This window comes from Halobellus rarus (assembly GCF_024494595.1).
Lineage (GTDB): Archaea > Halobacteriota > Halobacteria > Halobacteriales > Haloferacaceae > Haloquadratum > Haloquadratum rarum.
This window is the reverse complement of sequence record NZ_JANHDI010000004.1, coordinates 55,907-280,099: the sequence shown is the minus strand read 5'-3', so window position 1 is coordinate 280,099 and position 224,193 is coordinate 55,907. Positions and strand designations below refer to the sequence as shown.

The window sequence follows — 224,193 nt, the reverse complement described above, 5'->3', positions numbered from 1 at the left end:
AATCGGATGGGCGATCTCACTCGGGAGATCGAATCCCGGGTGGGGCCGCTGGAGTTCGTCGACGTCGGCGGCGGCTTCGGCGTGCCGTACCGCGAGGACGAGCCGCCGCTGGACCTGCAGGCGGTCGCTGAAGCGACCCGCGAGGCGCTCGGTGCGGTCGACGAGCGAGGCTCAGCGGACCGTCGGACCGCGTCCGACGACATCGGCGCGACGCTCGCGATCGAACCCGGACGGTACGTCGTCGCCGACGCCGGCGTCCTTCTGACTACCGTCAACACCGTCAAGGAGGCGAGAGACGCCACCGTCGTCGGCGTCGACGCCGGAATGACGACGTTACTCCGGCCGGCGATGTACGACGCCTACCACGCGATCGCGAACCTCTCAGCCGCTGCGGACACCGAGGAAATCGACGCGACCGTAGCGGGACCTATATGTGAGTCGGCGGACGTACTGTGTGAGCACAGACCGCTCTCGCGACCCGAACGGGGGGACGTCCTCGCCGTCGGGAACGCGGGCGCGTACGGATACGAGATGTCGAGCACCTACAACTCCCGGCCGCGACCGGCGGAGGTCGCCCTAGCCGGCACGACCGTTCGGCTCGCCCGGCGGCGCGAGTCCCTGACAGACCTGACCAGCCTGGAACAATGAGCGTACAGCACGGCAGAGTAACAGTCGAGAAGTACCACGGCACCGGCAACGACTTCATCGTCGTCGACGCCGTCGAATCGATCCCCGACCGACCCGCGTTCGCGACGACCTACTGCGACCGCGAGACCGGCGTCGACCACGAGGAATCCCCGCGAACTGGAGCCGACGGCGTCCTCTTTCTGGCGCTGGAGTCGATGTACTCCCCGCCGCGCGTCGTGATGACGCTCGTCCAGCCGGACGGCTCCGTGGCCGCGATGTGCGGCAACGGCGCTCGCGTCGCCGCCGCGTGGGCGGCCGAACGGACCGGAGCGGACGAACTGATGATCGACACGCCCGCGGGCACGCGAAGAGCCGTCGTCGACGGCGACGACGTCACTATCGAGATGGGGATACCGTCCTTCGCGCCGCGGGACGTCCCGTTGGCCCGGGAAACCGAACTGATCGAGGAGGACGTCGAGGGGCTCACCGTCACCGCGGTGAACACGGGCGTTCCGCACGCCGTCGCGGTCGTCGACGACGTCGACGACGTGGATCTCGAATCCGTCGCGCCCGCGGTTCGGCACGCGGACGTCTTCCCCGAGGGCGCGAACGTCACGCTCGCCTCCCGGGTCGACGCGGATGGTGAATCCGACGTCAGGGCGGCCGACGAATCCGACGCCGGGCCCCACTTCCGCCAGCGGACCTACGAGCGCGGCGTCGAGGGGGAGACGCGCTCCTGCGGCACCGGCGCGGTCGCCGTCGCGGCCGTCGCCAAGCGACTCGGCCTCATCGACGGCGACGAGACCGTCACCGTCAGCCCGCCGGGCGGCGACCTCCGGATCACCGTCCCGGACGGCGACTCGGCGACGCTCGCGGGGCCCGCGGAGCGGGAGTTCTCCGACGAACTCGACACCGTGGTCCGATCGACGTAGATGGCGGACGACGATTCGGTCCCCGGAGTCGCCGACGACCCGGTCTCGAATATCGACGGCTCGGCCCCGACCACTGCCGACGGCTCCGTCTCGAACGCCGCCGCCGAATCCACGGCGTTCGACCCGGTCGCGTTCCTCGAATCCGCGGTTCCGATCGACTCGGCCGAGGATGTCGCGGAGATGCGCGAGCTATTGGTGAAGACGATCGAATCGCAGGGGATCGACGCCCGCGTCGACGACGCGGGCAACACCATCGCGTCGAGGGGGGCTGGAGGCCGTCCGGGGGACGCCGCCGACTCCGACGCGGCCGGTGACACCGGGACGCACCTCGTCTTCAACACCCACATCGACACGGTCTCGCCGCACGTGCCGTTCGAGCGCGAGCGGGTCGACGGCCGGCTCGTTCGGATCCACGGCCGCGGCTCCTGCGACGCGAAGGGACCGCTGGCGGCGATCCTCGCGGCGTTCTTCGCGGTCGAGCCCCGCGAGGACACCCGCGTGACGCTCGCGGTGACGCCCGACGAGGAGGTCCTCTCGACCGGTGCGGCCGCCCTCGATCTCGACGCGGACTGCTACGTCGTGGGCGAGCCGACCGGATTAGACGTCTGCACCGCCGCGAAGGGTCGGTTCCAGGGGACGCTGACGCTCGCAGGATCGGCCGCACACGCCGCCGAACCGGACTCCGGGATCAACGCCATCGCGGGCCTCGAAGACGCGCTCGCGGCGGTCCGGACGTTCGACGCCGAGCGCGAGCCGCACCCCCAACTCGGCCGAGCGACGCTGACGCCGACGGTCGTCTCCGGCGGCGACTCGACCAACCAGGTACCCGCGCGCTGCGAACTCGTACTCGACCGACGGAGCGTCCCCCCGGAGACGGCGGCGGGGTTCCGATCGGAACTGGAGACGGCGATCAGGGAGGCCGTCCCCGACGACGTCGGCGTCGCGTTCGAACTCACCGACCGGCCGACGCCGTTTCTGGAGGCCTTCGCGACCGACGAGTCCCACGAGCTCGTGCGGACGCTCGCGGCCGCGTCCGAGCGGGCCGGCGGGTCCGGAACCGTCCGCCCGTTCACCGCCGCGACGGAGGCGTCGTACTTCGCGCCCGCGCCGGTCGTCGTCTTCGGGCCGGGCGTCCTCGCCGACGACGAGGGGGCCGTCGCCCACGCCGAGCGCGAGTACGTCGACGTCGCGGACGTGCGCCGCGCGGCGGCGGCACTGACGGACGCGACGCGGCGTCTCGTCGGGGTCGACGACTGAACCCAATCACCGGGACTGTCGCCCGACCGTAAGAACCCGGAACCGCCGGAACCGCCGCCCGACCGTAACTGCCATACGCACCCGCGCTGTCCTCTCGGCTATGTACGAGGCGGTCCACGCTCACCCCGACGGACGGAGCACGGCCTCGCGATTCGCGAGGACCGCCGAGCGGTACGGCTACGACGGTGTGGTCGTCCGAGCGGACGACGCCGACCCCCACTACGACCGTCTCCGCGAGGCCTGTGCGGTCGACGTCGTCGACGCGGCCGAGATCGTCGCGCCGGATCCGCAGCGCGCCAGCGGCGCGGTCGGCAACGCGCGGACGAAACACACCGTCGTGATCGTCAGCGGTGGGACGAACGCGCTGAACCGCTTCGCCGTGGAGCAGGCGCGCGTCGACGTCCTCGCGCGGCCGTTCGAGGGTGCGGTCGCCGCGACGAGCGCCGACGAGAACGACAACCGCGGCGACGGCGAGGTCAACCACGTGCTCGCGAAGGCCGCCAGCGAGAACGACGTCCGAATCGAGGTGAACCTCGGCCCCGCGCTCCGAACGCGCGGGGGACACCGGGTCCGTCACCTCTCGAAACTCCGGCAGCTCAAGCGACTCCTCGACCACTACGACGCGCCGTACGTCGTGTCCGTGAACCCCACCTCACACCTCCAACTTCGAGCGCCCAGGGAACTGGCCGCTGTCGGCGACGAGATCGGCCTCGGCGACGAGTGGATTCGAGAGGGGCTCGACGAGTGGGGCCGGCTCGTCGCCCAAAACCGCGAGCGGCGCTCCGAGTCGTTCATTGCCCCGGGCGTCGAACGCGGTCGGTATGAAGAAGACGATTGACGAACACGCCGAGCGGTTCTCCGCGGTGGCGTCCTCCTACGACGACGAGCAGGATTCGACGGAGTACCTCGCGTGTGCGGATCTGGTCGTCGAGCACGCCGCCCCCGGACCCGACGACGTCGTTCTCGACCTCGGAACCGGAACCGGTGTGATCGCCCTCGCGCTCGCTCCGCACGCCGAGCGCGTGATCGGGCGGGACATCAGCGAGGGGATGCTCGAGGAGGCCCGGACGAAGGCCGAGGAGGCGGGAATCGAGAACGTCGAGTTCGGGGTGGGACGGTTCCGCGAGCCCGACTTCGACGGACCCGTCGATATTGTCACTTCCAACTTCGCGATGCATCACCTCTCGGATACGGAGAAGCGCGAAGCGATCCGCGTCGTCGCCGACCTGAACCCGCGGCGGTTCGTCCTCGGCGACGTGATGTTCTTCGGGACGCCCGACGCCGAGGAGCCGTTCTACAGTCCGGAGGTGGACGATCCGGCGACGGTCGGCACGCTCGTCGACGCGCTGACGGACGAGGGGTTCGTGCTCACCGCCGTCGAGCGCGTCCACGATCAGGTGGGCGTCCTCGTCGCCGAGCGCTTCGGGGCGTCGAGCGAGCGGGTGGGCGTCACGCCGAAACGGAGGGGAGAGCAGTCGAACGCGACCCGCGAGGAGTGAGCGCACGTGAAGCACCTCCCCAAACACCTCCAGCCACGGTGGCGGTATCTGGCAGTCGGGATCGAGGCCTGGCCCGACGCCGACTTCGACCGCGGCGCGTTCCAGCGCGACCTGTGGTACGCGGCGCAGAACCTCTACGGCGACACCGGGAGCGCCGAGGCCGATCTGACGGTGCTGGCGTTTCACTTCGCCGACGGCGACGGCGAGACGATCGTTCGTGCGCACCGCGGTACGGAGGATCGGGCGCGGGCCGCCGTCGCCGCTCTCGACCGGGTCGACGGCGATCCGGTCGGCCTCCGGATCCGCGGGATTTCGGGCACCGTTCGCGCCTGTGAGGAAAGGTATTTGAACGGTCGGACCGGACGTGGAGAACAGAGAGACGTCGTGTTCGAGAACGAATCCCGTCCCGCCGTCGTCCGCGACGCGCGGGTCGACGTCGAGGGGGCAGACGGGTTCGCGGGCGCGACGCGGCTCGATTTCGAGTGATACTATGCAGGGACAAGCCCAACAGCAGGCATACGACCGTGGAATCACGATCTTCTCGCCGGACGGTCGCCTCTACCAGGTGGAGTACGCCCGGGAGGCCGTCAAGCGAGGGACCGCGAGCGTCGGGGTCCGAACAGCCGAGGGAGTCGTCCTCGCGGCCGACAAGCGTTCGCGCTCCCCGCTTATGGAGCCGACGAGCGTCGAGAAGATCCACAAGGCAGACGACCACGCCGGTATCGCCTCGGCGGGCCACGTCGCCGACGCGCGACAGCTCATCGACTTCGCGCGGCGGCAGGCGCAGGTCAACCGGCTCCGCTACGGCGAGGCGGTCGGCATCGAGACGCTGACGAAGAACGTCACCGACCACATCCAGCAGTACACGCAGGTCGGCGGCGCGCGGCCGTTCGGCGTCGCGCTGCTCATCGGCGGCATCGAGAACGGCGAACCGCGCCTCTACGAGACCGACCCCTCGGGGACGCCCTACGAGTGGAAGGCCGTCTCGATCGGCGCGGATCGCAGCGACCTCCAAGAACACCTCGAAGAGAACTACGAGGACGATCTGACGCTCGACGAGGGCGTCGAGCTGGCCCTCCGGGCCATCGCCTCGGCGAACGACGACGAACTCTCCGCCGACGGCGTCGACGTCGCGACGATCACCACCGAATCCGAGGCGTTCGTCGAACTCACGAACGACGAGATCGCGACCTACATCGCCGACAACGACCTCGAACCGTCCGAGGAGGACGAAGACGACGGCGACGAGCCCGAAGGCGACGAATAACGCAGGGCGGCTTCGTCCCGAACTCGGCTTCCGGCACAGTTTGGCTCTCGGTTTTTGTTTCGAGGGCGGTCGACCGCCCCGTTCGCGGCCGTCGCGTCGGCTACGAAGGTAGAGCCGTCGCGTCGGCTACGGCTGTCGGACTCGGTGTTCGACCACGCGATCAACCGCTCGAAGCCGAGGCGATCGTCCGGAGGCCGTCGTCGAACCGGTTCCGGATGCCGCGTCAGTCCCCGGAGGCGAGAGTGTCTACTACTCCTCGTATGCGAGGTTCATCAGCCACTGGGAGAACGCGTCGCTGTTGTGGTTGACCTCCTCCTCGCCGATGAACGGCGACAGCATATCGCCCGCCATCAAAAGCGAGAAGTCCAGATCGCGCGGCGCGGGTTCGAGGTGGTAGGTGTTGTGGCCGTCGTAGACCGTCTCCTCGCGTTCGATGAGGCCGAGGTCCGCGAGTTTCTCGGCGATTCGACTCCCCTTTCGCGAGGAGATGTCGAGTTCCTTCCAGAAGTCGCTCTGGTGGATGCCACCCGTCTCTCGGATGAGTTCCAGTGCTTCGAGTTCGTCCCCCGAGAGGTCTGCTTCGGCAGCGCCTGCGCTCATACTCCTCACGAGGCCCGCGACTCGTTTAAATTTGGCCTTCGACCGGCCGGAACGCGGTCTCACACGGTGGGCCGTCGGCGAACCGGAAGTCGGCGTCGCCGCTTCTGAACAGCGTCAGTAGCGACGACGATCGCGTGCCGAACCCCCGGTCGGGCTCGTGGACGCAGACGCCGTACTCGTGGTCTCCGAGGACGGCGGCGGCGCGGTCGCGCCACTCCGACGCCGATTCGTCCGGGCGCGGCGACAGCGCCTCGCGAACCCGCTCGGCGTCGCGCGCCTGTTCAGCCCCCCGCTCGGGATACGGCGAATCGAGGGACTCGCCGTCGAGACCGACGTTGACGACGACGTGGACGCCCGGGTCGAGCTCGCGAACGCGGAGGTCGCCGTCCCACTCGAAGAGGTACGCGGTCGGCGAGATCGGAGCCGACGCGGCGGCCGAGGCCGGCGACGACGTCGACTTCCTCCGCTCGCGGCCCGTCCGCTCGGCGACGACGAGATTGAATCCGTCGTACGTGTCCGCGGCGACGGCGTCTTCGACCAGTTCGCGTGCTTCGTCGGCGCTCTGGGCTCCGAGCGCGTCGCGGACCAACAGCCCTCGTGAGCGCTCGCCGCCGTCGGGGACGTCGACCCAGCGGTTCGTGATCCCCGCGAAGACGCCGGCCTCGTTGTAGCCGATCCACGTGCCCCCGGCCGCGGCGTCGCGCGGCGCGACGAACGACGGGTCGCCCGCTCGGACTGCGGGCGGTTCCGACTCCCGATCCAGCAGTTCGTCGCGGTTGGCCGCGACGACGACCGGCGCGTCCTCGAACACGCACCAGGCGAGTGTCAGTGTGCACACGGGTCTCTCTTGAACCGGCGGCGAAATATACTCTCGGCTGGCGGCGAGCGGGGTGCGGCTGGGAGAACTCGCCGGGCGGGAATCGGGGGACCGTTCAAGAGGGTGCCGAACGAAAGGCGAGTCGAGATGTACGAGCACGTACTCGTTCCCACCGACGGCAGCGACGGCACGATGCAGGCGCTCGAACACGCCCTCGATATCGCGTCGACGCGGGACGCGACGATTCACGCGCTCTCGGTCGTCGACAGGCGACTCTACCTGGCCGCGGGCGAGGACCAGAAGGAGGAACTCAAAGAGACGATGCAGGCGGACGCGCAGACGGCGGTCGAGCGCGTCGCCGACGCGGCGGCAGAGGCCGGCGTCGAGTGCACGACGACAGTTCGCGATGGGATCCCCTATCGGGCCATCCTCGATTACGCCGACGAAAGCGGGATGGATCTGATCGTGATGGGAACGCACGGTCGTTCCGGCCGCGACAAACTCGCGAATCTCGGCAGCGTCACCGAGCGCGTCGTCGAAAACACCGACACGCCGATTATGGTCGTCCGGATGACTGGCGAGTAACGGGGCCCGGCTGTTCGCATTCTCCCCTCGACGTGGGTTTATATCCGATTACGGGACCAGGCCCGGCGTGATCTGAGAATCGCCCCGCGTCGGGCTGCGGTCGTTCGGCGCGTCGACGCGGGATACGGGCGACGGCGCTGTGAGGATGTCGTCGCCGGCGGTGTGCCGACTGTTCGCCCTTTCGCCGGTCAATAGCGTCGCGGCCGCAACGACCTAGGTGCCGACTCCTCCCCTCGCTCAGTCGTGTGACCGTTCGGCGTCGCGCTCCGCTCTGCCGTGAGCTTTAGACACTCCTTCGCTCCGTTCAGTCGTGTCTAAAGTCGCGTGAGACTCGCACTGCTCGTCACGAGCTTCAGACAGATTTCACTCCGCTCAATCGTGTCTGAAGCACCGCCGCCCAGTGAACACCATCGGGATCCCGCGCTCGTCGCAGGCGGCGATGACGTCCTCGTCGTTCACCGAGCCACCGGGTTGGATGACCGCCTCGACGCCGGCGTCGGCGGCCTCCTCGACGGCGTCGGGGAACGGGAAGAAGGCATCAGACGCCATCACGGCCCCCGCCGCGCTCTTGCCCTCGGCGTCTGATTCGGCCTTCATCGCGGCCAGCTTGACCGCGTCGACCCTGGAGACCTGACCCATCCCGACGCCGACGGTCTCGGTACCGTCTGCGAACACGATGCCGTTCGACTTGACGTGTTTCAGCACCTTCCAGGCGAACAGCATCGTCTCCAGCTGTTCGTCGGTCGGTCCGGTGTCGGTGACGACCTCGACGTCGTCGCGGGTCGGAGCCCAGAGGTCGCGCTCTTGGACGAGTCGTCCCCCGACGAGCGGCTTCTCAGTCAGTCGATCCGTCCGTTCGTCGAGGCTGCCGACGTCGAGGACGCGCAAGTCGTCTTTCTCACGGAGGACGTCGAGCGCGGCGTCGGTGTAGCCCGGCGCGACGACGACCTCCTTGAACGAGTCGACAATCCCCTCGGCCGTGGCGGCGTCGCACTCGCGGTTCAGCGCGACGATGCCGCCGAAGGCGCTCATCGGGTCGGTCGCGAGCGCGTCGGCGTAGGCGGTCGCGAGCGTGTCGGCCGTCGCACAGCCGGCCGGGTTGGTGTGCTTGATCACCGCCGCGGCCGGTTCGTCGAACTCCTTGATGAGGTTCAGCGCGGCGTCCGCGTCGTTGTAGTTGTTGTACGACAGCCCTTTCGCACCCTCGTTCAGCTGCGGCGCGTCGACGACGCTCGCCTCCTCGGCCGCCGCGTCGGCGTAGACGGCTGCGTCCTGATGCGGGTTCTCGCCGTAGCGAAGCGTCGCGTATCGGTCGTCGGAGATGACGCGTCGCTCCGGGAAGTCGCCGCCGTCGTCGCCGTCGACCGCGACCGTCAGTTCCGTGCCGTCGTCGGCCTCGCGCTCGTCGACGTGGAGTCGGTCTTGAGCGAACCACCGGACGGCACGCGGATACGCGGTGAACTCGGCGTCGTGAAGGACGCGGCGCTTCAGCGAATCGCCGTCGTCGTCGGCGTAGACCGGGACCGACTCCTGGGTGACGATCGGACCTGCGTCGACTTCTTCGGTGACGAGGTGGACGGTACAGCCGGTGACGCTGACGCCGGCGTCGAGCACCTGCTCGTGGGCGTCGTCGCCGGGGAACGCGGGGAGCAAGGAGGGATGGACGTTCAGCGTCGTCGGCGTCGCGTCCAGAAACGTCTCCGTGAGGATCCGCATATAACCGTCCAGACAGACGAGGTCGAAGTCGTAACTCGACAGCGCGTCGAGGATCCGCCGCTCGTGTGACTCGCGGGATTCGCCCTCCTCTCGCGCGACGACCTCGGTCGGGATCCCGCGCTCCGTCGCAGCGTCGAGAATCGGAGCCCCCTCGTGGTTCGAGAGGACGACCGCGAGTTCCGCGCCGCCGGGGCGTCTGTCGTCGATGTGTCGGAGATTCCGTCCGCGATTGCTCGCCAGGCCGGCAACCTTGGTCATACTCGTGGGCCCTCGCGCAGGCAGTAAGTCAGTTGCGGTCTCCCCGACGGAGATATGCACTATTGCGGATATCTTCGCGAAAATGTGCCCTCGGATACCCCCGAAATATGCACGGGAGTGTGTTCGCCGGCTCCGACCATCGACACGCTTTTTTAGCGCACAGCGGAGAGTCCGCGTATGGACGACCTCTCCCGTTCCGATCCGCTCGCGGCGGTCTCGCCGCTCGACGGCCGGTACGCCGGTCGCACTGAACCCCTCGTGCCGTACGCCAGCGAGGCGGCGCTGATGCGGGCGCGACTCCGCGTCGAGGTGGAGTATCTGCTCGCGCTTTCGGACCTCGACGCCGTGTCCCTGTCGCTCTCGGAGACCGAACGCGACGACCTCCGCGCGGTCGTCGAGGACTTCGACGGCGACGACGCCCGGCTCATCAAGCGACTGGAGACGCAGGGAGCCGAAGGCTTCAGCGCGACCAACCACGACGTGAAGGCCGTCGAGTACTTCCTGCGGACCGAGACCGACGAGCGCGTCCACCCGTGGATCCACTTCGGTCTCACCTCCGAGGACGTGAACAACCTCGCGCACCGACTCCTCGTGAAGCCCGCAGTCGAGGACGTGCTGGTGCCGGCACTCGCCGCCGTTCGCGACGAACTCGTCGATCTCGCCCACGACTACCGGTCCACCCCGATGCTCGCTCGGACGCACGGGCAGCCCGCGACGCCGACGACGTTCGGCAAGGAGATGGCCGTCTACGCCGCACGGCTCGGGACCGCGATGGGCCGCGTCGTCGACGCCGCCGAGGACCTCTCGGGGAAACTCGCCGGCGCCTCCGGGACGTACGCGGCACACGCCGCGGCGTATCCCGAGGTGGACTGGCGCGCGTTCTCCCGCTCGTTCGTCTCCGATCTCGGCCTCGAACACACCGCGCTCTCGACCCAAGTGAACCCCTGTGACGACCTCGCGGCGCTGTTCGACGCGCTCCGCGGCGTCAACAACGTCCTCCTCGACCTCGACCGCGACGTCTGGCTCTACGTCTCGGATCGCTACCTCGGCCAGGAGGCCGAAGCGGGCGAGACCGGCTCCTCGACGATGCCGCACAAGGTGAACCCGATCGACTTCGAGAACAGCGAGGGAAACCTCTCGAAGGCCAACTCGGATCTGACGTTCCTCGCGGACTACGTCACCACCTCGCGACTCCAGCGGGACCTCTCGGACTCGACGGTGAAGCGCAACATCGGTGCGGCGTTCGCCCACTGCCTGATCGGGTACGGCAAGACGGAGACCGGACTGGGCAAGGTCGTCCCCAACGAGGTCGTGATGCGGGAGGAACTCGAAGCCCGCCCCGAACTCATCGGCGAGGCCGTCCAGACGATTCTCCGGCGCGAGGGCGACACCGAGGCCTACGAGCGGGTCAAGGCGCTCACGCGCGGTCGCGACGTGACGCTCGACGATTTCTACGACCTCTTCGACGACCTCGACGTCGACGAGTCAGTGAGAGAAGAGCTCCGCTCGCTCTCGCCCGAGACGTACGTCGGCGTCGGCGACGAACTTGTCGACGAACTCGGCGAGTAGACCCGATCAATATTAACTCGGAATAAAATAAATGTTTTATCCCGTGGCCGGCTACGGGAGCGTATGCAAGCCATCGCAGTCGAGCGCGGGGAGAACCGGCCGGTCGTCGTGGAAACCGAGCGGCCCGAACCCGCCACCGGCGAGGCGCTCGTCCGGACGCTCCGCGTGGGCGTCGACGGGACCGACCACGAGGTGGTCGGCGGCAGCCACGGCGGCCCACCCGAGGGCGACGACCACCTCGTCCTCGGTCACGAGGCCGTCGGCGTCGTCGAAGACCCCGGCGGCACGCGGTTTTCTCCCGGCGACATCGTCGTCCCGACGGTTCGAAGGCCGCCGAACGGCGAAAACGAGTACTTCGCGCGTGGCGAACCCGATATGGCCCCCGAGGGCGAGTACCACGAGCGCGGGATCGTCGGCAAGCACGGATTCATGGCCGAGTATTTCACGAGTCCCGAGGAGCATCTGGTGTCGATCCCCGAGTCGATCGCCGAGATCGGATTTCTCGTCGAACCGCTCTCCGTCGCCGAGAAGGCGATGGAACTCGCGACCGCCTCCCGTTCGTCGTTCACGTGGGAGCCAGAATCCGCGCTCGTCCTGGGGAACGGGAGCCTCGGCCTGCTGACGCTCGCGATGCTCCGGGAGCGTTCGGAGTTCGACCGCCTCTACTGTCTCGGCCGCCGCGACCGCCCGGATCCGACGATCGAGATCATCGAGGACCTCGGCGCGACGTACGTCGATTCCCGAGAGACGCCCGTCTCCGAGGTCGCCGCCGAACACGAGCCGATGGACTTCGTCTTCGAGGCGACGGGGTATGCGAAGCACGCCTTCGAGACGATCGAGGCGCTCGCGCCGAACGGCGTCGGAGCGCTCCTCGGGGTTCCGGAGCCGTGGGAGTTCGACATCGACGGCGGCGCGCTTCACAAGGAGTTCGTGTTACACAACAAGGCGCTCGTCGGCAGCGTCAACTCGAACGTGCGGCACTTCGAGGCGGCCGCGGAGACGCTCGCGGATCTCCCCGGGTGGTTCTTCGACTCGCTGGTCACCGGCGTGTACGACCTCGAGGAGTTCGCGGCGGCGTTCGACGACGACGACACCACTATAAAAACCGCCGTCCAATTCAGCGCGTATGAAGAACGTCGATGATCTCATCGCGAGCGCCTCGGAACTCGCCGAGCGCGGGCTATCGAAGGGCGAGATTGCGGACGAACTGAACGTCTCCAGAGAGACGGCGAGTTGGCTCGTCGAGCGCAGCGGATCGAACAGCTACGAGAGCGACCCCGAGCCGACCGGTCGCAAGGGCGACGACAGTAGCGGTCCGCACGACATCCACGTCGACTGGAGCGCCGTCGGACGCGATTCCAGCCGGCTCACGCACATCGGTCGGGCGATGGCCGATCTCCTGGTGAAGGAGGGCGAGGAGGTCGATCTGACGATCGGTATCGAGAAGGCGGGCGCGCCGCTCGCGACGACCGTCTCGATGGAGTTGGATACGGATCTCGGCTCGTATGCGCCCGCGAAGCACCAGTGGGAAGAGGGCGACATCGACGAACTCGGTGGGTCGTTCTCGCGGAACTTCGCGCAGATCAGGGATCGAGAGTGCTACGTCGTCGACGACACCATCACCTCGGGGACGACGATGCGGGAGACGATCGGATCGATCCGCGAGGAGGGCGGCGACCCCGTCGCCTGCGTCGTCATCGTCGACAAACAGGGTGTCGACGAGATCGAGGGCGTGCCGGTGTACTCGCTCATCGACGTCGTCCGCGTCGGAAGCGACTGATTCGGGCGGCGAGAGGAGGTCGAGTGGGCGTCGTCCGTGACGCCCTGACGCGGACCGATCGGGCGATCGGCGTCGGCGCGATCCGACGCAATCCCTTTCACCGACGGACGCCTACGGAGCAGTATGACGTTCCAGCCCGGTACGGATCTGAGCGAGGAGGAAGTGCAGGCGCGCGTCGACGAGGCCATCGAGTCGAACGACGTCGTCCTGTTTATGAAGGGGAACCGGCTGATGCCGCAGTGCGGCTACTCCCAGCGCGCGGTGAACCTCATCTCCCAGTACGTCGAGGAGTTCGAGACGGTCGACGTCCTGCCCGCGCTCGATGGGTACCGGAGCGCGCTCGAATCCCACAGCGGGTGGGAGACGATCCCGCAGACGTTCGTCGACGGCGAGTTCGTCGGCGGCAGCGACATCCTGGCGGAACTCGACGAACGAGACGAACTGGACGAAACGCTCCAGGCGTAAGCGGACCGAACGACGACCGCCCGGAACGACGATCCACGGACGCGACTGGTGGGCCTCGTCGCGGCCGACCGTTCGACTGCTCGGTTCGCGTGCGGGTCGGCTCCGAGAGTCGAAGAGTAGACCCTATAAGGCCCCGGTGCCTACCACTACGCAGGTACCGACGTCGCGTCGCGTCCGTCTCGTACGGGTACCACTCAAAAAGTAACTATGTCAGGCCGCGTATACCGACTTCACTCGACACTGGAATTGCCCCTCGAAGAGGTCGAAGAGTACCTGAACGGTGACCCGGACCTGCCGCCCGAGGTCACGGACGTCGAGGTGACCCGTCGGAACAACACGCTCATCCTGAAGGCCGTCGCGGCCGAGGACAATCTGAGCAAGTACACTCCGACGGCGCAATTGAAAGCCAGTATCACGGAGAACCGCGTCTACGAAGAGGAACCGCCCCGAGCGGGCGCGCCCCGCTGGGAGGAAGAAGAGGAGGAAATCCCCTCCGAACTCGTCGAGTTCGCCTGCTTCAAGGGCGACCGCGAGACCGTCTTACAGAACACCGCGCTGCAGTACCCGATGTTCCTGGTCCTGCGCGAGATCGCGCTGCTCGCGGAGAAGGGGACACTCACCGCGATCACCGAACTCGACGGCGAACTCACCGCCCACCGAATCGTCGAGGGCGAGGAGCGCCCGGCGAGCATCGAGGTCGTCGAGAACCCCTCGAAGAACGACAACGGTTCGGGCGGCGTGAACTGGCGCGACAACAAGTTCATCTCCGATTGAACCCACCGGAACGGTTGGGGTGACCCGGCCCCGCGGGGTTCGTTCTCTGACGCACTAGGGAAGGGTACTTTCTCCACCGATTATGGCCGAAACGGTCACGGACGACTTCGGACGCGACGATCGGGACGTGTCTACACAAGTCTTTATTTTCCCGTGAGCTAACGGATAGTTCAACCAGTGATCGTCGCGAGCATTCTCTCCATCCTCGGGTTCTTTTTGACCGCAGCTGTGACACAAACCAAAGGACTGCGACTCGGCGGTGCCATCCTCGTTCCGACGCTCGTGGTGTACGCGCTCAAGGATTTCACCACCCTCCCGGTGTTCGTTCTGAGCACTGGCGTCGCCTACTTCATCCTGTGGCAGGCGAAAGAACGGACCCTCGTCTACGGCCGCGACGAGTTCCTCGTCGCGCTCGCGGGCGGGGCGCTCGTGCCGATGCTCGGCTACTTCGCGCTCGCGACGTTCCGGCCCGCCTTCCTCGAGGTGAATCCGCTCGTCTTCGTCGGGAGCATCCTCCCCGGACTGGCCGCTTATAACGTCGCCCAGACGAAACCGGAGTACCAGCGGCAGGACCTGCTTTACACGGCCGGTCTCATCGTCGGACTCGTGCTGTTGGGCGGCGTGCTGATCGCCCCCTCGACGGCCCGCCTGCTCGGTGATTTGACTCCGCTCGTTCTGTTCGCGGAGACCTCCGACATCGCCGCCCTCAGAGGGGCCGTAGTCGACGGATACCTGGCACCGAACATCGACGTCCGCTCGACGATCGTGCTGTTCTTCGTCGTCGGGATGGCGCTCTCCGAACTCGTCCGCCGGGAGTTCGGGATCCGAATCGGGATCATCTCGATGGCGTTACTCGCGCTGTTTTCGCTGGTCAGCCGCTGGCTGTTGGCTCTGTTCGTCCTGTCGTTCGCCGTCTCCGTCGTCGCCGTCTGGCTGATCCACCTCAGAACCCTGCTGTACGGACGCGTGTTGTTGAGTCTCGGCTGTGGTGTGGGTTCCGTCGCGGCGCTGCTCCTCGCGCTGGAACTGCCGATTATCCGCGGCTTCTCCGCGCTCTTCGTCGGCGTCATCGCGGGCGTGATGGCGTATGCGGTCCACACGACGCCGCCGCTTGAGCGCCGCCAGCAGCCGTTCCTCGCGCTCGGGACGTTTCTCGGGATGCTGCTATTTATTCGGACGGTCGTCGATCCCTTCAGGCGGGGGTTGCTCCAGGAATTCACGGTGATCCACGTCGTCGTCGGGGGGATCGTCGTTCTGCTTTGCCTCGCGATCGCCTATCGACTCCGAATCCCGAAACCGGACGACGAAGACGTCCTCTCGGCGTCGGTCCTCTCCGGAGGTGAGGGCTGATGGACCTGTTCGACCGATCCCTCTCGTACGGCGGCCAACTGCTTCGCGGCTCGACGGTTCGCGACCGCCTGGAGTCGTTCTTCGGACGGGGATCGGAACACCGCGAACTGCTCGAAGATGCCGACGTTCGGATCAGCGTCTCGGGGATTCGCGGGAAATCTTCGACGGCGAAGCAACTCGGAGCCATCCTCGCCGACCGCGGCTACGACACGTACACGAAGATCACGGGGGACCACCCGACCTCCTACCACAACGGGCGCAAGATCCCGATTCAGCGGCGGGGTCCCCGCGTGACGCTGTACGAGAATCTCAACCTCGTCCGCGAGTTCCTCCCGCAACTGGCGATCACGAGTCACGACGACGCCGTCGTGATGGAGAATCAAGCGATCACCGAGTACACGATGCGGATGGTGAACGAACAGTTCCTCAGACCGGATCTACTGTTGTTCTGCAACGTCCGGCAGGACCACAACGACACGCTCGGAAAGCGCCGCCAGACGATCGCTCGCTCGTTCGCCCGATCGGTCCCCGAGGGGTGTCACGTCATCAGCGGCGAACAACACGGCGTCATTCACGACTACCTCGAATCGGAGATCACCGCACGGGGCGGGACGATCGAACAGGTCGACGTGCCCGAGCGACACCGCGACCTCATCGGGTCGGAGACGGTCTACGCGCTGAACCACGTGCTCGGATACCTCGACGAACCGCCGCTTCCGGAGTCCGAACTCGAATCGATGCTCGACGCGATTCAACCCGAGTGGACCGAGCTGCCCGGCGGCCGCGTGTTCAACGCGGCGAAGGTCAACGAGATCGAGAGCACGGAGCTCTTTCGCCGACAGCTGGTCGGATCGGGTGAGAACGCGGAACTGGTCTGTCCGTTCGTCTTCCTCCGTCGGGACCGCCGCGGCAGAACCGCCTCGTTCGTCCAGTACGTGAACATCCTCGCCGATCGGGGGCTCATCGATCGGGTCCACGTCGGCGGCGCGTACACCGGCGTGTTCGCCCGCCGAGTGGACGCCCCGGCTACGGAACACGACACGGACGAGACGGCAGCGAGCGACGTTCTCGACCGGCTGCTCGCCACCGAGCAGCCGGTGATGCTTATGGCCAACACCGTCCACCCGTTTATGCGTGAGCTGGCCGACGAGATCGCGTATCGGGAACGCGGCGGCCCGGCACCGCTACCGGACTACTAGCCCCGAAATGCGTCGATGGGAGACCACGCGCTACCGACTGTTCGACGTGGGTTACCGTCGATCCTGCTTGTACGGTGCCGGTGCGACGGTCGCCCGGATCTCGGTCTGCTCGTGGCGCTCGACGCTCTTGTTTTCGCTGCCGTCGGCCTCGCCCCAGGTGAGGGTGACCTCCGTGCCGGGTTCGGCGTACTCGGTGTCGACGAGCGCGAGCGACAGCATCTTCCGGTGGTTGTAGAGGTAGCTCATCCACTTGGAGACGCCGACGAGCTCGCCGTCTTTCTTCACCTCGTCGTAGTGACACGCCGAGGAGCGCGGGACCGGCATATCCATAAACTTGCTCGTCTCGCCCTCGCGGAACAGCGAGGCGTAGACGTCGACGACGTCCTCGTCGTTCCAGACGAGCGTCACCTTCTTCCGCTCGGGATCGTCGATTTCGGCTTCCAGGGCCTCCCGCCCGACGAAGTCGTGATCGAAGTCGACGATGTGATCGTAGCCGACCTCGATCGGCGTGACGTAGTAGTCCTCGATGTCGTCGGAGTCGTAGCTCCCGCCGATCGAGATGAGGCCGCGCCGCAGGGAGAGCCACTCTCTGAAGTCCTTCATCTCCTCGCCGGTGTAGATCGCCGGGACCGGGAGGGGGAGCCAGCCCAGGACGGTGTTCGCGCTCTGGTAGCTCTTCGAGCCGAGCCGACGGACGTCGTACGCCTCGCCCGCGTCGAGGATCGCTTCTCTGACGGCGTCGGCGTCGTCCCAGTCGCCCCAGAACTCGAAGCCGGCCTCGCCGGCCATTCCGTGTCGCAGGAGGTACGCGTCGCTGCCATCTATCGAGACCTCCTCGAACCGGAAGAAGCCCAGGTCCGGGATCGAGCCGTCGATGGCTTCCTCCATCACGGCGACCGCGTCGGGGCCCTGTACCTGATACCGGAAGTTGTTGGGGTCGTCTCCCGTTCCGACGGGGCGGGGCTGATACTCGGTCTCGACGTCGTAGTCTCCCGTTTCCGCCTGGTAAATCAGCCAGTTGTGGGCCGCGGCGGCACCCACGCTCAGGAACGAGTCCTCGGCCTCCCGGAAGAGGATGGCGTCGCCGACGAGGTAGCCGTCGGGGTTGGCGACGACGAGCTGTTTCGCCTGCCCGACGTCGAACTGCTCGAAGTTGTTGACGGCGTACTTGGCGTAGAGATCGATCGCCTCGACGCCGTCGATTCGCAGATCGGTCATGTGATACGACTGATCCGCGAACGCGACGCTTTCGGCCCACGCTCGCTGTTCTTCGATCCAGTGGGTGAACTCGTCCGGGAGGTCGGTGAACCTCGCGAGTCCGAGGTCGCGGAGGAGGTCGACGGGGCTCGCCGCCGAGTCGAGTGCGTCCTGAAGGGTTCGGTCTGACATATGTGTACCTGTGATACTCGGGGGAAGTGAACATAACCTTTTATATAAATGGACCCGCTCGCCGAGGGGTGGAATCCGGACTGAGGCGTTTCGTTCGTCGAACGCGTCCACGCGATTCGGGCCTCGCTACTCGAGTTCCCGTTCTGTCGCTCGGCGACGACTCATCTGCTGACCGACAGTACGTTTATTTCGCTTCCGAGGGATGAGTCGGGTATGCACCGGACGAACCGAGGTCGATCCATCGATGAGTGACGTCCAGACGGACGTCCGCGCGTACACGCTCCGCCTCGAGTTGGTCGACGAGCCGGGCGAACTCCTCCGGTCGCTCCGCCCGATCGCGGACAACGGCGGGAACCTCCTGTCGATCTTCCACGAGCGGGGCAACGTCACGCCCCGCGGACACATCCCCGTCGAAGTCGACGTCGAGGCCACGCCGGCCCGCTTCGAGAATATCATCGACGGCCTCCGCGACGCCGGGATCAACGTCATTCAGGCCGGCACCGAGCGCTACAGCGAGGGCCTGACGGTCATCCTCTCGGGTCACGTCATCGATACCGACCTCTCGGATACGCTCTCGCGGATTCAGGAGTCTGCGAACGCGACCGTGACGGACCTGTCGGTCGCGGCACCGGAGGGGACGTCGAACGTCTCGAGTGCCCGTATCGACATCGCGGCCGAACGCGGCGCTACCGAGGTAGTGCTCGAGAAGATCAGAGACGTCGCCGCGGAGAAAGACCTGCGAGTCGTCGAACCGCTCACGGGCGCGGCGGGGGCGTAACGGGCCTCGCTCTCGCTTCGCTACTCAGTTCGGCAGCGTCAGTTCGGAGGGGACGGAGACGTCGCCCTCGATAGCTTCGATGCGTTCCAGTTGCGTGCCGTCGATCCTGGTCGATTCGACGAGCGCCCTGAGCTTGCCGAGGGGAATCTGGCCGGGTGCGTACTCGCTGTCGTCGTCGAGGAGGGGTGCGTATCCGAGCTTGGAACCGTATATGTGACCGACTACGCGGGTGTGACTCCCGGTTTCGCCCATCGCGATACCGGCGGCATCGATGCCGGCCTGGGTGGCTTCGTGTAGCGCCGTCAGAAGCGTCAGCGTGTCCGAGAGGTCCTCGGGGTAGACCGCGACTTTCGCCACGTCGCCGTAGCCCGCACACTGGTCGATGATCGCCGTGAGAACCTCCTTGTCCGGTGTCGAGTCGAAGTCGTGATGCGAGATGATGAGGCCGACGTCGTTGTCGCGGAACTCCTCGAGAATCCACTCCTTCGCCCGTGCCGTCTCCAGTTCGATGTCGACGTACGTGACAGCGTCGAATCGAGACGCCGCGAAGAGCGTGTCCAGACGTCCGGTGTCGCGGGCCTTTCCGCCGAACCACTGATTGCGGTTCGTCGCGACGATCGGTAGTTCGCCGTCGTACGCTTCGAGCTGTGCGATCGGGTCCTCCGCCTGGTCCATCCGGAACTCGATGACGTCCGCCTTCTCTCGGGCTTCCTCCTCCCGTGTGAGATCGTTTGTTGTAGCCGCGAGAGTGAAGCCGTCAATTTTCATTGACACTCGATAGCATCCTTTGCCATATAAATTTGCCCATCGGGAGTACGATCGCCGCGAGAGACTCGACACCTATTTATCTAGTATCCTATATAACAATAATACTACTATAAGCGTATTTACTAATAAATACGATAGTAGAAGTAACTATAAAACTCTAAAATACCCGGTGTATATGAGAACTATACTATCATAGTTTATTTTATGAAATATATAATATAATAAATCTATTTCGGCATAAATTTCCTAGAGCGGTCCGCACGCCCACCGTCGATCGGCGGTGCGCGTTCGGTCCCGGTTGCGGAGCCAATGGGCGAGCGTCGCCAGGGGGTTGCCGGTAACGTGACAGCCGGGACTCACCAGGACGAGGTCGGTGCTGTCGACGGGGACGTCGACTGACATCGCCAGATCGGATTCGCCGTGCTCGCCGTCCGAATTCGCCACCCGATTTTCATTTTGCCGAAACCTCGTGGCGGTTGTGACTGAGTGCGCCTCCATTCGTACGGAGCCGCGCGATCGATCGAACGAACGCTCGCCCGCCGCTGTGACTGTGGGTGAATCCCGGCGCTACGAGAAGTCTGACTGCTTCACGGGCACGGAGGCGTGGTCGGTCTCGGGGCTGAAGTCGGGACGGACGTGCGACGGATCCTCTGGAACCCATCGGCCCTCGTCGATCGGGGGTCTCTCGAACGGGGGCGAGTGCTGTCGCTCGAATCTGGACCCTTCGGCTGATCGTTCCCGCTCGGGTTCTGAGCCGATGTAACCGATGAATATTTTTACTAATGTTGAAACCTCACCCTCGGATCGGCTGTTAAGTAACAGACGTACGTATGTTACTGATTATAATTTAGGCCTTCACGCGGCCATAAATTTTCGACATCATTGAAACAGATTGTCGGCCATCGGAGTCCGTTCGGATAACCGACACCGCTGGTACTACGCGAGGATTCCGAGAAATCCAGTGCCGGTCTCCAACAAAATTATATAGGATAAGATCGCAGTCGGAAACACGTATGAGCGTCAGCAACGTTGTCGAGGGTATCGACCAGATCCAGTTCGAGCACGTGCGCGTGTTCGTTCTCAAAGATATGCCTGAAGAGGGAGAAATTACGCTCGTCGACACCGCGTTCGACGAGAACGGCGAGGAACTCGTCGAGACACTCCGAGCGGAGTACGGCCGCGTCGACCGGGTCATCCTGACCCACGGCGACCACGGCCACCACGGCGGCCTCGCCCACGTGGTCGAGGCGTTCGATCCCGAACTCGCGATGCCTGCCGACGAATCGAAGCTGTACGAGCACCTCGAGGAGGCCGGCCTCGACATCGAGCCCGACGTCGCGTACGAGGACGGTGACGTACTCGACGGAAACATCCGGGTTATCCAGGTCCCGGGCCACACCGAAGCGACCTCGGCGCTCCTCTTGGAAGACCGGGACATCCTCATCTCCGGCGACACCCTGGACGGCTCCGACCGCGGCGGGCTTCCGGCCGGTTATTTGCTCCCGCCGCCGGCGCTCTTCAACGCCAACCACGAGGACGCTGAACTCAACCTGTATAACCTGCTCGGCCACGACTTCGACACGCTGCTCGTCTTCCACGGCTCGCACGTCTTCGAGGATCCGAAGGGGAAACTCGACGACTTCCTCGTCGAGCGCGAGTGGAACGAGTGGGACCCGCGGAACGACTGACTTCTCGGTATCTTTCTTGGACGCTTGCGACGTCGGGAGGCGCCGTCGGTCGTCGGTTTCCAGTGGCGTCCGGCGGCGGTGGTGAAACCCCGGGACCTACTCGCGGAGGACGGAGACGTCGAAGACCGGTTTGCACGTCTCGCCGGCCAAGAACGACTCGAACGCCGCCTCGGCGTCGAGGAGACTGAACCGGTCGTCGAGGAACGTCTCGTGATCGAGGTCGCCGGAGGCCATCAGCCTGAACGCGCGATCGAAGTCGCGGAACATCGCGCTGTAGGAACACTGGATGTCGACCTCCGCGCGGACGATGGGGGTCGTGGGGATCGACGTCTCGCCGGCCTGTCCGACGAGGACGATCTGTCCGCCCTTGCGGACTTCCTCGGTGGCCATCGGAAGCCCGGAGGGATGACCGGTCGTGTCGAACACCACGTCGTAGCCGATCCCGTCGGTGAACTCCTCGCGATACGTCTCCAGATCCGTCTCCTCGATGTTGATCGCCGGGAACCCGAGTTCCTCCGCGAGCGGAAGCCGATAGGCGGTGTCGGGGCCGACGCCGGCGACGGTCACGTTCGCGCCCTGCGCGTCGGCGACCTGGGCGGTCAGCAGTCCGATGGGCCCCGGTCCGGCGACGAGCACCCGGTCGCCGGCACCGACGCGTGAGTTCTCGATGACGGCGCGGGTGCAGACGGCCGTCGGTTCCGCCAGGGCGGCGTGACGCGGATCGACCCCGGCGGGCACTGACTGGATCGAATCGGCGGGCACGGCGACGTACCCGGCGTACGCGCCGTCGTGATCGATGCCGGTGAGTTCGATGTTCCGGCAGATGTTCTCCATACCGCTCTGACACTGATAGCACTCGCCGCACCCGCGGATCGGTCGCTCGACGACGCGCTCTCCGACGGCGAACGACGTGACGTCCTCGCCGCGCTCGACGACTCGCCCCGTGTACTCGTGTCCGATCACCGTCGGCGGGTCCATCCGCTCGAACGCCGATTTGTACTCGTAGATTCCCGCGTCGCTGCCGCAGAGTCCGGCGTAGTCGACTTCGACGAGCACCTCGTCGGCGGCGGGTGTCGGTCGATCGAGATCCAGAAGTTCCATCCCACCGGACGCTCGGGTGGTTTTAGCCAGGCCGCGCATACGTGACAGTGAGGATTATCGTATTATAACCTTTCGGAGCGCTCCTGTCGGCCGGGCTGGAGTGTCACCGACGGTCTCCGAGGTGGGGTGTCACCGACGGTCTCATATGCCCGCCGCCGGGGGCTCACGAACACTTTACTCGCTGGTCGCCGAATCGGCGGGTGCAATGGTCGTAAACGACAAAGTGGCGGTCGTCACCGGCGGTGCCTCCGGCATCGGCGAGGCGACGGCCAAACAGTACTGCGAGCACGGGGCCAGCGTCGTCGTGGGAGACGTAGACGAGGAGGGCGGCGAGGAGGCGGTCGCGTCGATCGTCGCCGACGGCGGCGAGGCGACGTTCGTGCCGACGGACGTCGCCGAGGAGGCGGACGTGAAGCGACTCATCGAGACCGCGGTGGACACGTACGGCGGTCTGGACGTCGTGTTCAACAACGCGGGCACCGAGGGGGCCCTGGCCGAGTTCGCCGAGTACGACTCGGCCGACTTCGATCGGGTCGTCGCGGTCAACCTCCGAGGGGCGTTCTACGGAATGAAGTACGGCATCCAGGCGATGCTGGCCGACGGCGGCGGCTCGATCGTCAACACGTCCTCGGTCGCGAGCGTGACTGGAATTATGGGACGAGCGGGTTACAGCGCCTCGAAAGCGGGTATCAACGGGATGACGAGGGCGGCGGCGATGGAGTACGCGACCGATGAAATCAGAGTGAACGCGATCCTGCCGGGCATCGTGAACACGTCGATGCAGGACCGCGTCGCCGTCCAGCGGCCGGATTCGACCGATCGCTACGAGATCTCGGAGGCGATGCCCGGACGGGCCACTCCCGAGGAACTCGCGAACGCGGTCCTCTTTCTGGGATCCGATCTGTCCTCGCGCATCACGGGCGTCACGCTCCCGGTCGAGGGAGGGTTCTTGATACAACCGTGACTAGCGCCGAAACGTTCGAGGCTCGCTGGCACTTCACTCCCCAGCGATCGGCGGTGATCGTCACACGGATCGTCGTTTCCGCTGATCGCGGGCGCTAAGCGCTCTCGGAATTGATACCACAAGGCTTTATAATCGTTGGTGATCGTTTGGTCGGTATGGGAAGCGACTGGTTCGACAAGGTCACCGTCGCAATCGGCGTGATTATGTTGAACGTTATGTTGGTGGTGGGAATCATCCAGGTACTGAACCGATACGTCGACGTCTCGATCGAACTCTACTGGACCTACGAGGTTGCGAGGACGACCCTCGCGCTGATGACGATCATCGCCATCCCGTATCTCTTCAGAAACGACGCGGACATCTCGTTTCTCCCCGTCCTTCGACGGGTCACGTCGCGGACCAATCAGTTCCTGCTCGTCAGGAACGTCCTGATGGGCGCGCTGTCGGTGATCTTCGTCTGGTCCGCATACCTCGCGTACGGCACGGCCGGGGACACCGGACTCCCGACGATCAGTTGGTTCAAGGTGGGCTGGGGCTACCTCCTCTTCGGCGCGGCCGCTGCGGTCCTCTTCGTCGTCGTGATCGGAGACACGAAACGCCGGGTCGACGAGATCCGAGGTGGGTCTGATGTCTGAAATACTCCTCGTCGCGTTCCTCGGGATCCTGTTCTTGCTGTACGGGATCGGCGTACCGGCCGCTTACTCGCTGGCGATGACGGTACTTCTCATTATGTTCCTCCCGATCGGCCCCGAGTTGAACTTCATCGTGGTCACCCAGCGGTTCTGGTCGGGGATGAACTCCTGGGTGCTGTTGGCGGTTCCGTTCTTCCTCATGGCGGGTCGGATTATGAACATCACCGGGATCACCGACGATATGTTCAACTTCGCTACCGAACTCGTCGGCCCCGTCCGGGGCGGACTGGCGCAGGTGAACGTCGTCGTGAGTCTGATCTTCTCGGGGATGAGCGGCTCTGCGGTCGCCGACGCCGCGGGTATCGGTAGTGTCGAGTACGAGGCGATGACGACGAACGGCTACGAGGGCGAAGACGCGGTCGGGATCACGGGGGCCTCTTCGATCATCGGACCGATCATCCCACCCAGCATTCCGATCGTCGTCTACGCGGTCCTCGCTCAGGAGTCCATCGGGACCCTGTTTATCGCCGGCGTCGTTCCCGGACTACTCATGGCGCTCGCGATGGGAGGGACAGTGTTCTATCTGGCTCGAAAGCACGACTGGCCGAGTTCGGGGGCGTACGATCTCTCCGCTCTGTTCGAGTCGTTCCTCAAAGCGCTCCCGGGGCTGATCGCGCCGCTCATCATCATCGGGGGGATCCTCTTCGGCGTGTTCACCGCCACCGAGGCCGCGCTCGTCGCGGTGGTGTACGCGATTCTGCTGGGGTTCTTCTACTACCGCTCGATCACGCTGAAGGACCTCTACGAGGTGAGCAAGGAGACGTTCGAGGACACCGCCAGCATCGTGGTCATCTTCGGGTTCGCGAACCTCTACGCGTACTGGTTGACGCTCGCCGGCATCCCCAGTCTGATCGGCGACATCGTCACCGGAATTGGCGCGAGCACGTTGGTCACGATGCTGCTGTTGGCCCTCGTGCTGTTGGTTCTGGGGACGTTTATGGAGGGGATGGCGGTGCTCCTCATCATGGTCCCGATGCTGGTCCCGCTGTATCCGGAACTGGGCATCGACCCGGTCCACTTCGGTATCGTGATGGTCGTCACGCTGATGTACGGTCTCATCACGCCGCCGTTCGGGCTCATCCTGTTCGTCCTCGAACGGGTGACCAACGAGTCCCTCGACAAGGTGATGCGCTCGATGCTGCCGTACTACCTCCCGCTGCTCGTGGTACTCGTTCTCATCATCCTGTTCCCCGAGCTCTCGCTGGCTCTCCCCGAGGCATTCGGCCTGCTCTGACCGGCGACGCGGTCGATCTGTCCGTCGCCGTGTTTTTCACCCGTTTCGATCGAACCCCCGTATCTCGTTCGCTCGCTAATCAGACGACGAGTCCGGACTTGAGAATCGTGATAACGACGGTGAGAATCGGAATCGACACGAGAGTCGTCACGAAGACGTTCGCGGAGACGAACTCCGGGAGGGTCACGCCCCCCACCGTGGTGTCGCTCGCGAACTCGACGACGAAGATGACCGGAGCCACGGCCACCGGCATCGCGGTGAGGAGGACGAACACCTGCGCAACTGCCGGATTCTGAAACCCAAGTGCCGTCGCGACGACCACTCCGACGAGCGGGGAGACGCCGAACCGGAACAGCGTCGGCATCGCCGTCATCGAGAGCGCCCCGCGGTACTCCGTCTCCGAGAGCTGCACGCCGAGGATCAGGAGCATAATCGGAATCGACGCCTCGCCGACGAGTCCGAGCGTCTCCATCAGCGGCGACCCGGCGTCCGGGACGACGCCGGCGGTGCGTGCGAGGACCGCCAGCACGACCGCGTAGACCAGTGGATACCGGAACACGCGCTTCGCGACGACGGATCCAGCCTCGTCGCCGGAGTTCAGCGCGATGAACAGCCCGAGGGTGAACACCAGCGCACCGTGGACGGCGGCGAAGAGGACCGCCGTCTGCCGGCCGATGTCCCCGTACGCGAAGTCGGCCAGCGGGATCCCGAGCGCGCCGGTGTTCCCGAAGACGGAAACGAGTAGGAAGGTGTTCAGCACCGCGTCCTCCTTGCCGACGGCCTTCCCGTAGAGCCAACTCACCGCGAGCAGACCGCCGACGAACACGCCGACGCCGGCGGAGATTCGCAACAGCGCGTCGGCGCCCAGGTCGGTGAGCGCGATGCTGTGAATCACGAGCGCGGGAGTCAACACGAACAGCGAGAGCGTGTTGAGCGGCCCCGGATCGATCTCTTTCGTTCGATTTAGCAGGAACCCGACGGTGAGTATCAGAAAGATCGGGAGGATGGAGGACACGATGATCCCCAATGCAGATGCCATACACGCGCCTTCCGGAACCGCGAATAAAAATGCTGCCGTTGCGACGATAGTGGGGTCGTCCCCGTGTCCCGCCTCCAGCGTTCCACAGCGCTCTCGCGACGAGGCCACGATAAAATTATAAGACGAGTGAGACAGAAGGGTCGGTATGGTTATCGTAGCAGCGGTAGATCGATCAGACCAGGCCCGGGCTGTCCTCGACGAGGCCGACACGCTGGCAGGGCGGTTCGAAGAACCGATCCACGCGCTCCACGTGATGAGCCGATCGGAGGCGATTCAGACCGAGGAGGAGAGCGTCAGTCGAACCGACGAGGCCGTCCCCGTCGACGATCTCCGAGACCGGGCAGCAGCCGTCGCGGCAGAGCTGATGGAGGCGCATCCCCCGGACGCCGAGACGGTCGCCGTCGGGCGTATCGGCGATCCGGCGGCCGAGATCGTCTCCTACGCCGAGGAACAGGACGCTCGATACATCGTCGTCAGTCCACAGCAGCGGAGCCAGACCGGTAAGATCCTCTTCGGGAGCGTCGCGCAGTCCGTCCTCTTGGAGGCTGACTGCCCGGTGGTCTCGCTGCGTGCTCGGGACTTCGAATAGGTCGGTCGGGCACGAACGGAGCCGCTTCGCCGGCCGTTCGTCGTCCAGTGCGGTATCGCGCTGCCCGTCCGTCGCACGGCTTCCGAACGGACCGGCTCGATCGACCGATCGATCGTTACGGCCGAAGTGCGGACGGGGGAGAGACGGAACGGAAAGAGGCGGAGACGGAGGCAGAACGGAACGAAGTGGAGACGGGCTTACGCCAGATCCTGGACGTCGCCGATGTCGACCGCCCAGGTGCTCTCCGATAGCGACTCCAGCGCCGGCTGTGCGGCTTCGACGAAGGCGTCGCGGTCGACCTCGTCGGCGGTAACGACGGTCGTCCCCTCGTCGCGCGCCTGGTCGTAGAGCTCCTCCTCGCGGGACTTGATGTCGCTCGTCATTCCCTCGACCGCGTCGGCGGCGGTCGAGGTGATGAGTTCGCGGTCGTCGTCGCTCAGACCCTGATAGAACTCGTCGTTGTACAGGAAGTGCTTCGTGTCCAGCAGGTGGTTCGTGACGCTGAAGTGCGTCTGAACCTCGTAGAGGCTCACCGCCAGGAACTGCGAGATCGGTCCCTCCGAGGCGTCGACGACGCCGGTCTGCAGCGCCGAGTAGAGTTCGTCGTAGGCGACGGGGGTGACCTCGGCACCGATCTCGTCCCACACCGCGGTCCACGTCTCGTACTGCGGGAGGCGGAGCTTCATCTCCTGGACGTCCTCGGGACTCGTGACCGCCGAGTTGCTGGTGTAACAGCGGTTGCCCACGTAGAACGCGTCACCGAGCCTGATCCCGTTATCCAGCAGGATGCCGTTCAGCCCGTCCTCGGGCTTGAGGAACTCCTCGGTCACGGCGTGATAGTGCTCCATATCCTCGATGACGAACGGGTCGCCCGCGAAGGAGTACTCGGAGGCGAAGCGTTGAGAGAGCGCCGTCGGGCTCTCGTGGAGGATGTCGACAGTCCCCGCCTCGAGCGCGTCGAGGTTGTCCTCCGTTCCGCCGAGCGTCGCCGCCTGCAGGTCCACGGAGATGCGACCGTCGGTCTCCTCCTCGATCACGTCGATGAAGTGCTCTTGGGCCGCCTCTACGGAGATATTCTCCGGCGGCTGGGTGGTCGCGAAGGTGATCTCGACCTCCTCTGCACCGTTCCCCGCGGTCGTGGTGGCCCCGCCGCCGTTCCCGTCTCCGCTGTCACCGCCGTCGCCGTCGCCGCCGTCCCCGCTGCCGTCGCCGTCTCCGCCGCCGTTTCCGGAACAGCCGGCCAGCCCCACCCCGACCCCGAGGGCGATGCCGCCGGTTTTCAGTACACTCCGCCGTGTGGTTGGCTGCGAATCACGAGCCATACTGTTACGCGATTCGCTAATCAATAATAAAGATTGTGTTAGATATCCGCTGCACTCGGGATGACTCCTTTTCGCACGGTATCGTTTTGCCGCCGTGGCTGCGCGCCACAGGGAGCGGGACGCGTCGCTCCCCACGGAGCGTGTACGACCCGATCACGATAGGGTTAATATAGCGCCCTCGCGCACCAACGCCTATGACCGAGACAGACGATCGATCCGGTTCGCCCCCCGCCGACGTCGCGCGCGATGCCGTCCGCGCCGGAATCGAGGCGGCGCACCCCGAGGCCGTGTTGCGGGAGGCGCTCACCATCGACGGCGATCGGCTCCGGATCGACGGTCGGCGCTACGAGCTCGCCGACTACGACGACGTCATCGTCCTCGGCGGCGGCAACGCCGCGGGAACTGTCGCGAGCCACCTCGCGGATCGTCTGGAGACGCATCTCACCGGCGGTCTCGTCGTCACCGACGACCCCGCTCCCGCGGGACCGATCGAGACCGTGACCGGTACCCACCCCGTTCCGAGCGAGGCGAACGTCGAGGGGGCGCGTCGACTGATCGAGCGCGCCGCCGCGGCCGACGAGGACACGCTCGTCTTGGCCCCGGTGACCGGCGGCGGGAGCGCGCTTCTGGCGGCACCGGTCGACGGCGTGTCGCTCGCGGACCTCCGGGAACTCACCGAGGCGCTGCTCCGCTCGGGCGCACCGATCGACCGGATCAACGCCGTCCGAAAGCACGTTTCGGCGATAAAGGGCGGCCAACTGGCCCGCGCCGCCGCGCCGGCGACGACGGTCGGACTCGTCTTCAGCGACGTCGCCTCCGACGACCCGTCAGTCGTCGCTAGCGGGCCGCTCTCGCCCGACCCGACCACCTACGAGGACGCGCTGGACGTCCTCACCGAGTACGACGTCGACGCGCCCGCGTCCGTCTTCGCGCACCTTCGAGCGGGTGCGAACGGCGACGTACCGGAGACGCCCGTCGGCGACGACTCCGCGTTCGACTCCGTGTCGGTCCACGTCGTCGCCAACAACTTCACCGCGCTCTCGGCCGCGCGCGAGGTCTGTCGGGAGGCGGGCTTCGAGACGCTCGTGCTCTCCTCGTCCGTCAGGGGCGAGGCGCGCGAGGCGGCGAAGACGCACGCCGCCGTCGCCGAGGAGATCCGACGGAGCGGTAACCCCCTCGAACCGCCCGCGGCCGTCCTCTCGGGCGGCGAGACGACCGTCACGATTCGAGGCGACGGCACCGGCGGACCGAATCAGGAGTTCGCGCTCAGCGCGGCGCTCGAACTGGGGGAACCGGCCGTCCTGTGCGCCGTCGACACCGACGGTATCGACGGCCCCACCGACGCCGCCGGGGCGGTGGTCGACGAACGGACGGTCGAGGATCCGCGCCGCGCCCGGTCGCTCCTGGCCGACAACGACGTCTACGGCTACCTCGACGAGCGCGGGGCGCTCGTGCGCACCGGCCAGACGGGCACCAACGTCAACGACCTCCGAGTGTTGCTCGTCGCGGAGTGACCGCTCGCGCGGTCGCCCGACTCGTCACTCCAAGCCGGCGTCTCCCAGCGCCGAGTGTGGCACCGGTTCGCCCTCGATGCCGGCTATGGTGCACGCGGCGGCCATCTCGGCCATCCGGTTCCGGGTCCCGATGCTCGCGCTCCCGATGTGCGGCGTCACGACGAGCCGTTCGGGCGCGTGTCGGAGGATCGGGTGGTCGCCGGGGAGCGGTTCGGGGTCGGTGACGTCCAGTCCCGCGCGGGCGATCCACTCCCGTTCGAGCGCGGTGTCGAGCGCGTCTGTGTCGACGACCCCACCGCGACTCGTGTTGATGAGGACTGCGTTCTCGGACATCTGCTGGAGTTCTTCCTCGCCGATGAGGTCCTCGGTCGCTTCGACGAGGGGTACGTGCAGAGAGACGAAATCGCTCTCGGCGAGCAGTTCCTCGCGTTCGACGTAGGTCGCGTCGACGCCGACCTCGGCGAGTTCGGCCTCCCGGTCGGGCTTGCGCGATCGACCGCTGTAGCGCACGTCCATATCGAATCCCGCGGCACGCCGGGCGGTGGCCGTGCCGATGTTGCCGAGGCCGACGATTCCGAGCGCCGCGTCGTGGATGTCCGGCCCCGTCAGGAGCGTCGGTCCCCAAGTCTCCCACTCGTCGGCCTCGACGTACGCGTGGCCCTCGACAGTCCGACGCGCACAGGCCGTCAGAAGCGCCCAGGCGAGGTCCGCGGTCGTCTCGGTGAGTACGCCCGGCGTGTGGCCGACGGCGATGCCGCGCTCGGCGGCCGCTTCCAGGTCGATGTGGTCGTAGCCGACCGAGAAGGTGCTGACGACCGAGAGGTCCGGCGAGCCATCCAGCACCTCGGCGTCGATCGTATCGGAGAGCAGGCAGACGAGCCCTTCCGCGTCTAACTCTTCGAGCCGGGAGGCGATGTGCGCTTTCGCCGGCGGGAGTTTCCCCTCCCAGACGACGACCTCGTACCGGTCTCGAAGCCGTTCCAGTCCCACCTCGGGTATTCTCCGGGTCACGTAGACGGTCGGCGTGTCGGTCATTAGCTGTCCGTGCGCGTCGCGTCGACATATCGTTTGGCCTCGCGCGTCGATCAGTAGCTTAATGAGTCCGATCGGTCTCCTCGGACGTATGCACACGATCGAGCACGACGTGCAGCGGCCGGACCGCGACATCGTCGAGGCGTTCGAGGCGATTCCGAGCACGATCGTCTCCGACGTGACCGGCAACGTCGGCCTCACGATGGACGCCGGGCTCACGCCCGCCTACGAGGACATCGAGATGGCCGGGACCGCGATCACCGTCAAGGCCGCTCCCGGGGACAACCTCATCATCCACAAGGCGATCACGATGGCCGAACCCGGCGACGTCCTCGTGATCGACTGTGACGGCTACACCGACACCGGACACATCGGTGAATTGATGTGCGAATCCTGCAAGGCGAACGACCTCGCGGGGCTCGTCATCGACGGCGGATACCGGGACAGCCGCGAAATCGCCGAGATGGAATTCCCCGTCTACGGTCGCGGTGTGAACCCGCAGGGGCCGCTCAAACAGGATCCCGGCTCGGTGAACGCCACCATCTCCTGCGGCGGCGTGAGCGTCGACCCCGGCGACATCGTCGTCGGCGACGACGACGGCCTCGCGGTCATTCCCGGCGACGGTGCAGAACGGGTCCTCGACCTCGCTCACGCGAAACTCGACTCCGAGGACGACACGCGAGAAGAGGTCCGGGACGGCACCTACCTCTTCGAGCTCAACGGCTACGACGAACTCTTCGAGAACTTGGAGGTCGTCGGCCCCGAGGACTCGATTCAGTAGGGTGCGAGCGAGTCCTTTCGCTCCCGGTTCAACATCGTTGTAATTCCTCGCAGGGCTTAAGGAGATACGGCCGAAGCAGTACGTATGACCAAGCCGGACGAATCGGGCGCACGCGGCCTGCAGAGCGTCGAGCGGTCTTTTGGAATCATTGAATATCTACGGCGCGAGGACGGTGCGACGCTCTCGGAGGCGGCCGACGACCTCGGGATGGCGGTGAGCACGGCCCACATCCACCTGACGACCCTCGTCGACACGGGCTACGTGGTGAAGGACGACGACACCTACCGGTGCAGTTTCGAGTTCCTGCAGACCGGTGGACAGCGCCGTGACGGTCTGGCGCTCTACCAGGCGGCCAAACCCGAACTCGACGAACTGCAGGACGAGACCGGCGAACACACCAACGTCACCGTCCAGGAGCGCGGGTACTCGGTTCAGCTGTACAAATCGGAGAGTCCGCACTCCATCGACGACGACGCCTCGCTCGGCGATCACTTCTATCTCCACCTGACGGCGACCGGCAAGGCGATCCTCGCGGAGTTCTCCGACGAGCGCGTCGCGGCGGTCCTCGACCGGCGCGGGATGCCCGCGCTGACCGACGACACGATCACCGACAGGGAGGTCCTCTACGAGGAACTGGAGACGATCCGAGAGCGGGGCTATTCGATCAACAACGGTGAGCACTTTCCGGGCGTCTGCGCCATCGGGACGGCCATTTTCTCGGAGCCCGACGATGCGATCGGTGCGATATCCATCAGCGGCCCCCGCAGCCGGATCACCACAGAGCGCATCGAGGAGGAACTGGCACCCGCACTGCTCAACAAGAAGAACATCATCGAGCTGAAGATCCGTCAGTTCGAGTAGCGAGGCGGGGCGCTCGCGCCGGTCTGAATCGAACGCTACTCCGGCGGACTGTCCCACTCGCCGGCGTTGTCACGGGGTTCGTAACCGAGGACGGCCTGGGCGTGTTCGATGTCGAACCACCGCGCGTCGTTCCCGCTGACCGCGTAGAACGCGTCGTAGGTGACGTCGTCGTCCTCCAGACAGCACTCCAGCAGGTGCGCGAAGTCGCGCTGGGAGGTCCAGGTGGCTTTCAGGCGCTTGACCATCTCCTCGTACTGTTCGCTGCCGCGCTCCCACGACCCCGTCTGGGACTGGTCCCACACCTCGTCGTCGTCCACCGCGTGCTCTTCTCCGCGGTCCACGCCGCGCTCGGCGTCGCCGTAGGGGTGGTCGTATTCTTCGGTTCTGACGCTCGAAATCCGAAGCGAGTACACCTGGTTCGGCGCCCCCTCTCGGCGCGCGTGCGTCCGGCAGATGTGCTCGCCGAACATCTTCGAGGCCCCGTAGTAGCCGTCGGGTTTCGGGAGCGTCTCGTGAGTGAGTCGGAAGCGGTCGTGCTCGCTGGGGTAGTCTTCCTCGTAGAGTTCCGGGGCGTGATCCTCCTCGTAGAGGCCCATAACCCGCTGAGAGGACGCGTAAATCAGCTTCTCCACGCCGGCGTCCGCCATTGCTTTCAGAACGTTGTACGTCCCGACGACGTTCGGCTCGATGATGTCCCCGAAGTCCGCCCCCGCGTCGGACTGGGCGGCCAGGTGAATCACCGCGTCCTGCCCGTCGAACGCCGGTCGGATCGCCTCGTAATCCGCGATGTCCGCGACGTGCGTCTCGTAGTCGGGGTGGTCGCTTCGGTTCAGGTAGGTGAACTCGTACTCGTCTCTGCCCGCCAGGTGGTTGAGGATCGCTTCCCCCGCCTCGCCGAACGGACCCGTCACAAGAACGTGTTGGGCTGCCATCTATGCGTAGCAATCACGAACACTATCATTTATATTTTTCGTAGGTAGGTCGTCCCCGAGGGGGCCTTCTACAGTCGGGAGTACGGATTTTCAGTTTTCACTATCGTTGAAACACGACCCGTCTCGTTCGCTCAGATACTCACATTCGTACATCTGTTAGGTTTCCGTAATTCGGGTGCTTCAGGGGCCGAGACCGGCGCTCGTTCCCGTATCCAATATGATAGAAAACGACGGCCACCGGCAACCGGGAGCGAGGTTGAGTTCTTCGATCCACGCAGGTGCGTCCGAGCTGGGGGGCGGTGTTGGACCGGGACGGCCGGCGTGTCGCGAGACGACTCGGGCGATACTATTCACTTAACCGACACTGGATGGGTGTCCTCTCTTCTACGATTTCATATATGTAAAGATATAATATTCTTTTAATACCAATATTATTATTATTATTATTTCACCCGTTCGAATTGGTGGACCCTCGGGATCTGGACAGGCGAGAACAACGCCATATAATCGAGTTTACTGTGTGAGCTGAGTATCTGAGTGCGGAAAATGCCTTCCCGACGTGTACAATATCTTAGAAAACATAAGATATTTTAATATAAAATATAAGATATAGTTTATTCCATATGGGACAGATCGGCACTCCCATCAACCGATGGCAAAAAGCATTTAGCTCTCTGTAATTAGATGTAATTACACAATGGCAGACGAGTTTCCCGACTACCTCGACGTCGACTACACCGACGGCGAGGGCGAGACCCCCGAGGACTATCCGACGATCCAGGACAAGATCGAGAAGGCGATCGAGGTCACGAGGCGCGGCCTCGAACAGTACGAGAACCCCGCCGTGATGTGGACCGGCGGCAAGGACTCGACGCTCACGCTGTACTTCATCAATGAGGTCGCCGAGAAGTACGACCTCGAGACCCCGCCGGCGGTCTTCATCGACCACTTCCAGCACTTCGACGAGATCCACGACTTCGTCGACCACTGGGCCGAGCAGTGGGACCTCGAGGTCATCTACGCCCGCAACGAGGACGTCGGCGCGTACGTCGAGGAACACGGCCTCGAACCCGGCGACGACATCCCCGTCTCGGAGCTCTCCGAACACAACCAGCACCACGTCCGCGACCTGCTGGAGTACGAGGACGACACCTTCCCGTTCCTGCTCGACACCTACGTCGGCAACCACCTCCTGAAGACCGTCGCGCTCAACGACACGCTCGAAACGTACGACGTCGACGGCGTCATCTCGGGCGTGCGCTGGGACGAGCAGGAGGCTCGCGCCGACGAGACGTTCTTCTCGCCGCGACACGACCCCGACATCTACCCGCCGCACGACCGCATTCAGCCCATCCTCCAGTTCGACGAGGCCTCCGTCTGGGAGGCGTTCTGGAACTTCGTGGTGCCGGACACCGTCGAGGGCTACCCCGAGGACGGCCACGTCCCCCAGAGCGCCGACGACCTGCCGAACGGGCTGACGATGGCGGATATCCCGGTCTCGCCGAAGTACTTCGCCGGCTTCCGCTCGCTCGGCAGCGAGGTGTCGACGGACAAGACGACCGAGGAACCCGCCTGGCTGCAGGATATGGCGAACACCACCGAACGCGCGGGCCGCGCCCAGGACAAAGAGGACCTGATGGAGCGCCTGCGCGACCTCGGCTATATGTAAGGTCGGCTGACGAGAGGACTCGTAGACGTCGATCGCTTTTGTGACGACCGTAGAACCGGGTTCTGCGACGCTCCCTCGATGCCGACTTCCGCGACGTCGATCCGCCGGCTACTGCGCCGGCGGGTCGGCGTCAGACTCGACGTCGACGCGCTCGTGAATCGGGTCCTCGCGGCTCTTGAGGTGCCGCGGCGTCCGGTCGTTCGAGACCGCCAGCACCTCCGCGACGATGCTGTGTGCGATCTGGAACGGCGATCCGCCGCCGAGGTCGAGTCCGACGGGCGTGTACACCGACGATAGCTCCTCCTCTCCGAACTCCCGTCCGTCGTCCTCGAACGCCTCCAGCATCCGGTCGAAGCGTTCGCGCGGTCCCATTATTCCGACGTAGGGCACACCGGCGTCCAGCAGCGACTCGACCGTCAGTTGGTCGTCGACGAAGTTGTGCGTCATCACGACCGCGTACGTCCGGTCGTCGAGTTCGAGGTCGTCGCCCACGGCCGCCGGCGACGTGGTGACGAGTCGATCCGCCTCGGGGAAGCGCTCGGCGAGGTCGACCGCGCCCCGGAAGCCCACGACGGTCACGCGGAAGTCGTTCTTCGTCGCGAACTCCGTGACCGGCCGCACGTCGTGACCCGTGCCGAAGACGACCAGTTCCTTCGGGGCGGCGAGTCCGTCGATGAACACCGTCAGTTCGTCCGTTCCGTCTCGCAGCGAAACGGTCCCCGCCTTCCCCTGCGCTGCGAGTTCGCCGGCGGGACCCGCCAGCGAGTCGATCGGCCACCCGCTCGCGTCGGCTCCGTCCGGTAATTCCAGCGACCCTGTATCGGGGTAGTAGTAGGCGCGGTCGCCCCGAGTGAACGTTTCACCGCCGTCCAGGACGGTGACGACGGCCACGTCGCGCCCGCCGAAGAACGCCTCGACGGCGGGGCGGTACGTCTCCGTCAGGGGTTCGAGCAGGACCTCGATCACGCCGTTACAGCCGACGCCGAGACCCCAGACGTCGTCCTCGTCGTCGTCCATCAGGTCGTACGTGACCACTTCGGGTTCGCCGGTCTCGCGAACGCGTTCGCCGACGGCGAGCAGTTCGTCTTCGAGACAGCCGGCGGTGATGCTTCCGACGCCGGAGCCGCCCTCGTCGAGGAGCATCTTCGCCCCCGGTCGGCGGTAGGCGTTCCCCTCGACGTCGACGATCGTCGCCAGGACGTCGATTCCATCTCCGTCCAGTCGGTCGCGGATCTGCTGTACGACTTCCGTCTCGGGAACGCTCCAGTTGCTCTGTGTCATGAATTGATTACTCGTTAGAAACCCCGGCCCCGTCGCTCGCGTCGAGTCGAATCCTCGAAGGCGTCGCCCGGGCGACGTACACCTTCCGCAGCCCCGCGTCGTGCAGGTCGGTCCCGCAGGCACCCCGCCGCAGCGCCGCTCTGACCCCCGCGGCGTCGGTCACCGTCGCCCCGGCGACGACGTCCGCGCCCGCCTCGAACAGCGGGTCGGGGAGGAACGACGCCGTCGCGCCGATCACGACCACCGTCGCCGACGTCGGTGCCGCGTCGAGATACGCCTCGACGCCCCCGTAGACGAACGCCGAGCCCGTCACGAAGACCACCTCCGCGCCGGCCATCGCGGCGTCGGTCTCGTCCGGGGTGAACACCTCGACACGCACGCCATCGGGGTCGGGGACGCTCTCGATCTCCTCGCGTTCGATCACGTTCACCGTCACGTCGTCGAACTTCCGGAACGCGGGAGCGAACAGCCCGACGGTCACGATCCGCTCGACGTCGTCGGACAGAAGCGCCATCGGATCGCCCGCCCGCCAGTCGACGATCGGTGCCGACAGCGCGTTCATCGTCGCGATTCCGAGCGCCCGCGCGGTCCGGTCCTTCGACCCGTCCTCTGTGACGCTTGCCGACGTCCCGTCCGCGACGTCTTCGGACACGCCGGCCAGCAACGACTCGACCGTCCAGCCGGTCGTCTCCGGTGGGTCGCCGGGCGGGCGGTGTGCCAGGCCGGCCGCCGTCGACTCGCCGTCGGTCAGTTCCACGAGCACCGCCGCGTCGCCGACGGTGACCCGCTTGACGCTCGTCGCCTCGGTGACGCGCGGTCGGAGACGGTCTCGAACCGCGTCGAGGAGGTCGCTCACGACGGGTCACCGCCAGTCTCGTCGGCCGCGCGCCCGAATCGGCGCGAATCGTGCTCGTAGCCGACCGTGCCGCCAAGTCCGCGCTGTTCGATCTGCCGGGCCGCCTCCGCGAGGTCGGTGGGATCGGCGAACCCGAACAGGGCGTCGACGTACGGGACGGCCGTCGACATCCCGCGGGACCGCGGTTCGAACGCCGGTGAGACCGCCAGCGGATTGAGCCAGACGAGCGCACCGGCGCGGTCGGCCAGCCACGTGACGCCGTCGGCCAGCACGTCCGGGTCGCCGACGTCGAGGCCGTCGCTGACGACCACGACGACCGTCCGTCGGTCGACCGCGTAGGGGTGCTCCCGCCGGAGCGTCGCGAACGCCTCGCCGATCTGCGTCCCGCCGCCCCACTCGACCTCGGCCTCGCGAAGCGCCGCCGCGGGGTCGCCGTCGCCTCGCTCGAACTGCTCGGTGACGTCGACGAGGTCCGTATCGAACAAGAACACGCCGGCGTCGCGAGCGCTGTCGTGCAACCGGTCGGCGAACGCCAGGAGGACGCTCCGGTCGACGGTGTCGAGGACGGAGCCGCTCACGTCGACGAGCAGACAGCACCGCAGTTCGCTCGGCGTCGGTCGCGAGAGCGGCAGTTCCATCGGCGCGCCGCCGGTCGCCAGACTCGCCCGCAGCGCGCGTCTGGCCTCCACCTGGTCGCCGGCGGTCGACTGCTGCCGGCGACGGCCGGGCACCGTCGCCAGCGCGCCGACGAAGCGGTCGATGGCGGCTATCTCCGCCCGAGTCAACTGCGCGGTGTCGACGTCGACGCGTTCGCGCCCGCCGACGGCGCTGTATCGTCGCGCGTCGCTCTCGCCGGCCGACTCCGGCCGATCTCCCGTCGCGTGACGGCGCTCCGTCGGGATCCGGACGTCAACGCGACCGTCTCCGTCCCTGGTATCGTCGATGTCGGGTGGTTCCGCGTCCTCCAACAGGCCGGATTCCGCCCTCTCGGCGTCGGCGGATTCCTCCCGCTCGCCCGCGTCGTCCTCACCGGCCGTCGGCCCGTCGTGGTCGGTCGCGACGGCGCTCAGTCCGGATCTGAGTCGGTGCCAGAACGTCGGGAACGCGGACTCGAAGGCGTCGGAATCGATCGGATCCGAGAGCAGCGTCGCCCGCAACGCGTCTTCGACGCGGTCGCGGTCGTCGAGACCGACGACCGAGAGCGCTCGCGCGGCCGCCAGCGTGTCGCTGGGCGGCACGGTGACGTTCTCGCTCCGGAGTTCGGTGGCCAACCTGAGCAGTTCGATCAGGACGTGTCGCCGCGCCGCCCGGAAGTCGGGAACGCCGTCGGGACTCGCGCCATCATCGCGGTTAGCACCCGGGCCGTCGGTTTCCGTCGAATCCCCCCGGCGAATCCCGTCCCGACCGTTCCCAGTGTTCGCGTTCATCGTCGGTCAGGCTTCGACGCGTTCTGCGGCCCGTTCGGCGGCCGCTCGTAGCTGTTCGAGGAGCTCCGTGTCGATCCGGTCGAAGTCCTCTGCCTCCTTGAGCAGACACCCGAGCGTCCGCTCGATCTCGTCCGTCGAGAGCGGCCGCTCCTCGTCGTCGTGCCGCAGTCGCGCGACGGCCCGGGCCCAATCGAGCGTCTCGGCGACGCCCGGCTGCTTGAGGAACGCCTCCTCGCGGAGGCGGCCGACGACGGCGCACACCTCGGCGGCGACGGCGGCGTCGAGTTCCGGCACCTTCCGGCGGACGATCTCGTACTCGTCCTCGAAGTCGGGCGGTTCGACGTGCAGGTACAGACACCGCCGCTTCAGCGCGTCCGACAGCCCCCGCGTGCGGTTCGACGTGAGCACGACGATCGGCGGCTGGTCGGCGCGGACGGTGCCGAACTCCGGAATCGACACCTGAAAGTCCGAGAGCAGCTCTAGGAGAAAGGCCTCGAACTCCTCGTCGGCCCGGTCGATCTCGTCGACGAGCAGCACTGGCGGTGTGTCCCCGCCGGCCGTGAGCGCGCGCAGGAGCGGTCGTTCGAGCAGGTACTCCTCGTCGAAGACCGAGCGGCTCTGCGCCGTCTCGGTCGACGGGGACCCGTCGCTTTCGGGGTTCGCCGCCCCGGCGGCCGTCGAATCGCCCGCGACCGTCCCCTCGTCGGCCTGCACCGCGAGCAGCTGCTTCGTGTAGTTCCACTCGTAGAGCGCGTTTTCGGCGGTCAGCCCCTCGTAGCACTGCAGTCGGATGAGGTCGGTGTCGAACGCGCTCGCGAGGACCTTGCCGAGTTCGGTCTTCCCGCTCCCCGGCGGCCCCTCGACGAGCAGCGGTCGGCCGAGCGTCAGCGCGAGGTGGACGGTCGTGACCGTCCGGTCGTCCGCGACGTACGCCTCGGCCTCGAATAGCTCTTCGAGGTCCGCCGGCGACAGCGACGCGAACGCGTTCCGGCTCACGCTGCCTCCCCGCGTTCCAGGTACGATTCCGGCTCCGCGCGGAACGAGTCCGCACAGCCCTCACAGCAGAAGTAGTACGTCTCCCCGTCGTGGTCGACCGAGGGAGCCGTCTCGGGATCGGCCGTCATCCCGCAGACGGGGTCGGTGGCGAGGTCGGCGGTCGCAGTCTCGTCCTCGGCCGCGTCCCTCCCCGACGCCACATCCCTAGCTGTGTCGCCCTCCGATGCCCCATCCTCTGCCGCGTCGTTTTCCGACGCCTCTTCGACAGCTGCCCCGCGTTCGGTCTCCGCGTTCCCGTCGGCCGGCGACGACGTTTTCGCGTCGGCCGGCGACTGCTGCGGACTGCCTGCAGCCCCCGCCGCTCGCGCGTCGACGACTTCGGCGAGGATGCTCACCGCGATTTCGGCGGGCGTGTACGCCTCGATGTCGACGCCCGCGGGGTTCGTCACGGCCGCTCGGACCCGCTCGGGGTCCGTCTCGAGGAGCGTCGCGGCCCGCTCTATCACCTCGCCGCTCCGGGTTTCGCTGGCGACGAGGCCGACGTACGACGCGTCGGCCGCGACGCCGGCGGCGACGCCTCGGGCGTCGTACTTGCCCATCGACGCGACCACGACCAGCGGCGACCGGCCGACGGCGTCGACGACGGTCTCGGGATCGGTACTCGTGACGAGGCGATCGGCCGCGTGATCGTCGCCGGCGTCCGGATCGACGAGGACGACGTCGACGGCGAGTTCGTCCGCGAGTCGCGTGAGCGCCCGCGCGACCGGCGAATCGCCGACGATCAGCAGGTCCGGCGTCGGGTTCACCGGCTCGATGAACAGTTCGAGGACGCCCTCGCTGTGGCAGTGCATCGGGAACGCCTCCAGCCCCGGGCGGTCGATCTCCTCGGGATCGGGCGCGATGCCGACGAACCGCGGCTTTCCGTCCTCGATGGCGGCTTTCGCCTCGCTGATGGCGGTCGTCTGCGCGCACGCCGCGCCGCCGATCCAGCCGCGGAGTTCGCCGTCCGCCGTGACGACCGCGCGGTCGCCGACGTTCGCCGACACCGGCGGCTCGCGGCGGACGATCGTCACCCGGGCGTAGGGCTCGCCACGCTCCGTGAGCTCTGCCTCCAGCGCGGCGACGTCGCCGTCGCTGACGGCCGCTCGGTTCGGCGGATCGTCGCTCGCTTCGTGGGGTTCGTTCTCTGTCATCTATTGCTGTCTCCACGTCGGCAGCGCCAATGGGGCTGTCGCCGGGCGCCGACGCTCAGTCGTCGGCTGGTTCTTCACTCTGTCCGCCCTCGAACTCGAAGTGCACGTTCTGGCTCGGATCGTGCGCCAGTCCGGCCTCGTCGAGCGCCTCCCAGACGCGGTCGGGCGTCATCGGCATCTCGACGTGCGTCGTGCCGGCGTGGGCCATCGCGTCGACAACCGCGTTGACGATGGCCGGCGGCGACCCCACGGTCGGCGACTCGCCGACGCCCTTCGCACCGATCGGGTGGTGCGGCGACGGCGTCACCGTGTACCCCGTCTCGAAGTTGGGGATCTCGTTGGCCGTCGGCAGCAGGTAGTTCATGAAGTCCCCGCCCGTGCAGTTGCCGTTCTCGTCGTAGGTGACGTGCTCCATCATCGCCGTCCCGATGCCCTGGGCGAGACCGCCGTGGATCTGCCCCTCGATGACCATCGGGTTGATGCGGTTGCCGCAGTCGTCGACCGCGACGAACTTCTCGAAGTCGACCTCGCCGGTCTCCCTGTCGACCTCGACGATGACGATGTAGGAGCCGAACGGGTACGTCATCTCCGGCGGGTCGTAGTAGTTCACGGCCTCCAGACCGGGCTCCTCCGACGTGGGATGGTTCATGTACGCACCCGCGGCGATCTCGGTGATCGTGATCGAGCGGTCGGGCGCGCCCGCGACGTGGAACTCGCCGGACTCGCGGTCCCACTCGATGTCCTCCTCGGCGGCCTCCAACTCGTTCGCGGCGATGGATTTGGCCTTCTCGCGGACCTTCCGGGCGGCGACCGCGGTGGCCGCCCCCGCGACGGGCGTCGAACGAGAGCCGTAGGTGCCCAGCCCGTACGGGTCGGTGTCGGTGTCGCCGTGCTCGACGGAGATGTTTTCGACGTCCATTCCGAGCTCCTCGGCGACGATCTGTGCGAACGTGGTCTCGTGACCCTGCCCCTGCGTCTGGACGCCGACCCTGAGGACGGCGTTGCCGGTCGGGTTCACCCGGATGTCCGCGGAGTCGAACATCTCGATGCCCGCGATGTCGCAGGACTTGCCCGGCCCCGCGCCGACGACTTCCGTGAACGAGGAGATGCCGATGCCGATGAGCTTGTCGGCGTCCTCCTCGATGCGGCGCCGTTGCTCCTCGCGGTAGTGGTCGTAGTCGGCCATCTCCAGGGCCTTGTCCAGGGCCTTCTCGTAGTCCCCGGAGTCGTAGTTCCACCCCGTCGCGCTCTCGTAGGGGAACGCGTCGGCGGGGATGAAGTTCTTGCGCCGGATCTCCGCGGGGTCCATGTCGAGTTCCTGGGCGAGCACCTTCACCATTCGCTCGATGAGGTAGACGGCCTCCGTCACCCGGAACGAACAGCGATAGGCGACGCCCCCGGGGGCGGTGTTGGTGAACGCCGCCGTCAGCGACCCGTACGCCGCCTCGATGTCGTAGGAGCCGGTGAAGATGTTGAAGAAGCCCGCCGGGAACTTCGACGGCTGAGCGACCGCGTTGTACGCGCCGTGGTTCGCCAGCACGTCCGTCCGGACGCCCTTTATAATCCCGTCCTCGGTGGCGGCGAGTTCGCCGGTCATATCGTAGTCGCGGGCGAACCCGGTGGTCTGAATGTTCTCGGAGCGCTCCTCCATCCACTTCACGGGCTGTTCGAGCACGACCGAGGCCGCGGCCGCGACGACGTATCCGGGGTAGATCGGCACCTTGTTCCCGAAGCCGCCCCCGACGTCGGGGCTGACGATGCGCACCTTGTGCTCGGGGATGCCCGACACCTGCGAGAACAGCGTGCGGTGAGCGTGCGGTGCCTGCGAGGTGAGGTGGACCGTGATCTTGTCCTTGCCGGGGTCCCAGTCGGCGACGCACCCGCACGTCTCGATCGGCGCGGGGTGGAGCCGCTGGTACTCCATCTGCTCTTCGACGGTCACGTCGGCCTCCTCGAACACCTCGTCCGTCGCTTCCTTGTCGCCGACGTCCCAGTCGAAGATGTGGTTGTCCTCCTGGTCTTCGAGTTCGTCGCGGATCAGCGGCGCGTCCGCTTCGAGCGCCTCCTCCGCGGTGACGACGGGATCGAGCACCTCGTAGTCGACCTCGACCTTTTCGGCGCCGTCCTTCGCGACGTACCGGTCGGTCGCGATCACCGCGGCGACCTCCTGTGACTGGAACTTGACCTTGTCGTTGACGAGGACGTCCTGGGTGTCGTCCATCAGCGTCGGCATCGTCGCCAGTTCGTGCGCCGCCAGGTCCTCTGCGGTCAGCACGGCGACGACGCCGTCGAGATCGAGGGCACGCGATTTGTCGATGTCCTCGACGCGAGCGTGGGCGTGCGGGCTCCGGACGATCTCGCAGTGGAGCATCCCGGGCTTCTTGATGTCGTCGACGTAGTTGCCGCGACCGGTGATGAAGCGCTTGTCCTCCTTGCGCTTGACCTCCTCGCCCATCCCACCGCGGCCGTGGCCGCAGTGCTTCTCGGGGTCGGGACCGCCGTCGTCGTCGTGTTGATACTCCGTGTCCGCGACCGGAATGTCGTCGGTTTCGCTGCTCATACGTTGTCTCCGTTGTGTTCGGCGTCGGTCGTTGGACCGCCGCAGCAGTTCTCTGCGCCGCAGGAGAACTCGCCGTCGACGTCGTAGCCCTCGAACGGTTCGGAATCGTCCGCGTCGTCGGCCGCTGTCGGACCGTCCGCGTCACCGGACGTTTCCGGACCGTTCGCGGCGGCTTCCACCGACGATCCGGTTTCGACCGCCGCGGTGCCGCCATCGGTCGCCGGCTGTGCGGCGAGTTCCTCGGCCGCGTACTCGATCGACTTCACGATGTTCTGATAGCCGGTGCACCGACAGAGGTTGCCGCTGATCGCCTCGCGGATCTCCGCCTCGTCGGGATCGGGATTCTCGTCGAGGAGCGCCTTCCCCGCCATCAACATCCCGGGCGTGCAGTACCCACACTGCAGGCCGTGTTCCTCGTGGAACCCCTCCTGGAGCGGGTGGAGCTCGCCGTCGGACTCGGGGAGGTCCTCCATCCCCTCGACGGTCATGATCTCGCTGCCGTCGGCCTGCGTGGCGAACATCAGACAGGACTTGATCGGTTCGCCGTCCCGCAGGACCGTACAGGCCCCGCAGTTGCCGGTGTCGCAGCCGATGTGCGTGCCCGTCATATCCAGGTCCTCGCGGATCGCGTGGACGAGCAGGCGTCGCGGTTCGACCTCGAGCGTGCGTTCGGTTCCGTTGATCGTCAGCGTGATTTCGCGTTCGTCAGTCACGGTTTTGCCCTCCGTTTGATGACCCCCGCACGCTCGGCGGCGTCGCCGAGCGCCCGCTGGGTTAGCACTTCCACCATCCGCTCCTTGTACGACGCGTCGCCGTGTTCGTCCGATTCGGGGTTCGACTGTTCGGCCGCCAGTTCGCCGGCCGCCTCGAACAGGTCGGCGCTGGGCCGCTCGCCCTCGAGACGTTCCTCGGCGTCGGCGGCGCGCGCGTTCGTGATGTCCACCGCGGTCATCCCGATTCCCGCCGTCTCGATTCTCCCGTCTCCGTCGAGGATCAGTCGGGCCGCGACGCCGGCCATCGCGTAGTCGCCGGTCTTGCGCTTCAGTTTGTGGTAGGCGCTTCCCTCCCGTTCTTCCGGTGTCGGGACGCGCGCCTCCGTGATGAGTTCGTCCTCGCCGAGGGAGGTGTCGTACGGGAGGAGGAACAGCTCGTCGATCGGGACGGTCCGCTCCCCGTCGGGACCCGCGGCGACGATCTCGCCGTCGTGAGCGATGAGGATCGACCCCCAGTCGCCCTTCGGGTCGGCCTGTGCGATCGACCCGACGATCGTCCCGCGGTTCCGGATCTGCGGGTCCGCGACGAGCGGGGCCGCGTCCGCGAAGCTCCCGTACTTCTCGTCGACCAGGTCCGAGTCTTCGACGTCGGCGTGGCGCGCGAGCGCCCCCATCTTGAGGTAGCCGTCCTCCTCCCGGAGGTAGTCGAGTTCGTCGATGCCGTTGATGTCGACGACCGTGTCCGGGCGGGCGAGTCGGAACCGGAGCATCGGAACCAGGCTCTGTCCGCCGGCGAGGATCGTCGGCTCGTCGAGGCTCTCGATCAGGCTCACCGCCTGGCTGACTGACGTCGGCTCGTGGTGTTCGAACGGTGCCGCTTTCATAGCATGTTCCGTAGTCTGTCGGTGACGCCGGAGTTCGCGTCCTCGTCGACGTCGGTCATCTGCTGCTCGATGCTGCTGAAGAAGTTGTTCACGATCTTGTTGGCGACCGGCTTGATGACCCGCGAGCCGAGCTGGGCGATCCGCCCCGAGATGTCGGCCTCGGTCCACCACTCGATCCGCGAGCCCTCGCCGTCTTCGAGCCCGTGGATCTGCATCCCCGACTCCATGCTGAAACTGCTCCCGGAGGCGTCGCCGCCGCCGGTCGCGACCATCCTGAAGTTCTCGCTGTCGCGTTCGTCGATGGTGACGGTCGTCTCGAAGCGAGGTTTCACGCTCCCGACGCCGACCTGCATCAGCGCCGCGTACTTCTGCCCCTCGACGAAGGCCCGCTCGGCGATGATCTCCGGATCCGCGTCCGGCAGCATCTCGACGTCCTCCTCGGGCTCGTACTCGTCGAAGTTGAAGTCGTCGTCCATCGGGGTGATGTAGCGACACCCCTTCAGCGAGTCCCGGACCGCCATCGGGTCCGACAGAACGATCCACGCTTTCTCGGGCGGTACGCCGTCTAACTCGAACTCTCCGTCAAATTCCATATGTGTCCATCGTCGGTGTCTCCGGTCGGTCGGCAGCTGCGCGTCGCCATCTTTTATATATCCCCACTATGTGCACACTATTATCACGATCTATGGTAACAAGTAGGTACCCAATAAAAGTTTGTGTTGCATCGGGAGAGACACCTCGGAATGACTCGGGCGTTCAGCCGGGGCGCAACCGTACCCACGGACGCGAGCGTACCGACGAACGTGACCGCACCGACGGACGCGACTACACTGCCGGACGCTACACGGGAGAACGATGACGAACGACTCGGACCACAGCCACGACGATCTGATCGCGTGGGACGAGGGGGCCGAACGCGTTCGGGCCCTGCGAGAGCGGTGGCTTCCGACGCTGGACGCCGAGACGGTTCCGCTCGACCGCATCGCCGGGCGCACGCTCGCCGAACCGATCGATTCGCCCGTCGACGTCCCGGCGCAGAGCCACGCGACGATGGACGGCTTCGCCTTCGACGCGACGGCGGAGTACCCGCTCGAAGTCGTCGACGCCGACGTCTTCCCGGAGGACGAACCACCGGAACTGGGGGAGGGGCAGGCCGTCCGCATCGCGACGGGCGCGCCGGTCCCGCCCGCGGCGAACGCGGTGCTCAAGCGGGAGGAGGCGACCGTCGAGGACGGACGGTTGACCGGGTCGGACCTGGAACCGGGGACGTACGTCTACGAGCGCGGGAGCAACGTCGCCGAGGGAGAGCGGCTGTTCGAGGTCGGCGAGCGACTCTCGCCGAAGGACGCCATCTTACTGGGCGACCTCGGGATCGAGTCCGTGGGGGTCCGTACGCGCCTCTCCGTGGGACTGCTCGCGACCGGAACGGAGATCCACGAGGGGAGACACACCGATCTCGACTCACCGATGCTCGCGGGATTAGTCCGCTCGTGGGGCCACGACGCCGCCTACGAGGGGACCGTCCCCGACGACTACGACCGCGTCGAGTCCCGGATCGCAGACTTAGCCGACGAGCACGACGTGGTGGTGACCACCGGCGGGACGAGCGTCGGCGACAAGGACTACGTGGTGCGCGCGCTCGACTCCCTCGGCGAGGTGCTGTTCCACCGGGTGCGACTCCGCCCCGGCAAGCCGATCGCCGTCGCCGAACTGCCCGAGCACGACGCCGTCGCCCTCGCCATCCCGGGCAAGCCGGTGGGCGCGCACGCGGTGACCACGCTCGTCGCGCGGCCCCTCTTCACGGGCGAGACGTCGCTGCCGACGGTGCCCGCGCGGATGGCGCGAGACGTCGGTATCGCCACGCCCGGGTTCGCCTACGCGATTCCCGTCACGCTCGAAGACGGCGAGACCGACGGTGATGTCGACGGCGACGACGCCGTCGCGATGCCGCTCGGCCACGCCGACTCGGCGCTCTCGGTCTACGAGGCGGACTTCGACCCGAGCGTCCTCTCGTCGAGCACCAGGGCGACCCGCGCCGACGGCTTCGTCCTCACGGGCGAGGGCGTCGAGCGCGACCAGGCGGTCGACGTGGTCCCGTACTCCGCCGTCGAGCGATGACGGACGGGGAGGTCGATCTGCCGGTCGTCTCGCCGCCGTTCGATGAGGAGGGAGCCGATGAGGAGGGATCCAGTGAGGAGGACGACGATCGGACGCGGGACCGTTCCCGAGTCGCGGGCGTGCTCCTCGCCGCCGGAACCAGCGACCGCTTCGGCGACCGCAACAAACTGCTGGCGACGCACGACGGCGACCCGCTCGTCCGACACGCGGCGCGCACGCTCCTCGACGCCGGCCTCGACCCGGTCGTCGCGGTCGTGGGCCACGAGGCCGACCGCGTCGTCGACGCGCTGGCGGGACTCGACGTGGCGGTCGTCGCCAACGACGCCTACGACACGGGTCAGGCCTCGTCGCTCCGGGCCGGGATCGGTGCGCTCCGCGACTCCGATGCACAGGTCGATGCGGCGGTAATCGCGCTCGGTGATATGCCGTTCGTCGACCCCGAGACCGTCGAGACGCTCGTCGCCGCCTACGACGCGGGCGTCGGCGACGCGCTCGCGGCCGCTCACGACGGCGTCCGCGGAAATCCGGTGCTGTTCGACCGGCGCTTCTTCGACGCGCTCGCGGACGTCGCGGGCGACGTCGGGGGTCGCGAGATCCTGCTCACGAGCGGGGACAGCGCCTGCGTGTCGGTCTCGGACCCGGGTGTCCGTCGAGACGTCGACGAGCCCGGTGATCTGGCGGAATCGGAAGGTGAGCCCGACGAGACCGAGCGGCGGCCGAATGACGACAGCGAGCGGAACGAAAACAGGTGAACGACGATGATGGACGGAACGACAGCGGTGGACCGATCACAGCGAACGGTCCACAGCGGCCGATCGATTGTACTGAACGGAGCGACAACGGCCGAACGGTCGTCACTCCTCGTCGACGAACTTTTCGACGACGATCTTCCCGTCTTCGACGTGCCACTCGACGCGGTCGCCGGCGCCGACGTCGAGGAAGTTTCGAACCGGCTTGGGGACCGTAGTCAGGTTCTTCTCCGAGATTTTGGTGTTCGTCAGCGTGCCCATAGGCTACGTATTCCCGTGGTATTTACATAGCTTACGCTACGGTCAGTCGATCGGCACGTCATCGGGTCCGGTTCACACGGAGGACTTCCAGCGATGCGCGCCGCCGTCGGAGGCGTTGTCGAAGTCGAGGTCGAACCGGTCGGAGTTCAGGAGGACCTCGCCGGGCAGGTACCTGTCCTCGCCGACGGCGTTCAACACCCCGCGCTCGTCCATCGTCGCGAGGACGTCGCGGACGGTGCGTTCTCTCCCCGGAATCAGGTTCGCCTCCTCGATCACCGATTCGGTGTCGACCTGCCCTTCGAGTATCGCCAGTCGGATCGCCGCCACCCAGGTCGGCTCCCGCTTCAGTTCCCGACACATAGTCTCTGAGCACCGATACCACACGGACCGAATTAGAGTTTGCGGAGCGGCGACCGAAGACCACCCCCACCGCGTCGCCGCGGGCGCGACCGCGTCGGCTCAGTTCAGATCGAACAGTTCCGCGGCCTGTTCCATGTCCTTGTCGCCGCGGCCGCTCAGGTTCACGAGGATCGTGTCGTGCTCGTCTGCGAGTTCCTTCGCGAGGGCTATCGCGTGGCTGGATTCGAGCGCGGGGATGATTCCCTCCTCCTCGGCGAGTTCTCTGAACGCGGCCGTCGCGGCCCCGTCGTCGACGGCGCGGTAGTCACAGCGGCCGACCGCGCGGAACATCGCGTGCTCCGGACCGACGCCGGGGTAGTCGAGACCCGCCGAGACGGAGTGGACCTCCACGTCTTCGTCGATGACCCGGGTCCGCATCCCGTGGATGGTCCCGTCCTCGCCGTCGGCCAGCGGGGCGGCGTGACGCTTCGATCCCGCGCCCTCGCCGCCGCCCTCCGCGCCGTAGAACGCGACCTCTTCGTCGTCGCGGAAGGCGTGAAACAGCCCCATCGCGTTGCTGCCGCCGCCGACGCAGGCGACCGCCGCGTCGGGGAGACCGCCGGTGCGGTCCAAGAACTGCTCGCGGGCCTCCTCGCCGATCACGGCCTGGAAGTCCCGGACCATCCGCGGGAACGGATCGGGGCCGACGACGGAGCCGACGAGGTAATGGGTGTCGTCGATGTTCGCCGCGAAATCTTCGAGCGCGGCGTCGACGGCGTCCGACAGCCCCGATCCCCCGCGGGTGACCTCGTTGACCTCCGCGCCCATCAGCCGCATCCTGAAGACGTTCATCTTCTGGCGCTCGACGTCCTTCTTCCCCATGTAGATCTCCGTGTCGAGATCCAACAGCGCGCCGACCATCGCCGTCGCGGTGCCGTGCTGGCCCGCTCCGGTCTCAGCGATGAGCCGGGATTTCCCCGCCTGCTTCGCGAGCAGCGCCTGCCCGAGCGCGTTGTTGATCTTGTGCGCGCCGCCGTGGAGGAGGTCCTCGCGCTTGAGGTAGACGTCGGCCCCGTAGCGCTCGCTCAGCCCCTCGGCGTGGTAGAGCGGTGTCGGCCGTCCGGCGTAGTCTCCGAGCAGGTCGTCGAGTTCCCTTCGGAACTCGTCCGTCTCCTTGATCTCGTCGTAGGCGGTCGCCAGCTGTTCGAGCGGCTCGGCGAGGGGCTCGGGGACGTGTCGTCCGCCGTATCCCTCGAACTCTCCGTCTGACATACGTTCGCAGTACTTCACCGTCCGCCATAAACGGTACTCTCGCCCCGCGGTCTCACCGTCGATCGGGCCAAACGTTTACGCCGACTGCGACCGTCAGAGATCCGATAGAGGAGTCTCCGAGACAGATGGACGACCGCGTGATCGCTGTGCTCGTCGGTGTCGCCGTCCTCGCCGGGAGCCTCTGGGTCCTCGCCGAACTCGCGGGATTGGTCACCGTCGGCGACGTCGGACCGATCGCGCTCCTCGGGATGGTGATCCCCGCGACGCTCGCGATCGGGTTCGCGCTGCTCGTGTGGCTCCGGTGGTAGGCGAGCGATTGCCGCCCCCGACACCCATTTGTGGCCGCCGCGAGACCGTCGAACCGATGTCACCGCCCACGATCCGAACCACGCACGTCGGGAGTCTCCCGCGCTCGGACCGCCTCCGCTCGTTGCTGACCGCCTCCGCGGATCGCGACGACGCGGCGTTCGAGGAGGCCGTCGACGAGTCGGTCCGGGAGGTCGTGCGCCGTCAGGCCGAGGTCGGTATCGACGTCGCCAACGACGGCGAACAGAGCCGCATCGCCTACTCCGTCGACGTCACCAACCGCCTGTCGGGATTCGGCGAGGGGACCGTCGAACGCGCCTGGCCCTCCGACCTCGACGACTTCCCGGAGTACGCCGAGGAACTGCTCGGCGACACGGAGAACATCGGCGGTCCGGTCGCGACGGGGCCGATCGAGTACGTCGGCGAGGACGACCTCCGCCACGATCTCGCCCGGTTCGACGAGGCGGTCGACGCCGAGGGCGTCGCGTTCCCCGCCCGGTTCCACACCGCACCCTCGCCCGGGGCGGTCCTCCGGTTCACCGAGACCGACTACCACGACTCCGACGAGGAGTACCTGTTCGACCTCGCGGAAGCGCTCGCCACGGAGTACGAACTCATCGCCGAGACGGGCGCGGTCCTCCAGATCGACGCTCCCGACCTGCTGGCGGGGTTCACGCTGACGTACAAGGGCGACTCCGTCGACCAGTTCCGCGAGCGCGTCCGCACACACGTCGACGCGCTCAACCGGGCGATCGCCGGGATCCCCGACGAGCAGATCCGGCTGCACGGCTGCTGGGGCAACTACGAGGGCCCGCATCACCACGACGTCGCGCTCGACGAGGTGATCGGCGCGTTCTACGAGGCCGACGTCGGCGGCCTGGTCGTCGAGGGCGCGAACCCGCGGCACCAACACGAGTACCGGACGTTCGAGGAGCACCCGCTGCCGGACGATTGGCGGCTGATCCCGGGCGTGATCGACGTGAAGACCAACGTCGTCGAGCACCCCGAGGTCGTCGCCGAGCGCATCGAGCGTTTCGCCCGCGCTGTGGGCGATCCGGAACGTGTCGTCGCCGGTGCCGACTGCGGCTTCGAGACGGTGGTCGAGGGCGCGAACGCCGTCCACCCCGCCATCGCCTGGAAGAAACTGGAGGCGCTGCGCGAGGGTGCCGATCTGGCGGCCGAGCGGCTGGCCTGAGGGGCGTGGGGGTGAATTCGCCGATGGGCATCGACCTGTCTCTCGACGAGGAGATCCGTTCAGCCCTGTCCGACCGGTCGCGGGACTTCCTGGAGGAACTCGCCGCGGCGCTCGACGAGGACGCGGTCGTCGCCGTCCACCTGTTCGGTAGCGTCGTGTCGGGCGAGGCGACGGCGGTCAGCGACGTCGATCTGGTCGTGGTCCTGGCCTCGGACGTCTCGGAGTCGTACGTCGCGGACGTCGAACGTCGCTGCGAGGAGTTGGCCGCGGTACATCTCGATGCCGGGACCGACGATCCTACGGCGCTCGAACGGGTCGTCGAACGGGCGACCGGGATGTATCGCTCGGGGTTCGTGACCACCGAATCCGCCGTGGCCGCCGGCGACTTTCCCGCGATCTTCGATACGAGTTCGGTCGCCTCGATCGTTGCTCCCTGGCGGACGGTCCTGCTCGGCGTCTTCGAGACGGGAGTCACCATCTACGGCCGGGCCGTCGAACCCCGGTGGGACGAGATCGGCACGCCGTTCGCGTGTCGATACCGCGAACTGCTCCGGAGCCTCGTGACGACGGTCGCCCTCGCCGCGGCGCAGGTGGGGTACGCGCTCGTTTCGCCGCGAGCGATCGACTACTCGCTGGAGGCGGCGAAGTGGACGGCGTACAACTGCGCGTTCCACCTCGACGAGGGCCCTCCTGGTTCCCTCGACCGCGCGCTCGACCTCCTTCCGGCCCCCCCGTGGTATCGCCGTCGATTCCTCGCGCTTCGCGCCGAGCCGGAGCAGGATCTCGGGTTCGTCGTTCTCACCCCGTTCGTTGTCCTCTATGCGCACCTGGTGACGATCGGTCGGGTCAGCCGTTCCGCGCCGTCAGAGGACGGATGCGAGTGACTCGACGGAGTTGATGAGGTCGAGATAGTACACGGCCAGCGAGAAACTCACGCTCCCTCCCAGCCGGACGAGCGAATAGAGGTTGATCGGCCACATATCCATATCGCTCATCTGGTAGAACATCGCGTACATCGAGAGGAGGTTCAGGGCCTCCGAGAGGTTGTTCTCCTCGGCGCGGTACTTCCGCCAGTACTCGCGTTCGACGTCGGCGAACGTCTCCCGCATCAGACTGACCTTCTCGCTTCTGACCTGCAACAACTTCCGCCGTACCAGGACGGTGACCAGTATCGTCCCGACGACGACGACCGCGAGGACGGTCAGAAACAGCACGCTGACGACGACCTGGAACCGCCCGAACGCGGTGAACGTCACGCTGGAGAGGATGACGAAATCGAGCGTCAGGACGCCGATGGCGTACGTCGCCAGTTTCACGATCCCGTTCCCGATCTGCCGGTAGCCGCCGACGCCGTTCGGGTCCAGGAGGTTGATGTCGGCGATGTACGTGGAGTACGCTCTGACGACGACGTACGACCCGCCGAGGACCGGCCCGAAGAACACGCCGTGGGCCGCCCCGAACCCGAAATTCATCCCCAGATACGGATACGCCTCGAAGACGCCCATCCAGTACATAATCGCGCTCACGAACGTCCCGCCGATGACGGCCCCGACTCCCAGAACGACCGGATGATACGAGAGGTAGAGGACGTTCTGGAGATCGCTGTGGATGTCCCGCGGCGTGAGCGACTGGACGAGCGAAACGGGATTGCCGCGGCTCAGTCGGATCAGCGTGGCGAACTCGTCGCCGATATTCCAGAGGACGCGGTGTGAGAGCCGGAGAAACAGGATGGCCGTCCAAACGAGAACGATATCACCGAAGAGCGGGTAGTTGTAGGGGATCCCCGTCTCGGGAAACCCGAACAGCAGCAGGTCGAGCGCGGCCACCACCACCGGGAGCGCCAACGCGACGACGGTCGTCGATACCCGCCGTCCGCCCACGCGGAAAAACTGATCGGGCGGGTAGACGTACGGATACCCACCTGACATATTGCTCCGGTCATCGGAAGCCGTCTTAACCGTTGGGTTCTCCGTCGTCGCAGCGGTCCCTCGGCACGAAACCGAGCCCGCTCGTGCTGTCGCCGCCGACCCCGGAATCCCCGGTCGTGCTGACGCTGACGTCGCCGTCGACGTCGATCCCGCCGGTCGTGCTGACGGTGACGTCGCCGCCGCTGCTCTCGACGCTGATGCCGTCGCCCGAGACGCTGACCTCGGTGCTCGTACCACCGCTCGTGGAGACACTGATGTCCATCCCGGAGGTGTCGACCTCGATCGTGGATCCGAACGTGTCGACGCTGATTCCCGACTCGGTCCGTTCGACGTCGGCGTCGTCGACGTCGCCGCCAATGGTGACGTCACTCCCCGACGTCTCGATCCGCACCGTCGTGTCGTCGTCGGACACCGAGCCTCCGTCGTCTTCCTCGCTCCCGAAGACGTCGGACTCCTCGATGAGCGATCCGTCGTCGCCGTCGCCGAACACCGTCCCCTCGTCGATCCGTCCGTCGGCCTCGACGACCTCGTTCCCGTAGCGTTCACCGAACGCCTCGTCGAGCAGTTCGGTCGCGTCCGTCGCCGCGACCGGCTCCGCGACCGGGTCGCTCGACACGTCACTGACGCCCGGCGGCGACGTCTCCCCGGGGACGCCAGCACTGTTGACGGCCGAATTCAGTTGCTTCTCGATGGGTCGGAACGACCTGCTCCCGGGTTCGTCGCCCACGGCAGCGGCAACGATGCGCTTGAAATCGCGGAAACCGATCGCATCGGTACCACCGTCGATCACCTCCGATAGCGTCGTCGGGTCCGTGATCGATCCGTCCGAGTACCGGTTCATCGACGCGAGCACGTCGGCGAGCGTCGCGGTGCCGTACTCGCGGAGCTGCCGATCGAGCCAGCTCACCACCCGGCTCCCCTTCCGGTACGGGACGTGCGCCGAACTCCACGAGACCGGCGCTCCGAGCGCGTCGGTCTCGCACGTCGACGCGTTGAGCGCGGCGTGACACTCGTCAGCCGAGATCACGCCCCGTTCGTAGGTGAGTCGCGTCGCGTAGTACACCGCCGTCGCCTCGACGATCCACTTCATCGAGGCGTCGGTCCCGAACTCCTGTCGGGTGTGGACGTACTCGTGGACCCAGGTGGCGTTCGGCTTGTCGAGTCGCGAACTGTCCCGGGCCCAGAAGGCGTTTCCGCCGGCGTGGAGCCCACCGGGGCCCCAGTTGACCGGGCGTGTCGGTGCCGCGATCCCGACGACCTCGTCGTCGCGACCGCTGACACGGAGTTCCCGCGCGGCGTGCGCCAGTGCGTCGAGGATGTCGTCCGGCGACTCTCGGAGCGACGCCGCGCGGGGTTCGACGAGCCGGATCCGCTGGCCGGCGGCCCGGCGCGTGTGCTCGCGGTGCGGCCCGAGGTACACCAACCCCCCGTCGCTGCTCGCGATCCCCTCGTCGTCGACGACGAGGCGTCGCTCGAACGTCGGTTCCTCCCCGCGGTGTCGCCACTGGGTGAGCAGGTTCGGCGCTTCGAGGATCGCCCACTCGCCGACGTCGACCGTCGTGGTTCCGGCCGCGCCCGGCCGTGGCTTCTCGGCTGGGACCGTCAGCTTCAGGGTCGGTCTGTCTGCGGCCCCCGTCCAGACGAACCGCTGAGACCCGGACTGTCGGTCGAATCCCTGTGCCTCGTCGACTGTCGTCCACGGGGGGACCTGCACGGAGACGCGGCTGACGTTCGAGGGGATATCGACGGCGACCGACGCGTCGACGTATCCGCGTTCCTCCCGTGCGCGTGACAGCGCGATGTTCTGTCTGAGTGCCCCAGCCATCGTTGCTCGTGTCGACAGCACGATGTGAGGGAACAACCATCTACTCTACGGTACAGCGGCGTCTGTGCAACGGCGTGAACAGATCGGCCGCCACCCCCTCGACTCACCGCCGGACGGCGGCGACCCGCGTTTGGATTCCAAACGCTCTCTCTTTCGTGAGGGAGCGGACTCAAAACTAGAACCGTCGTTATCGGACGTGTTAGAACGTATAATTCGATTCCGCCGTCCCTCGATACGGGAGGTATTAGAAGTGGACTCGGCGGGATTTGAACCCGCGGCCTTCCCCGTGCCAGGGGGATGATCTACCGCTGATCTACGAGCCCTCGTTCGCACTCGTCCGTATTCCGCTTTCGTTCTTAAGGGCTTCGACTTGTGGGATGGCGACCGCGGGTCGGAATCCTTTTGCCGTCGACGCCGGTGGGATCAGTTGGGAACAGCACGGCCGCAAATCTGACTCGCCGCGCTCGCGCGGCTTGGGATTGCGGAAGTGCGATGCCGCCGACACCCGTCGGCGGCGTCACATCGCGTATTCTGCGGTCTGTGCCGTTCCAACCCGACAACAATGGCACGAATGCATACCCGCCGCCGTGGCTCGTCCGGTTCGGACAAGCCGGTGGCAGACGAACCCCCGGAGTGGAGTGATGTCGACCCCGACGACATCGAAGCGCGCGTCGTCGAACTCGCAGAGCAGGGCCACGAGCCCAGTCAGATCGGCCTGAAGCTCCGCGACGAAGGCGTCAAGGGCGTACCCGTCCCCGACGTCAAGGTCGCGACCGGCAAGAAGGTAACCGCGATCCTCGAAGAGAACGACGCGGCCCCGGAGATCCCCGAGGACCTCCGGAACCTGATGGAGCGCGCCGTGGGCCTCCGTCGGCACGTCAACGAGAACCAGCAGGACATGCAGAACAAGCGCGCCCTGCAGAACACCGAATCGAAGATCCGTCGGCTCGTCGACTACTACCGCGGTGACGAACTCGACGAGGACTTCACGTACACGCACGACGTCGCCGTCAAACTCCTCGAGGAGTAAGTCAGTCCCGCTCCGATGTCATCCCAGCCCGACGCCACCGCCGACGCGAACGCCCCCGCAGAGAGCGTCGCAGCGGCGCTCTCGTCGGCCGCGTTCGTCCGCATCGTCGCCCGCGCGGACGGCGACGCACTGGCGGCCGCCGGGTTGCTTGCGCGGGCGCTCCGCGGCGTCGACATCCCGTTCCAGGTCCGCGTCACCTCGCTCGGCACTGACGTGTCGGCGGCGAGTGACGACGGTCTGCTGGTGGCAGTCGGATCCGACCCGTCGGAGGCGGACGTCGCGATCGACGCGGACGGCCCGGCAGCGAGCCGTCGGGCGTACGACGTGGCGACGACGCTCGTCGGCGAGCCCGGACGCATCTCGGGGTCGAACCGGGACGTCGATCCGGTTCTGGCGTTGGCCGGAACTGTCGCCGCGGGCGAGCATCCCGACTCGGTCGCGACCTCGCTCGTCCAGGCCGCGACCGACGCAGGCGCGATCGAGCGCCGCGCGGGCGTGGCGATTCCCGTCGACGACGCCGTCGACGGACTGACCCACTCGACGCTGATACGCGCCCCCTTCTCGGGCGACGAGGACGCTGTCAGAGCCGAACTCTCGTCGATCACCGATACGGACGCGAGGCCGCAGGACGAGGAATCGAGGCGATCCCTCGCTTCGCTCGTCGCGCTCGCCGTGGTCGGTGACGACGAAACGACGGCGCACGGTGCGACCGCGGTCGAGCGGCTGCTTCGCCCGTACGCGACGCCCGACGGTCCGATGGCGACGCTCGGCGGCTTCGCCGACGCGCTGAACGCCGTCGCGGTCGAGCGCCCCGGCGTCGGGGTCGCGCTCGCGCTCGGGCACGGCGGTCGATCGGCCGCGCTCGACGCGTGGCGCACCCACGCGACGGCGGTTCACCGCGCGGTCGACACGGCACACACCGGCCGATACGACGGCGTGTTCGTCGTCCGCGGCGGCGTCAGTGGCGATGGAGGCGACCGTGACGACGGGGGCGACGACGCCGACAACGTCACGGGCGACGGCAGCGACGACGCCGAGGACGCGACCGCCACGCTCGGGCGACTTCGAACGGTCGCCCGACTGGTCCGCGACTTCAGGTCACCGGAACCGCTGGTCGCCGCGCTCGACGACGGCACCGCCGCGCTGGCGGCCCGTGAATCAGGTGCGAGAGAGGCCGCCGCGGCGCTCGCATCGGAGTTCGCGACAGCGACCGCGGCGTGGTCCGGCGGTCCGACCCAGGCGGTCGCGCGGTTCGATCCGGAGACGCCGGACGCCGACGTCATCGCCGCGATCAGGGAGGCGTCGCGATGACCCGGGACGATTCGAACGGAGCGGCGGAGACTGACTCGGAGGAGAGACGATGACGAACGACAGCACAGAGACGGAACCGAACGCGACGGACGCGGCTCGCGAGTGCGAGTCGCGGACGGCCCGCCTGCGGACGACGCACGCCGACGCCGAGACGGTGGCGGCGGCGATCCGTCCGGACAACACCGATTCGATGGAGACAGCCGTCGAGGGCGACACCCTCGTGACGGACATCTCCCGCGAGACGGCCGGCGGGTTGCAGTCCACGGTGGACGACACCGTGGTCAACCTGACGGTGGCAGACGCCATCGTCGATACGACACGGACACACATCTATGAGTGAACGATCAGTTTCGAAGCAGAAGAGCGGCAAGCGATGGTACACCCTCATCGCGCCGGAGCAGTTCGACCGGACCGAGATCGGCTCGACCTTCGCGGACGAACCCGAGAAGGTCGACGGTCGGACCGTCGAGGTCACCCTCGGCGACATCACCGGCGATCAGGGAGAGAACAACACGAAGCTCACTTTCAAAGTGAACGAGGTCACGAGCGACGCGGCCTACACCGAGTTCGTCAAACACGAACTCGCGCGCGACTACGTCCGCAGCCTCGTCCGCCGCGGGGCCTCGAAGGTCGACGTGGCGATCACGGTGCTGACGACGGACGACTATCGCGTCCAGCTTCAGCCCGTGGCGTTCACGACGAAGAAGGCCGACCGCAGCCAGGAGAAGGCGATCCGTCGAGTGATGATCGACCTCGTCGAGGAGGCCGCCGCCGAGCGGACCTTCGACGAACTCGTCGACAGCGTCATCGAGGGACGGCTCTCCTCGGCCATCTACGGCGAAGCGAAGACGATCTACCCGCTCCGCCGGGTCGAGGTGCAGAAGCTCACTCTCGAAGCGCGACCCGAAGAGGTCGCGGCCGAGGAAGAGGCCGCCGTCGACGTCGACGAGGAAGACGTCGCGGTCGACGACGCCTGATTCGGTCCGCGAACGATTCGTTTTTTTTCGCGGTATCGGTTCCCAGCCACTGCCTCCTCCGCGAGGTGCGCCGCTGTCCAGCGAGTGACCGCGTCACGCGGCTATCCTACTCCTCGACGACGATGGTCCCGACCATTCCCGCCTGCTCGTGCGGGATGCAGAAGTACTGGTACTCGCCGGGGGTCTCGAAGGTGTGCGACCACGTCTCTCCGCTGTCGATAGCGCCGCCGAACTCCGAGGTGAACGCGTCGCGGGCCTCCTGTGTCGTCTCGTAGCCGCCGCTGGCGAAGAACTCGGCGTCTTCGGGGATCCCCGAGTCGTAGGCGGTGACGGTGTGCCCGCGCGAACTCGTGTTCCGCCAGACGACCGTCTCGCCGACCGAAATTGTGAACTCCGGCGGATCGAACGCGACCGCGGTCATCCCGACGTCGTAGTCGTCCTCAGCGCTCGATCCCGAACAGCCGGCGAGGCCTCCCGTAGCCGCCGCGCCGAGTCCCCCGAGGACGCGCCGACGAGAGAGACGACCGCTATCCGACGCTCGCTGCCCTGTCATACCTGAGGCTCAGGATGCGAGCGCTAAATGCGGACCGATCCGGACGCGGCGATCGGCGTCACAACCCACGGCGCGGAGACCGACCTCCAGTCCGGATGTAAAGAGGTAAACCCGTCCTCCGTGACGGCGGAGGTATGAAGCCGCGGTTCGTCGGTCGCGTGGGCCTCGCCGACGCGGTGACCGTCTCCAACGCCGCGCTCGGATTCGTCGCGGCGGTCGCTGCGACTGTCGACGTCGAACTCGCCGCCCGAGTCCTCCTGCTCGCGGCGATCGCGGACGCCCTCGACGGCGTCGTGGCGCGGCGGCGCGGCGGGACGGAGGTCGGCCCCTACCTCGACTCGCTGGCGGACGTCGCCTCCTTCGGCGTCGCGCCCGCGCTGTTGGTCTCGATGGCGGTGTCGACGTCGTGGGGGCTGACCGGCGGGCGCGGACTCGTCGCCCTCGCGGGCGGGGCGCTCTTCGTCGCCGCCGCGGTCACGCGACTCGGCCTCTACACCGCCTACGACAGCGACGACGCCGAGACGGAGGGCGTCCAGACGACGCTCGCGGCGACGATCATCGGTGCGACCGTGCTCGCGGGTTTCACGAGTCCGCTCGTCCTCGTTCCGCTGGTGTACCTGCTGGCGGCGCTGATGCTCGCGCCGATCACCTATCCGGACCTGCACGCACAGGACGCGCTCGTGATGGGGATCGTCCAGGCGGCGGCGATCCTCCTCGCCGGGCGGATGGGCGAACGGCTCGTCGGTGCCATCGGCGAGGGGTTCGCCTTCGGGCTCCTGTTCCTCTCGCTCGCGTACCTCTTTCTCGGGCCGCGGTTCTACTGGCGGCGGGACTGAGCGCGACGCGACGACCTGCCGCCGGTGCGGAACCTCGATCCGCTCACATCCCCATATCGGAGGCGGCGTCGGGAATCGGCAGGTCGTGCGGCGAGACGCCGAGCAGTTCCGCGGCGTGATCCAGCGCCATCTCGAAGCCGTAGTACCGTTCGAGTTCGTCGCCGTCGGCGCTCGGGCGCACCTTCAGCATCGCGTACCCCTCGATGTTCTGCGCGATCGCCGCGGCGTTGCCGTCGCTCTGGAACGTGAGCAGTCGCTCGGTCTCGGTCTCCTCGTACCGCGCGGTGATCCCGTTTGCGCTCGCCTCGCGTTCTCCCATAGCCGGCGTTTGGCGTCGGGGAAGTCGAACCTACCGGTTCGAACCGAGGGGTGATCCGCGACCGGCAGCGTCTCGCGCCGGAGGCGATCGGGTCGAGCCGGGACGGCGAACCGAAAGTGACGTCACCGCCCCGACCGTCCTCCCGACGATGTCGCGGTGGCTCCAGAGCGGTCGACGACGAGATCTGTGCGCACTGCTCTACGAGGCGGGGGAACTCCGCGGACAGAAGCTCAAGACGGCGCTCGAACGACACTACGAGACCCGACTCGATCCGAAGTCGTTCTACGGTAGTCTCGACGCGCTCGTCGACCGCGGCCTCGTCGCCTGCGAAACCGAGGGGATCCACGACGTCTACCGTCTCACGGAGGCGGGTGTCCGGGGCGTGGAATCGCACCACGCGTGGCTCACCGAGCGACTGGACGGACGGGACGTCGACGGCTGAGGAACGCACCGCCGGCGACTGCGAGAGCGTCGCTGACGGTTGCATTTGGGGGCGTCGTCGACGAATTCGCCGGAGGAGAGCGTACCAGACCTCGCGATCACTTCGGGAAATCACTCGCGGGTCCGTCCGGGAGTACTGGGCGAACAGTCGGCACACGCGGCGGGCGATCGCGCCCGACTCCCGCGCTGACGTGCCGAACGGCCGCGGAGCAGCGCGAGATGGCTCCTACGTCACGGGGACGGTGGCCGCGCCATAGTATATAAACCCACGCCGGAACCGCAGCCGGCAGGTCCGAAGTCGGACAGTCCGTCCGCGTCTCTCTCCGGAGGAGTCACCGAGAAACCGATCTACCCCACGAAGCTTTTTATCCCGCCCTTCGTAGGGGCTGACACTCCGAATGTCTCAGCAGGATGAACGCCCCCGAGTCGACCAAGCCGATCTACAGTGGTGTCACGAATCGGTGCAGGGGGTTTCTCGTACCTTCGCGCTCACGGTGGACGTGCTCGACGAACCGATGTCGTCGTACATCTGTCTCGGGTATCTCGTCTGCCGGATCGCGGACACCGTCGAAGACGCCTCGCACATCCCACCGACCGACCAGGCCGAACTGCTCCGCACGTACGACGCCGTCCTCGACCCCGACGACGACACGGACGCCGAGCGGTTCGCGAACGAGGTCGAACCGCACCTCCCCGAGGCCGAGGAGATGACCGACGACTGGGCGGTCGTACGCGATTCGCCGCGAGTGCTGCAGACCTTCCAGAGCCTCCCCGAAGACGTCCAGAACGCCGTCGTCCCGCCGGCGCGGGAACTCGTCCAGGGGATGGCCGAGTTCGTCGAGCGTTACGACGACCAGGGCGGACTCCGAATTCAGACTCGCAGCGAGTTAGAGGAGTACTGTTACTACGCCGCCGGGACGGTCGGCAACCTCATCACGAACCTCGTGACGCGCCACGACGTCACCGCCGACCGCCGTCGCCGGCTGTACGACACCGCCGAGGAATTCGGACTGCTCCTGCAACTCGTCAATATCTCGAAGGACGTCTACGACGACTACACCGCCGAGGACAACGTGTATCTCCCGGCAGAGTGGCTCCGCGACGCCGGCGTCCCGCAGGAGGAGGTCCTCGACGACGAACACGAGGAGAACGCCGCCTCGGTCGTGCGCAGGACGGCCGAGTTCGCGGGGTCGTTCCTCGACGACGCACAGACGTACCTGGAGACGGTGCCGCTCCGCGACGGCAACACCCTCGAGGCGTGGGCCATCCCGTTCCTCCTCGCCGTCGGAACGCTCCGGGAACTGCTCTCGCGGCCCGAAGACGCGCTCTCCGCGAAGGGCGTGAAGATCTCCAGACAGGAGGTGCTCGCGGTCGTCACCGAAATGCGAAACGGTGGCAGTCGCGACTCCCTGGAGGAACTCCGACGGGATGTCGCCGCGGGTCCGTACCACGCGTCCCCGTCGAACGCCGACTGATCGCCGCCGGCGGTCGCGTGTTTTGGGAGGCTTTTTAGTCGTCGGATCGAAACGGTCGTCTATGGGTACCGAAGAAGCACACGACGACCACGGACACCACCTCCCCGCGGTGGAGGACTGGCCCCGTGGGTTCGGTGAGGCGAGTTGGTGGCCGTTCGTCACCGCGCTCGGTGCGGCCGGAGTCTACGTCGCGGCCGCGCTGTACATCCTCGGACGCGGCGACGGCGCGATCGTCAGCCCGATCGCCGGGCCCGCCGCGCTCGTCGTCACGATCGGCATCTTTCTGGTCGGACTGTACGGCTGGGTGTATCACGCCTTCGTGATCAAGTTCTGGGAGCGCGACGCCGACGCCAAGAGCGCGAACAAGCTACGCTGGGGAATGCTCGCGTTCCTCGGCTCGGAACTGGCGACGTTCGGCGCGCTGTTCGGCTACTACTTCTACATCCGCGCCGGCGACTGGGGATCGATATTCGTTGGCGTGCCGGACCTGACGACGTCGCTCGTCATCGGCAACACGCTCATCTTGATCCTCTCGTCGATCACGCTGCACTACGCGCACGTGGCGATCCGGGACAACGACCGCGCGAAGTTCATCGGGGGTCTCGCCGTCACGCTGCTTCTCGGCGTGGTCTTCATCGGCGGACAGATCTACGAGTACTACGAGTTCATCATCCACGAGGGCTTCACGCTGACGTCTGGCTTCTTCGCCTCGGCGTTCTTCGGCCTCACCGGCCTGCACGGACTCCACGTCAGCCTCGGTGCGGTGCTCCTCGGTATCGTCTTCGTCCGGGCGCTCCTCGGACAGTACTCCGCCGAACGGCACGTCTCCGTCAGCACGGCGTCGATGTACTGGCACTTCGTCGACGTCGTCTGGGTGTTCCTCGTCGTCGTCCTCTACGTCGGCGCGGAAGTCGGCGCCTGAGCGCCGACACTCTGCCAAACCGGACCAGTTTTTACGATCGTCGCCCGACTGTCAGGTATGACCGACGAGGAGACCGACGACGAGCCGACAGTCCCGATCGTCTGTGAGGACTGCGGGACGACCTCGCGAGTGCCGCTGTCGGAGCTCCGAGAATCGATCGACACGCACAACGAACACCGCCACGACGGCGAGGAGATCGCCCAGGTCGATCCCGTCCTCGCCGACGCGCTCGCGGACGCCGTCGCCGACGACCTCGGATTACTCGACGCCGAATAGCGTCCGCAGTCCGGTCACGCTTCCGGAGACGCCTTTCAGGCCGTTTTTACGCACTGCCCGCCCAGTGACCCTATGCTCACGTTCATCGGTCTCGGTCTCTACGACGAGCGGTCGATCACCGTCGAGGGCCGGGACGCGATCGCCGACGTCGACCGCGCGTTCGCGGAGTTCTACACGAGTCACCTGGTGGGTGCGACCGTCGATGACCTCTCGGAGGCGAACGGTCTCGACATCGAGGTCCGTGAACGCGCGGGCGTCGAACAGCACCCCGAGGAGATCCTCGACGCCGCGGAAGACGACCACGTCGCCTTCCTCACCGCCGGCGACACGATGATCTCGACGACCCACGTCGACCTCCGACTCCGCGCGATCGAACGCGGCATCGAGACGCGCGTCGTCCACGGCGTCACGGCGCAGACGGCCGCCAGCGGGCTCACCGGCCTCCAGAACTACCGCTTCGGGAAGGCCGTCACGCTCCCGTTCCCCTACGCGCACGGGGCCGACGGCGTCCCGGGGAGCGTCGTCGACTCCATCGAGGCCAACCGCGAACGCGGCCTTCACACCGTCGTCTACCTCGATATCAAGGCCGACCGAGGGGAGTATATGACCGCGGACGTCGCGAGCGAGATGCTCGCCGAGAACTGGCAGGACGTCCTCGGCGTCGTCGTCGCCCGCGCGGGGAGTCCAGAGCCCACCGTCGCGGCCGATCGCCTCTCCGAACTGGCCGAACGCGACTTCGGCGAACCCTTGCACCTGCTCGTGATTCCGGGCGACCTCCATCACCTCGAATCCGACGCGCTCGCGACGCTCGGGGACGCGCCCGCGGACGTGCTGGCCAAAAACGAACCGTGAACCGTCGACGCTGATTACTTCACTGACGCGGCCGTTTCGACCTCCGGCCGCGGCGACAGGTGCGTGTCACCGAATCCGGATTCGAACTTGAGGCCGTATCCGACGAGCCGGTCCGCACCGATGTGGCTCGCCCAGACGAGTGCGACGAGGACGGCGACGTCGACACCGAACTGCAGGCCCACAACGACGAGAGCGAGCGGCAGCGCGTAGGTGTGGAAGACGTTGTACGTGAGACTCCCGACTCGCCCCCCGAAGAGATAGCCGAGCATCGAGAGGTCCGGCGCCAGGGCGAGGACCGCGAAGAGCCAGAGCGGCCCATCGAGCGTGAAATAGCCGGCCAGAGACGCAGAGAGAACGGCCAGACCTTCGAGACGGAGAAACGTTCGTGGATGCATACGCGCTATCACGTTGTCTCGGGAGAAATGCTCGTCGGCGGCTCTCGACCGTTCTCGGTCAGGCGTTCGGCCGGTTCAGCCCGAGTTCGGATTCGAGGTCGTACTCGTCACCGGTCACCAGGAAGAGCACGTCCTCGATGATCGTCAGCAACTCGGGGAGTTCGCGGACGACGAGGTAGGTGATCCCGACGAGGACGACGACCGCGAGCAGCTGGCTGATGATCCGATCCGAGATGAAAAACGAGACCATATAGGGGTCCGAAGAGCCGAACATAAGCAGGATCTCGTCGACGAACCACTGCATGTATTGTTTCCCAAAGGCGATGGTGATGAACGTCGTCCGAAGCAGGTTCAGCGCGTAGATGATCGGGACGGCGATGGCCATCGCGCGGAGTTTTCGACGGAGCGGGGCCTTCACCGCGGCGATCAGCCCGGCGAAGATGGCGATGCTTCCCAGTCCCGTACACGCGAGGACGACTGCGACGGTCAGTCGGTGGTCGCCGTCCATGAAGAGGAAGGTGTTGTGATACCCCTGGTCGCCGACGATCATCTCCGGGTGGTAGCCGAACGCGTTCACCAGGAACGCCGTCTGGTCGGCGACGGTCTCCATCAGCACGCCGCGGGGCGCGGGCACCGCAAGCCCCAGGAGCGTGAACGCCGGGATCGTCTCGAACGGGAGGTAGATGATCCCCATCGCCGCGACGGCCCGAGAGAGCACGAACAGCGAGTCGCGGCCGCCCCACAGCAGGTAGCCGGTGTACAGCGAGGCCGGGACGGCGGCGACCGCGAGGATGCCCTCGACGTAGCTCTTGTGGACGAACGCGAAGTGCGGGACCAGTTGCAGCCAGAAGACCGCGAAACCGACCCACGCGGCGACCGTGGCGTAGCGCGCGAACCGCTCGTTCCGGTCGGCAGAGAGCGCTCCGACGGCGAACGTCAGGATGACGACCCACGCGAGCGCGTCGGAGAGAGGGCCGGGCATAGGTGTGGGCACGCGGTTGACGAATAAATCCCTTGTCGTTCCGTGCGTCCCCACCGACAGACCGCGTCAGCGCCCGCCGGTCGCGACGCGTCAGCAACACGCCGGCGGGACGTGTCGGCTACGGCACTTCGACGCCGAGAGCGGCAGTCAGCCGTCTCGTTATCAGGGTTCCAGGATCTCGATCTCGTGGCCGTCCTGGTCCCGCGTGAAGGCGTACCGGTCGTCGCAGGCGGCGGGGTCGCGGTAGTCGTCGGCCTCCCGCTCCATCAGGGTCTCCCAGTAGTCGTGGAGGTCCTCGGCGCGCACGCAGAGGTGCCCCCACGCGTCGCCCATCGTGTACGAGCGACCGTCGTAATTGTAGGTGAGTTCGACGGTCATCGCGGCCTCGGAGGCGCCCGCGGGCTTCATGAAGTAGTTCGCGAACGTGTCGGACTCCCAGCGGCGGGTGTACTCGTACTCGAACTTCCGGGTCCAGAAGCCGAGCGCCTCGTCGGCGTCCTCGACGCGGATCATCGTGTGATCGAGGCTCCACGTCGGCAGGTCGGGGTCGCGCTGGACGATCTCGACCTCGTGGCCGTCGGGGTCCGTCACGAACGCGTAGCGGCCGCCGCAGGACTCGGGGTCGCGGTAGTCCTCGACGCCCTCATCCATCAGCTGTTCGTAGTGATCTTCGAGTTCGCCCTCGGGGACGCGGACGGCGATGTGACCCCACGCGTCGCCCATCTCGTAGGTCCGTCCGTCGTGGTTGTACGTGAGTTCGAGCGTCGCGCCCTCCTCGTGCATCTCCTCGGGCCCGAGGTAGACGTTCGTGAACGTGTCGGCCTCCCAGCGACCCTTCTCCTCGTAGTTCAGGTGCGTCGTGTACCACTCCAGGGACGTTTCGAGGTCTTCGACGCGCATCATCACGTGATCGAGTACTCCGGACATACGCGAGGAGTCGGTCGCCGCGATCAAAAAGGGTGCTGAAGCGCGGTCGGGAGTGGGTTCGGGTTCCGAACCGGGATCGCTCGGGTCAGGAGTCCGGATCGATCGACGCGCGGACCGCCGGCCAGTAGCACCACCACGCGACAGCGAGCAGCGCGACCGATCCGACTGGCCACGCCGTGCGGGTCGGCTGGAGGGCGAACCCCCACGCCAGTTGCAGCTGGGCGACGGCCGCGACGACCAGCAGGCCACCGGTGACGCGCGGGTCCTCCCGTCCGAGCAGCCAGCCCGAGGCGGCGCTGGCGAATGCGAGCACGTACAGCACCACCGACAGCGGCCACGCGAGGATGTACTCCGGAAGTCCGCGCGTGTACACGAAGAGGAAATCGGGGAGCGTGGTCACCGACGGCGGGTTCGTGTTGAGCAGCCCCCACGCGAACAGGAACGTCGCGTCGCGCCCGGAGAACACCTGCACCGACCAAGGAACGAAGAGGAGCGCGAGCAAGAGTACGACGGTCCCGGCCGACGAGTGCGACCCGGGAGCCACGCGGGCGAATCGAGGCCGTTCGGGAGGCGTGCGCTCTGCGTCGACGGCCGACTCACTTCCGCGAGACGACACGGAGGATGTCCTCGTCCTGTAGTTCGTGGTCGCGGCCGACCTGCTGCTCGTCGTGTTTCGCGCTCGAGCCCGTGACGCGGGCGAACCGGAAGCGTTCGTCGAGGGTCCCCCCCAGTTTGCGGAGGGCGTCGTCGACCGTGTTCTCTCCTTCCATCAGGACCAGCGGTTCCTCGTAGTCGACGCCGCGGCCGGGCTTGTCCATGTACACCCGGATGAGCCCCAGCGCGTCCCAGAGTTCCTCTTTCAGCGCGTCGAGGCCCTTCTCGGCCTCGGCGCTGATGAAGACCGCGTCGTCGGGATCGACGCCCACCTCGCGGAGGTCCTCCTCGACGGTCGGGAGGTAGTCGCGATCGATGAGGTCCGCCTTGTTGACGGCGACGATCGACGGCAGGTAGACGCGGTTGTCCATGATGGCGTCGATGAGTTCGTCTATCGTGACGTCGCCGCGGACGGTCACGTCGGCGTTGACGTAGCCGTGTTCGCGGAGGACGCCCGCGATGGTGTCCTCATCGAGGTCGACGTCGTCGGCGGTCGTCACGTGAATGCCGCCTTTGCCCCGTTTGGAGATGGTGACGCTCGGCGGTGAGGTGTCCAGTCGGATCTTGTTGTTGTACAGTTCCTGACTGAGGCGCTCGTAGCGATCGATCTCGAAGACCGAGAGGAGGAAGACGACGAGGTCGGCGGTCCGGACGACAGAGAGGACCTCTTTCCCGCCGCCGCGTCCGCCCGCAGCGCCCTCGATGAGTCCCGGAACGTCGAGGATCTGGATGTTCGCGCCGTTGTGCTTCAGCATCCCCGGGTTGACGTCGAGCGTCGTGAACTCGTACTCGCCGACCTCGCTGTCGGCGTTGGTGAGCGCGTTGATCAGCGTCGACTTCCCGACGCTGGGGAAGCCGACGAGCGCGACGGTCACGTCTCCCGTCTTCTCGACCGCGTAGCCGTGACCGCCGCCGCTCCCGGACTGGTTTTCGAGTTTCTCTTTCTTCTCCGCGAGCTTCGCCTTCAGCCGGCCGATGTGCGCCTCGGTCGACTTGTTGTACGGCGTCTCAGCGATCTCCTCGCGGATCTCCTCGATCTCTTCCTCCAGTCCCATCGTGTTACCGTTCGGCTATCTGCGTCGAAAAAGGTGTTCTTTCCGAGCGGGCCCGCGGGTCGCGTGGGGACGTCGCTCCCGCGTCCGGGGCGACGCGCCGAACAGGTCGAAAAATCGAAGCCCTTTGTAGCTCTCGGGACGTACAGCCGGTAATGGACGCAGAACCGGGGCTGTCGGAGCAGTATCGAATGGCGAGTCCGTGGCCGCTGTTCATCGCGCTGGGCATCCCGATCGCGGAGCTCGGCATCCTCTTCAGCCTGTTCCCGATCGCGGTCGGCGGGCTCCTCCTCTTCGGCGGGAGCGTCGCCGGGATGGCCACCGAGTCGGGCTACGCGAAGACGCCGTGGCGCGGCCTGATCGGCGTCGCCGCGCCGCTCGCCGTGCTGGGGCTGGCGTTTATGTTCACCCGCATCGGCCTCCCGAACCGGGGCTTGGCGATCGTCGCCGCCGCCGTCATCCTCGTCGCCGCCGGCGTCGCTGGTATGCTGTTCAGCCCCGACCGCGAGCCAACGTACTGAGTTCACCGTCGGCTGCGATCCGTTCGGCGCCGCCCGCGAACCAACAACCTATTTGATTCTCCGCCGGAACGGGCAGGTATGGCGAACAAGATCTTCGATCGGGACACGCTGCTCGACCTCACGGTCAACGTCGTCCCCCTGTTCATCATCGCGTTCTTCGTCGTCGCGTTCGCGGTGCTCTCCCCGTTCGGAATCGACCCGCTCGCGTCGTCGATCCAGTTCGGACTGCTGGCCGTTCCGTTCGTACTGCTCGCGATTCTCACGTACTTCGCGGGCCGAGCGGTCGCCGGCAGCGAACAGTCGGGCGAGGTCTATCTTCCCGGACAGGCGGGCGTCAGAGGCGCCAAACCGCTCGAAGAGGACCACGGACCGGCGGCGATAGATCCCGAATCGACCGACGACGCTCCGGAAGTCGAGGGCGATGGCGAAGACGATGCCGACGGTGACGCCGAAGACGATGCCGACGGTGACGCCGAAGACGATGCCGACGGTGACGCCGAAGACGATGCCGATACCAAAGACGCCTGATCGGTGGCGGTGACGTATAGATCATAAAAGGCCTTTTGCCGAACGATCTTCCGCGTCGTTCGAAAGAGCCACACGCCAGTGAAACGAACGGTCGTGACTTCTATCGTCCGTTCGCGATCGCTGGACCCGGCCGCGTCGTCCCGAACCTTTCATTACCTTTCGTTCCTCAGAGTTGCCTATGGAGGTCAACGGACAGCTCGCACTGACGGTGCTTATGGGGCTCTTCCTCGTCGCCGTCGCCGCGTGGCTCGCGCGGGTCGAAAACTGGCGCTCGTACACCCCCGTCGCGGGTGGCGGTGCCTTCGGGCAGAAGGACAGCTACGGTTCCGAAGAGAAACCATCCGGCGTCATCCGGTGGCTGACGACGGTCGACCACAAGGACATCGGCATCCTCTACGGTGCCTACGGTCTCATCGCGTTCGCCGTCGGCGGCCTGATGGTCGTCGTGATGCGGATCGAACTCATCGATCCCGGGATGTCGCTCATCTCGAACACGTTCTACAACTCGCTTCTGACGAGTCACGGCATCACGATGCTGTTCCTCTTCGGGACGCCGATTATCGCGGCGTTCTCGAACTACCTCGTTCCGCTGCTCATCGGCGCGGACGATATGGCGTTCCCGCGGATCAACGCCATCGCGTTCTGGCTGCTCCCGCCCGCAGCGCTGCTCATCTGGGCGGGCTTCTTCCCGCTGCCGGACGTCATTCCGGCACAGACCGCCTGGACGATGTACACGCCGCTTTCGACCGGTGCCGGTGCGGGTAACCAGGCCAACGCCGGCGTCGACCTGATGCTCTTGGGCCTGCACCTCTCTGGCGTCTCCGCGACGATGGGGGCGATCAACTTCATCGCGACCATCTTCACCGAGCGCGGCGACGACGTCTCCTGGGCGAACCTCGACATCTTCTCGTGGACGATCCTCACCCAGTCGGGGCTCATCCTGTTCGCGTTCCCGCTTCTGGGCAGCGCGATCGTGATGCTGCTGTTCGACCGCAACTTCGGGACGGCGTTCTTCTCCGGCGAGGGCGGCGCGATCCTCTGGCAGCACCTGTTCTGGTTCTTCGGTCACCCCGAGGTCTACATTCTCGTGTTACCGCCGATGGGGATCGTCAGCTACGTCATCCCGCGGTTCTCCGGGCGTCGGCTCTTCGGATTCAAGTTCGTCGTCTACTCCACGCTCGCGATCGGCGTCCTCTCGTTCGGCGTCTGGGCGCACCACATGTTCGCGACCGGGATGGACCCGCGGCTCCGCGCCTCGTTCATGGCGGTCTCGCTCGCGATCGCGATACCGAGCGCGGTGAAGACGTTCAACTGGATCACGACGATGTGGAACGGCCGGGTCAGGCTCACCACGCCGATGCTGTTCTCGGTCGGCTTCGTCTCGAACTTCATCATCGGCGGCGTCACCGGCGTCTTCCTGGCGTCGATTCCGGTGGACCTCGTGCTCCACGACACCTACTACGTCGTCGGGCACTTCCACTACGTCGTGATGGGCGCGATCGCGTTCGCCGGCTTCTCGGGACTGTATTACTGGTTCCCGCTGTACACCGGCCGGATGTACCAGAAGACCCTCGGGAAGGCCCACTTCTGGCTGTCGATGATCGGGACGAACATCACGTTCTTCGCGATGATCCTGCTCGGATACGGCGGGATGCCGCGCCGGTACGCGACGTTCCTCCCGCAGTTCGCGACGCTGCACCAGCTCGCGACGGTCGGCGCGCTGCTCCTGCTCGTCGGGCAGATCATCTTCGTCTGGAACTTCGTCCAGTCGTGGCTGGAGGGCCCGGAGATCGAGGACGGCGACCCGTGGAACCTCCGGCAGTCCGGCCTCTACACCGCCGAGTGGGACTGGTTCGACCAGAAGCAGCAGACGGCGATCGCCGACGGCGGCGACCCCGACGACGAGACCGCACTGACGGACGGCGGTCACGTCGACGAACCGGCGGACGACCGCTCCGACGCGTAAGTCGGAGCCGAACACGTCTGTCTCGACCGCTCTGTCCGACGATTCGTTTTTGTTCGACGCCTCCTGCGCGCCGGTCAGCATCAGAAATCGTCGATAGCCGACGCTGCCGGTCCTTGCGATCGCTGACGGTAGTCGACGGGCTCAGATCGCGAGAAAGAGGCCGGTAGCGAACATCAGTATCGCGATCGCTCCGAGAACGACGCCCAGCAGGTCTGTATCGCTCATACGTCTCGTTCGTGGTGTGCGCTCAAAGGTGCGTCGGTCACCGGGTCGATCGGAGAGCGGGTGGCTTAACCGCGTCCGCACTACAAAGCCGACGTGAGCGAGACTACCGATCCGGCCGAAGGCGACGACCAGCCACCGGGGGGTTCGCGCCCGGGACTCGCGGGACCGCGTCTCGTCGTCGGCCTGTACGTCGTGCTCGTTCTCGTCACCGCGACGGCGGGATTCCTGATCGCGACGTTCGTCGAGGGCCTCCGACCGCCGCGCTTTCTCTTTCTGGTTCCCTTCCCGGCGACGCCGCTCGGCTTCGCCGCATACGGCGGCCTGACGCTCGCCCTCATCCTCGGAATACCGCTCGCGCTCGTCGTCCTCGTGTCGCGGCGGATCGACGACGAACCGGCGTGACTGGCGACGGGGGTACCGCTTCGGAGATCCCGACTCGGCGACCCTTTTTATCCCAGGCGGCTGTAGGTTCGACGACGATGGACGTAGACGAACACGCCGAGGAGCTCGCCTCCGCCCTCGGGGTTGACAAAGCGGAGGTTCGATCCGACCTGGAGAACCTGCTGTCGTACAGCGTGCCGATCGACGAGGCCAAACAGAGCATCCGCCGCAAGCACGGCGGCGACGGTGGTGGCGACGCGACGCCGACGACCAAGGACGTCGCTGACGTCACGCCGGAGGACGGGAACGTCACCGTGACTGTGCGGGTGCTCTCGGTGGGCCAGCGATCGATCCAGTACCAGGGCGAAGAACAGGTCATCCGCGAGGGAGAGTTCGCCGACGAGACCGGGACGATCTCCTACACCGCGTGGGAGGACTTCGGCTTCGAGCCCGGCGACTCGATCACCGTCGGCAACGCCGGCGTCCGCGAGTGGGACGGCCGGCCCGAACTGAACGTCGGCCAGTCCTCGACGGTCGCCGTCGAGACGACGCCCGTCGAGGTCCCCTACGAGGTCGGCGGCGACTCGGATCTCGTCGACCTCCGGTCGGGCGACCGCGGCCGGAACGTCGAGGTGCGCGTCCTCGAATCCGAGGAGCGCGTCATCGACGGCCGCGACGGCGAGACCGCGATCCGCTCGGGCGTCGTCGCCGACGAGACCGGGCGGCTCCCCTTTACCGACTGGAAGGCCCGCTCGGAGCTCCGAGAGGGCCACGACTTCCGGTTCGAGGACGTGTACGTCCGGGAGTTCCGCGGCGTCCCGCAGGTGAACCTCTCGGAGTTCACGACGGTCACGCCGCTGGCTCGGGACGTCGCGGTCGACGACGAGGCCCCGCGGATGGGCATCGCCGAGGCGGTCGGTTCCGGCGGCCTCTTCGACGTCGAACTCGTCGGCAACGTCCTCGAAGTCCGCGACGGATCGGGACTCATCGAGCGCTGTCCGGAGTGCGGGCGCGTCCTGCAGAACGGGCAGTGCCGGAGTCACGGGGACGTCGAGGGCGAGGACGATATGCGCGTGAAGGCGATCGTCGACGACGGCACCGGGACCGTGACGGCGGTCCTCGACCGCGAACTCACCGAGGAACTCTACGGCGGAACGATGGAGGAGGCGATGACGGCCGCGCGCGACGCGATGGACAAGGAGGTCGTCGCCGACGAGATCCGCGAGCGCATCGTCGGCCGGGAGTACCGCGTCCGCGGGAACCTCTCGGTCGACGACTACGGCGCGAGCGTCGAGGCGAGCGAGTTCGAGCGCGCGACGGACGATCCGGGGGCGCGTGCCACCGCCCTGCTCGCGGAGGTGCGCTCGTGAGCGACGCGCCCCAGGGGCGGGAGGTGGCTCGCCGCCTCTTCGCCGCCGAGTTCGACGACGCGACGCTGTCGTACTCGGAGGGCGACGACGAGCGCGCGCCGAACTACGTGGTGACCCCGACCGGCGCGCGCGTCAATCGGCTGTTCGCCGTCGGCGCGCTCACCGAGGTCGAGCAGGTCAACGAGGAGATCGTTCGCGGGCGGATCGCCGACCCGACCGGCGTCTTCGTCTCTTACGCCGGCCAGTACCAGCCGGACGCGATGGGATTCCTCGATCGGGCCTCCCCGCCGTGCTTCGTCTCGCTGACCGGCAAGGCCCGGACGTATCAGCCGGAGGACTCCGATCGGATCTTCACCTCGGTGCGTCCGGAGAGCATCAACGAGGTCGACGCCGACACGCGCGACCGCTGGGTCGTGGCCGCGGCGGAGGCGACGCTCGAACGCGTCGCGACGACCGCCGCGGCGCTGGAACTGGACGTCCGCGGCGACGATCTGACCGCGGCGCTGGAGTCCCGCGGCGTCGACTCCGCGCTCGCACAGGGCGTCGCGCTCGCGGTCGATCACTACGAACCGACCGAACACTACCTCGAAGGCGTCAGGTCGATGGCCGTGCAGGCGCTCGAGCTCGTCGCCGGCGAGCGCGACGCCGTCGAAGCGCCGACCGCGTCCCCGAACGACCCGGGATCGCGGGAACTCGGCCCGCTGCCGGCAGTCTCCGCGTCGTCTGCGGCGCCCGGTGACGCGGCCGCGGCGGTGTCTGTGAGCGACGGGACGTCGACTGGGGACGCGGCCGCCGCCCCCGACTCCCCGAGCAGCGGGGAGGCGATCGACGACGCGAGCGCGACGGACGAGAGCGCGGTTGATTCCACGGAAGGCCGCTCGGATGACGTTGCGACCGAAGCCCCGCCCGCGGACAGCGGGGGGGAGACACCGTCTCCGGACGTCGCCGGCGAGAGCGACGCTGACTCGTCGAGCGCCGTCGCCGGCGAGAGCGAGTCCGAAGCCGGGGATACGGCAAGCGACGTCGAAGATTCGGCGATCGATGCCGGATCGACGACGTCCTCCGGCGAATCGGCGTCCGTCGAGTCGGATTCGGCATCCGACGACGTCGACGGTGAGTCGCTCGCGGACGGCTCCAGGGATTCCGCCGATGCGGAAGCCGGCGGCCTCGGCGACTTCGGAGCCGAGACGGGGAACGACGCGACTGAGGCCGCAACCGGCATCGCCGACGACGAGATGTACGAACTCGACGAGGAGGAGCGCGCCGAGATCGAGGCCGAGTACGGCACGGAGTTCGAGACCGGTAACGAGGTCGACGACCCCGGCGAGGCCGACATCGACGTGCCCGACGTCGACGAACTGGAGTCAGAGCTCGACGATGAAGCCGTCGGTGCGACCGCGGACGGAGACGAGTCGGGCGTCGAATCCGACTCGACGGACGACGCCGGAACAGTCCCGGATGACCCCGAAACAGCCGTAGACGACCCCGGAACCGCTTCGGACGCTGTCGACGCCGGATCAGACGCCATCGACGCGGAGCCAGACACGAGCGCCGGCGAACCGGCCGCCGACGTCGACCTCGAAGACGCCGCCGTCTCCGTGATGGCCGACCTCGACGACGGCGACGGGGCCGACCGCGAGGCCGTCGTCGCGGCCGTCGTCGAGGAGTACGGCGCGGATCCCGACGACGTCGCCGAGGCCATCCAGGAGGCGCTGATGAGCGGGAAGTGCTACGAGCCCAACGAGGGGACGCTGAAGTCGATCTGAGCCGTGCTCTCCCCCGACCCTGAGGTCTCGGAGTCGGCTGCGGGGCCCGCGGATCGGTCCGATCCACTCGTGGAGCCGGTTCCCGGCGAACCCGCCGCAGTCGCCCGACTCGGGAGCGAGCGCGCCCTCGTCGTCGCCGACTATCACGCGGGCATCGAGGCCGGGCTGCGGTACGAGCGTGGCGTCGAACTGGAGAGCAACGCCGCAGTCCGGCGGGTCCGGCTGCTCGGCCTCCTCGACCGGATCGATCCCGATCGGCTGGTCGTGCTCGGCGACCTGGGTCACCGGATCGGCGGATCGGCGGACGAGGAGGGCGACGAACTCGACGAACTCCTCGGAGCGGTGCTCGACCGCGTGCCCCTGACGCTGGTCCGGGGCAACCACGACGCGGGCGTCCCGGCGCGGTTCGAGTCGATGGACGATGACTCGTTACTCGTCACCGACAGCGGCGGCGTCAGACTGGGCCGGGTCGGATTCGTCCACGGTCACACCTGGCCAGCGCGCGAGGTCGTCGAGAGCGACGTCGTCTGCGTCGGGCACGAACATCCCGCCGTTCGGCTCGAAGACAGCGTCGGCGGCGGGCGGAAAGAGCGCGCGTGGCTCCGCGGGCCGCTCCGTCCGGAACCGTTCGCCGAACACCTGGGTCTCGACGTCGACGACCTCGACTGGCGAGCGCCAGAGATCATCGTGTTTCCGGCGTTCAACGACCGCTCGGGAGGTACCTGGGTGAACGTGGACGGACAGGGCTTCCTGTCGCCGTTCCTGCCCGAAGCCCTCCGCGGAGACGAGACGGAGGCGTTCCTGTTGGACGGAACGCGACTGGGTCCGTACCGTTCGGTCTGACCCGCCAGCTACCGGCGCGTCGATGTCGTCCGTATCAGACCGCGCACCGGTCACGAATCAGAGCGCGTACAGGACCGCGATGGACGGCCGCGACCGACGTTTTGTTTTTCTATATCCGGCGGAAATAACGAGTATGCGAACTTCGACGAAAGTGATGCTGGCAGGTGGGCTGCTGTTCGTGCTCCCGCTTCCGGGAACCTTTATCGGCGGAGCGATCGTCATCGCTGCCGGCGTCGTGCTTAGGTTTCTCGGGGAGTGATCCCCACGGACCGTCTCTCTCCGATCGAACGCTGCGCTTAATCCGCTCGCGCCGGTAGTACCTTCGATGCCAGAGGGCGCGTCGAAGGGGATGGATGCGTTTACCGCGCTCGGGGAGTCGGTACGAGCGGCGCTGTCCGACCGCGGCTTCGAGACGCCGACGGAGCCGCAGCGCCGCGCCATCCCGCCGCTTTCGGCCGGGAAGAACGCGCTCGTGATCGCGCCCACCGGGACGGGCAAGACGGAGACGGCGATGCTCCCCGTCCTCGATGCGATCGTCCGCTCGGATCCGGAAGCGCGCGAGGGGCTCTCCGCGCTGTATATCACCCCGCTGCGGGCGCTGAATCGCGATATGCGACAGCGCCTGGAGTGGTGGGGTGAGACCCTGGATATCGAGATCGACGTCCGCCACGGCGACACGACCCAGTACCAGCGCGGCAAGCAGGCCGACGACCCGCCGGACGTGCTGGTGACGACGCCCGAGACGCTGCAGGCGATGCTGACGGGGAAGAAACTCAGGCGCGCGCTCTCGGACGTCCGCCACGTCGTCGTCGACGAGGTCCACGAACTGGCCTCCGCGAAGCGCGGCGCGCAGTTGACCGTCGGCTTAGAGCGACTGCGGGCGCTCTCGGGGCCGTTCCAGCGGATCGGCCTCTCGGCGACCGTCGGGTCGCCCGAAGAGGTGGGGAAGTTTCTCACCGGAAACAGGGGGTTCGAGATCGTCGAGGTCGACGTCGGCAGCGACGTCTCGTTCACCGTCACACGTCCCGAGATCACGCCCGAGGACGAACAGCTAGCCGGCAAGCTCGCCACCGACGACGAGATCGCGAGCCACGTCCGGGTGATTCGAGACGTCGTCCGTGAACACGAATCGACACTGGTGTTCGTGAACACCCGCCAGACAGCCGAAGCGCTCGGATCGCGGTTCAAGGCGCTCGACGAACCGATCGAGGTCCACCACGGGTCGCTCTCGAAGGACGTCCGGATCGACGTCGAGGACCGGTTCAAGTCCGGCGACCTCGACGCGCTCGTCTGCACCTCCTCGATGGAACTCGGCATCGACGTCGGCCGCGTCGATCACGTGGTCCAGTACGGAAGCCCCCGCGAGGTCTCGCGGCTCCTCCAGCGCGTCGGCCGGGCAGGCCACCGCCGCGACGAGGTCTCCCGGGGGACCCTGGTCACTTCTTCCCCGGACGACACCCTCGAAGCGCTCGCGATCGCCCGGCGCGCGGAGGCCGGCGAGGTCGAACCCGCGCGGATCCACCACGCCAGCCTCGACACCGTCGCCAACCAGATCGTCGGTATCGTGATGGACGAGGGTGAGGTGTCGGCACGGCGGGCCTACGACATCGTGACCGCGGCGTACCCCTTCGCTGATCTGGAGAAGGAGACGTTCCGCGAGGTGGTGCGGGAGCTCTCGAAGAACCGCCTGCTGTGGCTGGACGAAGAGGCCGACCGACTGGAGAAGTCCGGCGGCACCTGGCAGTACTTCTACGCCAATCTCTCGATGATCCCCGACGAGGAGACCTACGAGGTCCACGACATCTCCTCGCGGGGACAGATCGGCACGCTCGACGAGCGCTTCGTCGTCAACTTCGCCGAACCGGGCGCGGCGTTCGTCCAGCGCGGCGAGATGTGGCGGATCAACGACATAGACGACGAGGAGGCGCGGGTGAACGTCACGCCGATCGAGGACCCGAGCGGCGAGGTCCCCTCCTGGACCGGCTCCGAGATCCCCGTCCCGGCCGCCGTCGCCAACGAGGTCGGCGAGATCCGCGAGGTCGCCGCCGGGCAGTTCGAGAGCGACGCGTCGCGGGCGGCCGTCGCCCGCGACCTCCGATCCCGGTACCCGACCGATACGGAGACGGTCGAATCGGCGCTCGATCCGATCGAGCGGCAGGTCGAGGCGGGACATCCGATCCCGACGGCCGACAGACTCGTCGTCGAAGGACAGGCCCGGCAGGTCGTGCTGAACAGCCCGTACGGCCACCGCGTCAACGAGACGCTGGGTCGACTGCTCGCCGCGCTCGTCGGTCAGCGCACCGGCACGTCGGTGGGAATGGAGATCAGCCCCTACCGGATCGAACTGGAGGTCTCCTCGCGGGCGTCCGCCCGCGACGTCGTCGAGGTACTGGAGACGACCGATCCCGACCACGTCGAGGCGGTGCTCGAACTGGCGCTCAAAAACTCCGACGCGCTGAAGTTCACGCTCGCGCAGGTCGCCGCGAAGTTCGGCGCGCTCAAGCGCTATCAGGGGCGGGAGCGATTCGGCGCGGATCGGCTGCTCGCGGCCCTGGAGGACACGCCCGTCTACGACGAGGCCGTCCGGGAGGTGTTCCACGTCGACCTCGCCGTCGAGGAGACGGCGAATCTGCTCGACCGACTCCGCGACGAGGAGGACCCCCTCTCGCTCGAAACCGCCCGGGAACGGACGCCGATCGGGGTCGACGGCCGCTCCAGCGGCCGCGAACTGCTCGTCCCCGAGAACGCGGACGCGAGCGTGATCGAGGCGATCGAAGAGCGGATTCGGAACGACCGCGTGCGCCTGCTCTGTCTCCACTGTTCGGCGTGGGAACACACGACGAAAGTGCGTCGCGTGCGCGAGCAACCGGAGTGTCCGGAGTGCGGGGCGACCCGGGTCGCCTGCCTGAACCCCTGGGACGAGGAGACGCCCGCGGCGGTCCGGGCCGACCCCGACGAGCGCGACAGTGAGCAAGAGCGCCTCGTCGAGCGCGCCTACCGCTCGGCGAGCCTCGTACAGAGCCACGGCAAGCAGGCGGTGATCGCCCTCGCCGGCCGCGGGGTCGGCCCGCAGACGGCCGCTCGGATCATCGGGAAACTCCGCGAGGACGAGGCCGACTTCTACCGCGACATCCTCGAACAGGAGCGGCAGTACGCGCGGACGCAGTCGTTCTGGGACTAATCCGACTTATCCCCCCGACGGCCCGACCGCCTCCAGTGCCGCCTCGAAGTCGTCCCTCGAAATGACCACCTCGTCGGCGTGCTCGTTGGCGGTCTCGCCCTCGTAGGCCGTCGCGACGCGCTCGATCGCGCGCATCGCCGCCTCCCGGACCACGGCGGCGACGTCCGCGCCGGAGTACCCGTCGGTCGACGCGGCGAGTTCGTCGCGGTCGATGTCGTCCGCCAGCGGTTTGCCGTCGAGGTGGACGTCGAGGATCTCCCGGCGGGCCGCCTCGTCGGGCTCGGGGACCTCGATGTGCGATTCCAGCCGGCCGGGTCGCAAGAGCGCGGGGTCGAGCGCTCCCCGTCTGTTCGTCGCGGCGAGAACGACCAGGTTCGGGTGATCGGCCAACCGGTCGAGTTCGGTGAGGAGCTGGGAGACGACGCGCTCGCCCACGCCGGAGTCGCCGCCCGCCGCGTCCCGGTTCGTCGCGACGGCGTCGATCTCGTCGAAGAAGAGGATCGCCGGCGCGGCCTGCCGCGCGCGCTCGAACACCTCTCGCACCGCCTTCTCGGATTCGCCCACGTAGCGGTCCAGCAGTTCGGGTCCGGCGACCTGGACGAAGTTGACGCCGCTCTCGCCGGCGATGGCGCGGGCGAGAAGTGTCTTTCCGGTCCCGGGCGGGCCGTACAGGAGCACGCCCGTCGGCGGGTCCGCCTTCGCGGCGTCGAACAGCGGCCCGTACGTCAGCGGCCACGTCACGGCGCGTTCGAGCGTCCGCTTCGCCTCGTCGAGGCCGCCGACGTCGGCGAACGTCGTCGTCGGCGACTCCGCGACGTACTCCCGCATCGCCGAGGGTTCGACCGCGGCCATCGCCGCCTCGAAGTCCGCGCGGGTCACTTCCAGGTCCGTGATCGGGGCCGCGGCGTCGGCGCGCCGTCCGCGGCGGAGCGCGATCATCGCCGCCTCCGTCGACAGCGATTCGAGGTCCGCACCGACGAACCCGTGCGTTCTCGCGGCCAGTCGGTCCACGTCGACGTCGTCGGAAAGCGGCATCCGCCGGGTGTGGACGTCGAGGATCTCTCTTCTTCCCTGCTCGTTCGGGACGCCGATCTCGATCTCCCGGTCGAAGCGGCCGCCGCGGCGCAGCGCCGGATCGAGCGTGTCCACCCGGTTGGTCGCGCCGATGACGACGACGTCGCCGCGGGCGTCCAGGCCGTCCATCAGCGAGAGCAACTGCCCGACGACGCGGTTCTCCACGTCCCCGCCGTCGTCGCGCTTGCTCGCGATCGAGTCGATCTCGTCGAAGAAGACGATCGCCGGCGCGTTCTCGCGGGCGTCGGTGAACTTCTCTCTGAGTTTCTCCTCGGATTCGCCCTTGTACTTCGACATGATCTCCGGGCCGGAGACGTCCACGAACGTGGCGTCGACCTCGTTGGCGACGGCCTTCGCGATGAGGGTCTTGCCGGTCCCCGGCGGGCCGTGCAGCAACACCCCCTTCGGCGGGTCGATCCCGAGGTGGGCGAACACCTCCGGTTCCGAGAGCGGGAGTTCGATCATCTCTCGCACGAGATCGAGTTCCTCGTCGAGACCGCCGATGTCCTCGTAGGTGACCGACACGCCGCTGTCGGAAGTGGCCACTCCGCCCGTGCCGCTGCTTCCGCCTCCACTCCCGCGACGGCCTCGTCCGCCCCCGTCGGCGTCTCCGGATCCGCTGCCGCCGCCGGATCCCCGAACCCCCTCGGAGATGGAGGAGACGACGCGACTCAACCGTCCCTCGCGACTCAGTCGAAGTTCCGTGTCGTCGGTGACCCGGACCATCCCCTCCGGAACCGTCTCCGAGACCACGAACGGGTCGTCGCTCAGCGTCTCGAAGTGGATCTGCCCGCCGGGCTTGATCGGCCGGTCGCGGATGGCTCGCTTGATCAACTCGACCGCGCGGTCGTCGTCCGCGAAGGCGACGTCCTCGGGCATCGACAGCGTCACCGAGTCGGCGTCGTCGACGTCGACCTTCCGGACTCTGACAGTTGAGCCGATCTTCGCGCCGGCGTTCGTCCGCGTGTCGGCGTCGACGAGGACGACGTCGTTCGGGACGTCCCCGCCGGCCGGCCACACCTTCGCCACGGTCTCTCTCTCGCCGGCGACGACGACGGTGTCGCCGCTCAGGACCCCCAGGCGTCGTCGCGCCGGTTCGGGAAGCCGAGCGATGCCGCGCCCGGCGTCCCGCTTTTCGGCCCCGCGAACGGTCAGTTCGAGGGCGTCGTCCGCGCTCATACCCCCGCTTCGGCTCGCCCGGTCTTTTGTCTTGCCCGCGCGAGCGAGAACGTCGACGCAGCGGGGGAAGGGTTTTGAGTAGTGACAACGTGCCTCACGATATGGTATCGACCGTCGAACGGGACGGCCAGATCTGGTACGAGTGCGAGGAGTGCGGCCTGCTGCTCGACGACGAGGCCGACGCGAAGGCCCACGAGGAAAACTGCGATGCGGAGGACCCCTCGTACCTCCAGTAAGGAGCGCGATCCGTGAAAAACGGCCGAGCGCTACGCGAGGAGTAACCACCCGGCGACCGCGACAGCCCCCGCGACGACGGCGGCGACGACGACTGCAAGCAGGGGCTCGCCGACGACGGCGATCACGCCGACCCCGACGACCACTGCGACGGCTGCCAGCGCGAGGAACGTGAGCGCCTCCGGTGACTCCCGCCAGGCAGAGACGGCGCTGGGAAGCGCTTCGAGACGGGCGACGTCTCTCAGCCCGCCTCGTGCGGGGTGAGGACTCGAACGGCCCGCGGTTGCACTGACCGTCGATCCTGTCGAGGAGTCCGCGGAGCCCCCTTCGCCCGACGTCGCCGCGGACCTGTTCGTCGCCGCGGACCTGTTCGTCGCCGCGGGTGCCCCGTTCACCCCTGATCGATCCGGCGTCGCGGCTCCGTTCGGTTCCGTCCCGTCGCTCGACACTGCCTCCGTTCCCGACGGTTTCGTCGGTCCCCGCGCGGGACCTGCCGCGTCGCTCTCGCGTTCCCCCGAGTCGGCGTGGCTGTTCCGCGCTCGCCCGGCGTCTCCCCCCCGACTCGACTTCGGGACCACGGTGAGATCGACGTACGCCTCCTCCGCGCCGTACCCCGATACGATCTTGAGCCGACCTGTGCGTGGCTCGCGGTTCGGGCGGACGCCGACCGGGACCCGCTTTCTCGCGCCCGCTTCGACGAAGTGGTTCACGTCGTCGAGCCGTGCGACGCGCGAGAGGTCGTCGTCGAGGTGGAGGTGGACGTGGGCCGCGCCGCCATCGTTGCGGAGTTCGACGTGGAACGGCCCCTCTGCAGTGAACGACTCGGGGACGTCGATGGCGTGGACGGTCTCGCGGTTCAGTTCCACCCGGAGCGATTCTGACACGTCGATGACAACGAAGCCGACGAGTAAAAGCGTTCAGGTGGGCGGGAAACCCGTACTGACGGCGTCAGTCCGTCGCTTCCGGATCGACAGAGCGCAGCCGGTCGTACGTCTCGGCCCGTCGAGACCACACGGGCCTTATGTCAGAGCGCACGTCGGCGAAGAATTCGTACAGTTCCGTGTACTGCTCCGTCCGTTCGGCTCTCGGCTCGTATCGGCGGTCGATCGTGACCATCTCTTCGACGGCCGTCTCCAGTGACGGATACGCTTCGCGGGAGAGTGCCAGGAGGACGGCCGCACCCTTCGCACCCGGTTCCGAACTCGACGGGACGACCACGGGGGCGTCGAGGCAGTCGGCGAGTAGCTGACACCAGAGGTCCGAGCGGCTCCCGCCGCCGCTCGCCGTCACCGTCGTCGTGTCGGCGGGCAGGTGTTCGACGCAGTCTCGAACCGCCATCGAGAGCCCCTCGTAGACCGCCCGAACCATCTCTTCGGTTCCGTGCTCGGGGGTGAGCCCCAGGAACTGCCCCCGCGCGTTCGGATCGACGAACGGACCGCGTTCTCCGCTGGCGCTCAGATACGGATGGTACACGACCCCGCTGCTTCCCACCGGAGCCGGCGCGGCGACGTCCTCCAGGTCAGCGACGCTCGCGTCCCCCGCGAGCGTCTCGGCGGCCCACTCGAGACTCGGCGTGCCGGCGTTCGAGCCGATCGCGTACGTCCACAGCCCCTCCGTTCCCAGACTCATCTGGATTCCGGAGGTCTCCGGCTGCGGCCCGTCGACGAGCACCTGATGCGTCAGCGACGTCCCGAGAGTGACCGCGGTTCCGCCCGTCGCCGCGGCTCCGCTGCCGATAGCCGACGCGGGAACGTCGAAGGTACCGGACACGACCGGCAGTCCGCTCTCGAGACCGGTCGCGTCGGCGGCGCGTTCGGTGATCGTCCCGACGACTTCGGTCGGAGCCGCCAGCCGAGGGAGCAGCGCCTCGGCCTCCGGAAGCCCCACCAGTTCGAACACCTCTTTCGCGTAGCGCTCGGTCGACTTGTCCAGGTATGGCACGGTCGCCTCGCTGTGGTCGAGGGTCCGCTCTCCGGTGAGTTTGTACTTCAGCCAGTCCTTACACGAGAGGATCGTGTCGACCCGATCGTACGCCGTTGGTTCCTCGCGGGCCAACCAGGCGAGCAGCGGGAGGCTCATTCCCGGGTAGGGCGCCGATCCGCACTGTGCGACGATGTCGTCGAGACGGCCGCTTTCCGCCCATTCCTCGAGGACGCCTGCGGCGCGGCTATCCGACCAGAGTACGGCGTTTCGAACGGGGGTACCCCCCTCGGTGATCGCCCAGAGGCCGTCGCCCTGTCCGGTGACGCTCACGCCGAGCGGCTCGGCTCCGTCCGGGAGCGCGGCGCGAACCTCGCGGAGCGTCGACGCCGTCCGCTCCCACACCGTCGACATCTCCTGTTCGACCTGTCCCGGCGCTGGCCTGATCGTCCGCGTTTCGCGCGTCGCCTTCGCCAATTCGGTACCGTCAGTATCGAACGCGACCGTCTTGATCGTCGACGTTCCGGCGTCGACGGCCAGTAGGACCTCTCGTTCACTCATAATTACGGATCGTGCGTTTGTTCGTGTCGCCGCTGCGTCGTTCGCCTCTCCATACCCGACGTGGAGCCGGTATCTCCCAGGCCGCGTCCAATAGCCGTGACCGCGGAGTTAGATACTACAGCCCGTCGTCTCGCACGGTCGCACGGCCTCCGCTCCGGACACCTTGTTCAGTAACTCGACCGCCGGCATCTCGTCGCCCTCGACGACCTGGCCGGTCCAGACGGGGTTGACCGCCTGGTGGTCGCACTCCCGGAACGGCGTCGTCCCGAGCGCGGTTGTCACGTCGAGTCCAGCCAGCGTCTCTCTGACCGTCGTCGGATCGCTCGTGCCGGCCTCCTGAATTCCCCGTGCGGTCATCCGGATCATATCGTACCCGACACGGGCGAAACTCCCCGGGACGCCCTCGTACTCGTCGCGATAGCTCTCGACGAACTGCCGGTTGTCTCCGGTCTCGAGTTTGTGGTTGTACAGCGTCGACGAGTAGGCACCGACCGCCGCGGACCCAAGCGCCTGTCGGCTCACCTGTGCGAAGATGGCCGTTCCGATGACGTCCACCTCGTCCGTCAGGCCGGCGTTGTCCGCCTGCTTCATGAAGTTGATCAGGTCCGCGCCGGTGTCGGGGACCGCGAGCACCTCCGCCTCGGAGTTCGAGATGCCGCTGATCTGCGGCCCGTAGTTTGTCGTTCCCTTGTCCGGCATCGTCCGTCCGACGACGTCGATGTCGAACCCGCGGGCCTCGATCCGTCGCTCGATCTGGGAGACCGCCGAGTTGCCGTAGGCGTCGTCAGTCGTGTGAAGCCACAGGTTCGTGCCGAGTTCCTCCGCGACGAAGTCGACGAGTCCGGCCATCTGCTGGGCGGCGTTCGTCTCCGTTCGGAACGTGTTCGCGTTGCAGTTCTCGCCCGTCAGTTCGATGGTTGCGGCCCCGGATGTGTACACGACGTCGCGGTCGCTCACGTAGTCGGCGACCGCGAGCGCGACGGAACTCTCGAGCGCCCCCGCGACGTAGGTGGCCCCGTCGTTCTCGACGACCTGCTGGGCCCGCTGGAGGCCGGTCGAGGGGTCCGTCTGGGTGTCCTCGTACACCGGGTCGATCGTGAAGTCGAACTCGTCGCTCTCGTTGACGTATCGAACACCGAGTTCGGCACCCTGTCGCTGAGCCTCGCCGAGCGGTGCCGACGGGCCGCTCGTCGGAACCAGCACGCCGACGGTGACGCTCTCGGGCGTCGACGTCCCGGTATCGTCCCCGTCAGTCGTCGGCTCGGCGGTGGATCCGCCCTCGGACTCGGTCTCGGTGGTTCCCCCCTCGCCCGTTTGCTGGATGCAACCAGCAGTCCCGAGCGCCGCCGCGAGCGCGCCGCCGCCCAGGCATCGCAGTGCTCTTCGCCGCCCCACGCCGCCTCCGCCGGGCGACGTCTCGCTGCCCTCCGTGTCGTGTCCGTCCATACCACTCGCTATTGAGGTCTGATATAAAACAATACGGACTGCGGTCCGGGTCCTCGTTCCCGGATCGTCGGGGCAGTGCGGTGCCCCGGTGGAGTGCGGCCGAGTGGGACCGGGTCAAACGGCTTCTGCGGTCAGTGATCGACCGTGCCGTCCAGGGTGACACCCAGATACCTGTTGAGCGTCTCCTCGTCGGCCGCGAGCGCGCTGCTCGTGCTCTCGTGGACGATCCGCCCGTTCTCCACCACGTACACGTAATCACAGACGTCGAGGGCCATCTGGACGTTCTGCTCGACGAGCACGACGGTCATTCCCTGCCGCCGCAGGGTCTCGATCGTCTCGACGACGCGTTCGACCACGTACGGCGCGAGACCCTCCGTGGGCTCGTCGAGCAGGAGTGTCCGGGCGTTGCTGACGAGCGCCCGTCCGATCGCGAGCATCTGCTGTTCGCCGCCGCTGAGCGTGCTTCCGGCCGCCGTCTGGTCGTTCGCGAGGTTCTCGAAGGTGTCCAGCACCTCTTCGATGTCCCACCCGAACGACCCGTCTGCCCCCCCGAGTTCGGCGAGTTCGAGGTTCTCACGAACGCTGAGGCCCCCGAAGATCCGACGCTCCTCGGGGACGAGCGCGATCCCACGTTGGACGGTCTCTTCGGGGCCGAGATCGGTAATGTCCGAGCCCTCGTAGGTGATCGTCCCCGAACGCGGCGTAATGGTTCCCGTGATCGCCCTGAGCGTCGTCGTCTTGCCCACGCCGTTCCGGCCGACGAGTCCCACGACTTCGCCGTCGCCGACGTCGAAGTCGACGCCCTGCAACACGGTCGTCGCCCCGTATCCCGCCGTCACGTCCTCGACACGGAGCAGCGGATCGTCGAGCCGTCGGGGCTCCGGCCGCGGAGTCGCCTCGCGCGTCATTCAGCGTGCCCCCACGTTGCCATCCAATCTCTCCTCCACGTTGCCATCCCGAGTCTCCTCCGCGTTGTCATCCAGTGCGTCTTCCACGTTGCCATCCCGAGTCTCCTCCGCGTTGTCATCCAGAGTCACCACCACGAGTCGGCGTTCTGCGCGTCCACCCGGACGCAGATCTCGCGTCACTGCCGAGCCCCCTCATACGGTGTACCCTCCGAGGTACGCCTCCTGTACGCGGTCGTCGGACGCGACCTCTTCGGGCGTTCCCGTCGCGACCACCTGACCGCCGTTCAGCGTCGTGATCCGATCCGAGACCCGCATCACGAGATCCACGTTGTGCTCGACGAGGACGACCGTCTTCTCGGCCAGCACGTCTTCGATCAGGTCCATCGTCGCCGCCGTCTCGTCGCTGCCCATTCCGGCCGTGGGCTCGTCCAGTAACACCACTTCGGGGTCGGTCGCCAGAACGAGGCCGACTTCGAGTCGCCGCCGTTCCCCGTACGAGAGGTCGCTGGCCTGGATTTCGGCAACGTCACTCAGGCCGAGTTGGTCCACGACCGTGTCGGTTCGACGGTTGATCCCCTCGAGGTTCTCCGGATCAGAAAACAGCCGCTTCACCGCGGACATCTCGTCGAACCGGGCCGACTGCGCGGCCAGCCGGACGTTTTCGCGCACCGACAGCCCGTTGAACACCGTCGTCAACTGGAACGAGCGTGCGAGATTCGCGCCGACCCGTTCTGCGGGCGTGAAGTCCGTGATGTCGGTCCCCGCGAGGTGGATCGAACCCTCGGTGGGACGCATCGCCCCGCTGATCAGGTTGAAGAGCGTCGTCTTGCCGGCCCCGTTCGGTCCGATGATGCTGCGGAACTCGTTCCGGTCGATGGCCAGATCGACGCCGTCGACCGCGGTGAACTCCCCGAACCGTTTCGTGAGGCCTCTCGTTCGGAGCAGCGCCTCGTCGGTCGGGTTCCGCTCGCCCGCGCCGTCAGTCATCGGCCTCGACCTCCGAGGCGTCCTCGCTCGTCCCGACTCTCGCGCCGGTCTCCCGGGTGCGAACGTCCCGAAGCCGCTTCGGCAGCGAAACCAGTCCCGTCGGGAGGAAGAGCACGACGAGGACGAAAAGCGCCCCGAGCAACAGTCGCCACCAAGGGATCACCGACGAGAGCTGCCGCTCGATGAGCGTGAAGACGGTCGCGCCCAGCATCGGGCCGTAGAGCGTTCCGGAGCCGCCGAGAACGACCATAATGATCGCGTTGCCGCTGTTGATCCAGTTCATGAGGTCCGGCGAGACGAAGCCGTTGTAAAGCGCGAACAGCGCGCCCGAGAGTCCGGCGAGAGTGCTGCTGATGACGAACGCCTGTCGCTTGACCGACCGCACCTCGTAGCCGATGAACCGCGATCGCAACTCGCTCTCTCGGACCGACCGCAGCACGCTCCCGAACGGGGCGCTCATTATCCGCCGGAGGAAGAGATACGATCCGACGACCACCGCGAGCAGGAAGTAATAAAACAGGGAGTCGCCGGTGAAGGCGAGCGGTTCGACGCCGACGAGTACCTCGCTGAACCGGATCCCGGACGTGCCGAACCCGTACAGCGGTTCCGGTGCGCCGAACAGTCCGCTGCTTCCGCCCGTCGCGTCGATCTTGAACACCGCTCGATGGACGATCTCGGCGAACGCCAGGGTGATCATCACGAAGTACACCCCCGAGACGCGAATCGCGAGGTGACCGACGATCCAGGCCGTGAGCGCACTCACCGCCACCGCGATTCCCAGAGCGGCGAACGCCGACGGCGAGACGTGCAACAGCGTCAAGAGGGCCGCATACGCCCCCAGTCCGTAGAACAGCGCGTGACCGAGCGAGATCAGCCCGGTGTAGCCGAGGACGACGTCGAGGCTCATCGCGAACAGGGCCCAGATGAGCACCGTGATCAGCAGCGACACGACGAAGTCCGAGTAGAGGATCCCGTCGAACACGGGGACGAGCGTCAACACGCCGACGACACCGATCCCCACTCTCGACCGCCAGCGGTCGCTGAGGACGCCGCCTCCGAGACCGCCCACGAACTCGCTGGGTTCCGATCGGCCGGCGTCGACCCGTTCGCTCGTCCCGCCGAACAGCCCTTCGGGGCGAACGAGGAGCACGCCGATCATCAGGAGGAAGACCACGACCCCTTGGACCTGCGGCACGAACGTCGTGACCGCGCTCTGGACGATGCCGACCAGCAGGCCGCCGGCGACGGCCCCGCGGAAGCTCCCGAGGCCGCCGAGGACGACGATCACGAACGCCGGGATGATGACCGCGTTGCCCATCTCGAGGCTGACGTTCTGGTAGCCGCCGAGCACGACGCCGCCGAACGCCGCGAGCGCCGCGCCGAACCCGAACACGAGCGTGTAATACCGGTCGATGTCCACGCCGAGATTGCGCACCATCTCCCGGTCTTCCGACCCCGCCCGGACGACCAGGCCGAACCGCGTGTATCTGAGGAGCGCCCAGATGGAGACCGAGAGCACCGCGCCGGCCGCGATGATGAAGTAACTGTATCCCGAGTAGGAGAATCCGAAGAGCGTGACCGTCTGATCGAGGAGCGACGGCGGCGAGAAGAACTTCGGGCTCTTCCCCCAGACGAACCGCTTCAGGTCGAAGATGATGAGCAGGAGTCCGAACGTGAGGAGGATCTGCGCCAACTGGCCGCGGCCGTACACGCGGTTGATGAGTCCGCGCTCGGTGAGCGCGCCGAGGAGTCCGACCAGGACCGGCACCGCGATCAGCGCCAGCCAGAACCCGCCGGCACCGAATCCCGTCACGAGCGAGAACGCGAAGTAGGCCCCGAGTGCGAGGAGTTCCCCGTGTGCGAGGTTCAACACGCCCATCACCCCGAAGACGACCGAGAGACCGGCGGCGACGAGGACGTACACCATTCCGATCGTCAGGCCGTTGAGAACGACGTCGAGGAGTTGCACAGCCGAGACCATCGTCACTGAGTCACCTGTGTGCGAACCGTCGTGCTTCGATAAAACTGTCGGGTTGGCCGCGAGGCCGTCGTCCCGGACGACTCACTGCACCTGTCGGTCACCACCACCGCGTTCGCGGTCTTTCCGTTCTCACTCCTCGTCGCGCATGTCCGGCGGCAGCAGGTTCGGAATGCCGTCCTCGATGGGGTACACTTCGCCCGTGACGGTCCCGACGAGTCGTCCCTCGATGATCTCCTCGCCGTCGCGCTCGTCGACTTCGAGTTCGAGGTCGCTCTTGTCGAGGGGATCACAGAGGATGTCCATCAGAGACTCTTTCATCACGCTACGGAAGGCAAGCGGCGGTGAAAAGGCTACGGGTTCGCGACCTCCGGAGTCGCGTCCCCGAGACGGTCGGTGCTTACGCCTCGAAGGGGTTCGTCAGTTCGATCGTCTCAGCGCGGTCGGGACCGACCCCGACGGCGTAGACCGGTGCTCCGACCTCCTCGGAGACGTAGTCGAGGTACGTCCGCGCGTTCTCGGGGATGGCGTCGTAGCCCTCCTCGGCGACGGCAGTCCAGTCGACCTCCGGCCAGGTGTCGAACTCGCGGAGGTTCGGCTCACAGCGACCCCAGCGCTCGGTCGTCGCGGGCATCGTGAACCGTTCCTCGCCGTCGAGGTCGTAGGAGTGGCCCACCTTCACCTCTTCTAAGCCGGCGAGGACGTCGATGTGGTTCACGGCGATCCCGGTGAAGCCGTTGGCGCGAGCGGCGTGTCTGAGCATCGGGATGTCGAGCCAGCCGATCCGCCTGGGACGGCCGGTGACGGTCCCGAACTCCCCGCCCTTCTCGCGGATGTAGTCCGCGAGGTCCTCGTCGTCGCCGGTCAGTTCCGTCGGGAGCGGCCCGGTGCCGACCCGCGAGAGGTACGCCTTGACGATGCCGACGACCTCGCCGCGGCCGACGACGGTCGGACCGATCCCCGTCCCGGTCGACGCGCCGCCCGCGGTCGGGTTCGAGGAGGTGACGTACGGGTAGATGCCGTGGTCGATGTCGATCGAGGTTCCCTGTGCGCCCTCGAACAGGACGTCGTCGCCGTCGTCGAGGTGCGAGCCGAGGAACTCCCCGGCGTTGACGGTCATCGACTCCTCCCGGAGGCGCTCGCCGATCTCGCGGTACTCCTCGAAGACGGCGTCGACGTCGAAGGCCTCGTCGGGGTCGACGCCGAAGACGTCCTCCGCCAGCGCGCGCTTCTGGGGGACGACGTACTCGAGGCGGTCGCGGAGGACCTCCGGATCGAGGAGGTCTCCGACGCGGATGCCGCGACGGCCGGCCTTGTCCTCGTAGGTCGGCCCGATCCCGCGCCCCGTCGTGCCGGCGTCGAGGTCGGAGTCGGACTTCGCCTCCTCCTCGATGCCGTCGAGTCGGCGGTGGTACGGCATGATCACGTGTGCGCGTCGGGCCACGCGGACGTCCGGGTCGAGCCCCCGATCGCGGAGGTCGTCGATCTCCGAGAACAGCGTCTTCGGGTTGACGACGCAGCCGTTTCCGAGCACGCCGACCTTGTCGCGGACGGCCCCGCTCGGGACCAGCGAAAGCTTGTACTCGTCGCCGTCCTCGACGACGGTGTGGCCGGCGTTGTCGCCGCCCTGATACCGGGCGACGACGTCGGCGTCGCCTCCCCACAGGTCGACGAGCGCGCCCTTGCCCTCGTCGCCGAGCTGGGAGCCGACGATCGTGACGGTCATACACGGCGGTTCTCCGCCCCCGGTAAAACCCATTACGGTCCGCGAGCGCGCGCCGGTAACAGCCCGGCGGACCGGCGTGGCTCGATCGGACGGCTCCACCGCTCGGCCCCGGTGGACTCCCGCGAGAGACGCCGGCGATTCGCCGCGTGAGAATCGACCCGAACCGTTATTTACACCCCCGCTCGTACTCGGTAACAACTCCCGTGCGGGTTGGGGGTCCGACCCCCCGTCGACCGTTCTGCGGTCCGGAGGGCAACATTTAAATCCTGCCCAGACAAGTTAACAGATGACATGATAGATCGACTCGAAAAGGAAGTGGATATGCTCGAACGCCACTTGCAGGTCCTGAGAATGGTCATCGAGAGCGAACCCATCGGGATCGTGAAGATGTCGAACGAGACCGGCTACCCCCACCACAAGGTACGCTATTCGCTTCGCGTTCTCGAAGAGGAGAACCTCATCGAACCGTCGAGCCAGGGAGCGATCACGACCGAACGGACCGCCGAGTTCGTCGACGAACTCGACGGGAAACTCGACGAGATCGTCGACAAACTCGACGAGATGAAGATCGAAGAGACCGTCGAAGTCGAGAACTGACGGCCAGCCGCGAGCGTTTTTTCGTATATCGTCTCCGTCCCGCACCCGCTACAGGTCCGGGACGTTCAGGTGGAACTCGCCGTTTCGAGCCTCGGCGAGACAGAGGTGATAGCCCTGTTTTCGCGACAGTTTCACGTACGACAGTTTGCTCGACCGCGAGAGCAGTCCGCCGCCGGTCTCCTCCGCGACCGTCTCCAGCGCTCCCGGTTCGTAGAAGGATTCGGTGACGTAGAACCCCGCCGCGAGCGAGTCGTCCTCGGCCGCGATGGTGCCGGTGTTGGTCACCAGCGAGTCGACCATCGCCTCCGTCGTCGCGTTCCTGGAGGCGTTGATGTCCGCGACGAACAGCGGATCGCCCATCTTGTCGCGGAAGATGACGTCGAAGTCGCGCTGCTCGACGCCGTCGTCGCCCTCGACGCCGACCGTGCCGTACAGTTCGATGCGGTCGACGTCGGGTATCGCGTCGAACACGCCCGCGAGTCCGGACCGGTTCCCGGTCTGTCCGATCTCGTAGAGCAGGTCGGTCACGAGCCAGTGGGCGAACGAGTACTCGGTGCTGTCGTGCAGGAACTCCACGTACGGCCGTCCGTCGACGACCAGCCCGTCGGTCTCGAACGTGGTGTGATGTTCGAGCCGGAGGTTGCCGCTGACGTCCTCGCGGGTGGCCTCGCCGTCGTGTGCGTGTTCCAGCGTCGCCTCTCCCTTTCGGTCGTACCGAACGAACAGGTTCGTCCCCGAGAGCGCCTGATCGGGGGACATCGTCGTCTGCCGCGCGTTCTCACCGTCCGGCGAGACCGCTTCGAGTTCCGATTCGAGACGCTCGACTTCCGCTTCGAGCGTGTCGCGTTCGGCTTCGAGTTCCTCGATGCGCTCGCGGTGCGCCTCGCCCTCGGTTTCGAGCTCCTCGATCCGCTGGTCTCGCTCCGCGCGCTCCCGTTCGAGTTCGTCCCGTGCCGCCGCCAGTTCGTCCCGCTCGGCTTCGAGCGTTTCGACCCTGTCCCGTGCCCGCGAGAGTCGCTTCTTCAGCCGCTCGACGCCCTCGCCCGCCGCCGGCGGGGACTCCCGGGCGCTCGCCTTCGCCGGCGACCCCGACGGCGACCCCGACGGCGACGATCCCGATGCCGCGCGCTCGCGAGCCGCCTTGCGTGCGCTCCGGTCCCGCTGCATCCGCGCGACGCGCTCGCGTGCGGACTGACGATCCGAACCGTCGCCGCCCGTCCCGACGGTGGTCCCGTTCCCGCTGGACGCGCTCGGGTCGAGCGACGGGATCGTCTTCGCCTCGCGCCAGCGCTCCTCGTCGGAGAAGACGGCGCTCCCCTCGCTCGACTGGCCGGTCGCCGATTCGGCGGCCGCCGGTCCCTCCGGTGCGGCGGCTTCGGTGGGTTCGGCGTCCGTCATCGGTTCGGGTTCCGGCCCTTCGGTCTGCCGCTCGTCCGCCGTCGGAGACCGCTCTTCGCGATCGGGTTCTTGCCCCGTCGGCACCGAGGGTTCGTCGTCTTCGGGAGCCGTCGCGGCCGTCGCTCCGGCGGCCGGCTCCGCCTCGGTCCGTGTCGTTCCGGTCTGCGGATCCGTCTCGGACTGCGGCTCCGTTCCGGTCTCCGCCCCGGACTGCGGCTCCGTTCCGGCCTCCGCCCCGGACTGCGGCTCCGCTCCCGTCCCCGCTTCCGCGGCGTCGCCCGACTCGGGGCCTGTCTCTCCCTCGTCGGATGCCGTGACCCCGTCGTCGCCGTCGGCTTCGTCTGCCGCGTCTGCCTCGCTCTCGGAGTCGTCGCCTCGCTCGGCCGGCTCGTCGGCTGTATCCGCTGGGCCGTCCCCGTCCTCGGCGTCGCTGACGGCCGGTTCCTCGGGTTCGGCGTCGTCGGCCGACGGCGGTTCCGGAATCTCGACGAGTTCGACGTCGACGTCGATCACCTTGTAGATCCCCACCTCGTCGGCGGCCGTCTCGAACGCCTCCTCGCCCGTGATCAGGCGTTCGGAACTCCCGACGAAGGCGGCGCTCATCGATTTCCCGCCGTGGTAGACGACGTAGTAGTCCCCGGAGAGTACGTTCTCAGAAAGCTCGATATAGCCGGTAAAACCGCCGTTCGACAGCGTCCCGTCCGCCTCCGACAGCGGCGTCTCGTTCGTGTAGTAACTCGCCCGTGTCTCCCCGCCGCGTTCCTGCATCGAAAACAAGAGCGGAAGGCTCGGATCTGCCGCGCGGTAGGCGGTCAGTTCGGCGTGCTCGAAGTCCTCGATTCCCCCCTCGAAGACGCCGACGACGCGGCCGTTCAGAAAGAACGCCCACGTCATCCCGGCGGAGACGGCCCCGCTGAACTCCCCGTCGGCGAGTTCGTGGAGCCCCTCGTATCCGTCCGGCGCGGAGACCGTCTCCCAGTCGGTCACCACGTCGATAGTTCGACTGTTCATCCCTGTGTGTATCACTGAATCCGGATCAAATACTTTCCGGAGAGTCTGACGGTGGTCGGACGATCCCGAACCGAATTCGACCGGACGGCCGCACGGGAGATCACCGACGACGTCGGCCGAGTTCGACGATGGCTCGCGAGAGCACGTCGACGCCGTGGTCGATGCTCGCCTCGTCGACGTCGAAAGTGGCCGTGTGGTGGCCGCCGGGGTGGTCGGTGCCGACGCCGACGTACGCGGCCGCTCCGCCGCGTTCCTGTACGCGGCGCATCAGGTACGTCGCGTCCTCGCTCCCTCCGAGGCGGTCCGATTCGAGCACCGACGTGATCCCGTCGGTGTCGCGGGCGACGGCCGCGACGACGTCTCGGGGTTCGTCGTCGCTCCGCGCCGAGGGCGCGCGGCCGGCGGTAGTGATCCCGACGTCGCAGCCCTGCATCTCCGCGGCCGACCGGAGGACACGGCGGGCCTTCTCGTCCATATATTCCATCAACTCGGTGGTCTCGCCGCGGACCTCCCCCTCGATCGCGACGCGCTCGGCGACGATGTTCGTCGCGGTTCCGCCCTCGACGACGCCGACGTTGACGCGCGTCGCGCCGTCGGAGTGACGCGGGATCCCGTAGAGGTTCTCGATGGCCGTCGCGACGGCCTGCATCGCGTTGTCGCCCGACTCCGGTCGCGCACCCGCATGCGAGGGCGTCCCGACGAACTCCGCCTCGAACTGCGAGACCGCCAGGAAGCCGTCGATCCCGGCGACGATCTCGCCGGTCGGATGGTCGAGGCCGACGTGCACCGCGAGCAGATAGTCGACGTCGTCGAGGTGCCCCGATTCGGCCATCGGCTCGCCGCCCACGATCCGCTCCTCGCCGGGTTGGAAGAACACCTTCAGCGTTCCCGCGAAGTCGCTGTCGAGGACGGCGTCCAGAACGCCGATTCCGATGGTCGCGTGGGCGTCGTGCCCGCAGGCGTGCATGTACCCCTCGTTCTCGGATCGGAAGCCGGCGGCCGCGGGGCGGTGGTCGCCCGCGCTCGACTCCGTAATCGGGAGCCCGTCGATGTCGACGCGGAGAGCGACCGTCGGACCGTCGCCGCGCTCGGCGACCGCGACCGCGCCGGTGGAACCACCAGTGAGTCGCTCTAGGAGGTCTCCTCGCGCCCCGGCGTCGCGGGCGCGATCGAGCCACGCGCCGAGTTCGTCCTCGTCGGGGACGCCGACGCGGTCCTCCTCGGCGAGCGCCTCCGGCCCCACGTAGAGCGCGTCGAGGTCCCGCTTCTCCAGTTCCTCGACGACGCGTGCGGTGGTGTAGAACTCGCGCCAGGCGGGTTCGGGATGGCGATGTAGGTCGCGTCGCAGTTCGACGAGGTCGGAATCAGTCATATCACCTCCTGGGACGGCGGACGGTAAAATCGCGTCGGCAGCAGTTCCGGTGATGTGGGTGTGCCCGATACCCACGGCACGACCGTCCAATGGATCGGTTCGTTTATCCGGGACGCTACCGACAACTCGGCCGATGAGTACCAGCACCGACGAATCGACGGCACTCCGGTTCTATGGGGGGCGTGCCGCCAGTGCGATCCCCATCGCCTTCTTCATCCTCTGGGCGATCGTCCAGAGCGGACTGCTCGGCATCGGCGACACCAGCGGCCTCATCGTGGGGATCCTGGTCGGATTGATCGTCGGGATGTTCTTCGTCCGCGGCTCCTGGAAGACCTACGCCGACATCCTCTTCGACGGGATGACCCAACGGGTCGCCGCGACCGCGATCGTCGCCTGGCTGTGGGCGGGGATGTTCGCCGAGACTATCCAGGTCGGCGGGTTCGTCGACGGCCTCGTCTGGGCCGCCGAAGCCCTGCGAGTCGGTGCGGCGCTGTTCCCGGCGATCACGTTCATCCTCGCGGCGCTCCTGGCGACGGGGATCGGCACCGGTTACGGGACCGCGATCGCGTTCACCGCGCTCGTGTTCCCCGCGGGCGTCGCGATCGGCGCGAACCCGGTCCTCCTGTTCGGCGCGATCCTCTCGGGGGCGGTCTTCGGCGACAACCTCGCGCCCGTGAGCGACACGACGATCGTCTCCGCGGTGACGCAGGACGCCGACATCGGGGGCGTCGTCGCCTCGCGGTTCAAGTACGCGATCGTCGCGGCCGTCTTCGCGTTCGCGGCGTACCTGCTCGCCGGCCAGGCGATGCAGGGCACGCCGATCGCCGCCGCCTCGACCGGCGGCGAGGGGACCGCGCTCGGACTGGTCCACCTCGCCTCGATCGGCGTCGTGATCGTGACCGCGGTCCGCGGCCGCCACATCGTCGAGGCGATATCGTGGGGGATCGTCCTCTCGGTGGTGCTGAACCTCCTGCTCGGGCTCTCTGAGGCCTCGGCGATCGTCGCGTTCGAGGCCTCCCGCGAGTCCGCGCTCGTCCAGTCGATGGACGCGATCCCGATCGTCGGCGCGCTGATCGTCCCCGTCGATCCCGGCGGCGCGACGGTCTCGGGCAGCCTCTACACCGGCGCGGTGGGCTTCTTCCCGCTGATCGTTCTCGTGCTCCTCATCGTCGCGGCCGCCCAGTTGATGCAGCGCGGCGGCGGCTTCGACGCGATCCAGGAGTTCCTGCTCGAACGCGTCGCGACCACGGTCCGCCGCGCCGAGACGACGATGGTCCTCGGGACGGCCATCGTCAACGCGATGATCACGATCAACACCGCCGCCGAGATCGCCATCGCGCCCTACATCAAGACGATCGGGCGTCGGTTCAACATCAACGGCTACCGGCGGGCCAACATCCTCGACGCCAACACGGCGGCGCTCGGGTACATCTTCCCGTGGGGCGGCGGCCTGCTCGCCGGCTACTCGGCGATGCAGCGCCTCCCGGACCAATACGAGTGGTTCACGCAGGCGATGGTCGTCAACCCGGCCTCGGTGTTCCCGTTCGTCTTCCACGGCTGGTTCCTCGTGGCGGTCTTCCTGCTGGCGGCGTGGACCGGCTACGGCCGCGAGTACGTCTCCGACCGCGCGAGCGAGGAGGTGAGCCGCGTATGAGCCGTCTCGACAAGTTCCTGGCCGGCCTCCGGCTCCGGTCGTCGACCCCGTCGTTCGAGGTCGGCGACGAGGTCCCGGTGTTCGTCACCGGTCGGAGCGACGACGGCCTGCTCGTCCGCGTCGGCGACACGGTCCTGGAGCTGCCCGACGCTGACCCGTCGCTCCTGGACGCGAAGGTCAGGATCGAGATCGAGTCGTTCGACGAGTCGACGCACCGCGGCACCGCTCGGGTCGTCGAAGTGTTGCAAAACGAGGGCTGATCCCGTCCCCGGCGTCGTCCGGGGCCTTCGGTTCGCTCGTCGGCTCCGGCGCCGCGCTACTTCTGCAGGTGACCGGCGGGCTTCTGCTGTTCGACCTCGATCTCGACGTGGAGGCTCTCCGGGAAGTCCATGTGGCCGACCTCGCGGGCGATGTGGTCGTTGCCGTGGATCTCGAGCTGCCGCGAGTAGACGGTGTAGTCCCACGCAGAGAACGCGTCGCCGGGCTGCAGCGACTTGTACTGCGGGACGGTGATTCGCTCGGGCGGGTCCGCGTGCGGGCCCTTGCACTCCGCGCCCTTGCGTTCGAGCATCGACTTGAGGTCTGAGACCTCCGATTCCAGTTCGTAGCGGTTCCCCGACTGGAAGCGGAGTTTCGTGACGAAGGTCATGGCTGGGATCTCGCTGGGTTAGGAGAGAGGTCGGCACCGAGCGGTAAAAGTACATCCATCGGAGGGTCGCACTCGACTGTGAGGCCTGCGTCGTGCCGTCCGGCTCTTCGTCAGCAGGGCCAGTTGAGTGCCGCGGCTTCCTGGTGCGCCGATACAACGGTTCCCCGACGGTTTGAGCCGCGCTTCCGGCGACCGCGACCCCCCGCGGCCGCGTGCACTGGCAAGCGTCTACGACAGTCCTCGTGAGGCGCACGCGATCTGGGCGAACAGTCGGCACACGCGCTCGGTCGCGACGCCCCGTTTCGATCGCGACCGTCGTTCCCGCGTCGACGTGCCGAGCCACCGCGGCCCGACGCGGGACGAATCCTACGTCACAGCACCCCTGGCCGCTCGATCGTATATGAACTCGATCGTCGTCACGGGGGCGTGACGGGTCCGCGGCCGTGTGCCGTGGGGCGCGTGCGGTCGCCGCCCTCCAACGTCCGATAGCCTCTTAACGTCCTGTCTGGTTTGTGTAGCTAATGACAGTGGAAGCGGTAAGCGCTGGAGCGATCCTCTTCCGCGACACCCGCGGCGAACGGGAGTATTTACTCCTGAAGAGCCGACCGGGGGACTGGGAGTTCCCCAAAGGCGGGGTCGAGGGCGAAGAGGAGCTCCAGCAGACGGCGATTCGAGAAGTGAAAGAGGAGGCGGGAATCGAGGATTTCCGCCTCATCGACGGGTTCCGCGAGGAGTACGACTACGTCTTCGAGGCGAACGGCAGGACGATCCACAAGACCGTCCACCTGTTCATCGCGCGGTCGTTCGAGGCGAGCGCGGAGCTCTCGAACGAGCACCGGGACCTCCAGTGGCGGGACTACGAGCAGGCGCTCAACACGATCACGCAGGACGGCCCCCGCGAGATCTTCGAGCGGGCCCACGAGTATCTGGACCAGTTGGCCGCGGAGAACGGCGAGACCGAGGACGGGAAGTACCTCGCGTAGCCGACGGGGCCGACACGCGTGTACCCCGGAGACGCCGAGTTCGGGTTCGAGTTACTCGTCTGCCGGTGGGCCGAGACGTCGTGGCCGCCCGGTTCGACTCGCGAGAGCGCCGTCGTCGTGTCGCGGCAGCTCGGCACGAAGCGGCGCCGCTGGGACACCGTCGTCTTAGAGTGCGATCCCGACGGGCTCGCGGCCCGCCGGCAGTTCGGCGAGCGCGAGCTGGACTCTGATCTCCTGCACGTCGTCCGCCACGCGCCCGCCGAGTGGGAGTGGTATCGGAATGCGCTTCCTCACCCGGGTTACCCGTGGCGGTACGTCCGCGCCGCCGTCCACCGCGCGGCCGACCGCGGAGTCGTGGAGAAGCGACGACAGGGGAACCGGATCGAGATCAGACGGATCGCGCCGTATCCCGACTGGCTCCGGCGGATCGTCGCGATCGAGAACAAACCCGACCTCGACGCGTCGGCGGCGCGGGCGCTCGCCGGGCAGTTGGAACACGACGTCGAGGCCGCCCTGGCCGACGAGGTGTGGGTGGCGACCGAGGCGACCGGGAGCCGAATCGAACCGGCGCTCCTGGAGGATCTGCCCGTCGACGTGGGGATCGTGACGCTGTCGTTCGACGCTGACGCCGGTGCGGTCGTCCCGATCGAAAACGACTCGGTCGGGACGGTCGAGTGGTACCCGAGCGAGGTGACGCCTCCGGACGCCAGCGGTGACGAGGAGAGACGGCGTCGGCGGCTCGAACTCGCGGAGCGCGCCTACGGACGGGGGTGGCGCTCCTACCACGAGACGATGCGACCGGACTGCCGCCACTTCGAGCTCCGACGCTTCGGGCGCGCGCTCGTCCCCCACTGCGCCGCGAACGGCCGGTCACAGACGGCCGCCGAGTGCGCCGGGTCGTGTCCGGAATTCGAGCCCGAACCGCCCGCCTGGCGGAGCCGCGGGTGGCCGATCGAGGGCGGGCCCGGAAAAGGGATCAAGCGGCTCCTCCGGCGGCGGCGCGAGCGGGTTCGTGAGCGGGAGACCGTACGGGACTGACGGTCTGACACGACACTGTGCGGTCGTGTCCGCGAGGACTCGCGAACGCGACGAGATCAGTCCGTCACTTCGACGTCGATCTCCCCGCGCGGCGCGGCGAGGCGGAACGTCGGCACCGTCCGGTAGATCACCTCGACGGCGCCCTTCCGCCGGAGGCTCTGCAGGGCCTGACGGACGTCCTCGACCGGCGGGTCCTCGTCGAAGGCGTCGCGGACCTTGTTGAGGACGCTCACGACGCTCTCGGACCGCTCGTCGTGATCGGCCAGGACCTCGAACACCCGGGCTTCGAGTTCCGGCACGCGGATCACCGACGGGATCCCACCCGCGTCCCCGTCGCCGCCCTCGACGCCGGGGTCGACGTCGACGAGATCGGCCGCGTCGGCGGTCGCTCGGATGAGGCTGTTGTCGTCGCGGTAGTAGTAGTCTTTCAGCGTTCCTTCGAGGTACTGATGCACCTCGCTGCCGGAGTCCATCCCCCACTGTTCTTGGAGCTCTTTGTTCTTCGTCGGCTGCAGGCGAACGACGTCGGCGAGCCGTTCTTTCGCCTGTTCGGAGAGGGCGCCATCGTCAGTCACACCCGCCCCTTCGCACCGCGGTATTAAGACGTTTCAACATCCGTCTCGGACCTCGGAGTCCGTTGCCCTCCCACCGGATCCCGGTTACTTAAGTCGCTGAAGCGTCTTCCGTCGGGGTATAATGGAGTTCTGCGACGAATGCGGTTCGATGATGAAGACCGACGGCGACGTCTGGGTCTGCGGCAGTTGCGGCTACGAGAAGGCCCGCGACGCGGACAAGGAGGCCGAGATGACCTCGACGGCGGAGCGTGAAGACAGCGAGGTCGTCGACATGTCCGACGTCGACGACGCCGAGATCGGTCCGACGACGACGGTGATCTGTCCGGAGTGCGGGCACGACCGCGCGCGCTACGAGATGAAGCAGATCCGCTCGGCCGACGAGTCGGAGACCCGCTTTTTCACCTGCGTCGAGTGCGGGCACAAGTGGCGCGAGGACGACCACTGAGCCCGTCGCATACGCAGTCGGTGCCGGACCGGCCCGTGTCGGGACGAGCACTCACTCGTCCTGACGCGCTAGCGTCTCGTGGACGCCCACGACGAGTGCGGGGACGACGATCATAAACAGGTGCTCTTCCAGGGGGATTCCGGCGACCTGCACCCCCGTTCGGAGCCGGATCTCGAACACCCCGACAGTCAGCGTGTACCAGTCCCAGACGAACGCGAGCGGATAGAGCGCGAGCACGGTTCGCGCCGCCCGCCACACCGCACCCGCCCGCCGGAGCAGCGCGAGGGCGAGCCCGCCGAACACTACCTCGGTCGCGAGGTACGTGTAGGGGCCGAGAATTCCGATATCGGGGAGCGGCACGCCCGCCAGCGGCCGGAACCAGACGGCGACGACGAGCCCCGCGAGAAACACGTACGCGCCCCGGATGAGAAGCATCGTCGCCACCGGCGGGTCCGCCCCCGACGCGACGACTGCGACGAGGCCGAACGCGACCGCCGCGAGCGGCGCTGCGCGTGGAAACACGCCGTCGATAGTGAAGACGAGGACGAGCGTGAACCCGGCGTACAGCAGCGCGTAGGCCAGGCGGCGCGCACGGGGGACGCCGAGTGCTACCGCGACCGTCCGCTTCCCGATGGACCGATCGTACGCGTAGTCGGTCGCGTCGTCGATGATCTTCACGCCCGCGAGCGTGACGAGAAGGACGAGGCCGAACGCGAGCGATTCGACGGCGACGGCTCCGGTCTGGGCGTGCTGACCGCCGACGACGGCGAGCGCGATGCCGAGCGGATAGCCGAGGGTCGTGGTCACCGGGTTGGTGTCCGACTGCGGAGCGTGGAGGTATCCGAGGACCCACATCGGTCCCGTGAGTAGGGCCGTCACGGGTCCGGCAACGACCCCGAGCGAAGCCGTCACGGTCACGAAGCAGAGCGTCGCGCCCGCGAGCGCCCACCGGCAGCCCGCCTCCGTCAACGGGTGGTCGTCGTCCTCCCCGCGACGGTAGAAGTCGACGTAGCCGTCCTTCACGTGGGCCGTGTACACCGCGAAGAAGGTCGCGGCGGCGTGCAGTCCGAGGGGACCGGGAGCGAACCGTCCCGCGAGGACGGCGCCGAAGACGCTCGCGGCCAGCGGCGGGAGCATAAACACCGGATGTATCTGGGAGGTCAGCGCTGCGGCCGCGGCTCGGGACCCCGTGCCGTGACGCGCGATTGCCATAGTACCCCCCACGGCCGCAGATCGCAAAAGGGTTGGTCAACGCGTTGAACTGAGGCGTCGGGTTTTCCTCCGAGAGACAGTCGTGGGTCGGACGGCGATTCTCGGTATCCGATGCGTCCGACAGTATAAGTCGCGCGCCCCTCACGTCTCACTGTGGCTTCCGACGTCCCCCCGCCGACGCTCGACGTTCCCGACGGTTGGCGGCTCGTCTCGGAGGAGCGCACGACGCCGTTCGACGTCCGCGTCGTGACCGTCACCGCGAACACGCGGATCTACGAGGACGTCGACCTGCGCGAGCGACTCGCCGACGTGGCGGACACGGCGGTGACGTGGCGTTTCGTCTTCGCGAGTCGGCTCCGGATCCGTCCGGCGAACCCGCCGTCGCGTACCCTCTCCGCGTTGGTCACGGAGCGCGCCAACTCGCGGTTCGTCGATGTACTCGGAGAGCGGGGCTTCGAATCGATCGATCGCGCCGACGCGCGACGGTTCGACGTCGGAGCGGACCGAGATCCCTCAGACGACACGAGTGCGGGTACTGACGCTACTCTCCCGGTGACCGAGGCGACGCGCTACCGCGCCCGCGTCCGCCTCGACGGCCGGACGGTACCCGTCGAGGCGTACTTCGCGGCGTGGGCGGCGGGGGACGGCGAGTACCTCCTCGGCGGCGGGGCCTACCCGCTCTCGGTCCCCGGCCCCGAGTCGTTCGATCCCGAACGCGCTCGCGACGAACTGTTCTCGATGCTGCGGTCGATCCGGTAGGCCGCATTCGACGCGTCGTCGGGACTGCAGAAGCCTCGGGAGCGCGAGACGAGGAGGACGCGGCGATTTGCTCCCCCGTGAGCCGACGAGTCACTCGTTGCGCGCGAACGTCAGATAGCCCGTGTGGCCGACGCCCGCGGTCGAGGGGCGGGAACCGCGATCGCCGAAGTCCATCTCCCGCTGGATGGTCTCGTACGTTTCGACGTCGACGAGGCCGGCCTCCCGGGCCGCCTGGACCGCTTCGCGGCTGTTCTCGACGAACGGCGAGTAGACCGCGACGTGGCCGCCGTCGGCCAGGAGATCCGGCGCGCGAGCGACGACGGCCGGCGCGTCGCCGGTGTCCAGCGTGATCGCGTCGAACGGCCCGTCGTCGACGGCGGTATCGAGTTCCGCCGAGAGGTCTCCCGTCCTGACGTCGACGCGCTCGTCGACGCCCGCGAGCCGCATGTTCTCCCGGGCGACCTCGGCGAAGTCGGGGTCGATCTCGTAGGAGACCACGTCGGCGTGCATCCGACCGAGATAGGCCGCGAGGACGCCCGTCCCGGTCCCGGCGTCGAGGACGCGGTCGCCCGCGGCGATGCCGGTGTGACCGACGACGAGGCCGACGTCCCGCGGCATCATCGGCGCGCCGGTCCGCTCGAAGTGGTTGAACAGGTCCGGGCCTCTCAGTCGGCGGACGACGAAGGGTTCCCCCAGGTGCGTCTCCAAGACGTCGCCGGGTTCGACGTCCTCGGGGACGTCCAGGACGCCGAGATCCGTCTGCAGTTCGTCGCCCGGCGCGCGGAGGTACTCCCGGTCGTCGTGGACGAGGAGGTAACTCACTCCAGTCGGGCGATCGCGGCCGCCAGGTCGCCGTCGGTCGCTTCGAGCGCCTCGCGGGCGGTCTCGGAGCCGACGCCGGCGCGCTGGGCGACGAGTTCGACGTCGTCGTCGGGGATACCGGCGTCGCTTCCGCCGCTCTCGTCGCCGCTTTCGAGCTCGGCCGCCGAGCCGGTGGAGTCGCCCGCTGTCGACTCCCGGGACTCGGGTTCGCCGACGACCTGGTAGGTCTGCTGTCCCTGCGCGTCCATCCGAGTCACCTGCGCGTCGGAGAAGACGAGGTCCTCCTCGCTCGTCTTGATCACGACCTCCTCGACGTCGAGTTCGGTGACGTCGATCCCCATCTGTTCCATCATCTGCTGCATCTTCCGCGGGTTCATACCGCCTCCGCCAAACATAGTTGCTCGATGCGAGGGGGGCCGATAGCAAAAGCGTGGCGAACGCGCGTCGTGAGTGCGAGTGGCGCGTGTTCCTCGGCGGAGTTCGTCGTGGGCAGACCGCTCGTACCGGCGGCGGCCGTGGGCGGGCGACTTCCGCACGTCGACCCCGTGCTCGATATCCTCTCTTATTATCTCCCACCGGGCCGCCGCTGCAAGCCGGTCACCTCCTCGATCTCCATCTCGTAACCGACGACCGAGAGCTGTCTCCGGCCGACGCCCGTGAGGTCCGGGGACCACGCGTTCTCGTCGATCAGTTCGCCCACGTCCCCCCACTCTTTGGTCGTGAGCTCTCGGATCGGACCGAACGCGAGGACGCTCCGCCAGTCCTGTTGCGCTTCGATGTCGTACACCGCCAGACACGCCCGCTCGGTCGCCTCGCTGTAGGCGACCTTTCGACTGTCGGGTCTGAACTGCCAGTAGGAGAACACGGCGCGGCCCCGCTCGTACCCGAACGAGATCGGGACGGCGTACGCCTGGCCGTCGTCGGCCAGGGAGAGAACGCCGGTCCCCTGCTCCTGCAGGAAGGCGTCGATCTCCGCGTCGGTCATCTGACCGCCGCGGACGCGGTCGGGGTCGACTTCTTCGGCCATGGATCGCCGTTCGTCGGCTTCCGTAATGGACCTGTTCCCTTCGATCGGCTCCCAGCCGTTCGGGCCGAGCGCCCGAACCGTCGGACAGGTTCAATACCGGTCGGACGCACAGCTCCGAGTATGTTCGACCCCGACGACCTCGCGACGATCCGGGAGGCCAAACGCGAGTGGGAGGAGGAGACCCTCGCGCCGACGCTCGACCGGTTCGGGGAGCGGAAGGACCGATTCACCACCGATACCGGCGGCCAGGCGGTCGAACGGCTCTACACGCCCGAAGACGTCTCCGATCTCGACTACGGCGACGACCTCGGCTTTCCGGGCGAGGAGCCCTACACGCGCGGGGTGTACCCCACGATGCACCGCGGGCGACTGTGGACGATGCGGCAGTACGCGGGGATGGGGACCGCCCGGGAGACGAACGAGCGCTTCCGCTACCTGATCGAGCAGGGCTCGTCGGGGCTGTCGATGGCGTTCGACCTGCCGACCCAGAAGGGCTACGACTCCGACGCGCCGATGGCGGCCGGCGAGGTCGGGAAGGCGGGCGTCGCCATCGACAGCCTCCGCGATATGGAGGTCGTCTTCGACGGGATCCCCCTCGACGAGGTGTCGACGTCGATGACCATCAACGCGCCCGCGGCGGTGCTGCTCGCGATGTACGTCGCGATCGGCGACCAGCAGGGCGTCCCCCGCGAGCAGCTCCGCGGGACGATCCAGAACGACATCCTCAAGGAGTACATCGCGCGCAACCTCTACATCTACCCGCCGAAGCCGTCGATGCGGCTCATCACCGACGTCTTCGAGTTCTGCGCGAGCGAGGTCCCGAACTTCAACACCATCTCCATCTCGGGGTATCACATCCGCGAGGCCGGATCGACCGCCGCCCAGGAGATCGCGTTCACGCTCGGCGACGGCATCGAGTACGTGGAAGCCGCGCTCGACGCCGGCCTCGACGTCGACGAGTTCGCCCCGCAGCTCTCCTTCTTCTTCAACGCCCACAACAACGTCTTCGAGGAGGTCGCGAAGTTCCGGGCCGCGAGGCGGCTGTGGGCGCAAATCATGGCGGAACGCTTCGGTGCCGAAAGCGAGAAGTCGAAACAGCTGAAGTTCCACGCCCAGACGGGCGGGTCGACGCTCACCGCCCAGCAGGTCGAGAACAACGTCGTCAGGGTCGCCTACCAGGCGCTCGCGGCCGTCCTCGGCGGGGCCCAGAGCCTCCATACCAACGGGAAGGACGAGGCGCTGTCGCTGCCGACCGAGCAGTCGGTGCGGACGGCGCTGCGCACGCAGCAGATCCTCGCGCACGAATCGGGCGTCGCGGACACCATCGACCCGCTGGGCGGGAGTTACTACGTCGAATCGCTCACCGACGACATCGGGGCGGAGGCGAGGGCGATCCTCGACGAGATCGACGCCCGCGGCGGGATGCTGGACGCGGTGGAGTCGGGGTGGGTGAAGCGACAGATCCAGGACGTCGCGTTCGAGCGTCAGCGGGAGATCGAATCGGGCGAGCGCGTCGTCGTCGGCGTCAACGAGTACCAGGTCGACGAGGAGCCCCGCGTCGAGATCGAGGAGGTCGAGGAGAAAGACGAGGAGCGGCAGCAAGAGCGGCTTCAGGACGTGAAGGACGAGCGCGACGGCGAGGAAGTCGAGGCCGCACTGACAGCCGTCCGAGCAGCGGCGGCGGGGGAGGAGAACCTCGTCCCCCCGATGGTCGACGCGGTGAAGGCGTACGCGACCGTCGGGGAGATCTCCGACGTGTTGCGCGAGACCTTCGGAGAGTATCAACCGAGGCAGTAGCTCGGCAAGCACCGACCGGACAGTCGCTCGGCAAGCACCGACCGGACAGTCGCTCGGCAAGCACCGACCGGACAGTCGCTCGGCGGGTATCGCCCGAGGCTGTACCGGCGGCGTTCCGACGAGGACACCGACCGTGTCACCGAGATCGACCCGGGACCACGTTTATTTCCCGTACCCGCGACGGTCCGGCTATGACGATGACCTTCGATCACCTGGGGATCGCGACGACCGACGGGGCCGACCTCGCGGCGACGTTCGAGGCGCTCTTCGACGCGCCCGTGGTCCACGAGGAGACCCTCGACGGGATGGCGGTCCGGTTCCTCGACCTCGACGGGGGCTACTTCGAACTCCTCGAACCGGCCGAGGACGGCGCGATCGCCCGGTTTCTCGACCGACAGGGACCCGGGATCCACCACGTCGCCCTCCGGACCGACGACGTCGCGGCCGCGCTGGATCGGGCCCGGAGCGTCGGCGTCGACCTCGTCGACGAGGGACCCAGGCCGGGCGCGTGGGGCCACGAAGTCGCGTTCCTCCATCCGAAATCGACCGGCGGTGTCCTCGTCGAGTACGTCGAACACGCCGCTGAGGCGTGATCGGGTCCCGGGGTTCGCCGGGACTCGGTGCCGATGCGGTCGCCCACGCGCAGTCGACAGCAGTACAGTTTAGGCCGCTGCCGTCGCCAACGTAAGTGAGATGCGCGATTGGCTCTCTCACCGCGCTCAGATCGACCCCGACGGCGAGGCGCTCGTCGTCGCCGCCACGGGCGACGTCTACACGTTCGGGAACCTCGACACGCTCGTCGACGACCTCGCCGGTCGACTCGCCGCCGCGGGCGTCGAACCCGGAACGCACCTCGGTGCGGTGCTGGATACCCGACTCGAGTACGTCTGTCTCATCCACGCGGCGATGCGGCTCGGCGTCACGCTCGTCCCGATGGGCGAGTCGCTCACCGCTCGGGAACTGGCCGGGCAGATCGAAACCGCGGACGTGTCGACGGTCGTCTGCAGCGGCGAGACGGAGGCGACCGTCGTCGACGCCGTCGTCCGCGCGGCGGACGGCAGAGAGTCGGGGAATGTCGAGAGCGACGGGGGGGAAGAAGACGCCGAGAGCGACGGGGGGGAAGAAGACGCCGAGGGAGCAAGCGACGCTGAAGACCCCGGAAGCGACAGCGACGCAGAAGACGGCACGTCCGAGAGCGACGCGAGGGATACCGAGACCGAGGATGACGGTGCGACCGACGACGTCGGGGGGACTGACACTCGCGGATCCGAGATGGCGCGCGTGCTCACCGTCGACGAACCGCGAACGGAGGTCGCAGCGCCGCTCTCGGGCGTCGTCTCCGACCCCGTCTCCCCCGCGGAGTGGTCTCTCGACGACCGGCAACTCGTGCTCTTCACCTCCGGCACGACCGGCGATCCGAAGGCGGTGCAACTGACGACCGGGAACCTGCTTTCGAGCGCGGTCGCCTCGGTGTTCCGACTCGGCTTCGATCCGGACGACCGCTGGCTGGTGACGCTCTCGCTGCATCACATGGGCGGGATCGCTCCCGTTCTCCGAATGCCGCTGTACGGGATGACGGTGGTCTTCCGCGAGGGGTTCGACGCGGGGGCGGCCGCGGACGACCTGGAACGGTACGAGGCCACCGCCGTCTCGCTCGTTCCGACGATGCTCCGCCGGATGCTCGACCGCCGCGGAACGCTCTCGGAGTCGCTCCGCGTCGTCCTGCTCGGCGGCGCTCCCGCCTCGACGGATCTCATCGAACGGTGCCGGAACTACTCGGTTCCGGTGTACCCGACCTACGGGATGACCGAGACCGCTTCTCAGATCGCCACCGCGCGTCCCCGAGAGGCGTTCGCGAACCCCGAGACCGTCGGCCGACCGCTCTTTTTGACCCAGGTGACCGTCGTCGACGGCCAGGGGACGCCGCTGCCGTCGGGCGAATCGGGCGAACTCGTCGTCGACGGACCGACCGTGACGCCCGGGTACTACGACAACGCGGCGGCCAACGCCGAGTCGTTCGGCCCGTTCGGATTCCACACGGGCGACGTCGGCGTGCTCGACGACCGCGGAGCGCTCACGGTGTTGAACCGCGTGGACGACCGCATCGTCACCGGTGGAGAGAACGTCGATCCCGGCGAGGTCGTCGACGTACTTCGCTCGCACCCGGACGTGCGCGAGGCGGCCGTCGTGGGCGTTCCGGACGCGCAGTGGGGCGAACGGGTGTCGGCGATGGTCGTCCCCGAGGCCGACGCTATCGACCGCACCGGGCTGCTCGAGTTCGCGCGCGAACGGCTGGCCGGATTCAAACTCCCCAAGACGCTCGCGGTCTCGGAGTCGCTGCCGCGGACGGTCTCGGGGACCGTCGATCGGGAGGCGGTGCGAGACGCGCTCTCGGATGCGGGTGAACGGAGCGACGAACCCGGCGGCGAAGCGCAGCGTGCTCCAGCAGCGACTACCGAAGCGGACGGTGTCGAAGACGGCGACGCCGATTCGCGCGCGGTGGATTCCGACGACGGAACAGACGACTCGGCGGAGACGGGAGAGCCAGTCGACAGCGGTGACAGCGCTCAGAACGGGAGCGACGGAGCCGATGCGGAAGAAACTGATCGGAGTGCCGGCGAAATCGAAGGCGAAAGCGACGAGAGCGAGAGCGGTAGTGATGGGAGCGACGGCGATAGTGGCCGCGGTGACGACTACGACGAACAGAGCGACGCGGAGGACATCGACGAAGACATTTAGAAACAAGTTTGAAGTTTTTCAAAGTTCCGAGAGTTATTTGCTCGTGGCACGTGAGCGTCCCGTATGGATCTTCTCGACGAATCCGTGGTGCCGGAGCACGCTCGCGAGGTCAAACGCGAAGCCCGGGAGTTCGCCGACGCGCACATCCGACCGAACGCCGATGAGTACTTCGATTCGGCGGAGTACCCCTGGGAAGTCTTGGAGGCGGGGATGGACGCCGGATTGGTCGCACAGGACATCGACGAGGAGTACGGCGGGAAGGGATACGACCTCGAACAGATCCTCGCGATCAACGAGGAGTTCTACGCCGCGGACGCCGGCATCGCGCTGACGCTGATGCTGGCGTCGTTCGGGTGTGAGATCGTCGAAAAGTACGGTACGGAAGAACAGAAAGACGAGTACCTCCGCCCGGTGGCTGCGAACGAACAGATCTCCGGGCTCGCGGTCTCGGAACCGCAGACGGGGTCGGATATGGCCGGAATGACGACGACCGCCGAGCGGACCGACGACGGCTGGGTGCTCAACGGCGAGAAGTACTGGATCGGAAACGCGGTGGAGGCCGACTGGCTGACGGTGTACGCGAAGACGGGCGACGGCGACGACCGGTACTCGAACTACTCGATGTTCATCGTCGAGACCGACGCGCCGGGGTACGAGGCCGAACACATCCCCGAGAAGATCGGGATGCGCGCCTCCAAGCAGGGACACATCGTCTTCGACGACTGCGAGATCCCCGAGGAGAACCTCGTCGGGACCGAGGGCGGCGGGTTCTACGTGCTCGCGGACTTCTTCAACCACGGCCGCGTCGTCGTGGGCGGACACGGCATCGGCCTCGCGGCGCGTGCCATCGAAGAGACGTGGGCGTTCGTCCACGACCGGGAGGCGTTCGGCCGCGACATCGCGGACTTCCAGTCGACCCAGCACATCCTCGCGGATATGCGAATGGAGTTCGAGGCCGCGCGGGCGCTCAACTGGCGCGCCGCGCACAAAGTCGAGCACGGCGAGGACGCCGGGTTCTGGGCGGCCGCGACGAAGACGAAGTCCACCGAGACGGCGATGCACTGCGCGGAGCGGGGGATGCAACTTCACGGCGGCCGCTCCGTCCTCGAGGAGTACCCGATCTCCAGAGTCTACCGCGACGTCCGAATCCCGGTCATCTACGAGGGTGCGAACGAGATCCAGCGGAATCTCATTTACCGACAGGGAGGCGTGTGAGCGTCGATCTGCGGTTCTTCTTCTGAAATCTCTCTTGCGGTCGTCGACGTCGAACCCTAACCTTGTAGGGTCGGTAGTGATTGGGATTTCGTCCGTTCGTTCAGGTACTGAACCACGATGTCCAAGAGCCAATCGACGCTGACTGAACTGACCGAGTACTGCGAGGAGTGCGGATCCCGGACGCCACACGAGGTCTCGATCGAACTCAAGACCGAGAGCAAAAAGGAGACGAACCGCGCGTTCTCGCGCGAACCCTACCGCGTGACGAAGTGTCGCGCCTGCGGCGACGAACGCGCCCAGCGGATGAACGACGCCTGAGCGAGGCACGGCGGCCGGTAGAGACGACGAGAGCCCGCATCAGTCCCCGTCGCTCGGCCCGTCCCCCTCGCGTTCTCCCGCTCGCCGCTCGTCCGACGATTCCGAGAAGAACGCCTCGACGAGCTTCCGCTCGCCGGACCGGAGGTGCTCGTGGAACGTCGGCGCGGCGATTCCCAGCGACGACGCGACCTCCTCGGCCGTGCTCCCCCGCGGCCACTCGAAGTACCCGGAGGCGAGTGCCGTCTCCATCACGTCGCGCTGTCTGTCGGTCAACTTCTCGTCGAGTTGCCGACGGAACGACGCGGTAGACTGCACCGCGTCCTCGACCTCGCGTTTGGCCACCACCGACACGTCGGGATACGACGACTGGACGGCGTCGGTGAGCGCTCGCAGGTCCGATCCCGTCGGAACTCGGACGACGAGTCGGCCCTCGCCGCGAGCGGCGGTGAACGACTCGACGGTCGCCCCCAGTTCGACGAGCGTCACCACGACCGACGCCTCGGTCAGTCGGAGTTCGATCACCGCCTCGTCGTCTCCTTCAGTGACGATCCGGGCATCCACGAGTGCGTCCAGCGGGGCGATCGCCGTCAGCACCGCCGAGGGGTCGGCGTCTTCGACGGCGACGTAGCAGGAGACGACGCCGCCGTCGGCGAGTGCCGTCCCCTCCAGTCTGACGGCCGTCTCGAACTCCAGGGAGAGATCGACGATCACGTCGCGGGTGTCGCTGTGCCCGAACTCCAATTCGACCGCGGTGTCGCTGTAGAGCAACTGCTTCGACTCCGCGGCGTTGATTCCGTGGCCGATCGTCTCGCCGACGTCTCGCAGCATCGAGCGCTCCTCGTCGGTCACGGCACCGCGCACGTAGACGACCAACGCACCGTAGACCGTCTCGCGGTACCCGATCGGGACCGCCACGAGACTCCGTTCGGCGTCCGGCGGGTCGCTGTCCGCCAGTACCGCGCCGGCGTGTCTCGGCGAGACGGTCGCGGTCACGACCGTTCCGGTGTCGATCGCCTCCCGAACGACGTCGGCGGGTGCGGTCGGCGTATCCTCGACGGCCTCCGCCCTCACGCCGTTTCCGACGGCCGAGTGCGTCTCGTCGCTCTCGACGGGTGGCGACCCGAACTCCTCGCCCCCGAACGGGGCGGCGATCGAATCCGACGCCGATTGCCGCTCGACGGTGTCGGTCGCGCGGTTGTATCGGGCGATCCACGCGCCCTCGTAGGGTGAGGCGTCGAACGACGCACAGACGGTGTCCGCGATGTCCTCTCGGGTCGTCGCGTCGACCAGCGCACGGTCGATCTCTCTGATGAAGTCGTTTATCCTCCGGATCCGGCCCAACTGTCGTTCGCGCTCGCGGATCTCCGACTCGCGCTCGTCTCTGAGCGTTCGGACCCGCTCCGTCAGATCGTCGAGAACGTCGGGGTTCCCCAGTTCGTTGACGTCGCGTTCGTCGAGGACGGTCTCCGTCGACACCAGCGCGAAGTACTCTCTGATCCGATCGTCGAACTCCGAGCGGACGAGGAGCTCCTCGACGGTCTCTCGGAGATCGTCCTCGTCGACCGGCTTGACGAGGTACTCGTCGAAGGGCATCTCGACGATGTCGGTATCGGGCTCGACCGCGGTCATCATCGCGACGCGGCAGTCGTACCCCCGCGCGTCGATCTCGTCGAGGACGTCGTCGCCGGAGAGATCCGGCATTCGACGGTCCAAGAGAACGACGTCGACGGTCTCGTCCATCTGGTCGAGGGCGGACTCCCCGCCGTAGGCCACTCGAACCTCGTAGTCGTCGCGGAGCCAGTACCGGCAGGTGTCTGCGAGGTCTCTGTCGTCGTCGACGACGAGGACGACAGGGTCGTCGACCTGGTCCGCCGAGTCGGAGACCCCTTCGATGCCGTCAGAAACTCCCTCAGATACCATTACTGCGTGTGCTGACGGAGCGATTCCATCGTGAAATAGTTGCCCCTCACTCGGCGGCGTCCGCCCTAGCTCCGATCGCCCTAATTACGTAGGGTCCCGTGTTAGGCGTATGGGAACCCTCGGCATAGGTGGCTATGACCAACCGATTCGTCACCGAGGTGGAGCCCTATGCCTGAGTGCCAGAACTGCGGTTCGTTCGTCTCGCGCGACTACGTTCGCGTGTTCGCCCCTGACGGGTTCGAGAACGCGCGCGTGTGTCCCCACTGTGAGGACGCGATCCGCGAGGGTGCGGCCGTCCGCGACGCCCGGTCGCGACGTGTCTCCTCGCTGTAGGAATCCAGGGCAGGACCGCGGTTCAGGCCCCCAGCGAGCGCCCGGTATCGTCGTCGGACCGCCAACCTACAAGACGATTCCGCTGGAGGTGCGGGTATGCGACTGGAGGACTACTGGGGAGTCGGCCCGAAGACGAGTGAACGGCTCCGGGAGACCCTCGGCGTCGAGCAGGCGGTCGAGGCTATCGAGAGCGCGAACATCCGCGCGCTCGCCGATGCCGGAATCTCGCGGGGGCGTGCAGTTCGGATCCTCCGACGGGCCAACGGCGCGGCGGGCATCGAGACACTCGGGACGCGCGACGCTCGCGACGTCTACGACGATCTGCTGACGCTCGCGAGCGAGCACGCCCTCACGGAGCACGCCGCCGATCGGATTCGGGTGCTGACCCCGCTCGCAGACGTCGCCGAACGGGGGGCCCGTCTCGACCGCGTCCTGGCCGCTCGCGACGCGTGGATCGACCTCGCTGAGGACGACCGCGGGGCGGTCCGGTCGGCGTTCGACGCCTACGACGACGCCGGCGGTTCCGACCGCGTCGCGGTCGAGACGGCGCTGGCGCTCCGCGAGGCCGGCCTCCGTGGCGGGACGTTCGGCGCGCTGGACGACCTCGACGACGAGGCGCTTCGGACCGCCGTCGACGCGCTCGGAACCGTCGACGAGGACGGGACCGTCGCGCCCGGCACCGATCGGGAACTCGACCGGACCCGGGAGCGTCGGGACGCCGTCGCCGAACTGGAGTCGAGCGCGCTCGACGTCCTCGAATCCGTCCGAGAGCGGGGCGTCCGGAGCTTCGAGGAGTTCCGATCCGCCTTCGTCGAGTACGTCGCAAGCGAGACGGACGTCCGACGCGGCCGCGTGCAAGCCGCGGTGGCCGAGGATGCCCACGACGAGGCGGACTTCGCCTCGACCTCGTTGCGGAAGCTCCTGTCGGAACTCGACGCGGAGGTCGAAGAACGCGAGGAGGCCGTCGCCGCCGAGTTGCGCGGAGACGTCGAGGCCGCGCGCGAGGACGTCGACGTCGCCGTCGACGCGGTCTCCGAGATCGCGTTCGACCTCTCGCTGGGTCGCTTCGCCGCCGCACACGACCTGACGAGGCCACGGCTCGTCGACGACGGGCTCGCGGTCGCGGGCGCGCGGAACCTCACGCTCTCCGGGGACGTCCAGCCGGTGACGTACGGCGTCGGCACGCACGACGTCGGCGGGGATCCGGAGCCACCGTCGGGCGACCGGGTGGCCGTCCTCACCGGCGCGAACTCCGGCGGGAAGACGACGCTCTTGGAGACGCTCGCACAGGTGGTCCTCCTGGCGTCGATGGGACTGCCCGTCCCGGCCGAACGCGCCGACGTCGGCCGGTTCGACACGATCGTGTTCCACCGACGGCACGCCAGTTTCAACGCCGGCGTCCTCGAATCGACGCTGAAATCGATCGTGCCGCCGCTGTCGACCGGCGAGCGGACGCTGATGCTCGTCGACGAGTTCGAGGCGATCACCGAACCCGGTCGGGCCGCGGACCTGCTCAACGGCCTCGTCGATCTGACCGTCGACCGCGACGCGCTCGGCGTCTACGTGACGCACCTGGCGGAGGACCTCAGCCCGCTCCCGCCGGAGGCGCGGATCGACGGCATCTTCGCCGAGGGACTGACCGAGGATCTCGAACTCCGCGTCGACTACCAGCCGCGGTTCGGAACGGTCGGGAAGTCGACGCCGGAGTTCATCGTCTCCCGACTCGTCGCGAACGCCCGGGACCGCGCGGAGCGACGCGGCTTCGAGGCGCTGGCGTTCGCCGTCGGCGAGGAGGCGGTCCAGCGGACGCTCTCGGACGCCGAGTGGTCTGGTGAGTGACGGGGAAGTGGAAGTCGGTGGAAACTCTACGATAACCCGAGCGATCGTCGAAATCGGCTAACAGTCGGCACACGCACGGGGAAACGCACCCCGTTCCCGCTGACCCCGCGTCGACGTGCCGAGCGACCGCGACCCGACGCGGGGTGGCTCCTACGTCACAGCACCCCTGGCCGCTCGTTCGTATATGAACCCTCGTCGCCGAGGCGGTGTTTCGACGGTTGCCCGTGAGTCGTCGAGTGGAAACGGGCGAACGCTTTTGCGACCCACGGGAGTATGAGCGACCGATGGGTATTCTCCCGTGGGGTAGCGACGACGACGGGGAGAGAGGCGACAGTGACGGCAGCGATACGACTCCGAGCGCACGCCATCCCGACGCCACGCTGATCTGTGAGTTCCAGGACGGGACCCTGATCGTGTATTCGGATCGCGTCCGCATCGAGCGCGTCGCTCGCTCGCGGTTCGACGATAAGGCGATCCCCGCCGACGAGATCAGCGGTATCGACCTCGCGAAGGGCGTCACGATCGGCTACCTCCAGATCGAGCAGGTCGGCGTGCCGATCGATAGCGGCGGGCTGCTCAGCGATCCGGTGAACGAGAACACCCTGCACTTCGGGCGCGGCGGTCGCGACTGCGCGAGCGAGGCGCGGACGGAGATCCTGTCGATGGCGCGGGGGTGATATCTATTCCAACTGCGGGAGGCCGTCTCCGTTCACGCCCCTCTCGCGTCACATCTCCGCGCCGTGTTCGTCGATCGCGTCGGCCGCGATCGACCGGCCTCTGGCGTTCAGTTCCACCTCGTGGCGGATCCGAACCTCGTCCAGGACGTCGTGGTCGATCAGCCGGACGAACAGCTCTTCGACCTGATCGACGTCGATTCCGAGAAACTGCGGGATGTCGAACGGCGAGACGCCGGAGTACAGCGCCATCAGTACCTGTTTGTCCTGCCGGGAGAGATCCAGCGACGTCTCGGTCTGTTCTTCGCCGATGCGCAACAGCGAGCTCAGGACACTCACCGGCCGTTCCGGGCCGGAGATGTACGTCTGGACGCTCGTCGACTCGTCGGAGTGTTCGACCTCGACGACCTTGCGCTGTTCCTCTCTGACGGTCCGCCGCCCGATCGCGATGTCGCCGATGTCGTCGAGCGGGATCTCGACGAACGTGCCCGTGACCGTCGCGATGTTCACCGCCTGCGCCTCCGCGTCGGCGTCGCCTTCGACCTTGATTCGGCCACCGACCCACTCGGTGTTCTGGACGACGCCGCCCTCGACGGCGGGGTGACGGACGAGAAACTGCGTCGAGGAGAGGATCGCGTCGTAGAGATCCATCTTGAACTCCTCGAACTCCGCCGGCGCGATGAGGACGACGTCCTCGCCGCCGTCGAACTGGAGCGCGAGGTAGTCGGCGACGGTCGCGACGCGCTGGTTGACGTCGAACCGGCCGCCGATGTGATCGATTTCCGAGAGCAGGAACGTCCGCTTGCCGCCCGTGCCCGCCAGGACGATCCGACGGTTCGAGAGCAGGATACGGCCGTTCGTCCACGCGGCGTCGTTGCGCTCGCGGCCGTTGCGGAGCGCCTGCAGGAACCGCCCGCGCGAGTCCGCGATCTTCGTTTCGCCTGGTTTCACGGGCCCCTCACCTCCGAGATCGCGACGTCTCCTTCTTCGCGGTGTCGCGGTAGATTCTGAGTCGCTTCTCCACCGGCTCGAACCGGTCCCGACAGGAGGCGGGGACCGTTTCGGTCATCCCGATCGTCAGATATCCGCCGGGCTCGACGGCCGAACCGAGCGTCTCGAAGATTGCCTCTTTGGCTCCCTTGTTGATGTAGATGAACAGGTTCCGACAGATCACGAGGTCGAACGTCCGCGGCGGGTCTTCTTGGACGAGGTCGTGTCGCCGGAACGAGACGAGGTTCCGTACCTCGTCGGTGACGCTGTAGGTGTCGCCCTCCCGTTCGACGTACCGCTCGCTGTCCGCCAGCGGTTCGAGTTGCTCTTCGAGGTCGTTCGTCTCCGAGGCGTGGTACTCCCCGCGACGCGCGGCGCGGAGGATCTCTGGCTTGATGTCGGTCCCGAGGATCTCGACCCGGTCGTCGTCGATCCGGTCGTCGTCGAGCGCGAGCATCGCCGCCGAGTACGCCTCTCGACCGTCCGAACAGGCGGCGCTCCAGATCCGGGTCCGCCCCTGCTCGCTCAGTTCCGCGATGATCTCTCTGAGTCCCTCCCAGACCTCGGGGTTCCGGAAGAAGCTCGTGACGTTGACGCTGAGCGCGTTCAACAGCGCCTCCTGTTCCTCTTCGTCGTCTTCGAGCAGCGCCTGGTAGGCGTCGTACTCGTCGACGTCCCGCCGCCGCATCCGCGCGGAGATCCGCCGGTCGAGGTACGAGCGGTTGTACGAACTCGTCGCGAACGACAGGGACGATTCGACGAACTCCAGCAGTTCGTCGAACCCGTCCGTCCCGTCGGTGTCGGTTCCGAGGGCCATCAGTCGGCGGCCCCCTCGGCCTCGGCACCGTCGTCCTCCGGCGGCGCCCACTGCCGACGCGCCTGTTTGCCCTCGTCGGGGATCGGAAGCGAATTGACGTCTAAGATGGGGACGACGTTGCCGTCGCCGACGACGGCGGTCCCGGAGAGGCCCTCTGTTCCCCGGAGCGGTCCCTGTAGTGGGGTCACTACGACCTCCTCCTGTCGCGCGACGCCGTCGCAGCGGAGCGCGACCTGTCGGTCCGCGGGTCGGACCCGGACGATCATCCCGGAGTCGGCGCGTCGGGAGCCGAGTTCCAGCGCTTCGCGGAGTCGGATCAGCGGGAAGATCTTCTCCTCGTGGACGACCACCTCGGCGCCGTCGACCCGCTGGATCCGCGTCTGCTGGGAGATCTCGTCGATGTACTTGATCGGGACGCCGAACTCACGGTCGCCGATCTGGACGAACAGCACCTTGATGATCGCGACCGAGACGGGCAGCCGGATCGAGATCTCGGTCCCCGCTCCCAGGGTACTGTCGACGTTCACCGACCCGTCGAGGGACTCGACGGTCGTCTTGACGACGTCCATCCCGACCCCGCGCCCGCTGACGTCCGTAATCTCCTCGTTGGTGGAGAACCCGGGATGGAAGATGTACTCGTAGATCTCCTCGTCCGGCAGTTCCGCCAGTTCCTCGCGGGGACGGATGCCCTTCTCCGAGGCCTTCTCTCTGATCACGTCGGCGTCGATGCCGGCCCCGTCGTCCTCGACGGTGATGACGACCGTGTCGTGTTCGCGCTCGGCGCGCAACTCGACCGATCCGGTCTTGGACTTGCCGGCCGCTTCCCGCTCTTCCGGAGTCTCTATCCCGTGGTCGACGGCGTTCCGGAGCACGTGCATCAGCGGGTCGGAGATCTCGTCGAGGATCGTCCGGTCGAGTTCGATGTCCTGGCCCTCGACGGAGAAGCTGACCCGCTTTTCCTCCTCCCGGGCGAGGTCCCGCACCAGCCGCGGGAACTTGTCGAACACCTTCTTCAGCGGGATCAGCCGCATGTCCATCACGGTGTCCTGGAGGTTCGAGGAGATCTTGTCCAGCTCGTCGAGCGTGTCTCGCCCGGCGGTCTCGTCCTCGCCGACCGCCTGCCGGAGCTTGATCCGGCTCGTGACCAGCTGCTCGACGAGGCTGTGGAGTTCGTCCAGTTGGTCGACGTCGACTCGGACGGACTTCACCTCCTGGATCGACGGCGTCTCTTCGCCGTCTGCGTCGTCCGTCCCGCTGTCACCGCCGGATCCATCTCCGCCGTCGCCCGCTCCGGAATCCGATCGGTCGGTGCGGTCGTCACTGGCGTTGCCGGGTTCGCCGCGACCGTCGTCGCCACCCTCGTCGGATTCACCGCTGCCGCCGTCGACGTCCGGATCCGCCTCCGCGCCGTCCTCACCGGATCCGCGCTCGGTGGCGGCGGTCTCGGAACCGCCCCCGGCGGCGGCTTCGGATCCGCTTTCCCCGGCGTCGTCGCCGTCGCCCTCTGCACCGCTCTCGTCTATGTCTCCGGTCGACGAACCGCCGGAGGTGTACGCGTCGACGACCGCGTCGACCGCGGCGGCGGCGGAGTCGGTGTCGACGTCGCCCGTCACCGCTTCGGAGTCTGCGACGCCCGAATCCTCGCTCGGAGATGGGCTCCCAGCCGAGGCTGCCGCCTCGGTCTCGGGAGAGTCCGACGACGCCGCCTCACCGATATCGGCGGGCGATTCCGTCGATGACGACCCTCCCGACGCCGGTTCGCCCTCGCTCGTCGCGCTTCCGGTCGCGGGCTCGCCGCCGACGAGAGAGGATACGTCTGTCAGCGTCACCGATTCGACCTTCCAGAGGTCTTCGAGGAGCGGTTCGAGTTCCAGTTCGGGCACGTCCGCGACGAAGACGACGAAGTCCTCGTCGAACTCGCCCTCCTCGATTTCTTCCAGATCCGGCCGCGCCCCGACCACTGCGAGATCGTCCGGGAGCCCTCCCACGAAGAGTCCGGCGTCGACGCCCTTCATGTCGCCCGCGTCGAGTTCGATTCTCGCGTGGTAGAGGTGATCGGCCTCCGCGACCTCGGGGTCGTCGAGGTCGAGGACGTCGGCCGCGAGGTCGCACGCTTCGTCGGCGGCGGACTCCGACTCCGCTTCGGCCGCCGTCTCGCTCCCCGCGTCGGCCGCTCGGTCCCCGTCGTCGGAGTCGGCCCTCGAATCGCTGTCCGGCGCGGCGGCCGCGCGGATGTCGTCGACGAGGCCGCTCGGGTCTCGCTGTGATTCGCCGTCGGACTCGATCTCGTGGAGGATGTCGAGGATCTCGTCCATCCCGTCGAAGACGAGGTCCATCCGCTCGTGGGTGACTTCGATCTCGCCGTTTCGGACCGCGTCGAGCAGGTCTTCGACGGCGTGGGCGACCTTCGCGGCGTTGTCGAACCCCATCGCGCCGAAGTTCCCCTTCAGGGTGTGCGCCTGCCGGAAGATGTCGTCGATCGCCTCGGTGTCGTCGGGATTCGACTCCAGATCCAGAAGCGAGTTGTTCAACTGCGTGATGCTCTCTTCGGATTCGGTGATGAATTCCTGGTAGAGTTCGTCGTCCATCTCTTACTCCTCCGCGAAGTACTGCAGTGCGTTCTCGGCGATCTCTTCGGCGGGTGCGACGACGTCGACGCAGCCCGTTTCGATCGCTCGACGCGGCATCCCGAAGATCGCCGACGTCGCTTCGTCCTGGGCGATGGTGTGGCCGCCGCCGCGGTCGATGCGCTCCATCCCGTCGACGCCGTCGCGACCCATCCCGGTGAGGAGGATCCCGCACAGCGAACCGGAGACGGTCTCGACGGCCGACGCCATCGTCAGATCGATCGCCGGTCGGACGCCGTGGATCGGCTCGGTGTCGGTCAGTTCGAGCTTCAACCGACCGCTCCGGTCGCCCGTGGCGAGGAGGTGGGTGCCGCCGGGGGCGACCCGGGCCGCTCCGGCCTCGATCCGTTCGCCCGATTCGGCCTCGCGGACGGTGTACGCCGACCGGTCGTCGAGTCGGGTGGCGAACCGAGAGGTGAAGCCCTCGGGCATGTGCTGGACGACCAGGACCCGGAGGTTCGCCGCTCGGGGAAGCCCGGCGAGGACGCGTTCGACGACGTTCGGCCCGCCGGTCGACGCGCCCACGACGAGCGTGCCGACGTCCGGGTAGGTCCGCCCCGAGTCGGCCTCCGGCGTCGACGCCGCCCCCGCCTCGGGCATCGATCGATCGGCGGTCGCGGACGGTTCGGTCGACGACGGCCCCGTACCACCTGCGGTGTCCGTCGGCGAACCTCCGGCCTCCGTTCCTGCAGTCTTCCCCGACGCTCGCGCGCCGCCTGTGCCGCCGCACCGTTCCCGTGTCACCCCGCCGCGGGTCGATGCTGATTCGCCGCGGGCGTCGGCCTCGCGGTCTGTCTCCGTGGTGCTCGCCCGTCGCCCAGCTCCGGAGGACCCCGTCTCTCGGTCACCGATCGACGCACGGGCGTTGGCCGAGAGGTCGACGCGGGCGGCGGATTCGACCTTCTCGACGAGTTCCTTCTTGACGCGCGGCATCGACGACGTGACCTCCCCGCCCGGCTTGGTCACGAAGTCGACCGCGCCCCGATCAAGCGCCTCGAACGTCACGTCGGCGTCCTCCTCGGCGTGCGCCGAGAGCATCAGCACGGGGGTCGGGTGGTCGGCCATAATCGCGTCGACCGCTTCGAGTCCGTTCATCGTCGGCATCTCGATGTCCATCGTCACGACGTCGGGGTCGTGTTCGCGCACCGTCTCGAGCGCGGCGGACCCGTCTTTCGCCTCGCCGACGACTTCGATACCGCCCTCCTCGAGCAGGCTCCGAATGAGCGTCCGCATGAACCGCGAGTCGTCGACGATGACCGCCCGCGTCCGATCGTCGCCGCCCCCCGGCTCAGAGGCCGCACTCATCGCCCGCTGCTCCCGTCTTCGTCGCCGCCGTCCCGCCGACCGACGGCGTGTTCGTGCCCGCTCATCTCTATCGGATTTTCCGGACTGGGGGACTTAAGCGCTCGCCGGCGAGAATCAGCCGTGATAATAGCGTGCGTACATTTATTGTCGGTCTCCGCCCCAGCAGGACGTAGCAACCGGTGACCCCTCGGGGTCGCCGGCGACGCCACTATGTCACAAGAACAACCCGTGGCGGCGGGCGCGTCCGACCCCGCCGCGACAGACGACGGCGACGTCACCGCCCGCCAGATGCAGGTGCTCGAATTCGAGCTGGGGGGCGAAACGTACTGCGTGGACATCGATTACGTCTCCGAGATCGTCGACCGCGGATCGCTCACGTCCGTTCCGAACGCCCCCGAGTTCGTCGAGGGGGTTATGGACCTCCGCGGTCGGACCACCTCGATCGTCAACCCGAAGACGCTGCTGAACGTCGAGGAGACGGGTGAGGCCAGCCGTATCGTGATCTTCGACGCGAAGCAGTTCGAGGACGAGGCCGCGATCGGCTGGCTCGTCGACGAGGTCGACCAGGTCCTCCGCGTCTCGATGAACGACGTCGAGGACCCGCCGATGGAGCGAAGCGACTTCATCGAGGGAATCGTCCGTCGGGACGACGAACTCGTCGTCTGGATCTCGCCGACGAAAACGGAGAGCGCGGCGTAGTCTCCGCCGCCTCTCGGTCCGCCGCCGGCCTACGCCTTGTCGGCTCCGAACCGCGGATTTTCAGGCCGGAGCCGTCGCGCGTTTCGCGCCGGCGGCCACGAGGAATCCGCCCACGACCAACCCGCCGGCGACGACGAACGCGGGGAGATAGCCGATCCAGTCGGCGATTGCGCCGCCGAAGACGCTGCCCACACCACCGCCGAGACTCCCGACCGCGGTGTACACCCCGAGCGCCTCCGCTCGCACCGAATCGGAGGCCAACCCCGAGACGAGTCCGGTCGCGGTCACCGCGATGACCGCCCAAGAGCCCCCGATAGCCAGAAAGAGCATCCCGACGGCGATCAGTCCCGCGGGGGGCGCGACGGCGGCCCCGACGACGGCGACGACCGGGAACGACCCCGCCCGAAAGAGCAACGCGCCGGCCTGCAGACGGAAGGGCTCGTACCTGGCGGCTGCCGCCCCGGCACTGGCGTACGCCGCGGCCGACGCCGCGGCGCTCAGGATGAACAGCGCGAACACCTCGTCGGTCGCGTACCCGGAGTCGACGAGGTACGCCGGGAGCGGTCCGAAGAACGCGGAGAACCCGGCGAAGAAGAAGGTCGCCCCGAGGAGATATCTGAGCAGGCCGCCGGAGAACCGGCTCCGCAACCGCGAAAGGACGGCGCGCGCCGTCGGTCCGCTGCCGTTCGCCCGCCCGAAGCCGAGGTCACGGAGGCCCCAGAGGATCCGTCCGAGGCCGAACGGGACGGCCCACGTGGCGCGCGTGGTTGTCCCGCCGGTCGGTCGGAGCCGACGGGAGAGCCGCCTGAACCGCCGATCGGAGATCGTCGTTGGCTCGGGGTACCGGAGCAGCACGACCGCGACGCCACCGAGCGTGACGACAGCCCCGAGCACGAAGAACAGGCGCTTCGCCGCGAGCGGAGAGAGAGCGAACCGCGTGCCGGCGACGCTCGACCACACGCCGCCGGCGACGAGTCCGGCCAGCCAGCCGTATCCCTGATAGTGGTTCAGGAGTCCGAACCGCTGTGTCCACTTCGAGGGCTCGTACCCCTCGACGACGATGACGTTCAGGACCGGCGCGGCGGCCGCGACGACGAACCACAGCGCCGCGTTCGCGAGCAGTACCGTCCACGGCGAGGCGAGAAACGGGAGCGAGAGAAAGACGGCCGCCGCGAGTCCGAGCGCGACCAGGATGAACGGGCGTCGGCGTCGCGTTCGCGTCACCAGCCGCCCCCAGAGGATCGCACCGGGAACCCCGGCGAACGCGGCGGTCGCGGCGATCAGACTAACGATCAGCGCGCCCGCCCCGAGGTCGATTGCGTACAGCGGCACCAGGAGCGACGCCGCGCCGACCGCCCCGTAGCCGAGCGCCCACCCGTAGAGCCACCCGTCGGATCCTCCCGATCGGTCTCGGCCGGCGTTCGCTTCGCCGTCGCGGGTAACCGTCTCTTCCGGTGACGCCGTCGCCCCGTCTCGATCCGGTCCGTCGGTTCCGCTCCCCTGCGTGATCACGTCCGCCGCGACGGCGGGGCGACGTATAGGTGTTGGTGGTTACTCTGCGGCGACCGTTCGACGGCTTCCGCATCGATCGTCCGCTTCCCTTCGCGTCTTTCACTGCACACTACCGCCGGCAATCCCATCGGCGTCGGGCCCGAACAGGAGCTCGAAGGCCGGGTGTTTGTACAGGACCTCTCTACACTCCCGACAGCGAGTGAAGAGCGGCCGATCGGCGTCCCAGAGTTCCGAGCGCAACACAGCGGTGCCTTCCTGCACCCCGTAACGTCCGCCGGCGGTCGAGAGGTGTTCGAACTCGCGGCCGCCACAGGCCGGACAGGCGTCGTTCAGACCGTCCCACTCGTCCCGGTCGACGCCGGTGATCACGAACGACTGATCGTCGACGACCACGCGGAGGCTCCGTTCCATCGGCGGTGCTGGTCCCGTCCTCGCGTATATACCGCCGGGTTCGCTATCTCTGGTGTGCCGCCGGATTCCCTATCTCTGGGTACCTCCGGGTTCCCTATCTCCGGGTCTGTTACCGCGGTCCGGCCGGGTGTTCGAGCGCCCACGCGTCCGCCAGCGCGGCGGCCTTGTCGTCGGTCCCGCGCTCGGTCACGAGCCCGACGTGGTAGAGCTGCGCCTTGTACTGGAAGTGGATCCCCGATTTGTACACTCTCGGGTCGTCGAGCGCGTCCGACCGGAGCGTCCCGTCGCGGCGGAGCACGGCGTCGCGGCCGCCCTCGGTGAAGAACACCTCGACGGCCAGCGGGCGGTTGATCTCGCAGGCCGCCGCCGCGACCTCGGGCAGAGTCGCCGGCCGGACGCCGTCGGCGTGGAGCCGCTCCAGCGCCTCGACGACGAGCCGCGTCGGCTCGTACCCCATCGTCACGCTCCGAGCGAGCTGCGCCCAGCGGGGCGCGAGCGCCGTGAACCGCGTGGACCGTCCCGTCCACGAGTCGAAGCGGGCGAGCGCCGATTCGACGCTCCCGCACTCGGCGCGCGCGAAGCGGACGACCTCGCGACCGAGGTGCGTGAGCCGTTCGACGCCGCGGCCATCCACGAGCCCGAGGAGGATCGCGCCCCGACGGCCGTCCCCCGCGAGCCTGATGACGTGCTCCTCGTACGTCGCTTCGGTGTCGGCGTCGGCCGCGACCGCGAGGGGGTAGCCGAGGTAGTTCTTCGGGTGGTTCACCGGAAAGCTCCCGTCGGTCAGCCGGTGAGTGCGCGCCCGGAACCGGATCGCCTCGACGCCCGTGGAGAACTCGCCGGCGCCGGTCACGCGCGGGGGTTCGAGGACCGTCGCGGTCTCCGCGCCCTCGACGCCGACGACGCCGACGTTCAGTTGGCGCGCGAGCGATCTCGTCGTGTCGGTGACGCTCGTAGCCGGCGCGGCGACGTAGCCGAGGTTCACCTCCGAGAGCCGCGCGTGGGCCTGTTCGATGCCGCGCGCGACCTCGACGGTTCCGCTCTCCCGGCGTCCCTTCGCTTCGACGGCGACGACGGGCGCGCTCGCGACCGACGCGTCCAGCACCTCGCCGGCGGGCGGGCCGACGCCGAGCAGATCGGGCTCGCCCGATTCGAGTCGAATCGAGTTGAAGGGGCGGAGTCGCTCGCGGACCGCCTCGGGCACGGACCACCCGCCCCACGAGTCGGCGGTGAACTGCGTCTCCGTGACGGCGTACTGGTCGTCCCGTTCCGCGAGGTCGGGATAGAGCGTCTCCTTCGCGGCGGCGAGCACCGCGGGCTCTGCGAGCGTTGCCATCGGAGAGCCGTTCGCGGCCGGGGTACTTAAGCGTCGGACTGCGCTCCCCGTCGGACCCGAACAATCAAGATTACCCGCGCATCAGCATAGGCCAACCGTCACTATGCGCCAATATCTCGACCTCGTCACCGACGTCCTCGAAACCGGGGGACACAAGCCGAACCGAACCGGCGTGGACACCATCTCGGCGTTCAGCCGCCACTACGAGGTCGACCTCTCTGAGGGCTTTCCCCTGCTCACGACGAAGGACCTCTCGGGCGCGCGGTGGAACTCGCTGATCCACGAGTTCGTCTGGTATCTCTCGGGCGAGGAGCACATCCGGAACCTCCGCGAGGAGACCGGCATCTGGGACGCCTGGGCCGACGAGGAGGGCTACCTCGACACCGCCTACGGGCGCTTCTGGCGGCGGTACCCCGTTCCCGAGGAGGGGCTTTCCGGCGAGTCCTGGCCCGACGACGGTCATCGCTGGGTGAACGACGAGGGGACGTTCGACCAGATCCGGTACGTCCTCGATCAACTACGCGAGAACCCCAACTCCAGACGTATCGTCGTCAACGCGTGGCACCCGGCGAACGCCGCCGTCTCGACGCTGCCGCCGTGTCACTACACGTTCGTCCTCAACGTCCAGGGCGACGAGCTGAACGTCCATCTGACGCAGCGCTCCGGCGACGTCGCGCTCGGGATTCCGTTCAACATCGCGGCGTACTCGCTGCTCGCGACGGCGATCGCCCAGCGGACCGGATTCGAGCCGGGCAGCTTCGCCCACACCGTCGTCGACTCACACATCTACTGCGGAGCGGGCGAGCGCGGCGCGTGGTACGCCGACAACCTCGAGGCGTTGCAGTCGCGGGTCGCGGCCGTCGAGGACCGGAGCGGGTACCGCGACGTCCGCGAGTGGCTCGAAGAAGCGGCTCCGCCGGAGGCCGACGGCGAGGAGCGGTACGATCACGTTCCCGGACTGCTCGAACAGTGCGCCCGCGAGCCGCGTGAGCGGCCCACGATCGACGTCGCCGACGTCCCGCTGAACGAGCTGTCCTTCGACGACGTCGAACTTTCGGGGTACGATCCCGCGCCGGGGATCCGGTTCGGAGTGGCGGAGTGATGACGGCAGAGACGGACGTCCGCGCCGGCGACGCGGATATCGATGCCGACCTCGACATCGTGCTGATCGCCGCGGTCGCGGAGAACGGCGTGATCGGCCGCGACGGCGGGATGCCGTGGCACTTCAGCGAGGACCTGCAGTACTTCAAGCGGACGACGACCGGTCACCCGGTCATCGTCGGGCGCAAGACCTACGAGACGGTCGTCGACACCCTCGGAGAGCCGTTCCCGGAGCGGACGAGCGTCGTGCTCTCCTCGCAGTCGCTCGACCTTCCCGAGGGGGCTGTGCTCGCGAACTCCGTCGAGGAGGCGGTCGAACGGGCCGCCGCAGACGCCGAGGAGCGCGGCGTCGAGACGGCGTACGTCGCGGGCGGCGGCCGCGTCTACGAGCAGTTCCTCCCGCACGCGACCCGGCTCGTGCTCACCGAGATTCACGACGTCTACGAGGGAGATACGCGCTTTCCGGCGTGGGACGACGACGAGTGGGTCGAGACGTCGCGTGAGTCCCACAAAGAGTTCGATTTCGCGACGTACGAGCGCGTAGACGAGTGAGCCGAATCGATCTCGGTGCCTTCGACCGACCCTGGTGACGCCGGGGGTACGCTTTTGCCTCGCGCCATCACATCCTCTGTCGTATGAGCGCGACGTTCGAGGTGTACGAGGATCGATCCGAGAAGTATCGCTGGCGACTCGTCCACGCAAACGGCAACATCATCGCCGACAGCGGCGAGGGGTACGCGACGAAACAGAAGGCGAAGCAGGGCGTCGAGAGCGTCAAGGATAATGCGCCCGGAGCCGACGTGGTCGAAACCGACTCCTGATACTGTCGGACGGCACGGGCTACGGTTCCGGTAAAAACGTGTGCCGGTGGTGGCTTTATCCGTCCACGGGTCGGAGTGGGGGTAGATGAACCGAAACGACCAGCAGGCGTACGACCGGGGGACCTCGCTCTTCTCCCCGGACGGGCGTATCTACCAGGTCGAGTACGCCCGCGAGGCCGTCAAGCGCGGGGCTCCGAGTCTCGGAATCCGAACCGCCGAGGGCGTCGTACTCGCCGCACAGCGACGGACCAGTTCACCGCTGATGGAGGGCGACAGCATCGAGAAGTTACACAAGCTCGACGATTTCCTCGGAGCGGCGTCGGCCGGTCACGTCGCCGACGCCCGCCGACTGATCGACGGGGCGCGGACAGCCGCCCAGCGGAACCGCCTACGTTACGGCGAACCGCTCGGCGTCGAAACGCTCACCAAGACGCTCTCCGACGAGATCCAGGAAACGACGCAGTACGGGGGAACCCGACCGTTCGGGGCCGCACTGCTGATCGCCGGGATGGACGACACGGGGTCGGAACCGCGTCTCTATCAGACCGATCCCTCGGGGGCCCCGCAGGAGTGGCGGGCGGTCGCGATCGGCTCGGGTCGTGACGACATCCAAGAGTTCCTCGAATCCAACTGGGCCGAGGATCTCTCGATCGACGACGGCGTCGAAATCGCCGTTCGATCACTTCTGGAGTCCAACGACGACCTCGACGCCGAGAGTGTGACCGTCGCCACGGTCACGGCGGACGGCTATCGGGTTGTTTCCGAAGAGGAGATCACGGACGTGATCGACGAATACGGTTCGAGCGACGATACGGACGACACCGAAGACACCGAATAGCGGACCAGCGCTCGCCCCTACGGGATTCGGGACACCACCGCACGGCGGGGGAAAAACGGAACCGTTTTACACATCCCGGCGATAGCAGGGAGTGCAAGATGGCTCCGTTGGTGTAGTCCGGCCAATCATCTTGCCCTCTCACGGCAAGGACCAGGGTTCGAATCCCTGACGGAGCATCCTCATCCTCTCGCCGTCCTGTAGTTTTCGTCCGTGAATAAAGGTGAAACAAACATATGTTCACGGGCAATGCGCTTCGATGGACCGACCGAACCCGCCGCTGTATTGCGATTAGCTATATCACAGCGGCAATGCGGTTCGATGGACTGAACCCGACGCCGTCTTGCGATTGGGTAAAACTGGTGGGCAAGGACCTGGGTTCCCTCCGAGGTGACCGGCAATGAAGAACGCCGACAAGGCAACGACCCCTCTAGAGGGGATCACAGTCGTCACCGAACCCGCTGCTGAACTCCTCAACGAGCGGCAAGAAATCGACTACCGCAACCAGCGCGAGCAGTGCCTCGAATGGCTCCTCGTGTTCGGGAAAGACCCGAAGAAAGCCGACGGGTACGCCCGAACGACGGTCAGTAACCGCGCTCAGCGAATGGACCAGTTCTACCGGTGGGTGTGGGACTACGAAGACGGATACACGACGAACGTCACGCACGACCACGCCGACGCGTATCTGATGTGGCTCGCCAAACAAGAACACAGCAACGCTCACAAGGACAACTGCCGGAAGGCGCTTCAGATGCTCTACAAGTGGCGCGAACACGAACAGGGTCTCGACGAATGGAACCCGGAGCTCTCGTTCAGTACGGGGCATAAGACGACCGCGCCGCGAGATTACCTGACTCGGGAAGAACGCGGCCTCATCCGCGAGGCCGCACTCGAACACGGGAGCGTCCCGGCGTACAAGGGCCTCGACGCCGAGGAGCGCGACCGGTGGAAGGCCTATCTCGCACAGCGCCTCGAAAAACCGAAATCGGCGGTGACGCCGGACGACTGGGAGGAGGTCAACGGCTGGAAAATCCCGAGCCTCGTCTCCGTCAGTCTCGACGCCGGGCTCCGCCCGATCGAGGTCGAACGCGCCGTGACGAGTTGGGTGGACATCGAGAACGCCGTGTTACGCATCCCGAAAGAACAGTCATCGAAGAATACGGGTCACTGGGTCGTCGGGCTGCAGGAACGGACCGCCGAGACCCTCGACCGGTGGCTCGAACAGCGCGAAACCGATCCGAAGTACGATGATACCGACGCCGTCTGGCTGACCCGACGCGGAAACACGTACGGATCGTCACCTCTGCGTCAAGTGCTTCGTCGCCTCTGCGACCAGGCGGAGATACCTTACGAGGACCGCCAGATGAGCTGGTACTCCATCCGGCACTCCACAGGCACCTACATGACCCGCGAGGAGGACCTCGCCGCCGCGCAGGCCCAACTCAGACACAAGAGCCCGGAAACGACGATGAAATACGATCAGGCCCCCGTCGAGGACCGTCAGAACGCGTTAGATCGGATGGGGTGAACGTAGCCACCCGCTAAACTCGTTTAGATCTCTTCGGACAGTATTTTCCTGGTGATGTCGACGCGGTCTTCCTGCGTGTCGTCGATGACCGCGTCGATGTGGTGCCCTCCAGGATGTCCTGACGAGCTACTGGATTCATCACGCGGGGTCGAGGACGATCGCTGTCTCTCGTCCGCGTACGGGTTGAAATCGGGCTCTTCCGCAGTGCGTCTCACTTGGCTTCTCGCGGCCTGAATCAAGCTCATATTGAAGATCACCATGGCTGGACTCGCGGAAGCGACGTCGCTTCACGATACGTGTCTGTGTTTGCAGACGATACTGGCCGAGAAGTGGCTCGTGTCCACGGCTTAGAAATCGACGAAGAAGAAGAGCCAGATGCTACGGCTCCGGTTGAATGTCCGCGGTGTCATCAACAAACACCACGAGAAATGGATCACTGTCTCCACTGCCGACAGACTATCAATATGGAGACCGCGCTTCGACGAGAACAGACCTGTGAGTGGTGTGGATCATCAATCTCGTGTTACTCTGAGCATATACCGGACTGCACCGACATTGAGGTACACCAGGGAGAAACATAGTGATCCACGGCTAACCGTCGAAGTCACTGGAAGTCCTACTGTTCACTCGTTTCTATCAGTACTGACCAGATCGGACAGGTCGAAGAGGCGGACGTCGTCACGCGTGTCAGCGGTGTGTTCAAGATCGTCGGTATACCCCCGGCTAAACAAGACGTACAGCGTCTCTCCGTTTGCCGGTCCTTCTGACCATCGTACTTCTGACGTTGTTCGTTCGAGGTCGGCGAGGACACCTTCGCTTACCGGTCGAGAGGTGAACTTACACTCGCCGGCGACGAGTCCCTCGTCTGTGAGGCCGAGGACATCCAGTTCGTGTTCCTTGAACCACCATTGCCCGACATCGCGGAACCGGCGGTCTACAAGATCCCAGAGTGCCCGCTGGCAGAGGCGTTCGAACAACGGGCTCACGTAATCCGCCAACTCGGGTGTGACGATTTCGTCGTACGCGTCGTCGCCGAGCATTCGAAGCTGGTCCTGATTCCCGTACACGAACCGGAACCAGAATCGGAACAGGGGTGCAGCGATTCGGTACCGGCCGCGTTTCGAGGCTCTCGGTGATTCAGTCACGGGGATATGGCGTTCGACGAGGCGGAGTCGGCGAAGCTTCTGGAGGTACGTGCTGAGCGATCCCGAATCCACACCGGCCATACCCGCTATCTCATTCGGGGTGCGACGCCCGTGAGCGAGCGCGCGGAGAATACTGAAGTACGTATTCGGCTGCCGGAGTTCGGTACGAAGTAGGAACTCGGGCTCAGAGTACAGGAGCCCGCGCTCCGACAGAATCGCTTGCTGGACGTTCGTTCCTAAGGGCTGGTCGGAGTCGATGGTCTGGAGATAGTACGGAGTGCCGCCGTAGATCGACCATGCAGTGATGGCGGTCTCGGGATCGTACTCCGGGAAGAACTGACGTGCGTCGGCCATGTCGAGAGGTTTGAGGTCAATTGTCGCCGTCCGCCGACCGTACAGCGGTGCACTTCCGGAGAGGACCTTGTCTTCCATCACACTGATCGACGAACCGACGAGCACGAGCGTCATCCCTGTCTCCTGTAATTCCATGTCCCAGACGCGCTGAATCCGGGAAGGCAGCGACTCGTCCTCCTCGATGAGGAACGGGAACTCGTCGATGACGACGATGGCATCTTCCTCGCCAAGTGCTTCGAGGAGTACCTCCCAGTCGCGGCGGACGTTGCCCAGCGAGGAGAACTGTGCAGTGGCGGTGTCGACGAACTGTTCAAGCTGGTTCTCTGCAGTCGATTCAATCGCTTGATAGTAGACGGCGTCATCCCGGCCCTCGATGGACTGGCGGACGAGCTCGCTCTTCCCGAGACGCCGGCGACCGTAAATCACGACGAAGTCTGCCGGCTCGGACTCGTAGCAGTCTGTGAGTTGGTCGAGTTCTCTGTCCCGATCGACGAATCGCTTCATACATCTCCCAACGCGCCCACCTAAATAGAATCTGTGATTTCGGAAATCGTGATTTCGGAAATTATGATTTCTATATTCTAGTCGAGGGCAACAGACTGCGTGTTGCGAGCACGAAACGCGGCTCGTTGATTGATCAAGCGATTGCTCAGTCCGCGTGCCCGGAACTCTGACAGTGCTCCATAAGCCGGCACGTCTCGCACTTCGGCGTGCTAGCGGTACAGACGTCGGCGGCGAAGTCCAGCATCGCGTGTTGGAACTCGCTCCCGCGCTGAGAGGGGGCGAGCGCGTCAGCGAGACGCGCGAGCGCCCGCGAGTCCGGAGGCACGTCGAAGAAGCGGGAGATCAGGCGGCGCACGTTCGTGTCCACCGCCGCGATATCCTCGTCGAACGCGTGTATCAGGACCGAGCGCGCGGTGTACGCCCCGACACCGTGGAGTCCCAACAAGTCTTCGTATCGGTGGGGGACGTCTCCCGAGTGCCGCGCGAGCAACCGCTCCGCGCTTCGGCAGATGAACTCCGCTCGTTTGGCCAGACCGAGCGGAGCGATTCGCCGTTCGATCGCTTCTGGGTGTGCGGCGACGACGGCTTCGGGCGACGGGTACCGAGCGATTACCGGAAGGTACGCGCCGGCGACGGACGCGGCGGTCGTCCGCTGAAGCAGTATCTCCGCGACCAGGATCTCGAACGCCGAGCGGTCGGGATCCCGCCACGGTAACTGATGCCGGCCGTTCGCTTCGTGCCAGGCGAGCAGCGGTCGGACGAACGAGCGCTGAGGGTTCAACACGTGAGTGCCTGCCGCGTCATCGGTGAAATACGTTCGTCGGGGGGTCGGAAGTCTGAAATTCCTTCGTCTGACTGATTCGTGATTACGGTGAACCGGCAGACGGAACCGCTTCTCAGTGGCCGCCTCGCTGTTCGACTTCCTCGACGTACGCCTGTCTGTTTTCCTCGGAGAGGAACTCCCAGAGATCGGGGGCCGGTGCGGTCTCGGGTGACGCCGCCGCTGCCAACTCGACCGCTCGCTTTGCGTCCTCGATAGCGTAGTACATTCCTCTGATGTCGCCTTCGGTCAGCTCGTTGCCGTCGGCGATGCGCGACGTCGCCTGTCGGAAGGCGTCGCGGACGGCCTCCTCGCTAGCGCGTTCGAGGCGCGCGCTGAGGAGGGTGCGACCGATGTCCTCCCACGGCTCGAATTCGAGAGGGTTCGGCTGGTTCCCGGCAGCTTCGTTCGCCCGTTCGGCGGCGGTCGAGTCAGTCGGTTCGTCGCCTTCGATCGGATGTGGTGTCTCGATGGACATGCGAACTGAGCGAGGGGCGCTACGCGTGCGTGCTTTCTGGGCGATCGGATCTACATTTACCTCGGGTAAACCCCGATATTCGTCTGTAGTCGGGTCGGTTCCGACTTCGCTTATAAAGATCGGCGGTCAACCGGGGTAGGATGTACCGGAATTCGGGCGTCTGAGCGGTTGCGGTATAAACCCCTACAACCCCAGGTCCTTGCCGCCGATTGACCCACTGCGGGCAAGGACCTTGGTAGAATCAAGCGAACCGCCATTGCCTTTCCGGCAATTCCACCCTGTTATATAAATCTCGAACCCGTTAGAGACGGTTACACGGACGAAAACAGACGGTACGATATAAAGGGTCAAACCGGGTGCCAAAAACCTTTTATAGAGGCATACTGAGTCCTCTCACGGCAAGGACCAGGGTTCGAATCCCTGACGGAGCACTTCTCCCCGCCGCTGTCAGGCGATTTTCGCCCGTAAATCGAGCGTGAAGTCACGATGTCAACGGGCAAGCCACCGTGACCACGCGACCTCGCTGTCAGGGTGATATGGGCTTCGTTGAGCGTCCCGTCGCTCACATCGGTGGCGAGGGAATCGATATCGAAGTGGTGTCGGAGGCCGTCCAGTCGATCGTTCAAGCACCGCTGCAAGCCGAACCGCCGCGCCAGTACCGGTCTGTGCGGAAGAATTTCTCTGAGCGGAGACCACCGTACGGAACCTGCACATCGCCCAGGCCACAGGACGTCCACGTTGTGGTGTAGCCGGTTCCGTCGTGAAGGCCGCACAACCGTTTCGGACGGTACAGCTTTCATCAAATATTTGTCTCGGTCGACCGGCACATTCGATGGATGGTCCCCTTCGAGAACGGGCAGCACGGCAGCCCTTCATCCGAGACGATCGCCGTCATCGTTGCGAACGCGCTTCCACTTGTTGGCGTCGTCGCTCTCGGGTGGGATCTCGCTGCACTCGTCTTCCTCTACTGGTTCGAACTCGGGATCCTCTCCTTTTGGGCCTTGGTTAAAGCGCTATTTGCCGGTCGACCGTCGGAATTCGAGTCGGATCCGCTGATCGCAGGCGCGCTGACGAGCAAACGGACTTCGATTCCGGTTCCGTTCACCGATCTCGGGATTCGGCTCTCGACGCTGCCTGTCCTCGCCGTTGCCGTTCCCGTTTTCACACTCGTCTGGTTCTTTGCGGGCGTCACGACTGTGGGCGTTATTGGTCCCGATACGCTTGAATCGGACGCGCTGGAGATGGTGGTGCTCTCCTCGTTCGGCATCTTTCTCAGCGAAGGCGCCTCGACGCTCATCGAGTATTTTCACCGACAAGGATACCGCGATCACAGCGCCCAGACGGCAATTCAGGGTATTTTCATACGTGCGGTGGTGATTGGTATCGGCGGGCTGCTCACGGCGACGTTCGTCGGCCTCGCCGCGGATTCGGTCGCATCCGACGATCCGATCACGGCCGTCGATCCGACGCTCATCGGCCCCCCGATCTTGGTCGGGATCGTCCTCGTGAAGTTCAGCTTCGATCTCGGTGGACTATACCGCGAGCGACTCGCCGCCTTCGACGAGGCGTCTGCCCTCGAACTCGGCTGGGCGTACGAGCCGCCATCCCACGAACCGATCGAATCAGTGAGCGCTGTCGACGAGCGACTGCGACCGACGCTCTTGGGGAGACTGTTCGGCGGGATTTCGACGACGAACGTCCGCCGCCATCCGGGTGCGCTGGTCATCGTCGGGTTTCTCCTTCTCGTTTCGACCCTCTTCGTGCTCGGAGGCGTCTGGAATCTCGTTCTCGCTCTTGTCGGCGCCAGTCTCGTCGTTTCGACGGGGCTTCTCACGATCGACTACGGCTTACGGCACGGCGGCGTCGAGTACCGCGTGTCCGACGAGGCGATCCTCGCGTACGATCGATTGTTCCGAACGCGGCTGTGGCGGATCGAACCGTGGGACGAAACCGGACTACGCGTCGAACGGGGTCGGCTCCACGATCGGCTCGATACGTCAACAGTCGTCATCGAGTGTCCCGATCAGGAATTGCGACTTCCACACCTAGAGGAGCCCGAACCAATTCTCGACGTGTTTGACCGGCGTGCCAACGGTACTGAGTAATCTACATTAGTTGGTTTTTCGACTGAACTCGACTGAATCACCCGTCGAATCGTACTTGTACCCCCTCAGCGGGTCGAAGACCCGCTTCGAGGGTTCCTTGGCCCGCTCGCTCACTACGTTCGCTCGCGGTACGTAACTCCTGTAGTGAGCGATTTGCGCTAGTTGGTCTGAACTGAATTCACTGAATCAGCGGTAAGAGTCTGCGTGCTGAATGAACGGGTACGATTTTCTGACGATCGGCTGCTATGGAAGCCGCCACCCGGGTTATTCGTTCGCCGATACCGGTTCGCCGTCTTCCATCCGCCATTCGAGTTCGACTTCTAACTCAGCCTCGTCGTCGGTAACCTCGTACTCGACTCCCAGTTCGAAGTGCTCTGGAACCGCGACCGTGAAACCGTTGTCTCCTTCGATGTCGATTGTGCCGTTCTCCACACCATCGGCGACTTCACGCAGGATCTCTGCAGCGTCTTCCCGACTCATCACTCGCTCACCTTCACGTTCCGTCTCATCATCTGCCGATTCCGTTTCGGTCTTGGATTCTTCGTCGTTTCCCATACTGAACCTACAACGGCTGTCAATAAAGTATCTCGGGCATCAGATCTGCACGGTTTGATCGGTGGTAGTCACCACCTTCCATCGAGGAGTCATATTTTCAGTGTGGTAACTCTTAGATGACATCCTCCTACGGCGTATGAATAGGTAGTTCCATAACGAGGACTGAACCGTTGGGATCGTTGTCTTCGACCCACACGTCGCCACCGAATTGACCGGTTGAGAGATGGACGAGATACAGACTGATCCCTGATCTGGGACTGTCCGACCCCTGTTCTCCCTTCCCGAAGATCTGTTCTTTCTGGTGTCAGGTCGCTGCTTGCGGAGATCAACTCGCGTGGCGCACTCTTTACCCTCGGGCGGAAACTCCTGCCAGTCGGCCAAGGAATCGCGCACAAGTACGAGATAACCGATTCTGAGGACGATCTAGTCGGTTCTATCGAGGGCGAGTTCGCTCCCTTCGACTTTGATCAGTACGAGATTACGCTTACCGATACGAGTTCAGTCCCGACAACGGCGATCGTGGTCGGAGCGATCGTCATCGATGCGATCCACGGGAATTGAACTCTCGATACGAGTCCCGGTTCACGAAACGACCCCCTGGACGTACGTGTGCGCGTACGCGCTTGCCCACAGGATCGAAAGCAGTTCTCCGACGCTCGATGAGATCGCATCCAAAACGGGAGACACCGGAGCCAGTCCCGTACCGAACTCGGGGAGAACGGTTGGCAGATAGAGGCTGACTGCACTTCCAATTACGATGACGACGACGAGCAAGAACTTTCCACGGTAGCTCGTCGTGATACGCCAGCTAACCCACAGTGATTCGATGGGGCCGTACTGCCCGATGACACAGGCTTCCGGTGCGAACCAGAACTTGAAGAGGAGAAAGAGAAACGGCACGGCAAAGACGCTTCCACCGACAGCCGCCGCGACAGGGAAACTAACCCACTCCACTGGCGTGCCCGGGACAACGCCGACCAGAACGAAGAGCGGCAGGGACAGGACGAACGGGATCGTCATCACGGAAAAGACGACGAGCAGGACGACGCCGACTAACGCCGGTGTCCGAGCGATACTTCGATGTAGCCCCTCGCGTATCGTGACGGGGGTGCCAGTCAGTTCCCCGGCGACGATCGTTCCCACGTAGGCGCGAATCGAGACGATGAACGCGAACGCCGTCACAGCCTCGACGACGCCGACTGCGGGCATCGGGAGCACGTCGATACTGTCCGTTTCGAGGAGCCGGTTGGCGAAGATGATCACGCCCGCGAAGGCGACGATCGACGGGTAGGATCGAAACAGTCGAACGGACCAGACGAGCGCGTCGAGGACGGTCCGATGGGTGGTGGTCGTCTCGATGTTTCGGCATTCGAGACAGCCACACCCTTCCGTGTCGTCTCGGGACTTGATTGTCGGTACCGCGTCACATATAGTCGTGTCGTCGACGGTAGAGGTGCTTCGGATCGTTGAATCCGTGCGTTCGCTCATTCGCCAGTGACAAGCTGAGAGATGGATTCGCCGGCCGCAAGCAGGATCGATGGGGGGCCGAGTAGCGAGGCGAAGGACTTGAACGCGCGTTTGAGACTCGGGCGATCGTCCTCGGTGCCGAGAAAGAGCAGCGTCGGATCTTCAGAGACGACGAACACGCTCATCTCACGGCCTTTCTCCGAATAGCAGGTGTCGGTGATTTCGATCACGCCGGCCGATTCGAGGTTCGACAGGTGATAGTGGACGTTCTGAACGCTCTGGTCGAGCTGCTCTGCGATCCGTGCCGGCGTCGCCGGCGTCTCGTTGAGCAGCCGGAAGATTTCGTAGGCGGTCTCTGAGGATAACGCTTCGATCACCTCTCGCGTCGCGTCGTCGTCGAGACTCAGGACGGCAGGGGTATCGCTTCGTTCGACGGTAGCGTCTGTTTGTGTCGGAAGGAGTCGTGGCATGATTGCTGTTAGCTTCTATGGCTGGTGTCTGCGGGGATCGAGTCCGATCAGTGGCTGTTCGAAACCATCGTACGTAGTTGTTGGTGAGTCGTCATACTGACTCCGTAGAGCTCGATGAGATAGCGATCAATCGCAGGTAGTACGCTGTGTACACCGTATAGAAGTACGCGAAGCCAACCGCCGACAGGACGATACCGACCGGGAGCAGGACGGCGATCGGAATACCGAAGTCAGCCGGTACTACGGCAACAGCGCCGGCGTCCGTCAACGTCAATTGGAGGAGATACTCGGGGATGAAGAAGGCGTTCAGCAGGATGACCCACACGAGCGAGAATCCGGCGACGCTTTTCAGGTTCGAGCGGACGAGCGCGATACTCCTCCGGAAGGAATCAGTGACGCTCAGGTCTTCGATGACGATCGCGGCATCGTAAAACTGCACGAACATAATGACGACGAGGATGGAGACCAGCCAGACGAGCAGCGTGCCGACGCCTGCGGCGAAGGCGGCCATCTCGTGAATCGCAGCGAGTGCCATCGATCCGATACCGAGGACGAATCCGACGAATCCGAGTCCGATGGCAGTTCCGAGGACGATAAGCACGAACGCCACGGTCCCGAGTAGAAGTCGGAGGTAGTGCGTCCGCGCTACGGTGATAAATTGGGTGATCGACGAGTCCGTCCCTTCGATCGCAGCGCGGGCGGTTCCGATGAAGCCGCCGAGAACGAACGGGAAGACGACCAGCCACGCGAGCGAGACGCCTGCCGAGGGAAGCGGTGATTCGATCAGATGACCGACGTACTGCAGTTGGCTTCCACCCCCGACGAGGAGGCCGAAGACGAGCAGGATCGGATTCGCTCGGAGGGCGGCGAATCCATCTTCGAATGCGGAGACCAGTACCATCGTATCTACGACTTTCTGTTGTCTCCTATTAGATCGACTGAAGTATCAAAACCATATTTAACCATCAGAAGGGCTTGTGTTTGCGATTTTTTCTCTGAGGGGAGGACGGCTTCGGTCTTTGAGTGCCTAGCGCCCGGTCTGTCTCCCCCGGCCGAAACTCCACGAAATCGTGCTCCACGCACTTCCGATGTAGTCGCCACGATACAGCCTCCGAACACGTCGATCGGCCCGGACTCGCTGGCTCGGTCGCACTCTTATTTCCGCCAGGTTTCGGCTCGCGGAATCCGACTTTATTGTTGAGTCATTTTTTATTTATGATATAAGATTCTATATGATATTTATACAATTCCGGATATAATTTAGTTAGTGAAATCTCCCTGAAGGTGTCTAATCATACATAAAACACGATTTTTTCGAACTCTATCGCGACAGAACGGTGATTAACTCGGAAGTAATTGGTATGGATCCATATCTATAATCCGTCTGATCTCCCTATCTGTTTTTTCAACTAAATACTAAGGAAGTTTAGGAAAAATTAGAACAACCAATTAAATTATATAAATTGTCACGTGAGCTTACTTAATTCACTTAGCCCGAAGATCCAACAGCGCCGAGTCGTAGCTGTACGGCTACACGATCTCGTACAGTGACTCCATCGCGATACTACGTCTCTGTGGAACAGGGAGTAAGTCGAATCGGCGGGCAAACGGGCTCTCACCCGAAGGTGATTGTCTCTTATCGTTCCGAAGGTAAGATAGATTGAACCGAAGCGTTTGCCACGTGATATCCGATGAGTTCTCAGAGATGACGAACGATATCTACTCGACACCGGCCCGCATATTCCGTTCGTCGGGCGGACGTGGAGCCTCGGTCGGCGTCTCGAAGATATGGACGCCCACGTGTCGGCCGACGAGTACCCGGACTAGCGAACTCGCCAATCCGGCGCAACGTCGACTCCGAAGACGCACTCAGTGCGTATTAACTAACGCTCGTACACCTATTATACACTTTCCGAACTCAGCGAGGTGTCGAAACAAAACATAACGGGCGTACGTATGTTACTCGGGTTCGGTCATCTCGATATTTTGCGCGGCTATTCACGCCCCCTCAGACTGATATAGCGCGTCTGTCAAACGCTCTCTACCAATAATCGGTGGTGTTTCAGCCATATTTTCCACTCCGGTGTTATTCGCCCGTGTTCGGCTAGGGCAAACAGATTAACTATCAGGAATATGTGACGTATCGGACGCACAGCGATCTCAACCGATGCATCTTCGTAATGCGTCCCGACGCCACTTACGGGACTAAACCCCCTTTGCCTCCGTAAAGAAGCGAAACGCCCCCCCAAAATCCACCGCTGGAATCGTCACCCGTTCCGCGTAGTTGTTCGCGACGGCCCTTGGGCGGGAGGCGAATTTGACAGTCCCGCACTGTTTGCCTCTACCAAACGCCGAGGTCCAGAGGGAACCGAACCCACCTTAGCGCCCTCGAACCAGGTTGATTTGTACGGCTCAATTATCGAAGTGCTCGGTGCGTTCGCACAACGCGAACGTCAGAGCTGTGTCGCGTTGACTTCGATGATGTTCGCCGCTCCTTGGACGATCTCGGGTAACTCTTCGTGGAATCGATCTCCCTTGAACCGACTCGTCGGACCGGAGATGCTGATCGCTCCGTAGAGCTCACCGTTCGGGTGTTGAATCGGTGCTGCGATGCAGCGGAGGCCCTGAAGCACTTCCTCGTCGTCGTAAGCGACACCCTCTCTGCGTACCGTTTCGAGGGTGTCGAACAGCTCCTCTCTCGTCGAGATCGTGTTTTCAGTCCGCTCGGGGAGTCCGTGCCGATCGATGATCTGATCGATCCGCTCTTCGGGAAGTTGCGAGAGAATAGACTTTCCAAGCGCCGTGCAGTGGAGATATTTTCGGTTTCCGACGTACGAAGCGGTCTGAATAGCGTTCTCGCCGCGTGCCTTGTGCAGATATACGCCGCGGCCGTGTTCTTCCACCATAAACTGCGCCACTTCACCCGTCTCTTCGGCGAGGCGCTCTAGCTCCGTTTTGGTCACCTCGTAAATATCTACCTGGCTCTTGGCGTACTCTCCGATATCAACGAATCTGAGGCTGATCTCGTAGTTTCCGTCGCGTTGTACGACGAACTCGTTGTCGGCAAGCGTCGTCAGGTGACTGTGAATCGTGGCCTTCGAACGACCCAGGTGTTCGGCCAGTTCGGAGACGCCGGCACCGTCCTTCTCGCGTAACGCCTGTATGATGTCGCAGGAGATCTGCACGGCCTGAACCCGCCGCCCCGACCCCGTCTCGAACTGTCTCTTGCTCATACACGAACGCACGGCGAGGAGATACTTAATTGTTCGCGAGGCCCAAACAGTTCTCAGACCTGAACGGCGGTGGTGTCGGTCGCATCGCCCAGTTCGCTGTTTTTGATCGCCTCACCGGTCCGGCCGTCGAAGATGTGGATCTTCTCTTCGGGGAACACCACGTGCACGTCCTCGTCCGCCTGAATCCTGCGCTCACCCTCGATGCTGGCAGTGTACGTTTGATCGCCGATATCGAAGTAGGCGTACGTAACCTCGCCCATCGGCTCGACGACTTCGATGGTGGTGCTGACTGCGTTCTGCGTGTCGCCTTCGGTGAGACGGATGTGCTCGGGGCGGATCCCGAGCGTTAGGTCTCGGCTACTCTCCGTGAGGGCGTCTCGAGTCTCCTCGGATATCCGGTAGCTGAACTCGTCGTGTTCGAGGAGTTGTCCACTCTGCTGGACCGAGAGGAAGTTCATCGAGGGGGATCCGATGAAGCCGGCGACGAAGCGGTTTGTCGGACGGTGGTAGCACTCCAACGGCTCGCCGATCTGTTGCAGTTTGCCCTGATCCAGAATCGCGATCCGGTCCCCCATCGTCATCGCTTCCGTCTGGTCGTGGGTGACGTAGATGGTCGTGATGTCCATATCCTGCTGGAGTTGCTGAATTTCGGTCCGCATCGTCGTCCTGAGCTTCGCGTCCAAGTTCGACAGCGGTTCGTCCATCAGGAAGACTTCGGGCTCTCGAATAATCGCTCGCCCGAGGGCGACACGCTGTTGTTGTCCTCCCGAGAGATCGCCCGGCTCTTTCTCCAGCAGTTCCTCGATCTCGAGGAGCTCGGCGGTCTCTTCGACGCGCTCGTCGATCTCCTCTTTGGAGAGGTCGGAGGTGATCTTCAGCCCGTATCCGATGTTCTTTCGGACCGACATGTGCGGATAGAGCGCGTAGTTCTGGAACACCATCGCCATCTCGCGCTCCTTGGGCTTGGCGTACGTGATGTCGCGGTCGTCGAGCAGTATGCGTCCGGAACTCGCCTGTTCCAGCCCCGCGATGCATCGCAGTGTCGTCGACTTCCCACAGCCTGATGGCCCGACCAGTACGAGGAATTCGCCGTCCTCGATGTCCAGGTTGAGTTCGTTGACCGCGACGATGTCGCTTCCGTCCGATTCGAAGACCTTCGTCAGATCGTTCAGTTGTAAGCGTCCCATAGTGTTTCCCGGAGTTACTACGCTACTCTTTGCCACCTCTCCTAATAAATTCACTCCTCCGCGGCGGTTTCACACAGAGAGCGTGAGCACCGAGTCGGCGACCGTCCACTCGCCGTCGTCGGGGTCGTCGTCCACCGGTGTCGCCACATCCTCGTCGACGATGACGGTCTCGGGGTCGACGTCGTAAACGGTGACCGTTACCCGGTCTGCGGTGATGCCGCCGGTATCGATCGATAGCGTCTCTTCCATCGATTCGATCCCCACCTCGACGAGCGCGTCCGCGTCGACGTCGTACACGCGCCCGCTGGCTCGTCCGTCGGCGAGCGTCGCCACCAGTTCGAGGTCGTCGGGCGTCCCAGACCGGACCGACTGTGTGGGCTCGCGCTCGGGAACGACACTCCCAGCACGCACGAACATCGGCATCTCGTCGAGTTCGACGTGCTGTTCGATCCGTCGCCCGCCCTCGTATCGCTCACCGGACTGTCTGTCCCGCCACTCGCCCTCGGGCAGATACACCGAGCGAACGCCGCGTTCAGTGAAGACCGGAGCGACGAGGAGATCTCTGCCCAAGAGGTACTGGGTATCCATCCGGTGTACCGTCGGATCGTCCTGGTACTCTAAGACGAGCGGTCGAACGACGGGGAGCCCGGTCCGGGCGGCGATCTCGGCGTACGTGTATAGATACGGCAGCAGACGGTATCGAAGCCGGGCATACTTCCGGAAGACGGCGAGGGCCTCCTCGCCGAACTCCCACGGCTCCCGTGGCGTCGTCCCGTGACAACGGGCGTTCGATGAGAGCAGTCCGAACTGCGACCAGCGGGTGTACAACGCGTCGCTGGGCGTGCCCCGGAAGCCCCCGATGTCGTGGCTCCAGAAGGCGATGCCCGATAGCGACGCGGAGAGGCCGCCACGGAGCGCCGCGCTCATTCCGTTCCAGCTCGTCTGCGGGTCGCCCCCCCAGTGCATCGGGAACGCCTGGCTCCCGGTCCAGGCCGAACGCCCCCAGACGACTGCCTCCTCTTCTCCGTTCACTTCACCCACGACCTCGTAGACGGCCTCGTTGTAGAGATACGGGTAGAGGTTGTGCATCGTCTGTCCGCTCTTCCCGTTCGCGAAGACCGCATCCTCGGGGACGTACTCGCCGTAGTCCGTTTTGAACACGGAGACGCCCTGTTCTAAGAGACGACGATGTTTGTCCTTCCACCACTCGACGGCCTCGGGATCGGTGAAGTCGACGAGGGCGCCGCGGTAATCTCCCTGGCAGGTGTGATCCATCACGTACGGTTTCCCAGCGCCGTCGGTGACGAAGTGCCCCTTCCGGGCGCCCTCGGAGAAGGCGTCGGTGCCGACCGGGACGTGCGGATGCTCCCACAGCGAGAGTCGGAAATCGTCCTCGCGAAGTCCCGCGATCATCCCCTGGGGGTCGGGGAACTGGTCGGTGTCCCACTCCAGGTCGGTCGATTTGTTCTCCCGCATCCAGAATGGATCGAGGTGGAGAACGTCGCTCGGAATCGATTCCTCCCGAAGGCGCTCTGCGACCGCTTCCAACTCCTCGCGGGACTCGTACCCGAGGCGGGACATCCAGGTCCCGAACGACCACTTCGGCGGACGCGACGGTCGCCCCGTGACGGCCGTGTATCGCCGTATGACGTCGCTGAAATCGGGGCCGTAAAAGAAGACGAATGCGAATCGGTCCTCCGCGACGGATACGGTCCCAGAGGCCGTCGACGACTTGCCGAAGTCGTAGTGCACGCGCGACGTCGTGTCGATCAACATCCCGTACCCCTTCGACGAGAGGTGGAACGGGATGTTCTTGTACGCCCGTTCGGTCTCCGTCCCGAGGGGCTCCTCGTGCCACAGGTCCAGCTCTCGCCCCCGACGGTCGAACTCGACAAACTGCTCGCCCGCTCCGTAGATCTTCTCGTCGGGTGAGAGGCGGAACGCGGTGCCCGTCTCGGATATCCGCCGCGGGTTGTGATTGATCTCCTCCTGAGTGAAACCCAGCGGCTCGACGCGCTGCCGCCCGAACACGTCCGGATCGGACCGCTGTTCCTCGAACACGACGTCACCGGTTTCCGCGTCGGCGACGACGAACGACCACTCGTCGAGACCGATAGAGATGTCGAGCGCGCCGGTCTCGACCCTGAGCGTCCCGTCGGTTTCGACCACATCGAGGTCGAACGCCGTCGAGACGGCTTCGGTGTCCAGCCGAGGGAACTCGCTCTCCGCGGCGACCTCCGGGTTGGCCTGGAGGTCGAATCTAAACGTTCGGGGGCCGTACACCGCTAGGGAGACCGGGACTGTCCGAGGCGTCGCTGACTCCGGGGCGACCACGTCGCAGTCGAGGCGCACCGTTCGGCCCTCGACGGCGTATTCGGCCACCGCGTCGATGGTAATACGTTCGCTCATCGTCGTATCATCGACGGGGCGTCTCTCGGTAATAAAACTACGCCGTCGGTACGCGATTTTTTGTCCTGGGGCGTCGAAGTGTCGCGCATCGATGACCGCTGCTACGTATATGGGCCGACTCGTCGACGAGATGTCGCCGGAGACGAAGGTCGCACAGCTCGGGACCGTTCGGATCGGATCCCTGCTCGAAGACGGCCGATTCTCTCCCGAGCGCGCCCGAGAGGAGATTCCCCACGGCATCGGTCGCGTGACCCGCGTGGGTCGGGAGAGCGGACTACCGCCGGAAGCCCTGGCCGGTGTCGTCGCCGATATCCAGTCCTTCCTGCGGACGGAGACGCCGTACGGCGTTCCGGCCTTCGTTCGCGAGGAGAGTCTCTGCGGCTACGCCGGGCGACGCGGTGCGGTCGTCCCCCAGGCGATCGGGATGGCGAGTACCTGGGATACGCCCCTCGTACGGGAAGTCGCCGCCGCCGTCGGCGAGCAGTTACGCGCCGTCGGCTGTCAACTGACGCTCTCTCCGGTGGCTGACCTCGGCGTCGAACCGCGCTGGGGCCGTACCGAGGAAACGTTCGGGGAAGACCCCGCGCTCGCAGCGGCACTGACTGAGAGGGCCGTCGCCGGATTTCTCGACGCGGGCGTCGAGCCCACGCTCAAACATTTCGTCGGCCACGGACGGCCGGCCGGCGGACGGAACCGCGGGCGCCCGACGGCCTCGTTGCGGGAGATGCGCGACGCCGATCTGATCCCGTTCCGCGCCGGTATCGACGCGGGTGCGTCGTCGGTGATGGCCGCGTACAACACCGTCGACGGGGTTCCTTGTCACGCGAACCACCGCCTTCTCACCGACCTCCTCCGTGAGGAGTGGGGGTTCACCGGGACCGTCGTCTCCGACGGGCGCGGTATCGAACTGCTGGCGACCGAGTACGGTGTCGCCCCCGACAAGCGAACCGCGGGCGTGCTGGCGCTGTCGGCCGGCGTCGACGTCGAACTGCCCGAGACCGAGTGTTTCGGTGACCGACTCGTCGCGGCCGTCTCCGACGGCGACGTCGACGAGTCGCTCGTCGACCGTGCGGTCCGCCGCCACCTCTGGCAGAAGGTCCGTGCGGGACTCTTCACCGATCCGTTGCCCGACCCCGGTGCGACTGCCGAGGCGTTCGGTCCCAACTCGGTTCGCCCCCTCGCGCGACGGGCCGCTCGGCGGTCCCAGGTGATCCTGACGAACGACGGCGTCCTGCCGTTGGCGCCTGACGCGGCAGTCGCGGTGGTCGGCCCCAACGCCGACGCCCCCCGGAACATGCTGGGGAACTACTCGTACGCCGGCGCGGAGGGCGACGACGGACACATTGCCGTCTCGACGCCGAGAGAATCCCTGTCAGAGCGAATATCGACGGTCGAGTACGCGCGGGGCTGCGGGGTCAGGGAGGGGCCGACCGACGACATCGACGAGGCGGTCGCGCTGGCAGCCGACGCGGACGTCGTCGTGGCCTGTCTCGGTGGTCAATCGGGGATCGACGTCGAACGCGACTCGTCGGGAACGACCGGCGAGGGCCTCGACCGCGCGACGCTCGGGTTACCCGGACGACAGTCCGAACTGCTCGACGGGGTCGCGTCGACCGGCACCCCGGTCGTCGTCGTCCTCGTGAGCGGGCGGCCGCTCGCCGTCCCCGAGACGGTCGAGCGAGCGAACGCGGTCGTCGCCGCGTGGCTCCCCGGTCAGGAGGGCGGCTCGGCCATCGCTGACGTCCTCCTCGGCACCGATCCCGGCGGCCGGCTTCCCGTCTCCCTCCCGCGATCTGTCGGCCAGCTCCCGAGTCACTATCGACAGAGTCCGGTTTCGACGGGAGAGTACGTGTTCTCCCGGGCGGAGCCGCTGTTCCCCTTCGGGCACGGGGAGAGCTACGCCGAGTTCGTCTACGACGACTTCGCCGTCGCTCCCGAATCGGCGGCCACCGACGGGACGCTGACGGCCTCGCTCGCGGTCGAGAACGTTGCCCCCAGGAGCGGGACCGAGGTCGTTCAACTGTACGCTCGCCACCGCGGCGGACGCTCCGTCCGCCCGGATCGGGAACTCGTCGGTTTCCGCCGCGTCTCTCTCGGTTCTCACGACCGTGTCCAGATCGATTTCACGCTGCCGGCCGCCGCGCTGGCGACGTACGGGCCGGCGGATCGACTCGTCGTCGAACCGGGCACGGTAGAACTTGCCGTCGCCCGGTCGGCCGTCGACCTCCGAGGACGCGGGACGGTGGAACTCGTCGGCGACCCGCACGCGCCGGAGGACCGTCCCCCAGTCGCGGAGACCGCCGTTCGGTCCGCGTAGCCACCACAATCTTTAATCCCGGCATCTGCGACTGCACAGACGATGCCACAAGACGACCAACCGGACTATCGGATTCCACAGGGCGGCGGCGTCCCGTGGCGAGATATGGGGATGGACGAGACGCACCGCCCGCCGGAGCGTGACGTCGAAATCACGGCGATCGAGACGATGGCCATCGCGGGGAACTTCACGTGGGGGATCGTCAAGGTCGAGACGGACGCCGACGTGTACGGACTCGGCGAGACGTTCCGGGCCGAGGCCGCGCTCGATATGGCCGGCCGAATGGAGATCGATCTCGAAGGCGAGAACCCGCTCGATACCGATCGGATCCGCGAACTGCTCGAACAGCGCTACACGGGGACCGGGCGGATCGGGCAGGCCGCCTTCACCGCGATCGAGACGGCGTGTTACGACATCAAGGGCAAGCTCTTCGACGTGCCCGTCTACGAACTGCTCGGGGGGAAGTACAGGGACGAGATCAAGATCTACTGCGACACCCACGGCGGCGAGTCGCTCGGCGCGGCCAGCGAACACGACCCGACTGACGTGTACACGCCCGAGTCCTACGCCCGCGCGGCCCGCGAAGTCGTCGACGAGGGGTTCGAGGCGCTGAAGTTCGACCTCGACGTCCCGACGCACAGCGAGTACGACGAGGCGAACCGGCGGATGGACAACGAGGCGCTCGAACACAAGGTCAGCCTCGTCGAGGCCGTTCGCGACGAGATCGGGTACGACGTCGACCTCGGGATGGACCTCCACTGGAACTTCACGACCGAGACGGCGATCCGCCTCGGGAAGAAGCTCGAACGGTTCGACCTCGCGTGGCTCGAAGACCCCGTGCCGCCGGAGAAGACCGAGTCCCAGAAGCGGGTCACGGACGCGCTCGACACACCGGTGCTGACCGGCGAGAACCTCGTGAAGACCGCCCAGTTCAACACGGCCGCCCGGGAGGGGATGATGGACATCGCCGCGCCGGACGTCAACAAGTGTGGCGGGCTGGGCGAGTACGTCGACATCGCGACCGTGTGTGACCTGTACGGAATTCCGATCGCTTCGCACAACATCTCCAGCCCCCTCGGAACGATCGCCGGGGCGCACGTCTCCGCGGCGATCCCCAACTTCCTCTGTATGGAGTGGCACTCTCGGGACGTCCCGTGGTGGAACGAGATGTGCACCCGCGTCGACGGCTCCGGCCCGATTCTCGAAGACGGGTACATCGACGTGCCCGAGGGCCCGGGGCTGGGCGTCGAACTGGACCGCGACCTGTGTGAGCGGTACCTCGTCGACGGCTACGACCTGATCGTCTGAACGGGCAGTCGCTCGTCCTTCGCGCTCGCTCGCGGTCTCGTTTTCGAAACGTGGAGTGAGATCCGGTCCCGTCGAGTCGGCTATGCCTTTCCTGTCGCAGTGAGTCCCTCGACGACCTTCCGCTGGAAGAACAGCATAAACAGAATCAGCGGGATCACGGACATAAACACGGCCGCAGAGATCGTTCCCCACGGGTACTGGAACTCACCCTGATAGAGAGCGATGCCGACGGTGATCGTCCGCATCGAATCCTCGGTCATGAACGTCAGTGCGAAGAGGAACTCGTTCCACGCGTAAATGAACACGATGATCGCCGCCGTGGCCATCGCCGGGGCCGACACCGGGAGGATGATCCGGAACAGGACGCCGATGCGCGAGAGTCCGTCCATCAGGCCCGCCTCCTCCAGGGAGTCCGGGAGCTCCTTGAAGTACGCCTGGAAGATCCAGACGGCGAAGGGCAACTGGAACGCGGCGTACGGGATGATGAGCCCGAGGTGACTGTTGAGAAGCCCCCACGATCGGGCCAGGCTGAAGAGCGGAATCAGCCGGGCGATGAAGGGGAGCATTGCCGTCCCGAGGATGAGCAAGAGGACGGGCAGTTTGAACCGGAACCGGAGCCGGGAGAGTGCGTACCCGGCGAGGGAGCCGAGCAGCACGTCTAGCACGGCCGTCCCCGTGGCGACGATAGCGCTGTTGAGCAGATATCTGAAGAACGGCGCGCCCTCGATGGCCGCGCGGTAGTTCTCGAGCGTCGGGTTCCGTGGGACGTACTCGACGGGGAAGGTGACGACGTTCCCGGGCTGTTTCAGTGACGTGATGAGCATCCAGAGGATGGGGAACACAGAGACGAGGGCGATGACGAAGATGCTCCCGTAAAAGCCCAGTTTCTTGCCGACCCACTGGAACCGCTCGATCTCGAACGCCGAGGAGTCGTGACTCATCTCAGCGCACCTCCGGTTCGTAGAGCGTCCCGACGTACACCATCGCGATGGCCAGCGCGATCAGCGTGATGATCGTCGCCGTCGCCGCACCTTCGCCGAAGTTCAGTCGGTTGAACGTCGTCTGGTGATCGAACAGCACGAGCGTGGTCGTCGCCGAGGCGGGCCCGCCGCCGGTGAGCCCGAACGGGAGGCCGAACGCCTGAAACGCGGGAAGCGTCCGGAAGATGAGGGCGACGAGCAGTGTCGGTTTCAAAAGCGGGAGCGTGATGTCCCAGAACTGCCGGACGCGGGAAGCTCCGTCCATCCGAGCGGCCTCGTAGAGGTGGTCCGGGATCGACTGCAGTCCCGCGAGCAGGATCAGCGCCATAAACGAACTCGTCTTCCAGATGGTGATAAAGAGCATCGAGTAGAGCGCCGTGTCGGGTCGCGCCAGGAACGGGAACGGTTGCTGCAGGAGTCCGATCCGGATGAGGAGGTCGTTTATGACCCCGTACTGGCCGTTGAACATCCACGCCCAGATGCGGGCGTTGATCACCGTCGGAATCGCCCACGGGAACAGGATCGCCGCCTGCGCGAAGTACTTCCCGCGGAACTCGCGGTTGAGAAGCAGCGCGAGTCCCAGGCCGAGAACTAACTCGACCGGGACGCTGACGAACGTGTATATCAGAGAGACCCGCAGCGCGTTCCAGAACCCGTCGCCGCTGAGGAACTGCTCTAAGAGCGGGCCGCTGCCGTAGATGGAGCGGTAGTTCTCGAGCCCGACGAACTCGCGCGGGTCCATTTCCAGCACGTATCCGGTGTGGAGGCTCCCGATCACGGTGTCGAAGATGGGATAAAACGACACTGCCAGGAGGAACGACACCACCGGAGTCAACAGGATCACCGCCAGTTCCTCCTCGGTGAACCGGAGGTCACGGTACCGCTGTAGTCTGTTCTGCCGTCTCGAGCCCTCTCGGCGAGGAGACTCGGACGGGGCTTCGGCCGTATCTACCATTCGTATGCGTACACGAGCGTCTTTCATTATAAATTTACAGGGGGTCCGCCCGGCTCGACATCTTGGCAGCAAAGTATTTTTATAGTCTACTGACACAGGTGACGGAGGATACGATGTTCAGACGCGCCCGTACCCGGATCGACGATCTGGTCACCTGGTGTCGACACACGGCAACGGCGGCGGACCGCGGATGGAAAGCAACGGCACTCGGTGTCGCGATCGTCCTCCTGACGGTGTTCGTCCTCTGATGTCCGCCGCCCGCCGGATTGGACCCGGAGTACTACTGCTGGCGGCTCTCGGCGGGACCGCTCGTGTCGTGGGTGCCACGACACCGTTGAACCCGCTCATCGTCGCAATCGCGCTCGGGGCCTTCGTCGCGGCCTCCGTCGGCGTCCCCCAGTGGGCTACCCCCGGCGTCGATCGTCACAAGCTCGTCTTGGAGGTCGGCATCGTCCTGTTGGGCGCACAACTCACGGTCGAGCAGTTGACATCGACCGGACCGGCTGTGGTCGGATTGGCTGTCGGCGTCGTCGCCGTGGGCGTGCTGTTCGTCGAACTCGTCGGTCGGTGGGCCGGAATCGAGTCGCGAACTAGGTCGCTCCTGGCGGCCGGTGCCAGCGTCTGCGGCGTCTCGGCGATCATCGCCGTCGCCGGGAGCATCGACAGCGACGAAGCGGACATCAGCTACGCCGCGGGAACGGTACTCCTGTTCGACGCCGTCACGCTCGTCGCGTTCCCAGCTGTCGGTTCCCTGCTCGGGATCCCGGACCGAACCTTCGGGATCTGGGCGGGACTCAGCCTGTTTTCGACCGGGCCGACTACCGCGGTCGGCTTCGCGGTCTCCGAGACCGCCGGACAGTGGGCGACCGTCACGAAACTCGTCCGGAACACGCTCATCGGAATCTTGGCTGTCGCCTACGCTATCTACTACTCGAGCGGCGAACGCCGGACCGGCGCGGGCGCGATCTGGCACCAGTTTCCGAAGTTCTTGGTCGGGTTCTTGATCGTTGCGCTCGTCGTCAATCTCGGCACCGTCGACAGCGCGACCAGAGCCGTGCTCGGTCGAATCAGCGACTGGCTGTTCGCGTTCGCCTTCGTCGGACTCGGCGTCGAATTGAACCCGCGCAGACTGCGGGCGACCGGGATTCGGCCGCTGGCCGTCGTCCTCGCGCAGTTTCTCACGGTCAGCCTGTTGGCGCTGGGAGCGGTCCGGCTCCTCGTGTGAGGTCGGTTCCTCCGCTACTGAGTCCGACTCTGATCCGCACCGAACCCGAACATTTTTTATCCGGTAAAACCGATCGGCTTCCGTTACCGTGACCGAAACAGACAGCCTCGTCAGTCACTTCGAGTGTTACGACTGCGGCGCTACCTACGAGTTGGACCACACCGAGTTCCCGTGCCCCGACTGCGGGGGCATCCTCGACCCCCAGTACGACTACGACGCCATCGACGTTTCCCGCGACGAGGTCGAAGCCCGGCAGGACTCGATGTGGAAGTACCGCGAACTCCTCCCGATCCTCGACACCGACGACATCGTCTCGATGGGGGAGGGAAACACCCCGATCGTCGACTGTCCCGACCTCGCCGAGGAGATGGGGGTCGCCCGCGTCGCGATCAAAGACGAGGGGCAGAACCCGACGAACACGTTCAAAGACCGCGGTGCGTCCGCGTCTATCTCCGGGGCGAGCCAGCAGGGTATCGAGGAAGTCGCGATCCCCTCGGCCGGGAACGCCGGCCAGGCCGCCGCGGCCTATACCGCGCGAGCGGGTATCGACTGTCACGTCGTCCTCAACTACCAGTCGAACGACATCCAGAAGACGATGGTCGAGGCCCACGGCGCTGACCTCCACCTCGTCGACGGCAAACTCGACAAGGCCGGTGCGACGTTCGGCGAGATGCGCGAGGAGCACGGGTGGTACACCGTCGCGACCTTCCAGACGCCCTTCAGACACGAGGGGAAGAAGACGATGGGGCTCGAAGTCTTCGAACAGTTCGACTGGAGCGGTCCCGACGAGATCTTCTACCCCACCGGCGGCGGCGTCGGACTGATCGGGATCTGGAAGGCCTACCAGGAACTGCTCGAACTGGGGTGGCTCGACGACGAGACCCCGCCCAGCCTCCACGTCGCCCAGTCCGAGGGGTGCGCCCCCGTCGTCGAGGCGATCGAGGAGCACCGCGAGCGCCACGACGCCTGGGAGTGCCCCCAGTCGATCGGTCGCGGGATCGAAGTCCCCGACCCGGGCGCGTCGCCGTGGATGCTCGAAGCGGTCTACGAGACCGGCGGGACCGGGAAAGCAGTCACCGATGGCGAAGCGCTGCAGGGCGCGCTGGACGCCGCGCGACACGCCGGCGTCGAGATGTGTGTCGAGCCCGGAGCCGCCCTCGCTGCGGCGATGCAGATGGCCGAGGAAGGCGCGTTCGACGAGGACGACGAGATCCTCATCATCAACACCGGTGCCGGAAACAAGGCGGCCGACGCCCTGGATTACGCGATCGAGTGACGCACGGAGACGCTCTTCCTCGGTGATTTCGGGACACCGTCCGATCGTCGGGCGGGTCCCCGACGGCCTACTCGCTGATAGCCTCGTCCAGCGCCTGAATCGGCGTGGGCGGGCCGTGCTGTCCGGCCGAACTGATCGCGCCGTCGGCGGCCTCGTCGGTCATATCCTCCAACTGGGTCCGACACGACGCGCCCGGTGCGACGACCGCGTCGGCGGGGCTCTCCGAGAGCTGTTCGACGAGGATCGCTCCGATCGCCGTGCTCATCGCGTGGTGTTCGGCCTCGTACCCGAACGTCCCCGCCATCCCGCAGCACGAGGAGTCGATCGCGTCCACGTCGTATCCCGCCCGCCGGAGCACCCCGACGGCGTGGTGGTCCTTCTTCGTCGCCTTCTGGTGACAGTGGCCGTGATACGCCAGCGAGACGTCGGGTGCCTCGAAGTCGATCGCCCCGTCCAGTCCGAAGGAGTCGAGGTACTCACAGACGCCGTAGGTGTTCGCCGCGACCGCTTCTACCGTCTCTCCCGAGAGCAGGTCGAGGTAGTCCGACTGGAACATCACGGCGTCGGAGGGTTCGACGAGCACGATGTCCCATCCGTCGTCGATCCGCGGGGCGAGCGCGTCGACGTTTTCCGCCGCCGTGCGCCGAGAGCGATCGAGGAACCCCTTCGAGTGGGCGGGCCGGCCGCTGTCGGTTCGGTCGGCGAGTTCCACGTGGACGCTCGCGGCTTCGAGGACGCGGACCGCCGCCCGCCCGACGCCCGGATGGCTGTAGTTCGTGTATGTGTCGGGAAACAGGACCGCGCGACGCTCGGCGTCGGACCGCGGCACCTGCGCGCCCCCGCGACTCCGGAACCACTCCTGAAGCGACTCCCGCTCGAAGGTCGGCAGCGTGCGCTCGCGGGCGATCCCGAGCACGCGCTCGGCGAGGCGGCGGGCCCCGGGGACGTCGGGGAGGACGTTCGACAGCGGTGCCGTCGCGCTGCCGAGGCGCGCGAGCGTGTCGGCGTTCGCGAACAGTTTCTCTCGCAGTCCCGCGCCCTTCTGACGGTGGCGAGCGTGGGTGACCTCGGCTTTGAGTTTCGCCATATCGACCTCGCTGGGACAGTCCTTCGCGCAGCCCTTACACCCGATACAGAGGTCCAGGACCTCGGTGACGAACTCCTCGTCGGTCGGGTCGTCGGGGACGTCACCGCTCATCGCCTGGCGGAGCATGTTCGCCCGCCCGCGCGTGCTCGCGATCTCCTCGTCGGCCGCGCGGTAGGTCGGACACATCACGCCGCCCGTGGTCTCCTGCGCCCCGCGACAGCCGCCGCAGCCGTGACAGAGTTCGACCATCCCCTGCATCCCGTTTTCGTTCTCCCAGTCGAGCGCGGGGTCGAAGTCGAGGTCGAAGTCATACCCCCCGCCGAACCGGAGGTTCTCGGTCATATCCACGTCCCCGCAGACCTGTCCGGGATTGAGCAACCAGTCGGGATCGAACGCGGTCTTCAGGTCGCGGAAGGCCCCCCAGAGCGTCTCGCCGTAGAGCTTCCGGTTCCACTGCGTTCGAGCCCGCCCGTCGCCGTGCTCGCCCGAGACCGCCCCGCCGAACTCGACGACCAGGTCGGTGACGGCGTCGGAGATGGCGACCATCGCCTCGCGGTCCGCCGCGGACTTCGCGTCGATGAGCGGGCGAACGTGTAACACCCCCGGGCCGGCGTGCCCGTAAAACGAGGCGAACGTCCCCTGGTCTTCGAGGACGTCCTGAAACCGATCGACGAACGCCGGGAGGTGCTCGACGGGAACGGCGCAGTCCTCGATGAAGCTGATGTGTTTCTCGTCTGTGGTTCGCGAGAGCAGGATCGGGTTCGCCGCCTTCCGCATCTTCCAGAACGTCTTTCGCTGCTCGGCCTCGTGGGCCTCCAGGGCGTCGGAAGCGAGGCGCTGCCCGCGATCCGACGCGGTACTCCCGCCGTTCCGCACGCGGTCCTCGACGAGCGTCTCGGTCTTCTCACGGCCGTTTCGCTCCCCGGTCGCGTAGAACTCCACGAGCAACGCGGCGTCTGTCCCGGGGGGCAAGAGCGAGATCACCTCCTCGAACTCCGCGGTCTCGCCCGCCAGGTCGATGAGCATGTCGTCGATGAGTTCGACCGCCGCGGGGTCGTGTTCGAGAACGTTGCCCACGTCGGCAACGGCGTCGTGAAGCCGCTCGTAGGTCAACAGCGCGACCGACTTCGTGTCCGGGACCGGTTCGAGCGAGACCGTCGCCTCGGTGACGATCGCAAGCGTGCCCTCGCTGCCGGCGAGCAGGCGCGCGAGGTTCACGGTTCCCGTTTCGGCCTCCTCGAGCAGTCGATCGAGGTTGTAGCCGGAGACGTTGCGTTTGAGAGACGGGTATCTGGATTCGACCTCCGCCGCGTGTTCGTCGATGATCTCGAGAACGCCCGCGTAGATCCGGGGGAGGAGGTCCTCGGTTCCGGCGTCGGCCCGTTCACGTAGCTCCGAGACGGCCATCTCGCCGAAGGTCTCGACGGTGCCGTCCGCGAGGACGACCTCGCAGGACTCCACGTAGGCGTCCGTCTTGCCGTACTTCAGAGAGTGCGCGCCCGTGGAGTTGTTCCCGATCGCACCGCCGACCGTGCTCCGATCGCCGGAGGCGGGGTCCGGCGCGAATTTCAGCCCCTCGGGCTCCGCACGTCGGTTGAGGTCTTCCAGAACGGTCCCCGCCTGCACGCGAGCGAGCCGGGCGTCGCGGTCGACGTCGAGTACGCCGTCCATGTGCCGCGTGAAGTCGAGGACGACCGCCTCGTTGACCGTCTGGCCCGCGAGGCTCGTCCCACCGCCGCGGGGGAGGACGGGGATCGCCCGATCCGCGCAGTAGGAGACCACCGCGGCGACTCCGTCTGTGCTCTTCGGGAAGACGACGCCGATCGGCGTCACCTCGTACGCGGAGGCGTCGGTCGCGTACAACTGCCTGGTGTAGGTGTCGAATCGGACCTCGCCCTCGGTTCGCCGACGGAGCGCCTCGACGAGGTCCGGTCGGTCGACGCTGTCGCTCCCGTATCCGTAGTCCGACCGGTCGTCTGCGGCGGGTGCGACAGTTCTCTCTGCCCGTCCACGTGCTTCGCGTGCCATCGGTCGTCCCCGGGTTGGTGACGGGGTTTCTTGACCGTTACGACGGGTGACGTACGATGGCAGACCCCATCTGTGTTCGGGGACCGACTCGGTCTCGGCGCTCTGGCACCGACGTATCGGGTCGATGTATGGGACGTCGGCGGTCGACGCGTTGTCGCTCCCCTGTGAGCGGCCTTTCTGCGATAATTATTAATAGTAGATGTTCAATTGGGAATATGTATGACAGACGGAATCACAGACAGGCGTAGACGAGACCTCCTTAAAACGATGGCCGGCGGCGGCGCGGTGCTTCTCGCGGGCTGTAGTAGCAACGGCGGGGACGGAGACGGCGGTGGAGACAGCGGCGGCGACGGCGGTGGAGACAGCGGTGGAGACAGCGGCGGCGGCGATACCGACGGCGATTCCGGAGATGGCGGCGGTGAGTCGCTCTCGATGACGTACGTCTATCCGGGCTACTTCAGCAACGACGCCCAGAGCCTCGTGCCGATGTTCGAAGAACAGGCCGAGAACATCACCGTCGAATCCCAGCAGACGCCCTCGGACGCCTCTTCGACCCGCGAGTACTACGTGAACCAGTTCGTCTCCGGGTCGTCCTCGTTCGACGTCGGCAATATGGACGTCATCTGGCCGGCCGAGTTCGCCCAGAACGGCTGGGCCGCCGAGGTCAGCGATCCGGAGGGCCACACCGAGAATATGCTCCAGACGCCGATCGACTCGGTGACGGTCGACGGCACGATGTACGGGATGCCGATCCACACGGACGCGAACGCGCTGTACTACCGGACGGACCTGCTGGAGGAGTACGGGTACGACAGCCCGCCGACGACGTATATGGAACTCGTCGAGATGGCACAGGACATCCAGAGCCAGTCCGATCAGGACCTCAACGGGTACATCTGGCAGGGCGGCTCCAACGAGGGGCTGACGATTATGTGGCTCAACTGGTTCTGGGGAATGGGCGGCGAACTGCGACAGGACGGCGACCTGGTCGTCAACTCCCAGGAGGGAATCGACGCGCTGGCACACGCCGTCGACCTCATCCACGAGTACGAGGTCACTCCCGAGTCCATCCCCGCGTCGTCGACGGACCAGAACCGCCAGACGTTCCAGCAGGGCAACACCATCTTCATGCGCAACTGGCCATACGCCGTCGCCATTATGAACGAGGACGGCTCGCCGGTTCAGGGGAACTTCGACGTCGCGCCGATGCCGAAAGCCGAGGGGAACGAGGACGCGAACAACTCCTGTCTCGGCGGTTGGAACCTGTTCATCAACGCCAACTCGGAGAACCAGGAGGCGGCACAGCGGTTCGCGAGCTACATGGCCTCGATGGAGGCACAAGAGACGATGGCGCTGGAGCACAGTCGCCTCCCGGTTCGCCAGGAACTGTACGCCGACGAGTACTACGAACAGGCCTCCCAGCTCGAGACGTTCGCCCAGATCGTCGATCAGACCAGCGCGCGACCGGCGACACCGCAGTACTCGACGTTCTCGGAGATCGTCTACACGAACTGCAACGCCGCGCTGGTCCAGGAGAAGACCCCCGAGGAGGCCCTCAACGACGCACAAGAAGAGATCGACAGCGAAGTCAACAACGCCTGATGTCGGGTCCGCTGTGACACGGACGGCCGGATTCGTTCCGAGAGACCCCGGCAGCGATTCGAGATTCACGAGCCACTCCCTCGGTAGGCCGTCACGGTAGCCTCACACGTCTTCGCTCGCTGTTATCCACCGATTGGCCACTGTCTCCACTCAGGGAGTGAAACGCATCTCGGGAATTCACGTCGACAGCGGCGACGCCGCCACAGGGTTCGATGACTCACACGGCCGGTCGCCGTCTCGCACTGGCGACCACGGCACCGGGGAGCGCTGGCCGATCCATCGTTACGATCGAGCGTCTCAAACCGTCTGTTCCCCGAACCGTTCGGTTATCTGCCGATACGTCGCCGTCAGCGCCTCCCGCTGGTCGTCGGTCAACTCCGGAAGGGGTGGGAGAGGCGCACCGATGTCGAGGCCCTGCAGTTCGACGAGGTGCTTCATCGCCGCCGCCGTGGGCACGTCGCTGGTCGCACTGACGAACGGTGCCACGACAGTTCGCATCAGCCGACGGGCCTCGGCGAGGTCACCGCGGTCGTAGGCTTCGTAGAGGTCGGTCATCACCGAGGGGAACACGTTGGCCGGTCCGGCGATCAGGCCGTCGGTCCCGAGGTCGAGCGAGGCCGTGGCCAGTTCGGTAGCTCCTTGGAACACCAGGAACTCCCCGGGAGTCTCGTCGATAACACGGTAATGATAGGTCAGGTCACCCGACGTGTCTTTCAGTCCGACGATGGAGTCGTGTTCCGCGAGCCGCCGAACCAGATCCACGCCGATTTCGTTTCCGGTCAACTGCGGGATGTTGTACAGCAAGACCGGGAGAGACGATTCGTCCGCGACCGTGGTGAAGAACCGTTCGAGACCGCCTTGCGTCGTCTTGAGGTAGTAGGGTGCAACGACGACAGCGGCGTCCGCTCCCATCGCCTCTGCGGTGGCCACGCTATCGAGCACCGCGTCGATGTTTGTCTCACAGCACCCGGCGAGGATCTTCGTTCGCCCGTCGGCGGCGTCGGCGACGGTCTCGAGTATCTGTCTGTGCTGGGTTCGAGTCAGACTGGGGAACTCGCCGATAGAGCTGCTCGGAAAGAGTCCGTGAACACCGGACTCGACGAGTTGGCCGGTGAACTCCCTGAGGGCGTCCTCGTTTATCGCTCGCTGTGGCCCGCGCGTAGGCGTCGCCATAGGTACCACTGTTCCCGAGAGGTTCATACCCTCCGTAGGGCACACCAGTTAATTATAATTTGGGATGCATACCCCGTTCGAGACGGAACCGGTCGATACTCTCTCGGCCGCATCCGCCCGTATTCGTGCGTGCCGACGCGGCAGCGAGATATCCGATCGGGCGTCGTAGCTGCGTAACATTTTTGTATCTGATAGGCAAGGTCGCAGTATGAGTCAGCAGGCAGTCACACGTCTCGACAAGCGGATGCTGATCGGTGGCAAGTGGGTCGACGCCGACGAACGGGCCGACGTCGTTCACCCGTACGACGGGGAACGAGTCGGGTCCGTCCCGATGGCCACGGAGAGCCAGGTGGCGGAAGCCATCGACGCCGCGGAAGCTGCCTTCGAGGAATCGGATCTGTCGGCGTACGAACGGTACGAGCTTCTCTCTGCGACCGCCCGGGCGGTAGAGGAGCGCGCCGACGAGATCGCACGCATTCTCACCAGCGAACAGGGGAAGCCGCTGCCCGACGCTCGCGGTGAGGTCGACCGCGCCGTTCAGACCCTGGATCTCTCGGCCGAACAGGCGAAGCGGATGTTCGGTGAGTACGTCCCGATGGACGCCCAGCGAGGCTTCGCGAAGGACCACTGTTTCACCCAGCGCGAACCGCTCGGGGTCGTCGCCGCCATCACGCCGTTCAATTTCCCGCTGAACCTGATGGTCCACAAGGTCGGGCCGGCCCTGGCAGCGGGCAACAGCGTCGTCGGGAAGCCGGCGAGTAACACCCCACTCACGGCCGTGGCGCTCTTCGAATGCCTGGCCGAAGCCGCCGACACGATCGACGCCTCCGTCCCCGACGGGTTGTTCACCCTCGTCACCGGATCCGGTTCGACTGTCGGTGACGCCATCCTCGACCACGAGGCGGTCGAGGCCATCTCTTTCACCGGGTCCACGTCGGTCGGCAAGTACCTCGCGAACAACAGCGGGATGACCGAAGTGACGCTGGAACTCGGCGGCAACGATCCGACGATCGTCTGGCGCGACACGGACATCGAAGCGGCGGCGGCGCAGGTCGTCGGTGGCGCCTGTTCGAACGCCGGTCAGGTGTGTAACAGCGTCGAGCGCGTCCTCGTCCCCGAGGACATCGAAGACGAAGTCGTCGACGCGCTCGTCGACGCCGCCGAGTCACTCACGGTCGGCGATCCGTTCGAGGCGGGCACGGACGTCGCCTCGATGGTCGACGACGACCAGTTCGAGACCGTCGTCGAACTGTTCGAGGCGACCGTCGAAGCCGGTGCGACCGTCGAGTGTGGCGGCGACTACGGCGGTGATCTCGGGCCGCGGACGTTCGAACCGACCGTCCTCTCGGACGTGACGCCCGATATGCCCGCGGCGAAAGCGGAGACGTTCGGTCCGCTCGTCCCCGTGATCGCGGTCGAGGACTTCGAGGAAGCGATCGCGGAGGCCAACAACACCGAGTACGGCCTCGAGGCCGGCCTGTTCACCCAGGACATCGATCGCGCCAAACGCGCGGCCGACGAGATAGACGCCGGCGGCGTGAACATCAACACCGTCAGCGGATTCCGGGCGGATCATATGCCCTACGGCGGATTCAAGGACTCGGGGGTCGGTAAAGAGGGAATCAAGTACGCGGTCGAACACTTCTCGCGATCGAAACTCGTCGGCTTCCACCAGGGGTTCAACGCCTGAGATCGGTCGGTACTCCTCGGTGAACCGGCGAAACTCGCGGCGTTTGCAAGTCGTCCGCTCGATCACAGAGGATCGCGCGGTTCGGATGCGCGAAGAGATACAAACGCTACGACGCCGGTCTCAGTCGACGGTGATCCAGCGGTCCGACTCGGCGGCCTCGTAAACGGCCTCCATCGCGCGCATATCCACGAGTCCGTGGTCGCCGTCGGGACCGATCGGTTTCGCTCCGCGGAGCCGATCGGCGAAGTAGTCGAACTCCTCTCGCATCTGATCGACCGCCGTGACGGTGATCGAAGCGCGACTGTCGCCCCGCGAGATGTGGAGTTGCCGTGCCTGGTCCTGGAAGAAGGCGGGCTCGATTCGAACCTGCCCCGCGGTACCGGTAACGGTGATTCCCGACGATTGTCGGGCGTTGTGGCTGGCGTAGCACTGGGCGTACACCTCTCCGGGGAACTCGACGGAGAACGCCACCGTCTCGTCGACGTCGTCGAACGCCTCGTGCGTGCTGGAGACGTTTCCCGTCACCGCGATCGGGTCCTCCTCGAGGAGGAACCGCGCGGTGTTGAGCGGGTAGATCCCGATGTCGAACAGCGCCCCTCCGCCGGCCAGCGTCTCGTTCAGCCGCCACTGGTCGGGATCGGGATTGACGCGGTCGAGCAACCGCTGTGACATATCGCCGGTGACGGACATCGGATCGCCGATGTAGCCGCCGGCGATGAGTTCTCTGGCCCGACGGACGGTCGGTTCGGTCTGCATCCGGTAGGCGATCATGAGGTCGACGTCCGCTGCGGCCGCGACGTCGCGGAGTTCACTCGCTCGCTCGCTGTCGCGCTCCATCGGCTTCTCACAGAGGACGGCCTTGCCGAAGGCGGTCGCGGTCTCGACGTACTCGAGGTGGAGCGCATTGGGCGTGACGATGTACACGGCGTCGTACGCGTCCCGCGCCACGCCGTCGTGAAACTCGTCGTACGTTATTCCCCGTTCGGCCCCCTCCGTATCGGCCGCGACGCGTTCTGCTTTCTCGGTCGAACTGCTGACCAGCACCGATGGCTCACAGCGGTCACTCTTCTCCAGCGCCGGCAATGCACGACCCTTGGTGAACCAGCCCAGCCCGATGACGGCGAATCTGACCTCGTCTACGGAATCGGGAGTGACCGTCTGCCAATCACGCGCACAGCTGTCTTCGAGAACTGCATCGAGCTCCATACGTGCCCACCATCCGCGCCGAACATAAACGCTCCCCTGGGACCTCATACCCGTCGAACGCTTCAGTCACGGCAGCGCGGCTCCCGACGAGCGAATACAGCCTCCGTACAGATGTCACGATACCGGGAACCACGAGACGACGACACCCACGTCCGGAGCGGTACTACTTTCCCTTGACGAACGTGACTGGGCAAGGGGCGGACAACAGGACCTTTTGCGCGGTCGAGCCGAACACGGCCTTGCCCGTGGGAGAGCGCTCCCGTCCGCCGACGATGATGAGATCCGACTTCGTCTCTGTCGCGATACTGATAATCTCTTCGTCGTGTTCTCCTACTGACCCTCTGATCTCGTATCTGATTCCGTTCTCGTCCAGTCTCTCCGCGATCGTGTGTATCGTCGCGTGCTGACTCGCGACCTCGTTCGGCGATACCTCGGCCCCATCCGCCACGTTCAGCCGCTCGACCGTCTCGTCGTACTGGTCCCGGGTAAATACGTGAGTCAGCACGATTCGAGCACCGGACGGCCCCGCGATATCGATACTCGTCTGCGCCATCTCCTCGGCGCGATTCGCGTCTCCGGGTCCGACAGCCACCAGGATCGTTTCGAGAGCCATACCCGTTCAATACCCCGAACTGGATTAATCGTTTCCGGTCGCTGATCTCTGTCGAGGGGACGCAGACACGGCGAGCGAAGGGAAAAATCGCGTGCGAGGCCGCGGGGTCGCGGCGTCGACGGACGAATTTACGGACTCACGCTGCGCCGAGTAACATACTATCAATTTCGGGCCGATAAAATACATTTAAAATATTATATATACTGGATTCATATATGTGGGGTTGTGTACTAGGTGTTATTGAGATACGTAGCGACTGCCCCGGCGTGTCGATACCCCGATCCGTTCACAGCGTCGGAGGCGGCGGCGGGGACCGGCGGCGCGTCCTCGACGCTCATCGACGGCGCGTCCTCGACGCTCATCGACGGCGCGTCCTCGACGCTCATCGACGGCGCGTCCTCGACGCTCATCGACGGCGCGTCCTCGACGCTCATCGACGGCGCGTCCTCGGCCTGCGGCCGCCCGTCACCGTGGTTCAGCGTATTCGCGGATCACCGCGGCCTCGGCTTTCCGCACCAACTCCCCGGCCGTGCTCGTCGAACAGTCGAGCGCCGCTGCGACGTCGGCGATCGCACCGGTTCGGGGAACCTCGTAGTACCCGACCTCGACCGCCGCGTCCAACGCCGCTCGCTGCCGGTCGGTGAGCCGTGAGGACGAACGCGTCCGCTCGAACTCCTCGACCCGGTCGATCGTCAGCTCCCCGAGGTCCGAGAGTTCCGCGTAGAACGCGCTGAGCGCGGCGGCTTCCCCGACGGCCTCGAACTGCACGCTCCCGGTTTCGAAGAACACTACCGGCGGGACGAAGACGGCCCGCGCGTCCGCGATCGCGTCCAACAACGCCGTCGCGAACTCGTAGTCGTTCTGCTGGAGGAACGCGTACGTGCCGTCGGAACCCTCGACGAGGTCGCTGACGAGAAGCGAGTCGATGGCGCGAACGGCCGCCGCCGTGGCGTCCGGAGGACCATCGCACCAGAACAACGTCGTCGCCTCTGCGGTGGGGCTCCACAGCAGCAGTTCGGCTCTGCTGATGGGTCCGGAGTCGATGATCTGCCGGTGGAGCGGATGCACGAGTTCTTTCGGGTACGTCGCCGTGAACTGGACGCGTTTCATTCCGCCGTTACGCGGTGTTCGCGAGGTCGATATATCAATTCCCGTGCTGACCGTCGGGGGGCTTCGCGTGCCGCACGTGCAGTAGCGTTTGCGAGTCTTCGCTCACTCGATCGCACGACTCCGTGCGATCGGACGCGCAATGGGTCGTGTACCTACTACAGTTCGGCTCGCCGGAGAGGCGCAATCGATCGACGGGTCCCGTCCGGGGGGGACTAGCGATAGCCGTCCAGAATCACGGGGACGCTCTCGAGGAGCGTTCGGAGGTGATCCGCCTCTTCGCGGACGCGTAACTGGGCGGTCGGGAGCGCCGCTTCGAGGCGGCGAACGGCATCGATCGGCACGTTGGTGTCACGTGTGCCGTGCCAGAGGCGCACGTCCGCGTCGATCTCCGCCAGCGGGACGTTCCAGTCGCTCGCCGCGTGCCGGAACTCGGTCACTACGCCCTGACGGTGACAGGAGAGCGCTTCGAGGAAGTCCGCCCGCACGATCTCGGCGACACGTTCGGAGAGTTCCGCTGTGGCTCCCTCGCTCGTGTACTGGGAGACGACGAACGACGGACTGCGGTGCCGCGCGAGCCACGCCTGGCCGCGGAAGAGACCGCGGAGCAGCAGCGGCGTCGCCGTCGCCGTCGTGCGGAGGAGCCGCTGTATCGCAGGCGGATCCTCGATCATCTCTGGGGGCATCGCGCCGCTGACGATATCGACGCGATCGAGCCGGTCCGATCGGGTTGCCGCCGCCGCGAGGGCGTACGGGGCACCGCCCGAGAACGCGACCGCTCCGGCGCTGTCGACGCCCGCATCGTCGAGCACGGCGGCGACGAGCCGCGCCCCGTCCCGGACCGACCGATCCGGCCACGGCGACGATCGGCCGTACCCCGGACGGTCGAACGCGAGCAACCGGACGCCACAGTCCTCGGCGGTGGTCTCGAACAGGCCTCCGAGACGGCGGGACCCCGGTGTGCCGTGGAGGAAGACCACCGGCGTTCCGCCCGGTGGGCCGTACTCGGCGTACGTGAGTCGCCTGTCCGCCGCCAGCGGTACGCTCCGGGTTCCTTCGTCGTCGTGCATCGCCTGTCGTCGCGACCAACGTGACGCCTGCGTTATCATTGTCTCGAAACAGGGGTGCTGTCCGTGTGCGAGTGGTGCCGGACTCATCCGGTGATAGTTATCGTTTCGTGGTCGCCCCCGGTACTGATTATAGTCGCGTTTGCACGTCTCTACTCACTCGATCGAACGACTGCGCACGATCGGATAAGCAATGGGTTGCAAACGCTACTATAGTCGGCCGTGAAACCGTCGGGGACGGTGCGGAGACGACCGTGGATGCCGCCGATATCGATGAAGCAACGAATGCACGCGAAACTCACCGGTACGGACGCGCTCAGGGCTGTCTCTGAGATAATCACAACCCGACAGGGGATGAAAATGTCTCCCCTTGATTCACTCCGGGAGAGACCATCCAAGGGATGTATCATCCGATCCCACTGCAGATTGGCACGCCCTCGCTCGGGATAGTCGGGCTGTTGGCTCTGGTGCTGGCGGCAGTGACAGTCTGGCAGATGGTCCGGTTCGTCGACGCCTACGACAGGCAGGTGCTCACCGTGTTCGGCGAGTACCGCACGTTACTCGAGCCGGGTATCAACTTCATTCCGCCGTTCGTCTCCCGGACGTACACGTTCGATATGCGGACCCAGACGATGGACGTGCCGCGACAGGAAGCGATCACGCGGGATAACTCACCCGTGACGGCGGATGCCGTCGTCTACCTCCGTGTGATGGACGCGAAGCGAGCGTTCCTAGAGGTCGAAGACTACAAGACGGCGGTCTCGAACCTCGCCCAGACCACGCTTCGGGCGGTACTGGGTGATATGGACCTCGACGACACGTTGAACAAGCGCCAAGAGATCAACGCTCGCATCCGCAAGGAACTGGACGAACCGACGGACGAATGGGGCATCCGCGTCGAGTCCGTCGAGGTCCGGGAGGTCAACCCGAGCCAGGAGGTTCAGGCCGCGATGGAGCAGCAGACCGGCGCGGAGCGGCGACGCCGGGCCACGATTCTCGAAGCCCAAGGCGAACGCCGGAGCGCGGTCGAGAAAGCCGAAGGGGACAAGCAGTCGAACATCATCCGCGCGCAGGGTGAAAAACAGAGTCAGATCCTCGAAGCGCAGGGGGACGCGATTTCGACGGTCCTGCGCGCGAGGTCCGCCGAGTCGATGGGCGAGCGCGCGATCATCGACAAGGGGATGGACACGCTCGAGGGCATCGGACAGGGGGCGTCGACGACCTTCGTCATCCCCCAGGAGCTCACCTCGCTGGTCGGTCGGTACGGAAAGCAACTCACCGGCAGCGACGTCGCCGGAGACGGACAGCAGCTCGACAGCCTGAGCTTCGACGCCGAGACCCGCGAACTCATCGGTCTCGACGACATCAAGGAGATTCTCGGCGAGATCGACAAGGCCGCCCAGATGGACGTCGAGGACCTCGAACAGCAGGCCAGGGCGGTCAAAGACGGGGATCTGAACGGAGCGAGCACCACGGAGGTCGATCGAGGAGCCGACGCACGCGACCGGGAAATGGAAACCGAACCGGATGAGTAGTCGTCGACGTCGCCCGTCACACGCGATGGGATTTTGACTGCGGCGATCCTACGCGACGCTATGTCGGAAATCGACGCCGGGGACCTTCTGCCCAACGACCGCGTACAGCAGTCCGTCCGCGACGGAGACATCACGCAGTTGACCCGCGGTGCGGGCAACCGTTACGCCAGCGAAGGCGACACCTTCGAGATCGACGGCGAGACGTTCGTGGTGACGAGCGTCGAACGCCGAACGCTCGGCGAGTTCACCGACGCCGACGCCCGGCGGGAGGGCTCGAAGTCGCTGGCGGCGTACAAAGCGCGGATGGAGCGGGTCCATCCCGGAAGCTTCGAGTGGGACGACAGCGACGAGGTACTGACCTACCGGTTCGAACGTCGCGAGTGAACGAGCCGCGACTCAAGTCGTGGGCTTCCTCCTTGCATTTCTGTTGAGGGTTAGTGTGGATACCCGGGAGCGGCATCACGGCGGGCACGTGCCGTCCGAGTCACGCGGTTCCCAGGCCGCCGGTGATCAGGCGGATGCCCACGAGAGTCAGGAGCCCGAGAACGAGGATCCGTCGGTCTCGGCGAACTCCTTGGCCGTCTCGAGTCCGTTCACGACTCGACCGACGTTCGCGTGTCCGTCTGTCCCTGCCAGAATCACGATCGCTGCTTTCGTCATCACCACTTGCTACTCTCGGGGGAGTCAAAAGCTCACGCGAACGAGCCCGTAACCGAGTTACACGCGTGTTACCGGGGAGAGAGAACGTTCAGTGCTGATGTCGGTGGCCGCCGTCACCGCGGCTGAACTGCCCGGAGAACGCCCGCTGGACGACCTCCGGCAGTGCCGGGTGGATGTGGACGGCCTCGCGAATGTCCCGCACCGTTCCCGACCCGGACTTCATCGCGACGACGACCTCCTGGATCAGCGAGGACGCCTGCGGACCGATGATGTGACAGCCCAGAATCTCGCCCTCCAGGTCGATCAGCACCTTCACGAATCCCTCGGTCTTCATCGCGTCGCCCCGGGCGGTGTCGCCGTAGCTGTAGGTGTTCGTCGCGTACTCGCGATCCGCGGCCCGGAGATCGCCCTCGGACGCGCCGACGCCCGCAACCTCCGGCGAGGCGAACACCGCGAACGGCATCGCACTGTAATCGACCGGTTCCAGATCCTCTCCGAAGATATTCCGCGCGACGGCCCGCGCCTCGTGGTTGGCGCTGTGTTTCAGCAGGTACTCGCCGACGATGTCGCCGAGCGCCCACACGTCGTCGGCGGTCGTCTCCAGGTACTCGTCGGTCTCGACGAACCCCCGCGCGTCCGTCTCGACGCCGGTCGCGTCGAGGTTCAGCGTGTCGGTGTTGGGAACCCGCCCCGCGGCGACGAGCAACGCGTCGCCGGTCACCGTCACCGGCTCCTCGTCTTCGACGATGCCGCCGTCGTCGCCGTACTCGTACGGCCGCGCCTCGACGGTCACCGACTCGCCGTCTTCCGAGACGGCGGTGGCGGCGTGTCCCGTGTGGACGGTAAAACGGTCGACGTAGCGGTCGGTGAACGCCTCGGCGACCTCCTCGTCGGCCTCGGGGAGGAGGTTCGGCCGGCGGCCGACGATCGTCACCTCGCTCCCGAACGTCCCGAAGAAGTGGCCGAGCTCGGCCGCGATGTAGCCGCCGCCGACGATAATCAGGTGTTCCGGCGGCGTCTCCAACTGCAGCGCCTCGGTGCTCGTCAGGTAGTCCACGTCGTCGATGCCGTCGATCGGCGGGACCGACGGACGGGTCCCCGCGGCGATCAGGACGGTGTCCGCGCGGAGGCGCGCTCCGTCGTCTTCCCCGCCGGAGATCTCGACGGTCCGTTCGTCGACGAACCGCCCCTCGCCCTCGAACAGTTCGTGCCGCGACGACGAGCGCAGGCCGCTGCGGATCGACGCCGAGTCGGCCTCGACCTCCTCGTTCACTTCGCGAACGATGTCGGCGAAGTCCACGTCCTCGACCGTCGCGTCGATGTGGAACTCGTCGGCGCGTTCGATCGTCTCGAGGACGTCCGCGTGGTACAGCAGGTGCTTCGAGGGGATACAGCCCCGGTTGAGACACGTTCCCCCGATCGGCCCCTTCTCGACGACGGCGACGGACTGTCCCTGATTCGCCGCGACGTTCGCCACGTCGAGACCGGATCCCGAGCCGATGACCAGAAAGTCGAACTCTTGCATACCGTTACACTCGGTGCGCCGGGTAATGAATGGGGAAGCTACCCGGCGGTAATCCGGCTCGGTGATCCAACCAGCCTGCGCCGGAGGCGCGGATTCTCCGGTCGACCGCTGTCATACGGTCGGTCGTCTTTTCCTGGGGACCGTCTCAATCGTACGTGTGGAAGTCGACCGCCTGTTCGAGCAGGTCGTCGGGGATTCCGGGGATCTCCTCGGAGCGGACCGGTCCCGCCTCCTCGAGGACGTCCGGATCCCGGGGGAAGTCGCGGAGGGAGAAGTGGACCGAGATGCCGGCCTTCGCGCCGTCCGCCAGCGCGATTGGGACCTGGTTGTGTCCGGGCGTCAGGTCGCCGACCGCGTACACCTCTTCGACGGAGGTCTGTCCGTGATCGTCCACGGCGACGGTGCCGTCGTCGTTGAGCTCGCAGCCGAGTTCGCGGGCGAAGCCGTTGTTGTACTCCGCGCCGTACATCGCGAACCCGCCCTTGTACTCGCGGACCGTCCCGTCCTCGAACTCCATCGCTTTCAGCCACCCGTCCTCGCCGTTCTGCACGCCGGCGACGTCCTCGTGGACCACGTCGACGGGGTGGTTCTGCAACATCTGCTCGGTCTCGTCGCTCCACTCGGGGTCGTCCCCGCGGGTGAGCAGGTCGACCTCGTCGGTGAAGTCAACATAATCGCGGCGACGTGGGCCGCGCTCTCGGAGTGGCCCATCACGTACACCGACTCGTCGACGAACATATGCGCGTCGCAGTGCAGACAATGTGGAGGCCGCGGCCGGTCCGCGGGAGCGGCGGGTCGGGCCGGACGTCGTTGAAGCCGGTCGCGAGCACGACGTACTCCGCCTGGTAGTTTGCACTGTTTCCGCACAGCTCTATCGCTCCGTCTTCGGTCCGGTGACAGGACGAGAGCATATCCCGGTGGAGGTCGCAGCCGTACTCCTCCAGTTGGTCCTTTCCGACGCCCAGGAACTCGTTTCCGCTGGTCTCCTCCCGAACGCCGATGAGGTTGTGAACCTCCTGCGTCATCGCCGCACGCCCGCCGCCGCGATCGACCAGTGCCGTCTGATGTCCGAGACGCGTGCTGTAGAGCGCCGCGGTCTGTCCGGCCGGCCCGCCGCCAACGACGACGACTTCGTACTCATCGGTGGGAAGGTCCTCTGCCATACGACAACAGACCGTGGTGGTCTAAAAAAGCGTATCCCGGACCGGCAAGCGCTCCCCACACCCGATCCGAACGCGGGGGAGCGGACGGCGTCCGGCGGCCGACGCTATCGGCTACGCTCTGCGGTACAGCAGGCCCACTGTCAAGGCCATCCCCACCTCGGCGAGTTTCGAGGCCGCGGCCCAGGCGTCGCCGGTGAGATGTGATGCGACGTTCTCGACGGGCGTGAGTCCGTGAAACAGTGGTTCTCGTCCGGGGAGGAACCCGCCGTGACCGGTGAAGTGCCAGGCGAAGTAGCCGACGACGTACGTGGCGGCGATCAGGACGCCCGCGGCGTAGTACGGTCGACGATTCGGTGCGTTCCGGCTCAGCGAGAGGCCGACGAACAGCGCGGTTCCCGAGAGCACGAACGCGAGGGGACGGGGGTCGAACACGAGGGCGGTCGGATTCGCGGTCAGCGCACTGGCCAGTCCGATGATGCCGTGTTCGGGGTGAAAGAGGTGAATGGCCGCGACGAGCGCAGTGAGTATCGCACCGACGTACGGCAGCGCGTTCTTCGTCCCGTCAGATTCCGATTCCGCCTCCCGAGTCACGCCGTCTGTAGCACCCATTAGTATGTCTCGTGTCCGTTCCGGTATTTGAACGTACGTGGGTGGTGTAGCCCGCACACACACTCGGAACGGATCAATAATCCGCTGTCGGAGCACCCTCCGGCGACGCGTCGGCGACGACCACGACCTCGTCGTCCTCGCCGACGTAGTCCCGGCCGAACGACGGGTCGTCGATACCCGGAATCGCGTCTCTCGGGAGGACGGATCTGACGTTTATCCCATCGTACCGGGTTGCGACGGCTCACATTCCATCGGTACTGGAACCTCCGTTCCGAGCCATTATCACGCCGCTCACCAGCATCAGTGCGGCGAGGACGGCCATCCCGGCGTCCCATCCCATTCCGGCGGTCACCGTGCTCCCGCCGTTCATCCCCATCGCGCTTCCGCCCATCGCGCCGCCGTTCATCATTCCGGTCCCGAGGAGGGCCTGATTGAGGAGCATCACGAGCGAGTAGGCGATCATCAGCGGACCGCTGGCGGCCCCGAGCCTGTCGGCGTAGTCGGTGAGCAGGACCGCTCCGTGGAGGAGCACAACGACCCCGAGGAGGCCCATAATCCACCCGCTCGTGGTCATTCGCGTCGCCATCGACGCGCTCCACAGCGAGTACAGCCCGGAAGCGAAGGCGATCGCCGCGCCGTAGATCCTGGTATTTGATATCATACCGCTACGCACACCCCCCGAACCTAAAGACCCATCCCAGCGGAGCGAAACCGACGGGGCCTTGTTCCCCGTTACCGCCGGGATAGGCTCGATAGCTGTCGATCCCCGGACCCCGTCGCTACTCACAGTCCAGTTCACAGTCGTAGGTCCGGCTGTATATCCAGTATCCCTCCGCGCTCGGCGGCATCGGCGACGCCTGGTCCATCGAAAGCTTCGGGCCCTGCTCCCGATCGAGAGACTCGACGAAGTACCAGGCCCCGTCCCGCTCGGAGATGTTGACCCGATACTGCCACACGTTGATGCGCTCTGCGCCCACGTACACCGCGTAGGAGTCCGGGAGGACGTCACCCCGTTCCGGCGTCGGTTCCGGCGCGGTCGTTCTCGTCGCCATAGATCACGGAAGGTAGCAAAGGAGTATGTTGCTATCGCGCGCCGCCTCTGACTGTACACGCGAGCGATAGTTATATATACTCTCTTGTCCCGCCGCTACCGGCCGACGCCCGCGTACTCGACGCCGGTCAGGTCGGCGATCTCCCGCTTCCAGGTCGTCAGATCCCGTCGCTCGAAGCCCGAGAGGCTGTCGTGTCCACAGGCTCTGGCCATCACCTTCATCAGCGAGACGGTGGCCTCGAAGAAGTTCTTCAGTCCCTCGGCGGCGGAATCGGTCACCACTCGATTCCGGACGTCCTCTCGCTGTGTCGCGATTCCCACGGGGCAGTTGTTCGAGTCGCAGGCCCGCATCCCGAGACAGCCGATCGCCCCGGCGACGTGTTCCAAGACGGCACGTCGTCTCACGGCTGAAACACCCGTTCGCCGCCCCGTTTCGGTGGTTTCGGCACCCGCGGCCGTGACATCATCGGACGCTCCCGACCGTGGCCGCCGGCGACAGCGATCGGTCGGATCGATAGCCGCCCGAGGGTTGGTGGTTGATCACCACGGCTATTCCTCCACCGTCCGACTAACGTCGAGCGTGTACGACTCCAGGACGTCGCGACCGAGAAGCACCGGATACCGCATCCCCGACCGATCGGTGACGCTGGTCGTGACGGGCCGCCACCGTCCGTTGAGACGCAGGTCGACGTCGACGAGGGCACGGGTTTCGGTACCGCTTCCGATACCCGACCGCACTTGCGTCGTCCCGACGAGCGGGCCGGCGCCGATCCGTCCGGCGAGGTCGGTGTCGATGCTCGTCCGTTTCGCCCCCGTGTCGGACTTGGCGACGACCGTTTCGGTTCCGCCGTGGCCGTTGATACGTATCCGCGTCGTGTATCCGAGGACCTCGTCCGTGCCTCGCTCGACGAGCGGCGGCTTACAGTCGGGAACCGAATCGTCGAGCGTCGATTCGAGATCCCTCACCCGTGCCGCGTCGACGCTCCCGCCGGCGCGTTCGATCGCCAACCGGGCGATGTGCGGCGCCACCGAGACTCCGGTCGCGTCGAACAGGCCCTTGAACCCGGCGGTAGCGTTGAGTTCGAGAACGAACCAGTCGTCGTCGACAGACATCAGGTCGACCCCGGCGAGATCCAGATCGAGCGCGGCCGTCGACTCTATCGCGAGTCGTCGGGGCTCCCGGCCGAGGCTGTCGGTGATGCCTTCCACGTCGCCGCCGAGCGCGACGTTCGCCCGCCAGTCGTCCTCGGGGGCCTTCCGGCGCATCGCCCCGACGACCGCGTCGCCGACGACGTACACCCGCACGTCCGACGGTCGACCGTCCGATGCGTCCAGGAATTCCTGGAGGAACGAGCGTCGATTGACGATCATCGGCCCCACCGGGTCGTCCGGCGAGACGACCGACATGTGCCGTCCGTTCGTACCGACCGTGTGCTTGTGGACCGCATCGCCGGGTAGATGCTCGGGCCACGCCTCGACGGTTCTGGGAGACCGCCCGAAATACGCGTCGGGAACCGGGATCCCGGCCGCGGCGAGTTTCGCCGCGGCCCGGTACTTGTGGAGCGTGTTCGCGACCGCCCGCGGCGAGTTCACGACTGGGGTCGTCTCCTCGTAGAGGAACGCGAGTTGGAGGTCTTCGAGCCGTGACTCGCTTTTCGTGAGCAACATCCGGTTGACGAGTACGTCCACGCGGGGCGAAAGCTGAAAACGCCCGTCTCGGATCCGCGAGGTGACGTTCTCGTCTCGGATCCACACCGGTTCGTGCCCCAACGCCCGGACGGCGTTCAGAATCGCCTTGGTCTCCTTGCTGTTGTGGAGGCTCAGCACGCCGACACGTCGTTTCTCGGACGCGGCCCCTGGCTCACCAGTCCCCGAGCGATGTAGCTCCGTCGCTCCTTCCCGCTCTGCGGAACCGGTAGCGGCGGTCATGGGGGAGTCGCTTTCGTGTTGTCGGGACAACGTATTATCGGTTCGGTGACCGTGCAAAATAGTTACACGCGCATTACTGATTTAATCCGCTCCCAAACCGTTGAGATAGCCATGACCGACGCGGAATCCGAAGCGTTCGCCTTCGAGGGTGGCCGGGTCGAACCGGGCGAGACGGAAGAACTGCGCTATTCAGTGAGCGAGACGTATCTGAGAGGATCTGAGACCGGTTCGTCGTCTCCAGAACACACCCGAGACGGCTCTGAGCGATCGTCTTCGATCCGGATCGACTCGTCGAGGTGAAACGAACTGATGCCGTCTGAATCGGGGTGCAAAACACCAACTAGCGCGATCCGAACCCTACTAGCGCGATCCGAACCCGGGTGGAGAACACCGAGTACTATCAGCCTGCCCGCCGTCTTGTGTACGATGACGTTCGAGCCCGACCGCGTGAGAACGGTCACGTTCGACTCGTACAGCACGCTCGTCGACGTCGACGCGGCCGAAAAGGCGCTGGCCGACCGCGTCGAAGCGCCCGAGCGCGTCTCGAAGCTCTGGCGCTCGCGATCGATCGAGTACACGTTCGTCGCCAACCACGTCGACGCCTACCAGCCCTTCTACGAGATGAACCGCGACGCCCTCCAGTACGCGCTGGACGCTCACGACGAGAGAATCTCGGCGGACGAGCGCGACGAGATCCTGGCCGTGTACCACGAACTCGACGTGTTCGACGACGTCCGCGGCGGCATCGAACGACTCCGTTCGGGCGGGTACGACTGCTACGTCGTCTCGAACGGCGACCCCGAGATGCTGTTGTCGATGGTCGAACACGCCGGGATCGGCGACCTGATCGAAGACGCGATCAGCGCCGACGAGGTCCGGACGTTCAAGCCCGACGCCGAGATCTATCGCCACGCCGCCGGACGGACGGGGACGCCGATCGGGGAGCTCGCCCACGTCACAGCGGGCTGGTTCGACGTGATGGGAGCGAAACACGCCGGGATGCAGGGCGTCTGGGTCGATCGGAAAGGGACGCCCTGGGAGCCGTTCGACGGCGAACCCGATCTCGCGGTCGAATCGTTCCACGAACTGGCCGACGCGTTAGGCGTCTGATGCCGACGTCGAGCGTCAACTGAGAATATCGACCGTCCGAAGCGCGGCGGGACCGGTCAGCTTCCGATCCCGCCGGACAGCAGTTCGAGGTCGACCTGGCGACCGACGAGCAGGAGTCCGCCGACGAGCATCGCGAGCGCGACCGGAACCAGGAACTGAAAGCCCGTGATGACGGTCGCACTCGCCTGGACGCCGATCACGAGCAGTATCGTCGGTCCGCAGCAGGCCGCGCCCGACAACAGGGCCGGGACGCCCGCCAGGACGCCGGTCGAACTCTCCAGACCGCAGGCCCGCGGCTGGATCACGCCGAGGTACGAGAGCGCGAAGTTCGCTCCCACGAGGGTCGACAGGACGACGGTGACCAGCAGATTCAACGGCGAAAACAGGTAGGTGACCGGCCCGGCCGACACGACCGCGACGGCGTCGAACCGGAAGAACCCGAGGCTTGCGAACGCGCGGGAGAGGTCGTCGACGGTCCGGACCGCGAACCCGCCCGTCCCGCCGCTCACGAACGAGAGATCTCCCACCGTCACGAGATACAGTACGAGGTAGGCCCCGCCGGTCCCGAGAAACACCAGCCGCGAGTCCCATCGCCTCCCTGCGGCTTCGAGAGCGGCGGCTGTCCGAGGGAGCGTCCCGGCCGAGTTCGTCTCCGCGGTTGCGTGGTCCATTTCAGGTATACAGCGTCGTGTCGGGGTAGAAACCGCTCCACGCGAACCACATCGCGTCGAACGCGAGTACCCGTTTCAGGGGGAGCGCGTCCGGCGCGTGGGCGTCGCCGTTTTCTCCGAGCACCCGACCGTCGCGGTGCTCGAACGCCGCCTCGTCGGGGTTCTCGTAGACGTAACCCGTGTCGAGGGTCGGTTCGTAGACCGCGAGAACCGGCGTACCGCCGAGTTGCCCGTCGATGAGCTTCTCCTCTCTGAGCGTGTCTTTCTCGAATGCGGCCGCTCCGCCGGGCGTCCGCGCACCGATCACGACCCGCTTCGGCTGGAGGCGATCGTCCTCCGAGAGCGAGCGAAACATCGGGCGTGCCTCCGGGGCGTAATACCCCGCCCGGGGGTTGTACGATCCGTAGGGGTCCCGATCGTAGTTCTTCGCGAACCCGGTGTCACGCGAGAGAACGCGCGTCTCGGGGAACCGGTTCGTCCATCGCTCCCACGTCGTCCAGACGACTCGGAACTCGCGGAGCGACCGGATTTCGGGATTCTCGTTCCACGGGCCGGGAATGGCGGTCGAGAGCACCTGCGGCCACCACGTCTCCGTGGCGCGGTCGTACATAATCAGGTTGTTGTTCACCAACCGCCCGGAGACGCCAAAGGTGGTCTCGCCGCGTTCGAACCCCATCGCGGTGCCCGTCAGGGGGCAGTAGGTGACGCTCACGGGCGTCCCGTCGACGACGTCGTTACAGATCTCGTGTGCGACCAGTATCGACTGGGGATACGCTTTCGGCTCGCCACCCATCGCGATCCCGAACACCGGATCGCCCGGATCGAGATCCGCCGACGCTTCGTCGGCCGAGACGAACTTCGGCCGCTCGATCGCCGGGATGCCGTCCTTCGGCGGGCCGCCGGACACCGCCTCGTTCCGCAGCGCGGACGGCTCCATCGGAAGCGGGAGTCGAGCGTCTCGCGTCGGCGGGGCCGATTCCCCCCCGCTCGGTTCTCCGGACGGCGCTTCTCCGTTTTCGCCGGGCTCGGCCGACGATCGTTCGCCGGTGTCGCCGGAGCCGCCCGCACCCCCGGAGTCGCCGGAGCCACCGACGCGTCCCCCGCCGAGACAGCCGGCGAGCGATGCGACTCCGATACCGGCAAGGACGGCCCGGCGAGTGAGAAGTCGCGTCATTGCCTCTGTATTCGTCGTAGAACGGCAAAAGCGCTCCCTAACCTCTTGGTAACCCCCGCTGCATCGGTCTAGCGGGGCGCGAAGGCCACCCCGCTGTCACGGATGTCCGGTTACCTCGGGCGCCCGATCTCCCGGTAGGCGACGCCGAGTACCGATCCCCAGAGCGCGTGTCCGACGAAGCCGATAATCAACGACTGCAGCCGTGGCTTCCGCCTCGTACGTCTGTGAAAAATCACGCTCACCACACTAGCCTCGGCTCTCGCGACGCACTTCGGGGTGAGCGGAGAGCACGACGAGCGCGGCGGCGGTGGCGAGGTTCAAGTACACCGTGGGACGGTCGAATCCGACGACGACCTCGACGAGCACCCACCCGATCAGGGCGACGGCGACGACCACCGTCGCGGGCCGTCCCCATCGCCGTCCCGCATAGAGCGCGTAGGTGACGGCGGCGGGCAGCAGGCCGAAGATAACGACGAGCACGACTCCCGGCACGAGGAAGTTCCCGAACGGCGTCCCGGCGAGCGTGCCGACCGAGAGGCCGACCATCGACCCCGAGGGGTCCAAGACGAGCGCACTCCCCCCGAGGAGCGCCCGAATCGAAAGCTGACCGAGCGCGACGAACACGAGCCAGACGCCGATCGGCCGTCCCCGTATATCCATCGTGTTCGATACGTGATCGCCCGCATACGAAGGTTTCGCCCGTCGGATTCGGCGGTAGTCCCCGACGGACACAGCGTTTTATCGACCGCGCCCGGAACGACGAGTATGGCAACGGGGCGGTTTCACACGTCGACCGGAACCCCAGTCCCGGCAGTGACCGCGGAGACGATGCGGCGCGTCGACCGCGTCGCCGTCGACGACGTCGGAATCGAACTCCTCCAGATGATGGAGCACGCGGGTCGAACCCTCGCTTTCCACGTCCTCCGCGTCGGCGGCGGTTCGGCCCTCGTCGTCGCTGGGAACGGAGGCAACGGCGGCGGGCTGGCCTGTGCTCGCCATCTCGCGAACCGCGAGGTCGACGTGTCGCTCGTGCTGGACCGCGACCCCGACGAACTGACCGGTGCCGCCGCCCAGCAGCACCGTATCCTCCAGCAGATGGGAGTCCCGACCCACGTCGGTCCCGGTTTCGTCTCCGAGAACGACTCGGCCGACGTCGTGGTCGACGCGCTCATCGGGTACGGACTCACCGGGCCGGTCCGCGAACCGGCGGACGAACTGATCCGAGCGGTGAACCGACACGGCGCGCCGGCGGTCTCGCTCGACGTGCCCTCCGGCGTCGACGCGACGACCGGAGAGACGCTGGGTGACGCGGTCGATCCCGACCGCACCGTCACGCTGGGGCTTCCGAAGACCGGGCTGCGGGATCGCGCCGAAACGGTCTTTCTCGCCGATCTCGGGATCCCGCGGGCGGTCTACGACCGGCTCGAAATCGAGTACGAGAACCCCTTTGGTCGAGGTTTCTGGGTGGGGTTGCGCGCTTGATCCGGCGGCTCTCTGGGGATTCCGACACCTACTCGTCGGACGGCTCCGTGAGGTGTTCGAGCCCCCAGTCCCGCATCGCGTAGATCACCGGCTCGAGCGAGCGGCCGTGTCCCGTCAGCGAGTACTGGACCCGGACCGGCTTCTCGCTGATGATCTCCCTGTCGACGAGTTGCTTCTCGCCGAGGTCTTCGAGGCTGTCCGAGAGGACCTTACTGGAGATGCCGTCGACGTTCTTCTTGAGTTCGTTGAACCCGCTGGGGCCGTGCTCCAGGAGACGGTGGACGATCACCGGATGCCACTTCTTTCCAATGAGCGACGACGTCGTCGTCACCGGACACCACTCCTCGCCCGCACACCACACTTCGAGCTTCACCTCGGCGTCGGAAGGCTCCCCGCTTTTCGACATACGAACGTGTACCTCCTACAGCCACCTAATGGTTACGTATGGTGACCCGGTTACAATTAGTTACCAAAGGCCCCGGAGATGGATCGAAACCTCTACGCGGTGAGAATTTCGACGGCGGAACTCACGTCTCGGATTACTCGGTACGCTCGGCGATCTTAGCCCTCGGCACGCCCGGCGATCTCAGCCCCGACGGGAGCCGCACCGGCGGAGGCGATATCGTCCCTATTCGCTCCGACCGACGCTGCCGTTCGTGACGGACGCGTTCAACAGGGAATGCTCGTCCAGCGGCAGATCTCCGTAGGCGACGCCGCTGCCCGACTTCGGCGTGTCGTAGACGCCGGCGTTCCACCCTGGGTGGACGTACGCGACGTCCGCGTCGGGGGACTCGATGGCCACGATGGTCCAGTCGTCGGGAGTCCGGTTGACCTGCGGACGGACCGGGACGCCGGTTTCGAGCTTCTCGTCGCCGTCGAGCGTCACGACCGAGAGTTCCGTCACCTCTTTTTCCGGCGGCTTTTCGGCGAGCCACACCCGCGCGGGGATGCGCCCGTCGCCACCCTGAGTCTCGATCTCCGCGTTTCCGGCACCGTCGAACCTGACTCCGGTCACGCTGGTATCGCCCGGGAGACACGTGACCGCGTGTACGCGGTCGAGGGAGACGCTCACCCCGCCACCGCCCCCGTCGGCCTCGAACAGGAGCGTGACGTCCTCTTCGGTCGGGCAATCGAGGGTGACGTCGACGGTGTCCGCTGCGCCCCCACCGAGGCGGTCGGGAGCGTCGACAGACTCGATCGTCGCCCCGCTCTCGGCGTTGACGATCGAGACGTTGACGCCGAACGTATCGAGGTCCTGGCCGAACTGATTGTGGTACTCGACGACGGCGGTGGATTCGTCGTCACGGACTTCGTCCGCGAGCGGTTCGTATCCGAGGTAGGCCGAGTCGTCGTCGGTCACGTTGACGGCGAGGCCGCGGTCGGCGTTGACCGCCGTGAACCCGGCCGTCCCGAACACGAGTCCGACGGCCGCGGTGAACGCGAGCACGAGGCTCAGCGTGCGGAGCGCGCTCATACGTCGCGTCGGTGGTTTCCGGATGGTCCGGGTCATATCTGCCGGAGTTCGGGCGGTCGTTCGGACGTCCCGAGACGGGTCCGCTTTCCGACGACGTAGTGAACGATCGAGGACACCCCGAAGGCGGTGGCGATGAACGCCCCGACGTCGATCGGCGCGAGCGTCGCGAATCCCGGCGTGCCGGTCGCGACCGCGAGCAGGAGTGAGAGGGCGATGCCCGCGAGCCCCACGTAGTAGAGACTCCACGGGATCTCCGTGCTCTGGAGAACCTCGACGTAGATGTCCAGGTCTTCCAGCCTGTCCGTCGCTCGGACGAGGTTCTCCTCTTCGTCGATCGTCACGAGATTCTTCTCCTCCATCTTCGGCAGGTGCGTGCGCTGCAACGTGCTGTACACGTTCCGACGGTCCTCGTAGCGGACGTCCTCCGGGTCGATATCGACCTCCCACGCGGTCACGTGCGTGGAGAGGTCGGCGATCTCGACCGGCTCCTGGGCGCGTTTGAGCGCGTGGACGACGTAGCGTCGCCGCCGATTCGACAGCACTTCGAAGATGTCGTCTTCCGATAGGTCACCTCCGTTCACCGCCGACTGCTTCCCTGTAGTGATGGCAGATAGCATTGTTGTGATCCTCCCTTGTTTCGTTCGCCGGTGGGTCCCCACCCCGGGCCGGCTATTTCGGTCAAATGTGTGAGAGGAGACATCATAAATAGGTTGGATAGTTAACTGGTCAGGTTCAAAGATCTGATACGAATAGTCGATCTCTATCGATCGCGAAGGGGCGGCCTGAATTCACGGTGAAATTTGAAGCAACGCCTCTAGGTCACAGCTTCTCACGAGACGAGGTCCTGAACGGCTATAGGCGGCGGCTATAACGTTTCAGGGTCGTCCTGATGTCGACAGCGAGACGTCCCTTCGGCGTATCGAGACACACACGCTATTCATCGAGACAGTCTCGCTCTCGTGTCGAGAATCTCATAACGAAGTACCATCCTCCCTATGGATCAGGTGAGCACTCCCGGCCCGGACGGCGGGTCGCGGGGGTGCCAACACAGGTGAGATACGCTATGGAACGACGCAAATTCGTGATCGGACTCGGTGCATTGGCTTCAGGAAGCGCGGCCGCGATGGGGACAGGCGCGTTCACTGCCGCGGAACTCGACGGTCGGGAAGCGAACATCGGTGTCGTGGATGACACGAACGGGCTGATCGGTCTTGAAGCAGGCGACAGCGAACTCGTCTCGAATGATGGGGGCTCCAACGACAACGAACTCGTCATCAACTTCAACCCGGATGGGCCCGGAGATGGTGTCAATCCGAATTCGAAGTACCAAGTTGGTGGACTCGGGGGAATCGGCAACCTCGACGAAGTCCCTGGAAACCCGACGCTGGATACCACCGTTGAGGATGTCGCAATCGACACGGACAGTGACATTGAGGACCACTACGCGTTCAAACTGCTCAACCAGTCCGGGTCGGACCAAGCAATAGAAGTGGCGTACGAGGCCAATGAAGATTTCCCGTCGGAAGCTGAAGTGTATATGGTCTCTCAGTACGAGGAGGGGCAAGATGACTCGGAGCAGACGAGCGCACTCATCGCGTCGGCGACGCCCGATGCTCGGGAGGCGAGTATCATCTACTCCGACGACACTGACTACTCGACAGACGTCGATTCGGGGAAGGACGTCAAGATCAGCCTCCTCGTCGTCGTCGGCGACGCGGATACAGGTGACGATCTGGACGGCGATATCACTGTCCGCGCGGGGAGTCACGACGATTTCAGCACCGCTGATCAGTAACTCCACCACGGGGATTCAACTATGAACCGACGTGACGTCTTGGCCGGGCTGGGAGCACTGGTCGGTACGGGAGCGCTAGCCTCCGGTACCGGGGCGTTCGGTGCTGCGGAGGTCTCCCGGCGGTCGAAGATCGAGGTCGTCGACGACAGCGACGGGCTGATCGGACTGGTCGCCAACGAGGCGATCGCGGGGGTTCGAATGAGTAGTGGCGGCGAACTGACCGTCTCGCTCGGCGACGGTGATCCCGGCGTGAACGTCAGCTCGGTCTATCAGTTCGGCGCGTTCGTCACCGACGACGACGTGAGCGACATCACGGGCGACACGTTCTCCGTGGTCACGGACGACGATCCCTCTGATATGAGCGATGGCCAGGACTCCCTCGAATCAGCGTTGGCCGTCGTGAACCAGTCCGCCGAAGACCTCTCGATCACGATCGACTTCGAGCTGAACGACGACATCGATGGCGGTACCGAGTACGCCTTCGAGCTGCAGTCCTCCCAGGGCGGTAGCGGTTCACGGGAGGGACTCGCGACGAGTCCGATAACCGGCCAACTGGACGCTCAGTTGGCCACCGGCGAATCGATCGGACTCTCGTTCATCGTCAACGCACTGGAAGGCACGACGACAGACGAGATCTCGGGGAGCCTGAGCCTCTCCGCGACAGCCGTCTAGCAACACGCGTACTATTTTCGGACACGGCGGAAACTTCCCTCGAAAGTCGCCTCAAAGACGTCACTCGTACCGCAGCGCGTCGATCGGATCGACCCGGGCCGCCCGCCACGCGGGGTAGAGCCCGGCGACCACGCCGACGAGGACGCCGACGAGGACGGCGAGCGCCGACCAGTACGGCGCGAAGGCGAACCCGACTTCGGCGTAGCGGGTCGCCGCCCAGCCGACCGCGAGGCCCAGCGGAAGCCCCAGGACCGCCCCGACGGCTCCGAGCAGCGTCGCCTCGAGCAGGAACAGCTCCATCACGTCGCGGTTGCGCGCCCCGACGGCCTTCATAATCCCGATCTCGCGGGTGCGTTCGGTCACGCTGACCAGCATGATGTTGGCGATGCCGATCGCGCCGACGACGAGGGCGATGACGGCGATACCGGTGACGAAGCGGGTGATCTGCTGGATCACGTCGCTGATCTGCTCGGCGAAGTCGCCGCTGGTCCGCGCGACCAGGTCGACGCCGCTGGGCGCGAGGTGGCGAGCGTCAGACTCTTCCCGGAGGTACGTCTCGACGCGCTCTGTAACCGCGAGCGTCTCGGCCGGGACCGCGACGACGGTTAGCTGCGGGTACGCGCGCTGTCGGGCGTTCGCACCGGGGCTCTCGACGACGGCCTGGTAATAGGGGTCGGCGGGGACGTAGAACTGCGGCTGCGGCCCGAAGTTGCCCACCGGCAGTTCGCCCGCGGTGCCGTTGACGACCCCGACGACGGTGAGGTTCCACGTCTCGTCGGTCCGGCGGACCGTGATCTCGTCGCCGACGGTGACGTTCCCCTCGAACGTCGTCTCCGCCGCTGCGCGGTTGAGAACGGTCTCGTCCGCGCCGCTCCGGAAGCTTCGACCCGCGACGAGCGTCTCGTTCGTCACCGCCGCCGGCGTCGTCGCGGTCGCCCCTTGGATCGACACCGTCTCGCCGCGGTGTGTCACAGAGTTGGCGGGGATCGAGCCGCGCGGGATGACCGCTTCGACGCCCGGGATCTCCGACAGCCGGGCGATGTCGTACTCGGTGAACACCGGTTGGAGCGCCTGCTCGAAGCCCTCCTCGTCGGCGGGCTGGCCGAGGACGTAGACGTTGTTCGCGCCGGAGTCGGAGATGCTGCCGACGATCTCCGACTCGACGCTCGCGCCGAACGTCGCGAAGGCGACGACCGAGGCGATTCCGATGACGACTCCGATCACCGTCAGCGCCGACCGGAGTTTGTGCGAGCGGATCGACCGGGCCGCGATGGTGAACGACTCCCGCGGGTCCATCAGTCGATCAACTCCTCGGTCCGCTCGACGACACCGTCCCGCACGTGAACGATCCGCTCGGCGCGTTCGGCGATCCGCCGCTCGTGGGTGACGAGCAGAATCGTGTGCCCGTCGGCGTGGAGGTCTCCGAGCAAGCCCATAATCCGTTCGCCGGTCTCGGTGTCGACGTTGCCGGTCGGCTCGTCGGCGAGGATCAACTCCGGGTCCGGCGCGAGCGCGCGAGCGATGGCGACCCGCTGCCGCTGGCCGCCGCTGAGCTCCGTCGGCTTGTGGTCCAGTCGGTTTCCGAGTCCCACCTCGCTCAACAACTCCCGTGCGCGCTCGCGACGTCGGCTTCGGTCCCACCCGTCGAACACGAGCGGCATCGCGACGTTCTCGACCGCCGTGAGCCGAGGCATCAGGTTGAACGTCTGGAAGACGAACCCGACCCGGCTCCCGCGGATCGCGGCCCGCTCGGCCTCCGTCGCCGTCGAGAGGTCCCGCCCGCCGACGGTGACACGTCCCTCGGAGGGGGTATCCAGGCCGCCGACGAGGTTCAAGAGCGTGCTCTTCCCGGAGCCGCTCGGTCCCATCACGGCCGTGTAGGATCCGCGTGGCAACGACAGCGACACACCGCCGAGCGCCTGCACGGTACCGCCGAGGTCGTACGTCTTCCGGACGTCCGTCAGGGTCACTACGTCGTCCGCGTCTGCCTGTCCCATTCGGGCCCACTTAGACGGCGACGCGTATCAGCGTTGTCCGGGAGAGGGAACGCCCGCAGGAACACACTTCATCTTCCAGTCCTAACCGGCACCTATGAGTTCCCGATTGGGAGGAGGTCGCGGTCTGGTCGTCCTCGTGGCGGTCGCCCTCGCCCTCGCAGGGTCGGCAGCCGTCACGGGTGCGATCGGACCGTTCCAGCAACCCTCCGGCGACGAAGTGCTCGACCGCGTCGAGGAGCGCTACGAGAGCGCCGAGTCGATCACGACGACGGCCGCGGTGACGATCGAAAACGAGAGCGCGTCGACGACCGCGACCGTCGAGGTCGCCGCCGCCGACAACCGGAGCCGCACGGTCGTGACTCACGACGGGGCGACGTACCGTGTGGGATCGAACGGGAGCGTCGTCTGGGCTGTCGGCCCGAACCGATCGGCCGCCTGGTCCGCCGACGATCTCGCGGAGGGTGACCGGGAAGCGGTTGCCCGACCCGCCGGCCCCGCGGGCGTGACGTCGAGCGAGCACAGCGAACGTCTGTCTCGGCACGGCCACCCGACGGTGAACGCCTCGAACGTCACGGCGACGCTCGTCGGCACGCCGTCGGTCGACGGGGTCGATACCTACGAGGTTGAACTGACACACCCCGAGGCGGACGGGTCCACGTCCCTGTGGGTCGCACAGGACGACTACCGGGTCGTCCGCGCGGTGGCCACCGACGGCACGAACCGAACTGTGGTCTCCGTCGAATCGACCGCGTTCGACGTGTCGATCCACGACAGCACGTTCGACCCGCCGACCGATCGCGTCGCGCTCTCGACGTTCGAGCGCCACGACGACTTCGCGGCCGCGCAGTCGGCCACGGACCTGACGCTGCCCCGCCTCGACGGCACCTTCGCGGAGGCGACGGTCACCGTTCGTCAGGGCGAGACGATCGTCGCGCAGCGGTACGTCACCGACGGCGGGAACGTGAGCATCGTCTCGACGACCGCGGCCGATCGGTTCGATCGGCTGGCGGAGAACGCCTCCACGACGACGGTCGACAACCGGACGGTCACGGTGAGCACCGCTGAGAACCGTTCCGTCGCGGCGTGGTCCGAGGACGGCGTGACGACTGCGGTCGTCGTCGAGGGATCGACCGATCGCGCGATCGAGATCGCCGGTCGGTTGTCGACGTAACGACGCCGCCTGCCGACGGTGTTGCTGCCTATCGACGGTGCGTGCTGACTCCCGACCGACGTCGGAGCTCGTCGCCGCATCGGTCAATCCACGTTGCCCGCGAACGGACCGGTCATCTACGGGCGTAGTGAGTGCGCTTGTGGGGATCCGACCCGACGTGGAACGTATGAGTCACGTCCTTCAGCGGGAGACTACCGCCGACCGACCGGACCACGTCTCACGGGTCGTCGATCTCGACGACAGCGAGTCGGAGAGCGTGTTCTCCACGCTGTCCTCGACGGTCGCTCGTTCGATCCTCACGGAACTGTACCGCGGTCCGGCGACGCAGTCGGAGCTCGCAGATCGGATCGACACCTCGATCCAGAACGCCAGCTACCACCTCGACAACCTCGTCGAGGCCGGTCTCGCCGAGGTGATCGACCAGTGGTACTCCGAGAAGGGACGGCGGATGGACGTGTACGCGCCGGCCGGCGACCCGCTGGTGCTGATCGTCGGCACGCAGTCGGAAGCGGGTGAGGTCTACCAGACGGTATCAGATCAGCTGCCGTCCGAGCCGGTCCCCTCTTCGGGTGACTGAAAGGAGCGCGGTTCGGGCCGAGCACGCCCACGAAAACCAGGACGTCGAATCGCGCAGAATCACCGGTGAAGGGAGCCGCCGTTGGGGCCGACACGATCGAGCGAACCGTCGTCGACACGATTGAGCGAACCGTCGCCGACACGGTCGAGCGAACCGTCGCCGACACGATCGAACGCATCGTCGCCGACCCGATCGAGCGTATCGTCGTTCTCACCGAATCCGATGGAACAGTTGGGTCGGAGTCAGGGACCGTCGCCGAACAGGAGTTCGAAGGTCTCTCGTTCCGCGATCCGGAGGTGCTTGTTGAACGTCGGCTGGGTGATTCCGAGCCGGTCCGCGACCTCGCTGCCGTCGTGGTCGCGGGGCCACTCGAAGTAGCCCGCCGAGAGCGCGGTCTGCAGGACTTCGAGCTGACGGTCGGTGAGTTCCGAACCGAGCCGGTCGCTTATCGTCGCCGGAGTTCGATCGCGCTCTCGGTGCTGTCGTTTCGCGACGAGTTCGAGAGAGGGGGCAACGGCTTGCAACCGCTCGACGAACGACCTGACGTCGGCCTGCTCGGGGACCTCGACGACGATCGTCGTCTCGCCGGGATCCGCCGAGGCCTCCCGCAGCATCCCGCCGTACTCCGCCAGCGGCGCGCCGAACCACCCGTCCGTCCGCACCTCGAACAGCGGCGACGAACCGTCGGCCACGACGTCGACCGATCCGGGGAAGGTCCGGTCTACGACCGCCTCCAGGTCGCTCGGAACATCCCCCTCGAAACTGAAGTAGAGGCTCACGGACCCGTCCTGTCTGGCGACGGTCCGTTCGAGTCGCACGCGACAGTCGGCGGCGGCGGCCGCGGCGGCGAAAGACAGCTCGTCTCCCGAACCCCGGAACTCCAGTTCGACAGTTTCGTCGGACTCGAGGGCGCGACGACGTTCGATCGCAGCCAGCGCGTTCGCGATCGACGTCCCCAACTGCGAGAGCACGTCCCGCTCCCGGTCGCCGAAGGCACCCGGTTCGTCGTTGCCGATGACCAACACGCCGTGGGTGATCCCGTCGTCGGTCAACGGAACGGCACAGATCGACTGGTACCCCGCCGAGAGCCCGTGCTGTCGCCATTCGCCGGTCAGGCCGCTATTCACCAGCGAGTTCTCGACCCGCACCTCGCCGCTCTCCCAGGCGGTCACCGCAGGATGGGGGTCTGCGGTGTCCTCGTCCGTTCGGAGGTCGTTCGTCTGGACGAATTCCTCTGACGCACCGACGACGGTCCGGGGCGTCAGGCGCTCGGCCCCGACCCCGGCGTCCCCGATCCACGCGAGGTCGTACGGACCGGGGTCGACGAGGCGCTGGCAGACCGCCCGTTCGACGTCACCCGACGTCGAGGCGTCCGTGATCGCGGCCTCGACCTGTTGTGTGAGGCTCGCGATCCGGTCCAGCCGTTCCGCGCGCTCCGTCTGCGTCCTGAGCTGCTCTTCTTGTGCGGCGAGGCGACGCTGTCCCCGGAGATGGTTGAGTGCGGCCTCCAGCGTCGCCGCGAGGATGTGCGTCGCCTGGACCGTCTCGGGGTCGAACGATTCGTCGGTGGACCCGGCGAGCAGCACTCCGTGCGTCCCCAACGAGAGCGCGCGCCAGTCCGCCAGTTCCGCAAGGGGTTCGGACACCCCACCGTCGGCGACGCCGCTCCGGTCTCCCGCGCTGTCCGCCGCGGCGACTGACCCCTTCGTGAACGTCTCCCAGAGCCTGCCGTCGCCGGCTCTGATCGGCTCGCTCTCGATATCCTCGGAGAACGCGCCGACGAACGCCTCCGGTCGGAGGACGCCGTCGTCGTCGTCGTAGAGGAAGACGGCGACGGCGGGGAGGTTCAGGGTCTCGGTCGCCGCCGTCACGGCCATCTCGGCCGCTTCCTCGGGCGTGTCCGCCGTCGCCAAGTCGTCGGTGGCGTCGTCGAAGGAGGCGATGCGGCGTTCGCGCGCCTTGCGCTCTGTCACCTCTCGGTTGACCGCGATCCACCGGTCGACGTCGCCGGTGCCGTCGTAGACGGGGTAGCCGCGGACGCTGATCCAGCGGACGGAATCGTCACCGTGGCGAACGCGGTACTCCAGTTCGTAGGTGTCCTGCGGCTCGCGGTCGGGGTCCGTCAGGTCCCGCCGGATCCGTTCGTACTCCTCGCGGAACCACTCTCTGTCGTCGGGGTGGACGCGGTCGATGAACGCCTGTGGATCCTCGTAGATCCGTTCGGTCGGGATGTCCCAGAGGTCCTCGAACGACGGCGAGGCGTAGTACACCTCGGATTTGTCCGGCGAGGACATGTAGATGGCCTCGTCGACGCGCTCGGCGATCATCCGGAGGTTCCGCGCGGTGCGCTTGCGTTCGGTGACGTCGCGGCTCACGATCACGACCCGACGCGGCGTCCGCCCCCAATCGAGTGGGTAGTACTCCGAGTGTACCCAGCGGATCTCCCCGTCGGGGCGTTCGATCCGGTACTCCATCGTGTAACTGTCCGCCGCGTCGTCGGTTTCGATCTCGCGAGCGAGTCGCTCGACGAACTCCCGGTACTCGGCTTCGTCCTCCGGGTGGAGCGTCTCGAAGAACCCGTTCTCGTACTTTTCTCTGAGGCTATCGAGCGGCTGTCCCCAGATGTCTTCGTATCCCGAACTCAGGTAGTCCGGCGTCTGCGACGGCCGGGTGAGCTCCGTCGCCGACGTCAGATAGATCGCGTCGTCGATCCGGTCGAGGATCGCCGTGAGTCGCCGCTCCGTTCGCCGGCGGTCGGTGATGTCGCGAACGCTCCCGAGGACGCGCTCCTTTCCGCGGATACTGACCACGCTCAGATGGACTTCGACCGGGAACGTCTCTCCGTCGGCGCGCTGGTTGCGCCACTCGAACAACTGTGCGCCCTCTTCGCGGGCCGCTCGGATTCGCTCCAGGACGCACTCGTACGTGTAGCCGGACCCCGTGACGATGTCGACCGTTTCGCCGAGGAGCTCCTCGCGATCGTACCCGTTCATCTCACAGAACCGATCGTTGACGTCGAGGATCTCCCCGGTTTCGGGATGGTGGACGACGAGCCCGTCCGAGACGTTCTCGAATATCTCTCGGTACGTTTCCTCGAGTTCCCGGCGCTCGGTCAGGTCTCGGAAGAGGATGGCGGCCCGTCCACCCCCCATCGTCGCCGCGGTGAAATTCGCCTCCAGACGTCTGCGCTCGCCCGCGGCCGTCTCTATCACCCACTCGACGGACTCGGCGTCCCCGCTCGTCGCGACCGCACGCAGGATCTCGTAAGCCCGCGCTTCGGTGTAGCCCTCCTCGGCCACGCTGATGCCCCCGATGCCACGTTCCCGTAGCGTCTCCTGGTCGTAGCCGGTCAGCTCACTCATTTTTCCGTTAGCTTCGAGGAGTTCACCGGCCAACGGATCGTGGAGCGTGACACCGTCACCGACGTCGTCGTAGACGTCGGTCAAACTCCGTTCCTCGACTGCGCTGTCGACCGCAGCGGACACCCGTTCCACGAACAACTCCGGATCGCTGTCGACGATCTCCCCCGGGAGCGTTTCGGCAGCGCCAGCGTTCACCATCTGGAGAACCCGTTCTTCGTCCCACTCACCAGTGAGAACGATGACCGGTACGGCCGGGCGTTCTTCGGCCCACTGACCGACCGTCTCGACCGCGTCGACGTCCGGATGTGTGCTGTCCAGAACCAGGCAGTCGACCGGGTCTGGGCCGGCTTCGGACGTCACAGTCGCCGGATCGACCGCTTCGGCGACCAGTGAATCGCCGTTCCCACCCCCCTCTTCGGAGATAGCCCGCACGGCCCGTCGCTCACCCAGTACGGCGACGCGTGGCGCGAGGGCACCCACAGCACACATAGCTACAGTACCAGTTTCGACGACCGTAAATCGTTCGTGTACTGTGGCGATACTGTTTAGTTAGGAGGGAAATTGTCAGGAATTGTGTAGAGAAGACTTTGGAAGCCCCTTCCATTCCCACCCAGCAACGGCTCTCTGGCCAGCAATCGCTTAACTAAACACGACCGTCGAACGCCAGATTTCCACTGAATTGGCCATACATCGACCAACGTGTGCTTTTGCGGTAGTCGTACTGTGATTATCTGTTCGGCCGGATCAAGAGAGCTCAGTACTTGTACAGCGAGACGACGAACGGAAGGCGGTCGTACATCCAGACTGCCACCGGGAGTCCGACGATGCTAATCGAAGCGAGCCACGCGATCGACATCCAGACTCCGCTGAACCACCAGCCGATCAGGAGGAAGTACACCCCACGAACGACGAGTGAGTACTGCTCGCTCGTGGATTCGGTGACGGTCACGTCGCCTGCCTCGGTTCGCGCAATCGTCACCGTGACCTTCTGATTCTTCAGTGAGACGATCTTCGGCACTTTGTTGATCATCTTGATCCCGAGCGGCATCCCGATGATCGTGAGGTTGAGGAACCACGCGATGCTCAGCCAGATCCCGCTCGCCCACCATCCGATGAGGAGGAAGTACACTGCGCGAACCACGATCGAGGGCGTCGTGTCACGCTGTTCGACGGTGACATCCACACCGGCGTCGGTCTGGTTCTCTGTCGGTGAGCCGTTCATAGGCGAGACTACGTTGAGAATGGGTTTAACACCGCGGACGAACGTACCACTTCTTCTCGAGGAACGCGCCTGTGAGGCTTCCGATTCGCTCGGGACAGATTCTATGGATCGATATGATGAACTGCCTCGGGAGACAGCAGACGACCGGTCGGCAAGGCGATCCACCCGTTCGGCAGTAGACGAATGCTACCCTGGTGGATCACTCGTTCCTGTTCAAAGTCGCCGTATACGGTCGCTTTTTCGTACTCGATTACGGATTCGGACGTTAACTCCTCAGCGACCTCATCCCATACCGAAGTGGTCGAGATAACCATATTTGAGGGTTGGATCTTCCAGATATTGGGCTTTTATACGGACTCGTCCCCCGATCGACGGCCCGATCTATACGCACGCATATCGGTCATTCAAATTCGGTATGACTGGTATACTCTGTGCAACACCATCTGACGGAACCGTAATCCGCTGGAAACGTGTAGACAGGGTCGATGACTGAACCGGTGATCCTGCTGTTGGTCGGTGTGACGCTCGTCCAACTCCTGTTCGGCGTCGTGATGTACTTCGACGCGAAGCGACTTGACCTGCAGGACCCCGAACAGTATTGGCTCGGCGTCGTCGTCCCCACGATCGGCTTCGTCGTGATTCTGTACTACTTCTCGGAGCGAAAGAACCTCCCCAAGCAGTCCAAATCGGACTCGCAAGACGAGCCGGCTCGGTAGATTCGACCCGCGAGATAATACGGGAAAATCAGTCGAAGTACGGGAAGGATTTTGTTTGTACGGGCCGAACGTACCTCTATGACCTCGAAAGCCGACAAGCGGGGCCGGATCTATCTTCCCAAGGAGATCCGGGAGAAGCACGGGCGAAAATACCGCATCGTCGAACTGCCCTCGCACGTCGCGCTGTTCCCCGTCGCCGACGACCCGCTCGCCGCGATCGAGGACGAAGTCGGCGACGCCCTGGCTGGCAAAGACGTCGACGAGCTCAAAGCCGAAGCCCGCTCGAAAGCGGCCCGCGAGGTCGCAGCCGAACGCGACGAGGAAGGGGCCTGACTCCGGATGTACGTCGAGAGCGATTTTCTGTTCGCGCTCGCGAAGCCCGAAGACTGGCTGAAGGAGAACGCGAAGGCCGCGCTCGAGTCCGAAGACATCTACACGTCGCTCACCGCCTACACGGAGTTTCTGGTGTACTGGTACGACGAAGACGCGGGCCAGTACGCCGTCGACGCCGCGACGATCGTTCCGAACCTCCTCGAACTCGTTCCGGTCCGCCCCGCCGAACACGAGGAAGCGCTCCTCGCGGCCATATCCTTCATCGAGGAGTACGGAACTACACCGTTCGACTCTGTACACGCCGGAATCGCGCACGGCAACGGCGACACCGTCCTCTCCACGGAGCAGGATTACGACACCGTCGGCGTCGAACGTATTCCGCTCGATTCGTACCTCGACGGCTCCGAGTGACAGCCCACAAGACGAACGAGATTCACCCGAAAACGGATTTTTGTCTCGACTGAACCCAGTCGTCGGTCTCGGCCGCACGCCACACAGAACTGCAGGAGGTCCGCGAGCGGTCCGACGTCGACGACGTCGACGAGCTCGCCCCCGACCCCGAACCGGGTGACGACGGCTGATTCGACTACAGGGGATGCCGATAAACTGCTGTGGGGGCCGTGAACGAAAGCGCCTCTGGGTTCAGACGCCCTGGAGGTGTTCCTGCCAGCCGAGTATCCGGAATTCCTCCACGGGAACGAGCGCGTGGTCCTCGTACTGTCCGCGGTCGCTCCGGTACATCCCGCGGATCTCGTACTCTCGATTCGGTTGGTATTCGTGAATCGCCCAACAGTCGAGGAAGCGAATGAGGAACTTGACCGGGACATCGTGTTCCGAGTGCAGCTCGCGGGCCTCCTTCAGTTTCCGATCGCGGAACATTGTGTCGTCGTAGGCGTTGATGCTGCAGGTCCGGCTCTTGTATTCGAGGAAGTGATCGATTTCCCCGTCTGGCCCGCGGATCTCCCGGTCAATGTCTGTCTCCCGATCTTCGTGTGTCGATCCGTTCGGAAGCTCACGCTGTACGTACAGATCGACAGCCCACCCCTCTTCAGTCTCGTATTCGTGGACCGTCTCCAGCGGTGAGTCTTCGTCCTCGTCGGTCGTACCGACGGCGTGGATCGTCTCGCCACAGTCCGGACAATCAGTCAGAACCGCTCGATCTCCGCGAGAGACGTTCGGATTCGAGATCGAGGTATCGACCGTTCCGCAGTACGGACATATCATACACTGTGATTCGGTCAACGCGGAACTAGTAATTTTCCTGTAACACCTCAGAGGACTGTGCGTCTACTGTCTCGTGTCTCCTCATCGAGAGAAAAGAAATTGAGTGATGCCGTGTGACTCCCGTCCTTGCCGAAACCGGTTTGAGAATCGCCTATGCACAGTACGTATGGAACGTCGTCGCATCTCTTCCGGCACAGAGTGGGAATCGCGGGTCGGGTACTCCCGAGCGGTCCGCGCCGGCTCTCAGATCCACGTCTCCGGGACGACCGCGACCGACGACGAGGGCGACGTCGTCGGCGAGGGCGATCCCTACGAACAGACCAAACAGGCGCTCTCGAACATCGAGGCCGCCTTCAAGGAAGCTAACGCCTCGCTCGACGACGTCGTTCGGACTCGGATGTTCGTCACCGACATCGACGATTGGGAGGTGATCGGCGACGCCCACGGCGAGTACTTCGGTGACATCCGACCGGCGACGAGTATGCTCGAAGTGAGCCGACTGATCAGCCCCGAACTCCTCGTCGAGATCGAGGCCGTCGCCGTCGTCGACGGCGATACGTAGCCACGCTCAGACCAGTCGGAACGCGACGGTTCCCCTATAGACGAAAAATTGCTTTTTTAGCGGGCAGCATCTTGTCCCTAGAACGACTCTCGGTTTGTATGGTCGATGCCGAATCCTCCGAAGATCGGTGGGCTTCGACAGCCGATTGGATCCCACGACTCTGGAGATACACTTCGCCGACGGGAACGCCGATTGGTGTCGATTCGACGTCCGGTGGTTCCAGCGGGGCTACTACAGCTTCCACTACAGGACGAACAGGGAGTGAACTTCCGGTTCGACTACCACCCGAAACCGAACGCTCCGGACAAGCACTTCCACGCTCCACCGGAGGCTCGTTCGAGCGACCCCGAGCCGTCCTGCATCGTCGCCACCGAACCGACAGTAATACCGCGCGTCGTCGAGCGCCTTCGACTTCGCGTTCTCGTCGGTCGCTTCGAAGAGATTCTCTCAGAGTCGCTGTCGTTCGTCGGTGCTCTCGGTCCTCATTTCTTGCACAACCCCCTCGAACCGGCGTCGATCTCGACCGACTGAGCGCTCCGCTCGATGAATCTTTTTATAAACCTACGTGACAACCGGCTGACGCCGCGTGTCAGAGGCACACACTTCCCGCTGATTTTCGCACAAGCGGAGCTAATCCGCTTGTGCAATTCGCCGGCTCGGTTTTCGTCGACGTGTGACTGTACGGTGTCGCGCCGAAGACCCGTCTCCTAGGCGATCGGAGTCATTAGTCGAACAGCCCGGCGGTGGGTTTGACCTCCAGGGACGTGTCGCCGCCTTCGCCTTTGACGAAGACGTCGTCACCCTTCTCGATGCCGAGCCGTTCTTGTCCCGAACCGAGACGATCTCCGTCGACGTCGTCGTAGATCGGCAGCGCGTAGTAGGCGTTCGCATCGAGCAGCGCCGCGTGCTGTCCGTCGTCGCGCCCCTCGAAGAGTCACCGTCCGCGGATCGTTTGACCGCCGGCGTCGACGCGACGCTCCAGCGTCACCGCCAACACCCCCGAAATCTGACCAAAATTAACGTTAGGTCAGCAAATCCTTTTCCGGCCGTAGAAGTGCCTCTATTACTTTCTTTCGCAAGGACTAAGTTTGAAATGGGGCCGGAGGGATTTGAACCCCCGATCGACTGATATCTCCGGTACGCGCCTCGGTACTCCAGAGGGTCGTCATTGCGAGCCGATGATCAGTCGGCCGCTCGGTATATCAGTCTGGAGTGTCGTCACCGGGCGCCAAGCCTCTGGAGTCAGTCGCCATGCCGGGCTTGGCCACGGCCCCTGTGTGTGCATCCGTCCGTATGCCGATACGGCATAAAGGAATTACGATCGGTCGGCGGGCCGGCGGCGAAGAGGTCTGCGGTCCGGAGTTACCGGTCGGTGTCCGACCAGGAGCATTCTTGGCACTTGTAGGCCGTCACGAATTCGGTCACGCTCGGCATGTACCCGACAGAGATGACGTTTTCTCCGCACTCGGGGCAGTCGATCTCGGCGTCCTCGATCGACTCCGCTTCTAGCGGGGCTTCGCCCTCGACGAGTTCGGCGAGCCGTTTCGGCGTGACCATCCGTCCCTCGACGACGCGGTTGCTCATACCACGAAGACGACGCGGAGCGTGGTAAATCCGTCGTGCCGTCTCTGGGTGAGCGGTGCGTCAGCGAGGCGACGCTCGTCGACGGGGCCACATCAGAGCCACGGAGCCCGAGAACCGGAGCTGTCGGAATCGGGGTAGCCGTATCCGACGTCGCCGCCGCTCTCCTCTGAATCCCGTTCGTCAGGCGAGTCACCGTCGCCGTCTTCCTCGCGGTTGCCGCCGTCCGCGACGGCGGCCCGCAGCGAGGAGAGTGCGGATCCGGACGACGGTTCCGGCGTGACGTCGGGATCGGGCCCCTCGGACGCCTCCGCGGGGTCGGCGGCCTCGGCATTCTCCAGACTCGCGTCCGGGTCGTAGGCGAATAGGGCGGTGACGCCAAGCACGGCCAGTGCGACGGGCGCCTGGGTGGGAAGCAGCCCCAGCACGTCGACCGCGAGCATTCCGAGCGCGACTGAACTCCCGAAGCGGAAGCGGTCGATATCGACCGCGCCGCGGAGCCGCGGGGCGAAGACTGCCACCGCGAGTGCGAACGCGACGCCGACGCCGGCGGCCGCGACGGCCCGGAGGATCGTCCCGGGGTCGGGGTTGATCACGAGCGATGCGCCGCCGACCTCCAGGCTCGCGATCAGCCCGAAGCCGATGATGACGCTCGGCGAGGGGAGGTACTCGCCGATCTTCGCCGAGGCGGTCTTCGCGGCCACCGCGAGGATGACGAGCCCCGCGAACCGGTGGAAGACCTCGAAGTTCAGCACGCTCTTCAGCGTCTCCGCGAAGAGGGCCTCGATCCCCGCCACGGGGAGCAGGAGCGCGCCGAGGATGAGCACCGACGTCACCTGTTCGCGACGGGTGCCGTCCATCTCCGCGAGGATGACCGCGACGGTCGCCGAACCACCGAATATCAGCAGTCCCGTCTCGATGATGCCCATCGGGGTGCTGAGGGCTCCCGCGATGATGAGTGCCGGGAAGATCCCGTCGACGAGCGGGAGAGCCATCACCGTCGCCAGGAGTCGGGTCGCACCGCCCACCCGCTGCTCGAGGCGTAGTGCGACGGGGTGTCGTGAGACGCTCATTCGGGACTAACGGCCGTCACCATCGGCCAGACGGCGATGCGGGCGCAAGCCCGGCGCGGATGCGCCGTGGGGCTGCCCGAGCACTCCGAGCGAATCGAGCGCGGGGAGCGTCCAGTTCCCGCGTTTGAAGTTCTGCATCGCTGTAAATGTAAAGTTCGCATCGAATTCCGTGGTCTGCTGACCTGCGATGCGCGATGCAGAGGGACACTCGGAGTCCATACCTGAATTGTGTCGGAGTGGGATATTAAACGTTGTGTGGGACTGGTGCTCACGGTTCTGAGTCTCTTACAGCAGAGCCGCCGAGAACTACGTGATCTTCGAGAAATACGGACGAATTCACTCAAAGCGTCGTCTCTGGATGGATCTACTGGCAAACTTTGCGGCGATTACCTACTGGTCTTCCTCCGCCGTGGGAGAGTGACGGCCGAGACAGGCACGCGACAGATACGCGACGGCATCTGTGCCTTGGGACGTGAAGATATGACAACAGCCGCCACAGCGACGATGTCTCGCAATGCTTTTGTCGATAGGCTGTGGACCGTTTATATGGCGAAAGACGGTTCTACACGGGAACTATTCTCCGAAAAGCTACAGGTACCGGAAGCGCTCACGTTCGACGACGTCCTGCTCCGACCGATGGAGAGCCGCGTCGAACCCGATTCGGCGGACGTCTCCACACACGTCTCGAAGAACGTCGAGTTGAACATCCCGATCCTCTCGGCCGCGATGGACACCGTCACGGAGGGCAGGATGGCCATCGGTATGGCACGGGAAGGCGGTCTCGGCGTTCTCCACCAAAATATGGATACCGAGCGGATGGTCGCCGAAATCGAGCGCGTCAAGCGCGCCGACGAACTGGTGATCCGTCGGGAGAACGTCGTGACTGCGAGTCCGACACAGACGGTCCGCGACGTGGACGAGATGATGGAGCGCGAAGGCGTCTCCGGTGCGCCCGTCGTCGACGACGACGACACCGTCCTCGGGATCATCTCCGGGACGGACATCCGGCCGTATCTCGAGGTCGGCGAGACCGACGAGGTCCGGGAGGCGATGACCGACGAGGTCGTCACCGCGCCGCGCGACGTCGGGGCCCGCGAGGGGCTCGAACTGATGTACGACCACAAGATCGAGCGGGTCCCGATCGTCGACGACGACGATCGACTCGTCGGCCTCGTCACGATGCAGGGGATCCTCCAGCGACGCGAACACGAGAACGCCGCCCGCGACGAGAGCGGCCGCCTGCGCGTCGGCGTCGCCGTCGGCCCGTTCGACGCCGACCGCGCGGAGGCCGCCGACGAGGCGGGCGCGGACGTGATCTTCATCGACTGCGCTCACGCGCACAATCTCAACGTCCTCGATAGCGCCCGGGAGATCAAAGCCTCGGTCGACGCGGACGTCGTCGTCGGCAACATCGGCACCCGCGAGGCCGCCGAGGCGGCGGTCGACTTCGCCGACGGCGTGAAGGTCGGCATCGGGCCGGGATCGATTTGCACCACGCGCGTCGTCTCCGGCGCGGGGATGCCGCAGATCACCGCCGTCGCGCAGGTCGCAGACGTGGCCGCGTCCGAGGGCGTCCCCGTCATCGCCGACGGCGGCATCCGCTACTCCGGCGACGCGATCAAGGCCATCGCCGCGGGCGCGGACGCCGTGATGCTCGGCTCTTACTTCGCGGGGACCGAGGAAGCGCCCGGCCGCGTCATCACGATGAACGGCAAGAAGTACAAGCAGTACCGGGGGATGGGCTCCGTCGGCGCGATGAAGTCCGGCGGGAGCGAGCGCTACCTCAAGGACAGCGAGGAGGACGAGGAGTTCGTCCCCGAGGGCGTCGAGGCCGCGACGCCGTACAAGGGCACGCTCGCCTCGGAGCTCCACCAGCTCGTCGGTGGAATGCGCTCGGGGATGGGTTACGTCGGCGCCGGAACGATCCCCGAATTCAAAGACCGCGCCGAGTTCGTCCGCGTCTCCAGCGCCGGACAGACCGAGGGCCACCCCCACGACGTGATGATCACCGACGAGGCACCGAACTACAGCCCCGACGGGAACTGATCCGAGTCTTAACCCGATATTAACCCGTTCAGGTCTGCGATTTTTCCGACTCGTCACTGACGAACTCACAAGGGGTATCTTGATATGCCCTCGGCAGCCAATCCTTCGTATCGGTGTCTCAGAACACCGCAGACTAACCAATGAGTGCTGATCCGCCGATGGTGCTCGTCGTGGAAGACGAGCCAGACCTCGCCGACCTGTACGCAACGTGGTTGAGAGACGAGTATCGCGTTCGCGTCGCCTACGGCGGTCGCGAGGCGCTCGAGGAACTCGACGAGGAGGTCGAGGTGGTCCTGCTCGATCGACGGATGCCGGATCTCTCGGGCGACGAGGCGCTGGAAGCGATACGAGAGCGCGATGTCGGCTGCCGCGTCGCGATGGTCACCGCCGTCGAGCCCGATTTCGACATCGTCGCGATGGGCTTCGACGACTACCTTGTCAAACCGGTGTCACGGGACTCGCTGAAGGAGACCGTCGAGAACCTGCTCCGTCGGAACAGTTACGACGACGGCATCCAAGAACTGTTCGCGCTCGCCTCGAAAAAGGCGCTCTTGGAGTCCGAGAAGGACGCGGCCACCCTCGAAGAGCACGAGGAGTACCAGAAGCTCACAGAGCGCGTTCAGAACCTCCGGGCGCAGCTCGACGACACGCTCACCACGTTCGACGAGGAGCACGACTTCACGGCGATGTACCGGGATCTCGGCGGCGACTTCGACGTCGACGCTGACAGTTCCGAGTGACGACAGGTCCGCTGCGGTTTTTTCCGAAGGACGGCAATTAAGCCGAATTAAGAACCACCCGGCTTCGAGAGGCACTCTCGTCGCTGTACATCTTTTTGTGTCGTTCTTCATTGACTAAATTAAGATAATATTATATCAGAAAGTGTCAGAAAATTTTATTTTAAAGCGCGCCGACGTACCAATCGTCATGTCCGAAAATGACACCAACGCGGTCGCACAGTACCTCGCTGACCACCCCCGCGCGATGGGCGTCCTCTTCACCGCGCTCCTCCTGCTCTCGCAGGCTGGAACCGTCGCCGCCGGGAATCACACCGCAATCTCGGGTCCCTGAGAGAGATTACAGATCTTCGAGATCGACGGTATCGCTCCACCGGAGTTGCTGATTGATCAACACTGGTATATTCTCTAGAGAGAGAAAGTCCGCGGCTTCCCCGCGCGACAGTCGGAACGTGTCGATCGTCCCCGACGACAGATAGTGACGATCGTTGCCGGGCACGTACGGACTGACGAGGCTCCCGAGGCCGAACTCAGCGGCAGGGTATGTGACATACTCCAAAAGGTACTGATCAGTGTCCTTCGTTATCTTCACCATATTCGGGAGCATCGCCTGAACCTGCGCCACGGAGAAACTCCCGTCGCCGACGACGATGTAGTCGCTGCCGATGTAGCTGTCTCTGCAGGCCAGATCCAGCGAGATCCTGATCGGGAACCCGTAGTTCAACAGTCGGGCCAGACTGCGGCCGATGTCGACCGCCCCGCTGTTGACGACGTCGCTGAGGGTGACGATGCCCGCGATCGCGCCCCGTTCGATGAGTTCCATCCCCTGCTCGTAGGACTGACAGGCGTTGAGGAGGAACGAGTCCACGCCGATCGTCTCGATGCTCGTGACGTCGAGCGCGCCGTCCGGGCACTGAAAGCCGTCCTCGTCGATGTGCCCGATGTAGTGGAGGAACTCCGTCTCCTCTGCGAGCACGGACCGGAGTTCCGCGACGGTCAGTTCGTAGTGCGTCCTGATGTCGAACGGGAGTTCCTCGCGCGATCCGTACACCGCCTCGACGGCGTCGCGTTCCTCGGCCATTCGCGGGTCGTTGCAGACAACGGTGATACCGATGTCGCCCTCGATCGGCTCCCGCGTCAGGCGGTTCCGATACGCCTGCAGGGACGCCTTGCTCGCGCCGATCGGGATCCCCGTCCCGAGCCACGCCTGTTCCAACGAGTCGGTCTCGGGGGGCTGGACGTACGTCCGCTCGGCGTCGGCGGTTCGAGCGTCGCGGCTCCGCGTGCTCGTGCTACGCGTGAACTCCTCGACCCTCGACGGCGTCGCCGTCGGTTCCGGGGGTCCACGGACGAACTCCGCGACGGCATTTGCCTGGACCGCCGACCCGGCGGTCGGTTTCGACTGCGGCGTCGTCACCACGGCGAGGTCGTTTGCGACGAACGGCAGCACCTCCACGTTCGACGTCGACGGCGCGACGTGCGCGGTCAACTTCCAGTCGGGAATCTCGGATTCGACGATCTCGTACGGGACGCCGAGATACGCCTCTAGCTGCTCGCCGATCGAACGGTCGTAGAGGTCTGCGAAGTCCAACCCGAGTCTCGGTTCGAGCGTCCGCCGCTCGTGGAGGTCGACCTCGTAGTAGCCCTCGGTCCGGGTGAGACAGTCCAAGAAGAACGTCTGTTTGAGCACGCGTTCGACGGACGCCTCGAAGCCGTCTGGGCCGTCGAGATCGTGGCTGAACCCGCCCTCGGTCACGATTCGGGGCGAGTCCCCGGGTACGACGGTCGCGCCGAGGTAGTACGCCAGCGGCGCGGCGACGTAGACGTGCCGGCGCGTCTCGGGCAGTTCGATCGTGACGTCGGTCTCGGGCGGCTCCAGTCCGTCGGGTGCCTCGAACCGGTCGCCACGCTCGATGACCGGGGGATGCCCGCGGAGCGTGGGGTACGATCGCTCGACGCTCGTCGTCTTCAGCGCCGATCCCAGAAGCGAGACCGCACGCATCGCGTCCCGCGGCCGATCCGTGGTCCGGATCGTCGCCGCCGGGCGCTTGTGGTGCGACCGCGCCCCGACGAGCACGTCGGTCTCCTCGCCGAACTCCACTCGCGTCTGCGTCGCGTCCGAGACCACGCGCAGCGACGAGTCGACGCGGAGGTAGAGTTTGATCGGAGCGAACAGTTCGACGCTGTAGGTCCCCCGCGGAAACGTCTCGTCGGCGAAGTGTTCGGCCTGTGCGATCATGTTCCCCCCGCCGTCGCGAATGCAGACCGACACGACGGTCTCGAGGTCTAACCGGTCGGTTCGAACGCTCACCGCCCCATCTGCCGGGAATCGGAACGCGTCCGGATCGGCCTCCCTAATCCGCATCGGATCGGGCGAGGAGAGCACGAACTGGCTCCGCTCGATCGGGTCGGAGACTTCGAGTTCGGTCCGTTCGGTCGAGCTATCGAACTCGATCTGGAGGTGATTCGAACCGGTCGATCCGGCTCGCTCCCCCGCTGGCGTCGTACGGCCCCCGAGCCCTTCCATCGTGACAATACATCACTTACGCCGCAAAAAGCGTACTGGTGGTCGGGCTACCGCCCGTCGTCGATCGGGAGCCACTCCGAGGTGAGCCCGGCGTCGCGGAGATGCCAGCGCTGCTGTGGCTCTCTGCCGTCGAGCCGCAGTTCGACGACCGCGTCGAAAAGCGGCGCGAAGAGGCGGACGATCTCCGAATCGAACGGTTCGGGCACGCGGACGTGTCCCATACCCCCGACGGACCTGACATCGTTCGCGAGCAGGTGGAGGAAGCGAAACACGGTCTGTCTGTCGTACTCCGAAAGCAACGGGGCCACACAGTCGAACGCGACGCGTAACTCGGCGGGGTCGAGATCACCCGCGACGGCGTCGAACTCCCGGATCGCCGTGCCGATCTCGACGCCGAGATCGACGATCGATCCCTCGACTGTGACCGTTGCGTCGTCCCGGGTCCGATCGCCGCCGTACGCGTCGAACGACGTCGAATCCGACGTCGGTGACGGTGGGGCAGTCGGCGAAGCGAGGCCGCTGGACCCGTCCGGGCCGAGCCGATCGCTTGCACCAGTCGCTCCCGACGCGTCCGCTGTCGAGTTCCGGGCGGCGAGGTCGACGCTGAGGATCCGCGTCCACTCCGGCGTCCAGCGATCGATCTGATCGAACCGGACGTCCGAACCCGACCCACGTTCGACGACGAGTCGCCGGCGGTCCGCGTCGCCGTTCCCGCCGAGGAGGCACGCGGAGACCCGAGTGTAGACGTCTTCGGGGACTGTTCCGACGACCAAGAGCGCGCTGCCGCGGGACTTCAGATCGTCGAGGGCGGTCGCGACGCCCACAGTGGCACCGACGGTATTCCCGTCGGTACCGCCACCTGTGTGCATTCGTCACTTCCGTACGCATCGATCGAAGTAATAGTTTGTGATACGAAACGTTCGGGCGGATCGTCGGCCATCGGTCGACCACGACGTCGGTACCTCCCGACTGATGAGACGGGGGCGGTCCCTCGCGACGACGGAGGTCAGCGGCTCTCGACGAACGATTCGATCCGGTTCAGCGCCTCTTTCAGCTCTCCCATACTGGACGCGTACGACACGCGGAGGTGTCCCTCTCCCCCGTCGCCGAAGACGCGGCCGGGGACGAGTGCGACGCGCTCCTCACGGATGAGCGCCTCCGCGAACGCCTCGTCGTCCTCCCAGCCCGGCGGGCACTTCGGGAAGACGTAGAACGCGCCCTTCGCCTCGAAGCAGTCCATCCCGATCTCGTTGAACCGCGAGATGACGAACTGACGACGGCGGTCGAACTCCCGGCGCATCTCTTCGACCGCGCCGTCGCAGGAGTCGAGCGCTTCGATCGCGGCGAACTGCGCGGTCGTCGGCGCCGACAGCATCGTGTACTGGTGGATCCGGTTCATCGCGTCGATCACCGCCGAGGGCCCGAGCGCGTACCCGAGCCGCATCCCCGTCATCGCGTACGCTTTCGAGAACCCGTTGAACACGACGGTCCGCTCGCGCATCTCCGGCAGCGTCGCGATCGAGACGTGCTCGTCCTCGTAGCGGAGCGCCGCGTAGATCTCGTCGGAGAGGACGAAGAGGTCGTGCTCGCGGACGAACTCCGCGACCTCCGCAAGTTCCTCTCGCGTCATCACCGCGCCCGTGGGATTGTTCGGGTAACAGAGCACGAGGATCGAGGCCTCGTCGGCACCGGCGCGTTCGAGATCCTCGTACGTGAGGACGAAGTCGTTCTCCGCGTGGGTCTCCACCGGAACGACCTCGCCGCCCGAGAACGTCACCGTCGGTCCGTAGGAGATGTACGAGGGCTGCGGGACCGCGACGGCGTCGCCGGGGTCGATGAGCGCACGCATCGCGAGGTCGACCGCCTCGCTCGCGCCCGTGCTGACGAGGATCTCGTCGTCGGGATCGTAGGAGAGGTCGTAGCGCGTGACGTGCTCTGCGATCCGCTCGCGGAGGTCCCGTCGCCCACGGTTGGCCGTGTAGGAGGTCCGTCCCCGCTCCAGGGAGTCGATCGCCGCCGTTCGGGCCGCCCACGGCGCTGAGAAGTCGGGTTCGCCGACGCCGAGCGAGACGAGGTCGTCCATCTCCTCGGCGAGTTCGAAGAACCGCCTGATCCCCGACGGCGGCGTCTCTCTGGCCCGCCGGGAGAGCCGCTCTGTCGGACCTGTCATGGCGAGACGGCGAGGCGGTCGTCGTCGTCGCCGTCGCCGAAGTAGACGCCGCGCTCCTTGTAGGTCCGCATCACGAAGTGCGTCACCGTCTGGGTGACCTCCGGGATCGGCGCGATCTGCTCGGAGACGAAGTTCGAGACGTCGTGCATCGACTCGCCCTCGACGTCGACGGCGAAGTCGTAACTCCCGGAGATGAGCCGCAGCGACGCCACCTCGGGGAACTTCGCGATGCGCCGGGCGATCTCCTCGTAGCCGGTCTCGCGGTCGAGTTCGACGTTCAACTCGACCTCCGCACGGACGTGTTCCTCGTCTACGCTGTCCCAGTCGACGACCGCCTGGTAGCCGCGGACCGCGCCCTCGGACTCCAGTTCGTCGACCAGTTTCTCGACCGTTGCTGCGTCCACGCCGAGTTGTCGCGCGATGTCCTCGGTGCTCTGTCGAGCGTCGCTCAGCAACAGGTCGAGCAGTTCCCGCTTCGCTTCCATACGCGATCCGAAGCGGCCCCGATTGAAAGGGTTTGCTCTCCCGTCCCCGACGTGTCGGCGGCGACCGCCCACCGTTCGCGCCGCAGGTGGGAAAGGCACAATACCCCGGGGGACCGCCTCACGCACGATGGCCCTCTCGGACGCCTTCCTCTCCCCGCTCGGACTCGCTGCCCTCCTCGCTGCGGTTCCCGTGGTACTCCTGTACCTGATCCGACCGGATCCGCGACGCGTGACGCTGCCGACCGTCCGTTTCCTGTCGGATTCGGACGGCAGGTCCTCGTCGCGGCCGCTGCTCGAACGCCTGAAGCGCAGCGCCCTGCTGCTCCTCCAACTGCTCGCGATCGTCCTCTTCGCGACGGCGCTCGCGACGCCGTACGTTCCGGTTTCGGAGTCCGAGACCGTCGAGGAGACGGTCCTCGTCGTCGACGCCAGCGCGAGTATGAACGCCGAGAGCGACGGCCGGACGCGCTTCGAACGCGCCGTCGCCGCCGCACGCGAGGAGACCTCCTCGACGACCTCGGTGGTCGTCGTCGACGGGCAGTCCTCGATCGCCCTCAGAGCCGGCACCGCGAGCGACGCGGCGGAGACGCTCTCGGACCTCCGCGCCACCGACGCGCCCGGCGACCTCCGGACGGCGGTCGCGCGCGGGTCGAGTCTCGCCGGCGAGAACGCCCGGATCGTCGTCCTCAGCGACTTCGCCGGCGACACCGACTGGGAGGCGGCGATCCAGTCCGCCCGCGCCCGCGGGCTGACGGTCGACCTCCGGCAGTTCGACGGCGGCGGCGACGGCAACGTCGGTATCGTCGACCGGGAGTTCTCGGGGGAGGAAGTGACCGTCTCGGTGCAGAACTTCGGGAGCGAGGCGGTCACCAGACAGGTCGCGCTGGGCGAAGCCGAAGAGAGCGTCTCGCTCGCTCCCGGCGACGTCCGCAGCGTCACGCTCCCGGTGCCCGCCGGCGGGGGCGAGATCCGGCTCTCGCCGGGTGACTCCTTCCCCACCGACGACACCGCGTACGTCGCTGCGCCCGAGGACGCCGCCGTCGACGTGCTTCTCGTCACTAACGACGAGAACCGCTATCTCACGACGGCACTTTCGGTGATCAGTCCGGTCGAACTGACGATCGTCGAACCGCCGGACTCGATCCCCGAACCGCCCGAGGAGACTTACGACGTCGTCCTCTACAGCAACGTCGACGCCGACGAGATCCGGGACTCTCACGTCTCCGCCGGCCGCGACGCCCTCGCGGCGGGCGGCGGCGTCGGCATCCAGGCGGACGAGTCGATGCCGGTCGAGGCCTACGGCGACCTGCTCTTGCTCGCCCCCGACGCGATGGGAACGAACCCGACGCTCGCGACGCCCGCAGCGGACGAACTGACGCGCGAGGTCACCTTCCCGCCGCCGGAGCGGTACGTCCGCGGTGACCTCCGGTCGGGACGGGCGCTCGTCTCGACGAACGACGGCACGCCGATCGTCGCGACCGAGCGCCGGGGCGACGGACGGGTGCTCTACTACGGGTACATCGAGTCGGCGTCGTCGTTCAAGTTCGACTTCGAGTATCCGATCTTCTGGAAGCGGAGCGTCTACGCGCTCGCGGGCCGGGAGTCGCTGTCGGAGCTGAACCGCGAGACGGGCGATCGGCTCTCCTTCGACAACGAGACGACGATCGAGACGCCGCGCGGCGAGGTGACGGCCTCGCGAATCGACGCCACGGACGCCGGCTTCTACGTCGCCGACGGGAGCCGATACAGCGCGTCGCTGTTGGATCCGCAGGAATCGGACGTATCGGCAACGCCGGTCGAGTCCGACGCCGGCGGCGGACCGACAACGAGGGAAGAAGAGCGGACCGTGCCGGGTCCGCTGACCGAGTGGGTCGCGCTCGGACTCGCCGCCGTCGCGCTCGGTGAGGTCGCCTTCCTCCGCCGGCGGGGTGATCTGTGATGATGCGTAGTTTGATATCGTCACTTCCGGTTTATCGCGGGCCACTGTCTTCGGGGCAGCCACCCTCTCCGCTCGCCGCCGCCGTCGAACTCACGGAGGCGCTCTCGGTGGGCGTCGAGCGACCGCTGCTCCTCCTCGCGTTCCCGATCGCGGCCGTCGCGCTCTGGGCGCTCGTCTTTCGCGATGCCGACGGGACGGCGTCGGAACGCTCCAGACGGTGGTTCCTCCTCGCGCGGGTCGTCGTCGTCGCGCTTCTCGTCCTCTCGGCGGCCGGCCCCTACACCGTCCAGTCGCAGGTGACCGCAGGCGACCCCAGCGTGACGCTGCTCGTCGACGAGTCCGACAGCACCGCGGTCACGCCGAACGTCGCGGACCGGATCACCGAATCGATCGAGAGCGAGGGCGTCTCCGTCCGGCGGGTCCCGGTCGGCACGAACGATTCCTCGCCCGTCGGCGAGGCCGTCGCGGCGAACGTCCAAGCGGACGGCAATCTGGTGCTCCTCAGCGACGGTCGGGTGACGAGCGGCCAGTCGCTGCAGGAGGCGGCGACGCTCGCGCGCTCGGTCAACGCGACGGTCTCCGTCGTCTCGCCGGAGCCGCAGTTCGCCGAGCGGTACGTCAGCGTCGCCGGGCCCGAGAAGGTGAGTCTCGGCGTCGAGAACGCCTTCGCCGCTCGCGTCGACGGCGTCGGCCCGAACACGTCGGCGACACTCACGGTTCGCGTCGACGGCGAGCGGGTGCTCGAACGGTCTTTCGAGGATGCCCCGACGACGGCCCAGTTCAACCACACGTTCGAGTCGACCGGCAGCCACACGATCACCGCCGAGATCGAGACGACCGACCGGTTCGAGGAGAACGACGTCTTCGGAAAGACCGTCCGCGTGGTCGAGCAACCGAAGATTCTGTATCTCTCCCCCGGCGAGTACCCCTTCCGCGACTACCTCGGCGACCTGTACGACGTGGAGACGGCCGACGAAGTGCCCGAGGACCTCTCGCCGTACTACGCCGTCGTCGTCCAGGACGCGCCAGCCGGTTCGGTGGGGAACGTCGACCGGCTCCAGCGGTTCGTCATCGACGGCGGCGGCCTGTTCGTCGTCGGCGGCCCCAACTCCTTCGAGAGCGGCGGCTACGAGGGGTCGAACCTCGCGTCGATGCTCCCGGTCACGACCGGCGAGGGCCAGGCCCGCGCGACGAACATCGTCCTCGCGGTCGACGTCTCGGGGAGCGCCCGGGAGGGGATGGCGATACAGAAGTCCGCGGCGCTCTCGGTGCTCGATCAGTTGGGCGACGAGAACGAGGTCGGGATCGTCGGCTTCAACTACCAGGCCTACCGCGTCGCGGACGTCGAACCCCTCTCGGACAACCGCGCCCAACTCGAAGACACGATCCGACGGCTCCGCGCCGGCGGCGCGACGGACATCGCCGCGGGCGTCCGCGGGGGCGGCGACCTCCTCGGCGATCGCCCGGGGACGATCATCCTCGTCAGCGACGGTCACGACAGCCCCGACGAGGCCGCCGGCGTCGCCGCGCAATTATCGGACCGCGGCGTCCGCGTCGTCACCGTCGGTGCCGGCGAACGCGTCAACGAGCGCACGCTGCAGACGATCGCCGGCGCCGGCAGCGGCAGTTACTTCCGCGCGACCGAGACGACCCGCCTCGGCATCCTCTTCGGCGGCTCGGGAGCAGCCGGTGCGTCCGAACTCGTCGTCCTGGATCGGCGCTCGTTCGTCACCAGTGGCGTCACGCTGACGTCGTCGCCGGGGGCGTTCAACGACGTCTCAGTCCGGCAGGGCGCGGACTTCCTCGTCGCCGGCGGCAACGGCCAGCCCGCGCTCGCGACGTGGCGCTACGGGCTGGGCCGGGTGGCGACGCTCACCGCCCACGGCGAGGACGGGACGCTCGACGGCCTGCTCCGCGAGCCCGACTCGCTGCTCCTGACGCGGACGACGAACTACGCCGTCGGCGATCCCGAGCGGAAGGCGACCGGGGTCACCGGAATCTCCGACACGCGCGTGGGCGAGTCGACGGCGGTGACGTACCGCGGTACCGAGCGACCCGAGGCTGCGGGGGCGTCGTTCCAGCGGGTCGGCGAGGAGACGTTCCGGGCGACGGTAACGCCCGAGGAGACGGGCTACCACGACGTCCTCGGCGCGACGTACGCCGCGAACTACCCGCGGGAGTACGCCGCGTTCGGGCCGGATCCGGCTCTCGACACGCTCGTCGCCGACACTGGCGGTCGAGAGTTCACCGCCGCCCAGGGGGCAGAGATCGCGCGGTTCGCGAGCCAGCGCGCCCGCGGCGTAGAACCCGTGAAGACCGACTGGACGTGGCTGTTCCTCCTGGCCGGACTGCTCGTCTTCACGGCCGAGGTGAGCTATCGGCGGCTTCAAGTTCGTCGCCGAACGACCACCTCTGACGGAGGTCTCCCGTGACGTACGTCGGTCGCCGACTGAACATCGCGCTCGTCGCCGCCCTCCTCGTCCTCGCCGCGGGGACGGTCGGAGCCACGGCGCTCTTTCAGTCCGGCGTCTCCGAAGTCGAGGCCCAGAACGAGCAGTTGCGGGCGCAGAACGAACAGCTCCGCGAGGAGCTCCGGTCCGCTCGCGACCGGATCGAATCCTTAGAGACGCGAGTGAGCAGCCTGGAGTCGGAACTGGCGGCGGCGAACGAAACGCTGGCCGAGGTCCGGTCCGAGCGCGACGGCTACCGAGAGGACCTGCGCTCGGTCTGTGAGCAGTTGCGGGAGGAGAACGACAGCGTCCCGGAGGAGTGCGAGGATGTCTGATCCGGAGCAACACGGACCCGACGAGGACGGGCGGTTCGACGCCGACCCGGGGTTCGTCGACGGCGGCCCGTCGAGCGACGGCATCAACGACGGTGCCGACGGCGAGGCGGGCGACGGTGTCGAAGCCGGCGCCGAGGAGTCGACCGCGCGGATCCGCGACGCGCTCGACGAGGTCAGAGCCGAGGTTCGCAAGGCCGCCGTCGTCCACGCCGCCGTCGACGCCGCGCTCCTCGCGCTCCTCGCGAATCTCGTCCTCGCGCTGATCGAACCGCCGTGGCTCGCTGTCGACGTCCGGATTCCGGGACTTCTCGCCGAAGCGCTCGGGGCAGCCCCGCTCGTCGGCGACTTCGCCCCGCGGGCGGTCGACGCGACGTCGCTCGTCGCCGTCGCCATCGGCCTCGTCGCGTTCGCCGGGGAGTACGCCCTCAGGCTGCGCCGCCCGCTCGTCGAGCAGTTCGAGGCCGCGAACCCGCCGGTCCGGGAGGCGCTGCGAACCGCCCGCGACGCGGTCGACCACGGCGCCGACACCGAGATGGCGCGTCGGCTCTACGGGGACGTGATCGAGACCCTGGGGCGCACCTCGACGCTCGAACTCGTCGAGACGCGCCGCGTGGCGGTGACCGTCGTCCTGGTCGTCATCGTGAGCCTCGCGAGCGTTCAAATCGCCGTCGTCGACCCCGACCTCGCCGGGCTGTTGGGGGCCGGCGGCGGCGACCCGTCCGTCGATCGACCGGACGACGACGAACTGCAGGACGGCGATCAGATCCTCGGCGATCCCGAGGACGTCGAGGCCGGCGACGAGTTCGAGAACATCTCGGTCCCGGGGACCGGCGAGGGGAGCGGCGACGCCCCGACCGGGCCGGGCGACGGCTTCGGCGGGGGCGGCGGTACCGGCGAGTTCGACAGCCAGCAGGCCGGCTTCGCCGGCGAGGAGCGGATCGAAGACGCCGAACTCGTCCGCGAGTACAACCTCCGGATCAGGGAACTCGACGACGACGAAGACGGAACCACGAACGATGCACGCTAACCTATGAACGGAACGAACGAGGAGATCGACCGGATACAGCGCAGACTCGCCGCCCTCCGCGAGGAGGTCGCGAAGCGAATCGTCGGCCAGTCCGACGTCGTCGAACAGCTCCTCGTCTGCCTGCTCTGCGACGGCAACGCCCTCATCGAGAGCAACCCCGGGCTCGGCAAGACGACGCTCGTGCGAACGGTCGCGGAGGCGACGGACCTCTCCTTCTCCCGAATCCAGAACACGCCCGACCTGATGCCCGCCGACATCACCGGCACGGAGATCATCCGGGAGGTCGGCGGGGAGCGGGAGTTCGTCTTCGAGCGCGGCCCCGTGTTCGCGAACCTCGTCCTCGCCGACGAGATCAACCGCGCGACGCCGAAGACCCAGGCCGCGCTCCTCGAAGCGATGCAGGAGAAGCAGGTGACGACCGCCGGGGAGACCCGCGAGCTGCCGCGGCCCTTCTTCGTGCTCGCGACGCAGAACCCGATCGATCAGGAGGGGACCTATCCCCTGCCGGAGGCCCAGACCGACCGCTTCCTCCTGAAGATCCTCGTCGACTACCCCGACCGCGACGAGGAGCGGGAGATCGTCGACCGGTACACGACGGGCGCGCCCGATCCCACCGTCGATCGGGTGCTCTCGCGGGACGGCCTCCAGCGCGCCCAGCAGTTGACCCGCCAGGTCCCCATCGCCGACGACGTCCGCGACGACGTGATCGACCTGGTACGGGCGACGCGAACGGCCGAGGACGTCGAGTTCGGCGCGAGCCCGCGGGCCAGTATGGGACTCGTCCTCGCCGCGAAGGCTCGGGCGTTCCTCGACGGCCGGGCGCACGTCTCCTGGGCGGACGTCGAGGCGATGGCCCACCCGGTGCTCAGACACCGGCTCATCGTCGACTTCCGGGCCGAGCGCGAGGGCGTGACCCCCGACGACGCCGTCTCGGCGCTGCTGTGACGATGCCGATCGAGCCCGCCTTCTTCGACGAACTCGCCCGCCTGGAGCGGTCGCTGCGCCAGCAGACCGACTCGCGGCAGCAGGGCGAACAGCAGTCGCCGAACGTCGGCGAGGGTCTCACCTTCAGTGACTACCGTCGATACACTCCCGGCGACGACGTCAGGTTGATCGACTGGCGCGTCTACGCCCGGACGGACGAGTACTTCATCAAGCAGTACGAGGCCGAGCGGAACCTCACGGTCCACGTGCTCCTCGACACCTCGGCGTCGATGGACTTCGGCGACGGGAGCGAAAACAAGTTCGAGTTCGCCGCGCGCGTCGGCCTGGCGTTCGCCTACATCGCGGCCGCGGGCCACGACTCGTTCCGCTTTTCGACGATCGGGACCGACTTCGAGAGACTCGATCGCGGTCGGTCGACGCGCGGCGAACTGCTCGGCCTCCTCGATTCGGTCAACGCGATCGACCCGGACGACCGCACGGACTTCGTCGAGTCGCTGTCCGCGTACGCCCGAACGATCCGCTCGCGGTCGCTCGTCGTCGTCGTGAGCGACTTCCTGGAGGACCCCGAGGCGATCGAGGACGGACTCGCGGCCCTCGGCGACACCGACGTTCTCTTGGTTCACGTCGTCGCGCCCGAGGAGCGCGACCCCGACGTCGTCGGCGACACCGTCTTCGAGGACCCCGAGACGGGGTCGACCCATCGGGCGTACTTCGCGGGGTCGACCGTCGAGTCGTATCGGAAGCGGCTCTCCGCCCACGTCGACGAGATCGAAGCGCGGGCGCGGCGGTACCGCGCCGAACACGTGGTCGTCGACACCGGCGCGGACTTCTTCGACGCGTTCGCCGAGGTGTGGGCGACGCGGGAAGAGAAGCGTTCGCGGGCGACTCGCGGCTGAGGGCCCACGGGTGCCGTGGAACACGCTCCGCGGCGGGGGGAACGGACGCCACGCTTCCCCGGGGGATGCGAACCTCTCTCCGGATCGCATTCGGCGACTATATTTCCGTCCGGGGGTGACAGTCAGCCGTGACTGACGCGCAGGACCGCCGGGTGGTCGGCCTCGTCGCCGGCTCGCACTTCGTCAACCACGCGTACATCGTGATGTTGGCCCCGCTCGTCACCGTTCTCGCGGCGCGATTCGACGTCAGTATCGCCGCGATCGGGCTCGCGATCGGCGTGCAGAACGCCGTCGTCCTCGCCCTCCAGCTCCCCTTCGGGTACGTCTCCGACGCCTACAGCCGGACGCTCGTCCTCGGGATCTCGCTCGTGGTCGGCACCCTCGGCGCCGCGCTCACGGCGCTGTCTCCCTCCTACTGGTGGCTGCTCGGCGCGCAGGTGATCCTCGGGGTCGGCGTCGCCGGCCACCACCCGGCGCATTACCCGCTCCTGGCGGCTGTCTCGACCGCCGAAAATCGCGGGCGGGCCTACAGCGCCCACGCCTTCGGCGGCGCGGTCGGCCTCGCCGCCCCCTACGCGGTGGTCGCCGCGACGACGGCGCTCGGGCTCTCCTGGCGCGTCGCTATCGGCGTCGTGACCGTCGTCGGAGGGAGCTACGCCGCGTACTGTCTGTACGGGTTCCGCTCCGTCGACGACGAGGTCACGCGCCCGGGGCTCGCGGAGCGCCCCGACGGGCGACCGACGCTCCGTTCGGTCCCCGGGCGAGTCCAGTCTCTCCTCCGGACGCTCGCCTCCTCGCGCGGGATCCTCGCGCTGACGGTCCTCGCCTTCCTCACCTCGGTCTCGGCGTGGGCGATCCGGACGTACACGCCCAGCCTCCTAGCTGCGGGGTACGGGCTACCCGAGGGGACCGCGAGCGCGCTCACCGCCGCGATGCTCGTCGTCGGTTCGGGGCTCATCCTCGTCGGCGGCGCGCTGACCGACCGAATCGGAACGGGCCCGGTCGTCGTCGCTGGCTACGGGCTTCTGACCGTCGTCGCCGCCCTGCTCGCGACGCTCGCGCTCCCACCGCTCGCGCTCGGAATCGTGCTCCTCTTCAGCGGCAGCATCAGCCTCTCCCGGCCGGCCCGGTCGTCGCTGGCGGACGCGCTCTCGGCGCGGGCCGACCTCGGAAAGAACTTCGCGCTGGTCACCATCGGCATCTCGCTCGGCGGCGCGGTCGCGCCGCCGCTGTTCGGTTACCTGATCGATGCGGTCGGACTCGCGGCGTCGTTCGCGCTCGTCGCCGTGCTCGGCGCGTGCTCGCTCGCGCTGGGATGGCGGATCGCCCGCGTCGCCCAACAGACCACCTCGACGACGGCGTCAGCCGCCGCTGACGACTGATCCCCGCGGCAGCGGTGGCGTCCGCGTCCGCGCCGATGGACGGCCGGACCGCCCGTCTGCGATCGAAACGATGAATCCGCGCCTGTGCGGAGAGTCGGGTATGAGCTACCTCCCGTGGGCGATCCTCGCGCTCGTCGCCTACTCCCTCGTGGCCCCGTTTATGCGGGTCGCGACGACCGGCACGGCGCAGATTCCGAGCAACGTCGCGACGATGATGACGAACACGATCCTGGTCGTTCTGACCGCCGGCATCGTCCTCTACAACGGCGAAGACGCGTTGGGGTACGTGACGCATCCGAAAGTCGGCTACGTCGTCCTCGCGGGCGTCTGTCTGACGGTGGGCATCCTCGCGTACTACCGAGCGCTCTCGCTCGGCCCCGTCAGCGTCGTCTCGCCCATCTTCGGGATGTTCCTCGTCCTCAGTTCGATCCTCGGGATCGCGTTCCTGAACGAGTCCCTGACCGCGCGGAAACTGCTCGGAATCGGCCTCGGCGTCGTCGCGGTCTACCTCGTCAGCGTCGAGTGAGTGCCGGTCCCGGGCGAACGAACACCACTTCTGTCTCGGGACCCAATCGACGGGTATGGTCCTGGTCGAATCCGATTCGGAATTGGCGCACGGCGACGAGGCACCGGCGTTCGAACTCCCGGGTGCCGACGGCGAGACGTACGCGCTCTCCGATTTCGCCGACCACGACGCGCTGCTCGTCGTCTTCACGTGTAACCACTGCCCCTACGCCGAAGCGAAGGTCGACGAACTCAACCACCTGAGCGAGGCGTACGACGACCTCGCCGTCGTCGGTATCAACCCGAACGACGCCGAGGAGTACCCCGACGACTCCTTCGAGCGGATGCGCGAGCGCGTCGAAGACGGCGAAATCCGCTACACGGCGTACCTCCGTGACGAGTCTCAGGACGTCGCTCGCGAGTACGGCGCGGTCTGTACGCCCGACCCGTTCCTCTTCGAACGCGACGGCGACGCCTTCCGACTGGCTTTCCACTCTCGAATCGACGACGCGATGAACCCCGACGCGGAACCGGAGCGATACGAGATGCGCGAAGCCGTCGAGGCACTGCTCGCGGGTGAGATGATTCCGGTCGAAGAGACGCCGTCGCAGGGCTGTTCGATCAAGTGGACCGAGGACTGATCGACTGGGCCGAGTCGGTATCGTAGTACCGGTTCGCTCCGAACGAGAGCGGCTTCCTCTCGCGAGCGTTTATATCCGAATGCGGGACCACGCACGCCGTGTACTGACCGCTGACGCGGGGCGTGCCGCGGTTGCGTAGCACAGCGCCCTGCGGCGACCGCCCGTGCTGCCTGTTCGCCACTATTCGGTATCCGAGTCGAGCGCGTCCGCTCGTTCGAGCGCCTCGCGGGCGTTCTCGACCGCCGCCTCCTTCGTCGCGGGGTAGGCCTCCACCTTTGCGCGGAGGGTGATACCGTCGCCGCGCCGGGCGTCGCCACGGAAGGCCGCCTGCTTGTCGAGCCGCAGGAACAGTTCCGTGTTGTCGGTGACGCGCTCGTCGAGTTCCGAGAGCAGCGTCTCGAACTCGGGGAGTTCGCTCAGGCGAGCGAGGACGTGCCGGACGTCGTCGGCGTTCTCGACGCGCGCGGAGAGGACGACGATCCGGTCGCCGTGGTGGCCCGCGCTCTCGGTTCGGGTCAGGTCGAACTCCTCGGGGAGAAACGTCCGCAGCGCGCTCTCGACCCGCTTTTCGTCCTCGGTCTCGTAGCAGAAGGTCCGCAGATCGACGTAGTGAAACGGGATCCGGGGCATTGGGGACGCTTCGCGCCGAGAGGGGAAAAACTCCGCTACTCCTCGTCGTCGGCCTCGTCTGCGGGGTCGAGCTGGTCGGCGGAGATGCCGACCTCCTGACCGTCCTCGAAGCTGACGGTGTAGGTGGCGTCGCCGAACATCGTCTCGACGACCTGCGTGATCGTGCCGGTCTCGCCGTCGAACTCGCTGTGCTTGTCGTGCAGTACCACGCTGTCGTCCTCTTCGAACTCCATACGGGAGAAGGGAGCCGCGGCGGTGAAAAGTCGACTGGTTCTGACCGGGCGCGACGCCGCTGCGGAGCGACGCGGCCCTATGGGGAAGCACTCGTTCGGGATCGGCACGGTATATATGTCGCCGATTCGTTCACACAGCTATGCGACCCACACGACGGGCCTACCTCGCTGCGATCGGTGGAACGGCGGCGGTCGGCGCTACGGCAGGCTGTCTCGGCGGATCGGGATCGGGATCAGAGAGCGCAGATCTGCCCGACGGTTGCGACGTCGGCACGCTGGAGTCGGTCTCCTCACTGCCCCGCCCGACCCTCGGTCCAGAGGACGCTCCGGTGACCGTCGAGGTGTTCGAGGACTTCGCCTGTCCGCACTGCCAGACGTTCACGACCGACGTGTACCCGGAGATCAAATCGAACTACGTCGACGCCGGGGACGTCCGGTATCGGTTCTTCGATTTCCCGATTCCCGTCGACGAGACGTGGTCGTGGGCGGCCGCCTCCGCCGCCCGCGCGGTGCAGGACCGCGCCGACGACGAGACGTTCTTTGCCTTCACCGAGGGCGTCTACGAGAACCAGGGCGATCTGAGCGAGAACGGGTATCAGATCGTCCACGATCTGGCAGACGAACTCGGCGTCGACGGCTGTGCGGTCGCCGCGGCCGCCGACCAGGAACCCTACCGCGAGGTCGTCGAGGCGGATCGACAGACGGGTTCTGATCGGGACATTCCCGGAACGCCGGCCGTCTACGTGAACGGGGAACTGCTCGACGACTACCAGTGGGACGCGGTCAGTTCGGCGATCGACAGTCAGCTGTGAGCTCGTACTGTCGGACGTACATCTGTGTATGATTTCGGCACCCGGAGTGTCGAGGACCCTTCACGTAGTCACGGCCGACAGTATCAGATCCCGGGCGTCTCGCCCGTCGGCGTCGGGAGCGATCGCTGCGAGCGCGGCGGGACGAGGAAGTTGCCGCGGCGCTTGACGAAGACGTACTCCAGTATCCCGTTGTTCACGCGCTGGCGGATCGTCGGAACGTCCGCGAGGTCCGTTCCGTTCATCGCTTCCCGGACCTCCTCGAACGTCGTGATCCCCCGCTGGAGGCTCGGGAAGTGGAGGCTCGCCTCGTCGTCGTCCGTGGACTCGAAGTGGCGTCTGAGCGTTCGGACGGTGCCGTCTTCGTTCCGGTTCGCCCGCGCTGCTTTTTGTGCGTGGCCGACGCGACCGAACCGCCGAGCGTGCTGTCGGATCTCGTCGATCATCTCCGGTGTGATTCCGCTGTCGTCACCGAGATTCGCGCCGACCCCGTCGACCAGCCCGTCCGCCGCGTGGACGGGTGAGAACAGCTCCGCGACGCGCTCCTCGAAGGACTGCTCGCCGTACCAGTCGTCGAGGCGCATCCGGAGATTCGAGACGTGCTTCGTCGTGCCGCCCGCGAACGGGCCGTCCGAGAGGGTGACGTAATCTTCCGTCGCCTGGTTCTTCCGAAACCCGGCCACGAATCCCATAAACAACGGCGACTCCTCGGGGACCGGGTTCGAGGATGGAATCCCCGCGAGGCCGTCCTGTCGCTCCGCGGGCATCCCGGCACCGACGAACCCGCTTCGTCGGTCTGTGACCTCGAAGACGTCTGTCAGTGCCGATTCCAGATCCCGACCGTTCGCCGTCGGTTCGTTGCCCCGAAGCGCCTCCTCGGCGGCGAGAACGACGTCCGCGCGGTCCGAGGCCAGGTGCAGGAGCGCGTCCTGTCGGTCGAACTCCGGCGCCTCGAACGGCGAGAGCGCCCGCGGTTCGGGGAGGTCGATCGACGCCGGGAGGTCTACCCCGAAGCGATCGAAGTACCGCGGCGAGTAGGCGAGCGAGTGCAGGAGGCCGTCGCTGCTCCGCTCGTAGGCCCGATCGAGCGTCCGGAGCGCGGATTCGACGTCTCGTCTGGCGGCGGCCTCCGGCGGCCCGTCCCCTGGCAGCGTGAGATACAGGAGGAGCTGGTGGCGTGGGAGAAGAGTGTTACCGTGATCGTCGGTTCGAACGCGGTCGTTCCAGGCGTGCTGACGCTCCGAGAGCGACGACGGGTCCTCGGGACCGCTCGGCACCGGCTCCGGATCGGTTTCCTCCAGACACGCTGACAGCGCCGCCGCGCCGCCGACGGCGACGGCCCCCTTCAGAACCGCCCGTCGGCTCGTCTCGTCTCCCCCGCCGAACATACCTGGGTTACGCGACGGACGGCTAAGTGGATTCGGATACGTCCCGGAAACGACGCGGATATTTGTGCGGAGAGCCAACCGCTCCCCGTGACACGCCGCGGGACTCGCGTTCGACTCGCCGTCGGGGTCTGGGGAGTCCTCGTCTCGCAGGTCTTTCTGTACCCCGGCGTCGAGGACATCGTCGCCGCGCTCGGCGGCGGCGGAACCATCCGAGCGGGGATGTGGTTCCTCGTCGCCGAGTTCGCCGCTTTCGTTGCCTTCGCCAGCGTGTGGGGTGCCGCCAGCGACGCCGTCGGCCGACGGATGCCGCTGGCCGCGGCGGGCGCATTCGGCGGCGCGGCAGGCTATCTCGTCCTCGCGGCGGCACCGATCGTCGGACTCCCGTTCACGGGCGTCCTCGTCGTCCGACTCGTCGGCGGCGCGGCGACGATCGGCGCGTTCTCGCTCGCCATCACGGCGCTCGCGGACCTTTCGGGGGGAAACGGACGGAACATGGGCGCGGCTGGAATCGCGATCGGCCTCGGCGCGGCGCTCGGGTCGGTCGTCGGCGGCCGCCTCGCCGACGCGGACCCCCTGTACCCGCTGTACGCGGCCGCCGGGACGCTCGTGGCGGTCGGGATCCTCTTCGTGACGATCTCCGAGGAGCTTCCGAGCGGCGAGCGCCTCCGCGTCGGCGACGTGCTCGGTCGGCTCCGACGGCGACCGGTGCTCGCCGTCCCCTACGCGTTCGGGTTCATCGACCGGATGACTGCGGGCTTTTTCGCGCTCGTGGGCGTCTACTACTTCCGGGAGTCGTTCGGGTTGAACGCCGCCGGCGCGGGGCTGGCGCTCGCCGCCTTCTTCGTCCCGTTCGCGCTGCTGCAGTATCCTGCGGGGGTTCTCTCCGACCGGATCGGGCGGGCCATCCCGGTGATCGTCGGCTCGGTCTGTTACGGGCTCGGTATCATCGCCGTCGGCGTCGCCCCGGTTCTCTGGGTCGCGATCGCGGCGATGGCCGCCGTCGGCGCCCTCGGGGCCCTCGTCGCGCCCGCGACGATGGCGCTCGTGACCGACGTCGCCTCGGTCGAGACCCGCGGCGCAGCGCTCGGCGGGTTCAACGTCTTCGGCAGCCTCGGCTTCCTCGCGGGCTTCCTGCTCGGCGGAACGACGACGTCGACGGCGGGTTATCTCGCCGCGTTCCTCGTCGTTGGCCTCTCGGAGGTGGCGATCGCGATAGTCGCCGCCCGGGCGGTCTGGCGGATTTCGGGATCGGGCCCCGATTCTGACTCCGACTACTCGTGGCCGGAGACGCGGACCGGTTCGTAGGGCGCCTCGAGGTACTCGATATCGGACTCCGAGAGATCGATCGATAGCGCTTCGACGGCGTCTTCGAGGTGCTCGACGCTCGTCGTGCCGACGATCGGCGCGTCGACACGGTCGTCTTCGAACAGCCACGCGAGGCCGATCTGCGCCATCTTCACGCCCTTCTCGTCGGCGAGTTCCTGCACGCGCTCGTTGACCTCGCGGCCGCCGCCCTCCAGATACGGGTGCTGGTGGGCGTGATCGTCGGTCTCGCCCCGGGTCGTCGACCGCGACTCCTCGTGGGGGCGCGCGAGCCACCCGCGAGCGAGCGGCGACCACGGGATGACCCCGACGCCCTGTTTCTCACACAGCGGTAGCATCTCGCGCTCTTCCTCCCGATAGAGCAGGTTGTAGTGGTTCTGCATCGTCGAAAACGGCGTCAGTCCCTCGCGGTCGGCGACGTGTTGCGCCTCGGCGAACTGGTGAGCCCACATCGACGACGCCCCGAGGTATCTCGCTTTCCCTCGATCCACGGCGTCGTCGAGGGTTCGCATCGTCCGTTCGATCGGCGTGTCGTAGTCCCAGCGGTGGATCTGTAGCAGATCCAGCGTGTCCATTCCGAGGCGGTCCAGCGAGGCGTCGAGTTCCTGTTCGATCGCCTTCCGCGAGAGCCCGCCCGAGTTGGGATCGTCGTCGTCCATCTGAAAGTACACCTTCGAGGCGACGACGAACTCGTCGGGGTCGTACTCCGAGAGGGCGTCGCCCAGGACGCGCTCGGAGCCACCGCGGGAGTACATATTGGCCGTGTCGAAGAAGTTCACGCCCAGTTCGATGGCCCGCTCGACGAGTTCCTTTCCCTCCTCCGCGTCGAGCACCCACTCGCGCCAGTCGGTGTCTCCGAAGCTCATACAGCCCAGACAGATCTTCGAGACGGTCGTTCCCGTCCCGCCGAGGGTCGTATACTCCATAGCGAACGCACGCATCGGAGGGTCAAAAAGCCACACGAGCAGGGCGTTCAGGCGGCCTGTCACTCAGGAGCAATTAAGTCCGATGCCATCGTATCGTTGAGTTGAGAGGTCCCTCCTCTCGTGAAAACGATGTCACGACACACGCGCAGACGACTCGCAGTCCTCCTCGTCACCGCTCTCGTCGTTTTCGGCGGGGTGCCGACGATCGCGGGCGCACAGCAGTTCGGCCCGAGCGGATCGGGCTCCGACGGAGCGGTCGGCGGCACCGTCCGCGTCGACGCCGGAGAAACGTATCAGGGTAACTTAGACGCCGCCGCGGGAAGCGTCGTCATCGCCGGCACCGTCGAGGGCGACGTCTCCGCGGCGGCCGGGTCGGTCATCGTCACCGACTCCGGACGGGTGACCGGCTCGCTCGACGCCGCGGCGGGCAGCGTCGTGATCGAAGGCGTCGTCGAGGGCGCGCTCACCGTCGGCGGCGCGTCGCTCGAACTCCGCGAGGGATCGCGCGTCGGCGGCCTCGAAGCCGGCGCGGCGGACGTCCGCCTCGACGGCGCGGTCGACGGCGACGCGACCGTCGGTGCCGACACGTTCGCCGTCGGGCCCACGGCGACGATCGGCGGATCGCTGAGGTACGACGCCGAGGACTTCACCCTCTCGGACGAGGCGTCGGTCTCGGGGTCGGTCACCCGCGACGAGTCGCTGTCGGTCGCCGGTCCCGACGTGTTCGGATCCGACGGGGGACTCGCCCTGCCGCCGATCCCCTCCTGGGTGGGTGTGATCTACGGCGCGCTCGTGAGCCTCCTCCTCGGCGCGGTGCTGCTCCTCGCCGCGCCTCGCTTCGCCCGGGACGTCGTCGCGACCGGGACGTCGCGAGCGCTCCGAAGCGGCGGGACCGGGCTCCTCGCCCTCGTCGGCACGCCGATCGTACTGCTCCTCCTCCTGCTGACAATCGTCGGGATCCCGCTCTCGATCGCCGGGTTCCTCGTCTTCGCTCTCCTCCTGTGGGTGACGTCGGTTTACGGGGCCCTCGTCGTCGGGACGTGGTTGCTCTCGCTGATCGACTCCGAGAACCGATGGGCCGCGCTCGTCGTGGGCGTCGCCGTGGTCGCGCTCGCCGACTTCGTCCCGTTCGTCGGCGGCCTCGTCTCGTTCATCGTCCTCCTGGTGGGTCTCGGGGCGTTCGTCCTCGTGATCCGCGAGCGGACCGACGGTGGCGACGACGAGGCCGAGGGCGGAGTGGTATCTGGCGAGACGGAAGCAGCGGTGTAGCCGTCAACCGACGACGACCGCACCCCGCCGCCCCGTGCCGTACCTTCTTGACGCCGCACCGCCTTCGGCCGGTATGTACGTCGCAGACCAGACGTGGCCCGAACTCGGAGACTACGTCGCCGAGGAGTCGGTCGCCGTCGTCCCGCTGGGATCGACCGAACAGCACGGCCCGCACCTCCCGCTCGCGACAGATCACCTCATCGCCGAGGGACTGGCCCGCGAGGCCGCCGAGCGGACGGGGTTTCTCTGCACTCCCACGGTCAACGTCGGCGTGAGTCCGCACCACCGGCAGTTCCACGGGACGATGTGGGTCGACGCGCCGCAGTTCCGCGACTACGTCGAGTCGCTGACGCGGAACCTCGCGTACCACGGCGTCGACCGCGTCGTCTACGTCAACGCCCACGGCGGCAACGTCCAGCACCTCCGGGAGGTCGGTCGTCGCCTCCGCGACGACGGGACGCTCTACGCGATCGAGTGGATGTGGGACGAGTCGATCCCCGACCTCGTCGAGGAGGTCTTCGAGCACAACGGCCCGCACGGCGGACCGAAGGAGACGGCGATGATCCAGCATCTCGCGCCGGAACTGGTCCGCGAAGGGGAACTCGAATCCGCCCGCGACGGCGGCGTCCGCGACGTCGAGGCCGCAGAACACCTGCAGAAACACGGCGCGCGGATCTTCTACGACGCCGTCGAAAACTCCGAGAACGGGGTCTTCGGCGATCAGACGGACGCGACCGCCGAGGTCGGCGAACGCCTCTTCGAGGCCGCGGCGGAACAGTTGGTCGAGCTACTCGAGTGGCTCGACGACCGACGTCTGGACGACCTCCTCGCCCCGGCGCACGTCGACCCGCAACCGGGGAGTCGGAGAGAGTAGCGCCGCAAGACCGAACGGTTCGGCGGCCGCCCGGTCGAGCGACCCGACCGACGGATCGGGGCGGCCGGTCAGGACTGCGGGGGCGAACCGAATCCGTCGTCGGTTTCCGGCTCGTCGATCTCGATGTCCGGGAACGACGCGAACGCCTCGCGGAAGTCGTCCTCGCTCAGTTCCGCGAGAGTCTCGTCGAGTTCGGCGCGGATCGACTCCATCTGCTCGGTCAGTTCCCGGTACTCCTCCTCGTTCTCCACGGAGACGTCCGGTGACGACTCCAGGGCGGCCTTCTTCGAGGCGAGCCTGAAGAACTCCTGGGAGCGCTCGTCGTAGTTCGCCCGTCGCAGCAACACCTCGACGAGGCCGTGGAGGTCCTCCTTCGTGACGGGTTTGACCAGATAGTCGTCGAAGGGCATCTCGACGATGTCCACGTCCGGTTCGACCGCGGTTATCATCGCGACCTGGGTCTCCAGCCCGCGCGCTCGGATCTCTTCGAGTACCTCGTCGCCCGTCAGGTCGGGCATCCGCCGGTCTAAGAGGACGACGTCCGTCTCCCCGTCGACCAGCTCGAGCGCCGTCTCACCGTCGGTGGCTGTCTGCACGTCGTAGAGGTCCGAGAGATAAATAGCGTAGAGTTCGGCCAAGTCGGGTTCGTCTTCGACGACGAGGACCCGGGGAGTAGCGCCGTCCATTGCAATCTATCTCCCACCACTCTGGCCGTCGTCTAAATTCTTGCCCTCCGGATAAAGATGACCGGAGAATACGATTCGTTCCACGAGCGTGCCGACGGAGCGCTGCTGAAGGGCAGAGACGGGTACGTGGCGGCCCGGGTTCCGTTCGACGCACCGCGCACGACGTCTGCTTTCTCGGCGACCTGCCCTATCGGAACGAGGCGAACGCCCGCGTCGGAAAGCGGCGGAGACTCAACTGGAAACCCGATCACCGTCGGTGACGGACTCGACAGACGCGTCGCTCGCCGGGTGAGAAATGCAGAATCGTGGTGAGACTCGACGGGATCGCCGACCGCAGTACCGCTCTCGTGGTGCGTTCTTACAGGCGTTGGAGGTTCGTCGCTCGCGGGCCCTTGTCGGCCTGCTCGATGTCGAACTCGACTTCCTGGCCCTCTTCGAGGTCGGGGCCGCCGACGTCCTCCATGTGGAAGAAGACGTCTTCTTCAGAATCGTCGCTTTCGATGAAACCGTAACCGCCCGTGTCGTTAAAGAACGCAACCTTACCTTTCGCCATTGCGTTCGAAGGCACGCAAAGGCGATAAATAAGCCTTGTGCCGCACGCTCAGACCGCGACGCCGAGATACGCCGCAGCACCGGTCGCGAACACGCCGGTCGCGAGGAGCCCGTAGTTGGCGACCGCGTTGTCGGCGGTCCACAGCCCCAGCGTGTACGTGCGTCCCGACAGCGGCCACAGGAAGTTGACGCCGGCGGGGGTGAGCGCGTCTCCGAGCAGGTGTGCCACGACGGTGAGCGCGCCGAGTGCGAACCCGGCCACACCGAGCGAGACGCCCTGTGTGATCGTGGCGACGTCGACCGCGATCTCGCCGCCGGCGATCGTTTGCACGGCGACGCCAGCAGCCCCGAACGCCGCCCCGACGAGCGCCGCGAAGGCCAGCGAGTGCGTCGGCCCGCGGTGGGGGACGCCCGGAATCCGGTGATCGACGTCCGGAAGCATCGCGAGCCAGAGCATCGTGCCGCCGGTGACGAGCGCGAGGTCCGCCCGATCGAACGCCAGGAGAGCGAACGCGATGGGCGCGAAGACGATGAGCGAGACGCCGAAGTGGCCCTTCCGGTACATATCGGTCGCTGGACGCGGGCACACAAAAGCGCCCCGACCGACGCGGATCGGACGCGCCGGCCCGGCTTCGGGGCGGTTTGCCACACCGGTGCAGGCGTACCGCGCGTGCGAGCGGAAAGACGCAAGTCCGGGGCTCTCTTATCGTTGATCGTGATCCACAACCTCGCACGCGACGTCCGGGCGTTCACCGCGAACGTCTTTCTCGTCACCGGTGAGACGACAGCCCTCGTCGACGCGGGCGCGAACTTCGACGTCGTGTCCCGGATCGAGGCGCACGCCGACGGTCTCGACCGCCTGTATCTCACGCATACGCACCCCGATCACGTCGAGAACGTCGCCGCCGTCCGCGACGCGTTCGACGTCGAGACGTGGGGATTCGACCCCGAGAGCGAGTACGTCGACCACCGGATCGCCGACGGTGAGACGGTCCAGATCGGCGACGACGACTACGAGGCGCTGCACACGCCGGGGCACAAGCCAGATCACCTCTGTTTTTACGCTCGGTCGGCCGGCGTCTGCTTCGCCGGCGACCTCGTGTTCGCCAACGGTGCGTTCGGCCGGACGGACCTGGAGGGCGGCGACCGCGAGACGCTCGTCGAGAGCATCCAGTACCTCCGGCGATCACTGGAGGAGGACCTCGACGTGATCCACGTCGGCCACGGCCCGAGCATCACCGAGCGGCCGCTCGACGACGTCGAAACCGCGATCCGGGCGGCGCAGATCGGCTGAGCGGTTCGAGGGACCTCCCGGTTCCGCCGTTCTCCAAAGATTTACCTCATAACGAGTAAACTACTGTCTATGGGAGTCGATTACGCCGAGTTACACGACCCGAACGCGGAGTACACGATGCGGGAGCTGTCCGCGGAGACGATGGGGGTGCGCGCCAAGCGCGGCGGCGGCCGCGACGTCGAGATCACGGACGTCCAGACCACGATGGTGGACGGGAACTTCCCCTGGACGCTCGTGCGCGTCTACACCGACGCCGGGATCGTCGGCACCGGCGAGGCCTACTGGGGCGCGGGCGTTCCGGAGCTCATCGAGCGGATGACGCCGATGATCGTCGGCGAGAACCCCCTCGACATCGATCGGCTCTACGAGCACCTGATCCAGAAGATGTCCGGCGAGGGTTCGATCGAGGGCGTCACCGTCACGGCCATCTCCGGCATCGAGGTCGCCCTGCACGACCTCGCCGGGAAGATACTCGAACTCCCCGCTTACCAGCTCCTCGGCGGGAAGTACCGCGACGAGATGCGCGTCTACTGCGACTGTCACACCGAGGCGGAGGCCGACCCCGAGGCCTGCGCCGACGAGGCCGAGCGCGTCGTCGAGGAACTGGGCTACGACGCCCTGAAGTTCGACCTCGACGTCCCCTCCGGACTGGAGAAGGACCGCGCGAACCGCCACCTCCGACCCGGCGAAATCCGCCACAAGGCCGAGATCGTCGAGCAGGTCACAGAGCGCGTGAAGGACCGCGCGGACGTCGCCTTCGACTGCCACTGGACCTTCTCGGGCGGGTCGGCGAAGCGGCTCGCCGACGCCATCGAAGAGTACGACGTCTGGTGGCTCGAAGACCCCGTGCCGCCGGAGAACCTGAAAGTCCAAGAGGAGGTCACGAAGTCGACGACGACGCCGATCACCGTCGGGGAGAACCGCTATCGAGTGACCGAGGAGCGCCGGCTGATCGAGAACCAGGCGGTCGACATCATCGCGCCCGACCTGCCGAAGGTCGGCGGGATGCGCGAGACGCGGAAGGTCGCCGACGTGGCGAACCAGTATTACGTCCCGGTGGCGATGCACAACGTCTCCTCGCCGGTCGCGACGATGGCCTCCGCGCAGGTCGGCGCGGCGATCCCGAACGCCCTCGCCGTCGAGTACCACTCCTACGAGCTCGGCTGGTGGGACGACCTCGTCGAGGAGACCGTCATCGAGGACGGCTCCATCGAGATCCCCGAAGAACCGGGGCTCGGTCTGACGCTCGATATGGACGCCGTCGAGGAACACATGGTCGACGGTGAGGAGTTGTTCGATTCGGCGTGAGCCGAATCGGGCTCGATAGACGAGCGAAGCGAGTCTATCGGCGTTCGACGAAGCGCAGTTTCGTCGGGCACGTGAGGCGCAGCCTCACGGCGTTCGACCGAGCGGAGCGAGGTGGGCGCCAGAGAGGAAGCCGGCTCACTCGTCACCAACGTCGGGATCGATCCCGAGCGACCGCAGTGCGTCGGCGGTGTCGTCGTAGGCGAGTCGGATCGTGTAGCCGGCGACCAGTTCCGCCGTCTTCCACTCCGCTCTTCCACACCGCTCTCCGAGCAGGGCTAGCCCGTCTTCCAGCGTGCCGGCGGTCTCCGCTCTGAGGTCGCGAAACAGCGCCGCTCGCCGTGCGGAGTCGCTCGTCTCCCGCTCGTTCTCGAAGAAGTCGATCAACTGCGCGTGCGTTCGGAGCGAGACGAGCGGGCGACCGACCATCCCGCCGGCGATCCGCTCGACCGTCGCCTCCCGTCCCCGGAGGTACGCGTGCATCGGTCCCGCCCCGCCGGCTTCCGGCGTCCACTCGTCGAGTTCGGCGGCGACCCGCTCGCGGTGCTCCGTCTCCTGATCGATCACCGACTCGAAGGCGTCTCGGGCACCCGGATCGCCCTCGTCGGCCGCCCACTCGGTGAACGTGATCCGGGCCGCGTGCTCGCTCTCGGCCGCGGCCGAAAGCAGCGGTTCCGGTTTCGGC

220 protein-coding genes, 3 tRNA genes and 2 pseudogenes (2 of these 225 only partly in view) are annotated in these 224,193 nt (G+C 66.3%); 111 read left to right on the top strand and 114 right to left on the bottom strand.

Going from position 1 to position 224,193, the window contains the following annotated elements; all coding sequences use genetic code 11:
* From lysA to psmA (NO876_RS06490), 7 genes are all read left to right on the top strand, one after another.
* On the top strand, positions 1-648 hold the 3' portion of the coding sequence (lysA, locus tag NO876_RS06520) for a diaminopimelate decarboxylase (protein WP_256420875.1). It extends 645 nt beyond the left edge of the window; the window shows 648 of its 1,293 coding nt (coding positions 646-1,293); the start codon falls outside the window, past its left edge; it ends in the stop codon at positions 646-648.
* On the top strand, positions 645-1,559 hold the full coding sequence (gene dapF, locus NO876_RS06515; RefSeq protein ID WP_256420874.1) for a diaminopimelate epimerase: 915 nt from the start codon (positions 645-647) through the stop codon (positions 1,557-1,559). The genes lysA and dapF overlap by 4 nt, the downstream gene beginning before the upstream one ends.
* On the top strand, positions 1,560-2,816 hold the full coding sequence (locus tag NO876_RS06510) for a M20 family metallopeptidase (protein WP_256420873.1): 1,257 nt from the start codon (positions 1,560-1,562) through the stop codon (positions 2,814-2,816).
* A 100-nt stretch (positions 2,817-2,916) separates the two neighbouring features.
* Positions 2,917-3,654, top strand: a complete 738-nt coding sequence (locus tag NO876_RS06505) for an RNase P subunit p30 family protein (protein ID WP_256420872.1) — start codon at positions 2,917-2,919, stop codon at positions 3,652-3,654.
* On the top strand, positions 3,638-4,315 hold the full coding sequence (locus tag NO876_RS06500; protein ID WP_256420871.1) for a class I SAM-dependent methyltransferase: 678 nt from the start codon (positions 3,638-3,640) through the stop codon (positions 4,313-4,315). The genes NO876_RS06505 and NO876_RS06500 overlap by 17 nt, the downstream gene beginning before the upstream one ends.
* Before the next feature lie 6 nt (positions 4,316-4,321).
* Positions 4,322-4,801, top strand: a complete 480-nt coding sequence (locus tag NO876_RS06495) for an Rpp14/Pop5 family protein (protein ID WP_256420870.1) — start codon at positions 4,322-4,324, stop codon at positions 4,799-4,801.
* A gap of 4 nt (positions 4,802-4,805) precedes the next feature.
* Positions 4,806-5,582, top strand: coding sequence for an archaeal proteasome endopeptidase complex subunit alpha (gene psmA, locus NO876_RS06490; protein WP_256420869.1), 777 nt, complete (start codon positions 4,806-4,808; stop codon positions 5,580-5,582).
* A gap of 249 nt (positions 5,583-5,831) precedes the next feature.
* On the opposite strand, the gene NO876_RS06485 is transcribed toward psmA (NO876_RS06490), so the two are convergent.
* A complete protein-coding gene (locus NO876_RS06485; RefSeq protein WP_256420868.1) occupies positions 5,832-6,182 on the bottom strand; it encodes a helix-turn-helix transcriptional regulator in 351 nt (116 codons plus the stop codon).
* Positions 6,183-6,207: 25 nt separating this feature from the next.
* Positions 6,208-7,020: an NRDE family protein gene (locus NO876_RS06480; protein ID WP_256420867.1), complete on the bottom strand. Its 813-nt coding sequence runs from the start codon at positions 7,018-7,020 to the stop codon at positions 6,208-6,210.
* Between the two features lie 126 nt (positions 7,021-7,146).
* On the opposite strand from NO876_RS06480, the gene NO876_RS06475 reads away from it, so the two are divergent.
* Positions 7,147-7,584, top strand: coding sequence for a universal stress protein (locus tag NO876_RS06475; RefSeq protein ID WP_256420866.1), 438 nt, complete (start codon positions 7,147-7,149; stop codon positions 7,582-7,584).
* A 372-nt stretch (positions 7,585-7,956) separates the two neighbouring features.
* Here NO876_RS06475 and purH read toward each other — a convergent pair whose 3' ends face one another.
* A complete protein-coding gene (purH, locus tag NO876_RS06470) occupies positions 7,957-9,558 on the bottom strand; it encodes a bifunctional phosphoribosylaminoimidazolecarboxamide formyltransferase/IMP cyclohydrolase (protein WP_256420865.1) in 1,602 nt (533 codons plus the stop codon).
* A gap of 177 nt (positions 9,559-9,735) precedes the next feature.
* Here purH and purB point away from each other — a divergent pair, with 177 nt between their 5' ends.
* The 7 genes from purB to NO876_RS06435 all read left to right on the top strand — a co-directional run bounded on the left by purB (position 9,736) and on the right by NO876_RS06435 (position 16,695).
* Positions 9,736-11,127 (top strand): adenylosuccinate lyase, encoded by a 1,392-nt coding sequence (purB, locus tag NO876_RS06465; protein WP_256420864.1) that lies wholly within the window; start codon positions 9,736-9,738, stop codon positions 11,125-11,127.
* Between the two features lie 63 nt (positions 11,128-11,190).
* The gene (locus tag NO876_RS06460; RefSeq protein WP_256420863.1) at positions 11,191-12,270 is read left to right on the top strand and encodes a glucose 1-dehydrogenase; all 1,080 of its coding nucleotides are present in this window, start codon (positions 11,191-11,193) and stop codon (positions 12,268-12,270) included.
* The gene (gene gfcR / locus NO876_RS06455; protein ID WP_256420862.1) at positions 12,254-12,907 is read left to right on the top strand and encodes a transcriptional regulator GfcR; all 654 of its coding nucleotides are present in this window, start codon (positions 12,254-12,256) and stop codon (positions 12,905-12,907) included. Before NO876_RS06460 ends, gfcR begins: the two co-directional genes overlap by 17 nt.
* Before the next feature lie 123 nt (positions 12,908-13,030).
* Complete coding sequence (locus NO876_RS06450) at positions 13,031-13,372, top strand: glutaredoxin family protein (RefSeq protein ID WP_256420861.1); 342 nt, start codon at positions 13,031-13,033, stop codon at positions 13,370-13,372.
* 207 nt (positions 13,373-13,579) lie between these two features.
* Positions 13,580-14,146 (top strand): DUF7110 family protein, encoded by a 567-nt coding sequence (locus NO876_RS06445; RefSeq protein WP_256420860.1) that lies wholly within the window; start codon positions 13,580-13,582, stop codon positions 14,144-14,146.
* A gap of 177 nt (positions 14,147-14,323) precedes the next feature.
* Positions 14,324-15,496 (top strand): poly-gamma-glutamate biosynthesis protein PgsC/CapC, encoded by a 1,173-nt coding sequence (locus tag NO876_RS06440; protein WP_256420859.1) that lies wholly within the window; start codon positions 14,324-14,326, stop codon positions 15,494-15,496.
* Positions 15,496-16,695: a Mur ligase gene (locus NO876_RS06435; protein ID WP_256420858.1), complete on the top strand. Its 1,200-nt coding sequence runs from the start codon at positions 15,496-15,498 to the stop codon at positions 16,693-16,695. The genes NO876_RS06440 and NO876_RS06435 overlap by 1 nt, the downstream gene beginning before the upstream one ends.
* Positions 16,696-16,746: 51 nt before the next feature.
* On the opposite strand, the gene NO876_RS06430 is transcribed toward NO876_RS06435, so the two are convergent.
* A complete protein-coding gene (locus tag NO876_RS06430) occupies positions 16,747-18,084 on the bottom strand; it encodes a hypothetical protein (protein ID WP_256420857.1) in 1,338 nt (445 codons plus the stop codon).
* A gap of 244 nt (positions 18,085-18,328) precedes the next feature.
* Here NO876_RS06430 and NO876_RS06425 point away from each other — a divergent pair, with 244 nt between their 5' ends.
* Entirely contained in the window at positions 18,329-18,862 is a 534-nt protein-coding gene (locus tag NO876_RS06425) for an NADH-quinone oxidoreductase subunit E (protein WP_256420856.1), read from the top strand.
* A 24-nt stretch (positions 18,863-18,886) separates the two neighbouring features.
* On the opposite strand, the gene NO876_RS06420 is transcribed toward NO876_RS06425, so the two are convergent.
* Together NO876_RS06420 and NO876_RS06415 are read right to left on the bottom strand one after the other, a co-directional pair.
* Positions 18,887-19,537 carry a type I 3-dehydroquinate dehydratase gene (locus NO876_RS06420; RefSeq protein WP_390277669.1) on the bottom strand — a complete coding sequence of 217 codons (651 nt, stop codon included), beginning with the start codon at positions 19,535-19,537 and terminating at the stop codon, positions 18,887-18,889.
* A gap of 339 nt (positions 19,538-19,876) precedes the next feature.
* Positions 19,877-20,074 (bottom strand): hypothetical protein, encoded by a 198-nt coding sequence (locus NO876_RS06415; RefSeq protein ID WP_256420854.1) that lies wholly within the window; start codon positions 20,072-20,074, stop codon positions 19,877-19,879.
* A gap of 569 nt (positions 20,075-20,643) precedes the next feature.
* Between NO876_RS06415 and NO876_RS06410 the strand changes: the two genes are divergently transcribed.
* Positions 20,644-21,318, top strand: a complete 675-nt coding sequence (locus tag NO876_RS06410) for an MBL fold metallo-hydrolase (RefSeq protein WP_256420853.1) — start codon at positions 20,644-20,646, stop codon at positions 21,316-21,318.
* A gap of 96 nt (positions 21,319-21,414) precedes the next feature.
* Here the strand turns inward: NO876_RS06410 and NO876_RS06405 are convergent, their stop codons facing one another.
* Complete coding sequence (locus NO876_RS06405; protein WP_256420852.1) at positions 21,415-22,458, bottom strand: zinc-dependent alcohol dehydrogenase; 1,044 nt, start codon at positions 22,456-22,458, stop codon at positions 21,415-21,417.
* A gap of 166 nt (positions 22,459-22,624) precedes the next feature.
* Here NO876_RS06405 and NO876_RS06400 point away from each other — a divergent pair, with 166 nt between their 5' ends.
* The 3 genes from NO876_RS06400 (at position 22,625) to NO876_RS06390 (ending at position 25,309) form a co-directional block, all read left to right on the top strand.
* Positions 22,625-23,383 carry an SDR family NAD(P)-dependent oxidoreductase gene (locus tag NO876_RS06400; protein ID WP_256420851.1) on the top strand — a complete coding sequence of 253 codons (759 nt, stop codon included), beginning with the start codon at positions 22,625-22,627 and terminating at the stop codon, positions 23,381-23,383.
* Positions 23,384-23,538: 155 nt separating this feature from the next.
* A complete protein-coding gene (locus tag NO876_RS06395; protein WP_256420850.1) occupies positions 23,539-24,018 on the top strand; it encodes a TRAP transporter small permease in 480 nt (159 codons plus the stop codon).
* Complete coding sequence (locus NO876_RS06390) at positions 24,011-25,309, top strand: TRAP transporter large permease (protein ID WP_256420849.1); 1,299 nt, start codon at positions 24,011-24,013, stop codon at positions 25,307-25,309. The genes NO876_RS06395 and NO876_RS06390 overlap by 8 nt, the downstream gene beginning before the upstream one ends.
* 79 nt (positions 25,310-25,388) lie before the next feature.
* On the opposite strand, the gene NO876_RS06385 is transcribed toward NO876_RS06390, so the two are convergent.
* On the bottom strand, positions 25,389-26,348 hold the full coding sequence (locus NO876_RS06385; protein WP_256420848.1) for an AEC family transporter: 960 nt from the start codon (positions 26,346-26,348) through the stop codon (positions 25,389-25,391).
* A gap of 145 nt (positions 26,349-26,493) precedes the next feature.
* Here NO876_RS06385 and NO876_RS06380 point away from each other — a divergent pair, with 145 nt between their 5' ends.
* On the top strand, positions 26,494-26,937 hold the full coding sequence (locus tag NO876_RS06380) for a universal stress protein (RefSeq protein WP_256420847.1): 444 nt from the start codon (positions 26,494-26,496) through the stop codon (positions 26,935-26,937).
* 197 nt (positions 26,938-27,134) lie between these two features.
* Here the strand turns inward: NO876_RS06380 and NO876_RS06375 are convergent, their stop codons facing one another.
* Positions 27,135-28,259 carry a TRAP transporter substrate-binding protein gene (locus NO876_RS06375; protein WP_256420846.1) on the bottom strand — a complete coding sequence of 375 codons (1,125 nt, stop codon included), beginning with the start codon at positions 28,257-28,259 and terminating at the stop codon, positions 27,135-27,137.
* A 194-nt stretch (positions 28,260-28,453) separates the two neighbouring features.
* On the opposite strand from NO876_RS06375, the gene NO876_RS06370 reads away from it, so the two are divergent.
* The gene (locus NO876_RS06370) at positions 28,454-29,773 is read left to right on the top strand and encodes a glycerate kinase type-2 family protein (protein WP_256420845.1); all 1,320 of its coding nucleotides are present in this window, start codon (positions 28,454-28,456) and stop codon (positions 29,771-29,773) included.
* Between the two features lie 24 nt (positions 29,774-29,797).
* Here the strand turns inward: NO876_RS06370 and NO876_RS06365 are convergent, their stop codons facing one another.
* Entirely contained in the window at positions 29,798-30,808 is a 1,011-nt protein-coding gene (locus tag NO876_RS06365) for a 2-hydroxyacid dehydrogenase (protein ID WP_256420844.1), read from the bottom strand.
* An 88-nt stretch (positions 30,809-30,896) separates the two neighbouring features.
* On the opposite strand from NO876_RS06365, the gene NO876_RS06360 reads away from it, so the two are divergent.
* Positions 30,897-31,586, top strand: a complete 690-nt coding sequence (locus NO876_RS06360) for a 4-carboxy-4-hydroxy-2-oxoadipate aldolase/oxaloacetate decarboxylase (protein ID WP_256420843.1) — start codon at positions 30,897-30,899, stop codon at positions 31,584-31,586.
* Between the two features lie 84 nt (positions 31,587-31,670).
* Positions 31,671-32,447 carry an IclR family transcriptional regulator gene (locus NO876_RS06355; protein WP_256420842.1) on the top strand — a complete coding sequence of 259 codons (777 nt, stop codon included), beginning with the start codon at positions 31,671-31,673 and terminating at the stop codon, positions 32,445-32,447.
* Positions 32,448-32,482: 35 nt separating this feature from the next.
* Here the strand turns inward: NO876_RS06355 and NO876_RS06350 are convergent, their stop codons facing one another.
* The gene (locus NO876_RS06350; RefSeq protein ID WP_256420841.1) at positions 32,483-33,379 is read right to left on the bottom strand and encodes an NAD-dependent epimerase/dehydratase family protein; all 897 of its coding nucleotides are present in this window, start codon (positions 33,377-33,379) and stop codon (positions 32,483-32,485) included.
* A 697-nt stretch (positions 33,380-34,076) separates the two neighbouring features.
* Between NO876_RS06350 and NO876_RS06345 the strand changes: the two genes are divergently transcribed.
* Positions 34,077-35,048 (top strand): phosphoadenosine phosphosulfate reductase family protein, encoded by a 972-nt coding sequence (locus NO876_RS06345; protein ID WP_256420840.1) that lies wholly within the window; start codon positions 34,077-34,079, stop codon positions 35,046-35,048.
* 108 nt (positions 35,049-35,156) lie between these two features.
* On the opposite strand, the gene NO876_RS06340 is transcribed toward NO876_RS06345, so the two are convergent.
* Genes NO876_RS06340 through NO876_RS06300 form a run of 9 tightly spaced genes read right to left on the bottom strand, consistent with a single transcriptional unit; the run spans position 35,157 to position 45,551 of the window.
* Positions 35,157-36,329 (bottom strand): XdhC family protein, encoded by a 1,173-nt coding sequence (locus NO876_RS06340; protein ID WP_256420839.1) that lies wholly within the window; start codon positions 36,327-36,329, stop codon positions 35,157-35,159.
* Positions 36,330-36,336: 7 nt separating this feature from the next.
* Complete coding sequence (locus NO876_RS18010) at positions 36,337-37,185, bottom strand: Rossmann-like domain-containing protein (protein WP_256420838.1); 849 nt, start codon at positions 37,183-37,185, stop codon at positions 36,337-36,339.
* Positions 37,182-38,612, bottom strand: a complete 1,431-nt coding sequence (locus tag NO876_RS06330) for a VWA domain-containing protein (protein ID WP_256420837.1) — start codon at positions 38,610-38,612, stop codon at positions 37,182-37,184. Before NO876_RS06330 ends, NO876_RS18010 begins: the two co-directional genes overlap by 4 nt.
* Before the next feature lie 6 nt (positions 38,613-38,618).
* On the bottom strand, positions 38,619-39,608 hold the full coding sequence (locus tag NO876_RS06325) for an AAA family ATPase (RefSeq protein ID WP_256420836.1): 990 nt from the start codon (positions 39,606-39,608) through the stop codon (positions 38,619-38,621).
* A complete protein-coding gene (locus NO876_RS06320) occupies positions 39,605-40,801 on the bottom strand; it encodes an XdhC family protein (RefSeq protein WP_256420835.1) in 1,197 nt (398 codons plus the stop codon). Before NO876_RS06320 ends, NO876_RS06325 begins: the two co-directional genes overlap by 4 nt.
* A gap of 55 nt (positions 40,802-40,856) precedes the next feature.
* On the bottom strand, positions 40,857-43,361 hold the full coding sequence (locus tag NO876_RS06315) for an aerobic carbon-monoxide dehydrogenase large subunit (RefSeq protein WP_256420834.1): 2,505 nt from the start codon (positions 43,359-43,361) through the stop codon (positions 40,857-40,859).
* Positions 43,358-44,074: a (2Fe-2S)-binding protein gene (locus NO876_RS06310; protein WP_345780733.1), complete on the bottom strand. Its 717-nt coding sequence runs from the start codon at positions 44,072-44,074 to the stop codon at positions 43,358-43,360. The genes NO876_RS06315 and NO876_RS06310 overlap by 4 nt, the downstream gene beginning before the upstream one ends.
* On the bottom strand, positions 44,071-44,958 hold the full coding sequence (locus NO876_RS06305; protein WP_256420833.1) for an FAD binding domain-containing protein: 888 nt from the start codon (positions 44,956-44,958) through the stop codon (positions 44,071-44,073). The genes NO876_RS06310 and NO876_RS06305 overlap by 4 nt, the downstream gene beginning before the upstream one ends.
* The gene (locus tag NO876_RS06300) at positions 44,955-45,551 is read right to left on the bottom strand and encodes an SRPBCC family protein (protein WP_256420832.1); all 597 of its coding nucleotides are present in this window, start codon (positions 45,549-45,551) and stop codon (positions 44,955-44,957) included. Before NO876_RS06300 ends, NO876_RS06305 begins: the two co-directional genes overlap by 4 nt.
* Before the next feature lie 262 nt (positions 45,552-45,813).
* On the opposite strand from NO876_RS06300, the gene NO876_RS06295 reads away from it, so the two are divergent.
* Together NO876_RS06295 and NO876_RS06290 are read left to right on the top strand one after the other, a co-directional pair.
* Positions 45,814-47,076: a molybdopterin molybdotransferase MoeA gene (locus tag NO876_RS06295; RefSeq protein ID WP_256420831.1), complete on the top strand. Its 1,263-nt coding sequence runs from the start codon at positions 45,814-45,816 to the stop codon at positions 47,074-47,076.
* On the top strand, positions 47,073-47,828 hold the full coding sequence (locus NO876_RS06290; protein ID WP_256420830.1) for a nucleotidyltransferase family protein: 756 nt from the start codon (positions 47,073-47,075) through the stop codon (positions 47,826-47,828). Before NO876_RS06295 ends, NO876_RS06290 begins: the two co-directional genes overlap by 4 nt.
* Positions 47,829-47,930: 102 nt before the next feature.
* Here the strand turns inward: NO876_RS06290 and NO876_RS06285 are convergent, their stop codons facing one another.
* From NO876_RS06285 to trpB, 3 genes are all read right to left on the bottom strand, one after another.
* A complete protein-coding gene (locus tag NO876_RS06285) occupies positions 47,931-48,086 on the bottom strand; it encodes an AbrB/MazE/SpoVT family DNA-binding domain-containing protein (RefSeq protein WP_256420829.1) in 156 nt (51 codons plus the stop codon).
* Positions 48,087-48,158: 72 nt separating this feature from the next.
* Positions 48,159-48,446 carry a hypothetical protein gene (locus NO876_RS06280; RefSeq protein WP_256420828.1) on the bottom strand — a complete coding sequence of 96 codons (288 nt, stop codon included), beginning with the start codon at positions 48,444-48,446 and terminating at the stop codon, positions 48,159-48,161.
* A 99-nt stretch (positions 48,447-48,545) separates the two neighbouring features.
* Positions 48,546-49,697, bottom strand: coding sequence for a tryptophan synthase subunit beta (gene trpB, locus NO876_RS06275; protein WP_256420827.1), 1,152 nt, complete (start codon positions 49,695-49,697; stop codon positions 48,546-48,548).
* A gap of 125 nt (positions 49,698-49,822) precedes the next feature.
* Between trpB and NO876_RS06270 the strand changes: the two genes are divergently transcribed.
* The 3 genes from NO876_RS06270 to NO876_RS06260 are packed head-to-tail and all read left to right on the top strand — an operon-like array spanning position 49,823 to position 52,082.
* On the top strand, positions 49,823-50,005 hold the full coding sequence (locus NO876_RS06270; protein ID WP_256420826.1) for a hypothetical protein: 183 nt from the start codon (positions 49,823-49,825) through the stop codon (positions 50,003-50,005).
* A gap of 56 nt (positions 50,006-50,061) precedes the next feature.
* Positions 50,062-51,198 carry a cobalamin-independent methionine synthase II family protein gene (locus tag NO876_RS06265; protein WP_256420825.1) on the top strand — a complete coding sequence of 379 codons (1,137 nt, stop codon included), beginning with the start codon at positions 50,062-50,064 and terminating at the stop codon, positions 51,196-51,198.
* A gap of 23 nt (positions 51,199-51,221) precedes the next feature.
* On the top strand, positions 51,222-52,082 hold the full coding sequence (locus NO876_RS06260) for a nucleotidyltransferase domain-containing protein (RefSeq protein ID WP_256420824.1): 861 nt from the start codon (positions 51,222-51,224) through the stop codon (positions 52,080-52,082).
* Here NO876_RS06260 and NO876_RS06255 read toward each other — a convergent pair.
* From NO876_RS06255 to NO876_RS06245, 3 genes are all read right to left on the bottom strand, one after another.
* Positions 52,062-53,126 (bottom strand): hypothetical protein, encoded by a 1,065-nt coding sequence (locus NO876_RS06255; protein ID WP_256420823.1) that lies wholly within the window; start codon positions 53,124-53,126, stop codon positions 52,062-52,064. The two genes, NO876_RS06260 and NO876_RS06255, sit on opposite strands and share 21 nt — an antisense overlap.
* Before the next feature lie 25 nt (positions 53,127-53,151).
* Positions 53,152-54,951, bottom strand: coding sequence for a DUF4097 domain-containing protein (locus NO876_RS06250; protein ID WP_256420822.1), 1,800 nt, complete (start codon positions 54,949-54,951; stop codon positions 53,152-53,154).
* Between the two features lie 251 nt (positions 54,952-55,202).
* Positions 55,203-55,274 (bottom strand) — tRNA-Ala (locus tag NO876_RS06245).
* Positions 55,275-55,513: 239 nt separating this feature from the next.
* On the opposite strand from NO876_RS06245, the gene NO876_RS06240 reads away from it, so the two are divergent.
* Genes NO876_RS06240 through NO876_RS06225 form a run of 4 tightly spaced genes read left to right on the top strand, consistent with a single transcriptional unit; the run spans position 55,514 to position 58,269 of the window.
* The gene (locus NO876_RS06240) at positions 55,514-55,981 is read left to right on the top strand and encodes a 30S ribosomal protein S15 (RefSeq protein ID WP_256420821.1); all 468 of its coding nucleotides are present in this window, start codon (positions 55,514-55,516) and stop codon (positions 55,979-55,981) included.
* Positions 55,982-55,996: 15 nt separating this feature from the next.
* Positions 55,997-57,292: a hypothetical protein gene (locus NO876_RS06235; RefSeq protein WP_256420820.1), complete on the top strand. Its 1,296-nt coding sequence runs from the start codon at positions 55,997-55,999 to the stop codon at positions 57,290-57,292.
* Between the two features lie 49 nt (positions 57,293-57,341).
* On the top strand, positions 57,342-57,632 hold the full coding sequence (locus tag NO876_RS06230) for a KEOPS complex subunit Pcc1 (protein WP_256420819.1): 291 nt from the start codon (positions 57,342-57,344) through the stop codon (positions 57,630-57,632).
* Positions 57,625-58,269 carry a 30S ribosomal protein S3ae gene (locus NO876_RS06225; protein ID WP_256420818.1) on the top strand — a complete coding sequence of 215 codons (645 nt, stop codon included), beginning with the start codon at positions 57,625-57,627 and terminating at the stop codon, positions 58,267-58,269. The genes NO876_RS06230 and NO876_RS06225 overlap by 8 nt, the downstream gene beginning before the upstream one ends.
* A 106-nt stretch (positions 58,270-58,375) precedes the next feature.
* On the opposite strand, the gene NO876_RS06220 is transcribed toward NO876_RS06225, so the two are convergent.
* The gene (locus tag NO876_RS06220; protein WP_256420817.1) at positions 58,376-58,822 is read right to left on the bottom strand and encodes a cupredoxin domain-containing protein; all 447 of its coding nucleotides are present in this window, start codon (positions 58,820-58,822) and stop codon (positions 58,376-58,378) included.
* A 134-nt stretch (positions 58,823-58,956) separates the two neighbouring features.
* Here NO876_RS06220 and NO876_RS06215 point away from each other — a divergent pair, with 134 nt between their 5' ends.
* Positions 58,957-59,658 carry a protein sorting system archaetidylserine synthase gene (locus NO876_RS06215; RefSeq protein ID WP_256420816.1) on the top strand — a complete coding sequence of 234 codons (702 nt, stop codon included), beginning with the start codon at positions 58,957-58,959 and terminating at the stop codon, positions 59,656-59,658.
* A 43-nt stretch (positions 59,659-59,701) separates the two neighbouring features.
* Here NO876_RS06215 and NO876_RS06210 read toward each other — a convergent pair whose 3' ends face one another.
* Positions 59,702-59,977: a DUF7111 family protein gene (locus NO876_RS06210; RefSeq protein WP_256420815.1), complete on the bottom strand. Its 276-nt coding sequence runs from the start codon at positions 59,975-59,977 to the stop codon at positions 59,702-59,704.
* A 148-nt stretch (positions 59,978-60,125) separates the two neighbouring features.
* Here NO876_RS06210 and NO876_RS06205 point away from each other — a divergent pair, with 148 nt between their 5' ends.
* The 5 genes from NO876_RS06205 to dph5 all read left to right on the top strand — a co-directional run bounded on the left by NO876_RS06205 (position 60,126) and on the right by dph5 (position 63,943).
* Entirely contained in the window at positions 60,126-60,419 is a 294-nt protein-coding gene (locus tag NO876_RS06205; protein WP_256420814.1) for a helix-turn-helix transcriptional regulator, read from the top strand.
* A 397-nt stretch (positions 60,420-60,816) separates the two neighbouring features.
* Positions 60,817-61,893: a phytoene/squalene synthase family protein gene (locus NO876_RS06200; RefSeq protein ID WP_256420813.1), complete on the top strand. Its 1,077-nt coding sequence runs from the start codon at positions 60,817-60,819 to the stop codon at positions 61,891-61,893.
* Between the two features lie 61 nt (positions 61,894-61,954).
* Positions 61,955-62,815 carry a cytochrome c oxidase subunit 3 gene (locus tag NO876_RS06195; protein WP_256420812.1) on the top strand — a complete coding sequence of 287 codons (861 nt, stop codon included), beginning with the start codon at positions 61,955-61,957 and terminating at the stop codon, positions 62,813-62,815.
* Positions 62,816-62,872: 57 nt separating this feature from the next.
* The gene (locus NO876_RS06190) at positions 62,873-63,091 is read left to right on the top strand and encodes a DUF8149 family protein (RefSeq protein WP_256420811.1); all 219 of its coding nucleotides are present in this window, start codon (positions 62,873-62,875) and stop codon (positions 63,089-63,091) included.
* Between the two features lie 72 nt (positions 63,092-63,163).
* Positions 63,164-63,943: a diphthine synthase gene (gene dph5, locus NO876_RS06185; RefSeq protein ID WP_256420810.1), complete on the top strand. Its 780-nt coding sequence runs from the start codon at positions 63,164-63,166 to the stop codon at positions 63,941-63,943.
* A 14-nt stretch (positions 63,944-63,957) separates the two neighbouring features.
* Here the strand turns inward: dph5 and NO876_RS06180 are convergent, their stop codons facing one another.
* From NO876_RS06180 to NO876_RS06160, 5 genes are all read right to left on the bottom strand, one after another.
* The gene (locus tag NO876_RS06180; protein ID WP_256420809.1) at positions 63,958-64,338 is read right to left on the bottom strand and encodes a DUF4260 domain-containing protein; all 381 of its coding nucleotides are present in this window, start codon (positions 64,336-64,338) and stop codon (positions 63,958-63,960) included.
* A gap of 58 nt (positions 64,339-64,396) precedes the next feature.
* Complete coding sequence (gene artA / locus NO876_RS06175; protein WP_256420808.1) at positions 64,397-65,320, bottom strand: archaeosortase A; 924 nt, start codon at positions 65,318-65,320, stop codon at positions 64,397-64,399.
* 162 nt (positions 65,321-65,482) lie between these two features.
* The gene (locus NO876_RS06170; RefSeq protein WP_256420807.1) at positions 65,483-66,247 is read right to left on the bottom strand and encodes a VOC family protein; all 765 of its coding nucleotides are present in this window, start codon (positions 66,245-66,247) and stop codon (positions 65,483-65,485) included.
* A gap of 85 nt (positions 66,248-66,332) precedes the next feature.
* A complete protein-coding gene (locus tag NO876_RS06165) occupies positions 66,333-66,791 on the bottom strand; it encodes a TIGR04206 family protein (protein ID WP_256420942.1) in 459 nt (152 codons plus the stop codon).
* Between the two features lie 52 nt (positions 66,792-66,843).
* Positions 66,844-67,956 carry an OBG GTPase family GTP-binding protein gene (locus NO876_RS06160; protein ID WP_256420806.1) on the bottom strand — a complete coding sequence of 371 codons (1,113 nt, stop codon included), beginning with the start codon at positions 67,954-67,956 and terminating at the stop codon, positions 66,844-66,846.
* A 152-nt stretch (positions 67,957-68,108) separates the two neighbouring features.
* Between NO876_RS06160 and NO876_RS06155 the strand changes: the two genes are divergently transcribed.
* From NO876_RS06155 to NO876_RS06115, 9 genes are all read left to right on the top strand, one after another.
* Complete coding sequence (locus tag NO876_RS06155; protein ID WP_256420805.1) at positions 68,109-68,474, top strand: DUF7541 family protein; 366 nt, start codon at positions 68,109-68,111, stop codon at positions 68,472-68,474.
* Between the two features lie 78 nt (positions 68,475-68,552).
* Positions 68,553-69,002 carry a DUF6684 family protein gene (locus tag NO876_RS06150; protein ID WP_256420804.1) on the top strand — a complete coding sequence of 150 codons (450 nt, stop codon included), beginning with the start codon at positions 68,553-68,555 and terminating at the stop codon, positions 69,000-69,002.
* A gap of 178 nt (positions 69,003-69,180) precedes the next feature.
* The gene (locus NO876_RS06145) at positions 69,181-70,968 is read left to right on the top strand and encodes a cbb3-type cytochrome c oxidase subunit I (RefSeq protein ID WP_256420803.1); all 1,788 of its coding nucleotides are present in this window, start codon (positions 69,181-69,183) and stop codon (positions 70,966-70,968) included.
* 318 nt (positions 70,969-71,286) lie between these two features.
* Positions 71,287-71,595, top strand: coding sequence for a DUF7520 family protein (locus NO876_RS06140; protein ID WP_425601464.1), 309 nt, complete (start codon positions 71,287-71,289; stop codon positions 71,593-71,595).
* A 77-nt stretch (positions 71,596-71,672) separates the two neighbouring features.
* Positions 71,673-72,944 carry a Single-stranded DNA binding protein gene (locus NO876_RS06135; RefSeq protein WP_256420802.1) on the top strand — a complete coding sequence of 424 codons (1,272 nt, stop codon included), beginning with the start codon at positions 71,673-71,675 and terminating at the stop codon, positions 72,942-72,944.
* Complete coding sequence (locus NO876_RS06130; RefSeq protein WP_256420801.1) at positions 72,941-74,710, top strand: hypothetical protein; 1,770 nt, start codon at positions 72,941-72,943, stop codon at positions 74,708-74,710. Before NO876_RS06135 ends, NO876_RS06130 begins: the two co-directional genes overlap by 4 nt.
* Positions 74,711-74,779: 69 nt before the next feature.
* Positions 74,780-75,553, top strand: a complete 774-nt coding sequence (locus NO876_RS06125) for a metallophosphoesterase (protein ID WP_256420800.1) — start codon at positions 74,780-74,782, stop codon at positions 75,551-75,553.
* 133 nt (positions 75,554-75,686) lie between these two features.
* Entirely contained in the window at positions 75,687-75,812 is a 126-nt protein-coding gene (locus NO876_RS06120) for a hypothetical protein (RefSeq protein WP_256420799.1), read from the top strand.
* A gap of 66 nt (positions 75,813-75,878) precedes the next feature.
* Positions 75,879-78,734: a DEAD/DEAH box helicase gene (locus NO876_RS06115; protein WP_256420798.1), complete on the top strand. Its 2,856-nt coding sequence runs from the start codon at positions 75,879-75,881 to the stop codon at positions 78,732-78,734.
* A gap of 6 nt (positions 78,735-78,740) precedes the next feature.
* Here NO876_RS06115 and NO876_RS06110 read toward each other — a convergent pair whose 3' ends face one another.
* Positions 78,741-80,987 (bottom strand): AAA family ATPase, encoded by a 2,247-nt coding sequence (locus tag NO876_RS06110; protein WP_256420797.1) that lies wholly within the window; start codon positions 80,985-80,987, stop codon positions 78,741-78,743.
* 101 nt (positions 80,988-81,088) lie between these two features.
* On the opposite strand from NO876_RS06110, the gene NO876_RS06105 reads away from it, so the two are divergent.
* On the top strand, positions 81,089-81,223 hold the full coding sequence (locus NO876_RS06105; protein WP_256420796.1) for a DUF7128 family protein: 135 nt from the start codon (positions 81,089-81,091) through the stop codon (positions 81,221-81,223).
* Positions 81,224-81,253: 30 nt separating this feature from the next.
* On the opposite strand, the gene NO876_RS06100 is transcribed toward NO876_RS06105, so the two are convergent.
* From NO876_RS06100 to NO876_RS06065, 8 genes are all read right to left on the bottom strand, one after another.
* On the bottom strand, positions 81,254-82,105 hold the full coding sequence (locus NO876_RS06100) for a DUF7524 family protein (protein ID WP_256420795.1): 852 nt from the start codon (positions 82,103-82,105) through the stop codon (positions 81,254-81,256).
* Between the two features lie 64 nt (positions 82,106-82,169).
* Positions 82,170-83,702, bottom strand: coding sequence for an FGGY-family carbohydrate kinase (locus tag NO876_RS06095; RefSeq protein ID WP_256420794.1), 1,533 nt, complete (start codon positions 83,700-83,702; stop codon positions 82,170-82,172).
* Between the two features lie 108 nt (positions 83,703-83,810).
* The gene (locus tag NO876_RS06090; RefSeq protein ID WP_256420793.1) at positions 83,811-85,148 is read right to left on the bottom strand and encodes an ABC transporter substrate-binding protein; all 1,338 of its coding nucleotides are present in this window, start codon (positions 85,146-85,148) and stop codon (positions 83,811-83,813) included.
* Positions 85,149-85,279: 131 nt separating this feature from the next.
* On the bottom strand, positions 85,280-86,056 hold the full coding sequence (locus NO876_RS06085) for an ABC transporter ATP-binding protein (protein ID WP_256420792.1): 777 nt from the start codon (positions 86,054-86,056) through the stop codon (positions 85,280-85,282).
* Between the two features lie 192 nt (positions 86,057-86,248).
* The gene (locus NO876_RS06080) at positions 86,249-87,043 is read right to left on the bottom strand and encodes an ABC transporter ATP-binding protein (RefSeq protein ID WP_256420791.1); all 795 of its coding nucleotides are present in this window, start codon (positions 87,041-87,043) and stop codon (positions 86,249-86,251) included.
* On the bottom strand, positions 87,036-89,024 hold the full coding sequence (locus NO876_RS06075; RefSeq protein WP_256420790.1) for an ABC transporter permease: 1,989 nt from the start codon (positions 89,022-89,024) through the stop codon (positions 87,036-87,038). Before NO876_RS06075 ends, NO876_RS06080 begins: the two co-directional genes overlap by 8 nt.
* A 129-nt stretch (positions 89,025-89,153) precedes the next feature.
* Positions 89,154-89,342 (bottom strand): methytransferase partner Trm112, encoded by a 189-nt coding sequence (locus NO876_RS06070; protein ID WP_199722983.1) that lies wholly within the window; start codon positions 89,340-89,342, stop codon positions 89,154-89,156.
* Between the two features lie 79 nt (positions 89,343-89,421).
* Positions 89,422-90,747, bottom strand: a complete 1,326-nt coding sequence (locus NO876_RS06065; RefSeq protein ID WP_256420789.1) for an adenylosuccinate synthase — start codon at positions 90,745-90,747, stop codon at positions 89,422-89,424.
* Positions 90,748-91,038: 291 nt separating this feature from the next.
* Here NO876_RS06065 and NO876_RS06060 point away from each other — a divergent pair, with 291 nt between their 5' ends.
* Positions 91,039-91,344 carry a hypothetical protein gene (locus NO876_RS06060; RefSeq protein WP_103991800.1) on the top strand — a complete coding sequence of 102 codons (306 nt, stop codon included), beginning with the start codon at positions 91,039-91,041 and terminating at the stop codon, positions 91,342-91,344.
* A gap of 48 nt (positions 91,345-91,392) precedes the next feature.
* Here NO876_RS06060 and NO876_RS06055 read toward each other — a convergent pair whose 3' ends face one another.
* Both NO876_RS06055 and NO876_RS06050 read right to left on the bottom strand, forming a co-directional pair.
* Entirely contained in the window at positions 91,393-93,753 is a 2,361-nt protein-coding gene (locus tag NO876_RS06055) for a DUF7527 domain-containing protein (RefSeq protein ID WP_256420788.1), read from the bottom strand.
* Positions 93,754-93,853: 100 nt separating this feature from the next.
* Positions 93,854-95,125: an amidohydrolase gene (locus NO876_RS06050; RefSeq protein WP_256420787.1), complete on the bottom strand. Its 1,272-nt coding sequence runs from the start codon at positions 95,123-95,125 to the stop codon at positions 93,854-93,856.
* Between the two features lie 133 nt (positions 95,126-95,258).
* Between NO876_RS06050 and NO876_RS06045 the strand changes: the two genes are divergently transcribed.
* Together NO876_RS06045 and NO876_RS06040 are read left to right on the top strand one after the other, a co-directional pair.
* The gene (locus NO876_RS06045) at positions 95,259-96,779 is read left to right on the top strand and encodes a Na+/H+ antiporter NhaC family protein (RefSeq protein WP_256420786.1); all 1,521 of its coding nucleotides are present in this window, start codon (positions 95,259-95,261) and stop codon (positions 96,777-96,779) included.
* The gene (locus NO876_RS06040; protein WP_256420785.1) at positions 96,776-97,039 is read left to right on the top strand and encodes a DUF7513 family protein; all 264 of its coding nucleotides are present in this window, start codon (positions 96,776-96,778) and stop codon (positions 97,037-97,039) included. The genes NO876_RS06045 and NO876_RS06040 overlap by 4 nt, the downstream gene beginning before the upstream one ends.
* A gap of 56 nt (positions 97,040-97,095) precedes the next feature.
* On the opposite strand, the gene NO876_RS06035 is transcribed toward NO876_RS06040, so the two are convergent.
* Positions 97,096-97,428 carry an uS10/mL48 family ribosomal protein gene (locus tag NO876_RS06035; RefSeq protein ID WP_103991805.1) on the bottom strand — a complete coding sequence of 111 codons (333 nt, stop codon included), beginning with the start codon at positions 97,426-97,428 and terminating at the stop codon, positions 97,096-97,098.
* Positions 97,429-97,949: 521 nt separating this feature from the next.
* Here NO876_RS06035 and NO876_RS06030 point away from each other — a divergent pair.
* Both NO876_RS06030 and NO876_RS06025 read left to right on the top strand, forming a co-directional pair.
* Positions 97,950-98,411, top strand: coding sequence for a bis(5'-nucleosyl)-tetraphosphatase (locus NO876_RS06030; RefSeq protein WP_256420784.1), 462 nt, complete (start codon positions 97,950-97,952; stop codon positions 98,409-98,411).
* 18 nt (positions 98,412-98,429) lie between these two features.
* Entirely contained in the window at positions 98,430-99,449 is a 1,020-nt protein-coding gene (locus NO876_RS06025; protein WP_256420783.1) for a DUF5787 family protein, read from the top strand.
* A gap of 56 nt (positions 99,450-99,505) precedes the next feature.
* On the opposite strand, the gene NO876_RS06020 is transcribed toward NO876_RS06025, so the two are convergent.
* Positions 99,506-100,024, bottom strand: a complete 519-nt coding sequence (locus tag NO876_RS06020; protein WP_256420782.1) for a DUF5797 family protein — start codon at positions 100,022-100,024, stop codon at positions 99,506-99,508.
* A gap of 121 nt (positions 100,025-100,145) precedes the next feature.
* Between NO876_RS06020 and NO876_RS06015 the strand changes: the two genes are divergently transcribed.
* Positions 100,146-100,469, top strand: a complete 324-nt coding sequence (locus NO876_RS06015; protein ID WP_256420781.1) for a transcription factor S — start codon at positions 100,146-100,148, stop codon at positions 100,467-100,469.
* A 51-nt stretch (positions 100,470-100,520) separates the two neighbouring features.
* On the opposite strand, the gene NO876_RS06010 is transcribed toward NO876_RS06015, so the two are convergent.
* Positions 100,521-101,681, bottom strand: coding sequence for a lycopene cyclase domain-containing protein (locus tag NO876_RS06010; protein ID WP_256420780.1), 1,161 nt, complete (start codon positions 101,679-101,681; stop codon positions 100,521-100,523).
* A 153-nt stretch (positions 101,682-101,834) separates the two neighbouring features.
* Between NO876_RS06010 and NO876_RS06005 the strand changes: the two genes are divergently transcribed.
* Complete coding sequence (locus tag NO876_RS06005; protein WP_256420779.1) at positions 101,835-102,440, top strand: DUF6517 family protein; 606 nt, start codon at positions 101,835-101,837, stop codon at positions 102,438-102,440.
* Positions 102,441-102,530: 90 nt separating this feature from the next.
* Here NO876_RS06005 and NO876_RS06000 read toward each other — a convergent pair whose 3' ends face one another.
* The 3 genes from NO876_RS06000 to NO876_RS05990 form a co-directional block, all read right to left on the bottom strand.
* Positions 102,531-103,262, bottom strand: coding sequence for a methyltransferase domain-containing protein (locus tag NO876_RS06000; protein ID WP_256420778.1), 732 nt, complete (start codon positions 103,260-103,262; stop codon positions 102,531-102,533).
* Positions 103,259-103,657: a nascent polypeptide-associated complex protein gene (locus NO876_RS05995; RefSeq protein ID WP_256420777.1), complete on the bottom strand. Its 399-nt coding sequence runs from the start codon at positions 103,655-103,657 to the stop codon at positions 103,259-103,261. The genes NO876_RS06000 and NO876_RS05995 overlap by 4 nt, the downstream gene beginning before the upstream one ends.
* Before the next feature lie 170 nt (positions 103,658-103,827).
* Positions 103,828-104,289 carry a pyridoxamine 5'-phosphate oxidase family protein gene (locus tag NO876_RS05990; protein ID WP_256420776.1) on the bottom strand — a complete coding sequence of 154 codons (462 nt, stop codon included), beginning with the start codon at positions 104,287-104,289 and terminating at the stop codon, positions 103,828-103,830.
* Positions 104,290-104,409: 120 nt separating this feature from the next.
* Here NO876_RS05990 and NO876_RS05985 point away from each other — a divergent pair, with 120 nt between their 5' ends.
* The 5 genes from NO876_RS05985 (at position 104,410) to NO876_RS05965 (ending at position 110,358) form a co-directional block, all read left to right on the top strand.
* On the top strand, positions 104,410-106,086 hold the full coding sequence (locus NO876_RS05985) for an acyl-CoA mutase large subunit family protein (RefSeq protein ID WP_256420775.1): 1,677 nt from the start codon (positions 104,410-104,412) through the stop codon (positions 106,084-106,086).
* 197 nt (positions 106,087-106,283) lie between these two features.
* Complete coding sequence (mce, locus tag NO876_RS05980; protein ID WP_256420940.1) at positions 106,284-106,679, top strand: methylmalonyl-CoA epimerase; 396 nt, start codon at positions 106,284-106,286, stop codon at positions 106,677-106,679.
* Between the two features lie 100 nt (positions 106,680-106,779).
* Positions 106,780-108,825, top strand: coding sequence for an AMP-binding protein (locus tag NO876_RS05975; RefSeq protein WP_256420774.1), 2,046 nt, complete (start codon positions 106,780-106,782; stop codon positions 108,823-108,825).
* Positions 108,826-108,888: 63 nt separating this feature from the next.
* Entirely contained in the window at positions 108,889-110,040 is a 1,152-nt protein-coding gene (locus NO876_RS05970; RefSeq protein WP_256420773.1) for an acyl-CoA dehydrogenase family protein, read from the top strand.
* A 117-nt stretch (positions 110,041-110,157) separates the two neighbouring features.
* Positions 110,158-110,358: a DUF7835 family putative zinc beta-ribbon protein gene (locus tag NO876_RS05965; protein ID WP_256420772.1), complete on the top strand. Its 201-nt coding sequence runs from the start codon at positions 110,158-110,160 to the stop codon at positions 110,356-110,358.
* A gap of 39 nt (positions 110,359-110,397) precedes the next feature.
* Here NO876_RS05965 and NO876_RS05960 read toward each other — a convergent pair whose 3' ends face one another.
* The gene (locus NO876_RS05960; protein WP_256420771.1) at positions 110,398-112,278 is read right to left on the bottom strand and encodes a bacterio-opsin activator domain-containing protein; all 1,881 of its coding nucleotides are present in this window, start codon (positions 112,276-112,278) and stop codon (positions 110,398-110,400) included.
* Positions 112,279-112,446: 168 nt separating this feature from the next.
* Between NO876_RS05960 and NO876_RS05955 the strand changes: the two genes are divergently transcribed.
* From NO876_RS05955 to NO876_RS05945, 3 genes are all read left to right on the top strand, one after another.
* Positions 112,447-112,611: a DUF7563 family protein gene (locus NO876_RS05955; protein WP_256420770.1), complete on the top strand. Its 165-nt coding sequence runs from the start codon at positions 112,447-112,449 to the stop codon at positions 112,609-112,611.
* 96 nt (positions 112,612-112,707) lie between these two features.
* Positions 112,708-114,450, top strand: coding sequence for a MutS-related protein (locus tag NO876_RS05950; protein WP_256420769.1), 1,743 nt, complete (start codon positions 112,708-112,710; stop codon positions 114,448-114,450).
* Positions 114,451-114,734: 284 nt separating this feature from the next.
* Entirely contained in the window at positions 114,735-115,127 is a 393-nt protein-coding gene (locus NO876_RS05945; protein WP_256420768.1) for a hypothetical protein, read from the top strand.
* Positions 115,128-115,175: 48 nt separating this feature from the next.
* On the opposite strand, the gene NO876_RS05940 is transcribed toward NO876_RS05945, so the two are convergent.
* Genes NO876_RS05940 through cheB form a run of 4 tightly spaced genes read right to left on the bottom strand, consistent with a single transcriptional unit; the run spans position 115,176 to position 120,863 of the window.
* Complete coding sequence (locus tag NO876_RS05940) at positions 115,176-116,075, bottom strand: CheF family chemotaxis protein (RefSeq protein ID WP_256420767.1); 900 nt, start codon at positions 116,073-116,075, stop codon at positions 115,176-115,178.
* A 7-nt stretch (positions 116,076-116,082) separates the two neighbouring features.
* Positions 116,083-116,931 (bottom strand): CheR family methyltransferase, encoded by an 849-nt coding sequence (locus NO876_RS05935; protein ID WP_256420766.1) that lies wholly within the window; start codon positions 116,929-116,931, stop codon positions 116,083-116,085.
* Complete coding sequence (locus tag NO876_RS05930; RefSeq protein WP_256420765.1) at positions 116,931-119,519, bottom strand: chemotaxis protein CheA; 2,589 nt, start codon at positions 119,517-119,519, stop codon at positions 116,931-116,933. Before NO876_RS05930 ends, NO876_RS05935 begins: the two co-directional genes overlap by 1 nt.
* A gap of 3 nt (positions 119,520-119,522) precedes the next feature.
* Complete coding sequence (gene cheB, locus NO876_RS05925) at positions 119,523-120,863, bottom strand: chemotaxis-specific protein-glutamate methyltransferase CheB (protein WP_256420764.1); 1,341 nt, start codon at positions 120,861-120,863, stop codon at positions 119,523-119,525.
* 288 nt (positions 120,864-121,151) lie between these two features.
* Here cheB and NO876_RS05920 point away from each other — a divergent pair, with 288 nt between their 5' ends.
* A complete protein-coding gene (locus NO876_RS05920) occupies positions 121,152-121,562 on the top strand; it encodes a chemotaxis protein CheW (protein ID WP_256420939.1) in 411 nt (136 codons plus the stop codon).
* 60 nt (positions 121,563-121,622) lie between these two features.
* Here the strand turns inward: NO876_RS05920 and NO876_RS05915 are convergent, their stop codons facing one another.
* From NO876_RS05915 to NO876_RS05905, 3 genes are all read right to left on the bottom strand, one after another.
* Positions 121,623-123,074, bottom strand: coding sequence for an MFS transporter (locus tag NO876_RS05915; RefSeq protein ID WP_256420763.1), 1,452 nt, complete (start codon positions 123,072-123,074; stop codon positions 121,623-121,625).
* A 99-nt stretch (positions 123,075-123,173) separates the two neighbouring features.
* The gene (locus tag NO876_RS05910) at positions 123,174-123,485 is read right to left on the bottom strand and encodes a hypothetical protein (RefSeq protein WP_256420762.1); all 312 of its coding nucleotides are present in this window, start codon (positions 123,483-123,485) and stop codon (positions 123,174-123,176) included.
* 109 nt (positions 123,486-123,594) lie between these two features.
* Positions 123,595-124,821 carry a hypothetical protein gene (locus NO876_RS05905; RefSeq protein WP_256420761.1) on the bottom strand — a complete coding sequence of 409 codons (1,227 nt, stop codon included), beginning with the start codon at positions 124,819-124,821 and terminating at the stop codon, positions 123,595-123,597.
* A 103-nt stretch (positions 124,822-124,924) separates the two neighbouring features.
* Here NO876_RS05905 and thyA point away from each other — a divergent pair, with 103 nt between their 5' ends.
* The 6 genes from thyA to NO876_RS05875 all read left to right on the top strand — a co-directional run bounded on the left by thyA (position 124,925) and on the right by NO876_RS05875 (position 129,106).
* Positions 124,925-125,923, top strand: a complete 999-nt coding sequence (gene thyA, locus NO876_RS05900) for a thymidylate synthase (protein ID WP_256420760.1) — start codon at positions 124,925-124,927, stop codon at positions 125,921-125,923.
* Complete coding sequence (locus tag NO876_RS05895; RefSeq protein ID WP_256420759.1) at positions 125,923-126,474, top strand: dihydrofolate reductase; 552 nt, start codon at positions 125,923-125,925, stop codon at positions 126,472-126,474. The genes thyA and NO876_RS05895 overlap by 1 nt, the downstream gene beginning before the upstream one ends.
* Before the next feature lie 83 nt (positions 126,475-126,557).
* Entirely contained in the window at positions 126,558-126,743 is a 186-nt protein-coding gene (locus NO876_RS05890) for an HVO_2922 family protein (protein ID WP_256420758.1), read from the top strand.
* An 85-nt stretch (positions 126,744-126,828) separates the two neighbouring features.
* Positions 126,829-127,581: an archaeal proteasome endopeptidase complex subunit alpha gene (gene psmA / locus NO876_RS05885; protein ID WP_256420757.1), complete on the top strand. Its 753-nt coding sequence runs from the start codon at positions 126,829-126,831 to the stop codon at positions 127,579-127,581.
* A gap of 101 nt (positions 127,582-127,682) precedes the next feature.
* Positions 127,683-127,757: transfer RNA gene (locus NO876_RS05880), tRNA-Glu, on the top strand.
* Positions 127,758-127,978: 221 nt separating this feature from the next.
* Complete coding sequence (locus NO876_RS05875; RefSeq protein ID WP_256420756.1) at positions 127,979-129,106, top strand: tyrosine-type recombinase/integrase; 1,128 nt, start codon at positions 127,979-127,981, stop codon at positions 129,104-129,106.
* Positions 129,107-129,129: 23 nt separating this feature from the next.
* Here NO876_RS05875 and NO876_RS05870 read toward each other — a convergent pair whose 3' ends face one another.
* The 4 genes from NO876_RS05870 to NO876_RS05855 all read right to left on the bottom strand — a co-directional run bounded on the left by NO876_RS05870 (position 129,130) and on the right by NO876_RS05855 (position 132,407).
* Positions 129,130-129,351, bottom strand: a complete 222-nt coding sequence (locus NO876_RS05870; protein ID WP_256420755.1) for a hypothetical protein — start codon at positions 129,349-129,351, stop codon at positions 129,130-129,132.
* A gap of 378 nt (positions 129,352-129,729) precedes the next feature.
* Positions 129,730-131,109 carry an ATP-binding protein gene (locus NO876_RS05865; protein ID WP_256420754.1) on the bottom strand — a complete coding sequence of 460 codons (1,380 nt, stop codon included), beginning with the start codon at positions 131,107-131,109 and terminating at the stop codon, positions 129,730-129,732.
* A 145-nt stretch (positions 131,110-131,254) separates the two neighbouring features.
* On the bottom strand, positions 131,255-131,893 hold the full coding sequence (locus NO876_RS05860; RefSeq protein ID WP_256420753.1) for an HhH-GPD family protein: 639 nt from the start codon (positions 131,891-131,893) through the stop codon (positions 131,255-131,257).
* Between the two features lie 112 nt (positions 131,894-132,005).
* Positions 132,006-132,407 carry a hypothetical protein gene (locus NO876_RS05855; protein ID WP_256420752.1) on the bottom strand — a complete coding sequence of 134 codons (402 nt, stop codon included), beginning with the start codon at positions 132,405-132,407 and terminating at the stop codon, positions 132,006-132,008.
* Positions 132,408-133,243: 836 nt separating this feature from the next.
* On the opposite strand from NO876_RS05855, the gene NO876_RS05850 reads away from it, so the two are divergent.
* Positions 133,244-134,512 (top strand): DUF6498-containing protein, encoded by a 1,269-nt coding sequence (locus NO876_RS05850; RefSeq protein WP_256420751.1) that lies wholly within the window; start codon positions 133,244-133,246, stop codon positions 134,510-134,512.
* 264 nt (positions 134,513-134,776) lie between these two features.
* Here NO876_RS05850 and NO876_RS05845 read toward each other — a convergent pair whose 3' ends face one another.
* The 7 genes from NO876_RS05845 to NO876_RS05815 all read right to left on the bottom strand — a co-directional run bounded on the left by NO876_RS05845 (position 134,777) and on the right by NO876_RS05815 (position 143,833).
* Positions 134,777-135,067: an amphi-Trp domain-containing protein gene (locus NO876_RS05845; protein ID WP_256420750.1), complete on the bottom strand. Its 291-nt coding sequence runs from the start codon at positions 135,065-135,067 to the stop codon at positions 134,777-134,779.
* Between the two features lie 582 nt (positions 135,068-135,649).
* Positions 135,650-136,555, bottom strand: a complete 906-nt coding sequence (locus NO876_RS05840; RefSeq protein ID WP_256420749.1) for a DUF7847 domain-containing protein — start codon at positions 136,553-136,555, stop codon at positions 135,650-135,652.
* Complete coding sequence (locus NO876_RS05835) at positions 136,552-137,004, bottom strand: ArsR/SmtB family transcription factor (protein WP_256420748.1); 453 nt, start codon at positions 137,002-137,004, stop codon at positions 136,552-136,554. The genes NO876_RS05840 and NO876_RS05835 overlap by 4 nt, the downstream gene beginning before the upstream one ends.
* Before the next feature lie 91 nt (positions 137,005-137,095).
* Positions 137,096-137,905 (bottom strand): DUF7847 domain-containing protein, encoded by an 810-nt coding sequence (locus NO876_RS05830; RefSeq protein WP_256420747.1) that lies wholly within the window; start codon positions 137,903-137,905, stop codon positions 137,096-137,098.
* A 1,552-nt stretch (positions 137,906-139,457) separates the two neighbouring features.
* Positions 139,458-140,237, bottom strand: a complete 780-nt coding sequence (locus tag NO876_RS05825) for an IclR family transcriptional regulator (RefSeq protein WP_256420746.1) — start codon at positions 140,235-140,237, stop codon at positions 139,458-139,460.
* 53 nt (positions 140,238-140,290) lie between these two features.
* A complete protein-coding gene (locus NO876_RS05820; protein WP_256420745.1) occupies positions 140,291-141,424 on the bottom strand; it encodes an ABC transporter ATP-binding protein in 1,134 nt (377 codons plus the stop codon).
* Positions 141,425-141,493: 69 nt separating this feature from the next.
* The gene (locus tag NO876_RS05815; RefSeq protein ID WP_256420744.1) at positions 141,494-143,833 is read right to left on the bottom strand and encodes a TIM-barrel domain-containing protein; all 2,340 of its coding nucleotides are present in this window, start codon (positions 143,831-143,833) and stop codon (positions 141,494-141,496) included.
* A 91-nt stretch (positions 143,834-143,924) separates the two neighbouring features.
* Here NO876_RS05815 and NO876_RS05810 point away from each other — a divergent pair, with 91 nt between their 5' ends.
* On the top strand, positions 143,925-146,150 hold the full coding sequence (locus NO876_RS05810; RefSeq protein WP_256420743.1) for a glycoside hydrolase family 3 N-terminal domain-containing protein: 2,226 nt from the start codon (positions 143,925-143,927) through the stop codon (positions 146,148-146,150).
* Positions 146,151-146,192: 42 nt separating this feature from the next.
* Positions 146,193-147,458, top strand: coding sequence for a mandelate racemase/muconate lactonizing enzyme family protein (locus NO876_RS05805; protein WP_256420742.1), 1,266 nt, complete (start codon positions 146,193-146,195; stop codon positions 147,456-147,458).
* An 80-nt stretch (positions 147,459-147,538) separates the two neighbouring features.
* Here the strand turns inward: NO876_RS05805 and NO876_RS05800 are convergent, their stop codons facing one another.
* The gene (locus tag NO876_RS05800; protein ID WP_256420741.1) at positions 147,539-148,399 is read right to left on the bottom strand and encodes a carbohydrate ABC transporter permease; all 861 of its coding nucleotides are present in this window, start codon (positions 148,397-148,399) and stop codon (positions 147,539-147,541) included.
* A gap of 1 nt (position 148,400) precedes the next feature.
* Complete coding sequence (locus NO876_RS05795) at positions 148,401-149,393, bottom strand: carbohydrate ABC transporter permease (RefSeq protein ID WP_256420740.1); 993 nt, start codon at positions 149,391-149,393, stop codon at positions 148,401-148,403.
* Positions 149,394-149,506: 113 nt separating this feature from the next.
* On the opposite strand from NO876_RS05795, the gene NO876_RS05790 reads away from it, so the two are divergent.
* The 3 genes from NO876_RS05790 to NO876_RS05780 all read left to right on the top strand — a co-directional run bounded on the left by NO876_RS05790 (position 149,507) and on the right by NO876_RS05780 (position 151,894).
* A complete protein-coding gene (locus NO876_RS05790; RefSeq protein ID WP_256420739.1) occupies positions 149,507-149,641 on the top strand; it encodes a hypothetical protein in 135 nt (44 codons plus the stop codon).
* A complete protein-coding gene (locus NO876_RS05785; protein WP_256420738.1) occupies positions 149,641-150,618 on the top strand; it encodes a YeiH family protein in 978 nt (325 codons plus the stop codon). Before NO876_RS05790 ends, NO876_RS05785 begins: the two co-directional genes overlap by 1 nt.
* 88 nt (positions 150,619-150,706) lie before the next feature.
* Positions 150,707-151,894, top strand: coding sequence for a threonine synthase (locus tag NO876_RS05780; protein ID WP_256420737.1), 1,188 nt, complete (start codon positions 150,707-150,709; stop codon positions 151,892-151,894).
* A 67-nt stretch (positions 151,895-151,961) separates the two neighbouring features.
* Here NO876_RS05780 and NO876_RS05775 read toward each other — a convergent pair whose 3' ends face one another.
* Positions 151,962-155,009: an FAD-binding and (Fe-S)-binding domain-containing protein gene (locus NO876_RS05775; protein ID WP_256420736.1), complete on the bottom strand. Its 3,048-nt coding sequence runs from the start codon at positions 155,007-155,009 to the stop codon at positions 151,962-151,964.
* 219 nt (positions 155,010-155,228) lie between these two features.
* Between NO876_RS05775 and NO876_RS05770 the strand changes: the two genes are divergently transcribed.
* Entirely contained in the window at positions 155,229-156,611 is a 1,383-nt protein-coding gene (locus NO876_RS05770; RefSeq protein ID WP_256420735.1) for an ABC transporter substrate-binding protein, read from the top strand.
* 297 nt (positions 156,612-156,908) lie between these two features.
* Here the strand turns inward: NO876_RS05770 and NO876_RS05765 are convergent, their stop codons facing one another.
* Positions 156,909-157,811, bottom strand: coding sequence for a dihydrodipicolinate synthase family protein (locus NO876_RS05765; RefSeq protein ID WP_256420734.1), 903 nt, complete (start codon positions 157,809-157,811; stop codon positions 156,909-156,911).
* A gap of 181 nt (positions 157,812-157,992) precedes the next feature.
* Between NO876_RS05765 and NO876_RS05760 the strand changes: the two genes are divergently transcribed.
* Complete coding sequence (locus NO876_RS05760; protein WP_256420733.1) at positions 157,993-159,474, top strand: aldehyde dehydrogenase family protein; 1,482 nt, start codon at positions 157,993-157,995, stop codon at positions 159,472-159,474.
* Between the two features lie 120 nt (positions 159,475-159,594).
* Here NO876_RS05760 and gfo6 read toward each other — a convergent pair whose 3' ends face one another.
* The 5 genes from gfo6 to NO876_RS05735 form a co-directional block, all read right to left on the bottom strand.
* Entirely contained in the window at positions 159,595-160,680 is a 1,086-nt protein-coding gene (gfo6, locus tag NO876_RS05755) for a D-xylose 1-dehydrogenase Gfo6 (protein ID WP_256420732.1), read from the bottom strand.
* Between the two features lie 163 nt (positions 160,681-160,843).
* Positions 160,844-161,293 (bottom strand): universal stress protein, encoded by a 450-nt coding sequence (locus NO876_RS05750; protein ID WP_256420731.1) that lies wholly within the window; start codon positions 161,291-161,293, stop codon positions 160,844-160,846.
* Between the two features lie 230 nt (positions 161,294-161,523).
* Entirely contained in the window at positions 161,524-161,727 is a 204-nt protein-coding gene (locus tag NO876_RS05745; RefSeq protein ID WP_256420730.1) for a hypothetical protein, read from the bottom strand.
* Positions 161,728-161,758: 31 nt separating this feature from the next.
* Positions 161,759-162,403: a helix-turn-helix domain-containing protein gene (locus tag NO876_RS05740; protein WP_256420729.1), complete on the bottom strand. Its 645-nt coding sequence runs from the start codon at positions 162,401-162,403 to the stop codon at positions 161,759-161,761.
* Between the two features lie 212 nt (positions 162,404-162,615).
* A complete protein-coding gene (locus tag NO876_RS05735; RefSeq protein ID WP_256420728.1) occupies positions 162,616-163,470 on the bottom strand; it encodes an alpha/beta fold hydrolase in 855 nt (284 codons plus the stop codon).
* A gap of 398 nt (positions 163,471-163,868) precedes the next feature.
* Between NO876_RS05735 and NO876_RS05730 the strand changes: the two genes are divergently transcribed.
* Both NO876_RS05730 and NO876_RS05725 read left to right on the top strand, forming a co-directional pair.
* Positions 163,869-165,002: an SPFH domain-containing protein gene (locus NO876_RS05730; protein ID WP_256420727.1), complete on the top strand. Its 1,134-nt coding sequence runs from the start codon at positions 163,869-163,871 to the stop codon at positions 165,000-165,002.
* A 60-nt stretch (positions 165,003-165,062) separates the two neighbouring features.
* Complete coding sequence (locus NO876_RS05725; protein WP_256420726.1) at positions 165,063-165,386, top strand: ASCH domain-containing protein; 324 nt, start codon at positions 165,063-165,065, stop codon at positions 165,384-165,386.
* Positions 165,387-165,554: 168 nt separating this feature from the next.
* On the opposite strand, the pseudogene NO876_RS05720 reads toward NO876_RS05725, so the two are convergent.
* The 8 genes and pseudogenes from NO876_RS05720 to NO876_RS05685 all read right to left on the bottom strand — a co-directional run.
* Positions 165,555-165,662, bottom strand: a pseudogene (locus NO876_RS05720) (DsrE family protein); the annotation flags it as partial.
* 88 nt (positions 165,663-165,750) lie between these two features.
* On the bottom strand, positions 165,751-167,187 hold the full coding sequence (locus tag NO876_RS05715; RefSeq protein ID WP_256420724.1) for a dihydrolipoyl dehydrogenase: 1,437 nt from the start codon (positions 167,185-167,187) through the stop codon (positions 165,751-165,753).
* Between the two features lie 145 nt (positions 167,188-167,332).
* Positions 167,333-168,350, bottom strand: a pseudogene (locus NO876_RS05710) (NAD(P)/FAD-dependent oxidoreductase).
* Between the two features lie 111 nt (positions 168,351-168,461).
* Positions 168,462-168,959 (bottom strand): hypothetical protein, encoded by a 498-nt coding sequence (locus tag NO876_RS05705; protein WP_256420723.1) that lies wholly within the window; start codon positions 168,957-168,959, stop codon positions 168,462-168,464.
* A gap of 241 nt (positions 168,960-169,200) precedes the next feature.
* Positions 169,201-169,620, bottom strand: a complete 420-nt coding sequence (locus tag NO876_RS05700) for a hypothetical protein (protein WP_256420722.1) — start codon at positions 169,618-169,620, stop codon at positions 169,201-169,203.
* A 118-nt stretch (positions 169,621-169,738) separates the two neighbouring features.
* Positions 169,739-170,011, bottom strand: a complete 273-nt coding sequence (locus NO876_RS05695; protein ID WP_256420721.1) for a hypothetical protein — start codon at positions 170,009-170,011, stop codon at positions 169,739-169,741.
* A gap of 95 nt (positions 170,012-170,106) precedes the next feature.
* Entirely contained in the window at positions 170,107-170,415 is a 309-nt protein-coding gene (locus NO876_RS05690) for a glutamate synthase-related protein (RefSeq protein WP_256420720.1), read from the bottom strand.
* A 144-nt stretch (positions 170,416-170,559) separates the two neighbouring features.
* A complete protein-coding gene (locus tag NO876_RS05685; protein WP_256420719.1) occupies positions 170,560-171,939 on the bottom strand; it encodes a RimK family alpha-L-glutamate ligase in 1,380 nt (459 codons plus the stop codon).
* A gap of 426 nt (positions 171,940-172,365) precedes the next feature.
* Here NO876_RS05685 and NO876_RS05680 point away from each other — a divergent pair, with 426 nt between their 5' ends.
* Positions 172,366-173,049 (top strand): haloacid dehalogenase type II, encoded by a 684-nt coding sequence (locus tag NO876_RS05680; protein WP_256420718.1) that lies wholly within the window; start codon positions 172,366-172,368, stop codon positions 173,047-173,049.
* Between the two features lie 56 nt (positions 173,050-173,105).
* On the opposite strand, the gene NO876_RS05675 is transcribed toward NO876_RS05680, so the two are convergent.
* From NO876_RS05675 to NO876_RS05665, 3 genes are all read right to left on the bottom strand, one after another.
* Positions 173,106-173,720 (bottom strand): hypothetical protein, encoded by a 615-nt coding sequence (locus tag NO876_RS05675; RefSeq protein WP_256420717.1) that lies wholly within the window; start codon positions 173,718-173,720, stop codon positions 173,106-173,108.
* A gap of 1 nt (position 173,721) precedes the next feature.
* The gene (locus NO876_RS05670) at positions 173,722-174,894 is read right to left on the bottom strand and encodes a DUF3179 domain-containing protein (protein ID WP_256420716.1); all 1,173 of its coding nucleotides are present in this window, start codon (positions 174,892-174,894) and stop codon (positions 173,722-173,724) included.
* 246 nt (positions 174,895-175,140) lie between these two features.
* Positions 175,141-175,554: a hypothetical protein gene (locus NO876_RS05665; protein WP_256420715.1), complete on the bottom strand. Its 414-nt coding sequence runs from the start codon at positions 175,552-175,554 to the stop codon at positions 175,141-175,143.
* 105 nt (positions 175,555-175,659) lie between these two features.
* Between NO876_RS05665 and NO876_RS05660 the strand changes: the two genes are divergently transcribed.
* Positions 175,660-176,376 (top strand): NAD(P)H-hydrate epimerase, encoded by a 717-nt coding sequence (locus tag NO876_RS05660; protein WP_256420714.1) that lies wholly within the window; start codon positions 175,660-175,662, stop codon positions 176,374-176,376.
* A gap of 28 nt (positions 176,377-176,404) precedes the next feature.
* Here NO876_RS05660 and NO876_RS05655 read toward each other — a convergent pair whose 3' ends face one another.
* From NO876_RS05655 to NO876_RS05645, 3 genes are all read right to left on the bottom strand, one after another.
* A complete protein-coding gene (locus NO876_RS05655) occupies positions 176,405-176,782 on the bottom strand; it encodes a winged helix-turn-helix transcriptional regulator (RefSeq protein ID WP_256420713.1) in 378 nt (125 codons plus the stop codon).
* 222 nt (positions 176,783-177,004) lie between these two features.
* Positions 177,005-177,850, bottom strand: coding sequence for a hypothetical protein (locus NO876_RS05650; RefSeq protein WP_256420712.1), 846 nt, complete (start codon positions 177,848-177,850; stop codon positions 177,005-177,007).
* A 32-nt stretch (positions 177,851-177,882) separates the two neighbouring features.
* Positions 177,883-178,467: a DUF7344 domain-containing protein gene (locus tag NO876_RS05645; protein ID WP_256420711.1), complete on the bottom strand. Its 585-nt coding sequence runs from the start codon at positions 178,465-178,467 to the stop codon at positions 177,883-177,885.
* A gap of 446 nt (positions 178,468-178,913) precedes the next feature.
* Between NO876_RS05645 and NO876_RS05640 the strand changes: the two genes are divergently transcribed.
* Both NO876_RS05640 and NO876_RS05635 read left to right on the top strand, forming a co-directional pair.
* Positions 178,914-179,645, top strand: a complete 732-nt coding sequence (locus tag NO876_RS05640) for a hypothetical protein (RefSeq protein ID WP_256420710.1) — start codon at positions 178,914-178,916, stop codon at positions 179,643-179,645.
* Positions 179,646-179,666: 21 nt separating this feature from the next.
* Positions 179,667-180,317: a hypothetical protein gene (locus NO876_RS05635; RefSeq protein WP_256420709.1), complete on the top strand. Its 651-nt coding sequence runs from the start codon at positions 179,667-179,669 to the stop codon at positions 180,315-180,317.
* Positions 180,318-180,377: 60 nt separating this feature from the next.
* Here NO876_RS05635 and NO876_RS05630 read toward each other — a convergent pair whose 3' ends face one another.
* On the bottom strand, positions 180,378-181,613 hold the full coding sequence (locus NO876_RS05630) for an ABC transporter permease (protein WP_256420708.1): 1,236 nt from the start codon (positions 181,611-181,613) through the stop codon (positions 180,378-180,380).
* Positions 181,613-182,314: an ABC transporter ATP-binding protein gene (locus NO876_RS05625; protein ID WP_256420707.1), complete on the bottom strand. Its 702-nt coding sequence runs from the start codon at positions 182,312-182,314 to the stop codon at positions 181,613-181,615. The genes NO876_RS05630 and NO876_RS05625 overlap by 1 nt, the downstream gene beginning before the upstream one ends.
* A 94-nt stretch (positions 182,315-182,408) precedes the next feature.
* Between NO876_RS05625 and NO876_RS05620 the strand changes: the two genes are divergently transcribed.
* Positions 182,409-183,485 carry a LolA family protein gene (locus NO876_RS05620; protein WP_256420706.1) on the top strand — a complete coding sequence of 359 codons (1,077 nt, stop codon included), beginning with the start codon at positions 182,409-182,411 and terminating at the stop codon, positions 183,483-183,485.
* A 166-nt stretch (positions 183,486-183,651) separates the two neighbouring features.
* The gene (locus NO876_RS05615; protein ID WP_256420705.1) at positions 183,652-184,062 is read left to right on the top strand and encodes an ArsR/SmtB family transcription factor; all 411 of its coding nucleotides are present in this window, start codon (positions 183,652-183,654) and stop codon (positions 184,060-184,062) included.
* A 242-nt stretch (positions 184,063-184,304) separates the two neighbouring features.
* Here the strand turns inward: NO876_RS05615 and NO876_RS05610 are convergent, their stop codons facing one another.
* The 3 genes from NO876_RS05610 to NO876_RS05600 all read right to left on the bottom strand — a co-directional run bounded on the left by NO876_RS05610 (position 184,305) and on the right by NO876_RS05600 (position 188,960).
* Positions 184,305-187,913 (bottom strand): PAS domain S-box protein, encoded by a 3,609-nt coding sequence (locus NO876_RS05610; protein ID WP_256420704.1) that lies wholly within the window; start codon positions 187,911-187,913, stop codon positions 184,305-184,307.
* A 265-nt stretch (positions 187,914-188,178) separates the two neighbouring features.
* Positions 188,179-188,646, bottom strand: a complete 468-nt coding sequence (locus NO876_RS05605) for a YccF domain-containing protein (protein WP_256420703.1) — start codon at positions 188,644-188,646, stop codon at positions 188,179-188,181.
* A gap of 101 nt (positions 188,647-188,747) precedes the next feature.
* Positions 188,748-188,960 (bottom strand): hypothetical protein, encoded by a 213-nt coding sequence (locus NO876_RS05600; protein ID WP_256420702.1) that lies wholly within the window; start codon positions 188,958-188,960, stop codon positions 188,748-188,750.
* Between the two features lie 171 nt (positions 188,961-189,131).
* On the opposite strand from NO876_RS05600, the gene NO876_RS05595 reads away from it, so the two are divergent.
* The 3 genes from NO876_RS05595 to NO876_RS05585 all read left to right on the top strand — a co-directional run bounded on the left by NO876_RS05595 (position 189,132) and on the right by NO876_RS05585 (position 190,106).
* The gene (locus tag NO876_RS05595; protein WP_256420700.1) at positions 189,132-189,362 is read left to right on the top strand and encodes a hypothetical protein; all 231 of its coding nucleotides are present in this window, start codon (positions 189,132-189,134) and stop codon (positions 189,360-189,362) included.
* A 78-nt stretch (positions 189,363-189,440) separates the two neighbouring features.
* Positions 189,441-189,695 carry an AbrB/MazE/SpoVT family DNA-binding domain-containing protein gene (locus NO876_RS05590; RefSeq protein ID WP_256420699.1) on the top strand — a complete coding sequence of 85 codons (255 nt, stop codon included), beginning with the start codon at positions 189,441-189,443 and terminating at the stop codon, positions 189,693-189,695.
* A 6-nt stretch (positions 189,696-189,701) separates the two neighbouring features.
* On the top strand, positions 189,702-190,106 hold the full coding sequence (locus NO876_RS05585; protein ID WP_256420698.1) for a PIN domain nuclease: 405 nt from the start codon (positions 189,702-189,704) through the stop codon (positions 190,104-190,106).
* Between the two features lie 231 nt (positions 190,107-190,337).
* Here NO876_RS05585 and NO876_RS05580 read toward each other — a convergent pair whose 3' ends face one another.
* Complete coding sequence (locus NO876_RS05580; RefSeq protein ID WP_256420697.1) at positions 190,338-190,919, bottom strand: hypothetical protein; 582 nt, start codon at positions 190,917-190,919, stop codon at positions 190,338-190,340.
* 166 nt (positions 190,920-191,085) lie between these two features.
* Between NO876_RS05580 and NO876_RS05575 the strand changes: the two genes are divergently transcribed.
* Both NO876_RS05575 and NO876_RS05570 read left to right on the top strand, forming a co-directional pair.
* Positions 191,086-191,481, top strand: coding sequence for a RidA family protein (locus NO876_RS05575; protein ID WP_256420696.1), 396 nt, complete (start codon positions 191,086-191,088; stop codon positions 191,479-191,481).
* 195 nt (positions 191,482-191,676) lie between these two features.
* Positions 191,677-192,012, top strand: coding sequence for a hypothetical protein (locus tag NO876_RS05570; protein WP_256420695.1), 336 nt, complete (start codon positions 191,677-191,679; stop codon positions 192,010-192,012).
* A 563-nt stretch (positions 192,013-192,575) separates the two neighbouring features.
* On the opposite strand, the gene NO876_RS05565 is transcribed toward NO876_RS05570, so the two are convergent.
* The 4 genes from NO876_RS05565 to NO876_RS18180 all read right to left on the bottom strand — a co-directional run bounded on the left by NO876_RS05565 (position 192,576) and on the right by NO876_RS18180 (position 194,354).
* Positions 192,576-192,755 (bottom strand) — tRNA-Trp (locus NO876_RS05565).
* An 88-nt stretch (positions 192,756-192,843) separates the two neighbouring features.
* Entirely contained in the window at positions 192,844-193,065 is a 222-nt protein-coding gene (locus NO876_RS05560) for a DUF5795 family protein (RefSeq protein ID WP_256420694.1), read from the bottom strand.
* A gap of 92 nt (positions 193,066-193,157) precedes the next feature.
* The gene (locus NO876_RS05555) at positions 193,158-194,135 is read right to left on the bottom strand and encodes a DUF5794 domain-containing protein (RefSeq protein WP_256420693.1); all 978 of its coding nucleotides are present in this window, start codon (positions 194,133-194,135) and stop codon (positions 193,158-193,160) included.
* A 6-nt stretch (positions 194,136-194,141) separates the two neighbouring features.
* Entirely contained in the window at positions 194,142-194,354 is a 213-nt protein-coding gene (locus NO876_RS18180) for a DUF8099 family protein (protein ID WP_390277626.1), read from the bottom strand.
* Positions 194,355-194,681: 327 nt separating this feature from the next.
* Between NO876_RS18180 and guaB the strand changes: the two genes are divergently transcribed.
* The 3 genes from guaB (at position 194,682) to NO876_RS05540 (ending at position 197,252) form a co-directional block, all read left to right on the top strand.
* Positions 194,682-196,181, top strand: a complete 1,500-nt coding sequence (gene guaB / locus NO876_RS05550) for an IMP dehydrogenase (protein WP_256420692.1) — start codon at positions 194,682-194,684, stop codon at positions 196,179-196,181.
* Between the two features lie 140 nt (positions 196,182-196,321).
* On the top strand, positions 196,322-196,921 hold the full coding sequence (locus tag NO876_RS05545) for a HalX domain-containing protein (protein ID WP_256420691.1): 600 nt from the start codon (positions 196,322-196,324) through the stop codon (positions 196,919-196,921).
* Between the two features lie 187 nt (positions 196,922-197,108).
* On the top strand, positions 197,109-197,252 hold the full coding sequence (locus NO876_RS05540; protein WP_256420690.1) for a DUF7503 family protein: 144 nt from the start codon (positions 197,109-197,111) through the stop codon (positions 197,250-197,252).
* Positions 197,253-197,258: 6 nt separating this feature from the next.
* Here NO876_RS05540 and NO876_RS05535 read toward each other — a convergent pair whose 3' ends face one another.
* The 4 genes from NO876_RS05535 to NO876_RS05520 all read right to left on the bottom strand — a co-directional run bounded on the left by NO876_RS05535 (position 197,259) and on the right by NO876_RS05520 (position 202,100).
* Positions 197,259-199,445 (bottom strand): hypothetical protein, encoded by a 2,187-nt coding sequence (locus NO876_RS05535; RefSeq protein ID WP_256420689.1) that lies wholly within the window; start codon positions 199,443-199,445, stop codon positions 197,259-197,261.
* A 47-nt stretch (positions 199,446-199,492) separates the two neighbouring features.
* Complete coding sequence (locus tag NO876_RS05530; RefSeq protein ID WP_256420688.1) at positions 199,493-200,314, bottom strand: DUF7504 family protein; 822 nt, start codon at positions 200,312-200,314, stop codon at positions 199,493-199,495.
* Positions 200,315-200,451: 137 nt separating this feature from the next.
* Positions 200,452-201,615 (bottom strand): pyridoxal phosphate-dependent aminotransferase, encoded by a 1,164-nt coding sequence (locus NO876_RS05525; RefSeq protein WP_256420687.1) that lies wholly within the window; start codon positions 201,613-201,615, stop codon positions 200,452-200,454.
* Positions 201,612-202,100 (bottom strand): Lrp/AsnC family transcriptional regulator, encoded by a 489-nt coding sequence (locus tag NO876_RS05520; protein ID WP_256420686.1) that lies wholly within the window; start codon positions 202,098-202,100, stop codon positions 201,612-201,614. The genes NO876_RS05525 and NO876_RS05520 overlap by 4 nt, the downstream gene beginning before the upstream one ends.
* Before the next feature lie 127 nt (positions 202,101-202,227).
* Between NO876_RS05520 and NO876_RS05515 the strand changes: the two genes are divergently transcribed.
* The 9 genes from NO876_RS05515 to NO876_RS05475 all read left to right on the top strand — a co-directional run bounded on the left by NO876_RS05515 (position 202,228) and on the right by NO876_RS05475 (position 212,219).
* Positions 202,228-204,039, top strand: a complete 1,812-nt coding sequence (locus NO876_RS05515) for a vWA domain-containing protein (protein ID WP_256420685.1) — start codon at positions 202,228-202,230, stop codon at positions 204,037-204,039.
* 2 nt (positions 204,040-204,041) lie between these two features.
* Complete coding sequence (locus NO876_RS05510; RefSeq protein ID WP_256420684.1) at positions 204,042-206,471, top strand: VWA domain-containing protein; 2,430 nt, start codon at positions 204,042-204,044, stop codon at positions 206,469-206,471.
* Positions 206,468-206,824 (top strand): Atg14 domain-containing protein, encoded by a 357-nt coding sequence (locus tag NO876_RS05505; RefSeq protein WP_256420683.1) that lies wholly within the window; start codon positions 206,468-206,470, stop codon positions 206,822-206,824. Before NO876_RS05510 ends, NO876_RS05505 begins: the two co-directional genes overlap by 4 nt.
* A complete protein-coding gene (locus NO876_RS05500; RefSeq protein WP_256420682.1) occupies positions 206,817-207,851 on the top strand; it encodes a DUF7502 family protein in 1,035 nt (344 codons plus the stop codon). The genes NO876_RS05505 and NO876_RS05500 overlap by 8 nt, the downstream gene beginning before the upstream one ends.
* Before the next feature lie 3 nt (positions 207,852-207,854).
* Entirely contained in the window at positions 207,855-208,796 is a 942-nt protein-coding gene (locus NO876_RS05495; RefSeq protein WP_256420681.1) for an AAA family ATPase, read from the top strand.
* A gap of 2 nt (positions 208,797-208,798) precedes the next feature.
* A complete protein-coding gene (locus tag NO876_RS05490; protein WP_256420680.1) occupies positions 208,799-209,692 on the top strand; it encodes a DUF58 domain-containing protein in 894 nt (297 codons plus the stop codon).
* 128 nt (positions 209,693-209,820) lie between these two features.
* Positions 209,821-211,074: an MFS transporter gene (locus NO876_RS05485; protein ID WP_256420679.1), complete on the top strand. Its 1,254-nt coding sequence runs from the start codon at positions 209,821-209,823 to the stop codon at positions 211,072-211,074.
* 100 nt (positions 211,075-211,174) lie between these two features.
* Complete coding sequence (locus NO876_RS05480; protein WP_256420678.1) at positions 211,175-211,600, top strand: EamA family transporter; 426 nt, start codon at positions 211,175-211,177, stop codon at positions 211,598-211,600.
* A 55-nt stretch (positions 211,601-211,655) separates the two neighbouring features.
* Positions 211,656-212,219, top strand: coding sequence for a thioredoxin family protein (locus NO876_RS05475; protein ID WP_256420677.1), 564 nt, complete (start codon positions 211,656-211,658; stop codon positions 212,217-212,219).
* A 180-nt stretch (positions 212,220-212,399) separates the two neighbouring features.
* On the opposite strand, the gene NO876_RS05470 is transcribed toward NO876_RS05475, so the two are convergent.
* Together NO876_RS05470 and NO876_RS05465 are read right to left on the bottom strand one after the other, a co-directional pair.
* Positions 212,400-212,849, bottom strand: coding sequence for an RNA-binding protein (locus NO876_RS05470; protein WP_256420676.1), 450 nt, complete (start codon positions 212,847-212,849; stop codon positions 212,400-212,402).
* Positions 212,850-212,884: 35 nt separating this feature from the next.
* On the bottom strand, positions 212,885-213,082 hold the full coding sequence (locus tag NO876_RS05465; protein WP_256420675.1) for a DUF1918 domain-containing protein: 198 nt from the start codon (positions 213,080-213,082) through the stop codon (positions 212,885-212,887).
* Between the two features lie 140 nt (positions 213,083-213,222).
* Here NO876_RS05465 and NO876_RS05460 point away from each other — a divergent pair, with 140 nt between their 5' ends.
* A complete protein-coding gene (locus tag NO876_RS05460; RefSeq protein WP_256420674.1) occupies positions 213,223-213,894 on the top strand; it encodes a DsbA family protein in 672 nt (223 codons plus the stop codon).
* Between the two features lie 83 nt (positions 213,895-213,977).
* On the opposite strand, the gene NO876_RS05455 is transcribed toward NO876_RS05460, so the two are convergent.
* Positions 213,978-215,279 (bottom strand): DUF7405 family protein, encoded by a 1,302-nt coding sequence (locus tag NO876_RS05455; protein WP_256420673.1) that lies wholly within the window; start codon positions 215,277-215,279, stop codon positions 213,978-213,980.
* An 87-nt stretch (positions 215,280-215,366) separates the two neighbouring features.
* Between NO876_RS05455 and NO876_RS05450 the strand changes: the two genes are divergently transcribed.
* Positions 215,367-216,584 (top strand): MFS transporter, encoded by a 1,218-nt coding sequence (locus NO876_RS05450; RefSeq protein ID WP_256420672.1) that lies wholly within the window; start codon positions 215,367-215,369, stop codon positions 216,582-216,584.
* Here NO876_RS05450 and NO876_RS05445 read toward each other — a convergent pair.
* Complete coding sequence (locus NO876_RS05445) at positions 216,551-217,528, bottom strand: aldo/keto reductase (RefSeq protein WP_256420671.1); 978 nt, start codon at positions 217,526-217,528, stop codon at positions 216,551-216,553. The genes NO876_RS05450 and NO876_RS05445 overlap by 34 nt on opposite strands.
* Before the next feature lie 129 nt (positions 217,529-217,657).
* On the opposite strand from NO876_RS05445, the gene NO876_RS05440 reads away from it, so the two are divergent.
* Together NO876_RS05440 and NO876_RS05435 are read left to right on the top strand one after the other, a co-directional pair.
* Positions 217,658-218,797 (top strand): bactofilin family protein, encoded by a 1,140-nt coding sequence (locus tag NO876_RS05440; protein ID WP_256420670.1) that lies wholly within the window; start codon positions 217,658-217,660, stop codon positions 218,795-218,797.
* A gap of 73 nt (positions 218,798-218,870) precedes the next feature.
* Positions 218,871-219,671 carry a creatininase family protein gene (locus NO876_RS05435; protein WP_256420669.1) on the top strand — a complete coding sequence of 267 codons (801 nt, stop codon included), beginning with the start codon at positions 218,871-218,873 and terminating at the stop codon, positions 219,669-219,671.
* Between the two features lie 68 nt (positions 219,672-219,739).
* Here the strand turns inward: NO876_RS05435 and NO876_RS05430 are convergent, their stop codons facing one another.
* From NO876_RS05430 to NO876_RS05420, 3 genes are all read right to left on the bottom strand, one after another.
* Complete coding sequence (locus tag NO876_RS05430; RefSeq protein ID WP_256420668.1) at positions 219,740-220,357, bottom strand: response regulator; 618 nt, start codon at positions 220,355-220,357, stop codon at positions 219,740-219,742.
* Positions 220,358-220,715: 358 nt separating this feature from the next.
* Positions 220,716-220,910, bottom strand: coding sequence for a cold-shock protein (locus NO876_RS05425; protein ID WP_256420667.1), 195 nt, complete (start codon positions 220,908-220,910; stop codon positions 220,716-220,718).
* Positions 220,911-220,958: 48 nt separating this feature from the next.
* On the bottom strand, positions 220,959-221,474 hold the full coding sequence (locus NO876_RS05420) for a metal-dependent hydrolase (RefSeq protein ID WP_256420666.1): 516 nt from the start codon (positions 221,472-221,474) through the stop codon (positions 220,959-220,961).
* A 150-nt stretch (positions 221,475-221,624) separates the two neighbouring features.
* On the opposite strand from NO876_RS05420, the gene NO876_RS05415 reads away from it, so the two are divergent.
* Together NO876_RS05415 and NO876_RS05410 are read left to right on the top strand one after the other, a co-directional pair.
* The gene (locus tag NO876_RS05415) at positions 221,625-222,203 is read left to right on the top strand and encodes an MBL fold metallo-hydrolase (protein ID WP_256420665.1); all 579 of its coding nucleotides are present in this window, start codon (positions 221,625-221,627) and stop codon (positions 222,201-222,203) included.
* A 69-nt stretch (positions 222,204-222,272) separates the two neighbouring features.
* On the top strand, positions 222,273-223,511 hold the full coding sequence (locus NO876_RS05410; protein WP_256420664.1) for a mandelate racemase/muconate lactonizing enzyme family protein: 1,239 nt from the start codon (positions 222,273-222,275) through the stop codon (positions 223,509-223,511).
* Positions 223,512-223,646: 135 nt separating this feature from the next.
* Here the strand turns inward: NO876_RS05410 and NO876_RS05405 are convergent, their stop codons facing one another.
* Positions 223,647-224,193, bottom strand: partial view of a rubrerythrin family protein gene (locus NO876_RS05405; protein WP_305882868.1) — the 3' portion only. The gene runs 137 nt beyond the window's last position; 547 of the gene's 684 nt are visible here — the last part of the coding sequence; the start codon falls outside the window, past its right edge — the gene reads right to left on this strand; its stop codon occupies positions 223,647-223,649.

What these genes read in the sequence shown, in the direction of transcription:
- dapF (WP_256420874.1), top strand. Translation starts at nt 645, where the DNA reads ATGAGCGTACAGCACGGCAGAGTAACAGTCGAGAAGTACCACGGCACC.
- NO876_RS06510 (WP_256420873.1), top strand. Translation starts at nt 1,560, where the DNA reads ATGGCGGACGACGATTCGGTCCCCGGAGTCGCCGACGACCCGGTCTCG.
- NO876_RS06505 (WP_256420872.1), top strand. Translation starts at nt 2,917, where the DNA reads ATGTACGAGGCGGTCCACGCTCACCCCGACGGACGGAGCACGGCCTCG.
- NO876_RS06500 (WP_256420871.1), top strand. Translation starts at nt 3,638, where the DNA reads ATGAAGAAGACGATTGACGAACACGCCGAGCGGTTCTCCGCGGTGGCG.
- psmA (WP_256420869.1), top strand. Translation starts at nt 4,806, where the DNA reads ATGCAGGGACAAGCCCAACAGCAGGCATACGACCGTGGAATCACGATC.
- NO876_RS06485 (WP_256420868.1), bottom strand. Translation starts at nt 6,182, where the DNA reads ATGAGCGCAGGCGCTGCCGAAGCAGACCTCTCGGGGGACGAACTCGAA.
- NO876_RS06475 (WP_256420866.1), top strand. Translation starts at nt 7,147, where the DNA reads ATGTACGAGCACGTACTCGTTCCCACCGACGGCAGCGACGGCACGATG.
- purH (WP_256420865.1), bottom strand. Translation starts at nt 9,558, where the DNA reads ATGACCAAGGTTGCCGGCCTGGCGAGCAATCGCGGACGGAATCTCCGA.
- purB (WP_256420864.1), top strand. Translation starts at nt 9,736, where the DNA reads ATGGACGACCTCTCCCGTTCCGATCCGCTCGCGGCGGTCTCGCCGCTC.
- NO876_RS06460 (WP_256420863.1), top strand. Translation starts at nt 11,191, where the DNA reads ATGCAAGCCATCGCAGTCGAGCGCGGGGAGAACCGGCCGGTCGTCGTG.
- gfcR (WP_256420862.1), top strand. Translation starts at nt 12,254, where the DNA reads ATGAAGAACGTCGATGATCTCATCGCGAGCGCCTCGGAACTCGCCGAG.
- NO876_RS06450 (WP_256420861.1), top strand. Translation starts at nt 13,031, where the DNA reads ATGACGTTCCAGCCCGGTACGGATCTGAGCGAGGAGGAAGTGCAGGCG.
- NO876_RS06445 (WP_256420860.1), top strand. Translation starts at nt 13,580, where the DNA reads ATGTCAGGCCGCGTATACCGACTTCACTCGACACTGGAATTGCCCCTC.
- NO876_RS06435 (WP_256420858.1), top strand. Translation starts at nt 15,496, where the DNA reads ATGGACCTGTTCGACCGATCCCTCTCGTACGGCGGCCAACTGCTTCGC.
- NO876_RS06430 (WP_256420857.1), bottom strand. Translation starts at nt 18,084, where the DNA reads ATGTCAGACCGAACCCTTCAGGACGCACTCGACTCGGCGGCGAGCCCC.
- NO876_RS06425 (WP_256420856.1), top strand. Translation starts at nt 18,329, where the DNA reads ATGAGTGACGTCCAGACGGACGTCCGCGCGTACACGCTCCGCCTCGAG.
- NO876_RS06420 (WP_390277669.1), bottom strand. Translation starts at nt 19,537, where the DNA reads ATGGACCAGGCGGAGGACCCGATCGCACAGCTCGAAGCGTACGACGGC.
- NO876_RS06410 (WP_256420853.1), top strand. Translation starts at nt 20,644, where the DNA reads ATGAGCGTCAGCAACGTTGTCGAGGGTATCGACCAGATCCAGTTCGAG.
- NO876_RS06405 (WP_256420852.1), bottom strand. Translation starts at nt 22,458, where the DNA reads ATGCGCGGCCTGGCTAAAACCACCCGAGCGTCCGGTGGGATGGAACTT.
- NO876_RS06400 (WP_256420851.1), top strand. Translation starts at nt 22,625, where the DNA reads ATGGTCGTAAACGACAAAGTGGCGGTCGTCACCGGCGGTGCCTCCGGC.
- NO876_RS06395 (WP_256420850.1), top strand. Translation starts at nt 23,539, where the DNA reads ATGGGAAGCGACTGGTTCGACAAGGTCACCGTCGCAATCGGCGTGATT.
- NO876_RS06390 (WP_256420849.1), top strand. Translation starts at nt 24,011, where the DNA reads ATGTCTGAAATACTCCTCGTCGCGTTCCTCGGGATCCTGTTCTTGCTG.
- NO876_RS06385 (WP_256420848.1), bottom strand. Translation starts at nt 26,348, where the DNA reads ATGGCATCTGCATTGGGGATCATCGTGTCCTCCATCCTCCCGATCTTT.
- NO876_RS06380 (WP_256420847.1), top strand. Translation starts at nt 26,494, where the DNA reads ATGGTTATCGTAGCAGCGGTAGATCGATCAGACCAGGCCCGGGCTGTC.
- NO876_RS06375 (WP_256420846.1), bottom strand. Translation starts at nt 28,259, where the DNA reads ATGGCTCGTGATTCGCAGCCAACCACACGGCGGAGTGTACTGAAAACC.
- NO876_RS06370 (WP_256420845.1), top strand. Translation starts at nt 28,454, where the DNA reads ATGACCGAGACAGACGATCGATCCGGTTCGCCCCCCGCCGACGTCGCG.
- NO876_RS06365 (WP_256420844.1), bottom strand. Translation starts at nt 30,808, where the DNA reads ATGACCGACACGCCGACCGTCTACGTGACCCGGAGAATACCCGAGGTG.
- NO876_RS06360 (WP_256420843.1), top strand. Translation starts at nt 30,897, where the DNA reads ATGCACACGATCGAGCACGACGTGCAGCGGCCGGACCGCGACATCGTC.
- NO876_RS06355 (WP_256420842.1), top strand. Translation starts at nt 31,671, where the DNA reads ATGACCAAGCCGGACGAATCGGGCGCACGCGGCCTGCAGAGCGTCGAG.
- NO876_RS06350 (WP_256420841.1), bottom strand. Translation starts at nt 33,379, where the DNA reads ATGGCAGCCCAACACGTTCTTGTGACGGGTCCGTTCGGCGAGGCGGGG.
- NO876_RS06345 (WP_256420840.1), top strand. Translation starts at nt 34,077, where the DNA reads ATGGCAGACGAGTTTCCCGACTACCTCGACGTCGACTACACCGACGGC.
- NO876_RS06340 (WP_256420839.1), bottom strand. Translation starts at nt 36,329, where the DNA reads ATGACACAGAGCAACTGGAGCGTTCCCGAGACGGAAGTCGTACAGCAG.
- NO876_RS06330 (WP_256420837.1), bottom strand. Translation starts at nt 38,612, where the DNA reads ATGAACGCGAACACTGGGAACGGTCGGGACGGGATTCGCCGGGGGGAT.
- NO876_RS06320 (WP_256420835.1), bottom strand. Translation starts at nt 40,801, where the DNA reads ATGACAGAGAACGAACCCCACGAAGCGAGCGACGATCCGCCGAACCGA.
- NO876_RS06315 (WP_256420834.1), bottom strand. Translation starts at nt 43,361, where the DNA reads ATGAGCAGCGAAACCGACGACATTCCGGTCGCGGACACGGAGTATCAA.
- NO876_RS06305 (WP_256420833.1), bottom strand. Translation starts at nt 44,958, where the DNA reads ATGAAAGCGGCACCGTTCGAACACCACGAGCCGACGTCAGTCAGCCAG.
- NO876_RS06300 (WP_256420832.1), bottom strand. Translation starts at nt 45,551, where the DNA reads ATGGAATTTGACGGAGAGTTCGAGTTAGACGGCGTACCGCCCGAGAAA.
- NO876_RS06295 (WP_256420831.1), top strand. Translation starts at nt 45,814, where the DNA reads ATGACGAACGACTCGGACCACAGCCACGACGATCTGATCGCGTGGGAC.
- NO876_RS06290 (WP_256420830.1), top strand. Translation starts at nt 47,073, where the DNA reads ATGACGGACGGGGAGGTCGATCTGCCGGTCGTCTCGCCGCCGTTCGAT.
- NO876_RS06285 (WP_256420829.1), bottom strand. Translation starts at nt 48,086, where the DNA reads ATGGGCACGCTGACGAACACCAAAATCTCGGAGAAGAACCTGACTACG.
- NO876_RS06280 (WP_256420828.1), bottom strand. Translation starts at nt 48,446, where the DNA reads ATGTGTCGGGAACTGAAGCGGGAGCCGACCTGGGTGGCGGCGATCCGA.
- trpB (WP_256420827.1), bottom strand. Translation starts at nt 49,697, where the DNA reads ATGTCAGACGGAGAGTTCGAGGGATACGGCGGACGACACGTCCCCGAG.
- NO876_RS06270 (WP_256420826.1), top strand. Translation starts at nt 49,823, where the DNA reads ATGGACGACCGCGTGATCGCTGTGCTCGTCGGTGTCGCCGTCCTCGCC.
- NO876_RS06265 (WP_256420825.1), top strand. Translation starts at nt 50,062, where the DNA reads ATGTCACCGCCCACGATCCGAACCACGCACGTCGGGAGTCTCCCGCGC.
- NO876_RS06260 (WP_256420824.1), top strand. Translation starts at nt 51,222, where the DNA reads ATGGGCATCGACCTGTCTCTCGACGAGGAGATCCGTTCAGCCCTGTCC.
- NO876_RS06255 (WP_256420823.1), bottom strand. Translation starts at nt 53,126, where the DNA reads ATGTCAGGTGGGTATCCGTACGTCTACCCGCCCGATCAGTTTTTCCGC.
- NO876_RS06250 (WP_256420822.1), bottom strand. Translation starts at nt 54,951, where the DNA reads ATGGCTGGGGCACTCAGACAGAACATCGCGCTGTCACGCGCACGGGAG.
- NO876_RS06240 (WP_256420821.1), top strand. Translation starts at nt 55,514, where the DNA reads ATGGCACGAATGCATACCCGCCGCCGTGGCTCGTCCGGTTCGGACAAG.
- NO876_RS06235 (WP_256420820.1), top strand. Translation starts at nt 55,997, where the DNA reads ATGTCATCCCAGCCCGACGCCACCGCCGACGCGAACGCCCCCGCAGAG.
- NO876_RS06230 (WP_256420819.1), top strand. Translation starts at nt 57,342, where the DNA reads ATGACGAACGACAGCACAGAGACGGAACCGAACGCGACGGACGCGGCT.
- NO876_RS06225 (WP_256420818.1), top strand. Translation starts at nt 57,625, where the DNA reads ATGAGTGAACGATCAGTTTCGAAGCAGAAGAGCGGCAAGCGATGGTAC.
- NO876_RS06220 (WP_256420817.1), bottom strand. Translation starts at nt 58,822, where the DNA reads ATGACAGGGCAGCGAGCGTCGGATAGCGGTCGTCTCTCTCGTCGGCGC.
- NO876_RS06215 (WP_256420816.1), top strand. Translation starts at nt 58,957, where the DNA reads ATGAAGCCGCGGTTCGTCGGTCGCGTGGGCCTCGCCGACGCGGTGACC.
- NO876_RS06210 (WP_256420815.1), bottom strand. Translation starts at nt 59,977, where the DNA reads ATGGGAGAACGCGAGGCGAGCGCAAACGGGATCACCGCGCGGTACGAG.
- NO876_RS06205 (WP_256420814.1), top strand. Translation starts at nt 60,126, where the DNA reads ATGTCGCGGTGGCTCCAGAGCGGTCGACGACGAGATCTGTGCGCACTG.
- NO876_RS06200 (WP_256420813.1), top strand. Translation starts at nt 60,817, where the DNA reads ATGTCTCAGCAGGATGAACGCCCCCGAGTCGACCAAGCCGATCTACAG.
- NO876_RS06195 (WP_256420812.1), top strand. Translation starts at nt 61,955, where the DNA reads ATGGGTACCGAAGAAGCACACGACGACCACGGACACCACCTCCCCGCG.
- NO876_RS06190 (WP_256420811.1), top strand. Translation starts at nt 62,873, where the DNA reads ATGACCGACGAGGAGACCGACGACGAGCCGACAGTCCCGATCGTCTGT.
- dph5 (WP_256420810.1), top strand. Translation starts at nt 63,164, where the DNA reads ATGCTCACGTTCATCGGTCTCGGTCTCTACGACGAGCGGTCGATCACC.
- NO876_RS06180 (WP_256420809.1), bottom strand. Translation starts at nt 64,338, where the DNA reads ATGCATCCACGAACGTTTCTCCGTCTCGAAGGTCTGGCCGTTCTCTCT.
- artA (WP_256420808.1), bottom strand. Translation starts at nt 65,320, where the DNA reads ATGCCCGGCCCTCTCTCCGACGCGCTCGCGTGGGTCGTCATCCTGACG.
- NO876_RS06170 (WP_256420807.1), bottom strand. Translation starts at nt 66,247, where the DNA reads ATGTCCGGAGTACTCGATCACGTGATGATGCGCGTCGAAGACCTCGAA.
- NO876_RS06160 (WP_256420806.1), bottom strand. Translation starts at nt 67,956, where the DNA reads ATGGGACTGGAGGAAGAGATCGAGGAGATCCGCGAGGAGATCGCTGAG.
- NO876_RS06155 (WP_256420805.1), top strand. Translation starts at nt 68,109, where the DNA reads ATGGACGCAGAACCGGGGCTGTCGGAGCAGTATCGAATGGCGAGTCCG.
- NO876_RS06150 (WP_256420804.1), top strand. Translation starts at nt 68,553, where the DNA reads ATGGCGAACAAGATCTTCGATCGGGACACGCTGCTCGACCTCACGGTC.
- NO876_RS06145 (WP_256420803.1), top strand. Translation starts at nt 69,181, where the DNA reads ATGGAGGTCAACGGACAGCTCGCACTGACGGTGCTTATGGGGCTCTTC.
- NO876_RS06135 (WP_256420802.1), top strand. Translation starts at nt 71,673, where the DNA reads ATGGACGTAGACGAACACGCCGAGGAGCTCGCCTCCGCCCTCGGGGTT.
- NO876_RS06120 (WP_256420799.1), top strand. Translation starts at nt 75,687, where the DNA reads ATGCGAACTTCGACGAAAGTGATGCTGGCAGGTGGGCTGCTGTTCGTG.
- NO876_RS06115 (WP_256420798.1), top strand. Translation starts at nt 75,879, where the DNA reads ATGCCAGAGGGCGCGTCGAAGGGGATGGATGCGTTTACCGCGCTCGGG.
- NO876_RS06110 (WP_256420797.1), bottom strand. Translation starts at nt 80,987, where the DNA reads ATGAGCGCGGACGACGCCCTCGAACTGACCGTTCGCGGGGCCGAAAAG.
- NO876_RS06105 (WP_256420796.1), top strand. Translation starts at nt 81,089, where the DNA reads ATGGTATCGACCGTCGAACGGGACGGCCAGATCTGGTACGAGTGCGAG.
- NO876_RS06095 (WP_256420794.1), bottom strand. Translation starts at nt 83,702, where the DNA reads ATGAGTGAACGAGAGGTCCTACTGGCCGTCGACGCCGGAACGTCGACG.
- NO876_RS06090 (WP_256420793.1), bottom strand. Translation starts at nt 85,148, where the DNA reads ATGGACGGACACGACACGGAGGGCAGCGAGACGTCGCCCGGCGGAGGC.
- NO876_RS06085 (WP_256420792.1), bottom strand. Translation starts at nt 86,056, where the DNA reads ATGACGCGCGAGGCGACTCCGCGGCCGGAGCCCCGACGGCTCGACGAT.
- NO876_RS06080 (WP_256420791.1), bottom strand. Translation starts at nt 87,043, where the DNA reads ATGACTGACGGCGCGGGCGAGCGGAACCCGACCGACGAGGCGCTGCTC.
- NO876_RS06075 (WP_256420790.1), bottom strand. Translation starts at nt 89,024, where the DNA reads ATGGTCTCGGCTGTGCAACTCCTCGACGTCGTTCTCAACGGCCTGACG.
- NO876_RS06070 (WP_199722983.1), bottom strand. Translation starts at nt 89,342, where the DNA reads ATGAAAGAGTCTCTGATGGACATCCTCTGTGATCCCCTCGACAAGAGC.
- NO876_RS06065 (WP_256420789.1), bottom strand. Translation starts at nt 90,747, where the DNA reads ATGACCGTCACGATCGTCGGCTCCCAGCTCGGCGACGAGGGCAAGGGC.
- NO876_RS06060 (WP_103991800.1), top strand. Translation starts at nt 91,039, where the DNA reads ATGATAGATCGACTCGAAAAGGAAGTGGATATGCTCGAACGCCACTTG.
- NO876_RS06055 (WP_256420788.1), bottom strand. Translation starts at nt 93,753, where the DNA reads ATGAACAGTCGAACTATCGACGTGGTGACCGACTGGGAGACGGTCTCC.
- NO876_RS06050 (WP_256420787.1), bottom strand. Translation starts at nt 95,125, where the DNA reads ATGACTGATTCCGACCTCGTCGAACTGCGACGCGACCTACATCGCCAT.
- NO876_RS06045 (WP_256420786.1), top strand. Translation starts at nt 95,259, where the DNA reads ATGAGTACCAGCACCGACGAATCGACGGCACTCCGGTTCTATGGGGGG.
- NO876_RS06040 (WP_256420785.1), top strand. Translation starts at nt 96,776, where the DNA reads ATGAGCCGTCTCGACAAGTTCCTGGCCGGCCTCCGGCTCCGGTCGTCG.
- NO876_RS06035 (WP_103991805.1), bottom strand. Translation starts at nt 97,428, where the DNA reads ATGACCTTCGTCACGAAACTCCGCTTCCAGTCGGGGAACCGCTACGAA.
- NO876_RS06030 (WP_256420784.1), top strand. Translation starts at nt 97,950, where the DNA reads ATGACAGTGGAAGCGGTAAGCGCTGGAGCGATCCTCTTCCGCGACACC.
- NO876_RS06015 (WP_256420781.1), top strand. Translation starts at nt 100,146, where the DNA reads ATGGAGTTCTGCGACGAATGCGGTTCGATGATGAAGACCGACGGCGAC.
- NO876_RS06010 (WP_256420780.1), bottom strand. Translation starts at nt 101,681, where the DNA reads ATGGCAATCGCGCGTCACGGCACGGGGTCCCGAGCCGCGGCCGCAGCG.
- NO876_RS05995 (WP_256420777.1), bottom strand. Translation starts at nt 103,657, where the DNA reads ATGTTTGGCGGAGGCGGTATGAACCCGCGGAAGATGCAGCAGATGATG.
- NO876_RS05990 (WP_256420776.1), bottom strand. Translation starts at nt 104,289, where the DNA reads ATGGCCGAAGAAGTCGACCCCGACCGCGTCCGCGGCGGTCAGATGACC.
- NO876_RS05985 (WP_256420775.1), top strand. Translation starts at nt 104,410, where the DNA reads ATGTTCGACCCCGACGACCTCGCGACGATCCGGGAGGCCAAACGCGAG.
- mce (WP_256420940.1), top strand. Translation starts at nt 106,284, where the DNA reads ATGACCTTCGATCACCTGGGGATCGCGACGACCGACGGGGCCGACCTC.
- NO876_RS05975 (WP_256420774.1), top strand. Translation starts at nt 106,780, where the DNA reads ATGCGCGATTGGCTCTCTCACCGCGCTCAGATCGACCCCGACGGCGAG.
- NO876_RS05970 (WP_256420773.1), top strand. Translation starts at nt 108,889, where the DNA reads ATGGATCTTCTCGACGAATCCGTGGTGCCGGAGCACGCTCGCGAGGTC.
- NO876_RS05965 (WP_256420772.1), top strand. Translation starts at nt 110,158, where the DNA reads ATGTCCAAGAGCCAATCGACGCTGACTGAACTGACCGAGTACTGCGAG.
- NO876_RS05960 (WP_256420771.1), bottom strand. Translation starts at nt 112,278, where the DNA reads ATGGTATCTGAGGGAGTTTCTGACGGCATCGAAGGGGTCTCCGACTCG.
- NO876_RS05955 (WP_256420770.1), top strand. Translation starts at nt 112,447, where the DNA reads ATGCCTGAGTGCCAGAACTGCGGTTCGTTCGTCTCGCGCGACTACGTT.
- NO876_RS05950 (WP_256420769.1), top strand. Translation starts at nt 112,708, where the DNA reads ATGCGACTGGAGGACTACTGGGGAGTCGGCCCGAAGACGAGTGAACGG.
- NO876_RS05945 (WP_256420768.1), top strand. Translation starts at nt 114,735, where the DNA reads ATGGGTATTCTCCCGTGGGGTAGCGACGACGACGGGGAGAGAGGCGAC.
- NO876_RS05935 (WP_256420766.1), bottom strand. Translation starts at nt 116,931, where the DNA reads ATGGCCCTCGGAACCGACACCGACGGGACGGACGGGTTCGACGAACTG.
- NO876_RS05930 (WP_256420765.1), bottom strand. Translation starts at nt 119,519, where the DNA reads ATGGACGACGAACTCTACCAGGAATTCATCACCGAATCCGAAGAGAGC.
- cheB (WP_256420764.1), bottom strand. Translation starts at nt 120,863, where the DNA reads ATGAGTGCGGCCTCTGAGCCGGGGGGCGGCGACGATCGGACGCGGGCG.
- NO876_RS05920 (WP_256420939.1), top strand. Translation starts at nt 121,152, where the DNA reads ATGCAGGTGCTCGAATTCGAGCTGGGGGGCGAAACGTACTGCGTGGAC.
- NO876_RS05910 (WP_256420762.1), bottom strand. Translation starts at nt 123,485, where the DNA reads ATGGAACGGAGCCTCCGCGTGGTCGTCGACGATCAGTCGTTCGTGATC.
- NO876_RS05905 (WP_256420761.1), bottom strand. Translation starts at nt 124,821, where the DNA reads ATGGCAACGCTCGCAGAGCCCGCGGTGCTCGCCGCCGCGAAGGAGACG.
- thyA (WP_256420760.1), top strand. Translation starts at nt 124,925, where the DNA reads ATGCGCCAATATCTCGACCTCGTCACCGACGTCCTCGAAACCGGGGGA.
- NO876_RS05895 (WP_256420759.1), top strand. Translation starts at nt 125,923, where the DNA reads ATGACGGCAGAGACGGACGTCCGCGCCGGCGACGCGGATATCGATGCC.
- NO876_RS05890 (WP_256420758.1), top strand. Translation starts at nt 126,558, where the DNA reads ATGAGCGCGACGTTCGAGGTGTACGAGGATCGATCCGAGAAGTATCGC.
- psmA (WP_256420757.1), top strand. Translation starts at nt 126,829, where the DNA reads ATGAACCGAAACGACCAGCAGGCGTACGACCGGGGGACCTCGCTCTTC.
- NO876_RS05875 (WP_256420756.1), top strand. Translation starts at nt 127,979, where the DNA reads ATGAAGAACGCCGACAAGGCAACGACCCCTCTAGAGGGGATCACAGTC.
- NO876_RS05870 (WP_256420755.1), bottom strand. Translation starts at nt 129,351, where the DNA reads ATGAGCTTGATTCAGGCCGCGAGAAGCCAAGTGAGACGCACTGCGGAA.
- NO876_RS05865 (WP_256420754.1), bottom strand. Translation starts at nt 131,109, where the DNA reads ATGAAGCGATTCGTCGATCGGGACAGAGAACTCGACCAACTCACAGAC.
- NO876_RS05855 (WP_256420752.1), bottom strand. Translation starts at nt 132,407, where the DNA reads ATGTCCATCGAGACACCACATCCGATCGAAGGCGACGAACCGACTGAC.
- NO876_RS05850 (WP_256420751.1), top strand. Translation starts at nt 133,244, where the DNA reads ATGGTCCCCTTCGAGAACGGGCAGCACGGCAGCCCTTCATCCGAGACG.
- NO876_RS05845 (WP_256420750.1), bottom strand. Translation starts at nt 135,067, where the DNA reads ATGGGAAACGACGAAGAATCCAAGACCGAAACGGAATCGGCAGATGAT.
- NO876_RS05840 (WP_256420749.1), bottom strand. Translation starts at nt 136,555, where the DNA reads ATGAGCGAACGCACGGATTCAACGATCCGAAGCACCTCTACCGTCGAC.
- NO876_RS05835 (WP_256420748.1), bottom strand. Translation starts at nt 137,004, where the DNA reads ATGCCACGACTCCTTCCGACACAAACAGACGCTACCGTCGAACGAAGC.
- NO876_RS05830 (WP_256420747.1), bottom strand. Translation starts at nt 137,905, where the DNA reads ATGGTACTGGTCTCCGCATTCGAAGATGGATTCGCCGCCCTCCGAGCG.
- NO876_RS05825 (WP_256420746.1), bottom strand. Translation starts at nt 140,237, where the DNA reads ATGAGCAAGAGACAGTTCGAGACGGGGTCGGGGCGGCGGGTTCAGGCC.
- NO876_RS05820 (WP_256420745.1), bottom strand. Translation starts at nt 141,424, where the DNA reads ATGGGACGCTTACAACTGAACGATCTGACGAAGGTCTTCGAATCGGAC.
- NO876_RS05815 (WP_256420744.1), bottom strand. Translation starts at nt 143,833, where the DNA reads ATGAGCGAACGTATTACCATCGACGCGGTGGCCGAATACGCCGTCGAG.
- NO876_RS05810 (WP_256420743.1), top strand. Translation starts at nt 143,925, where the DNA reads ATGACCGCTGCTACGTATATGGGCCGACTCGTCGACGAGATGTCGCCG.
- NO876_RS05805 (WP_256420742.1), top strand. Translation starts at nt 146,193, where the DNA reads ATGCCACAAGACGACCAACCGGACTATCGGATTCCACAGGGCGGCGGC.
- NO876_RS05800 (WP_256420741.1), bottom strand. Translation starts at nt 148,399, where the DNA reads ATGAGTCACGACTCCTCGGCGTTCGAGATCGAGCGGTTCCAGTGGGTC.
- NO876_RS05795 (WP_256420740.1), bottom strand. Translation starts at nt 149,393, where the DNA reads ATGGTAGATACGGCCGAAGCCCCGTCCGAGTCTCCTCGCCGAGAGGGC.
- NO876_RS05790 (WP_256420739.1), top strand. Translation starts at nt 149,507, where the DNA reads ATGTTCAGACGCGCCCGTACCCGGATCGACGATCTGGTCACCTGGTGT.
- NO876_RS05785 (WP_256420738.1), top strand. Translation starts at nt 149,641, where the DNA reads ATGTCCGCCGCCCGCCGGATTGGACCCGGAGTACTACTGCTGGCGGCT.
- NO876_RS05775 (WP_256420736.1), bottom strand. Translation starts at nt 155,009, where the DNA reads ATGGCACGCGAAGCACGTGGACGGGCAGAGAGAACTGTCGCACCCGCC.
- NO876_RS05770 (WP_256420735.1), top strand. Translation starts at nt 155,229, where the DNA reads ATGACAGACGGAATCACAGACAGGCGTAGACGAGACCTCCTTAAAACG.
- NO876_RS05765 (WP_256420734.1), bottom strand. Translation starts at nt 157,811, where the DNA reads ATGAACCTCTCGGGAACAGTGGTACCTATGGCGACGCCTACGCGCGGG.
- NO876_RS05760 (WP_256420733.1), top strand. Translation starts at nt 157,993, where the DNA reads ATGAGTCAGCAGGCAGTCACACGTCTCGACAAGCGGATGCTGATCGGT.
- gfo6 (WP_256420732.1), bottom strand. Translation starts at nt 160,680, where the DNA reads ATGGAGCTCGATGCAGTTCTCGAAGACAGCTGTGCGCGTGATTGGCAG.
- NO876_RS05750 (WP_256420731.1), bottom strand. Translation starts at nt 161,293, where the DNA reads ATGGCTCTCGAAACGATCCTGGTGGCTGTCGGACCCGGAGACGCGAAT.
- NO876_RS05745 (WP_256420730.1), bottom strand. Translation starts at nt 161,727, where the DNA reads ATGAGCGTCGAGGACGCGCCGTCGATGAGCGTCGAGGACGCGCCGTCG.
- NO876_RS05740 (WP_256420729.1), bottom strand. Translation starts at nt 162,403, where the DNA reads ATGAAACGCGTCCAGTTCACGGCGACGTACCCGAAAGAACTCGTGCAT.
- NO876_RS05735 (WP_256420728.1), bottom strand. Translation starts at nt 163,470, where the DNA reads ATGCACGACGACGAAGGAACCCGGAGCGTACCGCTGGCGGCGGACAGG.
- NO876_RS05730 (WP_256420727.1), top strand. Translation starts at nt 163,869, where the DNA reads ATGTATCATCCGATCCCACTGCAGATTGGCACGCCCTCGCTCGGGATA.
- NO876_RS05725 (WP_256420726.1), top strand. Translation starts at nt 165,063, where the DNA reads ATGTCGGAAATCGACGCCGGGGACCTTCTGCCCAACGACCGCGTACAG.
- NO876_RS05715 (WP_256420724.1), bottom strand. Translation starts at nt 167,187, where the DNA reads ATGCAAGAGTTCGACTTTCTGGTCATCGGCTCGGGATCCGGTCTCGAC.
- NO876_RS05705 (WP_256420723.1), bottom strand. Translation starts at nt 168,959, where the DNA reads ATGGGTGCTACAGACGGCGTGACTCGGGAGGCGGAATCGGAATCTGAC.
- NO876_RS05700 (WP_256420722.1), bottom strand. Translation starts at nt 169,620, where the DNA reads ATGATATCAAATACCAGGATCTACGGCGCGGCGATCGCCTTCGCTTCC.
- NO876_RS05695 (WP_256420721.1), bottom strand. Translation starts at nt 170,011, where the DNA reads ATGGCGACGAGAACGACCGCGCCGGAACCGACGCCGGAACGGGGTGAC.
- NO876_RS05685 (WP_256420719.1), bottom strand. Translation starts at nt 171,939, where the DNA reads ATGACCGCCGCTACCGGTTCCGCAGAGCGGGAAGGAGCGACGGAGCTA.
- NO876_RS05680 (WP_256420718.1), top strand. Translation starts at nt 172,366, where the DNA reads ATGACGTTCGAGCCCGACCGCGTGAGAACGGTCACGTTCGACTCGTAC.
- NO876_RS05675 (WP_256420717.1), bottom strand. Translation starts at nt 173,720, where the DNA reads ATGGACCACGCAACCGCGGAGACGAACTCGGCCGGGACGCTCCCTCGG.
- NO876_RS05670 (WP_256420716.1), bottom strand. Translation starts at nt 174,894, where the DNA reads ATGACGCGACTTCTCACTCGCCGGGCCGTCCTTGCCGGTATCGGAGTC.
- NO876_RS05665 (WP_256420715.1), bottom strand. Translation starts at nt 175,554, where the DNA reads ATGGATATACGGGGACGGCCGATCGGCGTCTGGCTCGTGTTCGTCGCG.
- NO876_RS05660 (WP_256420714.1), top strand. Translation starts at nt 175,660, where the DNA reads ATGGCAACGGGGCGGTTTCACACGTCGACCGGAACCCCAGTCCCGGCA.
- NO876_RS05655 (WP_256420713.1), bottom strand. Translation starts at nt 176,782, where the DNA reads ATGTCGAAAAGCGGGGAGCCTTCCGACGCCGAGGTGAAGCTCGAAGTG.
- NO876_RS05650 (WP_256420712.1), bottom strand. Translation starts at nt 177,850, where the DNA reads ATGAGCGCGCTCCGCACGCTGAGCCTCGTGCTCGCGTTCACCGCGGCC.
- NO876_RS05645 (WP_256420711.1), bottom strand. Translation starts at nt 178,467, where the DNA reads ATGCTATCTGCCATCACTACAGGGAAGCAGTCGGCGGTGAACGGAGGT.
- NO876_RS05640 (WP_256420710.1), top strand. Translation starts at nt 178,914, where the DNA reads ATGGAACGACGCAAATTCGTGATCGGACTCGGTGCATTGGCTTCAGGA.
- NO876_RS05635 (WP_256420709.1), top strand. Translation starts at nt 179,667, where the DNA reads ATGAACCGACGTGACGTCTTGGCCGGGCTGGGAGCACTGGTCGGTACG.
- NO876_RS05630 (WP_256420708.1), bottom strand. Translation starts at nt 181,613, where the DNA reads ATGGACCCGCGGGAGTCGTTCACCATCGCGGCCCGGTCGATCCGCTCG.
- NO876_RS05625 (WP_256420707.1), bottom strand. Translation starts at nt 182,314, where the DNA reads ATGGGACAGGCAGACGCGGACGACGTAGTGACCCTGACGGACGTCCGG.
- NO876_RS05620 (WP_256420706.1), top strand. Translation starts at nt 182,409, where the DNA reads ATGAGTTCCCGATTGGGAGGAGGTCGCGGTCTGGTCGTCCTCGTGGCG.
- NO876_RS05615 (WP_256420705.1), top strand. Translation starts at nt 183,652, where the DNA reads ATGAGTCACGTCCTTCAGCGGGAGACTACCGCCGACCGACCGGACCAC.
- NO876_RS05610 (WP_256420704.1), bottom strand. Translation starts at nt 187,913, where the DNA reads ATGTGTGCTGTGGGTGCCCTCGCGCCACGCGTCGCCGTACTGGGTGAG.
- NO876_RS05605 (WP_256420703.1), bottom strand. Translation starts at nt 188,646, where the DNA reads ATGAACGGCTCACCGACAGAGAACCAGACCGACGCCGGTGTGGATGTC.
- NO876_RS05600 (WP_256420702.1), bottom strand. Translation starts at nt 188,960, where the DNA reads ATGGTTATCTCGACCACTTCGGTATGGGATGAGGTCGCTGAGGAGTTA.
- NO876_RS05595 (WP_256420700.1), top strand. Translation starts at nt 189,132, where the DNA reads ATGACTGAACCGGTGATCCTGCTGTTGGTCGGTGTGACGCTCGTCCAA.
- NO876_RS05590 (WP_256420699.1), top strand. Translation starts at nt 189,441, where the DNA reads ATGACCTCGAAAGCCGACAAGCGGGGCCGGATCTATCTTCCCAAGGAG.
- NO876_RS05585 (WP_256420698.1), top strand. Translation starts at nt 189,702, where the DNA reads ATGTACGTCGAGAGCGATTTTCTGTTCGCGCTCGCGAAGCCCGAAGAC.
- NO876_RS05580 (WP_256420697.1), bottom strand. Translation starts at nt 190,919, where the DNA reads ATGATATGTCCGTACTGCGGAACGGTCGATACCTCGATCTCGAATCCG.
- NO876_RS05575 (WP_256420696.1), top strand. Translation starts at nt 191,086, where the DNA reads ATGGAACGTCGTCGCATCTCTTCCGGCACAGAGTGGGAATCGCGGGTC.
- NO876_RS05560 (WP_256420694.1), bottom strand. Translation starts at nt 193,065, where the DNA reads ATGAGCAACCGCGTCGTCGAGGGACGGATGGTCACGCCGAAACGGCTC.
- NO876_RS05555 (WP_256420693.1), bottom strand. Translation starts at nt 194,135, where the DNA reads ATGAGCGTCTCACGACACCCCGTCGCACTACGCCTCGAGCAGCGGGTG.
- NO876_RS18180 (WP_390277626.1), bottom strand. Translation starts at nt 194,354, where the DNA reads ATGGACTCCGAGTGTCCCTCTGCATCGCGCATCGCAGGTCAGCAGACC.
- guaB (WP_256420692.1), top strand. Translation starts at nt 194,682, where the DNA reads ATGGCGAAAGACGGTTCTACACGGGAACTATTCTCCGAAAAGCTACAG.
- NO876_RS05545 (WP_256420691.1), top strand. Translation starts at nt 196,322, where the DNA reads ATGAGTGCTGATCCGCCGATGGTGCTCGTCGTGGAAGACGAGCCAGAC.
- NO876_RS05540 (WP_256420690.1), top strand. Translation starts at nt 197,109, where the DNA reads ATGTCCGAAAATGACACCAACGCGGTCGCACAGTACCTCGCTGACCAC.
- NO876_RS05535 (WP_256420689.1), bottom strand. Translation starts at nt 199,445, where the DNA reads ATGGAAGGGCTCGGGGGCCGTACGACGCCAGCGGGGGAGCGAGCCGGA.
- NO876_RS05530 (WP_256420688.1), bottom strand. Translation starts at nt 200,314, where the DNA reads ATGCACACAGGTGGCGGTACCGACGGGAATACCGTCGGTGCCACTGTG.
- NO876_RS05525 (WP_256420687.1), bottom strand. Translation starts at nt 201,615, where the DNA reads ATGACAGGTCCGACAGAGCGGCTCTCCCGGCGGGCCAGAGAGACGCCG.
- NO876_RS05520 (WP_256420686.1), bottom strand. Translation starts at nt 202,100, where the DNA reads ATGGAAGCGAAGCGGGAACTGCTCGACCTGTTGCTGAGCGACGCTCGA.
- NO876_RS05515 (WP_256420685.1), top strand. Translation starts at nt 202,228, where the DNA reads ATGGCCCTCTCGGACGCCTTCCTCTCCCCGCTCGGACTCGCTGCCCTC.
- NO876_RS05510 (WP_256420684.1), top strand. Translation starts at nt 204,042, where the DNA reads ATGCGTAGTTTGATATCGTCACTTCCGGTTTATCGCGGGCCACTGTCT.
- NO876_RS05500 (WP_256420682.1), top strand. Translation starts at nt 206,817, where the DNA reads ATGTCTGATCCGGAGCAACACGGACCCGACGAGGACGGGCGGTTCGAC.
- NO876_RS05495 (WP_256420681.1), top strand. Translation starts at nt 207,855, where the DNA reads ATGAACGGAACGAACGAGGAGATCGACCGGATACAGCGCAGACTCGCC.
- NO876_RS05490 (WP_256420680.1), top strand. Translation starts at nt 208,799, where the DNA reads ATGCCGATCGAGCCCGCCTTCTTCGACGAACTCGCCCGCCTGGAGCGG.
- NO876_RS05480 (WP_256420678.1), top strand. Translation starts at nt 211,175, where the DNA reads ATGAGCTACCTCCCGTGGGCGATCCTCGCGCTCGTCGCCTACTCCCTC.
- NO876_RS05475 (WP_256420677.1), top strand. Translation starts at nt 211,656, where the DNA reads ATGGTCCTGGTCGAATCCGATTCGGAATTGGCGCACGGCGACGAGGCA.
- NO876_RS05470 (WP_256420676.1), bottom strand. Translation starts at nt 212,849, where the DNA reads ATGCCCCGGATCCCGTTTCACTACGTCGATCTGCGGACCTTCTGCTAC.
- NO876_RS05465 (WP_256420675.1), bottom strand. Translation starts at nt 213,082, where the DNA reads ATGGAGTTCGAAGAGGACGACAGCGTGGTACTGCACGACAAGCACAGC.
- NO876_RS05460 (WP_256420674.1), top strand. Translation starts at nt 213,223, where the DNA reads ATGCGACCCACACGACGGGCCTACCTCGCTGCGATCGGTGGAACGGCG.
- NO876_RS05455 (WP_256420673.1), bottom strand. Translation starts at nt 215,279, where the DNA reads ATGTTCGGCGGGGGAGACGAGACGAGCCGACGGGCGGTTCTGAAGGGG.
- NO876_RS05445 (WP_256420671.1), bottom strand. Translation starts at nt 217,528, where the DNA reads ATGGAGTATACGACCCTCGGCGGGACGGGAACGACCGTCTCGAAGATC.
- NO876_RS05440 (WP_256420670.1), top strand. Translation starts at nt 217,658, where the DNA reads ATGTCACGACACACGCGCAGACGACTCGCAGTCCTCCTCGTCACCGCT.
- NO876_RS05435 (WP_256420669.1), top strand. Translation starts at nt 218,871, where the DNA reads ATGTACGTCGCAGACCAGACGTGGCCCGAACTCGGAGACTACGTCGCC.
- NO876_RS05430 (WP_256420668.1), bottom strand. Translation starts at nt 220,357, where the DNA reads ATGGACGGCGCTACTCCCCGGGTCCTCGTCGTCGAAGACGAACCCGAC.
- NO876_RS05425 (WP_256420667.1), bottom strand. Translation starts at nt 220,910, where the DNA reads ATGGCGAAAGGTAAGGTTGCGTTCTTTAACGACACGGGCGGTTACGGT.
- NO876_RS05420 (WP_256420666.1), bottom strand. Translation starts at nt 221,474, where the DNA reads ATGTACCGGAAGGGCCACTTCGGCGTCTCGCTCATCGTCTTCGCGCCC.
- NO876_RS05410 (WP_256420664.1), top strand. Translation starts at nt 222,273, where the DNA reads ATGGGAGTCGATTACGCCGAGTTACACGACCCGAACGCGGAGTACACG.